General features: G+C 62.4%; 220 protein-coding genes, 1 tRNA gene and 3 pseudogenes (1 of these 224 running past the window's edge). 100 read left to right on the top strand and 124 right to left on the bottom strand.

Annotated features, from left to right (window positions below; all coding sequences use genetic code 11):
• Positions 1-306: 306 nt before the first annotated feature.
• Complete coding sequence (locus tag AC3EMP_RS21320) at positions 307-864, bottom strand: hypothetical protein (RefSeq protein WP_196814907.1); 558 nt, start codon at positions 862-864, stop codon at positions 307-309.
• A gap of 292 nt (positions 865-1,156) precedes the next feature.
• Positions 1,157-2,251: a mandelate racemase/muconate lactonizing enzyme family protein gene (locus tag AC3EMP_RS21315; protein WP_023815749.1), complete on the bottom strand. Its 1,095-nt coding sequence runs from the start codon at positions 2,249-2,251 to the stop codon at positions 1,157-1,159.
• 187 nt (positions 2,252-2,438) lie between these two features.
• Between AC3EMP_RS21315 and AC3EMP_RS21310 the strand changes: the two genes are divergently transcribed.
• From AC3EMP_RS21310 to AC3EMP_RS21285, 6 genes are all read left to right on the top strand, one after another.
• On the top strand, positions 2,439-3,188 hold the full coding sequence (locus tag AC3EMP_RS21310) for an FCD domain-containing protein (RefSeq protein ID WP_023815750.1): 750 nt from the start codon (positions 2,439-2,441) through the stop codon (positions 3,186-3,188).
• Positions 3,185-4,804 (top strand): GMC family oxidoreductase, encoded by a 1,620-nt coding sequence (locus tag AC3EMP_RS21305; protein WP_023815751.1) that lies wholly within the window; start codon positions 3,185-3,187, stop codon positions 4,802-4,804. The genes AC3EMP_RS21310 and AC3EMP_RS21305 overlap by 4 nt, the downstream gene beginning before the upstream one ends.
• 103 nt (positions 4,805-4,907) lie before the next feature.
• Complete coding sequence (locus AC3EMP_RS21300) at positions 4,908-5,888, top strand: ABC transporter substrate-binding protein (RefSeq protein ID WP_352676596.1); 981 nt, start codon at positions 4,908-4,910, stop codon at positions 5,886-5,888.
• 60 nt (positions 5,889-5,948) lie between these two features.
• Positions 5,949-7,493 carry a sugar ABC transporter ATP-binding protein gene (locus AC3EMP_RS21295; protein WP_023707501.1) on the top strand — a complete coding sequence of 515 codons (1,545 nt, stop codon included), beginning with the start codon at positions 5,949-5,951 and terminating at the stop codon, positions 7,491-7,493.
• Positions 7,490-8,494, top strand: a complete 1,005-nt coding sequence (locus AC3EMP_RS21290) for an ABC transporter permease (protein ID WP_023693472.1) — start codon at positions 7,490-7,492, stop codon at positions 8,492-8,494. Before AC3EMP_RS21295 ends, AC3EMP_RS21290 begins: the two co-directional genes overlap by 4 nt.
• A gap of 3 nt (positions 8,495-8,497) precedes the next feature.
• The gene (locus tag AC3EMP_RS21285) at positions 8,498-9,463 is read left to right on the top strand and encodes an ABC transporter permease (RefSeq protein WP_023672667.1); all 966 of its coding nucleotides are present in this window, start codon (positions 8,498-8,500) and stop codon (positions 9,461-9,463) included.
• Positions 9,464-9,664: 201 nt separating this feature from the next.
• Here AC3EMP_RS21285 and AC3EMP_RS21280 read toward each other — a convergent pair whose 3' ends face one another.
• Positions 9,665-11,065, bottom strand: coding sequence for a Do family serine endopeptidase (locus tag AC3EMP_RS21280; RefSeq protein WP_352711907.1), 1,401 nt, complete (start codon positions 11,063-11,065; stop codon positions 9,665-9,667).
• A 445-nt stretch (positions 11,066-11,510) separates the two neighbouring features.
• Between AC3EMP_RS21280 and AC3EMP_RS21275 the strand changes: the two genes are divergently transcribed.
• The 3 genes and pseudogenes from AC3EMP_RS21275 to AC3EMP_RS21265 all read left to right on the top strand — a co-directional run.
• Positions 11,511-12,122 (top strand): ATP-dependent Clp protease proteolytic subunit, encoded by a 612-nt coding sequence (locus tag AC3EMP_RS21275; RefSeq protein ID WP_023682462.1) that lies wholly within the window; start codon positions 11,511-11,513, stop codon positions 12,120-12,122.
• Between the two features lie 69 nt (positions 12,123-12,191).
• Positions 12,192-12,620: a GFA family protein gene (locus tag AC3EMP_RS21270; protein WP_050485925.1), complete on the top strand. Its 429-nt coding sequence runs from the start codon at positions 12,192-12,194 to the stop codon at positions 12,618-12,620.
• A gap of 46 nt (positions 12,621-12,666) precedes the next feature.
• Positions 12,667-13,635 (top strand): annotated as a pseudogene (locus AC3EMP_RS21265) (M20/M25/M40 family metallo-hydrolase); the annotation flags it as partial.
• A 215-nt stretch (positions 13,636-13,850) separates the two neighbouring features.
• Here the strand turns inward: AC3EMP_RS21265 and AC3EMP_RS21260 are convergent.
• Positions 13,851-14,675, bottom strand: a complete 825-nt coding sequence (locus tag AC3EMP_RS21260; RefSeq protein WP_352711911.1) for an SIR2 family NAD-dependent protein deacylase — start codon at positions 14,673-14,675, stop codon at positions 13,851-13,853.
• A 935-nt stretch (positions 14,676-15,610) separates the two neighbouring features.
• Here AC3EMP_RS21260 and AC3EMP_RS21255 point away from each other — a divergent pair.
• Positions 15,611-15,781 (top strand): hypothetical protein, encoded by a 171-nt coding sequence (locus tag AC3EMP_RS21255; RefSeq protein WP_023672674.1) that lies wholly within the window; start codon positions 15,611-15,613, stop codon positions 15,779-15,781.
• Positions 15,782-15,820: 39 nt separating this feature from the next.
• Complete coding sequence (locus AC3EMP_RS21250) at positions 15,821-16,318, top strand: metallophosphoesterase (RefSeq protein WP_352597167.1); 498 nt, start codon at positions 15,821-15,823, stop codon at positions 16,316-16,318.
• A gap of 227 nt (positions 16,319-16,545) precedes the next feature.
• On the opposite strand, the gene AC3EMP_RS21245 is transcribed toward AC3EMP_RS21250, so the two are convergent.
• The 3 genes from AC3EMP_RS21245 to cphA are packed head-to-tail and all read right to left on the bottom strand — an operon-like array spanning position 16,546 to position 21,160.
• A complete protein-coding gene (locus AC3EMP_RS21245; RefSeq protein WP_352711914.1) occupies positions 16,546-17,370 on the bottom strand; it encodes a cyanophycinase in 825 nt (274 codons plus the stop codon).
• Positions 17,367-18,266: an isoaspartyl peptidase/L-asparaginase family protein gene (locus tag AC3EMP_RS21240; protein WP_023738739.1), complete on the bottom strand. Its 900-nt coding sequence runs from the start codon at positions 18,264-18,266 to the stop codon at positions 17,367-17,369. Before AC3EMP_RS21240 ends, AC3EMP_RS21245 begins: the two co-directional genes overlap by 4 nt.
• Positions 18,266-21,160 carry a cyanophycin synthetase gene (gene cphA / locus AC3EMP_RS21235; RefSeq protein WP_488494668.1) on the bottom strand — a complete coding sequence of 965 codons (2,895 nt, stop codon included), beginning with the start codon at positions 21,158-21,160 and terminating at the stop codon, positions 18,266-18,268. The genes AC3EMP_RS21240 and cphA overlap by 1 nt, the downstream gene beginning before the upstream one ends.
• Before the next feature lie 537 nt (positions 21,161-21,697).
• On the opposite strand from cphA, the gene sdhD reads away from it, so the two are divergent.
• On the top strand, positions 21,698-22,087 hold the full coding sequence (gene sdhD / locus AC3EMP_RS21230; RefSeq protein ID WP_031356152.1) for a succinate dehydrogenase, hydrophobic membrane anchor protein: 390 nt from the start codon (positions 21,698-21,700) through the stop codon (positions 22,085-22,087).
• A gap of 105 nt (positions 22,088-22,192) precedes the next feature.
• Here sdhD and ctaD read toward each other — a convergent pair whose 3' ends face one another.
• Positions 22,193-23,851 (bottom strand): cytochrome c oxidase subunit I, encoded by a 1,659-nt coding sequence (gene ctaD, locus AC3EMP_RS21225; RefSeq protein ID WP_352711918.1) that lies wholly within the window; start codon positions 23,849-23,851, stop codon positions 22,193-22,195.
• A 148-nt stretch (positions 23,852-23,999) separates the two neighbouring features.
• On the opposite strand from ctaD, the gene AC3EMP_RS21220 reads away from it, so the two are divergent.
• The 6 genes from AC3EMP_RS21220 (at position 24,000) to AC3EMP_RS21195 (ending at position 29,193) form a co-directional block, all read left to right on the top strand.
• Positions 24,000-24,161, top strand: a complete 162-nt coding sequence (locus AC3EMP_RS21220) for a hypothetical protein (protein WP_023756444.1) — start codon at positions 24,000-24,002, stop codon at positions 24,159-24,161.
• A 1-nt stretch (position 24,162) separates the two neighbouring features.
• Entirely contained in the window at positions 24,163-24,951 is a 789-nt protein-coding gene (locus tag AC3EMP_RS21215; protein WP_352597161.1) for a DUF2243 domain-containing protein, read from the top strand.
• Between the two features lie 67 nt (positions 24,952-25,018).
• Positions 25,019-26,395, top strand: a complete 1,377-nt coding sequence (locus tag AC3EMP_RS21210) for an NAD(P)/FAD-dependent oxidoreductase (protein WP_023743365.1) — start codon at positions 25,019-25,021, stop codon at positions 26,393-26,395.
• A 282-nt stretch (positions 26,396-26,677) separates the two neighbouring features.
• Complete coding sequence (locus AC3EMP_RS21205; RefSeq protein WP_352597157.1) at positions 26,678-28,147, top strand: protein adenylyltransferase SelO; 1,470 nt, start codon at positions 26,678-26,680, stop codon at positions 28,145-28,147.
• Positions 28,148-28,804: 657 nt separating this feature from the next.
• Positions 28,805-28,990, top strand: coding sequence for a hypothetical protein (locus AC3EMP_RS21200; protein WP_023688550.1), 186 nt, complete (start codon positions 28,805-28,807; stop codon positions 28,988-28,990).
• Between the two features lie 2 nt (positions 28,991-28,992).
• Positions 28,993-29,193, top strand: a complete 201-nt coding sequence (locus tag AC3EMP_RS21195; protein WP_081725396.1) for a hypothetical protein — start codon at positions 28,993-28,995, stop codon at positions 29,191-29,193.
• Between the two features lie 600 nt (positions 29,194-29,793).
• On the opposite strand, the gene AC3EMP_RS21190 is transcribed toward AC3EMP_RS21195, so the two are convergent.
• Together AC3EMP_RS21190 and AC3EMP_RS21185 are read right to left on the bottom strand one after the other, a co-directional pair.
• Positions 29,794-29,952 carry a hypothetical protein gene (locus tag AC3EMP_RS21190; RefSeq protein WP_023672685.1) on the bottom strand — a complete coding sequence of 53 codons (159 nt, stop codon included), beginning with the start codon at positions 29,950-29,952 and terminating at the stop codon, positions 29,794-29,796.
• A 185-nt stretch (positions 29,953-30,137) separates the two neighbouring features.
• Positions 30,138-30,440 (bottom strand): DUF982 domain-containing protein, encoded by a 303-nt coding sequence (locus tag AC3EMP_RS21185; protein WP_023688551.1) that lies wholly within the window; start codon positions 30,438-30,440, stop codon positions 30,138-30,140.
• 189 nt (positions 30,441-30,629) lie between these two features.
• Between AC3EMP_RS21185 and AC3EMP_RS21180 the strand changes: the two genes are divergently transcribed.
• The 5 genes from AC3EMP_RS21180 (at position 30,630) to AC3EMP_RS21160 (ending at position 38,264) form a co-directional block, all read left to right on the top strand.
• Positions 30,630-31,691: a glycosyltransferase family 4 protein gene (locus tag AC3EMP_RS21180; RefSeq protein WP_352597155.1), complete on the top strand. Its 1,062-nt coding sequence runs from the start codon at positions 30,630-30,632 to the stop codon at positions 31,689-31,691.
• Between the two features lie 43 nt (positions 31,692-31,734).
• Positions 31,735-33,897 carry an amylo-alpha-1,6-glucosidase gene (locus AC3EMP_RS21175; RefSeq protein ID WP_352597153.1) on the top strand — a complete coding sequence of 721 codons (2,163 nt, stop codon included), beginning with the start codon at positions 31,735-31,737 and terminating at the stop codon, positions 33,895-33,897.
• 143 nt (positions 33,898-34,040) lie between these two features.
• Positions 34,041-35,822, top strand: a complete 1,782-nt coding sequence (locus AC3EMP_RS21170) for an alpha,alpha-trehalose-phosphate synthase (UDP-forming) (RefSeq protein ID WP_352597151.1) — start codon at positions 34,041-34,043, stop codon at positions 35,820-35,822.
• Entirely contained in the window at positions 35,819-36,676 is an 858-nt protein-coding gene (otsB, locus tag AC3EMP_RS21165; RefSeq protein WP_352514056.1) for a trehalose-phosphatase, read from the top strand. Before AC3EMP_RS21170 ends, otsB begins: the two co-directional genes overlap by 4 nt.
• A 130-nt stretch (positions 36,677-36,806) precedes the next feature.
• The gene (locus tag AC3EMP_RS21160) at positions 36,807-38,264 is read left to right on the top strand and encodes an NCS1 family nucleobase:cation symporter-1 (protein WP_023693457.1); all 1,458 of its coding nucleotides are present in this window, start codon (positions 36,807-36,809) and stop codon (positions 38,262-38,264) included.
• A 90-nt stretch (positions 38,265-38,354) separates the two neighbouring features.
• Here AC3EMP_RS21160 and AC3EMP_RS21155 read toward each other — a convergent pair whose 3' ends face one another.
• From AC3EMP_RS21155 to tpiA, 5 genes are all read right to left on the bottom strand, one after another.
• Positions 38,355-38,900: a DUF1697 domain-containing protein gene (locus AC3EMP_RS21155; protein WP_488494667.1), complete on the bottom strand. Its 546-nt coding sequence runs from the start codon at positions 38,898-38,900 to the stop codon at positions 38,355-38,357.
• Positions 38,901-38,924: 24 nt separating this feature from the next.
• Complete coding sequence (gene pyrG, locus AC3EMP_RS21150; RefSeq protein ID WP_081731701.1) at positions 38,925-40,562, bottom strand: CTP synthase; 1,638 nt, start codon at positions 40,560-40,562, stop codon at positions 38,925-38,927.
• 154 nt (positions 40,563-40,716) lie between these two features.
• Positions 40,717-41,835 carry a L,D-transpeptidase gene (locus AC3EMP_RS21145; RefSeq protein WP_027049440.1) on the bottom strand — a complete coding sequence of 373 codons (1,119 nt, stop codon included), beginning with the start codon at positions 41,833-41,835 and terminating at the stop codon, positions 40,717-40,719.
• 201 nt (positions 41,836-42,036) lie between these two features.
• A complete protein-coding gene (gene secG, locus AC3EMP_RS21140) occupies positions 42,037-42,537 on the bottom strand; it encodes a preprotein translocase subunit SecG (RefSeq protein ID WP_023688558.1) in 501 nt (166 codons plus the stop codon).
• Positions 42,538-42,718: 181 nt separating this feature from the next.
• Positions 42,719-43,489 carry a triose-phosphate isomerase gene (gene tpiA, locus AC3EMP_RS21135; RefSeq protein ID WP_027049441.1) on the bottom strand — a complete coding sequence of 257 codons (771 nt, stop codon included), beginning with the start codon at positions 43,487-43,489 and terminating at the stop codon, positions 42,719-42,721.
• 147 nt (positions 43,490-43,636) lie between these two features.
• Here tpiA and AC3EMP_RS21130 point away from each other — a divergent pair, with 147 nt between their 5' ends.
• From AC3EMP_RS21130 to AC3EMP_RS21110, 5 genes are read left to right on the top strand one after another with little or no spacing between them, the layout of a single operon-like run.
• A complete protein-coding gene (locus AC3EMP_RS21130) occupies positions 43,637-45,532 on the top strand; it encodes a peptidylprolyl isomerase (protein WP_352711926.1) in 1,896 nt (631 codons plus the stop codon).
• A 30-nt stretch (positions 45,533-45,562) separates the two neighbouring features.
• Positions 45,563-46,573, top strand: a complete 1,011-nt coding sequence (gene trpD, locus AC3EMP_RS21125; protein WP_027049443.1) for an anthranilate phosphoribosyltransferase — start codon at positions 45,563-45,565, stop codon at positions 46,571-46,573.
• 3 nt (positions 46,574-46,576) lie between these two features.
• The gene (trpC, locus tag AC3EMP_RS21120) at positions 46,577-47,389 is read left to right on the top strand and encodes an indole-3-glycerol phosphate synthase TrpC (RefSeq protein ID WP_027049444.1); all 813 of its coding nucleotides are present in this window, start codon (positions 46,577-46,579) and stop codon (positions 47,387-47,389) included.
• Between the two features lie 2 nt (positions 47,390-47,391).
• The gene (gene moaC, locus AC3EMP_RS21115; RefSeq protein WP_023726639.1) at positions 47,392-47,874 is read left to right on the top strand and encodes a cyclic pyranopterin monophosphate synthase MoaC; all 483 of its coding nucleotides are present in this window, start codon (positions 47,392-47,394) and stop codon (positions 47,872-47,874) included.
• The gene (locus tag AC3EMP_RS21110) at positions 47,874-49,079 is read left to right on the top strand and encodes a molybdopterin molybdotransferase MoeA (protein ID WP_027049445.1); all 1,206 of its coding nucleotides are present in this window, start codon (positions 47,874-47,876) and stop codon (positions 49,077-49,079) included. Before moaC ends, AC3EMP_RS21110 begins: the two co-directional genes overlap by 1 nt.
• A 45-nt stretch (positions 49,080-49,124) precedes the next feature.
• Here the strand turns inward: AC3EMP_RS21110 and AC3EMP_RS21105 are convergent, their stop codons facing one another.
• Positions 49,125-49,838 carry an alpha/beta hydrolase gene (locus tag AC3EMP_RS21105; protein WP_488494737.1) on the bottom strand — a complete coding sequence of 238 codons (714 nt, stop codon included), beginning with the start codon at positions 49,836-49,838 and terminating at the stop codon, positions 49,125-49,127.
• A 283-nt stretch (positions 49,839-50,121) separates the two neighbouring features.
• On the opposite strand from AC3EMP_RS21105, the gene AC3EMP_RS21100 reads away from it, so the two are divergent.
• On the top strand, positions 50,122-51,747 hold the full coding sequence (locus AC3EMP_RS21100) for an AMP-binding protein (RefSeq protein ID WP_027049447.1): 1,626 nt from the start codon (positions 50,122-50,124) through the stop codon (positions 51,745-51,747).
• The gene (kynA, locus tag AC3EMP_RS21095; RefSeq protein WP_027049448.1) at positions 51,744-52,580 is read left to right on the top strand and encodes a tryptophan 2,3-dioxygenase; all 837 of its coding nucleotides are present in this window, start codon (positions 51,744-51,746) and stop codon (positions 52,578-52,580) included. The genes AC3EMP_RS21100 and kynA overlap by 4 nt, the downstream gene beginning before the upstream one ends.
• 105 nt (positions 52,581-52,685) lie before the next feature.
• Here the strand turns inward: kynA and kynU are convergent, their stop codons facing one another.
• Complete coding sequence (kynU, locus tag AC3EMP_RS21090) at positions 52,686-53,933, bottom strand: kynureninase (protein ID WP_352711932.1); 1,248 nt, start codon at positions 53,931-53,933, stop codon at positions 52,686-52,688.
• A gap of 167 nt (positions 53,934-54,100) precedes the next feature.
• Between kynU and AC3EMP_RS21085 the strand changes: the two genes are divergently transcribed.
• Both AC3EMP_RS21085 and lexA read left to right on the top strand, forming a co-directional pair.
• A complete protein-coding gene (locus AC3EMP_RS21085; protein ID WP_352711934.1) occupies positions 54,101-54,865 on the top strand; it encodes a GntR family transcriptional regulator in 765 nt (254 codons plus the stop codon).
• A 205-nt stretch (positions 54,866-55,070) separates the two neighbouring features.
• A complete protein-coding gene (gene lexA / locus AC3EMP_RS21080) occupies positions 55,071-55,853 on the top strand; it encodes a transcriptional repressor LexA (RefSeq protein ID WP_023684703.1) in 783 nt (260 codons plus the stop codon).
• On the opposite strand, the gene AC3EMP_RS21075 is transcribed toward lexA, so the two are convergent.
• Both AC3EMP_RS21075 and arr read right to left on the bottom strand, forming a co-directional pair.
• Positions 55,847-58,303, bottom strand: coding sequence for a ComEC/Rec2 family competence protein (locus AC3EMP_RS21075; RefSeq protein WP_352711935.1), 2,457 nt, complete (start codon positions 58,301-58,303; stop codon positions 55,847-55,849). The two genes, lexA and AC3EMP_RS21075, sit on opposite strands and share 7 nt — an antisense overlap.
• 112 nt (positions 58,304-58,415) lie before the next feature.
• A complete protein-coding gene (gene arr / locus AC3EMP_RS21070; RefSeq protein WP_023696562.1) occupies positions 58,416-58,832 on the bottom strand; it encodes an NAD(+)--rifampin ADP-ribosyltransferase in 417 nt (138 codons plus the stop codon).
• Between the two features lie 464 nt (positions 58,833-59,296).
• Here arr and gltX point away from each other — a divergent pair, with 464 nt between their 5' ends.
• Both gltX and gltA read left to right on the top strand, forming a co-directional pair.
• The gene (gene gltX / locus AC3EMP_RS21065) at positions 59,297-60,721 is read left to right on the top strand and encodes a glutamate--tRNA ligase (RefSeq protein WP_023706238.1); all 1,425 of its coding nucleotides are present in this window, start codon (positions 59,297-59,299) and stop codon (positions 60,719-60,721) included.
• A gap of 180 nt (positions 60,722-60,901) precedes the next feature.
• Entirely contained in the window at positions 60,902-62,233 is a 1,332-nt protein-coding gene (gene gltA / locus AC3EMP_RS21060; RefSeq protein ID WP_023671037.1) for a citrate synthase, read from the top strand.
• A gap of 143 nt (positions 62,234-62,376) precedes the next feature.
• On the opposite strand, the gene lpxB is transcribed toward gltA, so the two are convergent.
• From lpxB to AC3EMP_RS20995, 13 genes are all read right to left on the bottom strand, one after another.
• Positions 62,377-63,555 carry a lipid-A-disaccharide synthase gene (lpxB, locus tag AC3EMP_RS21055; RefSeq protein ID WP_352536072.1) on the bottom strand — a complete coding sequence of 393 codons (1,179 nt, stop codon included), beginning with the start codon at positions 63,553-63,555 and terminating at the stop codon, positions 62,377-62,379.
• Positions 63,545-64,447: an LpxI family protein gene (locus tag AC3EMP_RS21050; protein ID WP_352711937.1), complete on the bottom strand. Its 903-nt coding sequence runs from the start codon at positions 64,445-64,447 to the stop codon at positions 63,545-63,547. The genes lpxB and AC3EMP_RS21050 overlap by 11 nt, the downstream gene beginning before the upstream one ends.
• Entirely contained in the window at positions 64,434-65,267 is an 834-nt protein-coding gene (lpxA, locus tag AC3EMP_RS21045) for an acyl-ACP--UDP-N-acetylglucosamine O-acyltransferase (RefSeq protein ID WP_023706235.1), read from the bottom strand. The genes AC3EMP_RS21050 and lpxA overlap by 14 nt, the downstream gene beginning before the upstream one ends.
• 15 nt (positions 65,268-65,282) lie before the next feature.
• Positions 65,283-65,735 carry a 3-hydroxyacyl-ACP dehydratase FabZ gene (fabZ, locus tag AC3EMP_RS21040; protein ID WP_023684696.1) on the bottom strand — a complete coding sequence of 151 codons (453 nt, stop codon included), beginning with the start codon at positions 65,733-65,735 and terminating at the stop codon, positions 65,283-65,285.
• A 1-nt stretch (position 65,736) separates the two neighbouring features.
• Entirely contained in the window at positions 65,737-66,795 is a 1,059-nt protein-coding gene (lpxD, locus tag AC3EMP_RS21035) for a UDP-3-O-(3-hydroxymyristoyl)glucosamine N-acyltransferase (protein WP_023724381.1), read from the bottom strand.
• Positions 66,796-66,872: 77 nt separating this feature from the next.
• Positions 66,873-69,254: an outer membrane protein assembly factor BamA gene (gene bamA, locus AC3EMP_RS21030; RefSeq protein WP_352711939.1), complete on the bottom strand. Its 2,382-nt coding sequence runs from the start codon at positions 69,252-69,254 to the stop codon at positions 66,873-66,875.
• 217 nt (positions 69,255-69,471) lie between these two features.
• Entirely contained in the window at positions 69,472-70,614 is a 1,143-nt protein-coding gene (gene rseP, locus AC3EMP_RS21025) for an RIP metalloprotease RseP (protein WP_352711941.1), read from the bottom strand.
• Between the two features lie 103 nt (positions 70,615-70,717).
• Complete coding sequence (locus AC3EMP_RS21020; RefSeq protein ID WP_023696555.1) at positions 70,718-71,533, bottom strand: phosphatidate cytidylyltransferase; 816 nt, start codon at positions 71,531-71,533, stop codon at positions 70,718-70,720.
• Positions 71,534-71,544: 11 nt separating this feature from the next.
• Positions 71,545-72,267, bottom strand: a complete 723-nt coding sequence (locus AC3EMP_RS21015; protein ID WP_488494666.1) for an isoprenyl transferase — start codon at positions 72,265-72,267, stop codon at positions 71,545-71,547.
• Between the two features lie 31 nt (positions 72,268-72,298).
• Positions 72,299-72,853: a ribosome recycling factor gene (frr, locus tag AC3EMP_RS21010; protein WP_023671027.1), complete on the bottom strand. Its 555-nt coding sequence runs from the start codon at positions 72,851-72,853 to the stop codon at positions 72,299-72,301.
• Positions 72,854-72,952: 99 nt separating this feature from the next.
• A complete protein-coding gene (gene pyrH, locus AC3EMP_RS21005; RefSeq protein ID WP_023671026.1) occupies positions 72,953-73,675 on the bottom strand; it encodes a UMP kinase in 723 nt (240 codons plus the stop codon).
• Between the two features lie 150 nt (positions 73,676-73,825).
• Positions 73,826-74,935 (bottom strand): aldo/keto reductase, encoded by a 1,110-nt coding sequence (locus AC3EMP_RS21000; protein ID WP_023715820.1) that lies wholly within the window; start codon positions 74,933-74,935, stop codon positions 73,826-73,828.
• A 34-nt stretch (positions 74,936-74,969) separates the two neighbouring features.
• Positions 74,970-75,497, bottom strand: coding sequence for a nuclear transport factor 2 family protein (locus tag AC3EMP_RS20995; protein WP_023671025.1), 528 nt, complete (start codon positions 75,495-75,497; stop codon positions 74,970-74,972).
• Between the two features lie 99 nt (positions 75,498-75,596).
• Here AC3EMP_RS20995 and AC3EMP_RS20990 point away from each other — a divergent pair, with 99 nt between their 5' ends.
• Positions 75,597-76,523, top strand: coding sequence for a LysR substrate-binding domain-containing protein (locus AC3EMP_RS20990; protein ID WP_023712356.1), 927 nt, complete (start codon positions 75,597-75,599; stop codon positions 76,521-76,523).
• 33 nt (positions 76,524-76,556) lie between these two features.
• On the opposite strand, the gene tsf is transcribed toward AC3EMP_RS20990, so the two are convergent.
• The 5 genes from tsf to AC3EMP_RS20965 all read right to left on the bottom strand — a co-directional run bounded on the left by tsf (position 76,557) and on the right by AC3EMP_RS20965 (position 80,313).
• The gene (tsf, locus tag AC3EMP_RS20985; protein WP_023706229.1) at positions 76,557-77,477 is read right to left on the bottom strand and encodes a translation elongation factor Ts; all 921 of its coding nucleotides are present in this window, start codon (positions 77,475-77,477) and stop codon (positions 76,557-76,559) included.
• A gap of 108 nt (positions 77,478-77,585) precedes the next feature.
• Positions 77,586-78,374: a 30S ribosomal protein S2 gene (gene rpsB, locus AC3EMP_RS20980; RefSeq protein WP_023671022.1), complete on the bottom strand. Its 789-nt coding sequence runs from the start codon at positions 78,372-78,374 to the stop codon at positions 77,586-77,588.
• A 177-nt stretch (positions 78,375-78,551) separates the two neighbouring features.
• Positions 78,552-79,163 carry a LysE family translocator gene (locus AC3EMP_RS20975; RefSeq protein WP_023706228.1) on the bottom strand — a complete coding sequence of 204 codons (612 nt, stop codon included), beginning with the start codon at positions 79,161-79,163 and terminating at the stop codon, positions 78,552-78,554.
• A complete protein-coding gene (locus AC3EMP_RS20970) occupies positions 79,160-79,438 on the bottom strand; it encodes a DUF4031 domain-containing protein (RefSeq protein ID WP_023671020.1) in 279 nt (92 codons plus the stop codon). Before AC3EMP_RS20970 ends, AC3EMP_RS20975 begins: the two co-directional genes overlap by 4 nt.
• 44 nt (positions 79,439-79,482) lie before the next feature.
• Positions 79,483-80,313, bottom strand: a complete 831-nt coding sequence (locus AC3EMP_RS20965) for a cell envelope integrity EipB family protein (RefSeq protein WP_023671019.1) — start codon at positions 80,311-80,313, stop codon at positions 79,483-79,485.
• A 138-nt stretch (positions 80,314-80,451) separates the two neighbouring features.
• On the opposite strand from AC3EMP_RS20965, the gene AC3EMP_RS20960 reads away from it, so the two are divergent.
• The 4 genes from AC3EMP_RS20960 to AC3EMP_RS20945 all read left to right on the top strand — a co-directional run bounded on the left by AC3EMP_RS20960 (position 80,452) and on the right by AC3EMP_RS20945 (position 83,452).
• Positions 80,452-80,916, top strand: a complete 465-nt coding sequence (locus AC3EMP_RS20960; RefSeq protein WP_023693441.1) for a RidA family protein — start codon at positions 80,452-80,454, stop codon at positions 80,914-80,916.
• Between the two features lie 14 nt (positions 80,917-80,930).
• Positions 80,931-81,671, top strand: a complete 741-nt coding sequence (locus tag AC3EMP_RS20955) for a glycerophosphodiester phosphodiesterase (protein ID WP_023693440.1) — start codon at positions 80,931-80,933, stop codon at positions 81,669-81,671.
• Between the two features lie 42 nt (positions 81,672-81,713).
• Complete coding sequence (locus AC3EMP_RS20950; RefSeq protein ID WP_023693439.1) at positions 81,714-82,928, top strand: GNAT family N-acetyltransferase; 1,215 nt, start codon at positions 81,714-81,716, stop codon at positions 82,926-82,928.
• Positions 82,929-83,023: 95 nt separating this feature from the next.
• Positions 83,024-83,452, top strand: coding sequence for an HIT family protein (locus AC3EMP_RS20945; protein WP_023693438.1), 429 nt, complete (start codon positions 83,024-83,026; stop codon positions 83,450-83,452).
• Between the two features lie 365 nt (positions 83,453-83,817).
• Here AC3EMP_RS20945 and clpA read toward each other — a convergent pair whose 3' ends face one another.
• From clpA to AC3EMP_RS20930, 3 genes are all read right to left on the bottom strand, one after another.
• Positions 83,818-86,307, bottom strand: coding sequence for an ATP-dependent Clp protease ATP-binding subunit ClpA (clpA, locus tag AC3EMP_RS20940; RefSeq protein ID WP_023693436.1), 2,490 nt, complete (start codon positions 86,305-86,307; stop codon positions 83,818-83,820).
• 6 nt (positions 86,308-86,313) lie between these two features.
• Positions 86,314-86,640 carry an ATP-dependent Clp protease adapter ClpS gene (gene clpS, locus AC3EMP_RS20935; protein WP_023671012.1) on the bottom strand — a complete coding sequence of 109 codons (327 nt, stop codon included), beginning with the start codon at positions 86,638-86,640 and terminating at the stop codon, positions 86,314-86,316.
• 277 nt (positions 86,641-86,917) lie between these two features.
• A complete protein-coding gene (locus AC3EMP_RS20930; RefSeq protein ID WP_023671011.1) occupies positions 86,918-87,247 on the bottom strand; it encodes a phasin family protein in 330 nt (109 codons plus the stop codon).
• Positions 87,248-87,587: 340 nt separating this feature from the next.
• Here AC3EMP_RS20930 and AC3EMP_RS20925 point away from each other — a divergent pair, with 340 nt between their 5' ends.
• Positions 87,588-88,982, top strand: a complete 1,395-nt coding sequence (locus AC3EMP_RS20925) for an SPOR domain-containing protein (protein ID WP_488494665.1) — start codon at positions 87,588-87,590, stop codon at positions 88,980-88,982.
• Positions 88,983-89,028: 46 nt separating this feature from the next.
• On the opposite strand, the gene AC3EMP_RS20920 is transcribed toward AC3EMP_RS20925, so the two are convergent.
• From AC3EMP_RS20920 to AC3EMP_RS20905, 4 genes are all read right to left on the bottom strand, one after another.
• Positions 89,029-89,727, bottom strand: coding sequence for a DnaJ domain-containing protein (locus AC3EMP_RS20920; RefSeq protein ID WP_352711942.1), 699 nt, complete (start codon positions 89,725-89,727; stop codon positions 89,029-89,031).
• Complete coding sequence (locus AC3EMP_RS20915; protein ID WP_023693433.1) at positions 89,727-90,452, bottom strand: hypothetical protein; 726 nt, start codon at positions 90,450-90,452, stop codon at positions 89,727-89,729. The genes AC3EMP_RS20920 and AC3EMP_RS20915 overlap by 1 nt, the downstream gene beginning before the upstream one ends.
• A gap of 103 nt (positions 90,453-90,555) precedes the next feature.
• Positions 90,556-90,993, bottom strand: coding sequence for a DUF1489 family protein (locus AC3EMP_RS20910; RefSeq protein WP_023815779.1), 438 nt, complete (start codon positions 90,991-90,993; stop codon positions 90,556-90,558).
• A 78-nt stretch (positions 90,994-91,071) separates the two neighbouring features.
• Positions 91,072-92,475 (bottom strand): L-serine ammonia-lyase, encoded by a 1,404-nt coding sequence (locus AC3EMP_RS20905; protein ID WP_352711943.1) that lies wholly within the window; start codon positions 92,473-92,475, stop codon positions 91,072-91,074.
• Positions 92,476-92,746: 271 nt separating this feature from the next.
• On the opposite strand from AC3EMP_RS20905, the gene AC3EMP_RS20900 reads away from it, so the two are divergent.
• The gene (locus tag AC3EMP_RS20900) at positions 92,747-93,490 is read left to right on the top strand and encodes a DUF599 domain-containing protein (RefSeq protein ID WP_023671004.1); all 744 of its coding nucleotides are present in this window, start codon (positions 92,747-92,749) and stop codon (positions 93,488-93,490) included.
• Here AC3EMP_RS20900 and AC3EMP_RS20895 read toward each other — a convergent pair.
• The 7 genes from AC3EMP_RS20895 to AC3EMP_RS20865 all read right to left on the bottom strand — a co-directional run bounded on the left by AC3EMP_RS20895 (position 93,439) and on the right by AC3EMP_RS20865 (position 98,370).
• Entirely contained in the window at positions 93,439-94,236 is a 798-nt protein-coding gene (locus AC3EMP_RS20895) for a YdcF family protein (protein WP_023671003.1), read from the bottom strand. The two genes, AC3EMP_RS20900 and AC3EMP_RS20895, sit on opposite strands and share 52 nt — an antisense overlap.
• A 7-nt stretch (positions 94,237-94,243) precedes the next feature.
• The gene (locus tag AC3EMP_RS20890; RefSeq protein ID WP_023671002.1) at positions 94,244-94,774 is read right to left on the bottom strand and encodes a hypothetical protein; all 531 of its coding nucleotides are present in this window, start codon (positions 94,772-94,774) and stop codon (positions 94,244-94,246) included.
• Between the two features lies 1 nt (position 94,775).
• The gene (locus AC3EMP_RS20885) at positions 94,776-96,341 is read right to left on the bottom strand and encodes an amidase (protein ID WP_023693429.1); all 1,566 of its coding nucleotides are present in this window, start codon (positions 96,339-96,341) and stop codon (positions 94,776-94,778) included.
• Complete coding sequence (locus tag AC3EMP_RS20880) at positions 96,341-96,796, bottom strand: GNAT family N-acetyltransferase (protein WP_023726661.1); 456 nt, start codon at positions 96,794-96,796, stop codon at positions 96,341-96,343. The genes AC3EMP_RS20885 and AC3EMP_RS20880 overlap by 1 nt, the downstream gene beginning before the upstream one ends.
• Positions 96,797-96,803: 7 nt before the next feature.
• Positions 96,804-97,091, bottom strand: a complete 288-nt coding sequence (gene gatC / locus AC3EMP_RS20875; RefSeq protein WP_023670999.1) for an Asp-tRNA(Asn)/Glu-tRNA(Gln) amidotransferase subunit GatC — start codon at positions 97,089-97,091, stop codon at positions 96,804-96,806.
• Between the two features lie 110 nt (positions 97,092-97,201).
• Entirely contained in the window at positions 97,202-97,618 is a 417-nt protein-coding gene (locus AC3EMP_RS20870; RefSeq protein WP_023670998.1) for a hypothetical protein, read from the bottom strand.
• Positions 97,619-97,662: 44 nt separating this feature from the next.
• On the bottom strand, positions 97,663-98,370 hold the full coding sequence (locus tag AC3EMP_RS20865) for a metal-dependent hydrolase (protein ID WP_023670997.1): 708 nt from the start codon (positions 98,368-98,370) through the stop codon (positions 97,663-97,665).
• A gap of 165 nt (positions 98,371-98,535) precedes the next feature.
• On the opposite strand from AC3EMP_RS20865, the gene ruvX reads away from it, so the two are divergent.
• Entirely contained in the window at positions 98,536-99,042 is a 507-nt protein-coding gene (gene ruvX / locus AC3EMP_RS20860; RefSeq protein WP_023688595.1) for a Holliday junction resolvase RuvX, read from the top strand.
• On the opposite strand, the gene AC3EMP_RS20855 is transcribed toward ruvX, so the two are convergent.
• The 3 genes from AC3EMP_RS20855 to AC3EMP_RS20845 form a co-directional block, all read right to left on the bottom strand.
• A complete protein-coding gene (locus AC3EMP_RS20855; RefSeq protein WP_023670995.1) occupies positions 98,960-99,301 on the bottom strand; it encodes a DUF6105 family protein in 342 nt (113 codons plus the stop codon). The two genes, ruvX and AC3EMP_RS20855, sit on opposite strands and share 83 nt — an antisense overlap.
• A complete protein-coding gene (locus AC3EMP_RS20850; protein ID WP_023726664.1) occupies positions 99,301-99,888 on the bottom strand; it encodes a hypothetical protein in 588 nt (195 codons plus the stop codon). The genes AC3EMP_RS20855 and AC3EMP_RS20850 overlap by 1 nt, the downstream gene beginning before the upstream one ends.
• Positions 99,889-100,012: 124 nt before the next feature.
• The gene (locus tag AC3EMP_RS20845) at positions 100,013-101,641 is read right to left on the bottom strand and encodes a DNA alkylation response protein (RefSeq protein WP_023670993.1); all 1,629 of its coding nucleotides are present in this window, start codon (positions 101,639-101,641) and stop codon (positions 100,013-100,015) included.
• A 196-nt stretch (positions 101,642-101,837) separates the two neighbouring features.
• Here AC3EMP_RS20845 and AC3EMP_RS20840 point away from each other — a divergent pair, with 196 nt between their 5' ends.
• Genes AC3EMP_RS20840 through dprA form a run of 4 tightly spaced genes read left to right on the top strand, consistent with a single transcriptional unit; the run spans position 101,838 to position 105,869 of the window.
• A complete protein-coding gene (locus tag AC3EMP_RS20840) occupies positions 101,838-102,800 on the top strand; it encodes an aspartate carbamoyltransferase catalytic subunit (RefSeq protein ID WP_023684668.1) in 963 nt (320 codons plus the stop codon).
• Complete coding sequence (locus AC3EMP_RS20835; RefSeq protein ID WP_023684667.1) at positions 102,797-104,083, top strand: dihydroorotase; 1,287 nt, start codon at positions 102,797-102,799, stop codon at positions 104,081-104,083. Before AC3EMP_RS20840 ends, AC3EMP_RS20835 begins: the two co-directional genes overlap by 4 nt.
• A gap of 56 nt (positions 104,084-104,139) precedes the next feature.
• Positions 104,140-104,745, top strand: a complete 606-nt coding sequence (plsY, locus tag AC3EMP_RS20830) for a glycerol-3-phosphate 1-O-acyltransferase PlsY (protein ID WP_023696534.1) — start codon at positions 104,140-104,142, stop codon at positions 104,743-104,745.
• Positions 104,742-105,869 (top strand): DNA-processing protein DprA, encoded by a 1,128-nt coding sequence (dprA, locus tag AC3EMP_RS20825; protein ID WP_031199582.1) that lies wholly within the window; start codon positions 104,742-104,744, stop codon positions 105,867-105,869. Before plsY ends, dprA begins: the two co-directional genes overlap by 4 nt.
• Positions 105,870-105,880: 11 nt before the next feature.
• Here dprA and AC3EMP_RS20820 read toward each other — a convergent pair whose 3' ends face one another.
• Entirely contained in the window at positions 105,881-106,789 is a 909-nt protein-coding gene (locus AC3EMP_RS20820) for a hypothetical protein (RefSeq protein WP_245263851.1), read from the bottom strand.
• A gap of 50 nt (positions 106,790-106,839) precedes the next feature.
• Between AC3EMP_RS20820 and AC3EMP_RS20815 the strand changes: the two genes are divergently transcribed.
• The 3 genes from AC3EMP_RS20815 (at position 106,840) to AC3EMP_RS20805 (ending at position 110,330) form a co-directional block, all read left to right on the top strand.
• Positions 106,840-108,153, top strand: a complete 1,314-nt coding sequence (locus tag AC3EMP_RS20815; RefSeq protein WP_023696532.1) for a glycosyltransferase — start codon at positions 106,840-106,842, stop codon at positions 108,151-108,153.
• The gene (locus AC3EMP_RS20810; RefSeq protein WP_081839806.1) at positions 108,150-108,869 is read left to right on the top strand and encodes a Stf0 family sulfotransferase; all 720 of its coding nucleotides are present in this window, start codon (positions 108,150-108,152) and stop codon (positions 108,867-108,869) included. Before AC3EMP_RS20815 ends, AC3EMP_RS20810 begins: the two co-directional genes overlap by 4 nt.
• 135 nt (positions 108,870-109,004) lie before the next feature.
• Positions 109,005-110,330 carry a hypothetical protein gene (locus AC3EMP_RS20805; protein WP_023688605.1) on the top strand — a complete coding sequence of 442 codons (1,326 nt, stop codon included), beginning with the start codon at positions 109,005-109,007 and terminating at the stop codon, positions 110,328-110,330.
• An 8-nt stretch (positions 110,331-110,338) separates the two neighbouring features.
• Here AC3EMP_RS20805 and AC3EMP_RS20800 read toward each other — a convergent pair whose 3' ends face one another.
• The 4 genes from AC3EMP_RS20800 to AC3EMP_RS20785 form a co-directional block, all read right to left on the bottom strand.
• Positions 110,339-110,995 carry a TVP38/TMEM64 family protein gene (locus tag AC3EMP_RS20800; RefSeq protein ID WP_023688606.1) on the bottom strand — a complete coding sequence of 219 codons (657 nt, stop codon included), beginning with the start codon at positions 110,993-110,995 and terminating at the stop codon, positions 110,339-110,341.
• Between the two features lie 17 nt (positions 110,996-111,012).
• Entirely contained in the window at positions 111,013-111,795 is a 783-nt protein-coding gene (locus AC3EMP_RS20795) for a glycosyltransferase family 2 protein (protein ID WP_196813777.1), read from the bottom strand.
• 249 nt (positions 111,796-112,044) lie between these two features.
• Positions 112,045-112,284 carry a hypothetical protein gene (locus tag AC3EMP_RS20790; RefSeq protein WP_023696527.1) on the bottom strand — a complete coding sequence of 80 codons (240 nt, stop codon included), beginning with the start codon at positions 112,282-112,284 and terminating at the stop codon, positions 112,045-112,047.
• Positions 112,285-112,461: 177 nt separating this feature from the next.
• On the bottom strand, positions 112,462-113,604 hold the full coding sequence (locus AC3EMP_RS20785; RefSeq protein ID WP_352498240.1) for a hypothetical protein: 1,143 nt from the start codon (positions 113,602-113,604) through the stop codon (positions 112,462-112,464).
• Between the two features lie 257 nt (positions 113,605-113,861).
• On the opposite strand from AC3EMP_RS20785, the gene AC3EMP_RS20780 reads away from it, so the two are divergent.
• The 17 genes from AC3EMP_RS20780 to AC3EMP_RS20700 all read left to right on the top strand — a co-directional run bounded on the left by AC3EMP_RS20780 (position 113,862) and on the right by AC3EMP_RS20700 (position 129,334).
• Positions 113,862-114,746: a dihydrodipicolinate synthase family protein gene (locus AC3EMP_RS20780; RefSeq protein ID WP_023745126.1), complete on the top strand. Its 885-nt coding sequence runs from the start codon at positions 113,862-113,864 to the stop codon at positions 114,744-114,746.
• A gap of 23 nt (positions 114,747-114,769) precedes the next feature.
• The gene (locus AC3EMP_RS20775; RefSeq protein ID WP_023706209.1) at positions 114,770-115,429 is read left to right on the top strand and encodes a GntR family transcriptional regulator; all 660 of its coding nucleotides are present in this window, start codon (positions 114,770-114,772) and stop codon (positions 115,427-115,429) included.
• 63 nt (positions 115,430-115,492) lie between these two features.
• The gene (locus AC3EMP_RS20770; RefSeq protein ID WP_352711946.1) at positions 115,493-116,830 is read left to right on the top strand and encodes an ABC transporter substrate-binding protein; all 1,338 of its coding nucleotides are present in this window, start codon (positions 115,493-115,495) and stop codon (positions 116,828-116,830) included.
• Positions 116,830-117,768: a carbohydrate ABC transporter permease gene (locus tag AC3EMP_RS20765; RefSeq protein ID WP_023670984.1), complete on the top strand. Its 939-nt coding sequence runs from the start codon at positions 116,830-116,832 to the stop codon at positions 117,766-117,768. Before AC3EMP_RS20770 ends, AC3EMP_RS20765 begins: the two co-directional genes overlap by 1 nt.
• Entirely contained in the window at positions 117,769-118,590 is an 822-nt protein-coding gene (locus AC3EMP_RS20760; protein WP_023684659.1) for a carbohydrate ABC transporter permease, read from the top strand.
• Positions 118,591-118,629: 39 nt separating this feature from the next.
• On the top strand, positions 118,630-119,691 hold the full coding sequence (locus AC3EMP_RS20755; RefSeq protein WP_023693413.1) for an ABC transporter ATP-binding protein: 1,062 nt from the start codon (positions 118,630-118,632) through the stop codon (positions 119,689-119,691).
• Positions 119,692-119,956: 265 nt separating this feature from the next.
• Positions 119,957-121,234 carry a tyrosine-type recombinase/integrase gene (locus tag AC3EMP_RS20750; RefSeq protein WP_352504698.1) on the top strand — a complete coding sequence of 426 codons (1,278 nt, stop codon included), beginning with the start codon at positions 119,957-119,959 and terminating at the stop codon, positions 121,232-121,234.
• A 2-nt stretch (positions 121,235-121,236) separates the two neighbouring features.
• Positions 121,237-121,413 carry a hypothetical protein gene (locus tag AC3EMP_RS20745; RefSeq protein ID WP_023745132.1) on the top strand — a complete coding sequence of 59 codons (177 nt, stop codon included), beginning with the start codon at positions 121,237-121,239 and terminating at the stop codon, positions 121,411-121,413.
• A complete protein-coding gene (locus AC3EMP_RS20740; RefSeq protein WP_023745133.1) occupies positions 121,413-121,673 on the top strand; it encodes a hypothetical protein in 261 nt (86 codons plus the stop codon). Before AC3EMP_RS20745 ends, AC3EMP_RS20740 begins: the two co-directional genes overlap by 1 nt.
• Positions 121,674-121,683: 10 nt before the next feature.
• A complete protein-coding gene (locus tag AC3EMP_RS20735; RefSeq protein WP_352671882.1) occupies positions 121,684-122,262 on the top strand; it encodes a hypothetical protein in 579 nt (192 codons plus the stop codon).
• An 84-nt stretch (positions 122,263-122,346) separates the two neighbouring features.
• Positions 122,347-122,565, top strand: a complete 219-nt coding sequence (locus AC3EMP_RS20730) for a hypothetical protein (protein ID WP_352504701.1) — start codon at positions 122,347-122,349, stop codon at positions 122,563-122,565.
• Positions 122,566-122,745: 180 nt separating this feature from the next.
• Positions 122,746-125,382: a PriCT-2 domain-containing protein gene (locus AC3EMP_RS20725; RefSeq protein WP_352504703.1), complete on the top strand. Its 2,637-nt coding sequence runs from the start codon at positions 122,746-122,748 to the stop codon at positions 125,380-125,382.
• A 248-nt stretch (positions 125,383-125,630) separates the two neighbouring features.
• Positions 125,631-125,828 carry a hypothetical protein gene (locus AC3EMP_RS20720; RefSeq protein ID WP_352504704.1) on the top strand — a complete coding sequence of 66 codons (198 nt, stop codon included), beginning with the start codon at positions 125,631-125,633 and terminating at the stop codon, positions 125,826-125,828.
• A gap of 17 nt (positions 125,829-125,845) precedes the next feature.
• Entirely contained in the window at positions 125,846-126,493 is a 648-nt protein-coding gene (locus AC3EMP_RS20715; protein ID WP_352671878.1) for a helix-turn-helix domain-containing protein, read from the top strand.
• 159 nt (positions 126,494-126,652) lie between these two features.
• Complete coding sequence (locus AC3EMP_RS20710) at positions 126,653-127,069, top strand: hypothetical protein (RefSeq protein ID WP_352504706.1); 417 nt, start codon at positions 126,653-126,655, stop codon at positions 127,067-127,069.
• 203 nt (positions 127,070-127,272) lie between these two features.
• Complete coding sequence (locus AC3EMP_RS20705) at positions 127,273-128,628, top strand: hypothetical protein (protein ID WP_352504707.1); 1,356 nt, start codon at positions 127,273-127,275, stop codon at positions 128,626-128,628.
• A 406-nt stretch (positions 128,629-129,034) separates the two neighbouring features.
• Entirely contained in the window at positions 129,035-129,334 is a 300-nt protein-coding gene (locus tag AC3EMP_RS20700; protein WP_352504708.1) for a PRC-barrel domain-containing protein, read from the top strand.
• Between the two features lie 102 nt (positions 129,335-129,436).
• Here AC3EMP_RS20700 and AC3EMP_RS20695 read toward each other — a convergent pair whose 3' ends face one another.
• On the bottom strand, positions 129,437-129,907 hold the full coding sequence (locus AC3EMP_RS20695; RefSeq protein WP_352671872.1) for a hypothetical protein: 471 nt from the start codon (positions 129,905-129,907) through the stop codon (positions 129,437-129,439).
• Positions 129,904-130,791 carry a hypothetical protein gene (locus AC3EMP_RS20690; RefSeq protein ID WP_352671870.1) on the bottom strand — a complete coding sequence of 296 codons (888 nt, stop codon included), beginning with the start codon at positions 130,789-130,791 and terminating at the stop codon, positions 129,904-129,906. The genes AC3EMP_RS20695 and AC3EMP_RS20690 overlap by 4 nt, the downstream gene beginning before the upstream one ends.
• Positions 130,792-130,962: 171 nt before the next feature.
• On the opposite strand from AC3EMP_RS20690, the pseudogene AC3EMP_RS20685 reads away from it, so the two are divergent.
• Both AC3EMP_RS20685 and AC3EMP_RS20680 read left to right on the top strand, forming a co-directional pair.
• Positions 130,963-131,649, top strand: a pseudogene (locus AC3EMP_RS20685) (ATP-dependent DNA ligase).
• Positions 131,650-131,665: 16 nt separating this feature from the next.
• Positions 131,666-132,040: a hypothetical protein gene (locus AC3EMP_RS20680; protein WP_352504710.1), complete on the top strand. Its 375-nt coding sequence runs from the start codon at positions 131,666-131,668 to the stop codon at positions 132,038-132,040.
• Here the strand turns inward: AC3EMP_RS20680 and AC3EMP_RS20675 are convergent.
• Together AC3EMP_RS20675 and AC3EMP_RS20670 are read right to left on the bottom strand one after the other, a co-directional pair.
• Positions 132,037-132,189, bottom strand: a complete 153-nt coding sequence (locus AC3EMP_RS20675; protein WP_352504711.1) for a hypothetical protein — start codon at positions 132,187-132,189, stop codon at positions 132,037-132,039. The genes AC3EMP_RS20680 and AC3EMP_RS20675 overlap by 4 nt on opposite strands.
• Before the next feature lie 574 nt (positions 132,190-132,763).
• Positions 132,764-133,153, bottom strand: a complete 390-nt coding sequence (locus AC3EMP_RS20670) for a hypothetical protein (protein ID WP_352671866.1) — start codon at positions 133,151-133,153, stop codon at positions 132,764-132,766.
• Positions 133,154-133,576: 423 nt separating this feature from the next.
• Between AC3EMP_RS20670 and AC3EMP_RS20665 the strand changes: the two genes are divergently transcribed.
• Complete coding sequence (locus tag AC3EMP_RS20665) at positions 133,577-133,735, top strand: hypothetical protein (RefSeq protein WP_352504817.1); 159 nt, start codon at positions 133,577-133,579, stop codon at positions 133,733-133,735.
• Positions 133,736-133,838: 103 nt separating this feature from the next.
• Here the strand turns inward: AC3EMP_RS20665 and AC3EMP_RS20660 are convergent, their stop codons facing one another.
• Complete coding sequence (locus AC3EMP_RS20660) at positions 133,839-134,372, bottom strand: J domain-containing protein (protein ID WP_352447244.1); 534 nt, start codon at positions 134,370-134,372, stop codon at positions 133,839-133,841.
• 721 nt (positions 134,373-135,093) lie between these two features.
• Between AC3EMP_RS20660 and AC3EMP_RS20655 the strand changes: the two genes are divergently transcribed.
• On the top strand, positions 135,094-135,372 hold the full coding sequence (locus AC3EMP_RS20655) for a hypothetical protein (protein WP_352504381.1): 279 nt from the start codon (positions 135,094-135,096) through the stop codon (positions 135,370-135,372).
• A gap of 193 nt (positions 135,373-135,565) precedes the next feature.
• On the opposite strand, the gene AC3EMP_RS20650 is transcribed toward AC3EMP_RS20655, so the two are convergent.
• Positions 135,566-136,222: an outer membrane protein gene (locus AC3EMP_RS20650; RefSeq protein ID WP_352504380.1), complete on the bottom strand. Its 657-nt coding sequence runs from the start codon at positions 136,220-136,222 to the stop codon at positions 135,566-135,568.
• Between the two features lie 317 nt (positions 136,223-136,539).
• Positions 136,540-136,615, bottom strand: a tRNA-Lys gene (locus tag AC3EMP_RS20645).
• Positions 136,616-136,937: 322 nt separating this feature from the next.
• Here AC3EMP_RS20645 and AC3EMP_RS20640 point away from each other — a divergent pair.
• On the top strand, positions 136,938-137,438 hold the full coding sequence (locus AC3EMP_RS20640; RefSeq protein ID WP_352711950.1) for a BA14K family protein: 501 nt from the start codon (positions 136,938-136,940) through the stop codon (positions 137,436-137,438).
• A 91-nt stretch (positions 137,439-137,529) separates the two neighbouring features.
• Here the strand turns inward: AC3EMP_RS20640 and glpK are convergent, their stop codons facing one another.
• The 17 genes from glpK to AC3EMP_RS20555 form a co-directional block, all read right to left on the bottom strand.
• Positions 137,530-139,023 (bottom strand): glycerol kinase GlpK, encoded by a 1,494-nt coding sequence (gene glpK, locus AC3EMP_RS20635; RefSeq protein ID WP_023696520.1) that lies wholly within the window; start codon positions 139,021-139,023, stop codon positions 137,530-137,532.
• An 89-nt stretch (positions 139,024-139,112) separates the two neighbouring features.
• Entirely contained in the window at positions 139,113-140,840 is a 1,728-nt protein-coding gene (locus tag AC3EMP_RS20630; protein ID WP_023670978.1) for an ABC transporter substrate-binding protein, read from the bottom strand.
• Between the two features lie 77 nt (positions 140,841-140,917).
• Positions 140,918-141,205 (bottom strand): DUF2160 domain-containing protein, encoded by a 288-nt coding sequence (locus tag AC3EMP_RS20625; protein ID WP_023670977.1) that lies wholly within the window; start codon positions 141,203-141,205, stop codon positions 140,918-140,920.
• A gap of 67 nt (positions 141,206-141,272) precedes the next feature.
• Complete coding sequence (locus AC3EMP_RS20620; protein WP_023670976.1) at positions 141,273-142,187, bottom strand: carbohydrate ABC transporter permease; 915 nt, start codon at positions 142,185-142,187, stop codon at positions 141,273-141,275.
• Position 142,188: 1 nt separating this feature from the next.
• Positions 142,189-143,055: a carbohydrate ABC transporter permease gene (locus AC3EMP_RS20615; RefSeq protein WP_023670975.1), complete on the bottom strand. Its 867-nt coding sequence runs from the start codon at positions 143,053-143,055 to the stop codon at positions 142,189-142,191.
• On the bottom strand, positions 143,056-144,147 hold the full coding sequence (locus AC3EMP_RS20610) for an ABC transporter ATP-binding protein (protein ID WP_352462316.1): 1,092 nt from the start codon (positions 144,145-144,147) through the stop codon (positions 143,056-143,058).
• A gap of 14 nt (positions 144,148-144,161) precedes the next feature.
• Positions 144,162-145,241 (bottom strand): ABC transporter ATP-binding protein, encoded by a 1,080-nt coding sequence (locus AC3EMP_RS20605; protein WP_023684650.1) that lies wholly within the window; start codon positions 145,239-145,241, stop codon positions 144,162-144,164.
• A gap of 38 nt (positions 145,242-145,279) precedes the next feature.
• On the bottom strand, positions 145,280-146,800 hold the full coding sequence (gene glpD, locus AC3EMP_RS20600) for a glycerol-3-phosphate dehydrogenase (protein WP_352596379.1): 1,521 nt from the start codon (positions 146,798-146,800) through the stop codon (positions 145,280-145,282).
• 117 nt (positions 146,801-146,917) lie between these two features.
• Positions 146,918-147,685, bottom strand: a complete 768-nt coding sequence (locus tag AC3EMP_RS20595) for a DeoR/GlpR family DNA-binding transcription regulator (protein ID WP_023706202.1) — start codon at positions 147,683-147,685, stop codon at positions 146,918-146,920.
• Positions 147,686-147,800: 115 nt separating this feature from the next.
• Positions 147,801-148,247, bottom strand: a complete 447-nt coding sequence (locus tag AC3EMP_RS20590) for a hypothetical protein (protein ID WP_352596376.1) — start codon at positions 148,245-148,247, stop codon at positions 147,801-147,803.
• Positions 148,248-148,261: 14 nt separating this feature from the next.
• Entirely contained in the window at positions 148,262-149,677 is a 1,416-nt protein-coding gene (locus AC3EMP_RS20585) for a pyridoxal phosphate-dependent decarboxylase family protein (protein ID WP_023748729.1), read from the bottom strand.
• Positions 149,678-149,766: 89 nt separating this feature from the next.
• The gene (locus AC3EMP_RS20580; protein WP_023670967.1) at positions 149,767-150,498 is read right to left on the bottom strand and encodes a proteasome-type protease; all 732 of its coding nucleotides are present in this window, start codon (positions 150,496-150,498) and stop codon (positions 149,767-149,769) included.
• Positions 150,499-150,530: 32 nt separating this feature from the next.
• The gene (locus tag AC3EMP_RS20575; protein ID WP_352711954.1) at positions 150,531-151,325 is read right to left on the bottom strand and encodes a transglutaminase family protein; all 795 of its coding nucleotides are present in this window, start codon (positions 151,323-151,325) and stop codon (positions 150,531-150,533) included.
• A gap of 85 nt (positions 151,326-151,410) precedes the next feature.
• Positions 151,411-152,352, bottom strand: coding sequence for an alpha-E domain-containing protein (locus AC3EMP_RS20570; RefSeq protein ID WP_023693403.1), 942 nt, complete (start codon positions 152,350-152,352; stop codon positions 151,411-151,413).
• Between the two features lie 129 nt (positions 152,353-152,481).
• On the bottom strand, positions 152,482-153,894 hold the full coding sequence (locus tag AC3EMP_RS20565; RefSeq protein ID WP_023670964.1) for a circularly permuted type 2 ATP-grasp protein: 1,413 nt from the start codon (positions 153,892-153,894) through the stop codon (positions 152,482-152,484).
• Between the two features lie 273 nt (positions 153,895-154,167).
• Entirely contained in the window at positions 154,168-154,404 is a 237-nt protein-coding gene (locus AC3EMP_RS20560; RefSeq protein WP_023670963.1) for an Lrp/AsnC family transcriptional regulator, read from the bottom strand.
• A gap of 68 nt (positions 154,405-154,472) precedes the next feature.
• On the bottom strand, positions 154,473-155,084 hold the full coding sequence (locus AC3EMP_RS20555; protein WP_023700783.1) for a DsbA family protein: 612 nt from the start codon (positions 155,082-155,084) through the stop codon (positions 154,473-154,475).
• Between the two features lie 193 nt (positions 155,085-155,277).
• Between AC3EMP_RS20555 and AC3EMP_RS20550 the strand changes: the two genes are divergently transcribed.
• The gene (locus AC3EMP_RS20550) at positions 155,278-155,700 is read left to right on the top strand and encodes a DUF4864 domain-containing protein (RefSeq protein ID WP_352711955.1); all 423 of its coding nucleotides are present in this window, start codon (positions 155,278-155,280) and stop codon (positions 155,698-155,700) included.
• A 6-nt stretch (positions 155,701-155,706) separates the two neighbouring features.
• Here AC3EMP_RS20550 and tgt read toward each other — a convergent pair whose 3' ends face one another.
• From tgt to coaD, 7 genes are all read right to left on the bottom strand, one after another.
• Positions 155,707-156,837, bottom strand: a complete 1,131-nt coding sequence (gene tgt, locus AC3EMP_RS20545; protein WP_023706199.1) for a tRNA guanosine(34) transglycosylase Tgt — start codon at positions 156,835-156,837, stop codon at positions 155,707-155,709.
• The gene (locus AC3EMP_RS20540; protein ID WP_023684641.1) at positions 156,830-157,099 is read right to left on the bottom strand and encodes a hypothetical protein; all 270 of its coding nucleotides are present in this window, start codon (positions 157,097-157,099) and stop codon (positions 156,830-156,832) included. The genes tgt and AC3EMP_RS20540 overlap by 8 nt, the downstream gene beginning before the upstream one ends.
• A complete protein-coding gene (gene queA / locus AC3EMP_RS20535; protein ID WP_023712379.1) occupies positions 157,089-158,177 on the bottom strand; it encodes a tRNA preQ1(34) S-adenosylmethionine ribosyltransferase-isomerase QueA in 1,089 nt (362 codons plus the stop codon). Before queA ends, AC3EMP_RS20540 begins: the two co-directional genes overlap by 11 nt.
• Entirely contained in the window at positions 158,177-158,626 is a 450-nt protein-coding gene (locus AC3EMP_RS20530) for a DMT family transporter (protein WP_352711958.1), read from the bottom strand. Before AC3EMP_RS20530 ends, queA begins: the two co-directional genes overlap by 1 nt.
• Positions 158,627-158,638: 12 nt before the next feature.
• Positions 158,639-159,151, bottom strand: a complete 513-nt coding sequence (locus AC3EMP_RS20525) for a peptidylprolyl isomerase (protein ID WP_023670956.1) — start codon at positions 159,149-159,151, stop codon at positions 158,639-158,641.
• A 43-nt stretch (positions 159,152-159,194) separates the two neighbouring features.
• The gene (locus tag AC3EMP_RS20520) at positions 159,195-159,689 is read right to left on the bottom strand and encodes a peptidylprolyl isomerase (RefSeq protein WP_245260490.1); all 495 of its coding nucleotides are present in this window, start codon (positions 159,687-159,689) and stop codon (positions 159,195-159,197) included.
• A gap of 168 nt (positions 159,690-159,857) precedes the next feature.
• On the bottom strand, positions 159,858-160,358 hold the full coding sequence (gene coaD, locus AC3EMP_RS20515) for a pantetheine-phosphate adenylyltransferase (RefSeq protein ID WP_023696507.1): 501 nt from the start codon (positions 160,356-160,358) through the stop codon (positions 159,858-159,860).
• 194 nt (positions 160,359-160,552) lie between these two features.
• Between coaD and AC3EMP_RS20510 the strand changes: the two genes are divergently transcribed.
• Complete coding sequence (locus AC3EMP_RS20510) at positions 160,553-160,699, top strand: hypothetical protein (RefSeq protein WP_352711960.1); 147 nt, start codon at positions 160,553-160,555, stop codon at positions 160,697-160,699.
• Positions 160,700-160,755: 56 nt separating this feature from the next.
• On the opposite strand, the gene gyrA is transcribed toward AC3EMP_RS20510, so the two are convergent.
• A complete protein-coding gene (gene gyrA / locus AC3EMP_RS20505; protein ID WP_023696506.1) occupies positions 160,756-163,545 on the bottom strand; it encodes a DNA gyrase subunit A in 2,790 nt (929 codons plus the stop codon).
• A 223-nt stretch (positions 163,546-163,768) separates the two neighbouring features.
• Positions 163,769-164,620 (bottom strand): helix-turn-helix transcriptional regulator, encoded by an 852-nt coding sequence (locus AC3EMP_RS20500; RefSeq protein WP_352711962.1) that lies wholly within the window; start codon positions 164,618-164,620, stop codon positions 163,769-163,771.
• Between the two features lie 87 nt (positions 164,621-164,707).
• On the opposite strand from AC3EMP_RS20500, the gene AC3EMP_RS20495 reads away from it, so the two are divergent.
• From AC3EMP_RS20495 to AC3EMP_RS20485, 3 genes are all read left to right on the top strand, one after another.
• Positions 164,708-165,244, top strand: coding sequence for a hypothetical protein (locus AC3EMP_RS20495; protein WP_352711963.1), 537 nt, complete (start codon positions 164,708-164,710; stop codon positions 165,242-165,244).
• A 33-nt stretch (positions 165,245-165,277) separates the two neighbouring features.
• Positions 165,278-165,655: a VOC family protein gene (locus AC3EMP_RS20490; RefSeq protein WP_352711965.1), complete on the top strand. Its 378-nt coding sequence runs from the start codon at positions 165,278-165,280 to the stop codon at positions 165,653-165,655.
• 106 nt (positions 165,656-165,761) lie between these two features.
• Positions 165,762-166,391, top strand: a complete 630-nt coding sequence (locus tag AC3EMP_RS20485) for a MarC family protein (protein ID WP_023670949.1) — start codon at positions 165,762-165,764, stop codon at positions 166,389-166,391.
• A 10-nt stretch (positions 166,392-166,401) separates the two neighbouring features.
• Here the strand turns inward: AC3EMP_RS20485 and AC3EMP_RS20480 are convergent, their stop codons facing one another.
• From AC3EMP_RS20480 to AC3EMP_RS20465, 4 genes are all read right to left on the bottom strand, one after another.
• Positions 166,402-166,827: an OsmC family protein gene (locus tag AC3EMP_RS20480; RefSeq protein WP_023706191.1), complete on the bottom strand. Its 426-nt coding sequence runs from the start codon at positions 166,825-166,827 to the stop codon at positions 166,402-166,404.
• A gap of 23 nt (positions 166,828-166,850) precedes the next feature.
• Positions 166,851-167,249, bottom strand: a complete 399-nt coding sequence (locus AC3EMP_RS20475) for a DUF2306 domain-containing protein (RefSeq protein ID WP_023726685.1) — start codon at positions 167,247-167,249, stop codon at positions 166,851-166,853.
• Between the two features lie 37 nt (positions 167,250-167,286).
• Positions 167,287-167,817, bottom strand: a complete 531-nt coding sequence (ssb, locus tag AC3EMP_RS20470; protein ID WP_023715842.1) for a single-stranded DNA-binding protein — start codon at positions 167,815-167,817, stop codon at positions 167,287-167,289.
• Between the two features lie 116 nt (positions 167,818-167,933).
• Positions 167,934-168,428, bottom strand: a complete 495-nt coding sequence (locus AC3EMP_RS20465; RefSeq protein ID WP_023715843.1) for a hypothetical protein — start codon at positions 168,426-168,428, stop codon at positions 167,934-167,936.
• Between the two features lie 133 nt (positions 168,429-168,561).
• On the opposite strand from AC3EMP_RS20465, the gene AC3EMP_RS20460 reads away from it, so the two are divergent.
• The 8 genes from AC3EMP_RS20460 (at position 168,562) to AC3EMP_RS20425 (ending at position 176,850) form a co-directional block, all read left to right on the top strand.
• Positions 168,562-168,876, top strand: a complete 315-nt coding sequence (locus tag AC3EMP_RS20460) for an ArsR/SmtB family transcription factor (protein WP_023670944.1) — start codon at positions 168,562-168,564, stop codon at positions 168,874-168,876.
• Positions 168,873-169,340 carry an SRPBCC family protein gene (locus tag AC3EMP_RS20455; RefSeq protein WP_023696505.1) on the top strand — a complete coding sequence of 156 codons (468 nt, stop codon included), beginning with the start codon at positions 168,873-168,875 and terminating at the stop codon, positions 169,338-169,340. The genes AC3EMP_RS20460 and AC3EMP_RS20455 overlap by 4 nt, the downstream gene beginning before the upstream one ends.
• 29 nt (positions 169,341-169,369) lie before the next feature.
• Positions 169,370-169,978 (top strand): ATP-dependent Clp protease proteolytic subunit, encoded by a 609-nt coding sequence (locus tag AC3EMP_RS20450; protein WP_023684630.1) that lies wholly within the window; start codon positions 169,370-169,372, stop codon positions 169,976-169,978.
• Positions 169,979-170,124: 146 nt separating this feature from the next.
• Positions 170,125-170,346, top strand: a complete 222-nt coding sequence (locus tag AC3EMP_RS20445) for a hypothetical protein (RefSeq protein WP_245261915.1) — start codon at positions 170,125-170,127, stop codon at positions 170,344-170,346.
• A 783-nt stretch (positions 170,347-171,129) separates the two neighbouring features.
• A complete protein-coding gene (uvrA, locus tag AC3EMP_RS20440) occupies positions 171,130-174,051 on the top strand; it encodes an excinuclease ABC subunit UvrA (protein ID WP_488494664.1) in 2,922 nt (973 codons plus the stop codon).
• Between the two features lie 34 nt (positions 174,052-174,085).
• Positions 174,086-174,550, top strand: a complete 465-nt coding sequence (locus AC3EMP_RS20435; protein WP_023688637.1) for a GNAT family N-acetyltransferase — start codon at positions 174,086-174,088, stop codon at positions 174,548-174,550.
• A 28-nt stretch (positions 174,551-174,578) separates the two neighbouring features.
• Entirely contained in the window at positions 174,579-175,382 is an 804-nt protein-coding gene (locus AC3EMP_RS20430; protein WP_023670938.1) for a DUF72 domain-containing protein, read from the top strand.
• A 322-nt stretch (positions 175,383-175,704) separates the two neighbouring features.
• Positions 175,705-176,850, top strand: a complete 1,146-nt coding sequence (locus AC3EMP_RS20425) for a GGDEF domain-containing protein (protein ID WP_023688638.1) — start codon at positions 175,705-175,707, stop codon at positions 176,848-176,850.
• Positions 176,851-176,942: 92 nt separating this feature from the next.
• Here AC3EMP_RS20425 and AC3EMP_RS20420 read toward each other — a convergent pair whose 3' ends face one another.
• The 6 genes from AC3EMP_RS20420 to urtA form a co-directional block, all read right to left on the bottom strand.
• Complete coding sequence (locus AC3EMP_RS20420) at positions 176,943-177,119, bottom strand: hypothetical protein (RefSeq protein WP_023670936.1); 177 nt, start codon at positions 177,117-177,119, stop codon at positions 176,943-176,945.
• A 530-nt stretch (positions 177,120-177,649) separates the two neighbouring features.
• On the bottom strand, positions 177,650-178,345 hold the full coding sequence (gene urtE / locus AC3EMP_RS20415) for an urea ABC transporter ATP-binding subunit UrtE (RefSeq protein ID WP_023700798.1): 696 nt from the start codon (positions 178,343-178,345) through the stop codon (positions 177,650-177,652).
• A gap of 69 nt (positions 178,346-178,414) precedes the next feature.
• Complete coding sequence (gene urtD, locus AC3EMP_RS20410) at positions 178,415-179,161, bottom strand: urea ABC transporter ATP-binding protein UrtD (RefSeq protein WP_023696501.1); 747 nt, start codon at positions 179,159-179,161, stop codon at positions 178,415-178,417.
• A gap of 4 nt (positions 179,162-179,165) precedes the next feature.
• Positions 179,166-180,398, bottom strand: a complete 1,233-nt coding sequence (gene urtC / locus AC3EMP_RS20405) for an urea ABC transporter permease subunit UrtC (protein WP_023688641.1) — start codon at positions 180,396-180,398, stop codon at positions 179,166-179,168.
• Positions 180,395-182,011 (bottom strand): urea ABC transporter permease subunit UrtB, encoded by a 1,617-nt coding sequence (gene urtB / locus AC3EMP_RS20400; RefSeq protein WP_023684622.1) that lies wholly within the window; start codon positions 182,009-182,011, stop codon positions 180,395-180,397. Before urtB ends, urtC begins: the two co-directional genes overlap by 4 nt.
• Before the next feature lie 112 nt (positions 182,012-182,123).
• Positions 182,124-183,434 (bottom strand): urea ABC transporter substrate-binding protein, encoded by a 1,311-nt coding sequence (gene urtA / locus AC3EMP_RS20395; protein WP_023688643.1) that lies wholly within the window; start codon positions 183,432-183,434, stop codon positions 182,124-182,126.
• 312 nt (positions 183,435-183,746) lie between these two features.
• On the opposite strand from urtA, the gene AC3EMP_RS20390 reads away from it, so the two are divergent.
• Positions 183,747-184,142 (top strand): hypothetical protein, encoded by a 396-nt coding sequence (locus AC3EMP_RS20390; protein ID WP_352711968.1) that lies wholly within the window; start codon positions 183,747-183,749, stop codon positions 184,140-184,142.
• A gap of 117 nt (positions 184,143-184,259) precedes the next feature.
• A complete protein-coding gene (locus tag AC3EMP_RS20385; RefSeq protein ID WP_352711970.1) occupies positions 184,260-186,173 on the top strand; it encodes a PhoX family protein in 1,914 nt (637 codons plus the stop codon).
• Between the two features lie 62 nt (positions 186,174-186,235).
• Here AC3EMP_RS20385 and AC3EMP_RS20380 read toward each other — a convergent pair whose 3' ends face one another.
• The 3 genes from AC3EMP_RS20380 to AC3EMP_RS20370 all read right to left on the bottom strand — a co-directional run bounded on the left by AC3EMP_RS20380 (position 186,236) and on the right by AC3EMP_RS20370 (position 188,859).
• On the bottom strand, positions 186,236-187,807 hold the full coding sequence (locus AC3EMP_RS20380) for a GMC family oxidoreductase (RefSeq protein WP_352596362.1): 1,572 nt from the start codon (positions 187,805-187,807) through the stop codon (positions 186,236-186,238).
• Between the two features lie 51 nt (positions 187,808-187,858).
• Positions 187,859-188,383, bottom strand: a complete 525-nt coding sequence (locus AC3EMP_RS20375) for a twin-arginine translocation pathway signal (protein WP_023688647.1) — start codon at positions 188,381-188,383, stop codon at positions 187,859-187,861.
• Between the two features lie 80 nt (positions 188,384-188,463).
• Positions 188,464-188,859 carry a VOC family protein gene (locus tag AC3EMP_RS20370; RefSeq protein ID WP_023684616.1) on the bottom strand — a complete coding sequence of 132 codons (396 nt, stop codon included), beginning with the start codon at positions 188,857-188,859 and terminating at the stop codon, positions 188,464-188,466.
• Between the two features lie 220 nt (positions 188,860-189,079).
• Between AC3EMP_RS20370 and AC3EMP_RS20365 the strand changes: the two genes are divergently transcribed.
• Positions 189,080-189,382, top strand: coding sequence for a ribbon-helix-helix domain-containing protein (locus AC3EMP_RS20365; RefSeq protein ID WP_023670924.1), 303 nt, complete (start codon positions 189,080-189,082; stop codon positions 189,380-189,382).
• A gap of 5 nt (positions 189,383-189,387) precedes the next feature.
• On the opposite strand, the gene AC3EMP_RS20360 is transcribed toward AC3EMP_RS20365, so the two are convergent.
• Positions 189,388-190,098 (bottom strand): purine-nucleoside phosphorylase, encoded by a 711-nt coding sequence (locus tag AC3EMP_RS20360; protein ID WP_023712397.1) that lies wholly within the window; start codon positions 190,096-190,098, stop codon positions 189,388-189,390.
• 84 nt (positions 190,099-190,182) lie between these two features.
• Positions 190,183-192,753, bottom strand: a complete 2,571-nt coding sequence (gene cckA / locus AC3EMP_RS20355; RefSeq protein WP_023707485.1) for a cell cycle histidine kinase CckA — start codon at positions 192,751-192,753, stop codon at positions 190,183-190,185.
• Positions 192,754-192,958: 205 nt separating this feature from the next.
• On the opposite strand from cckA, the gene AC3EMP_RS20350 reads away from it, so the two are divergent.
• The gene (locus AC3EMP_RS20350; protein ID WP_023706175.1) at positions 192,959-193,675 is read left to right on the top strand and encodes a flagellar biosynthetic protein FliO; all 717 of its coding nucleotides are present in this window, start codon (positions 192,959-192,961) and stop codon (positions 193,673-193,675) included.
• Between the two features lie 176 nt (positions 193,676-193,851).
• Here AC3EMP_RS20350 and dksA read toward each other — a convergent pair whose 3' ends face one another.
• Both dksA and AC3EMP_RS20340 read right to left on the bottom strand, forming a co-directional pair.
• Positions 193,852-194,268, bottom strand: coding sequence for an RNA polymerase-binding protein DksA (gene dksA / locus AC3EMP_RS20345; RefSeq protein ID WP_023673491.1), 417 nt, complete (start codon positions 194,266-194,268; stop codon positions 193,852-193,854).
• 5 nt (positions 194,269-194,273) lie between these two features.
• Complete coding sequence (locus tag AC3EMP_RS20340; RefSeq protein ID WP_023706174.1) at positions 194,274-194,453, bottom strand: hypothetical protein; 180 nt, start codon at positions 194,451-194,453, stop codon at positions 194,274-194,276.
• A gap of 69 nt (positions 194,454-194,522) precedes the next feature.
• On the opposite strand from AC3EMP_RS20340, the gene AC3EMP_RS20335 reads away from it, so the two are divergent.
• From AC3EMP_RS20335 to AC3EMP_RS20320, 4 genes and pseudogenes are all read left to right on the top strand, one after another.
• Positions 194,523-195,026, top strand: coding sequence for a SixA phosphatase family protein (locus AC3EMP_RS20335; RefSeq protein WP_023696494.1), 504 nt, complete (start codon positions 194,523-194,525; stop codon positions 195,024-195,026).
• Positions 195,027-195,112: 86 nt separating this feature from the next.
• A pseudogene (locus AC3EMP_RS20330) lies at positions 195,113-196,590 on the top strand (YcjX family GTP-binding protein).
• The gene (locus AC3EMP_RS20325) at positions 196,587-197,651 is read left to right on the top strand and encodes a YcjF family protein (RefSeq protein ID WP_023693368.1); all 1,065 of its coding nucleotides are present in this window, start codon (positions 196,587-196,589) and stop codon (positions 197,649-197,651) included. Before AC3EMP_RS20330 ends, AC3EMP_RS20325 begins: the two are co-directional and overlap by 4 nt.
• A gap of 82 nt (positions 197,652-197,733) precedes the next feature.
• A complete protein-coding gene (locus tag AC3EMP_RS20320; protein WP_023673495.1) occupies positions 197,734-198,282 on the top strand; it encodes a hypothetical protein in 549 nt (182 codons plus the stop codon).
• A 342-nt stretch (positions 198,283-198,624) separates the two neighbouring features.
• On the opposite strand, the gene AC3EMP_RS20315 is transcribed toward AC3EMP_RS20320, so the two are convergent.
• The 3 genes from AC3EMP_RS20315 to AC3EMP_RS20305 all read right to left on the bottom strand — a co-directional run bounded on the left by AC3EMP_RS20315 (position 198,625) and on the right by AC3EMP_RS20305 (position 201,332).
• Positions 198,625-198,891, bottom strand: a complete 267-nt coding sequence (locus AC3EMP_RS20315) for a hypothetical protein (RefSeq protein ID WP_023685989.1) — start codon at positions 198,889-198,891, stop codon at positions 198,625-198,627.
• Between the two features lie 183 nt (positions 198,892-199,074).
• Positions 199,075-200,283, bottom strand: a complete 1,209-nt coding sequence (locus AC3EMP_RS20310) for an MFS transporter (RefSeq protein ID WP_023715852.1) — start codon at positions 200,281-200,283, stop codon at positions 199,075-199,077.
• Between the two features lie 59 nt (positions 200,284-200,342).
• Entirely contained in the window at positions 200,343-201,332 is a 990-nt protein-coding gene (locus AC3EMP_RS20305; protein ID WP_352596358.1) for an AraC family transcriptional regulator, read from the bottom strand.
• A gap of 160 nt (positions 201,333-201,492) precedes the next feature.
• Here AC3EMP_RS20305 and AC3EMP_RS20300 point away from each other — a divergent pair, with 160 nt between their 5' ends.
• Entirely contained in the window at positions 201,493-203,340 is a 1,848-nt protein-coding gene (locus AC3EMP_RS20300) for a monovalent cation:proton antiporter-2 (CPA2) family protein (RefSeq protein WP_023673499.1), read from the top strand.
• Positions 203,340-203,888 carry a DUF924 family protein gene (locus AC3EMP_RS20295; RefSeq protein WP_023673500.1) on the top strand — a complete coding sequence of 183 codons (549 nt, stop codon included), beginning with the start codon at positions 203,340-203,342 and terminating at the stop codon, positions 203,886-203,888. Before AC3EMP_RS20300 ends, AC3EMP_RS20295 begins: the two co-directional genes overlap by 1 nt.
• On the opposite strand, the gene folK is transcribed toward AC3EMP_RS20295, so the two are convergent.
• From folK to folP, 3 genes are read right to left on the bottom strand one after another with little or no spacing between them, the layout of a single operon-like run.
• The gene (gene folK / locus AC3EMP_RS20290) at positions 203,885-204,403 is read right to left on the bottom strand and encodes a 2-amino-4-hydroxy-6-hydroxymethyldihydropteridine diphosphokinase (RefSeq protein WP_023685987.1); all 519 of its coding nucleotides are present in this window, start codon (positions 204,401-204,403) and stop codon (positions 203,885-203,887) included. The two genes, AC3EMP_RS20295 and folK, sit on opposite strands and share 4 nt — an antisense overlap.
• A complete protein-coding gene (gene folB, locus AC3EMP_RS20285) occupies positions 204,387-204,746 on the bottom strand; it encodes a dihydroneopterin aldolase (protein ID WP_023673502.1) in 360 nt (119 codons plus the stop codon). The genes folK and folB overlap by 17 nt, the downstream gene beginning before the upstream one ends.
• 17 nt (positions 204,747-204,763) lie before the next feature.
• Complete coding sequence (gene folP / locus AC3EMP_RS20280) at positions 204,764-205,609, bottom strand: dihydropteroate synthase (protein WP_023673503.1); 846 nt, start codon at positions 205,607-205,609, stop codon at positions 204,764-204,766.
• A gap of 148 nt (positions 205,610-205,757) precedes the next feature.
• On the opposite strand from folP, the gene AC3EMP_RS20275 reads away from it, so the two are divergent.
• The gene (locus AC3EMP_RS20275) at positions 205,758-206,378 is read left to right on the top strand and encodes a DUF922 domain-containing Zn-dependent protease (RefSeq protein WP_352596355.1); all 621 of its coding nucleotides are present in this window, start codon (positions 205,758-205,760) and stop codon (positions 206,376-206,378) included.
• A gap of 231 nt (positions 206,379-206,609) precedes the next feature.
• Complete coding sequence (locus AC3EMP_RS20270; RefSeq protein WP_023685984.1) at positions 206,610-208,094, top strand: MDR family MFS transporter; 1,485 nt, start codon at positions 206,610-206,612, stop codon at positions 208,092-208,094.
• 20 nt (positions 208,095-208,114) lie between these two features.
• On the opposite strand, the gene AC3EMP_RS20265 is transcribed toward AC3EMP_RS20270, so the two are convergent.
• From AC3EMP_RS20265 to AC3EMP_RS20255, 3 genes are all read right to left on the bottom strand, one after another.
• The gene (locus AC3EMP_RS20265) at positions 208,115-209,146 is read right to left on the bottom strand and encodes an NAD(P)/FAD-dependent oxidoreductase (RefSeq protein WP_352711975.1); all 1,032 of its coding nucleotides are present in this window, start codon (positions 209,144-209,146) and stop codon (positions 208,115-208,117) included.
• A gap of 104 nt (positions 209,147-209,250) precedes the next feature.
• Entirely contained in the window at positions 209,251-209,571 is a 321-nt protein-coding gene (locus tag AC3EMP_RS20260) for a 2Fe-2S iron-sulfur cluster-binding protein (protein WP_023673507.1), read from the bottom strand.
• Between the two features lie 157 nt (positions 209,572-209,728).
• The gene (locus AC3EMP_RS20255) at positions 209,729-210,067 is read right to left on the bottom strand and encodes an Hpt domain-containing protein (protein ID WP_023688665.1); all 339 of its coding nucleotides are present in this window, start codon (positions 210,065-210,067) and stop codon (positions 209,729-209,731) included.
• A gap of 313 nt (positions 210,068-210,380) precedes the next feature.
• On the opposite strand from AC3EMP_RS20255, the gene AC3EMP_RS20250 reads away from it, so the two are divergent.
• On the top strand, positions 210,381-216,590 hold the full coding sequence (locus AC3EMP_RS20250; RefSeq protein WP_352596352.1) for a kinesin: 6,210 nt from the start codon (positions 210,381-210,383) through the stop codon (positions 216,588-216,590).
• Positions 216,591-216,596: 6 nt separating this feature from the next.
• Complete coding sequence (locus AC3EMP_RS20245; RefSeq protein WP_245261339.1) at positions 216,597-217,349, top strand: RNA ligase family protein; 753 nt, start codon at positions 216,597-216,599, stop codon at positions 217,347-217,349.
• A 34-nt stretch (positions 217,350-217,383) separates the two neighbouring features.
• On the opposite strand, the gene AC3EMP_RS20240 is transcribed toward AC3EMP_RS20245, so the two are convergent.
• Genes AC3EMP_RS20240 through AC3EMP_RS20225 form a run of 4 tightly spaced genes read right to left on the bottom strand, consistent with a single transcriptional unit; the run spans position 217,384 to position 221,458 of the window.
• The gene (locus AC3EMP_RS20240) at positions 217,384-218,025 is read right to left on the bottom strand and encodes an ABC-type transport auxiliary lipoprotein family protein (RefSeq protein ID WP_488494663.1); all 642 of its coding nucleotides are present in this window, start codon (positions 218,023-218,025) and stop codon (positions 217,384-217,386) included.
• A 37-nt stretch (positions 218,026-218,062) separates the two neighbouring features.
• Positions 218,063-219,436 carry an MlaD family protein gene (locus AC3EMP_RS20235; protein ID WP_023708614.1) on the bottom strand — a complete coding sequence of 458 codons (1,374 nt, stop codon included), beginning with the start codon at positions 219,434-219,436 and terminating at the stop codon, positions 218,063-218,065.
• A 14-nt stretch (positions 219,437-219,450) separates the two neighbouring features.
• A complete protein-coding gene (locus AC3EMP_RS20230; protein WP_488494662.1) occupies positions 219,451-220,269 on the bottom strand; it encodes an ABC transporter ATP-binding protein in 819 nt (272 codons plus the stop codon).
• A gap of 1 nt (position 220,270) precedes the next feature.
• Complete coding sequence (locus AC3EMP_RS20225) at positions 220,271-221,458, bottom strand: MlaE family ABC transporter permease (protein WP_023708615.1); 1,188 nt, start codon at positions 221,456-221,458, stop codon at positions 220,271-220,273.
• Between the two features lie 77 nt (positions 221,459-221,535).
• Here AC3EMP_RS20225 and dgcA point away from each other — a divergent pair, with 77 nt between their 5' ends.
• The gene (dgcA, locus tag AC3EMP_RS20220) at positions 221,536-222,519 is read left to right on the top strand and encodes an N-acetyl-D-Glu racemase DgcA (protein WP_023690143.1); all 984 of its coding nucleotides are present in this window, start codon (positions 221,536-221,538) and stop codon (positions 222,517-222,519) included.
• Here dgcA and AC3EMP_RS20215 read toward each other — a convergent pair.
• Positions 222,490-223,704, bottom strand: a complete 1,215-nt coding sequence (locus tag AC3EMP_RS20215) for an MFS transporter (RefSeq protein WP_352536840.1) — start codon at positions 223,702-223,704, stop codon at positions 222,490-222,492. The genes dgcA and AC3EMP_RS20215 overlap by 30 nt on opposite strands.
• Before the next feature lie 104 nt (positions 223,705-223,808).
• Positions 223,809-224,624 (bottom strand): UDP-2,3-diacylglucosamine diphosphatase, encoded by an 816-nt coding sequence (locus tag AC3EMP_RS20210; RefSeq protein WP_352536841.1) that lies wholly within the window; start codon positions 224,622-224,624, stop codon positions 223,809-223,811.
• A gap of 120 nt (positions 224,625-224,744) precedes the next feature.
• Between AC3EMP_RS20210 and AC3EMP_RS20205 the strand changes: the two genes are divergently transcribed.
• Positions 224,745-224,832: the 5' portion of an SDR family oxidoreductase gene (locus AC3EMP_RS20205; protein WP_023699356.1), read on the top strand. It continues 692 nt past the right edge of the window; 88 of the gene's 780 nt are visible here — the first part of the coding sequence; the start codon lies at positions 224,745-224,747; its stop codon lies beyond the right edge, outside the window.

The raw sequence follows: 224,832 nt of genomic DNA, 5'->3' as shown, positions 1-224,832 counted from the left end.
ATGATTCCGCAACCTCGGCGACGGATGAAGCTCGGTCAAAATTATCTTGCATACTTGCACCTCTGTACGACGCTAGCCCAAGCTCGGCCCGCGCAAATTGTTCCCATTGGCCTAATGCAGCATGGTTGGCATCCGGCTTGGGCTCCTTTGTGAGCGAAGGCCGGGAGCAACGCGACATGGCCGTCGCCGTGCCTTGGACAGTGGGCTGGACGCATTCGTCTCCACTCAACGAAAGGTCACGCCATCGGCCAGTCTCACTACATGCTTCAAATGCGAACACGAGCCCGACGCTAGAGACGAGGAGGATCAGATGTGTCCAAGCCGCTCGCCAAAGTTTCCGATCCTCGGATCACCGCAGTTCCCGCGCAACAAGTCGCCGGGAGACCTGTTTGCTCGCGTTGATTGCGGTCGACTGACTCCTGGCTCATTCGCCGCCTCGCCGGCTGGCTCCGGTCGGCCGGCCTCGTCCGTCTCCGTCATCGCTGGCCGGCGGACGATCCAATCCACCAAACCGGCTTCGGTCTGCTCGCAGGCCACGAATTCGCGCACCAGACTTCGCGCCAGCTCGCGCCATTGACACTCGGGCACGTTCATCTCCGCGATCAGATCTCGGCATGCAGCGCGTATGATGTCGGCATCGAAGGCTGACACGGCGACAGGACCACGGTCTGTATTCTTTGCTCGAGGAGTGTCGTCGCCCTGACGTTCGCGAAAGCGCCTCAGCACCTCGCGCGATGTGGCGATCGCTTGTCGGGTTTGACTCATAGCCTCGTAAAATCCAACTTCGCGGACCGGTGAGCGGTGCCGTGATAGAATGAAGTCCTCCATAACCGCATGCGCAGTGTCCGTACGCGTTGCAATCATCGCCGCCTCCCTGCAGGCGCACCCAATGCTTGCAGCTTCTGCCCGTTTTCGGGCGGCCGCCTGCATTTGTCGTGTCGCTGCTATGATCGCGTGAGTTAAAGCCGGTGAAGCGTCGCTGCAATTACAAATGTAAGTGTGGCATCCGATAAGTGGTATGCCCGCTGGCAGCGGCGGCGGCGAGTTCGTTCTTCAGACGGTCGAAGTCTTCCTCGGCGAAGCGCTCTCCGCGTTGCCGGAACGAGGAAGCAGGATCTGGACAAAATGCAGCGGCCGTGCCGCCGTTCAGGGGGCGCTATTGGCGAAAATCCGCCAATTTCCGCCAGTCGAAGACAACGCCCACTCCAGGCTCGTCGGGTGCTATCGCCAAACCATCCTGAAGCCTCAGCGGCTCAGTGGTATAATGGTCAATATCAAAACTATGCGCCTCCACCCAGCCGGCATTTGTCTGACCTGCAACGAGGCTGACATGAAGTTCCTGCATCCCGTGACTGCAGACCGGAATGCCAGCCTTGCGTGAGAGCGCTGCCACGCGCAGCCAGCCCGTGACCCCGCCGCAGTTGGAGGCGTCGGGTTGGATGTAGGCGAGATCCGACCAAGCGAAGGCATGCTCGAACTCCTCGATGACATGCAGGTTTTCTCCCATTGCCAGGGGCATTCCGGTCGCCTTGGCAATGCTGGCGTAACCCTCATAGTCGTCGGGTATGATGGGCTCCTCGAACCACAGCAGATCGTAGGCGGCGAATGCTCTCGCTGCCTCGATCGCTCGCGGGACGTCCAGCGCGTAGTTGGCGTCAACCATAAAGGTGACATGAGGGCCGATGCGCTCGCGAACTGCCTTCACCCGGGCCACATCCTCGGCAAGGTCGTCCTTGCCGACCTTGATCTTCACCCCGGTGAAGCCGGCATTGAGATAGGAATCGATGCTGGCCAAAAGCTGATCGAGGGTGAAGTTTAGGTCGATGCCGCCGCGATAGGCCTTGGCGCTCTTCCCGGCCCCGCCCGCCATCTGCCAAAGCGGCAGGCCGCTACGCCGGCCCTTGAGGTCCCATAATGCGATGTCGATCGCCGAGATCGCGAAAGAAGCGATGCCGCCGCGCCCGACATAGTGGATGTGCCAGAGCATGCCGTCGTAGATCGTGTCGATTTGCGTTGCGTCGCGTGCCTTGAGGAACGGCGCGAGGTCGTGATCGATCATTGCCTTGATTGCATAGCCGCCCCTGCCGCCGGTGTAGGTGTAGCCTGTGCCCTCGGTGCCGTCGGCAAGCCTCAGCGTGACGGTGACCAGCTCGAAATGCGTGTGCGCGCCGTGCTTGGCATCGGTCATCACCTCACGCAGTGGGACCCGAAACAGCCGGGTCTCGACTTCCTTGATTTCGGTGCGGCTCATGCTGCGCTCCATTCACGTTTTTTCATCGGACCATAATTGCACCGGCAGCGCTGACTGGCAACAATGTGGCTGATCTTTCAGCGGTTCTGAAGCCAATCCGTCATTTTTGGTCCTACAAAAGCATCAATCCGCTTGTGCTTTGGTCCGATTTACCTTCTAATAACAGGACCATCTGGGAGGAAAAGGCTTGCTGGATACGGAAGAGCGTCCTGAGATGCCCGCGGCTATTCTCGCCGCCCGCGCGGCCGACGCGATGGTGGCCGGCATAGAGGCCGACATCACGTCCGGAAGGCTTGGCGACGGCAGCTACCTGCCGGCCGAGCGCGAACTGATGATCGAGTATGGTGTGGGCCGGGGCGTTGTGCGTGAGGCGATTGCGCGCCTGGCCAGCCGCGGCCTGGTGGAAGCGCGTCCGCGGTTCCGGCCCGTGGCGCGCCGGCCTGGCCTGGATGCCGCGCTCGGCGCCCTCGACGGCATCGTAGGACATCTGCTGAGCGACCAGGCGGGCGTGAAGAACCTCTACGACATGCGCGTCTTCCTCGAGGCGTCGCTGGCGCGCAACGCCGCCATCCATGCCCGCAAGGATGACGTCACAGCCTTGAGGGCGGCGCTGGCGATGAACGAGGCGGCCATCCCGGATTCCGAGAAATTCTATGCGACGGACGTGGCGTTCCACGCAGCGCTCTATGACATCACGCGCAACCCGGTGCTGCCCGTCGTGCACAAGGCATTTACCGCCTGGCTGTCGCCGCATTGGATGCGCATGCCACGGTCGCCCGAGCGCAACCGCGTGAATTTCCTCAGCCATCGTGAAATCTGCACGGCCATCCTTGAGCGAGATCCTGACGGCGCCGAGCGGGCGCTACTCAACCACCTCTCGGCGGCCTGGGAGTATGTCCGCGGAACATTCGAAAGCCGTGAGGCGCCGGAAGCATGACGCAGTCCTACGACCATATCGTGGTGGGCGGCGGAGCGGCCGGCTGCGTCGCGGCGGCAAGGCTTGTCAAAGCGGGACGGCGAACCCTGCTGCTGGAGGCCGGCCATTCCCATCATCACCCCTTGCTCGACATGCCGCCCGGCATCTTCAAGATGATCAACGGCTCGAAATTCATGCGCTATCACCGCACCGAGCCGCAGGCCCATCTCGACGGCCGCGTCCATGAAATCTCGCAAGGCAACGTGCTGGGCGGCGGCACCTCGGTCAACGCCCAGGTCTACATGCGAGGCCGCTCGGCCGATTATGAGGAATGGGACGAGCTGCTGCGCGGCAACAATGCCGGCGTACGCTGGAACTGGCAGGCGGTGCTGCCGCATTTCACCGGCATGGAGGGAAACAACCGCCTCGGCGGCGAACTGCATGGCAGCGAAGGTCCGCTGCTGGTCTCGGATCCAGGCCACATCGATGATGTTTCCCGTTGGTTCGTCCAGGCCGTCCAAGGCCTTGGATTGCCGTACAACCATGACTTCAACGGACCGTCGCAGCGCGGGGTCGGCTTCTACCAGTTCATGAACCGGCGGGGAAAGCGCAGCAGCGCCGCCTATGCCTTCATCGAGCCGCTGACGAATGATCCCAAGCTGACGCTGAAACTCAATTGCACAGTCAGCCGGCTGCTGATCGAAAACGGTCGGGTCACCGGCGTCGTCTATTCGGATGCGTCGGGCGCCGAGCATACCGTCCATGCGGATGCCGACGTGATCGTCTCGTCCGGTGCCCTCGTCTCGCCGAAACTGCTCATGCTGTCCGGCATCGGCCCCGCCGAGGCGCTTGCCGGGCACGGCATTTCCTGCGTCGCCGACCTGCCCGGGGTCGGCGAAAACCTGATCGACCATCCGGAGGTGCCGATCATCGCCACCGCAAACGGCCCATACGGCTATTTCAGGCAGGGCCAAGGCTGGAGGATGATCAGGAACGGCCTGCATTTCAAGCTCTTCGGCACCGGCACGATCCTGTCAGCGGGGGTGGAGGCCGGAGCCTTCGTCAATCCGGCCGATCCCGAGGGCGAACCGACGATCCAGGCCTTCTGCGTGCCGCACGTCTATCTGGACCGCGATATCCTGACCTTGGTCGAGAACACCTATGGGCTTACCGTGACGACAGTGGTGGTGAAGCCAAAGTCGCGCGGTTTCGTAAGGCTGCGTTCGGCGGATCCGAAGGACATGCCGATCGTTTCGCCGAACCTCCTTAAACATCCCGACGACATGAGGGAAATGATCTCCGGCCAGCGTTATTTCCTGCAGGCTTTTCAGACCAAGCCGCTCGCCGATCGGGTCAAGGCCATTGCCGTGCCAAGCCAGGATGATCTCAGCGACGAAGCCATGACAAAGCATTGCAAGCGCTTTGTGAAGACCAACTACCATCCGGCCGGGACATGCCGGATGGGCTCGGACAGCGACCGGATGGCGGTGCTGGACGCGGCGCTGCGCGTGCGCGGAATAGACAATCTGCGGGTTGCCGACATGTCGGCCTGCCCCAACATCAATGCCGGCAATACGGCGGCGCCCGCCATGATGCTGGGCGACCGCTGCGCCGACTTTATTTTGGAGGCGGCATAGCGCCTGACCCAGCTTGCCGACGGCGTCATCGCCGAAGCCGTCTGGGCCGATATCGTGAGGAAATTACACAGTCGCTGAAAGCGACAATAAAGGAGGAAAGAGCATGATCATTACCCGTCGAGAACTACTGGTTGGCTCCGCCGCCGGCGCGGTCGCGCTGACACTCGGCTCACGCGCCTTCGCGGCGCTCCCGCCGCTCGCCAAGAAGGACAAGTACAAGGTCGGTTTCGCCCAGACGGAAAGCAACAATCCGTGGCGTCTTGCCGAGACCAAGAGCATGCAGGACGAAGCCGCCAAGCTTGGCCATCAGCTGGTCTACACGGATGCCGCCGGTTCGTCGGCCAAGCAGGCCTCCGACGTGAACTCGATGATCGCGCAGGGCGTCGACGCAATCTTCCTGCCGCCCCGCGAAGACAAGCCCCTAGTGCCGGTCATTCTTGCCGCGCGCGATGCCGGCATACCGGTGTTTCTGGTCGACCGCGACGTTGATCACACCATGGCCAAGCCGGGCGAGGATTATGTCTGCTTCATCGGTTCGGATTTCATCGAGGAGGCGACCCGCGTCGGCGAATGGCTGGTCAAGAACGCCAATGGCAAGTCGAAGATCATCGAGCTGGAAGGCACGACCGGAGCCTCGGCCGCTACCGACCGCAAGAAAGGCTTCGACGATTTCATCGCCAAGCACTCGCAGTTCACCATCCTGGCGTCGCAGTCCGGCGACTTCGCCCGCGACAAGGGCCGGCAGGTCGCCGAGACGCTGCTTCAGGCGCACCCTGATGCGGATATCATCTACGCGCATAATGATGAGATGGCGCTAGGCGCCATCGCCGCTTTGGAAGCAGCCGGCAAGACCCCGGGCAAGGATGTGCTGATCTTGTCGATCGACGGCGAGAAGGAAGGCGTCCAGGCGATCATTGACGGCAAGATCGGCGCTATCTGCGCTTGCAGCCCGCTGTTCGGGCCGAAGGCCTTCGCAACGATGGCCGACTATGCGGCCGGCAAGAAGATCCCGCCGTTCATCAAGAACGAGGATGCCTTCTTCGACGCCACGAACGCGAAGAAAGACTTCCATATTGCGTTCTGATATCCACTTTCTTTCCAGTTGCCCTACCCGCTTCGGCGGGTAGGGTTTGGGAGTTTGACGATGACCGCTCAGCCGGACCAAGCCGCGCTGCTCCTGGACATGCGTGACATCCAGAAGCGTTTTGCCGGCATCCCTGCCCTGGCCGATGCCTCGCTCCAGGTTCTTCCGGGCGAGATCCACGCACTCATCGGCCAGAACGGTGCGGGCAAATCGACACTTATCAAGGTGCTCACCGGCTATTACCGCCGGGATGCGGGGCAGGTGCTGTTCGAACGGAAGCCGTTCGAAGTTGGGTCTCCGCATCAGGCGCAGGTCAGCGGCATCAGCACCATCTACCAGGAGATCAATCTCGTACCGCTGCGCTCGGTGACCGAGAACATCTGCCTTGGACGCGAGAAGCGCCGCCGCGGCCTGCTCGACTGGAGCGCGATGCATGCGGAAGCCGAGCGCCTGCTCAGCCGCTTCTCGATCGGCATCGACGTGCGCCGCCCGCTCAGCGATTTCAACACCGCCACGCAGCAGATGGTGGCGATCGCCCGCGCCATCGGCTTTTCCGCCCGCCTCGTGATCATGGATGAGCCGACCTCCTCGCTGGACGAGCGTGAAGTCTCGGTCTTGTTCAGCGTTATCCGTCAGCTCAAGGCCGACGGCGTCTCCGTTCTGTTCGTCAGCCACAAGCTCGACGAGTTGTACGAGGTCTGCGACCGGGTCACGATCATGCGTGACGGCCGCACGGTACGAAGCGCGGCGATGAGCGACATCGGCAAGCTGGAGCTGGTCGCGGCCATGCTCGGCCGCGACGTCGCAGCCGTCGAAGGCCATGCGACCGCGTTCGGTGAACGCGATCGGTCGAGGATCGGTGATGTGCTGTTTACCGCGCAAGGGCTGGCGGCCGGCCAGTTGGTGCGTGACGTGAGCTTCGACCTGCGCCGCGGCGAGATCGCCGGCTTTGCCGGCTTGCTCGGCGCCGGCCGCACCGAAACAGCCCGCCTCGTATTCGGCGCCGACCGCCGGAGCGCAGGCGAGATGACGATGGAGGGCGCGTCCTACCATCCCGCACGTGCCGCTGATGCCATCGCCGCAGGGATGGGCTTCTGCACTGAGGACCGCAAGGCCGAGGGCATCGTGCCGGAAATGACCGTCGCGGAGAACATAACACTGGCACTGCTGCCGAAAATCAGCCGCAATGGCATCCTGAACGAGGCCCGGCAGAAGGAGATCGTCGAGCGCTTCATTCGTGAACTCGACATCAAATGCTCGGGGCCTAACCAGAAGGTCCGCGAGTTGTCGGGCGGCAACCAGCAAAAGGTGCTGCTTGCCCGCTGGCTGGCAATGAACCCGAAGCTGCTCATTCTCGATGAGCCGACGCGCGGCATCGATGTCGGGGCCAAGGCCGAGATCCAGCGCCTCATCCGCAAGCTTGCCGATGACGGGCTCGGCGTGCTGATGATCTCCTCGGAACTCGAGGAAGTGATGGAAGGAGCCGACCGCATATTCGTGCTGCGCGAAGGAGTGAGGGTGGCCGAACTGGAAGGCCAGGCAGCCGACGAGGAGGACGTGCTCGCGGCGATGGCGCATGGCGGCGCGGCGAAGGAGGCAGCGTGAGCGATCTGGCCACACCATCCGCAGCCAACGACGCTGGAAACCGCCGCTTTGATGTGTTCGGTTTCCTGGCGCGCTACGGCACGGTGATCGCGCTTGTGCTGCTGGTGGTCTTCAACCTTGCCTATACGCGCAATTTCGCGACGCTGCAGACACTCAACGTCAACCTAACCCAGGTCTGCACGATTGTGATCGTCGCGGTGGGGATGACCCTGGTGATCGCCACCGGCGGCATCGACCTGTCGGTTGGTTCGCTGATGGCGATCTCCGGCGCATTGGCGCCGATGATCTTCATGGGCACGATCTTCCCGGTCGGAAACATCTATCTGGCGGTAGCCGTCGCGATGATTGCCTCGATCCTCGTCGCCGGCCTGTTCGGGCTGTTCAATGGCTGGTTGGTCTCGCGTTTCCGCATCCAACCTATTGTTGCAACGCTCGTGCTGTTCATCGCCGGGCGCGGGATCGCGCAGGTCATGACCAACGGCAATCTGCAGACCTTCCGCGTGCCGCAATTCCAGTGGATCGGACTTGCCCGCCCGCTCGGCATTCCCGCGCAGGTCATCATCATGGCCGTGCTGGTTGCGGTGGCCGCTTGGGCCCTTCACCGCACGGTGTTCGGGCGAAGCATCCTGGCGGTCGGCGGCAATGAAAAGGCCTCTGAACTCGCCGGCATCGCCGTATCGAGGATCAAGCTCGCTGTCTATGCGATCAGCGGCCTGTGCGCGGGGCTAGCCGGTCTCGTCGTCATTGCGATCAACTCCTCCAGCGACGCCAATCTCGTGGGGCTGGGCATGGAACTCGACGCCATCGCGGCGGTCGCGGTGGGCGGCACGCTGTTGAGTGGCGGAAAGGCCACAATCATCGGCACCCTGCTGGGCGCACTGACCATCCAGTTGGTGCGCTACACGCTGCTCGCCAATGGCGTACCCGACGCCGCTGCGCTCGTCGTCAAGGCCGGCATCATCGCATTCGCCGTCTGGCTGCAGCAGCAACACCGGGTGTAATCCATGAACAGCGCCAGACTGGTTCGCATCATCGGCACTTACGGTGTCGTCATCGCGCTTGCAGCCCTCGTCCTGTTCGGATTCCTGCGCTACGACCGCTTCCTCGGCCTCTTCAACGTGATGAGCGTTCTGCGCTACAACTCGATGTTCGCGCTCGTCGCGCTCGGCATGTGCTTCGTGATCATGACCGGCGGCATAGACCTGTCCGTCGGCTCCGTCGCAGCCTTGGGCAGCGTCGCGTCAGCCCTGGCGAGCCCGCACGGCATCGTGGCAGGCCTTGCAGCGGGCGTTGGCGCCGGCCTGGCAGCCGGGCTGATCAACGCGCTCCTGGTTACACGCGGCAACCTGATGCCATTCATCGCCACGCTTGCCACCATGCTGGCCGCAAGCGGCTCGGCGCTGCTTCTGGCCGGCAACCAGACGGTTTCGGTGTCTTACGATTCGGGTTTCACCGCCATCGGCCAAGGGAATTTCTGGATTTTCCCGATTCCGGCAGTCATCGCCCTGGTTGCCTATGCCGTCGGCTCAGTGGTCCTGAACTACACCAGCACGGGACGGACGGTGCTGGCCATCGGCGGTGGCGAGGATGCCTCGCGGCTGATGGGGCTGCGCACTGACCGCGTCAAATTTCTCGTCTATGTCGCAAGCGGGTGCCTGGCCGGGCTCGCCGGCGTCGTCCTCGCTTCTCAGTTCGGCGCAGGCCAGCCGATCGAGGGCGTCGGCTGGGAGCTGTTTGCCATCGCAGCCGTGGTCGTGGGCGGGACGCTGCTGACCGGCGGCTCGGGCTCGGTGTTGACCACGCTGGCCGGCGTGCTGTTGCTCGGGATCCTTTTCAACGTCCTGAACTTCGAAAACGGCATGGGTTGGATTTCGCTGTCAGCCTACTGGCAGTCGGTGATCCGCGGGCTGTTTTTGCTCGTCGTCGTCCTTCTCCAGGCACGGCTTACGGCAAGGCGCGAAACTGCCTGAGGATGGCGAGCGCCTTCGAGCACGATGAGCTCAAAAGAGCTCTGGCGCTGCAGAATCAGTGCGCGTTGCGCACCCGGCCCAATGAGCGCATCCCGCAGACTTTCTGCGGCGATGCTTCCCCGGTGCACCTGGGGTCCGACACCCTTGGAGCGGGATCCGCAAGCGGATCGTGGTGCAGTCACATGGTCGTCCTGGAGACGGTCATTTCCCGGCGACCGCCACGAACACGGACTGCCCCTGCCTTTCCAGCCGAAACAGGATGGGCTTGCTCTGCCGGCGAGAGTTCGCCCACTCCTCGACGATGTCCGAAGGCTCCGTCACGCGGCGATTGTTGGCCGATATGATGACATCGCCCGGCTGCAATCCGCTCCGGGCGGCAAGGCCATCGGGAGCCACTTCCACGACGAAGACGCCGGTCGTTCCTGATTTGATGCCGAGCTGCTGACGCGCCTGATCCGGAATCTGGCTGAGCGATAGGCCGAGGCCTTCGGCCGCCGACCTCTTGTCGGGAACAGCGCCGGTCTTCACCTCCGCATCCTTGCGCTCACCGATGACAAGCGCGATCTCCTGGTCCTTGCCGCCGTTACTCCGTGTCAGAGTGGCCTTGCTGCCAGGCTTCTGGCTAGCCGTCGCAAGCGTGAGGTCATGGACACCCTCAATGCCCTTGCCGTTGAACCGGGTGATCACGTCACCCGGCTTCAAGCCGGCTTTCTCCGCCGGGCTGCCGGGCTCGACCGAAGCAACCAGCGCGCCCTTGTCATCCTTCATCCCGAGGGCCTCAGCCAGCGACGGCGTGATGTCCTGCAGGCGGACCCCGATGAAGCCACGCTCGATCCGGCCGGTTCTAATCAACTGGTCGGCGATGCTCTGGGCGGTGCGCGATGGCACCGCAAATCCGATCCCGATGCTGCCGCCCGACGGCGAGACAATGGCGGTGTTGACGCCGATCACCTCGCCACGTGCGTTGAACAGCGGACCGCCCGAGTTGCCTCGATTGATCGACGCGTCCGTCTGGAGAAAATCGTCGTACGGCCCGGCTTGAATGTCTCGCGAGCGGGCCGACAGAACGCCGACAGTGACTGTCCCTCCGAGTCCGAAGGGACTGCCGATCGCGATTGTCCATGCGCCCGGCTGCATTGCATCCGAGTCACCCCATTTGGTCGTGGTCATGTTGGGCCGCGGGTCGACCTTCAGCACCGCTATATCGGTGGCGGGGTCACGGCCGACCAATTGCGCCGGCGCCGTTTCCTTGTCGGAAAATACGACATGGATCTCTGTCGCATCGGCAACGACATGGTTGTTGGTGACGATGTAGCCGTCGGGACTGATCACAAATCCGGAGCCAAGCGCCTCCCTCACCTGTGGCTGAACGGGTCCGAGGCCCTGGCCGTCGAACGGACTTGTAAAGTCGCCCGCCGTCGTCTGTTCCTGGACAACCTCCCGGGTCGTGATCGCGACCACGGCCGGCAATTTCTGCTGAATGATCGCCGTGAAGTCGGTCGGGGTATCCTGGGCCAGGACAGGCGCCACGCCACTGGCCGAGAGCATCAGCGCAACCGCGATCAAGCGCGTTGCAAATCGTCTTTGCATATCGTGAGACATTGCTGGACCTCCTGCCGGACAGCCCCGGCCGCTCGGCCGCGCCGCGCGGAGCCGGTGCTCCGGACGCTAGAACTGCCAACAAAGCTGTTTGTTTCAGCCCCCCGGAAAAATGGCACGGCCAGGAAAAACAGCCCGACCGCGGGGGTCCGGAAGGCAGCAGCCGGGAACCATTGAGGCCGTCGAGTTCAACCGTCCACAGGACTGGTCCCGGACGTAGCAGAAGTCAGCAAAGCGACTGCGTCAGCTCCGGCAAATGCCCGATATGCCCATGGAGCCAACCCAGCGGCTGAGGTGCCTCTACCGGGCCTGGTGCGAAAACGATCTGCAATGCAAGAGGGAGCTCAACAGCCGCAGAGAGACGCGGTCGTGATCACCGCCGCTCGAACTCCCTCAAGGGAACAAAAGGGTACCAACTAAGTTCGGCCCCCATAGTGAGGATGTCTATATGGATCTGTTGCCCCAGTCAGCCGAACACACCGTCTCCCCGCCGCCCGCTCCAGACCTTCACCGGCTTTTGTTCGATCCAAACTTGCGTATACACGGCTTGATTGATGACACTGTCGTCACCAAAGCCTTGGACGATTTGAAAGCCGTGCGTTCCGGGGAAGACGATCTCTACGTTGAAATCGACACGCCCGGAGGCGACGCCGACGGCGCGCGACGTCTAGCTCTAGAGTTCAAGCTTTTTCTGAAACACTCGGGCCGCAACGGCTACATCATTGGCAAGAATACGGTTTACTCTGCCGGGGTAACGGTCCTTGCCGCTTTCCCGAAAGCCTGCAGGTTCCTTTGCCCGCAAGCAGTCCTGCTGATTCATGAAAGAAGGCTTGAGAAAGACTTGGTTCTGAATGGACCAATTCGAAGCTGTCTTCAGATCGTTCGCGAACAACTTGCGCTGTTGGAAACGGCAGAGCGACTCGAGAATGAAGGGTTCGCCGATCTCGTCCAAGGTTCTCGAACATCGCTGGAAGAGCTGCGCGACCATGCCTTGACCAACTGCTACCTGATGGCAGCCAGAGCTTTGGAGTTGGGCCTTGTTGAAGACATTGCCGATTAACTTGACGCCTCGGATGCAAACGGCAGAGCCGAGTCCAACACGCTTCCCTCACTCATGGCTCCGGCGACCATGAACGGCAAGGTTGAAAAGATAGAGCGGACCGGCGGCTGTCTTTGCGGGTCTGTGAGGTATGTTGTCACCGGCGCGCCGTTGCGCGTTGGCTTGTGTCATTGCCAGGATTGCAAGAGAACCAGCGGCAGCACCTACAGTGCCTTTGCCGTGTGGCCGCGGTCGGCTTACCAGTGCAAGGGCGAGCTTGTTGCATTCAACGGCAGAGGTTTTTGTCCGGCATGCGGGTCGCGCGTGGTGAACCTCCGCGACGACGAAGCCGAGATCATGATCGGCACTCTCGATGATGCGCCAAACGACCTTCTCCCGGCATACGAGCTTTGGACCCCCCGGCGCGAAGCCTGGCTCCACAACCTGCCTTGGGCTGACCAATTCGCGGGCGATCGCACCGAAGAAGGCCAAAATTGGCGCGAAGCCCGACGAGTATGACCATGCTCGAATGGCCCTCCACCCATGAACTGTGAAAGTCAGCTTCATGCGCGATAAATCACTCAAGTTCTTGAAGAAAATTGTGGCGACCCCGTCGCCGAGCGGCTTTGAGCAACCTGTAGCGGAGCTTTTCCGCGAGTATGTTCGTCCGTATGCCCACAGGTTGACGACGGACGTCATGGGCAATGTCACAGCGATCATCAATCCTGAGGCGTCTATGCGCTTCATGTATGCCGGGCACATGGATGAGGTCGGCTTCATCGTCCACTACATCGACGATGACGGTTTTCTGTTCTTCAGCACCATAGGTGGAACGGACGTTGCCACTGAAATCGGCCAGCGTGTCTGGGTGCACGGCAAAGAGCCGATCCTGGGGGTCGTGGGTCGCAAAGCAATCCAGACCTTCAAAGCCTCTGACACGTCTCAAACACCCTCGCTGATGGAACTGTGGATCGATATCGGCGCGAGTTCGCGAGAGGAAGCGTTGAAGGTCGTAGAGGTCGGCAGCGCGGTGACTATCCATGGCGAGTTTGCAGCGCTCCAGGGCAACCTTGCTGTCGGACGAGCGTTCGACAACAAGGTCGGCCTCCTCATCGGCGCCGAGGTGCTGCGCTGCCTCTCTGAGGAGGGAGGCGTTCACCCCGGCGTGGGGCTCTATATCCTGGGTACGGTTCAAGAGGAAATCGGTTCCCGAGGCGCGATGACCTCGGCGTTCAATATCGCGCCTCGAACCGGCCTCGCAATCGATATGGGCGTGGCGATGGACTATCCGCGCGCTCGCGCCGAGGATCAGGGCAAACTGGACCTTGGGAAAGGGCCGGCAATCACTCAAGGCGCGAACACCAACCCGGTGGTGTTCAATCTGCTGAAGTCGGTGGCCGAGAAAGAGGGCCTGCCTTATCAGTTTCAGGCGGTGGGCAGCTCAAGCCCTACCGACGCGCGTGTCATGCAGCAGAACCGCGGCGGCGTCGCAAGTGGGGTGCTCTCCGTGCCTTTGCGTTACATGCATACCCCGTCCGAAGTTGTTTGCTTGGATGATGTGCAAACGACGATTGACTTGGTTTGTGCATATTGCCGGCAATTGACGCCGGAGATCGATGATCGCTGCGGGATTGATTGTGGAAGTCGTGGCTCCAACAGTCGCCGATCTGGCGCCTGTCGGCCACCGCCCGGTTCGTCGGTCACCGCGCACCTGCGAAAACCCAACCACGGTCCACTGGGGAGCGCGCCTCAGGTCACCGCGACCGCTTCCACCAAACGCCTGAGGAAATCCGTCAGACCGGCTTCAGGATCATCACCTGCGCCAACGAGCACCGAAATACCCCAGCGCCCAAGCACGGCCTCCTCCACAGGGTTGCGGCTGGGCATGAAGATGAACGAAGGGGGACGATCTTTCTCATATCCAGACCGGTGCCAGGTTTGCCAAAGCCGGTGCAACAGCAGCCGGATGTTTGGATCGGAGAGGCTATAGCCAATGAACAGGATCGTGCTGCCGAGAGCGTCGGAGCGAAAGCGGACATCAAGGGGAGAATTGAAGGACAGGCGGTCAAGATAGTCGGTTTCGGTGAGGACAAGGGAAGAGTCCTCGTCAAAGTCGCCGTGAAATTTCACGATGTGCGTTATGCCTCGACGGGCCTGCGCAACGTGCCGTGCGTTGGCCACTTTCACGTACTCTCGACCGTGGATTTCAAAAGCGAGTTCCAGGTTCCGGTCATAGTTCGTCGTATAGATGACGGGAAAATCGAGCGTCACGATGAGACGGTGCAATTCCGATTTCTCGATCCGTTCCTTGGCGACAGACCAGTTTCTGTCCATCCAACTGCGAAGTGGTCCGATGCTGCCATGCTTGATCCGATAGTATTCGGCCAAGGTCTGAAAACGATCGCGTCGCGTGGAAAATTCATCGTCGACGCCGAGCTCCTTTGCCATTCGCTCGATGAGCTTCTCCCAAGACGGAAGTCCGATGCTGATCGATACCCCCGCCCCCACAAACAAAATTGCGCTGCGATGACGAATTGCATTGGCGAGCGAATTTATAGGATCATCATCGTTCATGGATAGGTCCTCCGAAGCCACTCGCGTGGGCCGGACCTAAAGGTGCGTGCCCCGTGAGCGGATCGTGGACGCGGCCCCGCAATTCGAGCCAGCACGGCGCACTGCGGGAGCATCGTGCTCCGCCCTCATCGACGAAATCGGATCGACCACGCACCAGCCAGCCCAGAGGGGGCGGCCCTTGCAGTCCTGCCGAGCCGCTTGCCACCCGAACCGAGGTAGCGGCCGCGAGGACACTGGCTGTGAACTGGAACCGGCGGTGTTGCGGTTTACTGGCCACGTTGATTCAGTTCTGCGCCAGCCATATTGCGCAAAACTCTATCGAGTTTCGCATTCACCAAGAGGTTGCGCCGCTTCGCGCCGATAAAGATGGCGAGAGAGTAAATCATTGTAAGAACAGAGATCATCGTCATTCCGGCCTAAACATCAGCGGCCGGAGATGTTCCATGCGCCCGGAAATATTCCAGTGCAGGTGTTTTTAAATCGCCGAAGCTACGCGCTCAATGCGCGGTTGGTTTCGTGTCCAGGGCGGACGAATTAGCGCAAGGCGGTATTCATCCTCCCACATCGGCGGCGGACTGAAGCGAAATGCTGGTTGTGTCCCCCAGAATTGCAATGAAACGCCGATGCTTTGCATGCGGCCCGGAACAAATGCTCGCTTGCACAGTTCGAGCCATGCAGCGGTCGACCCCCGCGCTGCAAGATCGGTAGCCCGATCGCCCGCGCCGGCCCCTCCCACGGCGCGGGCTTTCGTTTGAATTCACGCTGTCGGGGTTGGAGTCGCTCCGCCGTTGTCGCGAGCCGGCTGATATACGCGCTGTCCGGGGCTCGCGGGATGCCGGCGACATCGGCATTCGCGCAGTCCGGCAGGTCAGCCCATGCACGGGAACAACGCGGCACTGTGATGGTTTGGTGGCCTCGGAAGGTGGCAGAGAACGATGGGCAAAAAGCCCAAACAGCACGCAAAATCTACGGCGGATCGCGAAAAGGCGATCGAGGCGCTCTACTTCGCGCGCAAGTGCGGCCTTACGAAGGAAGAGGCACTCAAGATGCTCAGGGAAGCCCCGATCGGGATCGATGATGAAGCCGAAGAGCGCTCCGGCAGTTAGAGGCGATCGCCGGTCGCGCGTCGCAGCCGGCTGCGGCGCATGATCTTCTTCACTTCCGATACGCATTTCAACGATCCGCGCATTCTGCGCCTCGACCGGCGTCCCTTCGCCTCGTTGGTCGAGCATGACCAGGCGCTGGTTGCATTTTGGAACGAAACCGTTGGCCCGAACGACGAGGTCTGGCACCTCGGCGATTTCGCCAAGGGCCCAGCCGAGACCGTGTCTTCACTGCTGTCGTCTCTTAACGGGTCCAAGCACCTGATAATTGGCAACAATGACAGCGCTGCCACCATTGGCGACCCGGCCTGGGCGAGCGTGCACCACTACATGGAGCTTCCTGTCGAGGGCAGCTTGCTGGTTCTCTGCCACTATCCTTTTCGCACCTGGAACCACATCGGCAAGAGATCGGTAAACCTGCACGGTCATTCGCACGGCCGTCTGAAGCCGATGACGCGCCAGCATGATGTCGGCGTCGACGCATGGGGATTTCGTCCGGTCACCTTTGCTGCCATTCAGGCCAGTCGCCGGCGGGGTTAGCCCGACAGAACGCCGGGCGAGCGAAGGTCTTCAGCTTTGCGGGATTGGAGCCGACGAGAGGCCGTCTGTAATCCTGCCGGACCCGCAACAATGCGACAATCCAAGTTGGGCTGCTTCAGATAGGAGAACAGCTTCACATATTTAGCGCCTTTCGCGCGTGGATCGGCACCGCTCGAGGGGCCGGTACGCGGACCGCACCACACCATTAACTTGAGTGCGGCGAACTCTTAAGGAATCCCCACCGGCCGTCGCAGCGCGAGATCGAACGCATCGCCTGAGCTCAGCACGTGAACCCTCAGATCATGAATCGAAAGGGCGGCATCAGGCTCACCTTCCGCGATGTTGGAATGGGTCACGCCGGCTGCATCGACCAGATAGACAGCGCCGCTGCCGATGACCTTGAACATCTCGCCCTTCACCACGATCGCCGTGTCTTCATCGATGCCGATGCCGAGGACGCGCGGGTTCTGCGACACCGCCCCGATGAGCCGCCCAATGCGGCCCCGTTCCGCAAAGTGCTGGTCGATGATGACATTCGGCAGCAGGCCCAGTCCCGGCGCCATCCGAATGTGGCCGATCCGAAAGGACGCTGCGTTCGGCCCCTTCACCATCATCGTGTCGCTCATGACCGACGCGCCCGCTGAGGTGCCGGCAATGACGCCTCCGGCTTCATAGATTTCGTGCACCCGCTCGTCGATGGGCGTGTCGCCGATCTGGCTGGTGATCCGGAGCTGGTCGCCGCCGGAGAAGAACACCGCACTCACGTCTGCGAGCGCACTTATTTTCTTTTCATGAGCTGCCTCGAGGCGGTCGTTGACGTAGAGCTCGATGACATCCTTGATGCCCAGTTCACCGAAGGACCTCTGATACTTCTCGAGATAGCCATCCGGCTCATGAGACGCGATGGTGGCAAGCACCATGCGGCCGTTCGGAACCAGGCTCGCCACCTCCTTCAAGATGACACGATCGCCATCATGGTCCTCGTGGCCGCCGATGATGACGAGCGTTCCGACTTTACCGTTCGAGGATCGTTTTTTCTTCTTGTCGGTCATTTGTCCACGTCTTTCTTGCGCAGGAAAACGTGTGGGTGGTTGTCCTCGCTGGTCATGAATGCGACTGCGAACTCCCTGCTGTTATGCGCCCATCCAGACACGCCGGTCGCGGTAAGCACGATGGCTCCGGCTTCGCCGCCGATCGCCTCGACTTCCTTGAGCGCGGGATTCAGCACCTGCTCCAGGCCGCCTTCAGCCTGCCCCGAGGACAATGCCTGCCGCGCCGAGAGTGCCTGCATGACACGGGCCGCGAGAGCCTTTCGCGCAATATGCTCACCGTCTCCCGAGAAGGCGACGGCTCCCAATTGGTTGTCGGCATAGTAGCCGCAACCGGGTTGCGGAGAATCCCCCACACGACCCGGAGCACTGCCGTCCAGTCCGCCGGTCGAAGTGCCCACGGCGATGTCCCCGTACTGATCCAGGGCAACCACACCGATCGTATCCTTCGCCTCCGACTTGCTGGAGGCGTCGCGCTGCTGCGGCGTGATCAAATCCGCCGGATCGCAAAGCTCCAGCTGCTTGTCGGCGGCGAAACGCCGGGCCCCCTCCGACGCCAGCAGGATCGGCTCCTCATGCAGCATGGCCTTCGCGACACTGATTGGATGGCGCACGCCCTTGATCACTGCGACGGCACCTACATTGAAGTCCCTGCCCTCCATCAGGCCAGCGCACATCTCGACCTCGCCGTCCGAATTGAGGGCACTTCCATATCCCGCATTGAATGTCGGGTCGGCCTCGAGGACGCGACCGGCAGCTTCCACGGCATCGACCGCCGTTCCGCCGCCGGCCAGGACGGCCCGACCTGCCTCGAGCGCCTCGATGCATCCGTTGCGATGCGCCTCCTCCTCTTGCGGATCGATCTCCTTGGCGCCGCCGTGCAGGATCAGCGACCACATCAGCCAGCCCTCAGATGGCGAATATGGGTCTGATCGGGCCCTCCCCTCGAAGGCGTCGCGCCTCCGAAGCCGGTTACTTGCCGCCACACGGCTTCAACGTCGTCGACGGTCAGCACGACAAGGTCGTTTTCCCGTGCAAGCCGGAGACACACGTCGACGGCCTCCTTCTCGGGACAGACGGCGTGAATGCGGCCTGGGGCGCAGCCGGCGTTCAAGGCACCTTCCCGCAGCAAGCCGGCGATCGCTCCGGGGGCTCGGCCGCGCAGCTCCTGCTCATCCTCCTTGAAGACGATGACGTCGAATATCCGCGAAGCGATCGCGCCCATCTCGCGGATGTCGCAATCGCGGCGGTCGCCCGGTATGGCGACCAGGCCGATCGTGCGCTGATAGCCGCGCCTCATGTGGGAAACGAGCTTTCCGAGCGCCCTCAGCCCCTCCGGATTGTGCGCATAGTCGACGATCGTGCGGAAACCATGCCCGTCGAAGACGTTGAGGCGACCGGGAGATTGCTCGAACGAGGTGCCAAACTCCGCCAGCGCCGCCCGGATCGTTGCCGCCGGAACGTCGTGGCAATGCGCCATAGCGACGGCTGCCAGGCTGTTGGCAACGTTGAATTCGGCCGAACCCTCGAAGGTCGCGGGAATTTCGTCGACGCTCATCAGGAACATCGATTCCCCATCCTCGTGGATGAAAATGTCCCAGCCGTCGCTGCTGGGCTCCCGCGTCACGGCGCGGCCGCCTTCCGCCAGGTGGCTGCGCAAGAAACCGGGCCACTCGCTCCTGCTCGCCAGCGAGAAGTAGCAGATCCTGCCGCCGGCATCTCGCGACATTGCGGACGTGTGGACGTCGTCGGCATTAAGAATGCTCCATCCGCCGCGGCGGACGGACTCGACCACGACCGATTTCACCTCCGCCAGGTCCTCGATCGTGTCGATGCCCCTCAGCCCGAGATGGTCGCCGTGGACGTTCAGAACCGCGCCAACATCGCATGCATCGAAGGCAAGCCCTTCGCGCAGGATGCCGCCGCGCGCACATTCCAGCACCGCGACATCGACACCCGGCTCGCGCAGCACGATCCTGGCGCTCTGCGGACCGGAGCAGTCCCCTGTCATGATCCGCTCGCCGTTCAAGTAGACGCCGGTGGTGGAGGTGAGCCCGACGGTTGCCCCATTCGCCTGCAGGATGTGCGCCAGCATCCGGGCAGTGGTCGACTTGCCGTTGGTTCCCGTGATCGCGAAGATCGGAATCCGGCCGTCCTTGCCGCCTTTGAAGAGAAGATCGAGCACGGGCCGTGCGACGTTGCGGGCGCGCCCCGACGAGGGTTCGAGATGCATGCGAAAGCCAGGACCGGCATTCACCTCTATGATGCCGCCGCCGGTTTCGCTCACCGGCCGTGAGATGTCGGGACAGACGAAGTCGATCCCGGCAATGTCGAGGCCGACGATCTGTGCCGCCCGCCTGGCGATCAGCGCGTTTTCGGGATGGATTTCTTCCGTTCGGTCGATCGCGGTCCCACCGGTGGAGAGATTGGCGGTGGGCCGCAAGAGCACCATTTGACCCGGCGCTGGAACGCTCGCCAGGGTGAGCTGCGATTTTGACAGGAAATGCTCGACGCATTCGTCGATCTCGATGCGGGTCAATACCGAGGAATGGCCCTCTCCCCTTCGTGGGTCGCGGTTCGTCTCCTCGACGAGCTCGGCGACAGAACTCCGGCCATCGCCGACCACATGGGCCGGAACCCTCTCGGCGAGCGCCACCACCTTTCCGCCGATCACCAGGATCCTGTGGTCCGAGCCGACGAAATGCTGCTCGACTATAACGCTACGGCTGTGTTCTCGCGCCTGTTCGAAGCCCCAGCGGACCTCGTCTTCTGTTGCCAGACCGATGTTGACGCCGCTTCCATGATTGCCATCGAGTGGTTTGGTGACCACGGGGTAGCCCAGCCGTGCTGCCGCCGCGACTGCGTCCTGCGCCGATCGCACCAGCTCCCCGCGTGGCACCGGCAGGCCGGCCTGTTGCAGCAGGAATTTGGTCAGGTCCTTGTCCGAGGCGATCTCGGTCGCAATCTCGGAAGTGAGGTCGCTGCAACTGGCGCGGATGCGCTTCTGATGCTTTCCGTGACCAAACAGCACGAGGCTGCTGTCGTCGATCCGCGCCGCCGGAATGCCTCGCCTCTCGGCCTCGCGCACCAAGGAAGCAGTCGTAGGCCCCAAGGCACGCTCGCCGGCCAGAAGCTTGAGCTGCTGCAGCCTGGCTGCGAACTCGAATGGCCCCTGCGTTTCCGCAATGTCGCCGAGCCCCTCGACACCATGGAGATTGGCCGGCAGCAGGCTGTCCACCAGTTCGAGCGCGACGCGCCCGGCGAGCAGCCCGACAAGCTCGTCCTTGTAGGCGAACATGACGTTATAAGTGCCCGGACTGCCTTTGACCGACCGTGTCTTTCCTCGTGTCACCCGGTGACCGAGCATGCTCTGCAGTTCCAGGGCGACATGCTCGACGACGTGGCCGAGCCAGGTTCCTTCCTGCATGCGGCGGACGAAGCCGCCGGCGGCGCCATAGCTGCAGCCATGGCCCGCAAGGCCGGGCAACAGTCGGACGATTTGTTCGGAAAACCCGGGCAGTTTGTCTGTCGGGAACGCCTCAAGGGCTCCGAGGTCGATCCGAATCTGGACCATTGGCGTCATGCTATAGAGGTGCGGCCCGCGAAACACGCGGGCGTCCACGACGCGGATAGGGCGAAAACGCGAGGCGCCCCGATGAATTTCTTTGTCCGACATAGTCCGTTTCTCCTGACTAACTCCGCAACATCCGGAGGATCGGTTAGTTCCCGGCCTTTCAGCCCAAATATTTTTGCAGGAGAGAGAAACAGTGGCCGTTAACATATGTTGGCCCAAGAACACCCTCTGGTCATCTCGGCCACGTGCGGTCGCTGTTCTGAGGGGTTACTTATCTCTCGGGACGAGGCGGGCCAGGCGTTCGCTCGTTTTCACAAGCATTCGCCGGGCACATCGCGGCCGTTGAGCTAGTGCCCGGCTTTGCTCATGGCGACCCATTGTGCGGGTGCAGCACTGAGGCATTAATCTTCAGCACGCCTTCGGCACCCGGGAACATTTCCAGACGCGTCAGGTTTGGAACCATCCTTGCACCGGAACTACAGCCATGCAGAGTCGAAAATCGGTGAAGGCCGCGCTTGTCAAGGAGATCGACGCGGTCCGCCTTCGTATCTTGCTGCTTGAAAGCGAGCTATGCAGAGATGGCAGACCCAGGCAAATTGGATGGCGTTCAGGATACGAACTGAACGCCCACAAAGCCCGCCTTGCTCGACTGGAGACCGTGCTTGCCCACTATCCGTCGGCACCGACGGCCCGGGCATCGAAACAGCAACAGCTTGAGTTGCGCGCAAGGCAACCAAGTAATTTTGGGGAAACGCCATGGCTGACAGACCCTCAATCAGAACTCCGCTAGCTCGAGTGCGGGGCCTTGGATCGGCGAAACACGGAACCGAAACGTTCATGCTGGAGCGGCTGACATCTGCTGCCCTGTTGATCCTTGTCATTTACATCGTCGCGGTCGTTATAATGCTGGTCGGTGAGCCTCGAGACGCCGTCCTCAGCGTCGTAGGATCGATCTATGTCGCGCCAGCCCTTATTGGCTTCATTCTCGTAAGCTGCGTTCACATGCGGCTTGGAATGCAATCGATCATCGAAGATTACTGCCATGCCACGGTGCTCAAATCGCTTCTTCTGATCGCCAATTGGTTGTTCTGCTGGTCAGTCGCGCTCGCAAGCTTGTTCGCTGTGCTGTTAATCAGCTTCAGATAGCGATCCGGTTCCCTGCTGCAGCCAGCGTCTGCCACCGGCAGGCTGAAGTTTGCCCTCAGCGGGGAACCGGGCTGGGCTTGCGCAAAGGAGTTCGACAACCCGGCCTCATCTGATTTGCGGCAGCCTGTCCCATTGATGGAAAGGGGGTGGAGAGGTCAGCTCCCACTCCAATGTGGTAGCTCCTGGCCCCCATGGGTTCATGCCGGCGGCTCTTTGCCGGTAGAAAGCTTCCAAGATGCCGAAGAGGAAAATCACGACACTCGCGGCCGACAGGTACGATCCATAAGAGGACACCATGTTCCAGCCGGCGAATGCGTCGGGATAGTCGACATAGCGACGCGGCATGCCCGCCAATCCAAGGAAGTGATGGGGGAAGAAGACGAGGTTCACGCCGACGAAGGTCGTCCAGAAATGGACCCCAGCCAGAAGCGGATTGTAGAGACATCCCGTCATTTTCGGAAACCAGTAATACCAGCCCGCGAAGATGCCGAAGATCGCTGCCAGTGAAAGTATGTAGTGGAAATGCGCGACGACGAAGTATGTGTCGTGCAGTTCACGGTCAAGGCCGGCATTTGCGAGTTGAACGCCCGTCACCCCGCCTACGGTGAACAGGAATATGAAGCCGAGGGCCCAGAGCATCGGCGTCCGCAGGCTGACCGAACCGCCCCACATGGTTGCAATCCAGGAGAACACTTTTATCCCGGTCGGCACTGCGATCACCATCGTGGCGAAGGTGAAGTAGCGCTGCGTGTCGAGGCCTATCCCGCTGGTGTACATATGGTGGGCCCAGACGACGAAGCCGATCACCCCGATCGCCACGATTGCGTAGACCATCCCGAGATACCCGAAGATCGGCTTTCGCGAGAAGGTCGAGATCACCTGGCTGACGATGCCGAACGCCGGCAGGATCATGATGTAGACTTCCGGGTGGCCGAAGAACCAGAAGAGATGCTGGTACAGCAGCGGGTCGCCTCCGCCGTCCGGCGCGAAGAACGTGGTTCCGAAATTGCGATCGGTCAGGAGCATGGTGATGGCGCCGGCCAGCACCGGCAGAGCCAGCAGCAGCAGGAAGGCGGTGATGAGGATCGACCACACAAACAGGGGCATCTTGTGCAGGGTCATCCCCGGCGCGCGCATGTTGAAGATGGTGGTGATGAAGTTGATGGCTCCCAGGATCGAGGAGGCGCCCGCAATGTGCAGAGACAGGATGACCAAATCCACGGCGGGACCGGGATGGCCGGAGGTCGACAGCGGCGGGTACAGGAACCAGCCGGTCCCAGGGCCATAACCGCCGGGGACGCTGGGCATGAAGATCGACAATAAAAGCAACATCAATGCCGGCGGCAGCAGCCAGAACGAGATGTTGTTCATGCGCGGGAAGGCCATGTCGGGGGCGCCGATCATGATCGGAACCATCCAGTTGGCGAAGCCGCCGATCAGGGCGGGCATCACAGTGTAGAAGATCATGATCAGCGCGTGGGCCGTGGTGAAGACGTTGTAAAGCTGCTTGCCGGCGTCGATCGCTGCGTCGCCCTGGTAACCGTAGATCATCGACGCCAGTCCGGGGAAAAACTGGATCCCGGGTTGCTGCAGCTCGATTCGCATGCTCACCGACAAGAGCATGCCGATCACCCCCGCGATGAAAGCGAAGACCAGATAGAGTGTGCCGATGTCCTTGTGGTTGGTCGAAAACAGCCATCGGGTGATGCCGGTCGGCTGGTGGCTGTCGAGACCGTCCGGATCTGCCGCCGTATATTCGTTCATGACCTTCTCCGCTTGAGCCGTCCGTCGCCAGCATCGAACCGTGCTGGAACTTGATTGTTCCCTCCACCGAACCGGCGGTAGGAACATTCCACGGAAGCCGCGGTTAGGTTCCGCGCGGCCGACCCTGCGCGGCTGAGGATCGACGTCCATGCTGGCGATAATTGCTGCGACACTGGTTCTGACGACGGTGGTTGGTGGGCTGATATCCGCCTTCTGGCTCGAGGCGCGTCATGGTTTCCATGACCCCATGCCGCCGGACATGTCGGTGCCCAGGCAACTGAACGCCCCGGCCTGGAGCCGGTGGTCCTGACATGGACGCGATCACCGCGACACTCGACCCGAGAACGCGAGCCGGCTGGCTGCTGCTCGGCTTCGCGCTCGGCGGTTTCTTCGACGGCATCGTCCTGCATCAGATCCTGCAATGGCATCATCTTCTCTCGGGCGTCGCCGATCCGGTGGGTTCCGACCTGCGCTTCCAGATCATGGCCGACGGCCTCTTCCATCTTTTCATGTATGTGCTCGCCGTCGCAGGCACGGTGCTGCTGGTGGCCGCGAGGGCGGCCGGCGCGCGGCCCGGGACCACCACGGAGATCCTGCGGCTCGCCTTCGCCGGGTTCGGCGTCTGGCATGTCGTCGATGCCGTCGTGTTTCACTGGCTGCTGGGTCTGCACCGGATCAAGATGAACAGCGACTTGCCGCTCGCCTGGGATATTGCGTGGCTGGTCATCTTCGGCATCGTGCCGCTTGTGTTGGTGCTGGTGCTGCCCAACCGCGGCGGACCGGCACGCGGTGCTTCGGCAGCGCTTACCAGCATCGTCCTGCTCGCGGGATTGGCAGCCGGCGCCGGCCCGTTCTTCAACGGTGCCGCCAATTCCATCATCGTCTTTCGGGCCGGGATGGAACCGGCGGCGATGATGCGGGCCGTTGAAGTCGCCGACGCCCATCTCAAATGGGTCGACGCCAGCGGCACCATCTGGGCGGTCGACCGCGTCTCATGGCGGGTTGGTATCCCTTCACGCGCGCGGCGCCCTTGTGGTCAGCACGACGCCTGTCATTGCCGGATGCCTCGCCTGGACCGATGCCGCCGGAATGAGCAGTAGCTCCAGCCAGCAGCGAGGCACTCCTGCCAGGCTATGACTTCCGGACAGGGATAGGGGAGTATCAAGCATGCAGTTCGCCACCGAGAGCAGCCACGGCCGGAGCCTGACACCGCGCATCGTCGTGGTCGGCGGAGGCTTTGCCGGTCTGGAGGTTGCCAAGGCGCTCGGCAAGGCGGAAATCGGGGTGACGATCATCGACCGCCACAATCACCACTTGTTCCAGCCCTTGCTCTATCAGGTTGCAACCGCCGCCTTGTCGGCGCCTGACATCGCCGAGCCAATCCGCAAGATCCTGGGCCGCTATCCCTCGGTTCAGGTTCTCTTCGGCGATGTCACCGAGATCGTCACCGAAGCCAGGATACTGGTGCTGGCCGATGGGACCACGGTCCCCTACGACATCCTGGTCTTGGCCACCGGTTCGCAGCCATTCTATTTCGGCCAGGAGAGCTGGGCTCGGGTTTGTCCCGGCTTGAAGACCATCGAGGACGCGCGCACGATCCGGTCACGGCTGCTGCTATCGTTCGAGCACGCGGAACGGACCACCGATCCAGTCGAGCAATCCCGGCTGATGACGATCGCCATTATCGGCGGCGGCCCGACCGGTGTCGAACTGGCGGGCTCGATCGCCGAACTCAGCCGGCACACACTGGCGCGCGACTTCCGCAACATCCGGCCCGAGAAGACAAGGATCATACTGGTAGAAGCCGGCGAGCGTCTGCTCGCCGGATTCGCCCCGGAGCTTTCCAGATATGCACGTCTGCGCCTTGAAAGCCTTGGCGTCGAGGTCGCGCTCGGCAACCGGGTCGAGGCGATCGAAGCGCATCAGATCACCGTCGGCGGCCAGGTGATCCCGGTGGCCTTGACGCTCTGGGCCGCCGGGGTGGCGGCTTCTCCGCTGGTCGCCCAGCTTGGTGTCGGGCTCGACCGCGGCGGTCGGGTGAAGGTCGAATCCGACCTGCAGGTCGTCGGCCATCCCGATGTCTTCGCGCTTGGCGACGTCGCACTGGTCCTCGATGGGAACGGCCAGCCATTGCCGGGTCTTGCCCAGGTCGCCAAGCAGCAGGGCGAGCACCTCGGCAAGGCACTGGCACGCCGGATAGATGCTGGCGATACGCTGCCCGCTTTTGTCTTCAGCAATCGAGGCAACACGGCCATTGTCGGCCGCCACGCTGCCGTGTTCGAATCGGGTAGGCTGAAACTGAAAGGCTGGTTCGCCTGGTCTGCCTGGGCGCTCATCCATGTCTACCTGCTCGTCGGTTTTCAGCACCGCGTTCAGGTCTCGATCCAGTGGCTCTGGCGCTACCTGACCTATGAGCGTGGCGCCCGGCTCATCGCCGAGGAGCGAGTCGAACCGGGTTCAACATCGTCGCCGGGAGCGGCCCCGAGAGAGCCGCTGCCACCCAAGGCAGACCCTGCCCCGACATTGCCCGCCCGCACTGACTAGATTGCCGGGTGCTCAGTTCGGAGATAGTGGCGATGCGGGGGTCAGCTCTGGATTCCGCCACGGCCCGGCGTCCCACGGCAGCCCGAACCTCGATAATCGAGGCGGGTGGTTCCCAGCTTGTATCCCGTGCCGGCCTGATGGATCCGGATGGCACCAACGACGTTGCGTCCCTATATGCACAAATGAACACAGGCTCCTCGAGAAGGGAGCTGTTGAACCCCTCTTCAGAGACAGCTTGTCATGACGTCACCTGCGACTGCTGAACAACCCCCGGTCATTCAGATGGGGCTTCCCGCCCTGAGCAACAGCTATGGGCAACTGCCGGAGCGCTTCTTCGCGCAAACAGATCCGAAGCCGGTGTCCGAACCGCGGCTGATCCGGTTCAACCGGCCCCTCGCCGAGGAACTCGGGCTCGATGCCGACCTGCTTACCAGCCCGGATGGAGTGGCGATGCTGGCCGGCAACAAATTTCCGGAAGGCTTGCAGGCAATCGCTCTGGCCTATGCGGGCCACCAGTTCGGAAACTTCGTGCCTCAACTCGGCGACGGGCGCGCTCTGCTTCTTGGCGAAGTGGTGGACGTCAACGGCATTCGCCGTGACATCCAGCTGAAGGGATCGGGACCAACGCGGTTCTCGCGCAACGGTGACGGCCGCGCCGCACTCGGCCCTGTCCTGCGCGAATATGTCGTCAGCGAAGCGATGGCGGCGCTCGGCATTCCGACGACGCGAAGCCTTGCGGCGGTGCTCACCGGCGACCCGGTCTATCGCGAGGTCCGGCTGCCCGGCGCCGTCCTGACACGGGTGGCGGCAAGCCATATCAGGATCGGCACGTTCCAATATTTCGCCGCGCGCCACGACACCGAGGCGCTCAAGATATTGGCCGACTATGCCATTCAGCGTCACTTCCCACAGCTCGCGGGGGAAGCACGGCCGTACCGGGCTTTGCTGGAGGCCGTTGTCGCCGCACAGGCGGACCTGGTGGCGCGCTGGATGCTGGTCGGCTTCATCCATGGCGTCATGAACACCGACAATATGTCGATCTCGGGCGAGACGATCGACTATGGTCCATGCGCCTTTATGGACGCCTATGACCCCAGCGCGGTGTTCAGTTCGATAGACCGCGCCGGCCGCTATGCCTATGCCAACCAGCCTCGTGTCGCCACATGGAACCTTGCGCGCTTTGCCGAGACCCTGCTGCCGCTCATGAGCACGGACGAGAATGAAGCAGTGTCTGAAGCGGAAGAGGTGCTGAGGTCGTTCCAGGCCTCCTATGAGGCTGTGTTGCAGCGCGGCTTCCGCAGAAAACTCGGACTGCTGACCGAAGCGGAAGGCGACTTGCAGCTCGCTGCCGACTTTCTGGATGTGCTGGCTCGCGGCGAAGCGGATTTTACGCTCGGCTTCCGGCGCCTGGGCGATGACCTCGACGCTGCGGACGGCCAAGGCACGGCGCGGCAGTTGTTTAAGGATCCAGGTGCATTCGATGCCTGGTCGGCGCGGTGGCGCCAGCGCATCGCAAGCGAGGGCGACATGGCCACGCGCTGTTCTGCCATGCAATCGGTCAATCCCAAATTCATCCCCCGCAATCATCGCATCGAGGCGATGATCCAGGCGGCGTTGGGCGGCGACTTCAGACCGTTCGAGGAGATTCTGGCGGTCGTCAGCCGTCCCTTGGATGAGCAGCCGGGAATGGAACGCTTTGCTGAGCCGCCACGCCCGGATGAGCGCGTCCTGCAGACATTCTGCGGTACATGAGACATTCGTGATGGTCGCTTAACATGTGCAAATGCGGAAGACCCATTTGCAAGCTATCGTCACGGGCACTCTCGTAGGGGCTGAGCTATGACGATCATAGAATTGGCATTCGAATTGCTGGCACGGAAGCTCGTAGACCGTACCGGAATATCAGACGAAGATGCTCGAGACCTTGTCTCAGCCATGGGAGCTGACTGGTCATCGCTCGTGCGAGCAGCGAGGGCGATCAAAGAGGCTTAGGTCTTTTGACGTCGTTTTAGCTGCCATCAGCTGCAGGCAGATCGGACCAGAGGCTGCTGCCGCGATCCAGGCGCGACACCGCGCTCGTCACCGATCATGTCAGCAACGTGGTCAAGCACTGTATTTCGGTCGCTCCAATTGACCGGGTACAACACGCTGCTCTCCTGAAAGCCACTGCAGCCCGCTACGCAAGTCGCCGGAAGCTCGCAATAAACTGCGATAGCAGCCCAGGCTTAGGATTTATATTGCAGGCCCGCACCACTGGCGGGGCGACGCGGGCAGGCCGCTGCCGTTCGTTGAAATCCGCGTTGGGAATCAGATTCCGTCGGCACCGAAATCACAGGTGCTGACGAAGCAGACGGAACTTCCCCCCACGATCACGGTTTGGAGTCACGAGACCAACCCAAGGAGATGCAGATGTCGAGCAAAATGCCGCCCGTGCCGCCTGAGAACCAGAGCCAGAAGGGTCGAGGAGAAGGGCGACAGGTTAGCCACGATGATGCCCAGCACGGCACTCACGGAGCGCCGGATCCGGAGCGCCAAGGGCAGCAAGCCAACACCAAGGTCAACACCACTCATCAGGGCCGTCAGCAGGATCGGTGATCATGTCCACATCGAAGAAACACCCGAACACGATCCGGCAGGGCGGGCCAGGCGCATCGCACGAGAACGCCAGAAAACCCCTGCAGGTCAACAAACCCCCGGCGGATGAAGACCGTCGATCCAAAAGCCGAGTTTCAGGGGGTGGCGGTGAAAAGGACAGTCATCATTCGCACAATCCAGCCAAGAAGGGTAGCAACAGTTGAACCCACGGCTTTGTGAATGATTGTGCTAAAGCGCGCCGCGTGTGCATGTCATTGTCTCACAACCGAGCCTTTTTTTGAGTGACATGCATAGCCGGACCAGGGTGAGGATCAGCGAGTCGAGACGCCCGGAAAAACCGGAGGCCGTGGGCCCGCACCACTGGCGGAGCGATGCGGGCCCGGCCAAGGGTTACGGCCCTCGACCAGCAGCGAGGGGCTCGCTGCCGCATGCAGAACAAGCCCCGTAATTTCAGGTTCCGCTAATATACAAAAAAGCCGGCCACCTTTCGGCAGCCGGCCAGTTCCAACAGAACAAGGGAACGTGCACTGATGGGGCAGTGCAACGCCCGAAGTGTTTCGAGGCGACGATGTTCCACCGGAAATCCACGGATTCGCCGTTTCGATCTACATTGGCCGGATTGAAAGATCTTTGACGATCTCTCCCAAGTTCTCGCGGAGCCCGGTCCGACGTGTGGCGCCCTGTCTGCGCCTTGGCTCTCTATGCGGCCAGCAAGCTCATCTTTGAAGAATGCCCGCCGCGACTGCCGCGCGCGTCAAACACCGGCGTGCAATTGGTCGAGCGCGCGGCAGACCGGGGACGCGTCAAGTCGAGCGTCGGTCGACGTAGGTGTAGACGCCGGCCCCAATGGCGACCGCGCCGACCGTGATCACGATCGATGGCGCGCCCATCAAACTGGCAAAGACCGCCCAGATGAGGGCGATGACGATAGCGCCGAGTGTTCCCAGGATCAGTCTCGGCATTGTCTACCCCTCCACGTTCGGGCCGCCCGTGGATGGTCGTCACCCACCGGTCATGCGAAACGCCGCATGAAAGCACAGTGTGGCCCATGAGGTGAAGGGCCGCGCCGGAATACTCCGGTGCGGAAAAGATGATGCCCGCGCCGCCAAAGCCCGGGTGTTCAATAGCCAAATGGCTGGACCGGCGCCTAGCGCCTCAGCGCGTGGACTTCCGCCATGCTTTCGCCGCCCATCGGCAGGGCCATGTCATCATCGAGCAGCCGGGTGATGCGGGCAAAGCCCGTAAACGCCTTCCTGGCTGCTTCGGCCGACATTCTGCCCGACAGGGCCGCGGAGCAGCAATTCACGGCGCACTGATACACAGGCCCACGCCGTCCCAATGGCCATTTCTGCAAAAAGACCATCGCTTCGGCAACGCTATCGACTTCCTCGACGGGGTGTCCCTGCCCGCGCGCAATGCGCACGGGCGTAAAGAAATGCAAGCGGTCCATTTTGTTCTCTCCCTGGTCGGCCGCAGCGCGAACCAACCCTACTAAATTCGCGGATGGCGCGTTTGTTCCGCTTATTGCAAAAAAATCTGCGCTGGTGGGCTTGGGTTGCCGACGCCCGCTTTTGTCCGGAACGTTAGGCCGGCTGATGCATTTCGCTCTCGTGATTGCCTTGAGGGACACGTTCAAACCATGCGCATAGCCCATGTCGCCCCTTTGCACGAATCGGTGCCACCCCTTCTCTATGGCGGCACCGAGCGCATCGTTTCCTATCTGACCGAAGGGCTGGTCGAACTCGGCCATGAGGTGACGCTGTTCGCCAGCGGCGACAGCCGGACGTCGGCCAGACTGATACCAGGTCGCGAACGCGCGCTACGCCTCGATCCGCGTCCACTGAAATCGGACACGGCGGCGCATCTTGCGATGCTTGCCGATGTGAGGAACCGAGCCCACGACTTTGATATCATTCATTTTCATCTCAGCCATTTCCTGCATTTCTCGTTCTTCGAGACCATGCCGGACAAGACGGTGACAACGCCTCATGGCCGGCTCGATTATGTCGATCTGGCGCCAGCCTATGAGCGCTTTCCGCGCTTTCCGCTGGTCTCGATCTCACACAGCCAGAAGACCGGGCTTGCGAATGCCAATTGGCTGGCCACCATCCATCACGGGCTGCCGACGGGCCTCTATCAGCCGACCTTCGAGACGGCGGCGGGCGAACCATACCTTGCCTTTCTCGGCCGGCTTTCGCGCGACAAGCGGCCGGACCGGGCCATCGACATCGCCTTGCGGTCGGGCATGAAGCTCAAGCTGGCGGCCAAGATCGGCGACGATGATCGCGCCTATTTCCATGAGACGATCGAGCCCTTGATCGATGGCGACCGCATCGACTATGTCGGCGAGATCGCCGAGGGTGAGAAGACTGAATTCCTCGGCAATGCCGCTGGTCTCCTGTTTCCGATAGACTGGCCCGAGCCGTTCGGCCTTGCCGCGATCGAGGCGATGGCGTGCGGTACGCCAACCATCGGCTGGAACTGCGGTGCGTTGCCGGAAGTCATCGACCATGGCGTAACCGGATTTGTCGTCGATTCTCTCGATGCCGCGGTCGCCGCGGTGCCGCCCTTGCTGCAACTCGACCGGCGCAAGGTGCGCGCCGTCTTCGAAAGTCGGTTCTCCGCCAACAGGATGGCGCGCGACTATCTCACTGCCTATGCGCGTCTCATCGGCGCCCCGGCCGAAGCGAAAGCGTCGTGAACGACGGCGGACGTTCCGAACCTGAAACAGAGATTTGTGACTGATGACCGAACTTGACGAGCGCAAGCTCGACCCTGCCGTGGCCCTTGCCTCCCTGGACGAAACCGCGCCGCGCGAGCCGCACCGGCTGTTTGCCCTGAAGCAAGGCGACTGTTTTGCCGTGGCCGATGCCTACGGCGATATCAGGGGCGCGGGCGACGGTTTCTTCCGTGACGACACGCGGGTGCTGTCGGAGTTCAGGCTCACCGTCGGCGGCCGGCAGACATCGCTGCTCGGCGCCTCGCTCAGCCAGGACAATGTGCTGTTCACCAGCAATATGACCAATTTGCCGATGCAAAGCGTCGGTGGCCGCGACATCCCGCAGGGCGCCATCCATATCGAGCGCGTCAGGCTGTTGTGGCAGGACCGGCTGTTCGAGCGCATCACCCTTTCCAACTACAGCCAGGAGCATTCGGCAATCCGCGTCTCGCTGCATTTTGCCGCCGATTTCCGCGACATGTTCGAGGTCCGCGGTTCGACCCGGCCGAAGCGCGGAATGGCGCATGCAGCGGAGATCGATCCTGCCTCGGTGCTGCTGCGCTATGACGGACTGGACGGGCTGGCGCGGGTGTCGGCGATCTCGTTCTCGCAGCCGCCGGACCAGTTGAGCGCCGAGCGCGCGGATTTCCTCATCGCAGTGACCAAACGCAGCAGCAAGATGCTTTACGTCGAGGTCGGCGCGGAACTGACCGAAACGCCCGATCGCGACCGCTTCCGGGCGGCCGCGGCGCGCGCCCGTTTCGGCATGCGGGCCAAGCGCCGCCATGGCGCGACGGTGCACAGTTCGGGCCGCGTCTTCAACGATTGGGTCGAACGCGCTCGCGCCGATGTCGCCTTGCTGACCACCGAACTGTCGACCGGCCCTTACCCCTATGCCGGCATCCCCTGGTTTTCGACGGCCTTCGGCCGTGACGGCGTCATCTCGGCGCTGCAGATGCTATGGCTCAACCCCGGCCTGGCGCGCGGCGTGCTTGCCTTCCTCGCCCAGCACCAGGCGACCGAAACATCGCCTTTCAGCGACTCGCAGCCCGGCAAGATCATGCACGAGACGCGCAAGGGCGAGATGGTGGCGCTGCAGGAGCTGCCTTTCGGCCGTTACTATGGCGGCGTCGATACCACGCCGCTCTACATCCACCTCGCTTGCGCCTATGCCGAGCGCACCGGCGACATGGACTTCATCGCCAGCCTGTGGCCATCTCTCTGCGCCGCCGCCAAGTGGACGGAAGAGGCGAGCCGCGCAACCGGCTTCGTCACCTATCAGCGCGCCGCCGAATCCGGCCTTGCGAACCAAGGCTGGAAGGACAGCTTCGACTCCGTCTTCCACGCCGACGGGCGCATTCCCAAGGGGCCGATCGCGCTGGTCGAAGTGCAGGGTTATGTCTTCGCAGCCTTCAGGGGCCTTGCCGCTCTCGCCCGCCGCCGGGGCGAGTTCGCGCAGGCCGAGCACTGGGAAAATCGCGCGGAAGAGATGCGGATCGCCGTCGAGCGTGATTTCTGGCTGGACGATCTCGGGTTCTATGCGCTGGCGATCGACGGCGCCGGAGAGCCGTGCAAGGTGCGCACCTCGAATGCCGGACACCTGCTCTACGTCGGCCTGCCCGAACCGGCGCGGGCTAAGATGGTCGCCGACCAGTTGCTTTCGGCTTCCTTCCACTCCGGCTGGGGAGTGCGAACGCTTTCCGACGATGCTGTGCTGTTCAACCCGATGTCGTACCACAACGGTTCCATCTGGCCACACGACACGGCGATGTGCGGCGCCGGCCTGGCGCGGTTCGGCGAGCGTGACAGCGTGGTGCGGCTGATGAGCGGCACGTTCGAATCGGCAGTGCATTTCAACATGCGACTGCCGGAACTGTTCTGCGGCTTTACCCGCTCGCCGGGCGAAGCACCGATCGCCTACCCCGTCGCCTGCCTGCCGCAAGCGTGGTCGGCAGGCTCGGCCTTCATGCTGATGCAGGCGTGCCTCGGTCTGGAAATCGACGGCTGGAACGGCGAAATCCACGTCACTCGACCCCGTTTGCCGATCGGCATCGATACGCTGACGCTCAGGCATCTGGGTGTCGGCGAAAAGAGGGTCGATCTTACCTTTCAGCGCGTCGGCGACCGCGTCGTCGCCTTTCTCGCCGACCGCCATGAGGGGTTGGTTCCGCTGATCGTGCGGACATGATCGGAACGGCTTTCAACGGGAACCGATCCCAGGGTTTGTGCGTTGCAAAAAACACAGGTTCTCACGGGCGATCGTCGGCTGCGAACACTCAAATCGAACCATGAAGAAAAGGCCCTGACGGCCAAAATTGAGTTGGAATTGGAATGACTGATTATGGCATGGCCCTGCTCTGGGTCTTGATCCTTGCAAGCCTTGGCCTTTCGGTTCTAGCCGTTCTGTTATCGATCTCCAGGCAACGTCGTAGCCATAGCTCGACGGTTGCACCGACTGCCGGCGAGGACGTCGCATCGGAAGCGACGCGCAAGGTCTTGCGGGAGTTCGAGAAGAACGGACAATCTCCCGACGCGGCGCTGGTGAACTGGTCGCCCGACACTTTGCGCAAGATACTTGCCGACGACCTGCCGAACGCGCAGGTCATCGTCGTCTCGAACCGAGAACCCTATATCCACAACATCAAGGACGACGGCGTCGAGCTTCTGGTGCCGGCCAGCGGCTTGGTGTCGGCGCTTGAGCCTATCACCCGCGCCTGCAGCGGCACCTGGATCGCCTATGGCGGCGGAACTGCGGATCGTCTGACGGTCGATAGCAACGATCGGGTTCAGGTGCCGCCGGACAATCCGTCCTATACGCTGCGCCGCGTGTGGCTGAGCGACGACGAATATCAGGGCTACTATCTCGGCTTTGCCAATGAAGGGCTTTGGCCGCTCTGCCATATCGCCTTCACCCGGCCGGTCTTCCGTGCCTCGGACTGGGAGGCCTATGAGGCCGTCAACCGCAAATTCGCCGATATGGTGGTTGCCGAGGCGAGCAATGAGCGGCCGATCGTGCTGGTTCAGGATTACCATTTCGCGCTCCTGCCGCGCATGATCCGCGAGCGCCTGCCGGAGGCGATCATCATCACCTTCTGGCACATCCCGTGGCCGAACTCCGAAGTGTTCAGCATCTGCCCATGGCGCGAACGCGTTCTTGATGGACTGCTCGGGAGCTCGATCATAGGCTTTCACACCCAGTTTCATGCCAATAATTTCACTGAAAGCGTAGACCGGTTCCTGGAAAGCCGCATCGAGCGCGCCGACGCCGCGATCTCGTATGGCGGGCGGACGACCCTGGTGCACGCCTATCCCATCTCCATCGAATGGCCGGCCGAACTCCTGGCGAAACTGCCACCGGTCGAGGAAAGCCGCGCCCGCCTGCGTGAGCGGTTCGGCCTGTCGGCGGACGTCAAGCTGTGCGTCGGCGTCGAGCGCCTGGACTACACCAAGGGCATCCTCGACCGCTTCCATGCGCTGGACGAATTGTTTACGCGCCACCCCGAGTGGATCGGCAAGGTAGTGTTCCTGCAGATTGCTGCCCCAAGCCGCGGCACGCTGCCGGCCTACCAGCAATTGCACGATGAATGCCTGCGTTATGCCAACGAGCTCAACCAGCGCTACGGTCATGACGGCTACAAGCCCGTGGTCATGGTGGCTGAGCACCATTCGCAGCAACAGGTCTATGAGATCTATCGCGCCGCCGACATCTGCATGGTCACCAGCCTGCATGACGGCATGAACCTCGTAGCCAAGGAATTCGTCGCCGCGCGTGACGACGAACAGGGCGTGCTGTTGCTCAGCACGTTTGCCGGCGCGTCGCGCGAACTGCTGGAAGCACTGATCGTCAATCCTTACGACGCGGCGATGATGAGCCAGGTGTTGCTGCAGGCGCTGACCATGTCACCGGACGAACAACGCGAGCGCATGCGCCCGATGCGCGAAATAGTGCGCGACAACAATGTCTTTCGCTGGGCCGGCAGCATGCTTCTCGATGCCGCGCGCCTGCGCAAACGCGGCGACCTCGAAAGAGCGACAAGTGTCGCCGAGCGGCCCGCAAACACCGACACCAACATCGTCTCGCTGTTCGACCGCATGCGGAAGGTGGCGTCATGAATAGCCTGTCGAAAGCACCGGGCCTGCCAACCGCACCCGACCTGCCGGAAGGACAATGGGCGCTTTTCCTCGATATCGACGGCACGTTGCTGGAGCACGCGGCGCACCCCGACGCCGTGTCCGTGAGCGACGAACTGCGCAACCTCCTCGGCATCGTCGATGAACGGCTGGACGGCGCTGTCGCCTTTATCACCGGCCGCTCGGTCGAAGGCGCCGACCGCCTGTTTCATCCGTTGAAGCTGCGTGTTGCGGGTCTTTATGGGCTGGAACACCGGCTGACGCCGGACGGCCCGGTCGTTACCGCCGATGCTCCCGCCGATATAGCTGCCCTTGCCGACGCCATCGAAGCCGAACTGGATGACGGCCTTGTTCATATCGAGCGCAAGGGTCCGATCCTCGCCATCCATACGCGTGCGGCGCCGCATCTGCTGGCCAGGGCAACGCATCTTGCCGAACAGGCATTGACCGAGCTTCCCAAGGGCTATCGGGTTATCCCGGGCAACGCCGGCGTCGAACTCATGCCGCTCGAAGCGGCCAAGGGCGCTGCCGTGCGGCGTTTCATGGCAATCCCGCCCTTTGCCGGACGGCGGCCGGTCTTTCTCGGCGACGACACCGCCGACGAAAACGGTTTCGAGGCGATCAACGAGGCCGGCGGCATCTCGATCCGGGTCAAGCCGCGTGGGCCGACCGTGGCCCAATACAGGCTCGATGATGTCACCTGCGCGATAGCTTGGCTTGCCGCCAATTTCGATGCATCACTGCCCTCAATCGCAAAGCGTCCTGATCGCTGCCGCCTGCAGATCGAATCAAGATCGCCGCGATTGCGCCGACCTTCGCCAAAAGCCGCTCGATAAGCGCTGTTCTCATTGAATATCTTTAAGGCCAAAGCCGGCAAATGGATTGCTTGCCGGTTCCCCTGCGTCAGGCATAACCTGCGCAGTCGACGCATGAGGGCGCGTGCGGCATCAAGGGGAGGACATCGCAGTGACCATACAAGGCGCATCACCTGATCTATACAATGAGGATCTGGCTCCGGCCAAAGTCCGAAACTGGGGGCCGTTCTCTATCTTCAACGTCTGGACGTCGGACGTCCACAGCCTCTGGGGCTATTATCTCGCCGCAAGCCTGTTCCTGTTTTGCGGCGGCTTCGTCAATTTCATCATCGCCATCGGCATCGGTTCGCTGATCATCTACGCGCTGATGAACATGGTCGGCTATGCCGGCGTGAAGACCGGCGTGCCCTACCCCGTGCTGGCGCGCGCCTCCTTCGGCATCTGGGGCGCCAACATTCCGGCCCTGGTGCGCGCCATCGTCGCCTGCTTCTGGTACGGCGCGCAGACGGCGGCGGCATCGGGCGCGATCGTGGCGTTGCTGATCCGCTCGCAATGGTTCGCCGATTTCAACGCCAACACGCATTTCCTCGGCCATACGGGTCTGGAAGTGATCTGTTTTGTGGTCATCTGGGCACTGCAATTGCTGATCATCCAGAACGGCATGGAAACGGTGCGCCGCTTCCAGGATTGGGCCGGACCGGCGGTGTGGGTGATGATGTTGATCCTGGCGATCTATCTCTGTGTAAAATCCGGGAGATTTGCCTTTACCAGCGACATCCCGATGGATGTGCTGCTCGACAAGACAAAGGATGCCGGCGTACCCGGAACCCCTGGCTCCTGGACGTCGCTGTTTGCGGTGGCGGCGATCTGGGTCACCTATTTCTCGGCGCTCTATCTCAATTTCTGCGATTTCGCCCGCTATGCCCCAGACAAGGCATCGCTGCGCAAGGGCAACATCTGGGGCCTGCCGATCAATCTCATCCTGTTCTCGCTGGTCGCCGGCGTGACCACCATCGCTGCCTTCGACGTGTATGGCGAAGTGCTTCTGCATCCCGACCAGATCTCGGCGAAATTCGACAGCTGGTTCCTGGCAGCGCTTGCAGCCCTGACCTTTGCCGTGGCGACGCTCGGCATCAATGTGGTGGCAAACTTCGTCTCGCCGGCCTTCGACTTCTCCAACGTCTTTCCGCGGCAGATCGACTTCAAGAAGGGCGGCTATATCGCGGCCGTAATCGCGCTGGTGCTCTATCCCTTCGCGCCGTGGGAAGGCAGTGCCGCATCTTTCGTCAACGTCATCGGCGCGACGATGGGGCCGATCTTCGGGGTGATGATGGTCGACTACTATCTGATCCGGAAGGGCGAGGTCGACGTCGAGGCACTGTACCGCGAAGATGGCGAGTTCCGCTTCCAGGGCGGCTGGCACATCAACGCCTTCATAGCCGCCGGCATCGGCGCCATCTTCTCCTCGGTCCTGCCGAACTTCACCAACTTGCTGCCGGCATGGTGGGGCGTTTATGGCTGGTTCTTCGGCGTCGGCATTGCAGGGGTCATCTACTACGTCCTTCGCACCGCCGCCCTTGGCGCAGGGGCCAGGACGGCGAAGGCGTGAAATGAGAGATAGGGAGCAGTCAGTAGTCAGTAGGGAATAGTATAACCCCTACTCCCTACTCCCTACTCCCTCCTCCCTACTCCCTACTCCCTACTCCCTACTCCCTACCATCTCAGCCAACCTCCGCACCGTGTTCCAGTTGCGTGCGGTGCCGATGCCCATGCGCTTGTGGTTCATGGCAGCGAGCAGCCGCGAGCTTGGCCGCTCGCGCGAAAAGACGACCCAGATGTCGCCATCGACCGAAGCCACCTTCTCGTCCTCGGCGGCATAGGCCTGGAGCGCGGCCACACCATCCGCTGGCGCTGGCTTGCGCATCACCCGCACAGCCACCTGATCGCCTGCCTCGGCAAAGTCGGCCGGGAATGGGTTGCCGGCGGCAAGTTTCAGCCAATCCTCGGCAGTGCGCACGATGATGACGACGTTGCGGCCGAAGGTTTTTTCGAAGGCCGTTTCCAGCCGCTGTTCCAGCTTGGCGATGCCGGTCGCCCGTGTCTCGAAGACCAGATTGCCGGTCGCCACCAGGGTGCGCGGGTTCTTCAGCCCAAGCTGTTCAGCCATCGCCTTGAGGTCGGCCATGACGACCCGGCGGCCTTCGCCGAGGATAATGCTGTAGAGCAGCGCAACATAGGTCTGCATCAGCTGCGAAACCTCACCGTGGCCCTAGACCAGTCGCGACTGGTCCACCGCGGCCGAGATGAAGCTGGCGAACAGGGGATGCGGCTCAAGCGGCCGGCTCTTCAGCTCCGGATGGTACTGGACGCCGATGAACCAGGGATGGTCGGGGTATTCGACCGTTTCCGGCAGCACGCCGTCGGGCGACATGCCGGCAAACACCAGGCCGCAATCTTCCAGCCGCTCCTTGTAGTCGATATTGACCTCGTAGCGGTGGCGATGGCGCTCGGAAATCTGGGTGTCGCCATAGATGTCGGCGATCTTCGAACCCTTGGCGAGTTCAGCCTGATAGGCGCCAAGCCGCATGGTGCCGCCGAGATCGCCCGTTTCGCGGCGCTTCTCCAGCATGTTGCCTTTCAGCCATTCGGTCATCAGGCCGACGACCGGCTCGTCGGTCGGACCGAATTCGGTCGACGAGGCGTGTTCGACGCCGGCCAGCGAGCGCGCTGCCTCGATGCAGGCCATCTGCATGCCGAAGCAGATGCCGAAATACGGCACCTTGCGCTCGCGGGCGAATTTCGCCGCCAGGATTTTGCCTTCCGAGCCGCGCTCGCCGAAGCCGCCGGGCACCAGGATGCCATGCACCTTTTCCAGCCACGGCGTCGGGTCTTCCTTCTCGAAAATCTCGCTCTCGATCCAGTCGAGCTTGACCTTGACGCGGTTGGCCATGCCGCCATGCGACAAAGCCTCGATCAGCGATTTGTAGGCATCCTTGAGGCCGGTGTATTTGCCGACAATGGCAATCGTCACCTCGCCCTCCGGATTGTGGATGCGGTTGGACACGGTCTGCCAGGGCTCCATGCGCGGCTTCGGCGCCGGATCGATACCGAAGGCGGCCAGCACTTCCGAATCGAGCCCTTCCTTGTGGTAAGCCATCGGCACGTCATAGATGTGGGGCACGTCGAGCGCCTGGATGACGGCACTTTCGCGCACATTGCAGAACAGCGACAGTTTTCTGCGCTCTTCCTTGGGGATGGCGCGGTCGGCGCGGACCAACAGGATATCGGGCGCGATGCCGATGCCGCGCAGTTCCTTGACCGAATGCTGGGTCGGCTTGGTCTTCAGCTCGCCGGCCGTGGGGATGTAAGGCATCAAGGTCAGGTGGACATAGACGGCGTTGTTGCGCGGCAGATCGTTGCCGAGCTGGCGGATCGCCTCGAGAAACGGCATCGCCTCGATATCGCCAACCGTGCCGCCGATCTCGCACAGCACGAAATCATAGTCGTCATTGCCGTCGAGCACGAAATTCTTGATCTCGTCGGTGACATGCGGAATGACCTGCACGGTGGCGCCGAGATAGTCACCGCGCCGTTCGCGCTCGATAATGTTCTTGTAGATGCGGCCGGTGGTGATGTTGTCCTGCTGGTTGGCCGAGCGGCCGGTGAAGCGCTCGTAATGGCCAAGATCGAGATCGGTCTCGGCGCCGTCATCGGTGACGAAAACCTCGCCATGCTGGTAAGGCGACATCGTTCCGGGATCGACATTGAGATAGGGATCGAGCTTTTTGATGCGTGCGCGATAGCCTCGCGCCTGCAAGAGAGCCCCAAGGGCCGCTGCAGCGATGCCTTTTCCAAGTGAGGAAACCACGCCGCCTGTGATGAATACATATCGCGCCATGGGAGTCATCGCTTAACGCGGCCGAATTGATTCCGCCAGAGAAAAAACCGCCGCTGAGGCTTTTTCCAGAGAAGGCGCGATAGTCCCGAGGTTCGAGACTGGTGTTTTGGTCAAAACAAAAGGGCCGGCAAAAGCCGGCCCTTTCGGCAGGTTTGTGAAAGCGTCAGATGATGACGACCTTGGTGCCGACCCTGACGCGGCTGTAGAGGTCCATGACGTGCTCGTTGATCATGCGGAAGCAGCCATTGGAAGCGCTGGTTCCGATCGACTGCGGCGCGATGGTGCCGTGGATGCGCAGATGCGTGTCCTTCTTGCCGTCGTAGAGATAGATGGCGCGGGCGCCGAGCGGGTTCTGGCCGCCGCCGGGCATGCCGTCCTTGTACTGGCCGTAATGCTTGGGTTCGCGCTTCTGCATGTCGAGCGTCGGGATCCAGCGCGGCCATTCCTGCTTGTCGCCAACGGCAACCTTGCCCTTGAACTGCAGGCCTTCGCGGCCGACCGCGATCGCATAGCGGCGGGCGGTGAAAGCCGATTCGACGAGGTAGAGGCGGCGCGCGCTAGTATCGATGACGATCGTACCCGGCTCATAGCCGCTGAATTCGACGTCCTGCGGCACGAATTCCGGCTTCACCTTGAACTGCTTCTTGGCTTGCCGCTTGGCGAGAGCCTGGTCGAGCGCGCGCGTTTCGGGGAGATAGGCAATCGACGAGGCAGAGGACGTGCCGCCGAACAGGCCGGCGAACAGTCCGCCGCTCGTCGGCTTCTGGCCTGGGGCCTCGCTGCGCAATTCGCCATTGTTGCCGGTCAGCGCGATATTCATCGCTTCGGCCGGAAGCGGTTCAGCCGATTCGATCGGCTCGATCGGCGCGATCGGGTCAACCGGAGCGATGATCTTGGTGGTCTTCTTGCCTGGCTTGGCGTCGGCAACCACGACCGGCTTGCCCTTGCTTGCCAGGAACGCCTGGCGCTGGGCATCGGCCCTGGCTTTCGCCGCATCGCGCATCGCCAGCTTGCGGGCCTCGAGCGCCTTGACGCGGGCGAGATCCCTGTCGGCGGCGATCTTGTCTTCGAGCTTGCTGATCTGAGCCAGATCATCCGGGCTCGGGTTTTTCTTCTTCTTGAGAAGCTTCAGCTGCGTCGCATCGCTCTTGGCGGCGACGTTGATGACAGCGGTTTTGCCAACCGCCTGCGGTGAGGTCATTGCCGGAGTGCCGGCGAAGGCCGCGGAGCTCATGCCGAATACGGCACAAAACCCCATGAAAATGAAGCTGCGAAGCTGCATGGCGAAGATCCGATCGTTCAATGCTTGTTGCCCACGGCGTCGCCCGGCGCCCCCCAAGGGCGCAGAAAGTGCCGCCGGCAATCTATAATCGAAGTGGCGTACGGGCCTCAAGCACGGGGTGCGGTCGAATCTTCGTGATCGTGTGCCATTTGCCGCGACTGTGTTGAAACAACAACAGATCGCGGCATCTGACCGTACCGACTACTGGTTCGGAACCTGCGGCGTGACCGGCAAGGTAACGCCATTGGTAGCCGGCGGCGCAGCCGAATCGGTTGCAGGTGGCGTCGCCGGAGATGGAGCCGTCGCCGGGGCTGTGGTGGCGGGAGCCGTCGCGGGCGGCGTCGTGGCGGCGCCGTTGGCCGCGGGCGCGGCCGGTGCGGTGTTGCCCGAAGGCGGCGTCGGCGCCGTCGTGCCGGGCAACTGATTGAGCACGCCGTTGCCGCTGTCGGCCGGCACGCGGTCGAGAATGTCGATCGGTTTTTCGCCATAGCGGGCAACGATCGAGAGTGTCAGCGACGTCACGAAGAAGGCCGCGGCCAGGATCGCCGTCGCCCGCGTCAGCGCATTGGCGGCGCCACGCGCGGTCATGAAACCGGAACCGCCGCCAATGCCGAGACCACCGCCTTCGGAGCGTTGCAGCAGCACGACGCCGACAAGGGCGAGCACGACCATGAGGTGGATGACGATCAGTACGGTTTCCATATTTTATCCTGGCAAGCCCTGCCGCTTTCTGGCGATCAGGGCCGGTGATTTGGAGGCGGCTCCATACAATGCTTTAACGGCATTTCCAAGCCCGTGGCCGGAATATGGGAAGCAATGCGCCCTTTGCAACGATTTCCGCCGAACTGCTGCGTTCATAAGTCGATGACCGAAATTCCGGGGCCTACGCGATATTCTGGTATGCCTCGGCGATGGCGAGAAAGTCGGACGCCTTCAGGCTGGCGCCGCCAACCAGCGCGCCATCGACGTTTTTGACGCCCAGCAGTTCGACTGCGTTGGACGCCTTGACCGAGCCGCCATAGAGAATGCGCATCTTGCCGGCCACGACTGCGCCGAGCGCTTCCGCCAGTTTTTGGCGGATATGTGCGTGCGCCTCCGCCACGTCTTCGGCGGTCGGCGTCAGGCCGGTGCCGATAGCCCATACCGGCTCGTAGGCGATAACGGTGTTGGTGGGCGTTGCGCTCGGTGGCACCGAGCCGGCGACCTGCCGCGACAACACGTCGAGTGCTGTGCCCGCTTCGCGCTCCGCCTTGGTCTCGCCGATGCAGATAATGGCGACGAGCCCTGCCCGCCACGCCGCCGAGGCCTTGGCGAGGACGATGGCATCGTCCTCGCTGCGCTGTTCGCGGCACTCGGAATGGCCGACAATGACGTGGCTGGCGCCCGCATCCTTCAGCATCTCGGCTGAGACACAGCCGGTGAAGGCGCCGCTTTCCTTGATGTGGCAGTCCTCGCCACCGGCCCGCACCGGCGTGCGCGACAGGATTTCGACGGCGCGCGACAGCAAGGTCGCCGGCACGCAGACCAATGCTTCGGTCTCTGCGTCGAGCCCGCTCATGAAGCCGTTGCCGATCATCCTGAGCTCGTTCAGCGAAGCGCTGGTGCCGTTCATTTTCCAGTTGCCGGCAACGAGCGGTCGAATTCCTGGCGTCATGGGGATCTGGTTCTCCGGGCGACATTGGGGTCTCGCCCTCCCTATCAAAATCAGGCCACAAAGCAATCGACAGTGAGCCGGAAGGGCGCTATTGCGCTTGTTTCAGACTCGGGCGCACGCAAAACTGCGCAAAAATCGGAAGTAACAATGCTTGGTATATTGAGAAGCGCGGCAGGGACCTGGGTCGCGAAAGCCCTGCTGTCGCTGCTGGTGTTGAGTTTCCTTGCCTGGGGCGTCACCACGCGGATGACGGGCGGCTTCCTGGCTGGCCATCATGCGGTGATCACCGCCGGCAGCACCACCGTGTCGATCACCGAGTACCGCCTCGCCTACGATCGCCAGATCGCCATGCTGCAGCAGCAGATCGGCCAGCGCATCAGCCGCGACCAGGCCAAGGCCTATGGCATCGACAACCAGGTGCTGGCTCAGTTGGTGTCCGGCGCCGTCCTCGACGAACAGGCGCGCAAGCTCGGGCTTGGCTTCTCCAAGGACAGGCTGGCCGAACTGACGCGGCAGGAACCCGCCTTCCAGGGCCCGAATGGCCAGTTCGACCGCCGGCTGTTCGAATCCCGCCTGCGCGAACTGGGAATGCGGCCGGATGATTATCTGAAGAACCGGGCTCAGGTGGCGGTGCGCCAGCAGATCGTCGAAGCGGTTTCGGACGGCCTCAAGGCTCCGGACACCTTCTTCAAGGCAGTTGCGCTCTATCGGGGCGAAGACCGCACCATCGACTATCTGATTTTGCCAAAGGCGTTGGTGGAGCCCATCGAGGCGCCATCCGACAGCGTGCTTCAGGCTTATTTCGACGCCAAAAAGAAAACCTACGCGGCGCCAGAATACCGCAAATTCTCCTATGTCCGGCTCGAGCCCGAAGACATCATGGATGTCGGCGCCGTGACCGACCAGCAGGTCAGCGACGACTACAACAAGAACAAGGGCCGCTACACCACGCCGGAAATGCGCACCATCGAACAGCTGGTGTTTCCTTCCGCGGACGCCGCCAAGGCGGCATCCGATTCGCTGAAGACGGGCGCCACTTTCGACAAGATCGTCACCGCGCAGGGCAAGACCCCGGCCGACACGCTGCTCGGCACGCTCTCCAAGGACAAGATCACCGACAAGGCGGTCGCCGATGCCGCATTCGCGCTTGCCGTCAACGAAGTCAGCCCGGTCGTCCAGGGCGCGTTCGGTCCGGTGCTTTTGCGCGTTACCGAGATCAAACCGGAAACGGTGAAGCCGCTGGCGGAAGTGTCAGACCAGATCCGCAAGGATCTGGCGCTTGGCGAAGCAAGCCGCATCCTGCTCGACGTGCACGACAATTACGAAGACACCCGCGCCGCCGGCAGCACGCTGGCCGAAGCCGCCGCCAAACTGAAGCTCAAGGACGTCACCGTCGAGGCCATAGACCGCACCGGCCTCAAGCCGGACGGCACCATCATCAAGGACCTGCCGGCATCGCCGGACCTGATCAAGGCGGTGTTCGAAGCCGAGCCCAACACCGAGAATCAAGCCCTGACCACGCCTAACAACGGCTTCGTGTTCTATGAACTGACATCGATCACGCCGGCTCGCGACCGCACGCTGGACGAAGTCCGCCAGCGCGTGGTGGCGGACTGGACGACAGAGGAAACGACCAAGCGGCTGACCGCGAAAGCAGACGAACTCGACAAGCGCCTCAAGGCTGGCACCACACTCGACGTCATCGCCGGCGAACTGAAGCTTGAAAAGCAGACCAAGCGCGGCGTCAAGCGCGAGGCCGACGATGTCGATTTCGGCAAGGAGGGTGCTGCTGCGATGTTCGGCGTCGGCGAAGGCGGCACCGGGCTGATCCCCTCGCCCACCGGCGACGGCCAGATCCTGTTCAAGGTCGCCGAAGTGTTCGAGCCGGCCGGAGCCGACGCCAGCTCGGTACCCGACGATGCGCAAAAATCCTTCACGCAAGGCATGTCCGACGATCTGCTCGACCAGTTGGTGGCGCAGTTGCAGACGCAGTACGCCGTCAGCGTCGACCAGGCCGCCGTTGCCCAAGCCCTCGCCCAATGAAGGCCCTAGCCCAATGAACGTCTTGGCCCAATGAGCGCCCTAAAGACCCATATCGCCAAGGTCGCCACGGGAACCGGGCTTACCTTCGAGGAAGCGCGCGAAGCTTTCGACATCATCATGTCTGGCGACGCGACGCCGGGCCAGATCGGCGGCTTCCTGATGGCCTTGCGTGTGCGCGGCGAGACGGTGAGCGAGATTTCCGGCGCCGTCGCCACCATGCGTGCCAAGATGCTGCGCGTCGAAGCTCCTGAGGGCGCCATCGACATCGTCGGCACCGGCGGCGACAATTCGCATTCAGTCAACATCTCGACCGCTTCGGCCTTCGTCATTGCCGGCTGCGGCGTGCCGGTCGCCAAGCACGGCAATCGGGGCCTGTCGTCGCTGACGGGCGCTGCCGATGTGCTGGTCGCGCTCGGCGTCAAGATCGATATCCCGCCAGAGGTAATCGGCCGCTGCATCCAGGATGCCGGCGTCGGCTTCATGTTCGCACCTGCGCACCACCCGGCGATGAAGCATGTCGGCCCGACCCGCGTCGAGCTCGGCACGCGTACCATCTTCAACCTGCTCGGACCGCTGTCCAATCCGGCTGGCGTCAGCAGACAGATGGTCGGCGTGTTCCTGCCGGAATGGATCGTGCCGGTGGCCGAGACATTGAAGGCGTTGGGCACCGAGCATGCCTGGGTGGTCCATGGGGATGGCTATGACGAAATCACCACCACCGGCGAAACGCAGGTGGCGGAACTCGCCGGCGGCGAGATCCGCCATTTCACGCTCACCCCGGAAGCCGTCGGCCTGCAGCGCCACACCAAGGACGAGTTGCGCGGCGGCGACGCCGCCTACAATGCCACGGCGTTGCGCGACATGCTGAGAGGTGCTGCCGGGGCCTATCGCGATACGGTGCTGATGAATGCAGGCGCCGGCATGGTGGTAGCCGGCAAGGCGACGACGCTTGCCGACGGCATGGCCGCGGCCACACAGGCCATCGACAGCGGCCGGGCGCTGGGCGTGCTCGACAGGCTGGTCGAGATTTCGAACGGATGAGCCGTGGCTGACATTCTGCGCAAGATCGAGGCCTACAAACGCGACGAGATCGCGGCGGCGAAGGCGCGGATACCGTTGGCCGAGATCAAGGCGCGAGCCAGGGATGCCGACGCACCGCGTGGCTTTCTGAGGGCGCTTGAGGCGAAGCGCAGATCGGGCAGCTTCGGCCTGATCGCCGAGATCAAAAAGGCAAGCCCTTCCAAAGGCTTGATCCGTGCCGATTTCGACCCGCCCGCACTGGCGCAGGCCTATGAGAAAGGCGGTGCCGCCTGTCTTTCGGTGCTGACCGATGCGCCATCCTTCCAGGGCGCGCCGGAATTTCTCACCAATGCACGGAAGGCAGTGTCCCTGCCCGCGCTGCGCAAGGATTTCCTGTTCGACCCTTACCAGGTCTACGAGGCTCGCGCATGGGGCGCCGATGCCATCCTGATCATCATGGCCAGCGTCGATGATGCCTTGGCGAGCGAATTGGAAGCGACCGCGTTCGAACTCGGCATGGACGCGCTGATCGAGGTGCATGACGAGGCCGAGACGCAGCGCGCGGTAAAACTGTCGTCGCAGCTGATCGGCATCAACAACCGCAATCTCAGAACATTCGAGACCAGCCTCGAGACCTCGGAACGGCTGGCATCGATGGTGCCGGGCGGCCGGTTGCTGGTCAGCGAGAGCGGAATTTTCACCCACGACGATTGCTTCAGGATGCAAAAGACCGGCATCAGCACCTTCCTCGTCGGCGAGAGCCTGATGCGGCAAGAGGATGTCGCTGCGGCAACGCGGCTGCTTTTGACAGGCAAGGCGAAGGCCGAGGCCATCTGAGGATGGCAGCCGCCCTCACCCATCTCGGTGCCAAGGGCGAGGCCAACATGGTCGATGTCGGCGACAAGGCGGAGACGACGCGCACGGCGGTCGCCGAGGGCTTTGTCTCGATGCGGGCCGAAACCCTGAAGATGATCCTCGACGGCGACGCCAAGAAGGGCGATGTGCTCGGTACCGCGCGCATTGCCGGCATCATGGCGGCCAAGAAGACGCATGAGCTGATTCCGCTCTGCCATCCGCTGCTTTTGACCAAGGTGTCGGTCGACATCGAACCGGACACCACGCTGCCCGGCCTTAGGGTCACCGCGCTTGCCCGCGTCACCGGCAAGACCGGGGTCGAGATGGAGGCGCTGACCGCGGCGTCGGTGGCGTGCCTGACCATCTACGACATGGCCAAGGCGGTCGACCGCGCCATGGTGATTTCCGGCATCAGGCTGGTGGAAAAGACCGGCGGCAAGTCGGGCGACTACAGGGCGGGTTCGTAATGGCGCTGGTTCCGGTCGCCGAGGCGCTTCAACGCCTCCTCGACGGCGCTGTGGCATTGCCCGGTGAACGCGTCGCGCTGGCGGATGCGGCCGGCCGGGTGCTGGCGGAGCCGGTCGTGGCGCTGCGTACCCAGCCGCCTTTCAATGCATCTGCCATGGACGGCTATGCCGCACGGGCGCAGGATGTGGCGACCCTCCCGGCGAGGCTTTCGGTGATCGGCACGGCGCCTGCAGGGCGCGGCTTTGACGGCGCTGTCGGCAAGGCGGAAGCCGTGCGCATCTTCACCGGCGCGCCGCTGCCTGAAGGCGCAGACACCATCGTCATCCAGGAAAATGTTCGCGATCTCGGCGGCGGCCGGATCGAGGTCACCGAACCGACGGCGAAGAACCGCAACATCCGCCGCCTTGGACTGGATTTTGCCCAAGGCGACGTGCTGCTGGAGAAAGGCCGCGTGCTCGATCCGGCTGCATTGTCGCTCGCGGCGTCGGCCAATCATCCCCGGTTGAACGTGGTGCAACGGCCGCTGGTCGCCATCATCGCCACCGGCGACGAATTGCTGCCACCGGGCAGCGAACCTGGCCCCGACCAGATCATCTCGTCCAACGCCTATGGCGTCGCTGCTGTGGCGCAGTCGGTCGGCGCTCGCGCGCTCGATCTCGGTATAGCGGCCGATCGCAAGGAAGCGATCGCGGCGCTGGTGAAAAAGGCGGTCGATGCGAAAGCCGACGTCATCGTCACGCTCGGCGGCGCCTCGGTCGGCGACCATGATCTCGTCCATGACGTGCTGACCGGCGAAGGCATGAAGCTCGACGTCTGGAAGCTAGGCATGCGCCCGGGCAAGCCGCTGATGTTCGGGCGGCTGGGCGATATCAGGTGCATCGGCCTGCCCGGCAATCCGGTGGCGAGCCTGGTCTGCTCGCAATTGTTCCTGAAGCCGCTGTTGGCGCAGCTCGGCGGCCGTCCCCACCGGCAGGACATCCGCCAGGCTCAGCTTGGCGCCGCGATGCCGGCCAATGATCTAAGGCAAGACTATGTGCGCGCCGTGGTCCGGGAAGAAGCCGGCGCATTGGTGGCGACGCCGTTCGGCATCCAGGATTCCTCGATGCTGAGAATGCTGGCCGACGCCAACGGCCTGATCGTGCGCGAGCCCTTCGCTCCGGCGGCAGAAGCAGGCGCTGCTTGCAGCGTTCTGATGTTGCGCTGAAGGTCGCGGATCCAAGCCGTTAATTCCAAGAGATAAGACTGGTTGTTACTCCGCCAGCAATGTCCGCGTCAGCGGATGTGTCGGATCGGCAAGCCCGTCGACGATGCTGAAATGATGCCGGTCCGGCTCGACCACTGTGCTGGTCGTGGCGCCGAGGCCGATCCAGATGTTGGCAAGCAGCGCATTCTGGCGCAGGAACTCCGCCCGCTCGCCGCCGCCGGCCCAGCAGGTGATGCGCGCGCCCTGCATGGGGCGCAGCAGAACCGGGCTTTCGGCCAGTGCTTCCGCTTCATCGATGGCCAGTGTCGCGTTCATCCCCGTCCGCATTATCGGCCGCAGATCATGAACCCCGGAGATCGAGACGACATTGCGTATGCGGCCGGCCACATCGGCGGCCAGAGGCGTCGTTGTCGTCACCATCCTGGAGGCGAGATGGCCGCCGGCGGAATGCCCGGTCAGGATCACCGGCCCGCCGACCATCGTCGCCGCCTTGCCGATCGCCGCCGCGATTTCCCTGACGATGCCGGAAATGCGTATGTCGGGACAAAGCGTGTAAGTCGGCGTTGCCACGGCAAAGCCATTGGCAACCGCGCCGTTGGCCAGATGCGACCATGGCTTGTTGTCGAACGCCTTCCAGTAACCGCCATGGATGAAGACGACGAGCCCTTTGGGCATGACATCGGGAAGGAACAGATCGAGCCTGTTGCGCGGGCTGTCGCCATAGTCGATGTCGAGCTTGGCCCGACCGGACGCCGACATTGTGTCGCGAAAAGCCTGTGCCGGTGTGTCCCACGCGGCCGGCCAGCGATTGCTGCCGGCAATGTTGTCGCCGTTGGCGTAGGCATTGTCCCAATCGGCAACACGATGTTGGAGCATCTGCATCCCTCCCGGATGGCTTCAGTTCAGTCGACAGGAATGGCCGCCGAACAGGGCGGCGTCAATCCTGCGATCTAAAAACATTTTAGGCTTGAAACAAATTTCGACTGGTGCGATCCTGCGCCTTGTTCAGCCATGGGCGCGAGGCAGACAGGGGCAGCCGAAAATGCTTGGGCCATCAGCGCATATCGACACATTCACGCGCGACAACCTGCCGCCGCCGGAGCAATGGCCGGAGTTTTTGCTCGACGGCTTCGACTATCCCGACCACATAAATGCCGGCGTCGAATTGACCGACAGGCTGGTCGAAAAAGGGTTCGGCGACCACACCGCGCTGATCGGCAATGGCCGCCGCCGCACCTACAAGGAACTGTCCGACTGGACCAACAGGCTCGCCCATGCCCTGGTCGAGAATTATGGCGTCAAGCCGGGCAACCGGGTGCTGATCCGCTCGGCCAACAACCCGGCCATGGTCGCCTGCTGGCTGGCCGCCACCAAGGTTGGCGCGGTGGTCGTCAACACCATGCCGATGCTGCGCGCCGGCGAACTCGCCAAGATCGTCGACAAGGCGGAAATCACGGTTGCGCTTTGCGATACAAGGCTGATGGACGAGATGACCGCCTGCGCCAAGGGCAGTGCGTATCTCAAGCAGGTCGTTGGCTTCGACGGCACGGCCAACCATGACGCGGAACTCGACCGCGCCGCCCTCGACAAGCCGGTCACCTTCACTGCCGTCAACACCGGCCGCGACGATGTCGCCCTGCTCGGCTTCACCTCCGGCACCACCGGCGTGCCGAAGGCGACGATGCATTTCCATCGCGACCTGCTGATCATCGCCGACGCCTATGCCCGCGAAATCCTGGAGGTGACGCCCGACGACATCTTCGTCGGCTCCCCGCCCCTTGCCTTCACCTTCGGTCTTGGCGGGCTCGCCATCTTCCCGCTGCGCTTCGGCGCCGCGGCGACGCTGCTGGAACAGGCGACGCCACCCAACATGATCCACATCATCGAGACTTACAAAGCGACCATTTCCTTCACCGCGCCGACAGCCTATCGCGCCATGCTCAAGGCGATGGATGAAGGCGCTGACTTGTCCTCGCTGCGCGTCGCGGTTTCGGCGGGCGAGACGCTGCCGGCGCCTGTCTTCGAGGAATGGACACAGAAGACCGGCAAGCCGATCCTCGATGGGATCGGCGCCACCGAGATGCTGCATATCTTTATCTCCAACCGCTTCGACGACATGAAGCCGGCCTCCACCGGCAAACCCGTCGACGGCTATCAGGCACGCATCGTCGATGACGAGATGCGGGAGCTGCCGCGCGGCTCTACCGGCCGGCTGGCGGTGCGCGGCCCGACCGGCTGCCGCTACATGGCCGATGCCAGGCAAAAGGACTATGTCCGCGATGGCTGGAACCTCACCGGCGATACGTTCACGCAGGACGAGGATGGCTTCTTCCACTTCGCCGCGCGTTCCGACGACATGATCGTCAGCGCCGGCTACAACATCGCCGGCCCCGAGGTCGAAGCGGCGCTGCTCTCGCATCCCGACGTCGCCGAATGCGCGGTGACCGGCGCCGAGGACCGCGAGCGCGGCCAGATCGTCGAGGCGCATATCGTGCTTGTGCAAGGTGTTTCGCCGGACGCATTGACCGTCAAACGCCTGCAGGACCACGTCAAGGCAACGATCGCGCCCTACAAATATCCGCGTTCGGTGAAGTTCATCGACGCCTTGCCCAAAACCCAGACCGGCAAGATCCAGCGATTCCGGTTGCGCGCGGAGAAGAGCAATTGATTAAGCCGCACGATCCGGCGTCCGATGGCGCGCAGATGTCGTTCAAGGAGCGGATGTCCTACAGCGACTATCTGCAGCTGGACAAGGTGCTCGATGCGCAGGCGCCGCTGTCTTCGGCCCATGACGAGATGCTGTTCATCATCCAGCATCAGACATCGGAATTGTGGATGAAGCTCGCTTTGCACGAGATCGGCGCCGCGATCCGCTCAATCCGCGCCGACCGCCTCGAACCGAGCTTCAAGATGCTGTCTCGCGTCGCGCGCATCTTCGAGCAGCTCAACAATGCCTGGGACGTGCTGCGCACGATGACGCCAAGCGAATACACCGAGTTTCGCGACGCGCTCGGCCAATCCTCGGGCTTCCAGTCGTGGCAGTACCGCGCTATCGAGTTCATGGCCGGCAACCGCAACCTTGCCATGCTCGGGCCGCACAAGCACCGGCCCGACCTTACGGACAGGCTGGAAGCCATCCTGGCCACGCCGTCGCTCTATGACGAGGCGCTTCTGCTTTTGGCGCGCAATGGCTTCGACATCGGCGCCGACGCCAGTCGCACGGACTGGCGCGAGACGCGCGTCGAGAACGAAGAAGTGCTGGCTGCCTGGCAAACCGTCTACCGCGACCCGCAGCGCTACTGGATGCTCTACGAACTGGCCGAGAAGCTGGTCGACTTCGAGGATTATTTCCGCCGCTGGCGCTTCAACCACGTCACCACGGTCGAGCGCATCATCGGCTTGAAGCGCGGCACGGGCGGCACCTCAGGCGCCTCCTATCTGAAGAAGATGCTGGAGGTCGTGCTGTTTCCGGAGCTCTGGACGGTCCGCACCCGGCTCTAGAGCATTTCACCGTTTAACGTAAACGGCGAAATGCTCTAGCTCTTTGATTGACGCAATTTCGGACGGAAAACCGCTTCACACTTTTCCTGAAATTGCTCTAGTTTCTCACGTAACCGCGGTCTTCACCGCGAAGCGGGCGTCCTGCCAGGCGCCGGTGCGCAAAATATCCTCCAGCGCTTCGACCGCCTGCCAGACATCGCCATAACCGACATAGAGCGGCGTGAAGCCGAAACGGATGGTCGACGGCGCCCGAAAATCGCCGATCACGCCGCGCTCGATCAGCGCCCGCATCACCTGGTAGCCATGCGGGTGGAGGAACGACACCTGGCTGCCGCGCTGGCTGCCGTCGCGCGGGCTTTCGAGTTCAAGGCCGTAGGCGCCGCATCTGGCTTCGACGAGCTGGATAAACAGGTCGGTCAGTGCGATGCTTTTTCTGCGCACCGCCGCCATGTCGACGTCGTTCCAGATATCGAGCGCGCCCTTGAGCGCCCGCATCGACAGCACCGGCTGCGTTCCGCACAGGAAGCGGCGGATGCCGCTGCCGACGGCAAAGCCCTGCTCGAAGGCAAAGGGCCGCGCATGGCCCCACCAGCCGCTGAGCGGCTGCCTGATATCACCATGGTGGCGCTCGGCCGCGTAGATGAAGGCCGGCGAGCCCGGGCCGCCATTGAGGTATTTGTAGGTGCAGCCGACAGCGAAATCGGCATTGGCACGGTCGAGTTCGACCGGCAAGGCGCCGGCGGTGTGGCAGAGGTCCCAGATGATCAGCGCGCCGGCGTCATGTGCCTTGCGCGTCAGCGCCGCCATGTCGCGCAACTGGCCGGATTTGTAGTTTACGTGGTTGACCAGGATGACGGCAACGCTGTCGTCGATCAGCTCCTCGATTGCGGCCGCGTCGACGCCCTCCAGCCGCAGCCGCGTTCCCGGCCGGGTCGAGGCGACGCCTTCGGCCATGTAGAGGTCGGTCGGGAAACTGTCGCCCTCGGCAACGATGGCCGACCGAGCCGGCCGCATGCCGAGCGCGGCGTGCAGCAGCTTGTAGATGTTGATCGAGGTTGTGTCGCAGACCACCGTCTGCCCGTCAGCCGCGCCGATCAGTCGTCCGAGCTGATCTCCCAGTTCCACCGGCATGTTGAACCAGCCAGCGGTGTTCCAGGCGCGAATGAGGTCGTGCGCCCATTCCTGCGTGGCGGCCTGCTGCAATTCGCTGAAGACGGCTGGTGACGCGGCACCCAGCGAATTGCCGTCGAGATAAATTACGCCTTGCGGCAAGACAAAGCGTTCACGCATGGAGCGCAGCGGATCGGCGGCATCCATTGCTTCGATTGCAGCGAGATCGGGTGTCGTGCTCATGATCCGGCGCCCCTCCATGGACAAACGCGCGCGGCGGAGCCTGCCGCCCAAACATGCCGGCGATCTTGAGTGGTCGCCCTTGAACTGTCAAACATTATATATAATTCACCCATTGAAAGGCTTTGATATATAATGATCCGCCGAGCGTTTATGACTGATGGATCACGATGCTGGATGACGAGCAGACCTCGAAGACGGAAGTGGCCTATCGCCTGCTCAGGCGCGATATTCTTGCGACCCGGCTGGCGCCTGCCGCGCCGTTGAAGCTGAGCACGTTGCGCAACACCTACGGCATCGGCTGGACGCCGTTGCGCGAGGCGCTGTCGCGGCTGGAGGCGGAACGGCTTGTGACCGCCATCAGCAACCGCGGGTTTGCGGTCGCTCCCGTCTCTCGGGCGGAGCTCGAGGATCTGGCGCGTGCGCGGCTGGTGGTCGAACTGCCCCTGCTGGTGGAATCGATCGAGAAAGGCGACCGTGAGTGGGAAGACGCGGTCGTTGCCGCCCACTATCGTCTCTCACGGTGCGGGTCTGTTCTCGACGATCCATCGGATGATGCGGTCGACGCGTGGTACGAAAAACACGATGCCTTCCATGCGGCCCTGCTCAGTGCCGCGACATCCAGCTGGCTGCAGCAGTTCAATGCGACGATTTCCGACCAATTGCATCGCCATCACCGCTTTCTGGGTCTGGCCCCGACGCTGCGCGCCGCCGCCGGCCGCACGGATGGACACCGGAAGGCCGTGGCGGCCCTGCGCGACGCCGTGGCGATCGAACACCATACCGCCCTGATGGAAGCGGCCCTCGATCGCGACGTCGAACGTGCGAAAACTCTGATGACCGCTCACATCGGCTACACGCTGCAGGTCTATGCCCAGAGCGAACCCGGCGCGGATGCTGCGCAGCCCCGTCCGAAAAGGAAGCGGCGATCGTAGCCGACGACGCAGGGCACTTTGTCTTCGTTTCACCCCGTTGCTGGCAACTGGGCGCAGGCGGCGCTCGCAGCGCCGAACGTTACGCTGAACAAAACGTCAACACATTCATTAAACTTTAAAAGGTTGCGGAACACAACTGGAACAGATAGTGTTTGTTCTGGGTTTGTTTTTTCTGATTCTGGTTTCAGAACCCTTGGGGGCCGCGATGCTGACGCGCAAACAACATGAGCTTCTGATGTTCATCCATGAACGCCTGAAGGAGAGCGGAATCCCGCCGTCCTTCGACGAGATGAAGGAAGCGCTCGACCTCGCCTCCAAGTCCGGCATCCACCGCCTGATCACGGCGCTTGAGGAGCGCGGTTTCATTCGCCGGCTGCCGAACCGGGCGCGCGCGCTGGAAGTGCTGCGGCTGCCCGACTCGATCGCACCAGGCCTCAATGCGGCGAGGAAGTTTTCGCCGAGCGTCATTCAGGGCAGTCTTGGTCAAACCGGCCAAGGGCAAGGCGGCCAAGGACAAGGCGCGTTGGGCCAAGGCGGTCTCGGCCGCCAGATCAAGCCGGGCTCGCCGTCGCGTTCGATGTCGGCCGGCAATGACGATGCCGTTTCCGCGATTTCAATCCCGGTTATGGGACGCATCGCCGCCGGCGTGCCGATCGACGCCATCCAGCATCAGACCCATTCGATCTCGGTGCCGCCCGATATGATCATGGGCGGCGAACACTACGCGCTCGAGGTCAAGGGCGATTCGATGATCGAGGCCGGCATTTTCGATGGCGACACGGTCATCATCCGCAATGCCGACACAGCCAGCCCCGGCGAGATCGTGGTGGCGTTGGTCGACGATGAGGAAGCGACCCTGAAACGCTTCCGCCGCAAGGGCGCCTCGATCGCCCTGGAAGCCGCCAACCCGGCCTACGAGACCCGCATTTTTGGACCGGACAGGGTGAAGGTGCAGGGCAAGCTTGTCGGATTGATCCGGCGCTACTGAGCCGGCTTGGGTTTGTACTTTTCACGCTGGTTGTAAGGCGGCAGGCCGCGCGCTTCGCGGGAGAAGCGGCGTTGCTCGTGCCAGGGGCGATACGGCTTGTCGACGGCGAAGCGGATGGTTGGCGCTGCAGCTGCCGATTGCGGATCGAAGAAGACGGCGGCGCTGCCGTCGCGGGCCAGCTGTTTCTTCGTCACGACCAGCACCAGCGGGTCGCGGCACGGATTGTAGGCGGTGGCGTCATCGATGACGATCAGGCTCGCGAAGGCACAGGCCGGCCGCGCCGTCTTGCGGTCTTTCGCAAGCGCTACAATGGCTCCGGAAGGGTGCCGGGCGATACAGAGATCGCCGGTGCAATAGAAGGGCGAGCCGGGCGGCAGATCGAGCGGATCGAGATCGAACCGCGTATCTGTTGACTCGAAAATCTCAGGTGGGATAATGGTTTCGGCCCGCAGCGCCCGTTTCCAATTGTCCGTGGTGAATTCGTTGGAGCGTTCGCGGTTGAGGGCGAGTTCGCCGCCACCGATCGGCATGGCCACCAGATGCGCATCCTCGGATATGAGCACGTCGGGCGTAAGCACCTGCGGCACCGTCAACAGGCCGGCCAGCGCGAAAGGCACGGCCGCCAACCTGAGCCAGGTGGTGGCCATGGTGGCGATGACGAGGGCGACCGCCACCAACAGCACCGAGCGGATGGAGATCAGCCCGACGGCGTCGACCGGCGAGCGCTCGGAAATCCAGGCCGATATAGCGATCATCGCCATCAGACCCTTGCCCATCACATAGAGGAACGGCCCGTCGGCGCCGAACGGCATCGCCAGTGCGCTGAGCACGGCAAAAGGCATGACGATCAACGAAACAATCGGCATCACGGCCAGATTGGCGATCAGGCTGAGCGGCGACACACGCTGAAAATGCCAGATGGCGAACAGCAAGGTTGCACTGCCGGCGATGATCGAGGTCATGGCGAGGCCGCCCATGGCCAGCGCGAATTTTCGCGACAGGAAGCCGACGAAGGAGCGCTTTGCCGGCGGCGTTCTCACCTTGTCGGCGCGGTAATCGGCCCAGCCGGCATAGGCGCCGACAAGGGCGGCGGTGGCAGCAAACGACATCTGGAAGCTGGGACCGACCACCTCGTGCGGCGACACCAGGATGACGGCAATGGCGGAGATCGCCAGATTGCGCATGGTGAGTGCGGCGCGATCAAACAGCACGGCGACAAGCATGACCGCCAGCATGATGAAGCTGCGCTCGGCGGCAACCACGACGCCTGAAATGACGAGATAGGCGGCGATGGAGACGAGTGCTGCCACTGCTGCATATTTCTTGACTGGGCGGCGCGAAGAGAAATCGGGAAACAGCGCAAAGGCGCCACGCAGCAACGCCATGATGGTGCCGGCAACCAGCGCCATGTGCAGGCCGGAGATGGAGATGATGTGGTAGATGCCGGTGCGCCGCATCGCTTCGTTGACCTCGTCCGGGATGCCGGCGCGCACCCCGACAATCAACGCCGCGGCAATCTCGCCTTCGGCGCCGCCGATTTTGCCCCTGATATGGTCGGCAATGTTTTCGCGCGCGTTCTCGATTGCCGAGGAGAGCCGCGCGGTCAGCGGCGGCGGTCCCTGCGTAGCAATGGTTTTCGGATTGCCGAGAAAGAAGCCGCTGCCGCCGATACCGGTGAAATAGCTGTCGAAGGAGAAATCGTAGCTCTCCGGCCGCACCGGACCGGTCGGCGGCAACAGCCTGGCATAGCCGGTGATCAGGGAGCCGGCGGTCATATCGGCGGGAACGGTCCGCGCCGAGAGCCTGACCCGCTCCGGGGCGTAGCGCAGCTCGGGGTAAGCGGTCGAAACCACATCGAGCGTCAGCCTGATGCGGCCGCTTTCCATCTGTTCGAGACTGACGACGCGGCCGGTCAGCCGTGTCTGAATCTCGGAGCCGAGCATCTGCGTTCCGGCGCGCCAAGTCTCGACTTTGGCGGCGACGACGCCGAGCGCGCACAGCATCGCGGCCATGCAGAACAGATGCGTCCTCGGCCGCGATCGCGTGGCGACAGCGCAACATGTCGCCAGCACCACAATGGCGATTGGCTGCGCAAAGCCCGGCTCGCCGGCCAGCGAGAAGTAGACGATGACGCCGGCTGCCAGGAAAACCGGGACCAGCAGGAAGGCGACGCCCCGGTCGAGCTCCGTGTTGGCGGCCACGGCAAGGCTGCGGCGGAGCGCGGGCCATGACGGGCGGCGAAGCCGTCTGCGCAGTCGGGCGATAGATCCGGGCGCTGTGACTTGCGCCGGCAAGGCGTGACCGGGCAGCGCGGGCGCTATGCCGGGATGCGGCTCAGGCAGCGCGAGGGGCAGCGGCTCGGCATAGGGACTATCGGCAAACAGCGAGCGTTCGCTGACGCTTGCCTCGCCGCCTTCGCCTTCCTTCGTGCCCCGGCCACGTCCAGCCATCGGGTCTGCCCCTTGCGCCCCAGACCTCCTATGCTACATGAACGCGCAAAGTGCGAAAGTCCGTGCGGTCGCGTCCACCGCGCCGGAATTGACGATCACTCGCCAAGGACGCTCAATCCTCAATCATATCCCGGCCCTCCGCCCTCAGGCGAGCAAGCCCATCGTGCATTGCCTTCAATTGTTCCGGTGTATGACCCTGCCATTCAGCGAGCTCCCCCAGGATGAGCAACGGATCACGGGAGCGGTAGGATTTCGTCGGATTACCGGGAAATTTTTTATCGGTCAGGTTAGGGTCATCCATAAAAAACCCCGTCGGCTTTACGATGTAAATCCTTTGACGACCGTCACCCGTTGCAAGCTCTGCTCCCCAGATGGCGGCTTCCAGTGTCTGGGTGAAATAGATCCATGACAGTGGTTTACCTCTGAAATTGGAAGGGTGGCCGACGCTCAGCAGATCCCCGGGTTTCAAATCCGCCCGGGTACCATGGTAGAACGGATCACCCTCCGTATGGTCGGCGTTTCTGGTCATCGGTAGTCCTTCTTTCAATCATTCCTCCTTCGTGGCGAGGCCGGACCGCACACAGTTGCGGTGTTCACGATAATGATTGCAGAAAGGTCAATATGCGTGACCAAGCCAACGCTGTCACGGCGGCGTTGTGTCGGGCAGTGCCGCATCCGTGAAGAAATGTCCGCTCGTCAGAGGGGGCTACCACCGTCGCAGCGATGTTCCAGGCACTGTGACGGGCGCTGCAGCCGAATGAAACCCAGACATTGACGCTGCTGCCAAATGAGGTTGCGCGGAGGTGCGAACAGATTTTTGTGCTACAAGGCTCCACCGCCAGTTGACGCAACCGATAATTGCCGACGTGCCCCCGGCCTCATCCAGCCATCGGGTCTGCCCCTTGCGCCCCAGACCCCCTATGCTACATGAACGCGCAAAGCGCGAAAGTCCGCGCGATCACGCTCCGCTTTCCAAGGCTTCCCGAGAGTTCCATGTCCGACACGGTCGTCACCCGTTTTGCCCCCTCGCCCACCGGCTATCTGCATATCGGCGGCGCGCGCACGGCGCTGTTCAACTGGCTGTACGCCAAGCACACCGGCGGCACGATGGTGCTGCGCATCGAGGACACCGACCGCGAACGCTTCAACGAGGCGGCGACACAGGCCATTCTGGATGGGCTGACCTGGCTCGGCCTTTCCTGGGACGGTGAGGCCATATCGCAGTTCGAGCGCGCGCCGCGCCACCGTGAGGTGGCCGAGGAGCTGGTGCGCCTGGGCAAGGCCTATTACAGCTACGAGACGCCTGCCGAGCTCGAGGCGATGCGCGAGGCCGCACGCGCCAAGGGCCTGCCGCCGCGCTACAACGGCCAGTGGCGAGATCGTGCCCCCTCGGAGGCGCCTCCCGGCGTCAAGGGCGCCATCCGCATCAAGGCGCCGACCGAGGGCGAAACCGTGGTGCACGACCGTGTGCAGGGCGAGGTGCGCTTCCCCAACAAGGACCTCGACGATTTCATCATCCTGCGCTCGGACGGCAATCCGACCTACATGCATGCCGTCGTCGTCGACGACCATGACATGGGCGTCACCCACATCATCCGCGGCGACGACCATCTGACCAACGCCGCGCGCCAGACGGTGATCTACAACGCCATGGGCTGGGACGTCCCGTCGATGTCGCATATCCCGCTGATCCACGGCGCCGACGGCGCCAAGCTGTCGAAGCGGCACGGCGCACTCGGTGTCGAGGCTTATCGCGCCATGGGCTATCTGCCCGAGGCACTGCTCAATTATCTGGCAAGGCTCGGCTGGAGCCATGGCGACGACGAGATCATGTCGATCAAGGACATGATTTCGTGGTTCGACATCGGCGATGTCAACAAGGGTGCGGCGCGCTTCGACTTCGCCAAGCTCGAGTCAATCAACGGCGCGCATATGCGCAAGATGGCCGATACCGAGCTGTTCGACATTTTCGTCGCCACTCTGCCATACCTCGAAGGCGGATCTGCTATCGCCGCCCGTCTCGACGACGCCAGGAAGGCGCAGCTGCTGGCCGCCTTGCCTGGCCTGAAAGAGCGCGCCAAGACGCTGGTGGAACTGGCCGATGGCGCTGCCTTCCTGTTCGTCGAGCGGCCGCTGCCGATCGACGAGAAGGCGGCAGCACTGCTCAGTGCCGACGCGCGCGCGATCCTGCGCGGCGCACATGCCGCTTTGCAGACTGTTTCGGGCGATTGGTCGGCTGCCGCGGCTGAAGCCGCGGTGCGCAAGTTCGCAGCGGCCGGCGGCCACAAGCTCGGCGCCGTGGCCCAACCGCTCCGGGCGGCCCTTACCGGCCGCAGCACCTCGCCCGGCGTGTTCGACGTGCTTGCCGTGCTTGGCCGCGAGGAAAGCCTGGCGCGGATTGCGGATCAAATCGATTAGGAGCGAGCTGGCCCAAAAAGATTGGCATTGAAAGGCGGGTTTCGCAGTGCAACATTAGGCCTTGGCCCAATCTGGCACGCACTTCCTAAATGCGGTGGCGAGTTCGCGCATTCCGGTGATTTCGACGTGTCGTTTGCAGGAATTGCCTTGCCGGCATGAGGAAGATGAAGGAGTTTGAGAATGAGCGAAGCTGCGACGAGACTGGAAACCGGCAGCAAGACGACGCACCCGTCGACTGCCACGCTCGAACTGGCCGGCAAGACGCATGAATTCAAGGTGCGGAGCGGCTCGGTCGGGCCCGACGTCATCGACATCGGTGCGCTCTACAACACCACCGGCGCCTTCACCTACGATCCCGGCTTCACCTCGACGGCGAGCTGCGAGTCGGCGATAACCTTCATCGACGGCGATGCCGGCATCCTGCTTCACCGCGGCTACCCCATCGACCAGCTGGCCGAGCATGGCGACTTCCTCGAAGTCTGCTACCTCCTGCTCTACGGCGAACTGCCGACCAAGGCGCAGAAGGACGATTTCGACTACCGGGTGACGCGCCACACCATGGTGCACGAGCAGATGTCGCGCTTCTTCACCGGCTTCCGCCGCGACGCGCATCCGATGGCTGTGATGTGCGGCGTGGTCGGCGCGCTGTCGGCCTTCTATCACGACTCCACCGATATTTCGGATCCGTATCAGCGCATGGTCGCCTCGATGCGGCTGATTGCCAAGATGCCGACGATTGCGGCCATGGCCTACAAATACCATATCGGCCAGCCCTTCATTTACCCGAAGAACGAGCTGAACTTCGCCGCCAACTTCCTGCATATGTGCTTTGCGGTGCCGTGCGAGGAATACAAGATCAATCCGGTGCTGGCGCGCGCCATGGAGCGCATCTTCATCCTGCATGCCGACCACGAACAAAACGCCTCGACCTCGACGGTGCGCCTTGCCGGCTCGTCGGGCGCCAATCCGTTCGCCTGCATTGCCGCCGGCATCGCCTGCCTGTGGGGCCCGGCGCATGGCGGCGCCAACGAAGCGGCGCTCAACATGCTGGGCGAGATCGGCCATGTCGACCACATCCCGGAATTCATCGCCCGCGCCAAGGACAAGAACGATCCGTTCCGGCTGATGGGCTTCGGCCATCGCGTCTACAAGAACTACGATCCTCGCGCGAAAATCATGCAGAAGACGGCGCATGAGGTGCTGGGCGAACTCGGCATCAAGGACGATCCGCTGCTCGATATCGCCATGGAGCTGGAAAAGATCGCGCTGACCGATTCCTACTTCATCGAGAAGAAGCTCTATCCGAACGTCGATTTCTATTCCGGCATCACGCTGAAGGCGCTGGGCTTCCCCACCACCATGTTCACCGTACTGTTCGCGGTCGCGCGCACCGTCGGCTGGATCGCGCAGTGGAAGGAAATGATCGAGGATCCCCACCAGAAGATCGGCCGTCCGCGCCAGCTCTATACCGGTGCCCCGGAACGCGACTACGTGCCGATTGCGAAAAGGTGAAAGAGAGTGAATGGTGAATGGTAAGTAGTGAATAGCAGGTAGTAAGTAGCAGGTAGTAAGTAGCAGCTTGATTATAGCGAGAGCGCGTTAATCACTATTCACTATTCACTATTCGCTATTCACTATTCATCGTTCACTCCTTACTAAGCCTTATTCGCTCTCCCGATGTGGCGAAGAACGACATCCGCGGCGATATCGCCGGACGGCTTGTCGGTTGCCATACGCCTGGCAACTTCGGCAAAGCCGTCCTTTTGCCAGGCGCGGTAGGCGGTGTCTGAAAACAGTGCCTCGAGCTGCCGCGCCAGATAGTGCGGCCGCACATACTGGTTGTAGCTTTCCGGCACGACCGTCCGGTCGGCGATAAGGTTGGGCAAAGCGGCGCTCCACACCGTGATCAGGCTCTGCGCCATCAGCATGATCGGATCGAACTTGTAGCAAGAGATCATCGGTACACCCGACAATGCCAGTTCCAGCGAAACCGTTCCAGACGCGATCAGCGCCGCATCGGCCTTGCCGAAGGCCTGCCATTTGCGCTCGGGATCAAGGATGACCTCCGGCTCCTGATCCCAGCGCGCCACCGACGTTTTGACCAGTTCGGCGACATGCGGCACCGTCGGCAGCAACAGCCGCAGCCGGTGGCCACGCGCGCGCAGCGCCGACACCGTCTCGCCGAACGGACCGATAAGCCGGCTGACCTCGCCGCGCCGCGACCCTGGCAGGACGAGCAGCGTCTTGACGTGATCGGCCGAGAGATCGCGTGGCTGGGCTTGCGCCCTGGCCGCGCCCAGCACGCCTGGATCATGCGTGAGGCGATGTCCGACGTAAGTGCCGGGCGGGCCGCCGAGACGGCTGAGCTCCTTTACCTCGAAAGGCAGGATGCACAGTATGTGGTCGACATAGGGCTTCATCGCGGCCGCCCTACCCGGCCGCCACGCCCAGACGCTCGGGCAGACATAATGGACGGTCGGGATTGACGGATCGGCGGCGCGGACCTTTTTGGCGACGCGCAGCGAGAAATCAGGGCTGTCGATGGTGATCAGACAGTCGGGTTTTTCGGCGGCGACAGCACTTGCCGTCTGGCTGATCCGCCGCATCAGGCGCGGCAAGTCACGCAGGATGGCGCTGAGCCCCATCAGCGCGATCTCGGCGCCATCGAACAGCGGCGCCAGTCCGAGCGCCTGCAGATGCCGCCCGCCAATGCCGACGAGTTGCACCTCGCGCCCGGTCATGCGCTTCAGCGCCTGCACGATGTCGGCGCCCAGCAGGTCGCCGGATTCTTCGCCGGCGACGATGGCAATCTTCAGCGGCTTCTCAGCTGCCATGGACAGCCCCCGCAGCCGGCAGGCCGAACACGAACAGGCCGAGCGCATTGGCGTGCGCGACAACGGCGGGGCCTTCGAGGATGAGCGAACGGCCGGCTTCGACGGCAATGCCGGCGAGCCCCGCGGCATGCGCCGCCTCGACGGTCCGGGGGCCAATAGATGGCAGATCGGCACGCAATTCCTGGCCAGGCTTGGCGCATTTGACCAGGACACCGCGCGTCTTGCCGGCCAGCCTGCCATGGCCGCGCAACTGCTGCGTCCGCTCGAGCAGTCCGTCGGTGCCCTCGACGCCTTCCAGGGCAACAGTGCGGCCACCGATGGCAATTGCCGCCTGGCCAATGTCGAGCGCGCCGATGGCCTTTGCCGCCGCGTGTGCCGCCTCGATATCGCGCCAGTCGGACTTTCGCGGCACTGCTTTGGTCAGCGGCCCTTCGGCCGCGACGAGCCGGGGCACGACTTCATGCGCACCGACGACCTTGACGCCCCGTGCCTCCAGGCCGCGGGTCAATATCTTCAACAGCCCGTCATCGCCGCGGGCAAGCGCCATGGCGAGCGAGGGTATAAGTGCCAGTAGCCCAAGGTTCGGACGCATGTCGACCAACCGCGGCCTGCGCCTGATCTCGCCGGCAAGCACAAGATGGGTGATCCGCCGGCGCCTCAGCAACGCAACCAGCGAGCCGATGTCTTCCAGCGCAAGGCTTTCACGCTCATAGATTGTGAGGTCGGACTGACGGTCGGCCTGACCTTCGACCAGGATGATGACAGGCCGATGTCCGGCCTCCGCCAGGCCGGCGGCAACTTCGACCGGCAAGCTACCGCCGCCGGCAATGATGCCGACCCTGGCGTCCGGCGCAAGTTCGAGGCCCGTTGAAGTGGCCTCAGCCTTCGTCATCGGCATCGTCGCCGTCGCCACCCTTAAGCGACGGGACGGCAAAATGCCGCTTGCCGCGACTGGTGATGAAATCGATGATTTTCATGGCCGTCGGCGACGACGCAAACTCGGCCTTGGCGAATTCGATGTTCTCGCCGACAGTGCGGGAGCGGTCGAAGATGGTCTTGTAAGCCTTGCGCAGCAGGTAGATTTCTGCGCGCGGCAACCCGGCGCGCTTCAGGCCAATGATGTTGAGTCCACGCAGGCTGGCGCGATTGCCCACCGCAATGGCGTAGGGAATGACATCGCCGACAAAAGCCGAGCAGCCGCCGAGAAAGGCGTTGTCACCAACACGCACGAACTGATGAACGGCGCTGAGGCCGCCGATATAAACGCTGTCACCGACCTCGCAATGGCCGCCCAGGGTCGCGCCATTGGCGAAGGTGGCGTTTTTACCGACGACGCAATCATGGGCAATGTGGGCATAGGCAAGGAAATTGCCGTTGTCGCCGACGGTCGTCTCGCCGCGGCTGGAATCGGTGCCGAGATGCATGGTCACGCCTTCGCGGATCGTGCAGTTCTGGCCGATGACCAAAGTGGTGCGGCCGCCCTTGTGCTTGGTGTTCTGCGGCGGTCCGCCCAGTGTCGCCATTGGATAGACCTTGGTCGCGGCGCCAATGGTTGTCGCGCCCAGCACCGAGACATGGCTGACCAGTTCGACGCGGTCACCGATCACGGCGTCAGCGCCGACATAGCAGAAAGGTCCTATTGCGGCGCCTTCGCCGATCTGCGCGCCGGCCTCGATGACGGCCGAGGGGTGGATTGAAGTCTGTATTTTCATGAGCATTTCGAACCGTCAGCCGGTAACCATCATTGCCGAGATCTCGGCTTCGGCGGCCTTTGTGCCCTCCACCATGGCCTCGCAGGCGAATTTGAGCAGGTTGCCGCGCATCTTGATTTTCTTGACGTGGATTTTCAACTGGTCGCCCGGGACGACCGGTTTGCGGAATTTCGCATTATCGATGGTCAGGAAATAGACCAGCGACGGCTTTTCCGTGTTGAGGTTACGGATGCAGATCGCGCCGGCGGTCTGCGCCATGGCCTCGACGATGAGCACGCCCGGCATCACCGGCTGATCCGGGAAATGGCCCTGGAAATGCGGCTCATTGATGGTCACGTTCTTGATGCCGATGGCAGAATCATTGCCGTCGATTTCGATGATGCGATCGATCATCAGGAAGGGATAGCGATGCGGTAAAAGCTTCATCAACCCCAATATATCGACCGCTTCGAGCGTCGCCGGCACCATCTCAGCTACTTCCCCCTTCGCCCTGCTTGCGCGTCCTGGCGAGCTTCCTCAGCATGGCGATCTCGCGCATGGCTTCCGCCATCGGCTGCGCCGGATAGCCTCCCCAGATCTCGCCCGCCGGCACGTTGCTCATGAACCCGCTTCTTGCAGCAAGCTTGGCCCCTGATCCGATGGTCAAATGATCGGCAAGGCCAACGCCGCCGCCCATGGTGACACCGTCGCCGACGGTGACGGAGCCGGAAATACCAGAGAGCCCGGCAATAATGCAATTGCGGCCGATGCGAACGTTATGGGCGATCTGCACCAGATTGTCGATCTTGGTGCCCTGACCGATGACCGTATCCGACATGGCGCCGCGATCGACGGTCGTGTTCGAGCCGATTTCGACATCGTCCTGGATGATGACGCGGCCGACCTGCGGCACACGCTCGGGTCCTTTGGCGCCGCCGACAAAGCCGAAGCCGTCCTGGCCGATCCTGGCGCCGCCATGAATGATGACGCGGTTGCCGATCAGCGCGTACTGAACACTGACACCCGGCCCGATGTAGCCGTCACGGCCGATCTGGCAGGAGGGACCGATTACGGCGTGGGGGGCAATGACTGTTCCGCTGCCTATGGAAGCACGCGGCCCGATGACCGCTCCGGCTTCGATGATCGCGCCTGCCTCGATATGCGCCGTGGCATCGACATGAGCTTGCGGCGAGACCCCGGTTTCGCTGGTCATCGGTCCCGGCGTAGCCGCTGTCGGGAACAGCAGCCGGCCGATCATGGCGAAGGCCTGCTGCGGGCGCGGATGCACCAGAACCGCAATGCCGGCCGGCGCCTTGCCCGCGAACTCGGCGGGGCAAAACACGGCCGCCGCCTTCAGCGACTGCATCAGCGCGAAATTGCGCTTGCCGTCGACGAAGACGAGCGCACCCTCGCCGCCTTCATTGGCTGGCGCCAACGCATCGATCGATATGTGGGCGAGGTCGGAATCAACGAGCGACGCGCCGGTCAGATTCGCGACTTCGCCGGCCGTATACCGGCGTGATGGCGCGAAGAACACCGGATCGGTCATTCCAGAAGCAATATCCAGCTAGGTCGGATCAATTCTCTTCCGGACCCCAACGGCCCGGAAGCATCGTTACCGCAAGATCAGAAGCGGCTCGACATGCCGAAGTTGAATTCCTGCACGTCGTCGGTCTTTTCCTTCTTGACGGGCATCGCGTAGTCAATGCGGATCGGGCCGAAGGGCGATGACCACAACAAGCCGACACCAACCGAGGCGCGCAACTTCATATCGACCGAGGCCTGATCGACGCCGGCGGTGTCGATCTTGCTGCCGTACAGTGTGGCGGCATCAGCAAACACAGCGCCGCGCACACCAAAGCTTTCCGGAATGACCGGTATCGGAAATTGAGCTTCCGCCGACGCATTGAAATAGGTGGTGCCGCCGAGGTGATCACCACCAGAACCCGGCGTAATATCGGCAGGGCCGATGCCGCCATACTCGAAGCCGCGGATCATGCGGTCGCTGCTCTGGAACTGATCGAAGATACGCAAGCCGTCACCGCCGAAGCCCTGAATATGGCCAGCGCCGCCTGAGATCAGGCCAACCAGATCCAGCTGTTCGGACAGCGTCTGGTAGACAGTGCCACGACCGGTAACCTTGACGAATTTGGCATCGCCACCAAGGCCGGCCACTTCCACGGTCGTGGTGGCGTAGATGCCTTCATGCGGGCTCTTCATGTCGTCGATGGTGTTGTAGACCAGTCCCAGGCTGACCGACGACTTGATCCACGGGCTATCATTGATGCCCTCGACGATGGCTTTAGAAATGTGGCAGTCAGCGTCCGGAATCTCATCGTGGGGAGTATCATCGCAACCGTCGTCGAGCTTGTACTTCTCCTGGGCGATATTGTACGCCAACTGCGTCGAGATGTTGTCGGTGATCGGCAGGCCGAAGCGCACCGTCGCACCCAGCGTCTCGCTGTCATAGTGGTCGTAGTTGCGGGTCTGCTGGAAGATATCGAAGCCGGCGGCGATACGGCGCCCCAGGAAATAGGGTTCGGTGAAGGACAGGCTGTAGTCCCGCGAATTCTTGCCGCCACCCGCCGAAACCTTGATGTACTGGCCGCGACCGAGGAAGTTGCGCTCCGCGACCGAACCTTCGACGGACGGACCGGCAGTGTCGCCACCTGTCGAATAACCTGCGCCAACCGAGAACTCGCCGGTCGATTTCTCGACTACGTCAACCACGAGCACGACCTGGTCTGGCTCAGAACCCGGGACAGTCGAAACGTCGACTTTCTCAAAGTAATCTAGCTTTTCCAGTCGCTTCTTCGCGCGCTGGATGAGTACCTGGTTGAAGGCGTCGCCCTCGCTGACATCGAACTCACGACGAATGACATAGTCGCGCGTGCGGTCGTTGCCGCGGATTTCGATGCGCTCGATATAGGCCTTGGTGCCATGGTCGATCGTATAGACGACCGAAATGGTGTGGTTCTCGAAGTTGCGATCACCGCGCGGTGTCACCTGAGCGAAGGCATAGCCCGAACCCGCGACCTTTTCGGTCAGCGCGATGATGGTGTCCTCGACATTCTTGGCGTTGTAGACGTCGCCCTTGTGGGTCTGAACCACCGATTCCAGCGCCTTCGAGTCGACTTCGGGAATGGTGCTCTCGACGCTGACGTCGCCGAACGTATAGCGGTCGCCTTCCTGGACGGTGATGGTAACGGTGTACTGGTTGGTCGTGTCGTCGAGCTCGCCGACGGCTGAGACCACCTGGAAGTCGGCATAGCCGTGATTGTAATAGAAGCGGCGCAGCGATTCCTGGTCGGCGCGGAGCTTGTCCTCGTCATAGACGTCGTCACGCAGCACGAAGGACAAGAAGCTCGAGCGCTTGGTTGCGATGACGTCGGACAGGCGGCGGCTCGAATAGGCGCTGTTGCCGACGAAATTGACAGCGGCGATCTTGGTGCGGCCGCCTTCGTTGATGTTGAAGACCACGTTCACGCGGTTGTCGCCGAGATCCATGATCTGCGTCGTGACAGTGGCGTCATCGCGGCCAATCCGCCTGTAGGCAGCCTTCACCGCCTCGACATCGGAGTCCAGCGTTGCCTGCGAAAACGTCCCGCGCGGCTTCAACTGCACGGCGACTGCCAGCGCATTGTCCTTGAGCTTCTTGTTGCCCTGGAACAGAACCTGGTTGACGACCTGATATTCGGCAACCTTGACCACCAGCGTCGAACCGACCTGATTGATCTGCACGTCCGAGAACAGCCCGGTACCGAACAGCGCCTTGACCGCATCGTCGATATCGGCGCTGGAAAACGCCTTGCCCGGCTTGATCGTGATGTAGTTGCGGATGGTGTCGGCGTCGACACGCTGGTTGCCGCTGACCTCGACTCTCGAGACAACGGCTGCCTGCGCCGCAGATGTGGCAACGAACTGCACGGCGAGCGCACCTGGTACAACCAGAGCGGCGGACATAGCCACCGCGGACGCGGCGCTCAAAAATTTGGATGCTGCCTTCATCGGGCTTTTGTACCTTTTCTCGAAGTCCCCACGGCGAGAAAACCGGACGTGCGGTAATTTCTCCTACCGTATTAACCGGATTTTCCCTACACGCAAGGCTTCTGGTTAATTTGTAATTACTTAACCCTGATGCGTGGCTTTCGCGTCACGCATACCCCCGTGCATGGTAAACGGCGTCTCAACATTGCCGGTGCTGAAGCCAAATTTCTTCATGATTTCAGCACCCAAACAGATCGTTCCAGAAGACGAAGCCCATAAATCCCAGCACCAGAAAGAGGCCGGCCCGGTATCCCATTTCCATCATCCGCTCCGATACCGGACGCCGGAAAACGGCTTCGAGTGCGTAGAACAGGAGATGGCCGCCGTCGAGGGGGGGAATCGGCAAAAGGTTCAGAATTCCGATCCCGACCGACAGGCCGGCGACGAGTTGCACCAGCCATAGGAAGCCCAGCTTTGCCGCCTGCCCCGACATCTTGGCGATCTTGATCGGGCCGCCCAGCTGGCATTTGTCTTCGCGGCCGACAACGAATCGCTGCAGGAACTGGCCGGTGCGCTGAATGACGTGCCCCGTCTCCTCGACCGCGGCGCCGACTGCTCCGACAGGGCTGTAGGTGATCAGCCTGGGCTGGCCGACATCCTTGTTGTTGACGACGCCGATGACGGCCACCTTGACCTTGTTGCCCAGTGCGTCCAGCTGCTCCATCGGCTCCGGCGTCGCGACGACCGTGACCTCCTTGCCCTCGCGCAACATGGTGAAGGTGATGGCGTCGCCGCCGCGGCCCGAAACTAGGCGCTGGACGTCGGCGAAGGTCTCAACCTTGCTGCCGTCGACGGCGACGAATCGGTCGCCTGGCAAAATGCCGGCCGTTGCGGCTGGACTGCCGGCGGTGACCGCCGCCACCATCGGCTCAAACACAGGGCGGCCATAGAGGGAAAACAGCACGGCAAAGACGGCAATGGTCAAAAGGAAGTTGAACAGCGGTCCGGCCACCACCGTGGCGGCGCGTTTCCAGATGGGTTGCGTGTGGAAGGCGACCTTGCGTTCAGCGTCAGTCAGCGTTTCCAGATCTTCCGAACTCGGCTGGCTCGACGTGGCGCTCATGTCGCCGACGAATTTGACATAACCGCCGAGCGGTATGGCGCAGAGCTTCCAGCGCGTGCCGTGGCTGTCGTTGAAGCCGAGAAGTTCGGGGCCGAAGCCGATCGAAAAGGCCTTCACGCCAATGCCGCACCAGCGGCCGACCAGGTAATGGCCCATTTCGTGAATGAAGACGACCACGGTCAGCACGAACAGAAACGGCACCAGCGTGCCGAGGACAAAGCCTTCCGTGCTGAAAAACGCGTGAAGAATTTCGTTCAACTCATGCCCTCAAATTCACCCGCGGCAAAAGGTGTCGCCGCGACTGTGACATCAATCCAGGCGAATCCGTGGCGTGCGCCATTTCTTCGCCGTGAAATATCACTCAAGCCGGAAACAGCCCCTGCGCCGGATGATCGGCGCCCGCCGAAATCCAGCCGATCACGTATAGGGCAAAAGCCGCCGCGACAAGCCCGTCCACCCTGTCCATGACACCGCCATGCCCGGGTATCAACGCGCTTGAATCCTTGCGGCCGTGGCGGCGCTTGACCCAGGATTCGAAGAGATCGCCAGCCTGGGCAACAATCGACAGCACCAGCGCAACCAAGGCGAGGACGCCAAGATTGCCGGCCCCGGCGGCGGCAGCCAGAAGCACGCCGGCGGCCACGCCGCCGACAGCGCCGCCAAGCGCGCCGCTCTGCGTCTTGCCGGGGGATATAGATGGCGCGAGCTTGGGCCCACCGACGGAGCGGCCGACGAAATAGGCGAAGATGTCGGTCGCCCAGACCACGGCGAACAGAAACAGGATTGCGACCAGGCCGGGATGGTCGCCGCCGCGCAGCAGCGCCAGCGATAAGCCGGACAAAGCCGCGTAGGCAAGACCGGCTGCATCCCATTGCGCCGCTCCACGCATACGGGCGCCGACAGCAGCGACCACAACCATGGCCAGGACAAGAGACAGAAGCCACGATGCCGGCACGCCTGCAACCAGGGCGACGACGAAAACCAGAAGCAGCGCTTCGGGAATGAAGCCGAGGGTCGCACCGGCCAAGGGGCGCGACATGCGCGCCCATTCATAGAAGATGACCGCCGATATCCCGGCGCAAAGCAGGCGGAACCACAGCCCTCCCAACCAGGTCAGGCCAAGCGCTATTGCGGCCAGCACCAGCGCCGAGACGATGCGAAGCTGAAGATTGTTCATCCCGCCGCCGATCACGAGGCAGCGACATCTTGAGCGGCAAGCCCGCCAAAACGGCGCTCGCGGCCAGCAAAATCGCGCAATGCGTCGGCCAGGTGTTCGCGGCTGAAGTCAGGCCAGTAGCAAGGCAGAAAAACCAGTTCGCTGTAGGCTGCCTGCCACAGAAGGAAGTTCGACAGCCGAAGCTCGCCACTGGTGCGGATGACCAGCTCCGGATCGGGAATGCCTGCGGTGTCGAGGGCGCCGGCAAAAGTGTCTGCCGTGATCGCCTCTGCGTCGATCTCGCCGCGCGCCACTGCGGCTGCGAGCTTGCGTGCCGTGCGCACGATCTCGTCGCGCCCGCCATAGTTGAAGGCGATGACCAAGGTCAGCAATTCATTGCGCGCAGTCAGCGATTCGGCCTCTTCGAGCAGGCCCCTGATGTCCGGCTGCAGCCCCGCCCTGTCACCGATGATCCTGACGCGCACGCCGTTCTGGTGCAGTTCGGCCAGATCGCGGCGGATGAACAGCTTCAAAAGCCCCATCAGGTCGCTGACTTCGGCCTTGGGCCGCGACCAGTTTTCCGACGAAAAGGCGTAGACGGTCAGGAAGGAAATGCCGAGACCGGGCGCGGCGCGCACCGTCTTGCGCAGCGCTTCGACGCCGGCGCGATGGCCGGCAAGCCGCGGCATGCCGCGCGCCTTGGCCCAGCGTCCGTTTCCATCCATGATGATCGCGACATGCGCGGGCGTTGCCATTGTCTCGCTTTCGGGCCGGTGTGGGCCGACCCTAGACCTGCATGATTTCAGCTTCCTTATCGGAAAGCAGGTGATCGATGGTGCTGATCGTTTCGTCGGTCAGCTTCTGGACCTGATCGGAGCGCTTGCGCTGATCGTCCTCGCTGATGTCGCCGTCCTTTTCCGCCTTCTTCAAGAAGTCCATGCCGTCGCGACGGACATGGCGCACCGCGACGCGGGCGTTCTCGGCGTAGCCATGCGAAATCTTGACCAGTTCCTTGCGGCGCTGCTCGTTGAGCTCGGGCAGCGGAATTCTGAGATTGGTGCCGTCGACGATCGGATTGAAGCCGAGATTGGATTCTCTGATGGCACGGTCGACCGCGCCGACCATCGACTTGTCCCATACCGAAACCGAGATCATGCGCGGCTCCGGCACCGACACGTTCGCCACCTGGTTGATGGGCATGGTGGTGCCGTAGGCCTGGACCTGGATGGCGTCGAGCAGATTGCTGGAGGCACGGCCGGTGCGCAGCGAAGCCAGATCGTGCTTGAAGGCGGCGATCGCGCCATCCATGCGCCGCTTGAGGTCGTCGAACTCACCACTCATCTTAGTCTCCTCGACCCGTTTGATCCGGGTTCACTGCTTAGGGCCTATATCCGGACCCTCTTTCGAAAACTGAGCCTTTTTAGGAGAGTATACTCCGGATTATTCGTCGGCGACGATCGTGCAACGGCCGCCGCCCCGCAGAATATCGCCGAAACCACCTTTTTCGTGGATCGAATAGACGATTATCGGGATGTTGTTTTCGCGCGCAAGTGCAATTGCGGCGGTATCCATGATCGAAAGGCCCTTGTTGATGACTTCGGCATGGCTGATGCGCTCGAAGCGGGTCGCATTCGGATCCTTCTTGGGATCGGCCGAATAGACGCCGTCGACCTGGGTGCCCTTGAACAGCGCGTCGGCGCCGATCTCGGCGGCGCGCAAGGCCGCGGCCGAATCGGTGGTGAAGAACGGATTGCCGGTGCCGCCGGCGAAAATGACGACCTTGCCCTGGTTCATATAGGCGGTGGCCTGGCGCTGGGAAAAACTCTCGCAAAGTTCGGGCATGGCTATAGCCGACAGCACGACGGCGTCGACGCCGATCTTGTTCAGCGAGGTGCGCAGCGCCAGCGAGTTGATGACGGTGGCCAGCATGCCCATGTGGTCGCCGGTGACACGGTCGCCGCCCTTGGATGCCACCGCCACGCCGCGAAAGATATTGCCGCCGCCAATGACGACGCCGACCTCGATACCAAGTGCGCGGGCTTCGGCGATGTCGGCGGCGATTCGGTCGACCACCGAGACATCGATGCCGAAATGCTGCTCGCCCATCAACGCTTCGCCCGACGCTTTCAGCAGGACACGTCGATAGAGGGGCTTTGCCGTCATCTGGACCTCGTCATTATTGCGTGTGGCAGCCTGGGCAGGCCGCCCTCGCGCGGGCGCCGCCGCTGGCGCGATGCCGAGTTCCGATACACGAAGGGCGCCGCGATGTCACGCGGCGCCCCTCGCCCAATTCCGCCTTCCCGTCGCGGCCCGTCAGTTGCTGGTGATGCTGACGGCGTCGCCCTCGACCAGCAGCGGCGGCGCATAACCCAACGGCTTGTCGCCGGTCACGGCGCCGCCGGTAACCCGGGCTTGTATGTCGGACCCGAAATAGGCGTACGGGAATGGCGGCGGTGTCTTGCTGACCGTATCCAGCCGCGCGCGAAGCTCGGCGGGTAACGTGAAATCCAACGCCGCCAGATTGTCCTGCAACTGCGCCAGCTTGGTGGCGCCAAGAATCACGGTGGCGATGCCCGGTTGCGTTGCCACCCAGTTGAGCGCGACCTGCGCCATGCTGTGTCCGAGTTCGGCGGCCACTTTTTCGAGTTCCGCCACGATCGCCCAGTTGCGCTCGGTGAACTTCTGGAACCCCGGATGAGTGGTGTTGCGAAAGCCGTCGAGCCGGCCGACATGGCCGTCCTGCGCCGGCCGGTACTTGCCGCTGAGCAGCCCGCTGGCCAGCGGGCTCCACACCATGATTCCTGCGCCATGGCGGGTGCCGAAGGGCACGAACTCATTTTCGATCGAACGCTCCGCCAGCGAATATTCAAGCTGCAGGGCCGACACCGGCTCGTAGCCGCGCCACTCGGCGATCGTCTGCGCGCGGGCAGCATACCAGGCCGGCACATCGGACAGGCCGACATGGCGAATTTTGCCCGCACGCACGAGATCATCCATCGTGCGCATGACCTCCTCGGCCGGCGTCAGCCCGTCCCAGACATGCAGGAGGTAGAGGTCGATATAATCAGTGCCCAACCGCTTCAGGGAAGCGTCCACGGCGCGCAAGATGTTCTTGCGGCCATTGCCGCCGGCGTTCGGATTGCCGGGCTCCGCGTTGAAGGTGAATTTCGTGGCGATCACCGCTTTGTCGCGCAAGCCTCGCTCGGCGATGAATTCGCCGAGCCAGGTTTCGGCTGTGCCGCCGGTGTAGAGGTCGGCGGTGTCGAAGAAATTGCCGCCGGCCTCGACATAGGCGTCGGCCATGGCGCGCGCGGTTTCCCTGTCCGCGCCCCAGCCCCATTCGGTGCCAAAGGTCATGGTGCCCAGTGCCAGCCGGCTGACGCGCAGGCCGCTGTTGCCCAGTGTGTAATAGCTCATGGTCATGGTGTTTTTCCTATCCTGATTTCTTGACGCCGGCTCACTGGCCAGGCGTCATCTTGACCCAGGGATTGCCGCGCTCATGCGTGGCGCGGAAAACGAAGCCGTCGACTTTCCAGCCGGTCCCGGAGCGAACCAGATGGTGCTCGTAGGTGCCCCAGACTTCCCACAGCGGGTCGCCATTGCCTTCCATCCGGTTCCAGGCATAGCCGTTCGAAGAGACGGTCGCCGCGTCCGCCTCAAAGATCACCTGGTGATTGGTGCGCAGATGCAGGCTGGTCTTGCTGCCCCTGAGGTTGCCGGCCCAGGTACCGATCAGATTGTCGGAGGGGATGGTGGCGGCAGGCTGTCCTGACAGGCTGCTGAAGTCGACGGTGACACGGTCGGCGAAATAGGAGCGGGCAAGCTTCCAGTCCTGCGCATCGACGGCACGGTCGATGGCATCGGCGATGCGGATGACGGCGCGTTCGTCGGCGAGCGCGCGCCAACCGGACGGCTCGGCGCCGCCGGCATCGACCGGCGCTAGGGCAAGGCCTGCGGCGAAGGTAGCGTGTTTCAAGGCATCCATCTCTCTTCTCCTTTGTGCATCGGTGATGGCAATATGGGTCAGCCTGTCGGCATCGAGAAGATTGAAGTGTTTGCAAGGACTATGCGATATCATGCATGAATGGACCGGGATCTGCTCAGTCATTTGCCTGTCATCGTCGCCGTTGCCCGACGCGGCGGCTTTGCGCTTGCCGCGGCCGAACTGGGCATGTCCCCATCCGCCGTCAGCCATGCGGTGCGCCTCGTGGAGGGGCGGATCGGCCAGCCGCTGTTTGCGCGCACCACGCGCAGCGTCTCGCTGACGGAAGCCGGCAAGGCGCTGGTGGAGACGGCAGCCCCTGCTCTCCAGGATATCGCCGACCGGATGGACCGCATCCGAGCCATCAAGGGCCGGCCCTCCGGCTTGCTCAGGTTGAACGTTCCCAACATCGCCGTTCCACTTGCCGTCACTCCCGTGGTCGCCGCGATGGCTGAACGCTATCCTGATGTGACCATCGAATTGCTCATCGACCAGGAGCTGGTGGACATTGTCGGCGAGGGTTTTGATGCCGGCATCCGGCTGGGCGAGATGATCGCACAGGACATGGTCACGGTCCGGCTGACGCCGCCATTCAACGCCGTGATCGTCGCCTCCCCCGCCTATGTCGGCCGGCATGGCCGTCCGCGCGGTGTGACGGATCTTTCGGACCACAATTGCGTCGGCTACCGGCTTGTGCGCTCCGGCGCACTCTATCGCTGGGACCTGACCGAGGACGGCAAGGATGTCGTGGCCGAGACGAAGGGTACGGTCATCGTTACCGATTCGCTGGCCGCGATCGACCTTGCGCTTGCCGGCGTCGGGCTGATCTATGTGTTCGAGCCGCTGGTGCGCGCGGAATTGGCCGCCGGCCGCCTCGTTCAGATCCTGCCGCAAACGGCGATCGAGGAGCCCGGCCTCTTCCTCTACTTCCCGCGCAGGGCGTCGATGGCGCCAAAGCTCAGGGCCTTCATCGACACCGCACAAGAAATCGGCCGAGCATCCTTGCGGACACCCGGCCGAGTTGCCTGAGCTGAGAAGCCCTTTTCGGGGCTATTTTTAAAACTACTTCTTCACCGCCGCCGCGACTTCCGCCGCGAAATCGGTCTCTTCCTTTTCGATGCCTTCGCCCAGCGCAAAGCGCAGATAGGCGGAGATCTTGGCCGGAGCGCCGATGTCCTTCTCGGCATCCTTCAGCGCCTGCTCGACAGTGATGTCGGGATTGAGCACGAAGGCCTGCTTGAGGAGCACGACTTCCTCGTAGAACTTGCGCAGGCGGCCTTCGACCATCTTTTCGATGATCGCTTCCGGCTTGCCGGACTGGCGCGCCTGGTCGGCGAAGATCGCCTTCTCGCGCTCGACCGCTGCCGGATCGATCTGCTCGGCGGTCAACGCCAGCGGGTTGGTGGCGGCGACATGCATGGCGACATGGCGGCCAAAGGCGTTGGCGGCATGCTCATTGCCCGTCGTCTCGATCGCGACCAGAACGCCGAGCTTGCCAAGACCATCGGCAACCGCATTGTGGACGTAGGTTGCGACAGCACCGTGCGGGACGGTGAGCTTGGCCGAACGGCGGAAGCTCATGTTCTCGCCAATGGTGCCAACGGCGTCCTTGATGGTGTCAGTGACCGACTTGTCCGAACCCGGATACTTTGCGGCAGAGACAGCCTCCGTCGTGCCATAAGCAAGCGCGACCTTGGCGACATTGCGAACGATCTCCTGGAACTGCTCGTTGCGGGCCACGAAATCGGTCTCGGAGTTAACCTCGACGATGGCGGCCTCGCGGACGCCGGAGTCGACGCCGATCAGGCCTTCGGCGGCAGTACGGCCAGCCTTCTTGTCGGCCTTGGAAATGCCCTTCTTGCGCAGCCAGTCGACGGCCTCTTCGATGTTGCCGTTGGTCTCGGTCAACGCCGCCTTGCAGTCCATCATGCCCGCGCCGGTCAAGTCGCGGAGTTCTTTGACCTGTGCAGCCGAAATGCTCATTGTCGCCTCTTTGTTTTAAATGCACCGACGCACCACCGGTACTCGGTGATGCGTCCGTCTAGCGTGCCAAATATGAGAATGATGAAGGCCGCAACCGGCCTTCGATTGTCAAGCTTCCGGAGCGTCCGCAGCCGGGGCCGGAGCCGGATCAAGCGCCGGTTCGACCGGAGCTTCGACCGAGGCGCCGATGTCGACGCCGAGCGCGCCCTGCTGGCGGGCGATGCCGTCGATGGCAGCCTTGGCGATCAGGTCGCAATAGAGCTGGATGGCGCGCGCCGCGTCGTCATTACCGGGGATCGGGAAGTCGATCTTGTCCGGATCGCAGTTCGAATCGATGATGGCAACGACCGGAATGCCGAGGCGCTTGGCCTCGAGAATGGCGATCGCTTCCTTGTTGGTGTCGATGACGAACATCAGGTCGGGCGTCGAGCCCATGTCCTTGATACCGCCGAGCGCCTTGTCGAGCTTCTCGCGCTCGCGGTCGAGGTTCAGGCGTTCCTTCTTGGTCAGGCCCTGGGCTTCGCCGGCCAGCATCTCGTCGAGCTTGCGCAGGCGCTGGATCGAATTCGAGATCGTCTTCCAGTTGGTCAGCATGCCGCCGAGCCAACGCGAGTTGACATAGTATTGGGCCGAACGCTGTGCGGCGTCGGCGACGATGTCGGACGCTTGGCGCTTGGTGCCGACGAACAGCACGCGGCCGCCCTTGGCAACGGTGTCGGAAACCTGCTTCAGAGCCTGGTGCAGCAAAGGCACCGTCTGCGACAGGTCGATGATGTGGATGTTGTTGCGGGCGCCGTAGATGTAAGGCGCCATCTTCGGGTTCCAGCGGTGGGTCTGGTGGCCGAAGTGAATGCCAGCTTCCAAAAGCTGGCGCATGCTGAAATCAGGCAGTGCCATTCTTAGTTCCTTTTCCGGTTAGCCTCCACGGACACAGGCATTTTTGGACTTTGTCCTCGAACGCCACCGGAGGTTTCAGCCGGATTTCTCCCGGGCAGACACCAAAGTCCGTGTGTGGAATGAGCGCGCATATAGAGGGGAAGCGCTGCAAACGCAAGCGGTGAGGTGCTTCATCGCTCAGCGTGCGGCAATCAGCGCTCCGGTGCCGATCATGGCGCTGCCGGCGAACCGGTTAATCAGCCGCATGCGTTCGGGCGTCCTGAGCCAGCCGGATGCCCTGCCCGCCAGCGCGGCGTAGATGCCAATGGTGAGAATATTGGCGCCGACGACGACTGCCACCACCAGCAGGCCGTCGGCAAACGTCATGGTGTCGAGGTTGAGGATCAGCGGCATGATCGAGGCGTGGAACAGGATCGCCTTCGGGTTGCCGAGCGCCACGGAGGCGCCAAGCAGGAACGACCGCGACAATCCGGTTTGGGGGATTCCTTGCGCGGCCGATTGCGCGGCCGCGGCCCGCCACATCTTGATGCCGAGGAAAATCAGGTAGGCCGCACCGGCGTATTTCAACAGGAGAAACACCCATTCGAAGGTCTGGGCCAGCGCCACCAGCCCGAGCAGTGCCAGGGTGACCAGCACGGCATCGCCGGCGGCAATGCCCATTCCGGCGACGAACGCACGCAGGAAGCCGCGTGCCACGCCGTTGGTGATCACCGTGAACATCGCCGGTCCCGGCGTGGCGGCGGCAAGTGTGATGGCAAGGCAATAAGCCAGGAATGCCGTTAGGGTCACGATCGGCCCTTTCCGTTGGGTACCCGTACGCGCCTGAAGATCGCAACGATCTCCTCGCGGCTGCATTCGATGGCGCCGAGCCGCACCGCCCGGTCGCGCTCGAAGCCGGTTATGTCATAGTGCGGCGCCGATGTCCTGGGCGGCCCCTGGTAGGACGAACGCTTGACGCCAAGCTCGGCGGCGAAACGATGCAGTTCGTCCGTATCGTCGGCCATCAGGTGGCACCAGCGATGGCCGGCCCATTTCCAGATCGCCGCATCGACATAGACCGCCATCGGGAACTGCCATCAAGCCTGCCGTGGCCAGCGCCGCATTGTTGCTATTTCGAGACCGGGCAAGGCTTGGTCTGATCGAACAGCGACAGGTTGACCAGCTTTCCGGTCATCGAGAACTCGCCATAGTCCATTGTGAGGTCGCGGGTGATGCCGTTCTCGTGCAGCTTGAAGCTGATGCGGTATTCCGGCACCTCTTCGCCCGATTTGTCGGTCTCGTCGAAATAGGCGATGTCGACCGGCCAGTATTTGTCGCCTGCAAGCTTGGCCAGCGCCGGCGCTTCGGGGTCGGCCTTGTCGCCCTCGGCCTTCTTGCCGACGATGACGGTGGTGGTCATCACCTTGTTGGCATCCTCCGAACCGTCGAACAGGCTGGTTTCGTAGAAATTCTCGCCCTTCTCGGCCTTGCCGATCAGTTCGACCAGATGCTGGGTCGGGAACTGAGTGGCGGCGAGTTCCAGGCTGTTCTTCTCGGGCTTGTCGATGTCGACCTTGAGGCCCTTGGTCTCTTTCGTGGCGGTGCCCTTGACCTCCTTGTCGAGGTTCTGGTCGACGAAGGATTTGGTCACGAACGAGAAGGTCTTGCCTTCGGCGTCCTCGAACGTGGTCGTCTGCTGGTCGGTCAGCCTGGTGTTGTCGCCGGTGGCGATCTGGGTGACGAAACGGAATTTTACCGTATAGCCCTCGCAGGGCGAGCCGTTGAACTCATAGACCATGCGGCCGGAAATGCCGGTGATGCCCGAGCGGTCCGACGCCTTGTCGAGGGTAAGATCGTAGACGGCGCGATGCGCCTGCAGCGCCGGCACGGCAAAGGCCGGAGCCATCGAGAACAGCACCGGAACGAGAACGGCGTGGAAGGCAAGGCGCGTTGCGCGCATAAGGGGCTCCGATCGTCGCAGCTGATGGCAGGCCGCAGGTAAAGATGGTCCAGCTTAAAAAAAGTCGTGGCGGAAGCGAGGCAAAAATAGCAATTTCGGCCCGGCCAGCGCGGCGTCTCCAAGCAATAGGGAAATACCATGAGTGAAACAATCGAAAAGCGGCTAAGCGATCTCGGCGTGACGATACCTGCCGCCGCAGCGCCCGCCGCGAACTATGTGCCCTATTGCAGGTCCGGCAATCTTTTGTTCACCGCCGGGCAGTTGCCGCTCAAGGACGGCAAGCTGCAGGCAAGCGGCCTGCTCGGCCGCGACGTCGACACGGCAACCGGCAAGGAAGGCGCAAAGTACTGTGCAATCAACATCTTGGCGCAGGCAAAAGCAGCACTTGGCGATCTCGAAAAAATCCAGCGGCTGGTCAAGATCACCGTCTTTGTTGCATCAGTGCCGGATTTCGTCGAGCAGCATCTGGTCGCCAATGGCGCCTCCGATTTCCTGGTCGCGGCCCTTGGCGAGCGCGGCAAGCATGCCCGCTCCGCCGTCGGCACCGCCTGTCTGCCGCTTAATGCCGCAGTGGAAATCGAAGCCGTCTTCGAGGTCGCATGAGCAGGACCAAGACAATGACCGACCTTTCCTGGCTGACCGCCCGGCCGGTGGCGCATCGCGGCTTTCACGACATGAACAAGACGCGCTGGGAAAACACGCTGTCGGCCTTCGCTGCTGCCGCCGAGCGCGGCTATGCGATCGAATGCGACGTGCACCTCTCATCCGACCGCGTTCCCGTCATCATCCATGACGGCGACCTCAAGCGGCTGACCGGCCAGGACGGCTTTGTCTGGCAGCGCACGGCAGCGGAACTGGCGGCGCTCAGGATCGGCGGCACCAAGGACCATGTGCCGACACTGCAAGAAGCGCTCGACCTGGTCGACGGCCGTGTGCCGATGATTGTCGAACTGAAGGGTGTGCCCGGTTACGACGAGGGCTTGGTGGCAAGCGTCGGCAAGATGCTGGAGCGCTACAAGGGCAAGGCGGCGATCATGTCGTTCGACCACTGGCTGGTCCGCGACTTCCCTAGGGATGCGCCTGGCATTCCGGGTGGGCTGACCGCCTACGGCAGGGACAATCAGTTGATCGAGGCGCATTTTGCCATGCTGGCACATGACCTCGCCTTCACCTCCTATGCCGCGGGCGATCTGCCGAACCCGTTCGTCAGCTTCGTGCGCGAAAGGCTTAAAATGCCTGTCATCACCTGGACGGTGCATGACCAGCCGGCGGTGGATCTCACTTTCAAATACGCCGACCAGATGACGTTCGAAGGGTTCGAACCCGATCTGTCAGTGTCGCCTGATGGAAGTGCCTGAAACGTGACTTGTAGCGGCCCCGACAGAGCTTAAATAAGCCCCATGGATCAGGGTGATGAAGGCGACGGGCAAACGGCGAATGCGGAGTTTTCCATCCGCGTCGCCGCCGGCATCAATGCCTTCACCTGCGACGAGTGGAACGGCTTTACCGGCACAACCCGCAGCGACACAGAAAATGGCTATAACCCTCTCGTTTCATATGCTTTTCTGAGCGCGCTTGAAGATTCCGGCTGCGCCGTGCGGCGTACCGGCTGGCAAGGTCATCATCTCAGACTGGAAAATGCCCAAGGCAGATTGCTGGGCGCCGTGCCCTGCTATCTCAAATCGCACAGCCAGGGCGAATATGTCTTCGACCACGGCTGGTCCGATGCGTTCGAACGCGCCGGCGGCAACTACTATCCGAAACTGCAATGCGCCGTGCCGTTCTCTCCGGTCACCGGCCCTCGCCTGCTGGTCAGCAAGGGCGAGGACAGCGCCATTGTGAAGGCCGGTCTCGCAGCGGGCCTGAAGGCGGTGACGGAAAAGCTCGGCGTGTCCTCCGCGCATGTCACCTTCGCCAGTGAAAGCGACGTTGCAACGCTGGAAGCAGCCGGCTTCCTGCACCGCACCGACCAGCAGTTCCACTTCTTCAACGAAGGCTTTTCGACCTATGACGATTTCCTCGCTACGCTGGCATCGCGCAAGCGCAAGGCGATGAAGAAGGAGCGGCGCGAGGCGCTCGCCAACGATATCTCGATCGACCGGCTGACCGGCAAGGACCTGACCGAAAGGGCCTGGGACGATTTCTTCGCCTTCTATATGGACACCGGCAGCCGCAAATGGGGCCGGCCTTATCTCAACCGCAAGTTCTTCTCGCTGATCGGCGAGCGCATGTCCCAGGATATCCTGTTGGTAATGGCCAAGCGCAATGGCCGCTATGTCGCCGGCGCCATCAACTTCATCGGCTCCGATGCGCTCTACGGCCGCAATTGGGGCTGCATCGAGGACCACCCGTTCCTGCATTTCGAAGTTTGCTACCATCAGGCCATCGACTTCGCCATCGAGCGTAAGCTGAAGGTGGTCGAGGCCGGCGCGCAGGGTGAGCACAAGCTGGCGCGCGGCTATCGTCCCGTGACCATGCATTCGGCGCACTACATCGCACATCCCGGCCTGCGCAATGCTGTGGCCGATTATCTCCGGCGTGAGCGGCGCGAGGTCGAGCGGATGGGCGAAATTCTGGAAGAGCATACGCCGTTCCGCAAGGATCTTGAGGAATAGCGATCCGCCCTGCCCTCGCCTGTCGATATCGCCGGACCATCTTGCCGGTCCGGGACAGCTTCGCTACACCGGGAGCATACTCCCGGAGCGCCGCCATGACCGAGGCTTACGACCCCAGCAATATCTTCGCGAAGATCCTGCGCGGCGAAATCCCGTCGCACCGCGTCTACGAGGATGATGCCGTGGTCGCCTTCATGGATGTGATGCCGCAAGGCCCCGGTCACACGCTGGTGGTGCCCAAAGCACCGTCGCGCAATCTGCTCGATGCCGATCCGGCGACGCTCGGCCGGCTGTTCACCACGGTCCAGAAGGTGGCGCTGGCGGTCAAAAAGGCTTTCGGCGCTGACGGGGTCACCATCCTGCAGTTCAACGAACCGGCGTCTGGCCAGACCGTCTACCACCTGCATGTCCATGTCATCCCGCGGTTCGAAGGCATCGCGCTCAAGCCGCATACGGGACAGATGGAGAAGCCCGAAGTGCTGACTGAGAACGCGGCCAGGATCCGGGCAGCGCTGAACGGTTGAGGTGGCGTGCGCCTCAAGGCGATGAGCTCAGCCACAATCCATTACGTCGGTTAGGGAAATATCAAACCACCCGTGATAACGCGCGCCGTACCGGGATGCGTTTGGGTTTTCAAAATCGTGGAACATTCGGTTGCGACATCAGAGCCGTTGGTAGAAGCAGCTGCCGCGCCGTGGATGGCTATGCGAGCGTTCTGATCTCGATCGCCATCTGGAAGGCGTGCGGGTACTTCCTGGGCAAGTTTGCACCCGAGGGCGTCGCCGCCTGACCTAACAACATCTGCCCTGAAAAGCAGGGGCGCTGTGTCGGCAAACCGGCCAGCCAATGAAAAAAGGGCCCGTCACCGGGCCCTTCATAGGCGAACCTTTCAGCTCTTGCGCGGCAGTTGCGGCACCAGGCTGCGCTTGCCGCCATCCTTGCCCTTGGGCTCAGGCTCGTCCTTGCCCTTGGGCTGAGGCTTCTGCGCCACCGCCTTCTTGGCGACGGGCTTCTTGGCCACTGCCTTGCGGGCTTTCGGCGTCTCTTCCGGCTCCTGCTTCGGCTGCACCGGGGCTTCGTCGGCCAGTGATTCGAGCTTCAGGCCGGTTTCGCCGGTTTCCTTCTTCTCGACGGTGACGCGCACCGTGCCGCCCTTCTTGAGCTTGCCGAACAGCACCTCGTCGGCCAACGGCTTCTTGATGTGCTCCTGGATGACCCGGCCGAGCGGCCGCGCACCCATGCGTTCATCGTAGCCCTTGTCGGCCAGCCAGGCGATCGCGTCCGGCGACAGGTCGAAGGTGACGCCCCGCTCGGAGAGCTGGGCCTCGAGCTGCATGACGAACTTCTGCACCACCTGATGGATGACCGGCACCGGCAGCGAGCCGAACGGGATGATCGCATCGAGACGGTTGCGGAACTCCGGCGTGAACAACCGGTTGATGGCCTCGACATCGTCGCCTTCGCGCTTGGTCGATCCGAAACCGATCGCCGCGCGCTGCGCATCGGATGCGCCCGCATTGGTGGTCATGATAAGGATGACATTGCGGAAGTCGATCTGCTTGCCGTTGTGGTCGGTCAGCTTGCCGTGGTCCATGACCTGCAACAGGATGTTGAACAGGTCCGGATGCGCCTTCTCAACTTCATCCAGCAAGAGCACGCAGTGCGGATGCTGGTCGACCCCGTCGGTGAGCAGACCGCCCTGGTCGAAGCCGACATAGCCGGGAGGCGCGCCGATCAACCGCGAGACGGTGTGGCGTTCCATATATTCCGACATGTCGAAGCGGATCAGCTCGACGCCGAGCGAGGCAGCCAACTGCTTGGCGACTTCGGTCTTGCCGACGCCGGTCGGGCCTGAGAACAGGTAGGAGCCGATCGGCTTTTCCGGTTCGCGCAGGCCGGCACGCGCCAGCTTGATCGCCGAGGTCAGCGCGGTGATGGCGGTGTCCTGGCCATAGACGACGCGCTTCAGCTCGATGTCGAGGCCTTGCAGCACCTTCTCGTCGTCTGCCGAAACCGTCTTCGGCGGGATGCGGGCCATCGTGGCGATCGTGGCTTCGATCTCCTTGATGCCGATCGTCTTCTTGCGCTTGGCTTCCGGCACCAGCATCTGCGAGGCGCCGGTCTCGTCGATCACGTCGATCGCCTTGTCCGGCAGCTTGCGGTCGTTGATGTAGCGGGCCGACAGTTCCACCGAAGCCTTGATCGCCTCGTTGGTGAACTTCACCTTGTGGAATTCCTCATAATAGGGCTTGAGGCCCTTCATGATCTCGATGGCGTCCTCGATGGTCGGCTCGTTGACGTCGATCTTCTGGAAGCGCCGCACCAGAGCGCGGTCCTTCTCGAAGAACTGGCGGAACTCCTTGTAAGTGGTCGAGCCGATGCAGCGGATGGCACCCGAAGACAGCGCCGGCTTCAACAGGTTCGACGCATCCATCGCGCCGCCTGACGTGGCGCCGGCCCCGATCACCGTGTGGATCTCGTCGATGAACAGCACGGCGCCGGGATAATCCTCGAGCTCCTTGACGACCTGCTTCAGCCGCTCTTCGAAATCGCCGCGATAGCGCGTGCCGGCCAACAGCGTGCCCATGTCGAGCGCGAAGATGGTGGCGTCCTGCAGCACTTCGGGCACATCGCCTTCAACGATGCGCTTGGCCAGGCCTTCGGCAATCGCCGTCTTGCCAACGCCGGGATCGCCGACATAGAGCGGGTTGTTCTTGGAACGGCGGCACAGCACCTGGATGGTGCGGTTGATTTCGCTCTCGCGGCCGATCAGCGGATCGATCTTGCCGGCCTTGGCCTTGTTGTTGAGGTTGACGCAATAAGCCGTCAGCGCATCCTGCTGCTGCTTCTTCTTGCCGCCTTCCTCCTGCGGCTCGGCGCCATTCGGGCCGCCCTGCTCGTCATCGGCGCCGCGCGGCGAGCGCGTCTCCGATGCGCCGGGGCGCTTGGCGATGCCGTGCGAGATGTAGTTGACCGCGTCGTAGCGGGTCATCTGCTGTTCCTGCAGGAAATAAGCGGCATGGCTCTCGCGCTCGGCAAAGATGGCGACGAGCACGTTGGCGCCGGACACTTCCTCGCGGCCGGATGACTGTACATGGATCACGGCGCGCTGGATGACGCGCTGGAAGCCGGCGGTCGGCTTGGAATCCTCATCGTAACCGGTGACCAGATTGTCGAGTTCGGTGTCGATATAGGTCAGAACGGTGTGCTTCAGCTCGTCCAGATCGACGTTGCAGGCGCGCATAACGGCGGCCGCCTCGGTGTCGTCGATGAGGGCGAGCAGCAGATGTTCTAGGGTTGCATATTCATGGTGCCGCTCATTGGCGAGCGTCAGCGCCTGGTGAAGCGCCTTTTCCAGGCCTTGGGAGAAAGCCGGCATGTTACCTCACTTCTTCTCCATCACGCATTGCAGCGGATGCTGATTCTGTCGGGCGAAATCCATGACCTGAGACACTTTGGTCTCGGCCACCTCGAATGTATAGACCCCGCACTCGCCCACCCCATGATTGTGAACATGAAGCATGATGCGTGTGGCGGCTTCGCGGTCCTTTTGAAAAAAACGCTCCAGGACGTGAACCACGAACTCCATGGGCGTATAGTCGTCGTTGAGGATGAGGACCCTGTAAAGGCTGGGCTTCTTGGTCTTGGTCTTCGTGCGCGTAATGACGGCTGTGCCGCGACCGGCCTCATTGCCGTCGCCGTCACTTTGCATCCGCACCACGCTTGTTGTGGCAGTCAAACCTGAAGTCACGTAATCCTGCCTCTTTCGAATCCCCATGGCGAGTTCGATATGTAGGTGTTCGATGGACGATTTTAAGCCCTTCTTGTTAGCTGACAATATGGCTAGGTGGGCAAACCGAGGCGATTTTCAAAATCGTGAACCGCCAAAGCCCCGGAATTGAAACCGGCATGAAAAAACCCGGCCGCGCATCCGCGACCGGGTCTGTTTTGCAAGCCCGAAAGGCCGTGCCTGGTATTCTCGAGCGAAATTACTTCGCCTTGGCGACAATCGATTCGAAGGGCTTGTAAGCCTCCTTGGCGAGATCGGCATAGAGATCGCCGAACTTGGTCGCCTCGGCAACGAAGCTCTCATAGCTCTGCTTGGCGAAGTCGGACTGGATCTCGACCGCCTTTTCCAGCGACTTGGCGGAGAACAGCTTTTCGACCGCGGCGCTGCCGGCTTCGAAGCTCTTCTTGGTGTATTCGCCAGCTTCAGTGGCGATCGCCTGCGCGCCCTTGGAGAGCGAGGTGAAGCTCTTCAATCCGGTATCGGCAAACTCCTTGCCGTATTTCGAGAAGTCCTCGTAGGTCTGGGTCATTTGACGTTTCCCTTGGCGTTTTGAAGCGCCCTTGCCTGAGCGCGGTTGTGCAATGCACGAGAATATATTGTGCGCTGCACAAAAGTCAAGATTTCAGCGGCATCAGGCCGCGCTGCGCCGGCAACAGCTCAAATTCGAATAAAGAAAGACTCAAGCCCGAGTAAAATGGTGAACGCGCCGGTTACCATAAACGGATTGGTAACGCTGGCTGCGATAGTTTGACGACAAGTGAGGTCGGATCCCTTTGCCGCCTCCAGGGCAATGAGTTTCAAAGGAACTATCAGTGCGTCAGGCGTTGTCGGTCTTCGGTTCAAAATCCGCATCTTCCCTCAAAACGATCATGATCCTCGCTTTGGCGATGTCATTTGTCGTTGCGGATGCCGCGTCCTCGATGGCCGCCAGGTCTTCGGCGATCGTCGTCGACGCCAAGACCGGCAAGGTGCTTTATTCGTCCGATGCCAACGGCCGGCGCTACCCGGCGTCGCTGACCAAGATGATGACGCTCTATCTGACCTTCGAGGCCATGGCGAAGGGCCGGATCAGCAGGAACACGCCCGTGCCGTTCTCGGCCAAAGCGGCGGCCGAACCGCCGACCAAGCTCGGCGTCAAGGCGGGCGGAGCGGTTTCGGTCGAGACCGCCATCCTGTCGATGGTGACCAAGTCGGCCAATGATTCGGCGACCGCGCTCGGCGAACTGCTTGGCGGCAGCGAAAGCAATTTCGCCCGCATGATGACCGCCAAGGCGCGCGCGCTCGGCATGGACGGCACCGTGTTTCGCAATGCCAACGGCCTGCCCGATCCCGGCCAGTTCACAACCGCCCACGACATGGCGATGCTCGGCATAGCGCTCAGGGAACATTTTCCGCAGTATTACGGCTATTTCTCGCAGCGCTCCTTCCTTTACGGCCGCCAGCGCATCAATGGCCACAACCGTCTGCTCGGCCGCATCAAGGGCGTCGACGGCATCAAGACCGGCTATACCCGCGCCTCCGGCTTCAACCTCGTCTCGTCGGTTTCGGATGGCAACCGCCGCCTCGTCGCCGTCGTCATGGGCGGCACTTCGGGGCGCAGCCGCGACAACCAGATGGCCGGCCTGATCAACGCCTACATGCCGCGCGCATCGACCCGCGGCGGCGGCGCCCTGGTCGCCAAGGCCGGCGGTGACAATCCGGTCAAGGCGCTGGCCAAGGTCTTCCTGCCCAAGCATGACGCGCCGACGCCGGATGGCAAGCCGATCGTTGAAGACGATCCCGTAGCGTCCAATGACGATCCGACATCCGCTGACGAGCAGTCTGCTGAAGGCCAGTCTGCCGACGAACAGACGGTGGCCGCGGTCGAAGAGCCCGCCCCCGTCGTCAAGACCAGGAAGGTCAAGACCGTCATCGTGACGGCGCCGAAGGTCGAAACTGCGCAGATTGTGGCTGCCTATGCCGAACCCACGCCTGTATCCCCACAGGCGGTCGACCCGGTCAACACGGCCTCGGTGCCGGCTGGTTGGGCGGTGCAGGTGGCGTCGTCGCCCAAGCAGTCCGAAGCCCAGGCTTTCCTCGACAAGACCGCCAAGCTGGCGCCCAAAGTTCTTGGGGCTGCTTCCGGTTTCACCGTCGCCTTCGAAAAGGATGGCGAGACCTATTACCGCGCCCGGTTCGGCGGCTTCCGCTCGAAGGACGCGGCCTGGAATGCCTGCAATGCCCTGAAGAAAAAGAAAATCGCCTGCTACGCCGTCCAACAGTAGGGCGGCGTCGGAACCATCTCCCGGAAATTTACTGCGTCGAAGGAGACTAGTTGTGATTGGAGAGCAAGACGTCCTTGGCTTCGTTGATCCGCGCCGCCAGGAAAGACGTGCCGCCGATGTCGGGGTGCAGGCGCTGCATCAGGCGGCGGTGCGCCTTGCGGACATCCGCCGCGGCGGCCCCCGCTTCAAGACCAAGGATCTTGTAGGCCTCCTCCTTAGTCATGGCGCCCGCACATGGCGCAACACCCAGCCCTTCGCCACCGTTCGCCTCAGCGTCTTTGCGCCAGACGGGAAAACGGCCGTCAAGATACGTCTCTAGGAGCTGGCGGCTCTCCGGGTCGCCGGGGAGTTCGCGGTAAAGCTGCTGCAGCTCGGCCAGGCCCATCGCGCCCAGCATCTTGCCTTCATGGCGGCCGGCCAGAACCAGGCCTTCAAGCCCGCCCGTATCGTGATCAAGCTCCATTTCCAGTGCGGCGGTCCGCACCGTCGAGCGCTTGCCGGGCGCCGGCCCGACCGACGGCCGCTTCATTCGCATCGAACCGTACCAGGCAAGGGCCGCGGCCAGAATGAGGCCGGCAATGCCTTCGCGCCCGACCACCAGCACGGCGAGCCCGACCAGCGCCAGAAGCACCGGCCCGAGCGTGCGCATGCCGCTTGCCAGTTTTTGCGCATCGGCGCGGACAAAGATCGTCGCCGCGCCGAGCAGCACCAGAAACAGTGCAACAAGTGCAATGATAGCGCCCATCAATTCCCGCCGCCCCTGAGATGCTCGATCAGCAGCCGGTCTCCCGGCCTGTCCCTTGCCTCGAGCGCCTTCAATCCACCCGTCGCATAGACGGCAACCGCCGAAAGCAGCCCGGCCAAGGTCGCGGCAGCCCGCCGATCAAATCGGAACCAAGCCCCTTTGGACAGCCGCGCAATCTCCTTGAACGCCTTTTCTGCGCCGGGATCATGGCCTTCCTGGAAGACGAAGACGGGAACGCCGTGCAGACCGAGGCTGCCGGCCTTCTGCGCCAGGTCGTCGATATCCTCTTCCATGGCGTCGCCGATATAGACCAGAGCATTGACCTTGGCCGCCGCCGTTTCCTTCAGCGCATGCGCCAGCACCTTGCCGATCTGGGTGTGGCCGGCACGGCAGTCGATCCGCGTCATCAGCTGCTTCAGGGCATTGGTGTCGGCGACAAAAGCCGACGAGCGGCACTCGCCCAACCCGCGAAAATAGGCCAGTTGGACGCTGAGGGTGCCGGCCTTGCCGACGGCGTCGAACATTTCGCCCTGCAGCTTGATGGCGAGATCCCAGGTCGGCTGGCGGCTCATCGTTGCGTCGAGGGCAAGGATCAGCCGGCCCGTGCCGGTCGCGACAAGCGTCCGGGCCTGACGGATGAAGGCGTCGATCTCGCCGGCATTGGATTGAGGCTTGACCGGCGCAGGATCGGCCCTTGCGGGCACGCGCTGCTTCTTGTCGCTCATAAGAAGCAAGATGTGGCGTTGTCGGCTCCCTTGCAAGTCCAGCCTTGGACAAGATGAAGGGCCAGCGCTCGACGCTCTGGGAGAAGCGGCCGCGCCCTTGGCTCTACAGCAAGCCCAGATCGGCGAGCTCGCGCTTCAGTTTCGGCGGCATCTCGACCATTCCGGCCTTGCCCTTGCCGATATCTGCGGGCGCATCCGAAGGTTTGAGATAACGCCAGCCCTGGAAGGCGCGGCGCGGCTGCCAGTCGGTGCGCACGACGTCGAGGTCGAGCATCAGGCGGCAACGGCCGATGCCTTCGTCGTCGGTGAAGGGCCTGATATCAGTGATCAGCTGGCGGCATTGCACGCTGCCCTTGATCACCCAATAAAGCGAACCGCCATCGGTCACCTCGGCGCCGCGCGCCGGCACCATGCGGGTGGTGTGCCAGTGCTCGGCGGGTTCGCCGGCGCGGCGGCGCTCATCGACGCGAAAGGCGATCCATTCTTCGAGGTCCTCGACGCTGTCGCAACCGACGCACAGTTTTAGGAGATTGAGTGCCATCGCTTAAGGTTTAGTCCGGCGCGCGATTGCGTCAACGGCCCTGCCCGACTTCTCCACAGTGCCAGTGGCGTTGCGCGGTCAGCATTCCACGACATTGACGGCGAGCCCGCCAAGGCTGGTTTCCTTGTACTTCTCGTTCATGTCGAGGCCCGTCTGGCGCATTGTTTCGATCGCGGCGTCGAGCGGCACGAAATGGACGCCGTCGCCTTTGATCGCCAGAGAGGCGGCGGTGACCGCCTTGACGGCGCCGAGCGCGTTGCGCTCGATGCAAGGCACTTGGACCAGACCGCCGACTGGATCGCAAGTCATGCCGAGATGATGTTCGAGCGCGATTTCGGCGGCGTTCTCGACCTGCTCGGGCGTGCCGCCCATGACGGCGCAGAGACCCGCGGCAGCCATCGCCGAGGCCGAGCCGACCTCGCCCTGGCAGCCGACTTCGGCGCCGGAGATCGAGGCATTGGTCTTGATGATGCCGCCGACGGCGGCGGCCGTGAGCAGGAAGTCGCGGATGCTCGGCTGGTCAGCCTCGGGGTGGAAATGCAGCCAGTAACGCAGCACCGCCGGCAATGTGCCGGCCGCGCCATTGGTGGGCGCGGTGACGACGCGTCCACCGGCCGCGTTCTCTTCGTTCACCGCCATGGCGTAGATCGACAGCCAGTCATTGGCCAGCAAAGGGTTGGGCTTGTTCTGCTGCCATTGCTCCTGCAGCTTGTCGTGCAGCATGCGGGCACGACGGCGCACTCTCAGCCCGCCCGGCATGATGCCGTCCTGCGACAGGCCGCGGTCGATGCAGCCCTTCATGGCGCCCCAGATCGCATCAAGGCCGCTGTCGAGCTCCTCGCGCGACATATGCGTCTCTTCATTGACGCGCTTCATGTCGGCGATAGACAGGCCGCTTTTGCCTGCCATCTTCAGCATCTCGACGGCGTTCTTGAAGGGATAGGGCACCTTCTTGCCTTCTGTGGTCACCGAGCCCTTGACCTTCATCCGCTGCAGCTCTTCCTCGGACACCACGAAGCCGCCGCCGATGGAATAATAGATGCGCTTGAGCAGCAGCCGGTCGCCGGCATCGTAAGCGTAGAAAGCCATGCCGTTGGCGTGGCCGGTGAGCGGCGTCTTGCGGTCGAGCACCAGATCCGTCGCCGGGTCGAAGCGATAGGAGGGATGGCCGTGTGGCGATATCCGCTTCTCGGCGGCGATGCGCGTGGCGATGCCTTCGGCCTGATCGGGATCGACCGTCTGCGGTGTCAGGCCAGCAAGGCCGAGGACAACGGCGCGATCCGAGCCATGGCCGATACCGGTATAGGCGAGCGAACCGTGCAGGCTGGCGCCCAGACGATCAACTTTCGCGCCGGCCGGGCGCGGCCAGTCGTCTCCGGCGATCTCGTCGAGAAACCGCCGCGCCGCTGTCATCGGTCCCATCGTGTGCGAACTCGACGGTCCGACGCCGATCTTGAACAGGTCGAAAACCGAAAGAAACACGCTGCGCCGTCTCCGGGAATGGGATCAAGACCTACATATAGGACTTTCCATGATGTTTGTGCTGTTTTGCGGATTGCGGCGCTGCACCTGCCGACCTTGTTTGCTCCGGCAGCGACATCACCGGCTGAAAGCGTGTCGCGCTGAAACGGATTCATGCGACGCGCTTTAAGTTCTTGTTTCAATGCATGTCGTTGTCCCAGAACCGCAGCTCACCTCTGGGCGCATGCATTGGAGCATCGAACTGACCGCTTTGCCTGTGGTAAAAGGCGGCATGGGCGATTCCTTCCATCTGTCGACGGCTGATCTGGCGGCGCTGGCTTTCTTCCTGCTCGCATGGTTGCTGCATACGCTGGCGTCCGACGGCAGACTGGTCAGCCGGGTGTCGTTGACGATGGCCATGAACGTGCAGCGCGAGGCCTGGATGCGCACCATGGCCGAGCGCGAAATCCGCATCGTCGACACCGCCATCATGAGCGGCCTGCAGCAAGGCACCGCCTTTTTCGCCTCCAGTTCGCTGATTGCGCTCGGTGGCTGTTTCGCGCTGCTTGGCGCCTCGGATCAGGTCCTTGCCGTGCTGAACGACCTGCCGTTGAACGCGACCTCATCGCGCTCCGCCTTTCAGATCAAGGTCTTTGGCCTGGTGCTGATCCTGGCCTTCGCCTTCTTCAAGTTCGGCTGGGCCTACCGTCTCTTCAACTACTGCACGATCCTGATCGGCGCGGTGCCGATCCCCTATGGCGAGGCGTCACGCAACCCGGTCAGCGAAACGGCGGTGTGGCGCGCGGCGCGCATGAACATGCTGGCCGGCAAGCATTTCAATTCAGGCCTGCGCGCGGTGTTCTTCTCGATCGGCTATCTCGGCTGGTTCGTCGACCCGATCGTGTTCGTGCTGTCGACGCTGCTGCTACTGGCAGTGCTGGTGCGGCGTCAGTTCTTTTCCGCCGCAAGGCAAGCCGTGATCGGTCAGCCGCCCGGGCCGGGGAAAAGCTGGTCGATCCGGCCCGACAGCCAATAGGCGGCGAGCCCGATCCACTCGCGGATCGCCACGGTCGTGGTCTGCAGCGAATCGGGTGCGTTGTCGCGAAACAGGCCAAAGCCTTCCTTGCCCGAGGTGCGATAGTCGACCGGCCACGGGACCGTGTGAAAGCCGGCCTTGTCGAACAGCGCCTTGGCGCGCGGCATGTGGAAGGCGGAGGTCACCAGCAGCCAGGTTTCGCCCGATTTCGGCGTTACCAGTTCCTTGGTGAAGACGGCATTCTCATAGGTGTTGCGGGATTTGCTCTCGAGCATCAGGCGATCGGCGTCGACGCCAAGCGCACCGAGCAGCCGCGGCGCGGTGGCCGCATCCCCCTCGCCATCGATGAACAGTTCACCGGTGCCGCCCGAGATAACCACTTTCGCCTCGGGAAAGCGCCGGGCAAGGATCGCCGCCTCGACCATGCGGTCGCCGCCGGAATTCAGCTCATAGCCGCCGCGCGCCAAGTTGATGGCGCCCTCGAAGCCGCCGCCGAGCACGACAATGCCGTCGACCTTCCGCGGCAGCGGCGGCTTTGGGAAGCGCTCTTCGAGCGGATTGAGCATCATGGCGCCAAGCGACGTCCAGGCCGACAGCGCCAGAATCAGGAAGGCGAACACACTGCCCGTCGCCGCCAATCGCCGGCGGCCGATCAGCGCCGCGAGCAAGCCGGCAAGCAGCAGGAAGATCGCCAGGTTGAGTGGTTGGACGAAGAACCAGAATACCTTGGAGAGATAGAAGAACATTGCCTGCCTATCTCCAGCTCAAATTGTGACGGCCGGTGAAGTGCTCGACCGCACTCGCTACCGCTTCCGCTTCGAGGCGGCTTAACTCCCTGCCGAAAACAAGGACGCCGTTCGCGTTGGTCAAGCTGATGACTTCCGACAGTCCCACTTCGTCCGTGGGATAGGTATGGTCGAGGATTTCGACCCTAAGATGCCCTTTCAAAGGCAGTGACCACCGATTTCGCAAGGAACCCCTCACCGAGCGCACGGCTGCAGTGTCGGTCAGCCGCAGGGTTTCCCTGCCGAACACCCGCCAGATGAAATCCTTGCCCAGGAAATAGGTGAAGAGGGCAATGACCGCCACGAAGGACAGCAGGCCGAGCGTGCCGCTGGTGAGCGTTGCGGACGACATATCCGTCAATCCCATGTAGCCGGTGTAGGCGACGATCGCGGCCCCGATCAGGACAAAGACTGTCCTGAAATCCGAGGTGCGTGGCGGGTTCGTGATCAGCAGTTCGTTTCCCGTCTCGACGATGGAAATGCGAGACGGAGGCGGCATGCTACCACCACTTCTCCGGCTGGAAGGTTCCCGCCGCCTGCTCGATGACGGCGGCTGTCTGGAACAGGGTTTCCTCGTCGAAGGGACGGCCAATCAGCTGCAGGCCGAGCGGCAGGCCCTTGGCATCGAGGCCGGCAGGCACGGCGATGCCCGGCAGTCCGGCCATGTTCACGGTCACCGTGAAAATGTCGTTGAGGTACATTTTCACCGGATCGGCGGCCATGTCCTCGTCAGCGATGCCGAAGGCGGCCGACGGCGTCGCCGGCGTCAGGATGACGTCGACGCCGTCGGCAAAAACCGTCTCGAAGTCGCGCTTGATCAAATTGCGCACCTTCTGCGCCTGCAGATAGTAGGCATCGTAATAGCCCGCCGACAGCACATAGGTGCCGATCATGATGCGACGCTTGACCTCCCGACCGAACCCGGCGGCTCGGGTCTTTTCGTACATGTCGACAATGTCCTGGCCCGGCACGCGCAGGCCGTAGCGGACGCCGTCATAGCGCGCCAGATTGGATGACGCTTCGGCGGGCGCAACGATATAATAAGCCGGCAAAGCGTATTTGGTGTGCGGCAGCGAGATGTCGACGATCTCGGCGCCGGCATCCCTGAGCCAGGCAATGCCCTTCTGCCACAGCGCCTCGATCTCTTCCGGCATGCCGTCGACGCGGTATTCCCGGGGAATGCCGACCTTCATGCCCCTGATCGGTTTGCCGATCGCCGCCTCGTAATCCGGCACCGGCCGGTCGACGGAAGTGGTGTCCTTGGGGTCGACCGAGGCCATGGACTTCAGCATGATCGCGGCATCGCGCACGTCCCGGGCGATCGGGCCGGCCTGATCGAGCGACGAAGCGAAGGCGACGATGCCCCAGCGCGAGCAGCGGCCATAGGTCGGCTTGATGCCGACGGTGCCGGTGAAGGCGGCTGGCTGGCGGATCGAGCCGCCGGTGTCGGTGGCGGTGGCGCCGGCGCACAGGAAAGCCGAGACGGCGGAAGCCGAGCCCCCCGAGGAGCCGCCGGGCACCAGTTGGGCATTGTCCAGCGTGCGCGCGGTCTTGGTGCCGCCGGCCGAAACGAAACCGCCATCGCCCTGATGCGTGGTCGGCATCACCACCGTGTCGAGGCGCGAACGCCGCCACGGATTGACGACAGGGCCGTAATAGGAGGTCTCGTTGGACGAGCCCATGGCGAACTCGTCCATGTTAAGCTTGCCCAGCATGACGGCGCCGTCTGCCCACAGATTGGCGGTGACGGTCGATTCGTAGCGCGGCTTGAAGCCGTCCAGCACATGGCTGCAGGCCTGGGTGTGGATACCTTCGGTGCCGAACAGGTCCTTGATGCCGAGCGGGATGCCTTCCAGCGCACCGCCCTGGCCCTTGGCGAGCCTGGCGTCGGAAGCTTTGGCCATATCGCGCGCCTTGTCGCCGGTGACGACGATGTAGGCATTGAGCACCGGATTGGCGCGCTCGATGGCACCGAGATAGGCCTCGGTGATTTCGACGGCAGAAATCTCCTTGGCGCGCAGCTTGGCGCGCGCCTGCGAAATTGTCAGATGGGTCAGTTCGCTCATCAAAGGCTCTTTTCGTAAAACACCGACCACTCGGAATCGGGATAATCCAGCACCGGCCCGCAGCGCGAGAAGCCGGCGCGTTCATAGACGGTCCAGGCGGCGGGATGGCGGTCGCCGGTTTCCAGCACCAGACGCTTCAGCCCTTCGCTGCGCGCCAGCGTTTCGACATGTTCGACGATCTTGGCGCCGATCTTCCTGCCCCGATGCGAAGGCCGCGTGTACATACGCTTGACCTCACCGACGCGGGCATCATGGCGCTTCAGCGCGCCGCAACCGATGGCTTGCCCGTCGTCGCGGGCGATGAACACGGTGGTGTCGTCGCCAGCCATCTGCTCGACCGTCAGATGGTAGCAATGCTCCGGCGGCGTCAGTTCGAGCAGCGTCGCGTTGAGCTCCTCGACCAAAGCGCGGACATCGTCCTGCAGCGGCGTTTCGACGGCGATCTCGATTGCCATCGGCCAGCTACTCCACGACCTTCGGCACGAGGAAGAAATTCTCGTCAGTGGCCGGCGCGTTGGCGACGATATCGGCAGCCTTGTTGCCGTCGGTGACGATGTCTTGGCGCTTCTTCATCTCCATCGGGGTCACCGATGTCATCGGTTCGACGCCGGAGACATCGACCTCGTTCAGCTGCTCGACAAAGCCCAGAATGGCGTTCAGCTCGCCGGTCATGCGCTCGGCATCCTCCTCGCTCACCGCAATGCGGGCGAGACGCGCGACGCGCTTCACAGTTTGCAGATCAACGGACATGTCTTTAGCCTTTGGGAAAACCAGATGGCGCTATAGCGGCGTGGCGCGTGCCGCGCAACATCGATCGTGCTTGGGGATAGAGCCCGTTCATGCCAGGGCGGCATTTCAGCCTAGGGCAGCGATACACCCTCGCACAGATAATAGCTGCCGCCATTGCCGGCCTGCTCGCCTTCGTCGGCGGTCGGGCGCACCGAGACGATGTCGATTTGGGTCGCGTTCATCTGCGTGATCGACAGTATATCGGGAAAGAGAAAGCCCGGCTCCTGGCAGATGGCAGTGACCGCCCAGCTCGGCGAGCGCGTCGCCTTGGTGACCTGGACGAACTCGCAATTATACTCGACGCTTTGCAGGCCGTCCGCCGACAAGATGACATTGCCGGTGTCAATCAGCGTCTGCAGCGTGTCCTTTTTGGCTTGCGCGCAAAGCTCCTGGGTCTGGAGGTAAACGCCCTTGATGAAGTCCTCGGCGGCGGATGCGGGCGACGCAGCGACCAGCATCGAAACGCAAAGAGTCTCTCTCAAACCCATGGTTTAATTCCCCTTTGCGACAAGGGATCGTTTCAACGATCGCTCTATAGTGTGATCGTTTGGCCGATGGCTGGCAAGGCTACGTCGACACCTGATCCTTCGAGGCCGGCCACGAACTTCTCCGCCGTCGCGTCGATGATCGGGAAGGTGCCGAAGTGGCATGGCACGACGGTGTCGAAGTGGAAGAAGCGCCGGCAGGCCAGGGCCGCCACCGCGCCGCCCATGGTGAAGCGGTCGCCGACCGGCACGAGGCCGATCTTCGGCTCATGCAATTCCTCGATCAGCGCCATATCGGAGAAGATGTCGGTGTCGCCCATATGGTAGAGCGTCTTGTCCTCCGGGAAATGCAGGACCAGCCCGTTGGGATTGCCGAGGTAGACGTTCTGGCCGCCATCGAGCCCAAACGACGAGGAATGCAGTGCCTGCACGAATGTGGTGGTGAAGGCACCGCAATCGACGGTGCCGCCATGATTGCCGGGATTGATCTTCTTGCCGTCGACGCCCTTGCCGACCAGGTACATGCAGATCTCGTAATTGGCGACCAGCTGGGCGCCGCTCTTCTTCAGCACCTCCACCGCGCCGCTGACATGATCACTGTGGCCGTGGGTCAGAAGCACATGGGTGACGCCTTCCGCCGGCCCCTCCCAGCCGCTCGTCCATGATGGGTTGCCGACGAGATAGGGGTCGATCAGGATGTTCGCGCCTGATGTCTCGACGCGGAAGGCGGAATGTCCGTACCAGGTCAATTTCATCGATCGTGTTCCTCGATTTTGGTTGCGCCGGAAGATAGAACGCCGGCAGCAAAATTAAAGTGACATAGTGTGCTCGCGGTTCAAAAGAACGTGTCGCGCTCTTTGTGACGGCAAGTCTGGGTCACGGTTAGACTGGGTCACGGTAAAACTGGTTGGGGAAAGCCGTTGGGCATCATAGCAATCGAGGATCTGCCGGCACGGCTGGAGGGCGGCAGGACGCTGGCCGGGCTCGACCTCGGCGACAAGACGATCGGTGTCGCCGTTTCCGACCGCGGCCTGTCCTTCGCCCATCCGCGCGCGGTCATCCTGCGCAAAAAGTTTTCGCTGGATGCGGCAGCGCTGCTCGCCCAGCTGCAGAAGGACAATGTCGGCGCGTTTGTACTCGGTCTCCCCATCAACATGGACGGTTCGGAAGGTCCCCGCGCCCAGAAGTCGCGCGCCTTCGTGCGCAACATGGCAGGTATAACCGACCTGCCCTTTGTGCTGTGGGACGAGCGGCTGTCGACGGTGGCGGCGGAGCGGACGCTGATCGAGATGGATTTCTCGCGCCGAAAGCGCGCCGGCAAGATCGATTCGGCGGCTGCGGCCTTTATTCTGCAGGGAGTTCTGGACCGGCTCCAGTCGCTTGACCCACGCGATCGGACGGAACCGGATTCCCCGCCTGCCGCCTGACCCAGGCCATGATGTTGCGGCGGCGGCGAAACGCCCACAATGCCATCAGCAGGAAGCCGTCGAAGATGCAGGCCCTTGCCACCATGCCCGGAATGATCGCCGGATCGATGCCCAGCATCTGCCCGTAGAGCTGAAACACGAAATCATGCAGCTGCCGGCTGAGCATGACGTAGCCGAAATTGATGTCGTTGAGCGACAGGAAGAACCAGCCCCAGAACAGAGCGAGTGGCGCGGCCCACAATGCGAACAGCGTGCGCATCAGTGACCGTCCCTGCGGCTGGAGCCGCCTCTGCGACCGCTGGGACCAATGTCCGGACGGCCGGAAATGCGCGATAGCAAGGAGCCGTGCGCGGCACCCTTGGCCATGGCATGGGCGGTGGCGCGGCTCTCTGCCTCCCGAGAAACCATGACAGCGAAGACCGACCTCCGCTCGGCCAGCATGGCGACATAGGAGGCCAGAAGTGCCGCCAATTGCACGGCGACAACCAAAAACAGGCCGTTGATGCCTCGCGCTGCGCCGCCGATCAGGATGAGCGACAACACCGCGGATGCCGAAATGAAGGCGGTCCGCGCCACACTGTCGGCTTCGTCCGGGCTCGCTGCGGCGTTAACCAGGCTCTCGACGAAGACCCAGCAAAACAGCACCGCCACGACCAGCAAGGCGATGGCCAGCGGCGCCACGACGGCAGCATTGTCGAGATCGGCCAGACGAGTGTTTTCCACGACGACGCCGAGCACGCCCAGAGCGCCCGCAACGCCGCGGTTTCCATCGACACAGATGAACGCCAGCAGGGCGAAAACCAGCGCCCAGTGCAAGGCCAGAAAGGACGTCAAAATGTGCCGCATGGCATTCCTGCTTTGGTGACAAAGACAGTGGGGTCTGCGGCCTGCGGCTGCAACGGAAACCATTCGTTAAGGTTAACGGCTGTCCACAGGCAGGCAAATTCGTTCACGGCCTGGCGGAAGGCCCTCAATTCACCGGCGGATAGAGCGTGTCGATGATCATGCGCGCATCGTGGCGCGAATCGAGCATGCCATAGGTGTTGCGCCACTGGCCGGCGAGCCGCGTCTCGACGAAGGCGTCCGCAATCCGCCCTGCCCCCAGCCGGCGCAATTCCGCAGCTGCCGCCGACAGCGCCAGCTGTTCGGTCAGCAGGCGGGCCGACCCCTCATCGGTGCCGGCGACCTGCATGGCCGCCTTGAGCACGCCAATGGTTCCGCGTCCGCCGGCGCCGAGATCGCGGTCGATGCCGGCCAGCACCTCCTCGAACAGGCCGGGCGCGCGGCCGAGCACGCGCAGCACGTCGAGCGCCATGACATTGCCTGAGCCCTCCCAGATCGCATTGACCGGGGCTTCGCGGTAGTAGCGGGCGAGCGGCGCTTCCTCGACATAGCCATTGCCGCCGAGGCACTCCATCGCCTCATAGAGCAGTGGCGGCGCGATCTTGCAGACCCAGTATTTGACCACCGGGGTCATGGCGCGGGCAAAAGCAGCCTCGCCGCGGTCGCCGGCAGCCTCGTCGAAGGAGCGCGCCAGTCGGAACGAGAGTGCCGTGGCGGCGGCGACATCGAGCGCCATGTCCGCCAGCACGCGCTGCATAAGCGGCTGTTCGATCAGCGTCGAGCCGGCCACCTGGCGGTGACGGGCGTGATGCACGGCCTCAGCCAGCCCCGCTCGCATGATTGCCGACGAGGCGACGGCGCAGTCGAGCCGGGTCAGCGTGACCATGTCCATGATCGTCTTTATACCGGCGCCGGGCTCGCCGACCATCTCGCCGATGGCGTTGACGAACTCTACCTCCGATGAGGCGTTGGAGCGGTTGCCGAGCTTGTCCTTCAGCCGCTGAAAGCGGAAGCCGTTGCCGGAACCGTCGCCGAGGATGCGCGGGACGAGAAAACAGGAAAGCCCTTCCGGCGCCTGTCCAAGCACGAGAAAAGCGTCCGACATCGGCGCCGACATGAACCATTTGTGGCCGGTGAGGCGATAAAAGCCGCTGCCGGCGCGTTCGGCCCGTGTGGTGTTGGCGCGCACGTCGGTGCCGCCCTGCTTTTCGGTCATGCCCATGCCGAGCGTCAGCCCGGCCTTGTCGACCGGCGGCTTCTGGCTCTGGTCGTATTTGCGCGTCGTCACGCGCGGCGCCCATTCGCGAAACAGCTTTGGGCTGGCCATCAGGGCGGCCAGCGAAGCGCTGGTCATGGTGATGGGGCAGAGATGCCCGGTCTCGAGTTCGGCGGTCAGGTAGAAACGCGCGGCGCGCACCTGATGGCGACGGCCGATCTCGCTATCGCCGTTTTCCCAGATCGAGGAATGCAGGCCGCCGGCAACCGAGCGGCGCATCAGCGCATGATAGGCCGGATGGAATTCGACGAGGTCGATGCGCCGGCCCTGACGGTCATGCGTGCGGAGCTTCGGCGTCTCGACATTGGCGAGGCGCGCCAGCTCCTGCGCCTCCTGCGTCAGGACGAACCGGCCAAGCCCGTCGAGGTCCTTGCGCACCGGATCGGAAAAACGCTCGGCAAGCTGGATCAGCAACGGATCGCCCCGCCAGGCGTTGCCGCCCGTCAGCGGCGGCGGCTGGTTGGTCACGTCGTCGGTCACGCCCAATCCTTCTGAAAGTAGAAGGGCCTTCTAACGGTAGAAAGGCCTTATCATCACAAGGCTTCGAATCCGAAGCAATCGGCTAGATATAGCCCAAGCCAGGCGGCGCGCGCGACGAAAATACCGGGGAGAAAGGCCGCAATCCCAAGCTGGCGCTTGCGGCAAGGAATTCTCCCCCCTATAGCAGCGCCTTGAGATGACCGACGCTTCGTCCCTGCCGCTTTATCCTCACCGCCATCTTCTGGGCATCCGCGATCTTTCCCCCGGTGATATCGAGCTCCTGCTCGACCGGGCCGATCGCGCCGTCGCCATTTCGCGGCAGTCCGAAAAGAAGACCTCGACGCTGCGCGGCCGCACCCAGATCAACCTCTTCTACGAAGCCTCGACGCGCACGCAGTCGTCGTTCGAACTGGCCGGGAAACGGCTCGGCGCCGACGTCATGAACATGTCGGTGGCGAGCTCTTCGGTGAAGAAGGGCGAGACGCTGATCGACACGGCGATGACGCTGAACGCCATGCGGCCCGACATCCTGATCATCCGCCACCAGTCTGCGGGCGCCGCCGCCCTTTTGGCGCAGAAGGTCGGCTGCTCGGTGGTCAATGCCGGCGACGGCGCGCATGAACACCCGACGCAGGCGCTGCTCGACGCGCTGACCATCCGCCGCGCCAAGGGGCCGCTGTCGAAACTGATCGTAGCGATCTGCGGCGACATCCTGCATTCGCGCGTCGCGCGTTCCAACATCATGCTGTTGAACGCGCTTGGCGCGCAGGTGCGGGTCGTGGCGCCGTCGACGCTGCTGCCCACCGGCATCGAGAAAATGGGCGTCATCGTCTCGCGCTCGATGGCCGAGGGCCTCAAGGGCGCCGACGTGGTGATGATGCTGCGCCTGCAGCGTGAGCGGATGGAAGGCGCCTTCGTGCCTTCGGTACGCGAATATTTCCGCTATTTCGGCCTCGATGCCGAAAAGCTGAAGGCCGCCAAGGACGGCGCGCTGGTGATGCATCCCGGTCCGATGAACCGCGGCGTCGAGATTGCGTCCGAAATCGCCGACGGTCCCCAAAGCGTCATCCAGGAACAGGTCGAGATGGGTGTCGCCGTGCGCATGGCGGTGATGGAAGCGCTGCTCGACCCGCGCCGCAACGAGGGCCGGGTGGCATGAGCACGACGGTCTTTGAGCGCGCCCGCATCGTCGACCCGTCACGCGGCATCGACGAGGTCGGCACCGTGATCGTCGAGGGGAAAAAGATCGTTGCCGCCGGCAAGGCTGCCCTGAACCAGGGCCTGCCGGCGGGAGCCACCGTGGTCGACTGCGCCGGCAAGGCAATCATTCCCGGCCTGATCGACGCGCGCGTCTTCATCGGCGAACCGGGCGGCGAACATCGCGAGACCATCGCTTCGGCCAGCGTTGCGGCGGCGGCCGGCGGCGTTACCTCCGTCGTTATGATGCCCGACACGGACCCGGTGATCGACAATGTCGCGCTGGTCGAATTCGTGCTGCGCACCGCCCGGGACACGGCAAGCGTCAACATCTTTCCGGCGGCGGCGATCACCAAAGGCCTCGCCGGTCGCGAGATGACCGAATTCGGCCTGTTGCGCGAGGCCGGTGCGGTCGCCTTCACCGATGGGCGGCACACAATATCCAGCGCACTGGTGATGCGCCGGGCTCTCACCTATGCCCGCGATTTCGGTGGCGTCATCGCACATGAGACACAGGATGGCGACCTCGCTTCGGCAGGCGTGATGAATGAAGGCCTGTATGCCAGCTGGCTCGGCCTTGCCGGCATTCCGCGCGAGGCCGAGTCCATCCCGCTGGAGCGCGACCTGGCGCTGGCGCGGCTGACGCGCGGCGCCTACCACGCGGCCAAGATCTCGACGGCGACGGCAGCGCAAGCGGTGACGCGGGCGAAAGCCGACCAGGCCAATGTCACGGCGGGCGTGGCGATCCACAATCTGTCGCTGAACGAAAACGATGTCGGGGAATACCGCACCTTCTTCCGGCTGACGCCGCCTTTGCGCGCCGAGGAAGACCGGCTGGCCATGATCGAGGCGGTCAAGGACGGCACCATCGACATCATCGTCTCCTCGCACGACCCTCAGGATGTCGACACCAAGCGCCTTCCCTTCGCCGATGCAGCTGCCGGCGCGATCGGGTTGGAGACGCTGCTTGGAGCAGCGCTTCGGCTCTACCACAATGGCGACGTGCCGCTACTTCGGCTGGTCGAAACACTGTCCACCGCACCAGCAAGGCTGTTCGGCCTGCCGGGCGGCACGCTGAAGCCGGGAGCGCCGGCCGATCTTGCGCTGATCGACCTTGAAGAACCCTGGATCGTGAGTGAAAGCGGCATCCGCTCGCGCTCGAAAAACACCTGCTTCGAAGGTGCGCGGCTGCAAGGCATGGTCTTGCAAACGCTGGTGGCGGGCCGCACAGTGTTTTCGAGCTAGAGCGATCGCGCCACGTCGCAGACCGATATGTTGCTGGGGAAATGCGGGGGCAAACAATGAGTTATAACGTTATCCTGGCATTGCTGTTCGGCTATCTCCTCGGCTCGATTCCCTTCGGCCTCTTGATCACCCGCGCGGCCGGCCTCGGCGATGTGCGCAAAATCGGCTCCGGCAATATCGGCGCCACCAACGTTCTGCGCACCGGCAACAAGGGCCTCGCCGCCGCGACGCTGGTGCTCGACGCGTTGAAGGGTACGGCGGCGGTGATGATCGCGCGCCATTTTGGACACGACTACGGACTGTGGGCCGGCCTTGGACTCTGGGCGGGCCTTGGCGCCTTCCTTGGCCATCTGTTTCCGGTCTGGCTCGGTTTCAAGGGCGGCAAGGGCGTGGCGACCTATCTCGGCGTGCTGATCGCGCTCGGCTGGCATGTGGCGCTGATTTTTATCGTCGTCTGGCTGGCGATGGCTTTTCTGTTTCGCTATTCCTCGCTGGCAGCGCTGACGGCGGCGGTCATCGTGCCGATCGCGCTTTATTTCTGGAGCACACCTGAGACCGCCGGGCTGTTCCTGGTGATGAGCCTGATCGTCATCTTCAAACATCGCGCCAACATTTCGCGCCTTCTTGCCGGCACCGAAGGCAAGATCGGAGCCAAGGGTTGAGCAAGCCCGCCGCCGGGCCGCGCCTCAGCGACCGGCAGCGGCTGAGCTGGCTGCGGCTGATCCGCACACAAAATGTCGGCCCGGCCTCGTTTCGCGAATTGATCAACCGCTTTGGTTCGGCGGAGGCGGCGTTGGAGATGCTGCCCGAGCTGATGATTTCGGGCGGAGCCAAAAGGATCATGCGCATTCCTTCCGTGGAGGAAGCCGAAGCGGAACTCGACGCAGCCAGTGAAAACGGCGCCCGCTTCGTCGGCATCGGCGAGGCCGACTACCCGCCGATGCTGAAAAACATGGACAATCCGCCGCCACTGATTGCCGTGAAGGGCGAGGCAGCCGTCTTTCGCCTGCCGGCGGTGGCCATCGTCGGCGCCCGCAACGCGTCGCTCGCCGGCATCAAGATGGCGCGCATGCTGGCGGCGGATCTTGGCCGCGACGGCTACGTCATCGTTTCCGGCCTGGCGCGCGGCATCGACACGGCAGCACACCAGGGCAGTCTCTCGACTGGTACAGTGGGTGTGCTGGCCGGTGGGCTCGATGTCCCCTACCCGCCCGAAAATATCGGCTTGTGCGAAGACATTGCCGAGCGTGGCGGCGCCGTTATTTCGGAAATGCCGTTCGGCTGGCAGCCGCGGGCGCAGGATTTTCCGCGCCGCAACCGGCTTGTCGCGGGCGCCGCCCTCGGACTGGTGGTCATCGAAGCTGCGCAACGCTCCGGCTCGCTGATCAGCGCGCGCCTGGCCGGCGAGATGGGCCGGCTGGTCTTTGCCGTACCGGGTTCGCCGCTCGATCCGCGCTGCGCCGGCTCCAACGGCCTGCTCAAGGACGGCGCCACCCTGGTCACCGAGGCGGCCGATGTTTCCGGTGCGATCGCACCCTTGGCGGGCACGCGAACGCGAAGCATTGCGCCGCCAGAAAAGGCACCCGATTTTTCGGCAACTCCCCCGCCCGGTGAGGACGAACGCAGCGGCGTGCTCGAAGTGCTAGGCCCAACGCCGGTGGGCGTGGACGAGATCATCCGCCACACCGGCCTCAACGCCGCGCAAGTCTCCATGGTGCTGCTGGAACTCGACCTTGCCGGCCGCATCGAGCGCCATGCCGGCGGCAATGTCTCACTGGTTTCGTGAAAGCCTGAGACTTAGTTTGCGGCCGCAAATACCGCAGCACTTTCAGACATGAGGCGCCGCGCGGCGGGTTGGACATTATCCCTGTATGTAATGCATTGGCGGTAGCGGCCATCGGCAACGCGCTGTTTACCAATGCGCTCCCACTCCGGTGTCCAGGAGGAATTCCAGTCAAAATCCTGGGACATCAGATTTTCCCTGTCGAAGCATTGCGGATCCCTCTCGAGTATCCGACGCGCTTCATCGGCGAGGGGACTATAATTTTCAACAGCCGCTATCTTCCGCGCCCGCGCGGCCGGGGAAAGCTGAATTGCCGATTCGACACGTCCCGCCACATTTGGAACCGCAGCGGAACAAAGCTGTTTGCCGACCTGTGCCGTCTTTCGCAGTCCTCGGCAGAGGGCCTGGCCAAACGCAAAGGCAAGATCATGTATGGGATTATAGCCGTCGACCGCATCCGATACGATCTGGACATTCTTTGCGGTCGTTAGATCGGCGCGCACTCTCGAAAACACGTCGATCAGGAAATCATGGTTCCCGGCCAGCAGCGCTTCGTACCAGGCGCCATCCGGAATTTCCCCAAACACCGCGCCGCGTGTCGCGCCCGCAGCTTCGACCAGATCGCGCGAATAGCGGGTTCGCGATGTTTCCTTGCCGCCTGATCCGTCGGTCAGAAGATAGACCCTTGGTTTGGCGATCTCGAGCCAATGGTGGATCCTGAGTTCGTGCCCGGGGTGAGCGAGAATCAGCACGTTTTCCAGTTTTTCTCCTGACTTTTCAGGCAACAATGGCTCCAATCCAGTTTCTGGTCCGATCGAGCCGAATGGCCTGGGGACAAATTCAGGAGCAAACCTTGGCCGCGACAATGCTGACGAAGCTTGTTTGGTCAGCGGCTTCAACTTAAGACGCTGCCAGAAACTCATGCGCCTTTCTCTCTCATATCAGATGTAGTGCGCAAGCAAGGAATCGCCCGTTGCGAATTCTTATCACCAATCTCTCCCTGTCGCGAAACAGCGGATCGGAAGCGGTCGTCGAACTGTTGGCCGACGGGCTTCGCGACGCCGGCCATCAGACCATGCTGCTGGCTCCCACTCTGGGCGACATGGCCGATAGAATGCGTCGGCGCGGGCATCATGTCGTCGATCGGATTGCCGAGATCGTCGAAAGGCCCGATGTCATTCACGCCCAGCATCTGACGCCCTGCCTGACTGCGCTCGCCAGGTTTCCCGACGTGCCAGCGGTATTTTCCTGTCACAGCGCCTTCTTTGAAGTCGAAGCGCCGATGCTGCATCCCCAGATACGCCATTGGATTGCGGTCGACGAGGCGTGCCGAGCCAAATGCCTGTCGAGGGGCATACCGGCCGACCAGATGAGCCTTGTCTACAACGCGGTCGATCTCAATCGCTTCAAACAGCGCCCACCGCTCCCCGCCAGACCCGCGCGAGGCCTGCTGCTGACCAAGAATTTCGAGCACCAGGCGGCGGTTCGTGAGGCCTGTGCGAGAAGTGGCATCCAGCTGGATGAGCTAGGTCCAGCCACCGGGCGGTTTTCGCAGCAGCTGGAACAGGATCTGCTTGGTTACGACATCGTGTTCGCAACCGCCCGGATGGCCATCGAGGCAGCTGCGGTCGGCTGTTCCGTCGTGGTTTGCGACGCGCGCGGTTTCGCGGGATTGCTAAGCAGCGCAAACATGGAGGCATGGCGTCGCTTCAATCTGGGCGTTGGGCTTTTGACCAAGCCGACCACGGTCGAAAATCTTCTGGGCGCGATATCCGGTTTCGGTGCGAACGATGCCGCGGCGGTGTCCACCTATTTTCGGAAGGCGGCCGGCGATGCGTATTTTATCGAGGAACATCTGCGCATCTATGATCAGGTGCTGCGATCCGACAGGGGGCTGGATCCCGATGAGCGCGCGCTTGCGACCGCCGTGTGGATCGAAGAGATCGGGGTCTCGCATCCACGCCGAAGATGGTTTCATATCGTGAAAGAATTGCACGGCTGGCCGGATGCGCCCGAATTGGCGACGCTTCTGGCTCAGTCCCACGCGAACTCGCGAGTTTTGGAGAAGCTTGGCGAACAGAACGCCAGAACCCAGCAGCTTGTTCTGGACGAGGCTGTCTCGCGAGCCGCCGCGCTGGGCGACAACCCGGCTGTGCTGAGCCGGGTGGAGGAACAGCTTTCGAACCTTTCAAATTTTGTGGACGAGATAAAGCGGCTGTACAACGGTATGATCCCCTTGTTCATCAGAAAGCTTCTCCTTCGGGCGCGTAAAGGGGCCGGACATTGACAGGGCTCGACGGCTTGGACCGCGATAAATTGAGTGGCTACAGCATCTGCACCTCGCCACGATCCGGCAGCAATTTCTTGTGCCAGCATCTGAGCGGCACGGGCCTGCTCGGACATCCGCTGGAATATTTCAATTGGGGCGGGCGGCGCTATTTCGATGACCCGGACTACCCCAAGGATATCGCCGGCCAGGTCTGGAAGATCCTTACCATGGGCGCCACTCCCAACGGCATCTACGGCTTGAAGTTATTTGCCCACCAGCACGACTGGATTTCGGGCGAGGTGAACTGGGTCGATGCCCTTCCCAATCTTCGCTTCGTTCTGCTCACCAGACGCGACTTGCTTGGCCAAGCGATTTCCTGGGCACGCGCGCTGCAGACAGGACAATACCGATCGAGCCAACCGATGGCCCAGAAGCCGGTCTTCGACGCTGGACTGATCCAGAGCCAGCTCAACGCCCTTGCTCGTGAACGAGCCCGCTGGGAGATGTTCTTTGCGCGCACCGGTATCGAGCCCTTGCGGTTCGAATACGAGACAATGATCGAGGACCCTCGCCACGCCGTCAGTCAGGTCGCCGAGCTGATGGGCCTGAAGCCGCCCTCCAGGCTGGACCCCGGCAACGTGACCGTTGAGCTGCAAAGGGATGCATCAAACCTCGAATGGGCAGACCGCTTCCGGGCAGAGCGCGGCGACCCGAACATCCTGGACTTGATCTAGCTCCGCAGAATTCGTCTTCGGGCTGTCTGGAGCGCCGCTGAGCGGGTAGCAAAAGTAGCCATTTACTCTTCGCCATCCCGTCTGTATCACCGCCCCAGACCGCGTGGGGCGCCACGCCATCCAGCCGGGGGGCAGATGTCGACACCGTTCAATGCATTTACTTTGGTTGAGTTTCTCGCCTTTGCAGGGTTGAGCTTCCTTTATGTCCGGGCAGACGATTCGTTATCCCCCAGGGGCAAGACCGAGTGTACCATCGTCGCAGGGATACTGTTTGCGATCCTGGTCGCGGCAAGAGCCCCGGCGTTGCTTACCTTCTACAGGGTTTGGGCTGAAATTGGCCCTCTGTACTTCGGCTATGCCTATGCGAACGGTCCGTTAGCCGCTCTGTTCAACCCGGCAAGCAATTACTACGATCTAGCGGCAAACCTATCTTCAGCCGTTGCGGTGTCGGCCGGACTTCAGTGGTGGCCGGTCGTTGACACCGGCTCCGGTCTTCTGGTGGCTTTGCTGTTTCCATTTGTTGTCGCCGGCACAACGCAATCGATATCGTGGCGAACCGGAATCCTGTTGGCGGTTGCGACCGCGCTCTATTGCGTCACCGCATCGGAAACATTCGGAACGGCACTGCACATCAAAGGCTGGGGACCTGTTTATGCCGCGCTTGTTTTTGGGTCGTTGGCGTTCAAACAGCCGCTCAATCGCGTTCATATCGGTCTTCTTCTAGTGCTGCCGTTCACAGGAACCCCCGCAGCTTTCGCGCTTATCATATGGGCGGCTGCCGGCTTTGTGCTACGGCAGCCTTATCTTGTCCGACCTCTGGTTTGGTCTATTCCTGGATTGGCGACGCAGATCGGCTGCGCACTGTTGCCGGCAACGAATACCGGCTTGGCCGTACGGCCGTTCACGTTCCTCGGTTTTGCAAGCTTGCCAGACCTGTTCCTGCTCAAGGTGGGTGGTGCGATCCTTTGGCCGGCCTTGTTTTTCAGCAACTTGACACCGGGTACGCTTGAACTGATAGCAGCTGCCATCGTGTTCCTTGGCGTGCTTGGAGCTGCAGTTTTCCTCGCCCGCCGCCAGCCCATCCTGCTGCTCGTCCCGATCGTTGCGCTGCAATTTTCGGCTACTGCGATTCTCGCCGTCGGAGGTGCCGAGTCACTGCTCCAATCAGGATCTGGCTTCAGGTATTACTTCGCGCCAGTTGCAACACTTCTGATCGTTCTGGCGATTTGGGCGTCTTCGTGGAGGTTGGTTACAAGGGTCGCGGCGGTTGCTATTTGCCTATGCGCGGTCCTCGCAAATCGAGACTACAACGCCATGGTCGACGGCTTGTTCTTCACACCGTCCCACACCAGTTGGTCCTCGCAGGCAACGACCCATCTCACGTCACCGTCGCAAACGCTTGTAAATTACCCCGGAGCAGGCGGAGTACAGCTACCGGACTGTGGAGAATACCACTGCTAACAAGCACATCAGGTTGTTTCGGAATTGTGATGGTACATGACGAACCTGCCGACCAACGTCGCGCCTGCAATAACACCTCCAGCCAGCATCAGCAAAAAAACCTGGTGAAACTCAGGCGATTCGAGAGACGCCGCATTGCCGAGCAATGAACCGACATAGACATAACCAAAAAGGGCGGGAAGCGACGCTGCGGTTCCTATCACGTAGTCGGCGAGGCGAATTCCACTCGCGCCCAGCGCAATGCTTGTGGCGGCAAAGGGAACGACCGGTGACAGGCGGATCAGAAAAACCGATCGCCAGCCGTCAGCGGCAAGGAACTGTTTGACCTTGTCGAGGCCGCCAACAATTTTCGTGTTGGTAAAAGGAACGTTTTGCAGACCCTTTCGGCCTACGTAGTAGCCGACGATGCCGCCGGCCAAAGTCCCGACGAGCGCCATTGCCGATCCACCGGCGAATCCGTAAACCGCTCCGCCTGCGATCCCGAGCAGGGACGCCGGCAATATGCCGGTGGCGGCCACTAGAAACTGCATCACGACCAGCGCAACGAAACCGAACAGCCCTGTCTGCTGAACGCTCGCTTTGGCGATCCGCAAGATATCGTCGAGATAGCCCGACAGCGCCGCGGGGACGAGAACCATCGCAAGGCCCGCCACACCGAGGGCCATTCGTGTCCGACGCCTCATCAGATATTGCTCCCGACGAATAACGGATCTTGTCGAATGCCCAGTTTGCTGAGGCGAAACTTCGCCGCGGTTTTCAAGACACCCAAGCCATAGACGACGCTACGCCGAAAGTTGATCGACGACGCCTCCGGGAAGTATCTCGTCGGACAGGACATCTCGCCACCACGCAGGCCGAGATAGACGGCCTGGCAGACCATCTCATTGTCGAACACAAAGTCGTCCGAGCACCGGTGATAAGGAATCTCGGTCAACGCTTTCCGGCTCCAGCACCGAAAGCCAGTGTGAAACTCCGACATTTTCTGACCGATCAGAATGTTTTGAACCAGGGTCAGAAAGCGATTGGCGATATATTTATAGACCGGCATGCCGCCGCGCAGGGCACCCTTGCCCAAGATGCGCGAACCAAAGACGTAATCATACTCGCCAGAGGCGACCATCGAGGCAATCGCCGGCACCAACCTGGGCGAATATTGATAATCGGGATGAAGCATCACGACGATATCGGCATCGCGCTGCAGCGCCGCATCGTAACAAGTCTTCTGATTGCCACCGTAGCCTTTGTTGATCGAATGCTCGATTGTGTGAATGCCGAGCTGTCGCGAAATGCCGACAGTATCGTCCTTCGAGAGATCGTCCGTGAGAATAACGTCGTCGATCAATTGCATCGGCAAGGCGAAGTAGGTCTTCTCCAGTGTAGCCGACGCATTATAGGCGGGCATGATCACCGCCACACGCAATCCATCAATCATTTCTACGCTAACGCCCCGATGTTGCGTTTCCATTGCCGGAAAACGTCCTATAGCGCAAGCCGGCCTAGCATTTCCCGGACCACGTGCAGCAAAAACGCCACGCAATGTTTTCGCCCGCACCAAAGACGCCGGAACGAGAGACCGTGGTGGTCGAGGTCCCTGTTGAGGTCCCGGTTTATGTCGAGCCGCCAATCCAGTCGACAACAGAACTCGCGCGCCTGCTGGCAAAGCGGGTCCGGCGCAAGGCGCTTTCCCTGGTCGGGTTGTCCTAAAGTTAGCAGATCAAGCAAACTGGGGCCGTCGGTTGCCGGGCAACGACGGCGCGCAGTCAGATCCATTCCAGATTGATGTTTCGGATGTTTCCTGGGCGATGCGCTGGCGAATGCGCTCCACCCGATGCGCTATGTCTGGCGACACCCGGTCGTGCGTTTCAACCAGAATGGCGCCGACAGCATCTTGCAGCCCAGCTTCGAGGATGGCTTCCAGGCATTCGGCTTCGCTGCCCTCAATGTCCATCTTCATGATCGATGGCACGCCGGCGGCGCCAACGCCGGTACAGATGCCACCGCAGGGTATTTTTCCAGGCGGCTCTCGGAAAAGCACTCCGCCATTCCAGGGCTCTCCGTTGCACTGACGATCACGCTGGCAACGGCATATTCGACAGCTGATGAAACCCGGGCTCGACAGTCTGCGCATCAGTCAGCGGAACAGATACCGCGATACCTCCGGATTGCCACGGCGCCACATCACATTGTCCAGAAAATAATGGTGCACATTGATGAAGATCAGCACGATGAAGAAGAACAGCGATGACCCCAGCACTTGCCTGTCATACGGGATCAAGGCCGTCAGCGCGGATGGGATCAGCCAGAAGCCGAGATAGCCAAGGGCCGTGCCGCCGACGATGAAGCCGAGGAGCCGAAACCTGTATAGGGGTCCAAGAAAGGACAGGATTTTCGGCTGCGGATCGCCTTCAGCGTCCAAGCTGTCGCGCTCGACGTTCGTCTGGTAGCGCCAGACCACGGCGAGGTACTGCAGCGAGTGGAGCGCTGGCACGATCAGCAGCCAGAGCGGGTTTATCCTTGCAATCAGGATCCAGAGATAGAGCGACGCGACATAGGCCACCAGACCGTTATAAGGCAGGCCGCCGCCGTTCTTCCGCCAGCGATTGACCAGCATCAAAAGCGTAGCCGCCGTCGACGCAACGGCCGCCAGCATGGCGATGTTGGTGACCCAGGAAGGGGCCGCGAAGGTGTAATAGTCCAGGCCGTAATATTTGCCTTGGGTGACTGCGGTATTCGTCTGCAGCCATGCCAGGATCCACACCGCATAGGAGTTGACCAGCAGCACCTTCTTGTCGCGGTCGTCGAAGAATTTGCGCTTCAGCACCGCATCCACCATCAGCATGCCATAGCCCTGCTTGACGTAGTGCCAGCCGACGAAAAAGAACATCGCGTTGGTGGCATAGCCGAGCAGGCGCGTGTTCGCCGCCGCCGCGCCATAGGCGAAGAACCCGGCCATGGCGAGGGGCACGACAATGCCCGCGAAGATGTAGCGAAGCTGCAGGCTCCTGTCGTAGCCGTCGCCCGTCACCTTGCGCCCGAAATTGCGGTAGAAAAGCTGGTAGGAGTGGGCGAAGTGGGGATAGTTCACGAGATAGGCAACGATCACCATCGTTGCGGCCACCGGACCCTCATATTCGAGCGGAACGAGAAACAGCACCGGCAGGATGAGAAACGCGCTGCCGCCCAGCATGAGGAAATCGGCGACCGGGCCGAAGAGGTACTTTTGAGGCGCCGCCGCCTTAGGAGCGACAGCATCCGCCGAAAGCTGAAGTGTCATGTCAGAACCTCCCCTGGGAAAGGCTGAGTTTAGCCATCGACTGGGATGGGGACAAGGTTGGAGCTGCCGCTCCGCGCCCGAACACTGGGCCATCCTGCTGTTTCGCCAATGGTCTCGATCCGCCATGGCTTGAACCCGTGAACCTCTCGATAAAAAAGGTGGGGGGCCTCCGCTGTTAAAAAAGCGCACCACCCCAATTTACGACTAACATGTTAGTGTGCTAGCACAGCATACATACCTGCTTCGGAGACCTTCCGGTGACATCACGCTTTGGCCTTTCGGCCGCTCTCGCCACGCCTTTCGATGCCCGCGGGCAGATCGCCACCGCCCCCATGATCGCTCAGGCCGAAAGTTGCCTGGCGCAGGGTTGCGGCAGCGTGACGCTTTTCGGCACCACAGGGGAAGGCGCATCGGTGGGCACGACGGAGCGGCGGTCGGTGACCGAGGCCATGCTGGCTGCTGGAATCCTGCCGCATCAACTCGTTGCCGGCGTGCTGGTCGACGCCGCCGAAGACGCCGCCGAACAGGCACAGCATGCCTTGCAGCGAGGCGCCCGAAACATTCTGCTGGCCCCGCCGAGCTACTTCAAGAATGTCGGCGAGGACGGCCTTTTCGGCTGGTTCTCCGCCGTCTTTGCCGCGCTCGGCCCCCTCGCCCGTGACGTGCTGCTCTACAACATCCCTTCGGTTACCATGGTGCAGCTTTCGCTTGGCCTGATCGGCCGGTTGCGCACTGCTTTTCCCGACGTGGTCGCCGGGGTCAAGGATTCCGGTGGAAATTGGAGCTACAGCGAGGCGCTGCTTGCCGCCCATGGCGATCTGGTGATCCTGATCGGCGATGAAAGGCATCTGGCGCGTGCGGTGCGACTGGGTGCTCAAGGCGCAATCTCGGGCATGGCCAATTTCGTCCCGGGCGAAATCCGCGCCATGGCCGAGGACGGGCGCGACGATCCTCGCGTCGAGAGTTTTGTGCTCGAATTGCTCAAATATCCGGTCACCCCGGCGGTAAAGGTGATGGTGGCGCGTAAGACCGGCGACGAGCGCTGGCTGGCGGTCCGTCCGCCGCTGGAGCCGATCGCGTTGCAAGGGCAGCAGCAGCTTGCCTCAGCCTATGACAGCTTGTTTGCCAGGGAACCGGCCTGACCGGCAAAGGGAAGCGCGCCGAAATGGAAGACGGCAACGAACCGACCACCCTCAGGGAGAAGGCCTATGCCAGCTTCACGCGGCATTTGCTGGCGCGCGACTTCAAGCCAGGCCAGTTCGTGTCGCAACGTGAGCTGGTTGCCTTCACCGGACTGCCGCTCGGCGCCATTCGCGAGATCGTGCCGCGTCTCGAGGCGGAAGGACTGCTGACGACCATTCCGCAGCGCGGCATGCAGATCGCCCATATAGATATCAGCCTGATCCGCGAGGCCTTTCAGTTCCGCCTGTTCATGGAGCGTGAAGCGGTGGCGCTGTTTACGGTCAGCGCCTCCGATGCCGAGCTTGCCCGCTTGCGGCGCGAGCATGAGGACATGCATGCCCAGGCGCTTGCGCAGACCCCGACGCCGGAGATGGAGGCCAAGGCGCAGACCATCGACTGGGCCATGCACGACACGTTCATCGATGCGCTGGGCAACGAGATCATCGCCAAGGCCTATCTGGTCAATTCGGTGAAGATCCGCCTGATCCACCAGGAGCGGTTCCGTATCGACGGGCGCGTCGTGCCGGTCATGCGCGAGCACCTGGCGGTGATCGAAGCCATGGAGAGCCGCGATCCAGGGAAGGCGGTCGAGGCGATCAGTCTGCATATCGACAAGGCGCGCCGGCTGGCGCTGCAGATCTGAGGAAACCTGAGCCGCACCGCGGTCCGCGATGCAATCGATAACGACAACAACCGGGAGGAAGAAATGTCGTGCAATCTGTTCAACCCAACCAGGAGGCAACTGCTTCAGGGAACCGCGGCGCTTGCCGCCGCCGGCTTTGCGGGCGTTCGCCCAAGCTTTGCCGCCGGCGTCGACTGGAAGCGCTTTGCGGGAACGACGCTTGACGTCAATCTGGTGAAAAGCCCGCGCAGCGACACGCTGATAAAATACATCGCCGAGTTCGAGGAACTGACCGGGATCAAGGTCAATGCCGAAGCGACGCCGGAACAGCAGCAGCGCCAGAAGACGGTGATCGAACTGAGCTCCGGCAAACCGAGCTTCGACGTCGTGCATCTGAGCTACCACGTGCAGAAGCGCCAGTTCGAAAAGGGCGACTGGCTGGCCGACATATCAGGCTATCTCGCTGACCCGACCCTGACCGATCCTGCGCTGGTGGAAACCGATTTCGCCGATGCCGGCATGCTGTTTGCCAAGGACGGCCAGGGCGTGCTGCGCTCGCTGCCGTTCTCAGTCGACTACTGGATCGTCTACTGGAACAAGGAATTGTTCGAGGCCAAGGGCCTCAAATACCCTGAAACCTTCGAGCAATTGGTGGCGGCGGCCGAAGCGCTGACCGACCCGTCGACCAACACCTATGGATTTGTCGGCCGCGGCCTCAAGAACGCCAACACGCCGGTGTGGACGTCGCTTATGCTCGGCTACGACATGACGCCGCTCGACGACAAGGGCAAGCTGCGCACGACCTCGCCCGAGGCGGTCGAGGCAGCCAGCCTCTACCAGCGGCTGATGACCAAGTCGGCGCCTCCAGGCGTCACCGGATTCAACTGGGCCGAAGCCCAGTCCGCCTTCCTGCAAGGCAAGATCGGGATGTGGTTCGATGGCGTCGGCTTTGCCCCGCCAATGGAAAATCCGGAAAAGTCACGAGTGGTCGGCAAGGTTGGCTACGGCGTCATGCCGAAGGGGCCCAAGGCGCATGCCGCCGGCACCTTTGGCGACGGCCTCGGCGTGACGGCCACCAGCGAGAAGAAGGAGGCCGCCTACCTCTTCTGCCAGTGGGCGATTTCGCCCGCCATGGGCGCGCGCCTGCTGCAGGCGGGTGCCGGCGTGCCGTTCCGCAAGTCGGTGCTGGAAAATCCCAAGGTGCGCGAAGGCGTCACCATGCCGGCGAGTTGGCTCGATGCCGTGGTCGGCTCGGGCAATGTCAGCCGGCTGTCGCTGCCGGTCATCATTCCGGTCACCGAGTTCCGCGACATCTATGGCGTGGCGCTGACCAATCTGATCGCCGGCGCCGATCCGGCGGAGGAACTGAAGAAGGCCACCGAGCAGTTCCAGCCGGTGCTCGACCGGAGCGAGCAAGGCTGATGTCCGCCATCACCCCAGAACGCACCGGGGTGACGACGCAAGCCATCGAAGGGGGCCAGACCATCCGGCTGGCTCCCAACTACTGGCCTTTCGTCGTCCCGGCGCTCGTCGTCGTCGGCGCCGTGATCGTCTTTCCCTGGGCCTTCACACTGTGGATGAGCGTCAACCGCTGGACCCTCGGCCAGGCGCGAAGCTTTGCCGGGATGGAAAATTACCTGCGGCTGGCCGTCGACCAACGCTTCTGGGAATCGCTTTTCCATACGCTGACCTACACGGCGCTTTCGGTTGCGGCGCCGATGTTCCTCGGCACTGTCGCGGCGCTGATCTTCGACGCCAAATTTCCGCTGCGCGGCCTGTTGCGCGGCGTCTTCGTCATGCCGATGATGGCAACGCCAGTCGCCGTGGCGCTGGTCTGGACGATGATGTTCCATCCCCAGCTCGGCGTGCTCAACTATCTGTTGTCGCTGGTCGGCATCCCGGCGCAGGAATGGATCTTTAATGCCAGGACGGTCATCCCGTCCCTGGTTGCGGTCGAGACATGGCAGTGGACGCCGCTGGTGATGCTGATCGTGCTGGGCGGCTTGGCCTCCGTGCCGCGCGAGCCCTTCGAGAGCGCCGAGATCGATGGCGCCAACGCCTGGCAGCAATTCCGCTATCTCACCTTGCCGATGATCGCGCCGTTCCTGATGATCGCGATGATCATCCGCACCATCGATGCGCTGAAAAGTTTTGACATCATCTATGCCATGACCCAGGGCGGACCGGGCACGGCCTCGGAAACCATCAACATCTATCTCTACAACACCGCCTTCTCCTACTACGACATCGGCTATGGCTCGGCCATGGCCGTGGTGTTCTTCATCGTCATCGTCGCGCTGTCCTTCATCCTGCTGATGCTGCGCCAGCGCTCCCAATGGATCGGGGTGGAGGGCAAATAGATGAGTTCACGGCTGCTCAACCGGATCGGGCTGTTTTTCGCGGCTCTGGTCTTCGTCTCGCCGGCGATCCTGTTCTTCCTCTGGATGGTCTCGCTGTCGCTGAAGTTCGAGATCGACAACGGTGCATACCCGCCGATTCTGATCCCGGAACATCTCGCCTGGTCGAACTATGTGAAGGTATTCGAGGAGAACAATTTCCTGCTCTATTTCTGGAATTCGGTTCTGGTGACGGGCACGGCAACGTTGCTGGCGCTGCTGATCGGCGTGCCGGCGGGCTATGGCATCGCGCGGCTCAAGGCCGAACGCTCGGCGGTGGTCATCATGATCGCCCGCATGACGCCGGGGCTTTCCTATCTCATTCCGCTGTTCCTGCTGTTCCAGTGGGTCGGCATTCTCGGCACACTGTGGCCGCAGATCATCATCCATCTGGTGGTGACGGTGCCGATCGTGGTCTGGGTGATGATCGGCTATTTCGAGACCACGCCGATGGAGCTGGAAGAAGCGGCCAACATTGATGGCGCCAGTTCCTGGCAGGTGTTCCGGCTGGTCGCCTTGCCCATCGCCAAGCCGGGCATTGTCGTCGCCTTCATCCTGTCGATCATCTTCTCATGGAACAATTTCGTCTTCGGCATTGTGCTCGCCAGCCGCGAGACTCGCACGCTGCCGGTCGCCGTCTACAACATGCTTTCCTACGAGCAGGTGAGCTGGGGTCCGCTCGCCGCCGCAGCACTTGTGGTGACGCTGCCGGTGCTGGTGCTGACCCTGTTCGCGCAAAGGCAGATCGTCGCCGGGCTGACCGCAGGCGCCGTCAAGGGCGGCTGAGGCACGGCCCCGACATCACTCATTTCCGGGAGAAATCCAATGGCATCGGTAACAATCAACAACGTTCAGAAGGCTTTCGGAGCCGCCAAGATCATCCACGATGTCAGCGTCGACATCGCCGATGGCGAATTCGTCATCCTGGTCGGGCCGTCGGGCTGCGGAAAGTCGACGCTGCTGCGCATGATTGCCGGACTGGAAACGATCTCGGGCGGCAGGATCGCCATTGGCGATCGCCTCGTCAACAATCTCAGGGCGCGCGACCGAAACATCGCCATGGTGTTCCAGAACTACGCGCTCTATCCGCATATGACGGTGGCCGACAATATGGGCTTTGCCCTGAAGATCAAGAAAGCCGATCCGGCCGACACCGCCGGCCGCGTCGGCAGGGCCGCCAGCATTCTCGGCCTGGACAAGCTGCTCGACCGCTATCCGCGTCAGCTTTCCGGCGGCCAGCGCCAGCGCGTCGCCATGGGCCGCGCCATCGTGCGCGACCCGCAGGTGTTCCTGTTCGACGAGCCGCTGTCCAATCTCGACGCCAAATTGCGCGTGCAGATGCGCGGCGAGATCAAGGCGCTGCACCAGCGGCTGGGAACCACCACCATCTACGTTACCCACGACCAGATCGAGGCCATGACCATGGCCGACAAGATCGTCGTGCTGCATGACGGCCTTGTCGAGCAGATCGGCGCGCCGCTCGATCTCTACGATCGCCCGGCCAACCTCTTCGTTGCCGGGTTCATCGGCTCGCCGGCGATGAATTTCATTCGCGGCCATGTCGAGGAAGGTGTTTTCCGCAGCGCCGGTGGACTGATCTTGCCGCTGCCGGAAGGCATCGACCTGGCAAACATACCCGGCGGCGACCTCATCTACGGCATCCGCCCCGAACACATCCGAGCGACGACCGCCAAAGGAATCCCCGGCACGATCGTGCTTCTGGAAGCAACGGGTTCGGAAATCTTTGCCAGGGTCAACTGCGCCGGAGAAGAAATCTCCTGCCTTTTCCGCGAGCGGCTGGCACTGAAACAGGGCGAGCAGATGCGCATCGAGATCGACCGCGCCTGCGCTCATCTGTTCTACGTCAAGACCGGGCGGCGATTGTAGGGGGCGATGGGGGCTGCTGACAGGGCAACTTCCGCACGAAATATTTCTGGTGAGCGCGTCGGGGTTCGAACCCGAGACCTACTGATTAAAAGTTCTTTTTTGGCCTTTTGGGCAAGCTGTTGCTTTCATTTGATTTTATCCGCGTCTGCACATAAGCCATTGATTTCTATAGGACACCTTTTGACAAATCAGGACACTGTGAGACAATAACCGCACACTGCTAGCCGTCGGGCCGACGGACACAGTGCGGACACAGGAGCCTGACGTGAAGCTTTCAGATGTCGTGATCAAGAACCTACCGGCACCCGCCAGCGGAAACAAGATTACCTATGACGACGACGTGAAGGGCTTTGGCGTTCGCGTTACCAAGGCTGGCGCGCGGGCCTTCATCTTGAATTACCGCACTCGCTCCGGCCTGGAGCGCCGATATACGATCGGCTCCTTCCCAGACTGGAAAAGCGGTCCCGCACGCGAGGAAGCGAAACGCCTCAAGCAGCAGGTTGATGTGGGCGCTGATCCAATGGGTGACGTTGCCGCGGCGCGCGACGCAAAGACCGTGGCCGACCTGTGCGACCGTTTCGAAGAAGAACATCTGACCAAGAAGCGAGCTTCAACCTCTCGCGACTACAAGGCTTTGATCAAGAACCACATCCTGCCCGCCCTGAAAAACAAGAAGGTTGCTGAGGTCGAGTTTTCCGACATCGATGAGCTGCACCGAAAGATTTCGAAAGGCGCGCCCTATCTAGCAAACAGGACGGTGGCCGTTCTGTCGAAGATGTTTGGGCTCGCCATCAAGTGGAGGTGGCGCGCAGACAACCCCGCCAAGGGCGTCGAGCGCAATGATGAGCAGAAGCGCCATCGGTATTTGTCTATCGCCGAGTTGGCGACCCTGACCAAGGCGCTTGCCGAGCATGAGGACCAACAAGCCGCGAACATTGTGCGGCTGCTGCTGCTGACCGGCGCGCGCCGTGGCGAGGTCCAGGCCGCAAAGTGGGATCAGTTCGACATCAAGGATGGCGTGTGGACGAAACCAGGCTCGACCACGAAGCAGAAGACACTGCACCGCGTCCCCCTCTCCGCCCCTGCCCGGCAACTCCTCGTCGCCATCCATGCCGCCGCAGAGAAGGCAGCCGCGAAGCGTGGCGAAGACCTGTCGCCCTTCGTGTTCCCCGGCCGCGGCAGCCCGCACCGGATCGAGATCAAAAGAGCATGGCGTGAGCTTTGTGTCGCTGCCGGGATCGTGCAGGCGACATCTGCAAAGGACAGCAAAGGCAAGGAGCGGGTCACCCTGACGCCAACGGCACGCCTCCACGACCTGCGGCACACCTACGCCTCCGTCCTGGCGTCGGCTGGCCTGTCGCTACCGATCATCGGTGCCTTGCTCGGGCACTCGCAGCCGGCCACCACGGCCCGCTATGCGCACCTGATGGACGACCCGCTCCGGCAGGCAACTGAGCGAGCCGGCGCGATTGTGATGCCAACGGGCGAGAGCGCGAGTGGCGCGACGTCAGCGGAGATTTTTCCCATCAGGCAAGGAGCTTGACGATGAAGACGCTACAGCAGGCGGCGGACGACCTTATGGAAGCGATGCAGGACGAGGCAGACCTCGCCCGGCTTAAAGATCAGGCCTTGCTCGATGCGCTAACAAAGCGCGCCCCGCAACAGCCGCAGGAAGGTGCGGCCAAGTCGCCGGACGTCGCCACTCGCAAGGGATCGCAGTGATGGCCGTACAACTTCTTGGCGCGGCACCGATCCGAGCTGGCTGGGAAAAGGCCTACGATGCTGCGGTCCTTTTCGAGGCGAGGTATCCGCGAGCCGCTCCACCAACGCAGAAGGCGGTCGCCAAGCACCTCCTCGACGAGGGCGTGCTTCCGACCGGAAGCACCTCCCAGGAGACAGCCGAGGCCATGGTGCAAGAATGGCGGTGGGTTTGGCACTACGTGGCCGGCGTCGATCTGTACCGGGGTTGGATGACGGAATAAGAGGTGCACTATGGACCATCTTAGGGCTGGGATTGCCAATATTATCAGCGGAGCTGAGCAACAGCGCCGCGACGGGCTGATGGACGCTCTGAGGGCGGCCGCGGGCGCTTATGCCATTGACCGCGAGAAGAGCGCCAACATGGCATTGGCCGCCGTATCGGACTTTCTCCACGACGAACAGCTGGAAGCGCCGTTCCGGTTCTTGGTCGACATCCTGGACGAACGTCGGAAAAAAGGACGGCGGGCAAAGCCACTCCAGCGGGCGGTGGACGAGGCCTTGACGGTAGCAGCGGTCGACGCCCTGGTGGCGGAGAAACATATCTCGCTTGAGCAGGCTTGCAGGGACGTGGCGAAGGCAACTGGCGGCCGTATGAAACTTGGCGACGGAGAGTTGCAGCCTTGGGAGCAGCTAAAGAACCTGCGAGACAACATTCGCCACCGCAAAGCTAGCCCCGAGGCTACCGAAGTTTACGATTACCACTGCCGTGGTGGGTGGCAGGCTCAACCTTACGGACCGCCTGCGCCATTGACGCTCGATTGCGTAACGGAAATCTGGGCAAAACACCTCGAAGACAAATCCTGTAAATAGACCCTACTTTTACTACAGGCTGGCTTCAACGATCTTGTCATCCATTGTCAACGCACGGTGTTGTGCAGACCCTTGGAGAGCAAGATGAACACCACTGACGTCCTTCTTAACGGCTACCTTGACCGGGCATCGCTCGCAGATGCGCTGAAGTGCTCTGAGCGCACGGTTGCCAGATACGAAAATCAGCCGGACGGCATACCGAGCCTCATGGTGGGCGGGCGTAAATTGTATCGCCTTGTCGCAGTGCGCGAATGGCTCGACCGACGCGAGCGCAGGCCAAATCCACGGCGCGCGGCATATTAAGCGAAACCGCCGTCGCGAATGACTGGAAGGGTGGAGCACTGCCGGCAGCGCGCACAAAACCCCAAGGAAGGCAACACAGAAACACCCCGAAGTGGCGCCGCCGAGCCCGCCGACGGGCTCGCTGCGATTGCCGAGCCGCCAGAGCGAACCGTGAACGGCATTGAAATGGAACTAAGAACAATGAACATTCTCGACACCGCGACGGCCGAAAACGCTACAAAACTGATCGACCTGACGGCGTGGCGGCTTGCGGCACTGGCGAACGGCTACCTCGTCATGCTCACCCGCGACAAGGCGACCCCGCTGCATGACGCATGGCAGACCCTCGAACCGACACCGGAGATGATTATCAAGTGGGGCCGGTCGCGTAAGGGCGGCTCCAGCGGAGTGATTATCACCCCGCCGCTGATCGCGTTCGACGGCGACATCTACCAAAAGGAAATGTCCGACCTAGCATTCGAAGAGATCATGAACGGCGCGCCGGACCTGAACGACGAGCGCAACCCGCTGCTCATTCGCAACAGTGTCGGCCACAAGTTCACAATACTGGCCCGCATCGAAGGCGACTTTGACAGTATGTCTTCGCGTGCCTGGCTGCCGCCGGAGACGGACCTTGAGAAGGTCGCAGCGATGCCCCCTACAGAGCGAAAGGCGTTCATGAAGCAGAACAAGTGCCAGCTCGAAATTTTCGGCGGCACGCGCAAGCGGTACATAGGCGTGATCGGCACCCATTCGTTTGAAGCCGACGGCAATACGGTGGCCGCTAAATACTCATGGGTCGACGCGTCACCTGCCAACACGCCAATCGACAAACTGCCGTTGGTGACGAAACAGCAACTTTACGCGATCTGCGATGCCGTCGACCGGCTGTTCGAAAAGCGTGGTTGGGTGAAGCTGACCCACGCATCGCAGCGTGGGGATACCGGCAACCACAAGCCCGGCAACGACCCACATGCCGGCATCGAACTGTTATCGGCGGCCATGGCCGTCATCCCAAACGACAACGTCTCCTGGGACGAGTGGAACAAGGTGGGAATGGCACTGTGGCGGGCGTCGGAAGGCAGCGGCGAAGGTTTTCAGCTGTTCGATGAATGGTCGAAAAAGGCGGTGGGTAAGTACGACTACGCATGTTGCGCGGAGAGGTGGGAAGGCTTTGCAAACTCACCGCCCAGCGAGATCGGCGCCGGTACGATCTTCTATATGGCGAGCGAGGCAAATCCGAACTGGCGCGAAGGCCTCGACCGCGGCGACGGTGACCGCCCCCTCATCACAGTAAGGGCCGGTATCCTGCACACACTAGCGACGCAGGCGGAAACGGCGCTGATCGACGCCGGCGCACCGCTCTACGTTCACGGTGAAAGGATCAAGCGGCCTGTCGTCGACGAAGTCGACGCGTCCAAGGGGCGAAAAACCAAGGTGGCGAGGTTTGCGGAAGCCACGACCGACACGCTCAAAGACCATATGTCCCGTGTCGCTAATTTTCAAAAATGGGATGCCCGCAAAAAGACTTACGTGCCGACCGATCCATCCCACGACCTCGCTGCAACAATCCTTTCGCGTGATGGCGAATGGCGGCTGCCGCGCGTTGCGGGCGTCATCACCACGCCGACGCTGAGACCCGACGGAACCATCTTGAGTGAACCGGGCTATGATCCAGCAACACGGCTGATCCTCATCGACCCGCCGACGCTGCCGGCGATATCTGAAAGGCCAAGTCGAAGCGACGCGCTGCGAGCGCTCAGCACTCTCGACGGGCTCCTCACGGAGTTTCCATTTGCAGATGATGCAAGCCGCTCGGTGGCGCTGTCCGGGCTGATCACGCCGGTGGTGCGTGGTGCGCTAGTCGTCGCACCACTGCACGTGGTCAATGCCCCGGAAGCCGGTTCGGGCAAGAGCTACATCGTCGACCTCGCGTCCGCTATTGCCACAGGGCAGCGATGCCCGGTTATAGCGGCCGGCAGGACAGAGGAAGAGACGGAGAAGCGGCTCGGCTCAGCGCTCATGAAAGGGCAGGCGTTGATCTCGATCGATAATTTGAACGGCGAACTCTACGGCGACGCGCTGTGCCAGTTCATTGAAAGGCCAGTGAATGAAGTCCGCGTTCTGGGTCAATCGAAGAACGTCCGGATTGAGAGCCGGTCCACCATGTTCGCGACCGGCAACAATATCAAGATCGTGGGCGATATCGTTCGGCGATCGATCACCTGTTCTCTCGACCCCAATATGGAGCGGCCAGAGCTGCGGCAGTTCAAAGCCGACCCGTTCGAAATGGTGCTGGCCGACCGCGGCCACTACGTCGCCGCAGCTCTTACCATCGTTCGCGCATACAGCGTGGCCGGTTGTCCCGCTACGCTGCCGGCGCTGGCTTCGTTCGGTGACTGGTCACGGCTGGTTCGCTCAGCGATCGTATGGCTCGGTCGCACCGACCCTGTCGATACGATGGAAGCCGCGAGGGTCGACGACCCGAAAAAGACCCAGGTTCGGCAAGTCGTCGCTGCATGGCGCGACGCCTTGCAGGGTGAGGCAGCACGGCCTGACCCTACGGCCTTAGGCAAGCCGCTGGCCACAGCCGGGCTGAAAGAGCTCGCGGAAAAGAAGGGGACTATCGGCGGCTTCAAGCTCGACAATCCCGGCCTGCACGCGGCGCTGCTCGAAGTGGCCGGAGTGCCCGGCCGAGGTGAAATCGACACGCGAGAGTTAGGCAAATGGCTGGGGAAACAGAGCGGACGCGTCGTCGACGGCTTAAAAATCACATCCGTAAGAGACACGCACGCTAAGCAGAACCTGTGGTGCCTGGCAGAAGTGGGCGGCGGATAATGCAGCTGCGACGGCAGCAGCGGCGATGCTCGGGCACTTTGCGGGTATCAGCGGGTATCAGCGGGTATGCTTTCGATCCAACGAATAAAACTGTCGGAGTAATTACAATACCACACCTGACATCTATGAATTTATGGCCAAAAACATACCCGCTGATACCCGCTGATACCCGCACAAACCTAAACTCGGCTGAAAAACCTCTGCAGAACGACCACCGCTACCTCGCGCAGCTTAGGAACGAGATTGCCATGACAGACGATGACCACCTGCAACTGCGATCGGCTCTCGCCGAGGTCCAGCGCCTGATCCTTTCGGCGCCACACGCCAAGGCGATTGCAGTCCCTGACGACGGTCGAGCAAGGGAGCAACTTCGAAAATGGATCAAAGACGCGGAGCTGGCGCTGCGCGGCGGGCCGCAGGTTACACAGCACGACGGCGACGCGTGATAGGTTGAGCGAAGCGGATGGCGCGTCCTAGTCTCTTCAAACCTGAGATGGCGCAAACACTGCAGGACCTCGTGGCGCAGGGACATTCGCTCGGCGAGGTGGCGGCTGAGCTAGGCGTCAGTCGGATGACTTTGCACCGATGGATGCAACGTTACGTTACAACTTTGCGACAACCCCTAAAGGACGGGCTGACGCAACGCGCCGCGAACCGGGCGGCCGAAGCGGAACGCCTTTACGGGATTAGACACGCCAGGAACCGGCAATGGCTGCGGCTGCCGCCAAGGCCGAGCCGCGTCGACGCAACAGCTGCCCGCGCCACGCTGGGTTTGCTGCTAACGGAAGCGGCTACCGTGGCACCGGACGCCCTCTTGGAGGCTGGCGAGCCGATTATGAGCGCTATAGGACCCGCTCAAGATCAGGAGGCCGTGGGCCGCCACTCCGAGGCACATCCTCGGCCTGAAGATCGCCTAAGCGACCGCCGGCGAGCTCGCCAGAGGTCTTCCCTCGATCGCTCCGAGTTTGACGACGTATCTAGCTGGCATCGAAACCAACAGAGCCGCGGCGCACGGGGTCAGCCTATCGAACCCCAAGAGCCTCATGATTGGCAGAACGAGACGGACGACGGCGAAGCGCTGCCTATGGAAGATCCGCTAGCGGAGTGGTGACTTTTGTCCTCGCCCCCCATCCGCCTCACGCGCCAGGACAGCGGCTGCCACTGATGTTTTATCAGTAGACAGTTATGGACAAGTATGTTGATTTCGCTTGACTTTATGGGTCGCTGACTGCCTCGTGTCCGCACGATGTCCGCGATCAGAGCGTGAAATATGCCTACAGCTAGCGACGTAGCAGCCCTGCACAAGCCTGTAAGAGCGGCTAAGGTCGAAGCCCAAAGCCGCCTGACCACGGGCGGCCAGCTGTTTCTCGGTCGCGTCGACGGTCGCTCGACTGTGGCTAGGCGCTATCGGGATGTGCTGGCACTGCTCAGTGACGCCATCGGCGGCGCGCCATCCGACGCTCAAGCCCTACTGTTGCGCCGCGCTGCCACCCTATCGGTGATTTGCGAGCAGGCCGAAAGCGACATGGCCGGCGGCAAGCCGATCAACGCTGCCGCCTACAGCACCTCCACCAACACACTTCGTCGGGTACTCGCCGATCTCGGTCTAGCAAAATCTCGTCGCGCGCCCACTGCGGCGGCGTCCAAGCGGCTTGCCGGCACAATTGCCGGTTACCTCGCGGGGTAACAACAGACCATGTTGATCACAAAACGCACCCTGCCCGTGAACAACGCGCTCGCGCAACTCAGCGGAGCCTTCAACCGCACGCCACAGCAAGTTGTCCGAAACGGCATGGGTACACCCCCCTCGCTCGCGTCTGCGGCCCAGTGGTTCTTGGAAGATTTCGCCCGCATCAACGCTTTCCTCGCAACCCGAAAAAGGACACGACCATGACCAGTATCACCGGAGAGTGGGCACCGAACCCCGACGAGCTCGCGATGAGCGATAAGATGAACTCCCGGCGTAGCGACCGGCTGAACGCCCGAACGGTCGACAGCGACGAGCTCGGCGAAGTCGACGAGATCGACGAGGCCCTGAGCGCCGGCATTCCAGCCCACCGCCGGGCCAGCGAAATGAGCGATCTCGACTTCGCGCAGCTTACCGAACGCTCCAGCCCCGAGATCAAGACCTACGGGCCGGGCGAAGTGACACCCCTCGATGAACTCCTGAACGCCCAGCCCGCAGCGCCGGCTGCCGAAGACGCCGCCGCGCTCAAAGCCGAGGTGGCCAGGCTGCAGAGTGTCGTAGACCGCCTTGAAACCGACATCGCGCGATATCTGGCCCGGTATGCCGAGCTCGATGAAAGCCGCGCCGACGTCGTGTTGAACGGCGGCAACATCGAAAAGCTGCACAACGATCTCCGCGACGCCGAGCAGATGGTCAAGTCACTCACGGCCGCCGTCGAGCCGACGAAGGCCATGCTAGCTAAAGCCAAGACAGCCTCGCGCAACGCCACGGTCGGAAGGCAGGCCGTCGCTGCCAAGACCGAGCACTATGCACCGCTCGCCGACGCCTACGAGACCATGTTCGAGCTTCTGGCCGGCGTCTGTCACACCGCTAAGGTGATCGACGAGCACATGCTCGCCATTGAAGGCACCAACATGGCGGCGTTGGCGGCCGGCCGGGCGGACCTTGTAATCGACGCTCGCGCGATTAGACGGGCTGTAGTCGATACGATCGGCACGATGCGGGCCAGTGTCGTTGTCCCTGTCCGCATGGGTGAGACCGACGAGGCGTTCGAAGTTCGGCTTTGGTCCGTGGTCGAAACGAACGCACGGAAGGACCCGCGCAGCAAGAGCAACAAGACCATTGGCAAGGCTATGCTCACGGACTGCCGCGCGATGCACATCGAACGGCACGCGAACGAGGATGGCAAGGCCTACAGGGCACGCCAATGGGCCGCCGCCGCTATCACACTGCATTCGCAGCGATCCAAAGACGAAAGCGACGCGGATCACCGCCTGCGGCTGCGCGACGCGCTGGCAAAACGATTGCAGGTCGACCGCAAGGGTGAGAGCGACGATGCCTATCAGCTTAGGGTCGGGAACGCGCACGCCCTTTCGTTTTCAGGATATGATCAATCCGATCCACTGAAAGACGTGGCGGAAAAGGCCATGAAAGCCACCCGAAAGCATGCGCTAGGGCTCGAACCGACTGCGCTACATAGGCAGCACATGAACGTTCGTGAACTCGCGCCATTGCCGGGCGACACCAACGTCGTGCGGCGGATCGGCCGCCGCGAGTAGGGCAGCGGTTATAGACAGGATTTGCGGGAAAACTTGGCGCGAGGCCTGTCGGTCTCCGCGCCATCAGCGATATTCGAGCCACTTGGCAACTTTGTGGGTAATGGGATCGTACAGAGACTGGTCGCTCAGTTTGTCCCTCATGCCGGGCGACCGGCTGGCTAAGATTACTGGGGTTTTCTTGGTGAGCCCGCGTTTCGCTGTTATTGAGGTCGTCCGGAGGCAACAAGCCTCCCGCAGCCCGACAACTCAGCGGAGGGCGTTTCGTCTGCGGTTCTATTTGTCCAAACCGGGCGGCCAGAGATACTGCACCTTGTTGACGCCGAAATGATGCGGAAATCGCCCTTTCTTCGGAACGGACGGAGATTTCGATTGTTGGAATGGTCTAGACCGAGAGGAGATACCGACAATGGACCACACCAAGCATGTGCGGCTCACAGGCACGGAACTGACTCAGGACAATCTGGAAGATGCCACGATCTATGGCCCCGACGACGAGAAAATCGGGACGGTCTCACACACGCATGGGGCCGGCGATGCTACACAGGTCGTGATTGATGTCGGCGGGTTTCTGGGGATCGGCGCTAAGTCTGTTTCCGTGCCCGCCAGCCAGTTGGACTTCATGCGGGATGAAGATGGCGATGTTCACGCAGTGACCTCATGGACCAAAGATCAACTGAAAGAGATGCCCGAGCATCACGACGCTTGAGGCAATGGGGCTCTGCTCCACCGAAATCCAGAAAGGCCCGCCGGCTCAGGTTGGCGGGCTTTTTTTGCGTTCGATTTAGACTTCGCGGGTAGCCGGTGCCAGCTAAGACTTGGAAGCGTTTTTGAGCAGCGAAGACAGAATTATGGATATCCGTACAAAAAGCAGGATGGAGCCAACGGCGCATGCCACAAATAGGGTAGCAAACCACTCAGGGACGCCCCCCGCTTGCAACGGTGGCGTGGGCGCTTGCAACGTGAAGAACCCTAGAAATGACACAACTAGGAAACACAGGGCACCCCAAAGCGCCTCATGCAGATAGTTGAATAACATCCCGGCATACCCAGTGGCAGCAAGCTTTTTGAACACAGGGGTGCCCGTAAGCCCGAGCACAATGGTCTCAGCGGTGATGATGAATCCGACCAAAACGGATGCGACGGTCCCCGCCGCCGCCAACATTGGCAGTGGGTCAGAAGGGAAAGTGCTGTCCCCTCCGACATAGAGCCAGATAGCTACAACTGCCACCGCCCCAACGTACGGCCAGGACCGCTCGAAATGGATGGGTTTCAGCTTCAAACCGGCAACATCCCGGCTTCCCGCCAACTCTCTAGTGCTCTGCGCAGTGCGTTCCATCTGTCATTTCTATCATATCTCATTCCGTTGCCCAACTGGATCCGCACGTCAGTTGATAGCCTCTCCGAGATCAAATCGACCTCCTCCTGACGAGAATCGTCGTCCACCTTTCCGACGATGATGGCGGATCTCACTGCATTTCCTAAGCGGACGATGTCGTCAGCAATACCCCAAACTCCCTCTGCCGCGAGCTGACCACCCCGTGCGGCGGTTGACTGCAGTTTGATCGACATCGTCTCGACGCCATCGGGCAAAGGCGCGTTCAAAACGCTGCTCAAGCTGCGGCCTTCCTCCAGGTCAACGGCCAAAGCGCCCGGGAGGCTGATCTCAACTTCCACGGATCGGAATATTCCAAACCGCCGCAAACGGGCGTAGGCCTCAGGCCTAAGGACGGACCCAACGCCGAAGCCGAACGCGTCCGCGCTTAAGGGCTGTGCGCCACCAGGCATCCCAGCCGCCTTGTCTGCGGAGAACAGATAATCGCGCACGCTCCCCAGGCGGGGGCCTGCATGATTGTATTGAAGGGCCATGTAGCCCGTTGCCGCATCCACGACGAAAGCAGTATCTTCTGCGAACGAGTGTCCTTCCTCCATCGCAATTGCCGTTACCGGCACCGCCGGAGCCATTTTTCCCGGTCCATGGCCTAGCCGTGGAGCCGCAAAGTCAGCCATAATAAATCCATCTAGCTTTTCTAAGCTTTCAAGCCGCATCGTCGGTGCCTTGCCAGCAAACGAACGGTTGTGGATAGGACGCGCCCAAAGCCAATCCAAAAGAGCTTCTAGGGATCTAGGCCCGCGCTGAGCGACCCTGTAGGCGTGTACTCTCATTTTACTTCTCCCCACGACGCAAAGAAAGAACTGTGAGCCGAACAGAGTCAAGCACGCCGAATGCAAGTGGTAGGTTACTCCACCGAAACTAGTGGCTAGTCCACAATCGTTTTTTATTCCAGGAACCATTTCAGCACATGCTAATTGGTTCGCCGGGTGGCAGGTGTGTTCATGCGTTTGAAGTTCATCGAGCCTTTGATGCCGACCCTTGTGGACAAGCCTCCCGAGGGCGATGGATGGACTCACGAGGTGAAGTTTGACGCTACCGTTCCCAGTTAATTATCGACGAGGACGGGACGCGGATCTACACCCGTCGCGGGCTCGACTGGACAACCAAATACCGCGACATTGTGGCCGCAAGCGCAGAGCTCGGAGCCGAGAGCGCAATCATAGACGGTGAGATCATCGTCCTGAACGAAGCCGGCCTTTCCGACTTCGCCGCGCTGCGCAAGGCAATCACACGCCGGCAGCACGACCTCTATTTCGTCGCCTTCGATCTCCTCCACCTCAACGGCCACGATCTCCGGGACATGGCCCTGCAGGAACGGCGTGAAATCCTCGAGAGCATGATCCCCGCCAACATTCGCATCCAATTCAGCCAGGCGCTGCCCGGCGAGGCGAAAGCTATCCGATCGGAAGACCGGGCAGTATGTCGGCTCAGCGTTCATCAACTCCAGCCGGGCAATCCGGGAACGGCTATGGAAGCGCGTCCAGGAGCACGCTGGGCCGGCGCCGAAGGGAATGAAGCGACCGGCAACGCAATGGGTCAAACCGGGGCTGATTGGCCGCGTGAAGCACTTGCGCGGCGAGGAAGACCTTAGGCATGCCTCGCTGCAGGATTTCCGCGAGGAAGATTGAACGCTATATCGGAGCCATGCCAGCAGATCGCCTTACCGTCCGCTTCGCCTATCAAATCGGCTTTCAGGTCCTCGACGGAAGCGCAATTCTTCAGACGTTCGAGAAGCAGGATGAGGCGTTCAAGTTCGTGCTCGGCCGAGGTGCTCGCGTTTGGCTGGCATGGTCGCGGACCGTCATAGGAGGGCAGACGGCGCCCTTCGATTTCGCCGCAGCGTTCCAGCAGGAAAAGGTCGGCCGCATCATGAAGACGATGCACGGTCCAGCCGCAGGCACTTGGTTCTGGACCTGCCATGACGGCGGCGCGCGCGGAACAGTCCAAACGAAGAATGAGGCTGTTGCTGGAGTCGAGCGGGCATTCACGCGGCGCATCGCCGGGGCAGATCTACGCTAACCAGCCAGCGCCATTCTGAAGCCAACACCTAAGCCAATAGCGAGGAACAGCTTGCTGGCCATGTCGAGGGCAAAGGCGCGGACAGGGCGCCACACGTCCTGGCGGGGCTCCCTGAGGGCGCTGGCGATATCATCGAAGATCGCTTCCATCCCGAGATTCTAGATCCAAATCGCGAATATGTGAATCCCCGGTGGTTTCTTGCCCCGATTTTGGAACCGTCGTTTCCCTGAGATGTTTCGTCACTGAAGGGACGTTTGCGGAAAACGGAGTTCACTATGAAACGGCTTCTCTGCGCTGCAGCCATTGCGGCATTATCAACTGGGTTCGCCTTTGCCCAATCGACCAGCACCACCACAGGCGGGTCCTCGACAACTACAGGCGGATCCTCAACAACTACGACGATGCCGAGCACTGACCAGGGAGCGACGACCGGAACGGATTCGACCACCACGAGCGGAACGAATTCGAACTCGGCCAAGGACTGCGCGCCAGGACAACAGACAGGTAGCGCCAAGCAGGCCGCGCCTGGCCAGCAGGACACAAGCGCCAGTTCCGCAGCCCCTGGGCAGGTAAAAAAGACTACGGAAGGTTGCTGAACGGCCGGCGGAACAATTTCTGGTGTCCTAAGTTGAGACACTGCGGTCGATGCCGAAAGGATGTAGCCGCAAATCGAGCCCGTCGTGCCAGGCCAGCGCGGCGGGTTTCTCGCAACAAAAACGGGCACTACTTCTTCGTGATCCAATCCAGCAAGCCGGCTTCGATCTGCTCACACCCGACATATTCGCGTACCAAGCATTCAGCGACAACGCGCCACTGACACTCGGGCACGTCTGCATCCCTGACTAGGTTTTGAAATGCGGAGCGGAGAACGTCGGCATCGAACCCCGATATGCGCATCGGCGCGAGATCGTCCTCGTCTTCGAGCACCTGGGCCATATCTTCGCGGTAGCGTTGGCGAAGGCGCTTGAGCAGTTCGCGCGACTCTAGGATGGCTTGCCGAGTGTGGTCCATGTGGCTGCGGAAAGCAGATGTTCCGGTCATCGACCGGCTCTGCAACTGAAAGCTGGTTTCCATCACCGCACGTGCGGTTTCTAAATGCTTTATTAGATCCATCGCGGCCTCCCTTCCGGCGAAGGGAGTTATTTACTCTCTTTTTAGCGAAGGAGGTTCGAAGGTACGGTTTCGTACAGGGGAGGCCCGGCCTAATCGGCCGACATTGAGCGTGGTCGGCGCTGTCGGGGGCAACGTTACAGTTGGGTGACGTGACGGTGCCGACCACACTGGAGAGTGGCATTAACCACACCCCGATCCTACCCGCAGAATGACAGCGCAGCAATTAAGCCTGATGGTCTAATCCGCGCTGCAACCATAACCCGATTTAAACTCGGTCCCTTCCCGAGTGCCCGTATGAGCTTGAGCTGTGAAGCACCTGCGCGGCTAGGAGGACCTCCGCCACGCCTCACTGCAGGCTTCCGCGAGGAGAACTAGCCCGGAGGCTTCTCCCGCGGCTGTGCCGGTCCTGTCCCGTCCCATTTGATGAACTGCGCCTTCTGGCCGGCGATGGTCAAAGACCCCGACGACCTTTCGGCTGGTGAAAAACCAATCAGCCTGGAGATCGTCGACGTCGATGGTGGGTTTGCCAACAACAGCCTTGTCGACAAAGCATTCCGCAACGAGGCACAGCTCTACCGCTAAAGTGTTAGGTCCAGAGCCCGGGCAGCGCGGCAATCGGGAACCGGAGGCACATGACGCGCGAGGCTCCCTTGAAGCCTTGCGGAATCTTGGGCAGATACCCTCTCTAGTCTCTACTCAGGAGCCGAATGGTGGTATCGCGACGCAGTTCGGAATCGGCGCGATCGACGCCTTCAACCGTGATCGCGATTGTCCCGTTCTCAATTCTTGCAATCCATCCCTTTGCCTTCATGTACCAGAGATGAAACTCCAGATGCTCTGGTGGACAGCCTAACAACCGTTCGATTTCGACGTCGCCAATGCCCGGATTGCCGACATCCTGGCGGCGCTTCACATAGAGCAGCGAAAGCAGTTTGGCCTGGACCAAAGCATCCTTCTCGACCCCTTTGGGGTCGCTTGCCTCCTCGACCAATTTAAGCCGCTCACCGGCATGCTCTCGATAGGAGATATCGTACTGGGCGCGCTTAACGGGATCCCTCAAGACGTTGTGTGCTTCTACTATTTCGCTGAAGCGGGCTTCGTTACCAGTTTGCTGATTGTCGGGATGATAGCGCATCGCAAAGTAGCGGAATATTCGCTCAAGTGTCTCCGAGTTGGCGTTTGGGCTGATCTCCAAGAGTTCGTAGTAATCGACGAACAATGCGCTGCTCCCTCAAACATCGCTCGACGGCCGCGGGGGCCGACCGCCTACATGGCGATGCAGTGCCCTCACTCGTCGAGTTGATACGGACAATACATTGCGCCCGGGGTCAAGATGAGCGGGAGCTAATGGACGTCAGCCAAGGCGGCTCCCGCGCGGGGTGCAACGAAAATGGCCGGCGCCGCAGTGGGAGATTGCCTGATCAGCGCCGGCCGGACGGTAATCAGGTCCGCCGCAACACAAGCGATATCTGATTCTTGACGTTACGTCATGCGTCTGGCGGGGCTCTGTGTGGACGTTGGAGATACAGTCGAAGATCGCTTCCATGGTCCGATTCTAGATCGAACAGGATTCGATGGAAATCCCCTTGGAACATTGTAGCCTCGAAACACTTCGGGCGTTGCACTGCCCCATCAGTGCACCGTTCCCTTCTGTTGGAACTGGCCGGCTGCCGAAAGGTGGCCGGCTTTTTTGCGTTTTGGGGAACACAGCGGGTCTTTTGCCGTTTGGTGCCATGGAACAGCTTCGCAGCCAGATGCAGGTATTCGCCGATCCGGGCATGTGGGTCGCCTTGGCGGCAGTGCTGATCCCCTATGCGATCGGTGTCGCACTGCTTCTGAGGGTGGCCGGTTGACCCCTTGGTCTCGGAGCGCCTGAACAGACCCGCGCGTCTGGCCGCCAGTCGATCGAGAAGCGGCTCAACGATCTCCTGGACCGGGCGATGTCGCTGGTGACGGCATTGGATTTGATGGAAGCCGACTTCTGCGACGACGAGGAAACCGCAGACGACGAGCCGTCGCTTGGCTGGGCGCATAACGGCGGGCAGTCATTCCTGTCCGGAACCGCTCCCAACCTGCCGGCGGGCGACACATGCGATCTGGAGCTAGACAACGCCGACGACGAGGAAGGCGCGGACGCCGAGCCTTGTCCAGACACCTACGGCGAAACGGTGATGTGGGGCGATGATCTGAAATCGCAGGAAGTGCTGGCCGGTTCTTAAAATTGTCCGGAACAAAAGCCGCCTCTGCGGGTTTATGTCGTGCAGCGGCTTTCTCAGGAATATGGCCGCTCTATACAAGGTGCAGAACCCGCCGCCCTGGGCCCCCCTCACAGCGGCGGGTTTCTTGTGGCCAGAGAGTGCCTCCCGAAAAGCCCGCCGGCTCACGCTTCGCTGGCGGGCGATCTCTCTACTGCTAGAATTTCATCGCGACGCCGACGCGGAAGTCGTGCGTCTGAACCGTGTGTTCGAGTGTGCACCCGCCACCGCAATATTCTAGCGATTTCTTGCCAAAGAAGGAGAAATCATACTCTCCGCGCAAAAACACGTTATGGGTGAGTGCGACGTCTAAACCTGCTCCAACGATGCCGCCTACCAAGGTGGCATCGCGCTCCGCGTCGCCACCTGGATAGAACGTCTTCAACTTCGCCGCGGTTACACCCGCAGTGACGAACGGCATGTACGCGCCCATGTCCATGCCGACTCGACCCTTTACAGAGCCGAACAACCCGGTGGATGCGTCGAGGACGCCTGGTCCTGGAATGTCGTTGAAGGTGTTCTTTTTGAAGCGATACCCAAGCTCGCCTTCGAGGCCGTAGACAATCGTGCCGGACTGGAAGTTATAGCCCGCAAAGCCGCCGATTGTTGCCGAGCCTGGGCTGTGGGTAGCACCGGCACCAATGTTCGGCTCATGTATCTTGTAGTGTTCCAGCGTCCCCGCGCCGAAGATACCAGCGTAAGGTCCTTGCCAGGTCCATTCAGGGGTGTCCACAGGAGCAGTAATGGTGTCGGCGGCGATCGCCGGCCCGGTCACCGAAAGCGCGATAAGTGAAGCGAAAAGAAAGGCTTTCATCGGAATCCCCAGCACAATGTCAGGAACTTAGTGCCATAAACCTGCAACCTTGTATGTAGCTAGTAAGCCACACCTGTCGGCTAAGTTGCCGCCGTTGAGTCCGTCGACGTGAATTGAGGGGATCGCCGGCCAGTCGACTATTCGAACGTCCTCAATCACACCCATGATCGCCTCGTGATGTCGCATCAACCAAGGCGAGTGTCGCACTGTCACAGACGAAACAATGGCCAGTTTTCCGGACATAGTGCGGACATGGATTTCAGCGGACACAAAAGACCGCCCTCACCTACCACAATCGTTTGATTTACTTGGGTTATTGGTGAGCGCGTCGGGGTTCGAACCCGAGACCTACTGATTAAAAGTCAGTTGCTCTACCGGCTGAGCTACGCGCTCCCGCGGGCTCTAAAGGCCGCCCTCGAAATTGCGCGGAACATAGGGAGAGTGCCGCGACCGGTCAACCGGAAAAAGATGGCCGTTCCACCGGGGTTTTAGCCATCGCCCGACGCGCCGCAAATTGCGTCGTCACCAGTCCGGTGAGCCGCTCCCGCAACGTGGTCGCCGCGTCGATCTGTTGGCGCGCGAGACGCGCCTTTTCTCACGCGCCACATTCGAGAAACATTACAAATCAGCAACTTACTGTTTTGGTGGGAACCATCGCACGAGCGGGCCGTTTTCGTCTCACAAGGGACGTCAACCACCCTTCAAGGAGAAGATCATGAACAAGATCGCAACGGGTCTACTGGCGACCACCCTGTCAATTTCGTTTGCTGCGGCCGCCGCTATGCCGGCCAATGCCACCCAGATGTTCGTGCCCCAGTCATCAGCAACTTTGTCCGACATCGTGAATGTGGGCGATTCTCGTCATGACAACTGGCGGTGGATGCGCCATGGCAATCGCAATTCCGGCAATCGCGATTTCCGCGTAGGCCGCCAGTTCTCGCGCAACAATGATGGCGGCAGCTATTGGAATGGCCATCGCGGCTATCGCGAATATCACCGCGGCTATCGCCGTCACGGCGACTACTGGTTCCCGCTGGCTGCCTTCGCCACCGGCGCTTTGATCACCGGTGCGATCGTCAACAGCGAGAACAACCGCGTTTACGGCGGCGATGCGCATGTGCAGTGGTGCTACGACCGCTATCGCTCCTACCGCGCCTCGGACAACACATTCCAGCCCAACTACGGCCCTCGGCGGCAGTGTAATTCGCCCTATTGATGTGTTTAGCGCGAAGTTAGGGTAGGACGGAGCCTGCGCCGGCAACGGGCGCGGGCTTCGTCTTTTCGCGGACTTGGTCTTAAGTGCGAAATCAGGACGCGCTCAGCGTCCGGCGCACCGCATCGCGCCAGCCGGCCAGTTTTGCCGAACGCACCGTGGCATCCATGTCCGGCTTGAAGCGGCGCTCGAGCGCCCAACTCCTGGCAAAATCCTTCGCCTTCGGCAACACACCCGCCTTCGAGCCGGCAAGCCACGCTGCGCCCAGCGCCGTCGTCTCCAGAATGGTCGGGCGATCGACCGGGGCATCGAGGATATCGGCCAGCCGCTGCATGGTCCAGTCGGAGGCCACCATGCCGCCGTCGACGCGAAGCACGGTTTTGGCCGATGCCCCCTTCCAGTCCTTGCGCATGGCGTCGAGGAGATCGCGCGTCTGGTAGGCGACGGATTCAAGCGCCGCGCGGGCAAACTCCGCCGGGCCTGAGTTGCGCGTCAGCCCGAAGATCGCGCCACGCGCTTCGGCGTCCCAATGCGGCGCGCCGAGACCGACGAAAGCCGGCACCAGATAGACGTTCTGCGTGGGGTCGGCGGTTGCAGCCAAAACGCCGCTATGCTCGGCCTTGCCGATCACCTTGATGCCGTCGCGCAGCCATTGCACGGCGGCACCGGCGATGAAGATCGAGCCTTCCAAGGCATAGGTGGTCTTGCCGTTCAGCCGATAGGCGATGGTGGTCAACAGCCGGTTCTTCGAGCGCACCAGATCGGCGCCGGTGTTGAGCAGCGCAAAGCAGCCGGTGCCATAGGTCGATTTCATCATGCCTGGCTCGAAACAGGCCTGGCCGATGGTCGCTGCGTGCTGATCGCCGGCCACGCCAAGGATTTTGATTTCGGCGCCAAACAGGCTTTTTTCCGTCACGCCGTAGTCGTCGGCGCAATCCTTGACCTCAGGCAGCATCGCCACCGGGATGCGCAGGATGGAGAGCAGCTCGTCGTCCCAGACATTTTTCTCGATGTTATAGACCAGCGTGCGCGAGGCGTTGGTGGCATCCGTCGCATGCACCTTGCCGCCGGTCAGCCGCCAGATCAAAAAACTGTCGATAGTGCCGGCGAGCAGTTCGCCCTTTTCGGCGCGCTTTCTCGCACCGTTTACCTTGTCCAGCATCCAGGCGATCTTGGTGCCGGAGAAATAGGGATCGAGCAGCAGGCCGGTCTTTTTGGTGAACTTTTTCTCCAGGCCGTGTTTTTTCAGCTTCTGGCACAGCGGCGCGGTGCGGCGGTCCTGCCAGACGATGGCATTGTGGATCGGCTTGCCGGTCGCCTTGTCCCAGATGACGACGGTTTCGCGCTGGTTGGTGATGCCGATCGCCGCCACATCCGAGGCCTCGCGGCCGGCGGCCTTCAGCGCGCCTTTGACCGTCGCGACGACGCTTGCCCAGATCTCTTCCGGATCATGCTCCACCCAGCCGGAGGCAGGATAATGCTGCGTGAATTCCTGCTGCTTGCTGCCGGCGACCTTCATCGCGCCGTCGAACAGGATCGCCCTGGTCGATGTCGTACCCTGGTCGATTGCAAGGATGTATCCGGTCATTAGTCCTCCCGGTAGCTCGCCTATACAAACAGGGGAGACGGCAAGATGCCGCCTCCCCGTTCACTATGATCCTGGCGCGTACGCCAAGATTACTTCTGCCAGCTCTTCACCAGTTCGTCGTAGTTGATGGTGATCGGCTTTTCCTTCTCGTTCTCGATCTTCAGCTGAGGCGCGAGATTGCCGTTCTTGACCGCGTCGGCGTTCCAGTAGGCGAGGTCATGCTCTTCGGCCATCTTCGGGCCGATATCGCCCTGGACGCCCGACTTCTCGATGCGGGTCATGACTTTTTCCTGCTCGGCGCAGAGCGAGTCCATGGCTTCCTGCGCCGTCTTGGCGCCGGACGAGGCATCGCCGATCGCCTGCCACCAGAGCTGTGCCAGCTTCGGATAATCGGGCACGTTGGTGCCGGTCGGCGACCACTGAACGCGGGCCGGCGAGCGGTAGAACTCGATCAGACCACCGAGCTTCGGCGCACGTTCGGTGAAGCTCTTGTCGTGGATCGTGCTTTCGCGGATGAAGGTCAAGCCGACATGGCTCTTCTTCACGTCGACCGTCTTCGAGGTCACGAACTGCGCGTAGAGCCAGGCGGCCTTGGCCCGGTCAGTCGGCGTCGACTTCATCAGCGTCCAGGAACCCACGTCCTGATAGCCGAGCTTCATGCCGTCCTTCCAGTAGACGCCATGCGGCGACGGGGCCATGCGCCACTTCGGCGTACCGTCGTCGTTCAGCACCGCCTTGGCGCCGGCGTCGACCATCGAAGCGGTGAAGGCGGTGTACCAGAATATCTGCTGCGCGACCGCACCCTGTGCCGGCACCGGGCCGGATTCGGAGAAGGTCATGCCTTGGGCTTCGGCCGGAGCGTAGGCCTTCAGCCAGTCGAGGTATTTCTGGATCGAGTAGACGGCAGCCGGGCCGTTGGTGTCGCCGCCGCGCGCCGTGCAGGAGCCGACCGGCTGTGATTTCTCGTTGACCTTGATGCCCCATTCGTCGACCGGCAGGCCGTTCGGCAGGCCCTTGTCGCCGTTGCCGGCCATCGACAGCCAGGCATCGGTGAACCGCCAGCCGAGCGACGGGTCCTTCTTGCCGTAGTCCATGTGGCCATAGACCTTCTTGCCGTCGATCTCGCGGCCGGTGAAGAACTCGGCGATGTCCTCATAGGCCGACCAGTTGACGGGAACGCCGAGGTCGTAGCCGTATTTCGCCTTGAAGTCGGCCTTGTTCTTCTCGTCGTTGAACCAGTCGTAACGGAACCAGTAGAGGTTGGCGAACTGCTGGTCGGGCAGCTGATAGAGCTTCTTATCCGGCGCGGTGGTGAAGGAGGTGCCGATAAAATCCTTCAGGTCGAGGTTCGGATTGGTAACGTCCTTGCCCTCGCCCGCCATCCAGTCGGTCAGGTTGCGGACCTGCTGGTAGCGCCAGTGGGTGCCGATCAGGTCGGAATCGTTGACCCAGCCGTCATAGAGGTTCTGGCCGGTCTGCATCTGGGTCTGGATCTTCTCGACGACGTCGCCTTCCTGGATGACGTCATGCGTGATCTTGATGCCGGTGATGGCGGTAAAGGCCGGCGCCAGTACCTGCGATTCATACTGGTGGGTGGCGATGGTTTCGGACACGACCTTGATGTCCATGCCGGCGAAAGGCTTCGCGGCATCGATGAACCACTGCATTTCTGCTTCCTGGCCGGCGCGGTCGAGCGTCGACAGCGGGCCGATTTCCTTGTCCAGAAACGCCTTGGCCTCATCCATTCCGGCGTAGGCGTTGCCTACCCCGAGCAACAGGACAAGGGCAGTTGTTGATGTTAAAAATTGCCGTCGCATAGGTTTCCTCCACATTTAGGTTTCAAGTGCAATCTGGAGCGGCCGCCGGCACGCGGTCGATCCAACAGTTTCTCCCTCTATACGTAGCGGAACACGCCGACGGCGTAGACCACGGAGAGAGCGAGAGCCCACCACAGGTTGGATCCGACAAGACCCAGCCAAGCGAGATGGATAAAGGCGCTGCCAAGCAGCGACAGAAAAAGACGGTCGCCGCGCGTCGTCTCGAAGCGCAGGATGCCGACGCGCGGATTGCCGCCCGGCGAGGCAAATTCCCAAAACGCCATGCCGCACAGCAGCAGAAGAATGGTGCCGAAGAACGCCGCCGTCGGCCACGTCCACGCCATCCAGGTGAGGTCGAGATTCATGGTGACACCCTCCCCAGGGCAAAGCCCTTGGCGGTGGTGGTGAGGATGAACCCGTGCTTTTGTTTCATCACACCCTCCCCAGGGCGAAGCCCTTGGCGATGTAGTTGCGGACAAACCAGATGACGAGCGCGCCGGGGATCAGCGTCAGCACGCCGGCGGCGGCAAGCAGGCCCCAATCCATGCCGGCGGCCGAGACGGTGCGGGTCATGGTGGCGGCGATGGGCTTGGCGTCGGTGGTCGTCAGCGTGCGGGCGATCAACAGCTCCACCCATGAGAACATGAAGCAGAAGAAGCAGGCGACACCGATGCCGCTGGCGATCAGCGGCATGAAAATCCTGACGAAGAAGCGCGGGAAGGAGTAGCCGTCGATATAGGCTGTCTCGTCGATCTCCTTCGGCACGCCCGACATGAAGCCTTCTAGGATCCACACCGCCAGCGGCACGTTGAACAGGCAGTGCGCCAGAGCCACCGCGATGTGGGTGTCGATCAGGCCGAAGGCAGAATAGAGCTGGAAGAACGGCAGCGCGAACACTGCCGGCGGCGCCATGCGGTTGGTCAACAGCCAAAAGAACAGATGCTTGTCGCCGAGGAAGCGGTAGCGCGAAAAGGCGTAGGCCGCCGGCAGCGCCGCAGCCACGGAAATCACCATGTTCATGACAACATAGGTGATCGAGTTGATGTAGCCCGAATACCAGGACGCATCGGTAAAGATAGTAACGTAGTTGGCGATCGTAGGCTGATGCGGATAGAGCGTCAGCGAGGAGACGATCTCGGCATTGGTCTTGAAGCTCATGTTGATGAGCCAGTAGATCGGCAGCAGAAGCACGATGATGTAGATCGTCGGCACGATCCACCACCAGCGCGATTCCTCGCCGCGCTTGCGCATCAGCCGGGCGACCTGATCCTGCGAAAGCGTGCTCGCCAATTTTCCCGAAGCGGTGGTTTCGCTCACTCTGTCGGCTCTTTCGTTGGCGCCGCTCATCTCAGCGCTCCGCGTCGTAGTTGGTCATCACGGTGTAGAACACCCACGACAACAACAGGATGATCAGGAAGTAGACCAGCGACATGGCGGCCGCCGGACCGAGGTCGAACTGGCCGAGCGCGGTCTTGACGAGGTCGATCGACAGGAAGGTGGTCGAGTTGCCGGGGCCGCCGCCGGTGACGACGAAGGGCTCGGTGTAGATCATGAAGCTATCCATGAAGCGCAACAGCACGGCGATCAAAAGCACACGCTGCATCTTCGGCAGCTGGATGTAGCGGAACACCGCCCAGCGCGAGGCGCCGTCGATCTTGGCCGCCTGGTAGAAGGCATCCGGGATCGAAACCAGGCCGGCATAGCAGAGCAGCACGACAAGGCTGGTCCAGTGCCAGACGTCCATGATGATGATGGTGACCCAGGCGTCGAACGGATCCTGAACGTAATTGTAGTCGATGCCGAGCGCGTTGACGTAGTAGCCGAGCAGGCCGATGTCGTTGCGGCCGAAGACCTGCCAGATGGTCCCGACGACGTTCCACGGAATGAGCAGCGGCAACGACATAAGCACCAGGCAGACCGGCACGCCCCACCCCTTCTTCGGCATGTTGAGCGCGATGAATATGCCGAGCGGCACTTCGATGGCCAGGATGATGAAGGAGAAGATCAGGTTGCGCACCATCGCTTCCCAGAAGCGGCTGGACGACAGCAGTTCCTCGAACCACTGGGTGCCTGCCCAGAAGAAGACGTTGTTGCCGAAGGTGTCCTGCACCGAATAGTTGACGACCGTCATCAGCGGAATGACGGCCGAGAACGCCACCAGCACCAGCACCGGCAGCACCAGGAACCAGGCCTTGTTGTTCCAGGTCTTTTCCATCTATGCCCCCATCTCGACACGCCCCATCTCAACCAGCCAGGAATCGGCATAGATGTTGATGCCGGCCGGATCGAAGCGAACCTTTGGGTCGGCCGGCACGCTCTCGTCCTCGCCAATGACGGCGGCGATCTCGCGGCCTTCGAGGCTGGCGCGCACCACCTTGTGGCGGCCGAGATCCTCGACCTTGCTGATTTTAACCGCCATGCCCTCGCGGCCGAGCCTGACATATTCGGGGCGGATGCCGAGTTCGATGGCGCCGGAGCTCCCAGCGGCGGTCTTTGGCGCGCCGGGCAACTCGATGCGCTGGCTGCCAATGGTCGCAGTCTTGCCGTCGATCGCCACCGGCATGACGTTCATGCCGGGCGAGCCGATGAAGTAACCGACGAATGTGTGGCGCGGGCGCTCAAACAATTCAGCCGGCGTGCCGATCTGGACGATGCCGCCATCATACATGACGACGACCTGGTCGGCGAAGGTCAGCGCCTCGGTCTGGTCATGGGTGACATAGACCATGGTGTAGCCGAAGCGGCGGTGCAGTTGCTTCAACTGCGATCGCAGCACCCACTTCATGTGCGGATCGATAACCGTCAGCGGTTCGTCGAACAGGATGGCATTGACATCCGAGCGCACCAGGCCGCGGCCGAGCGAGATCTTCTGCTTCTGGTCGGCGGTCAGGCCCCTCGCCTTCTTCTTCGCCCACGACGCCAGGTCGATCATCTCCAGCGTCTCGCGCACCTTGCGGTCGACATCGGCCTCCGGCACGCCGCGGTTGCGCAGCGGGAAGGCCAGATTGTCGTACACCGTCATGGTGTCGTAGATGACCGGGAATTGGAACACCTGCGCAATATTGCGCTCCTGCGTCGACAGATTGGTGACGTCCTTGCCGTTGAACAGCAACTCACCGTGCGAGGGTTGCAGAAGTCCCGAAATGATGTTGAGCAGCGTGGTCTTGCCGCAACCCGAGGGCCCAAGCAGCGCATAGGCGCCGCCATCCTCGAAAGTGTGGTGCACTTCCCGCAGCGCAAAATCGGCATCCTTCTGCGGGTTGGGCAGGTAGGAGTGCCTGACATGGTTGACGTCGATGCGCGCCATCTCTTTCTTCCCCTTCAGGCCGCAAGCTTCGGCGCGGCGACGGCGCTGCCGTTGCTGTCGAAGACCATGATGTGGCGCGGATCGATAAACACCTCGATCTCGGCGTCGGGCTCGAAATCGCGGATGCCGTGGGTCAGCATGACCCAGCGCGCATCGGCGAAATCGAGATGGATGAAGCTTTCCGAGCCGGTGATCTCGGTGATCGTCACCTTGGCGCGCACCGGCACCGCGGCGGCGTTGGGCCGCTCGAGCGACAGATGATGCGGCTGGAAGCCGATCGTGTAGTTGGCGTCGGCAATGCCGGCGAGTTCGGCAGGTACCGGCAGCTTGACGCCGCCCTCGAGCAGGAAATCCGGGCCCTTCTTGGCCAGCACGATGGTGTTAAGCGGCGGATCGGCAAAGGTTTTCGCCGTCACCAGGTCGATCGGCTTGCGGAAGACGTCGATGGTAGGCCCGAATTGGGTGATCCGCCCCTCGGACAGCGTCGCCGTATTGCCGCCGAGCAGCAAGGCTTCATGCGGCTCGGTCGTGGCGTAGACGAAAATAGTGCCGGCGGCGGCAAATATCTTGGGCAGTTCGGCGCGCAGCTCCTCGCGCAATTTGTAGTCGAGATTGGCGAGCGGCTCGTCGAGCAGCACCAGGCTGGCATTCTTGACGATGGCGCGAGCCAGCGCCGTACGCTGCTGCTGGCCGCCGGACAGGCTGAGCGGCGTGCGGTCGAGATAGGGTGTGAGCTTCAAAAGCCCTGCCGCGTTGCGGACTTCCTTGTCGATCTTGGCCTGGTCGGTGCCGGCGACGCGCAATGGCGAGGCGATGTTCTCGTAGACGGTCATCGCGGGGTAGTTGATGAACTGCTGATAGACCATGGCGATCTTGCGCTGCTGCACCGGCATGCCGGTGACATTCTGGCCGTCGAACCAGACTGAACCGGTGGTCGGCACGTCGAGCCCGGCCATCAGCCGCATCAGACTGGTCTTGCCCGACAGTGTCGGCCCGAGCAAAACGTTGAGCGAGCCGTGCTGAAGCGTCAGCGACACGTCGCGGATATGCTCCACCGCGCCGACCATCTTCGTCACGTTTCTCAGTTCCAGCATGATGCCTCCTCCCAGGCTTTGTGCATCAATCGCCTTCCCTATTCCGCTGCCGCGACATGGCGCCGGCTTATGCCGCGCATGAATTCGTCAAGCGCCGAGGCCTGTTCGCGGCTGAGATGCAGACCGCGCTTGGTGCGACGCCACAATACATCTTCGGCGGTCAGCGCCCATTCGTTTTCGCTGAGGTAGCGTACCTCGGCCTCATAGAGATCGGCGCCGAAATTGCGGCCGAGATCGGCGTTCGACTTGGCGAGGCCGAGCAGCACTTGCGCGCGCGTGCCGTAAAGCCTGGTCAACCGACGCGCCAGGCGCTGGTCGAGGAAAGGATAGGCGCTCTTCAGCTTCGCCACCTGGGCGTCGAAACCGGTGGCCGGGAAATCGCCGCCTGGCAAGGGCGCGTTCGCCGTCCACGGCTTGCCGCGCTTGCCGAGAAAACCTTCGATCTTTTCCAGCATCGATTCCGACAGCCGGCGGTAGGTGGTGATCTTGCCGCCGAAAGCGTTGACGATCGGCGCCTTGCCCTCGCCGCCATCGGCTTTCAACACATAGTCGCGGGTCGCTTCCTGCGCCTTCGAAGCGCCGTCGTCGTAGAGCGGGCGCACGGCCGAATAGGTCCAGACGATGTCGGGGCGCGTCACGGCTTCAGCAAAATATTCGCTCGCCGCCGCGCAGAGATAGTCGATCTCGGTGTCGCTGATCTTCACGTCATGCGGATCGCCGGGATAGTCGCGATCGGTGGTGCCGATCAGCGTAAATTCTTCCTCGTAAGGGATGGCGAAGATGATGCGCCCGTCCTTGTTCTGGAAGAAGTAGGCGCGCGGATCATCGAATTTCTTTTTGATGACGATATGACTGCCCTGCACCAGGCGCACATTGTGCACGTCGTTCTGGCCCACGGTGGTCGACAGGACGTGGTCGACCCATGGACCGGCGGCATTGACCAGCAGCCGGGCCTTGACCTCGTCGGCATCTCCCGTCCGCACGTCTTCCACGCGGATCGCCCATAGATCGCCTTCGCGCCGCGCCCCGACGACTTTCGTGCGGGTGCGGATGGTGGCGCCGCGGTCGGCGGCGTCACGCGCGTTCAACACCACCAGCCGGGCATCGTTGACCCAGCCGTCCGAGTACTCGAAGGCCTTGTGAAACAGCGGCTTCAGCGGCTTGCCCGCCGGATCCTTGGACATGTCCAGTGTTCGGGTCGCCGGCAGCAATTTGCGGCCACCAATATGATCGTAGAGGAACAGGCCGAGCCGGATCAGCCAGGCCGGGCGCAGGCCCTTGGCATAGGGCAGCACGAAGCGCATCGGCCAGATGATGTGCGGCGCGTTCTTCCAAAGAACCTCGCGCTCCATCAGCGCCTCGCGCACCAGCCGGAACTCGTAGAATTCGAGGTAGCGCAGACCGCCGTGGATCAGCTTGGTCGAGCCGGAGGAGGTTCCGCTGGCAAGATCGTTCATCTCGGCCAGAAATACCGAAAAGCCCCGCCCAACGGCGTCGCGGGCGATGCCGCAGCCATTGATGCCGCCACCGATGACGAAGATGTCACGGACTGCGTCCACAAAGCCCTCCCGCGATTTCGCATTGCAGCATTTTTAGGTTTTTACGAAACCGTAGCGGGATTATTTCGAAATAAGAACGAATGTCAAACGAAATGTAACGGGACCGTGATCGATAGCTTAGCCGAGCGACGTTTCGATCAATTGAACCTCCGCTTCCTCGCAGATCTTGCGCACCGACGGGATGTCGCAACGGTCGGTGATGAAGGTGTTTACCTGCGAGAGATGGCCGATGCGAACCGGCGCGGTGCGTTCGAACTTGGTCTGGTCGGACACCAGGATGACATGCCTGGCATTGGCGATGATGGCTTGCGCCACTTTCACTTCGCGAAAGTCGAAATCGAGCAACGCGCCGTCATGGTCGATGGCCGAGGCGCCGATCACCGCATAGTCGACCTTGAACTGCCTGATGAAATCGACCGCGGCCTCGCCGACAACGCCGCCGTCGGAGCCGCGCACGACGCCGCCGGCGATTACCACCTCGATCGAAGGATAGATGCGCATCCTGTTGGCAACATTGATATTATTGGTGATGACCATCAGCCCGGCATGGTCGAGCAGCGCCTTGCTGACCGACTCGGTCGTGGTGCCGATGTTGATGAACAGGGAGGCGTTGTCGGGTATCAGCCTGGCCGCCGCGCGGCCGATGGCCTCCTTCTCGTCGGCGGCAATCTTGCGGCGCGCCTCATACTCCATGTTTTCGATGCCGGACGGGAACAGGGCCCCGCCATGGATGCGCGTCAGCAGCCGCTGATCGCAGAGATCGTTGAGGTCCTTGCGGATGGTCTGTGGCGTCACGTTGAAATGCGTGGCGAGGTCATCGACCAGCACACGGCCATGGTCCTTCGCCATCTGGATGATCTCGGCATGGCGCGGCGACAAATACACTGAGAACCTCCCGTTTTCGTTTTTCTTGTTTGTAGCTGAAAACGAAAGCAATGAAAAGGGAGACGCCGGCTAATGAAATATCGATGATTGCAAAGGCGAACCGGGCAGATACGGCTCAGACCCGCTCCGCCACCTTGCGGGTGACAGCCGCGACTTTACCTGGCGAGCGGATCATCAGGAAATTGCCGGACCAGTATCCCGGGATTCGCCAAGTGCCTTTGATCTCGGTTGCATCACCGTTGATGATGCCGCTGTAGTGAATCGGGTGCGCCTTCAATTCGGCCTTGTCGTATGTCTTGGTAAAGGAGACGGCGTTGCCCTCTCGCTGCCCCTGCAGGCTTGCGTATCTTGCCGTGCTGGTCGCCGCCGGTTCGTGGGTCATCCCCGTCAAGCTGGTTGCCGTCTCGATCAGCGTTGCAACGAAGGAAACCGGCGGCAGTTCGCGCGGATAGAAATAGCGCTCGCTCCAGACGCCCGTCAGATTCTGGCTAACCCCTTCGGCCCTTCCGGCCATATGCTTGCTCGCAAGTCCTTGCTGGCTTGCCCCGGCGGCGGCAACCACCCGAGCAATCCCTGTCAGTCCTTCGGGGATCTTGCACACTCGCAGATGACAGTGAAGGCGGTATCGACATCGGCCGCGGTTGTCTCGAACTGGCCTGCCTGGAAGCGGATGGCGACCCGGCCATCGACACGCGTCTGCGTCAGGTAGATACGGCCGTCATTGTTGATGGCGTCGACCAGACGCAAATTGTGCTCGTCGGAGTCAATGCCGGATGCGGCGCGATGCCGGAACGAGAACAGCGACAGCATCGGCTGGCTGGCGAGCTCGAAATCCTCCTCCTCGGCCAGGCGCCCGGCTATGCCTTCGCTCCAGGCGACGTGATTGCGGATCATGGTGCGCAGCGCCTCGAGGCCATGGGCGCGCAGCAGGAACCACAGCTTCAGCGCCCGGAAGCGACGGCCGAGAGGCACCGACCATTCGGAGTAGTTGATGATGCCGTCATGGCCGCGAGTTTTCAGATAGTCCGGCTTGATCGCCAGCGTGCGCACGAGATCCTCCGGCTGGCGGACGAACTGGATCGAGCAGTCGAATTGCGCGCCCAGCCATTTGTGCGGGTTGAAGACGATCGAGTCCGCGCCCTCGACACCGGTCCAGAAATGCCGGTATTCCGGACAGATCATCGCCGATCCGGCCCAGGCGGCGTCGATATGCAGATAGAGCCCCTGGCGTTTGGCCACCGCGGCCACTTCAGCGATGTCGTCGGTGCCGCCGGTGCTGGTGCCGCCGACGCACGCGATGATGCCGGCCGGCAATAGGCCGGCCGCGCGGTCGGCAACAATCGCCGCTTCCAAAGCCGCGGTATCCATGGCGCGGTAGGTGCCGGCGACGGGAATGCGGACGAGGTTTTCCTCGCCAATGCCGGCGACCCAGATGGCGCGGTCGATCGAGGTGTGCACCTGGTCGGAGGAATAGACGCGCAGCCTGCCCTGCCCGGAAAGGCCCTTCTTGTTGCCCTGCCAGTCGAGCGTGCGCTCGCGCATGGTCAACACGGCGGCCAGCGTCGCCGATGATGCGGAGTCCTGGATCACACCGGAAAAGCCTTCGGGCAGGCCGAGCGCCTGGCGCATCCAGTCGACGATGCGCGTCTCAAGCTCTGTCGCCGCCGGCGAAGTCTGCCACAGCATGCACTGCGCGGCCATCGCAGAGACCAGATATTCGGCAACCACCGAGACGGGTGCTGCATTGGCCGGGAAATAAGCAAAGAAACGCGGATGCTGCCAATGCGTCATGCCGGGCACGATCTTGGCTTCGAAATCGGCGAAGATCGTCTCCATCGATTCCGCAGCCTCCGGCGGAGAAGCTTCGATGCTCCTGAAGATCTCGCCCGGCGCTATGGCAGGTCGCACGGGCCGATCGCGAAGGCCGGCGCGGTAATCAGCGCCCCATTCGGCGGCGCGCCTCGACCAGTCGCGGAATTGCTCGTTGTCCATGGATCCTCCCGACGCGCCGATCAGCCAGCCGTTTGAATTTTGATTAACATGTTAAATAGAGACAGGCAACCGCGACGAAGGTTCCCGCGCTACCCCGGAAAATCCGGCAGGCTGGCAAAGGCCGTCTTCAACGCGTTCGACCAGCCCTCGGAAATAGCACGATAATATCGATCGTCCTGGCCGATGCGCTTTTTCAAACCCACCGTGAACGTGTCCTCCTCCAGGAACAGCAGGTCGAGAGGCAGGCCGACGGACAGGTTCGATTTCAGCGTCGAATCGAACGATACCAGCAAGAGCTTGACCGTTTCAGCCAGGCTCATCGTCCTTTCATAGGCACGGATGATGATCGGCTTGCCGTATTTGGTCTCGCCGATCTGGAAGAACGGCGTGTCGTCGGTCGATTCGATGAAATTGCCCTCGGGATAGATCATGAACAGCCGTGGCGGGCTGCCCTTGATCTGGCCGCCGAGGATGAAGGAGGCGTTGAAATAGGAATCCGCCCTTTCGCCGGCAGGCGACGAGCTGGCGATGACTTCCTTGACGGTGTCGCCGACCAGCCGCACCGTCTGGTACATGGATGGGGTCTCGAGCAGCGTCGCGTGGCGTTCCGCCACCGCCTTGGTGCGCTCGTCGAGCAGGCTGACCACGGCCTGCGTCGTGGCCAGATTGCCGGCCGACATCAGTACGATGACGCGCTCGCCTGGCTCTTCCCAGACATGCATCTTCTTGAAAGTGGAGATCGAATCCATCCCTGCATTGGTGCGCGTGTCCGACATGAACACGAGCCCACGATCGATCTTGAGGCCGACGCAATAAGTCATGGAATCTCTTCAGGCAGCAATCTTGCCGGAGACTACTGCTCTACCGTGACGGTGACTGCAAGCTGTTCCTCCGCCTGTCCCAGTCGAATTCCCGACACCGGCGAGGCGTCGCGATAATCACGGCCGGTGGCTACCCTGACATAGCGTTCATCGGGGGAAATGCCGTTGGCGGCGTCGAAGGCGACCCAGCCGAGACCCTGAACATGGGCTTCGGCCCAGGCATGGCTTGCCGCCTGCTCGATGGCCGCATCCATCATCAGATAGCCACTGACATAGCGGGCCGGAAAACCCATGACGCGGGCTGCGGTGACAAAGATGTGGCTGTGATCCTGGCAAACGCCGGTCTTCAGCGCCAATGCCTCTTCCGCCGGGGTCGTCACGCTGGTGGTGCCCGGCGTGTAGGCGACGCGCTGGACGATCAGCGCCATCAGCCAATGCAGCCTTTCGATGTCGGTACCTTTGCCGACCGCCGCGGCAAGCTCGCTTATGCCCTCGCCGGGGATGGTCAAAGCTGTCTCCTGGCTGAACAGCCACAGTGGCGCAAAGCCGTGATGCGGACCCGAGACGCCCGCTGTGTCGCGCGTGACAACCTCGCCGGAGGCCTCGACGGTGATGAAGTCGCGCTCGCCCTCGACGCTCAACAGCCTGTTATCGTTGCCGAAATGGTCGTTAAAGCGGACTTCCTCTCGCGCGCCCTCGATCTTCAGCGCCCAGGACAAGACGGTCTGCGTCGGTCCGCTGACCGGTAACAGGCGTAGCCGCTGCAACAGATAGTGCACCGGCGCGTCGTAGCGGTATTCGGTACGGTGGGTGATCTTGAGCCGCATGCCTATTTTCCGTTTGTAAGCATGATCTTATCCGAAAACCGGGTCCCACTTGTCGCTAGCGCGGCCCTCCGGTTCGCGATCATGCTCAATTGAACCGGTAATCTTGTGCGATCTCTTCGCCAAGCTTGGTGTTGTCTTGAATGAACCTGGCCAGGAATTCGTGCAGGCCGGCGTCGAATATGTCCTTGATCGACCCTGCCTGCAGCATCGCCTGTGTCCTGTCGACGGTGGCGTGGCAGGCATGACGGTCGCCATAGTCGTCGCCGAGGAACTTCAGATGCTCGGCAAGAAAACGATAACAGAAGGTCAGCGAACGCGGCATGCGCACATTGAGGATCAGATAGTCGGCAATGTTGGTGGGTTTGTAGTCGGCCTCATAGACCCAGCGATAGGAACGGTGCGCCGACACCGAGCGCAGGATCGATTCCCATTGGTAGTTGTCGAGGCTCGAGCCGACCCAGGAGATCGACGGCAGCAGCACGTAGTATTTCACGTCGAGGATGCGTGCCGTGTTGTCGGCCCGCTCGACATAGGTGCCGAGTTGTGAGAAGTCGAAGATCTCGTTGCGCAGCATCGTGCCGTAGAACGAGCCGCGGATCAGCGCCGTCTCGCGTTTGATGGCGTCGAGCACACTCGGCAGGTCGCGCTCGTCGATCGGCTTTGCCAGCATGCGCTTCAGGGCCATCCAGGCTTCGTTGATGCTCTCCCAGGTCTCGCGCGTCAGCGCGGTGCGCACCATGCGGGCATTGTTGCGAGCGGTCTCGATCGCCGACATCGTGCTCGACGGGTTCGAGGTGTCGCGCAGCAGGAAGTCGGCGACATTGGCGGCGGTGTAGTCCTTGTATTTCTGCGTGAAGGTGACGTCGGAGCCGGCGCTGAGCAGCACCGAATTCCACTCTTCCGACGCGCTCTGGGTGCGGGTCAGCGCCATGCGAAGGCCGGCATCGACCAGACGCGCCATGTTTTCCGCCCGCTCGATATAACGGTTCATCCAGTAGAGCCCGTTGGCGGTGCGGCCGAGAAGCATGGCAAGACCCTTCGGGCTAGTGAGTAGGGAATAGTGAGTAGGGATTAGTAAGCATTTGAATCTCTGTGGAATATGGCATTTCTTGTCCCTCTACTGCCTACTGCCTACTGCCTACTGCCTACTGCCTACCTAATCGTCCAACACCCACGTATCCTTCGTGCCGCCGCCTTGCGAGGAATTCACGACCAACGACCCCTCCTTCAGCGCCACCCGCGTCAAGCCGCCGGGCACGATCTGGATTCGGTCGGAGACCAGAACATAGGGTCGCAAGTCGACATGGCGCGGCGACAGGCCTTTTTCTGTCAGGATCGGGCAGGTCGACAGCGCCAGCGTCGGCTGGGCGATGTAGTTGGAAGGCTTCGCCTGCAGCTTCTTGGCGAAATCCTGGCATTCCTTCTTGGTCGCAGCCGGCCCCACCAGCATGCCGTAGCCGCCGGAGCCGTGCACTTCCTTGATGACCAGCTCATGGATGTGTTCGAGCACGTATTTCAGGCTGTCGGGCTCCGAGCAGCGCCAGGTCGGGATGTTGCCGAGGATGGCCTTGCGGCCGGTGTAGAACTCGACGATGTCGGGCATGTAGGAATAAATCGCCTTGTCGTCGGCGATGCCGGTTCCCGGCGCGTTGGCGATGGTGATGTTGCCGGCGCGGTAGACGTCCATGATGCCGGGCACGCCAAGGGCCGAGTCCGGCCGGAAGGTCAGCGGATCGAGGAAGGAATCGTCGACGCGCCGGTAAAGCACGTCGATCTGCTTGTAGCCTTCGGTCGTGCGCATAGCGACGTGGCCGTCTACAACGCGCAGATCCTGGCCTTCGACCAGTTGCACGCCCATCTGGTCGGCGAGGAAGGCATGTTCGAAATAGGCGGAGTTGAAGCTGCCCGGCGTCAGCACGGCAATGGTCGGTGCGCCCTTGGTGCTTTGCGGCCGCACTGCCGCCAGCGACTGGCGCAGCAATTGCGGATAATTCTCCACCGGCCGCACCTTGATCTGCTGGAACAGCTCGGGAAAGAGCTGCATCATCGTCTCGCGGTTCTCCAGCATGTAGGAGACCCCCGACGGCGTGCGCGCATTGTCCTCCAGCACGTAGAACTCGTTCTCCGAGATCCGGACGATATCGACGCCGATAATGTGGGTGTAGACGCCGGCCGGTGGCCGCACTCCGATCATTTCCGGCAGGAACGCCTCGTTCCTGGCGATCAGCTCCCTCGGCACGCGGCCGGCGCGCAGGATTTCCTGGCGGTGGTAAATGTCGTCGAGGAAAGCGTTCAGCGCCTGCACGCGCTGCTCGATGCCTTGCGTCAGCCTTCGCCATTCATTGCCGGAGATGATGCGCGGCACGATGTCGAAGGGGATCAGCCGCTCGGAGGCTTCCTGCTCGCCATAGACGGCGAAGGTAATGCCGGTCTTGCGGAAGACGCGCTCGGCGTCCTGCATCTTTTCGGTAAGCCTGGCCGGATCCTGCTCCTTCAGCCAGCGGTCGTAAGCCGTATACGGTTGTCTCAGCCCGGAAACTTCCGGAAGCATTTCATCGAACGCTGCCAATCGCATACTCCCCTGTGACGCCATTTCACTGGCGTCGCGGGAGAAAATCAAGCGCAATCGGTGATTTGGAGGATATCGGCGATCAGTATGTTTCGACTGCCCAAAATTCGGGCAGTCGGAACGGGACCTTAATCAGGCTCTGCCTTGTCGCCGGGCAAGTGCCTGATGCGGCCATAGCAGTTCACCGTTTCATGGCAACGGCGACCTGCCATGGCTTTTTGCTTCGACGCAATTCCGGACGGAAAACCGCTTCACACTTTTCCTGGAATTGCTTTAGAAAGCGCGGAAAGTGACGACCGTGAAGGTGTCCTTGATTCCGGGAATAATCTGTACCTTCTCGTTGACGAAGTGACCGACATCTTCCTCGTCGTCGACGTAGAATTTGGCAAGCAGGTCGTAATTGCCGGCGGTCGAGTAGATTTCCGAGGCGATTTCGGCATCGGCGAGCGCGCTGGCGACCTCGTAGGACTTGCCCAGATCGCACTTTATCTGCATGAAAAACGTCTTCATTGCCGGTCCCGATCAAGCTTCAGCACACAAGCGGCCCTTGTGGCAGACTGCCGCCCGGCTTTCAAGCATCAGGCCGAGCGCGCCTTGGCGACGGCTTGTCTCAGTTCGGACACCGGCATGCCGCGCCGATACAAGTTGCCGCCGATGACCAGGGCTGGCGTGCCGCGCAGCTTGAACGCCGTCGCCTGGACTTCGGTGCGGACAAGGGCAGCGTCGATATCGGGTTCACGGATGGCGAGGTCGGCACGCACCATCGCCACATCGACACCGACGGAAGAAAGGATGTCGTTGGTGCGGCGTTCCGAAAGGCCGCGCTGGTTGGTCATCAGCGCATCGACCGCCGCGCCATAGTGTTCGCCGCTCAGCAGCGTCACCCGCGCCGCGTCGCGCGACACGTCGCCGAAGATCGGCCAGTCCTTCATCACAAGCCGAACGCCGCTGTCCTCTTCCATCAACTTCTTCAGTTCGACGAAGACGAGCTTGCAGATCGGGCACTGATAGTCGACGAATTCGGCGATGGTGACGTCGCCATCGGGGTTGCCGAGCGCTGGAATGGCGGGATCAAAGGCGACTTCCGTGACGGTCGGCCCAGTGCTTGCCCAGGCGGGCAAGGGGGCCAAAACTGCGAGGCTTGCCGCGCCCTTCAGCAAAAGGCGCCGGTCGATCGGCTGCTTGAACATGGTCGTCCCCTGGTTGCGCGAACGGGTCCCCACCCGTCCCTACGATGCGCGCCCCGCGTTAAAGGAGGCTTAAGCATGATCATGTGGCACTTGCGTGGCGAATATTGCGGTTGCTGAAACCGTGAGGCTCCGCAAAGCGTATGGTATGATGCGTCCCGGGACAGGTTTTGTTGGGGGACAATGGAGACAGGCCATGCGCCGCACCGCATTCGCAGTTGTTTCATTGCTGTTCGCGTTGTTCGTGTCGGCAGCCCTTGCCGGCGACGCCGAAGTCAAGGCCGGCCAGGCCGTCATCGATGGTCAGTTGAAGGCGCTCATCGCCAATGATGGCGCCAAGGCGTACAGTTTCGCCGCTCCAAATGTGAAGCGCATCTTTCCGACCGTCGACACCTTCATGAACATGGTGACCAACGGCTATCCGCCGGTGCGCCAGCCGCAGAGCTATTCCTTCGGCAAGGTCGAGCAGATGGGGCCAACTTCGCTAATCCAGCAAGTGCTGATCGTTGGGACCGACGGCAAGGACTATGAGGCGGTCTACACGCTGGAACAGCAGCCCGACGGCAGCTTTCAAATCACCGGCTGCAGCTTGCGCGCAGCGAATTCGCTCAGCACCTAGATGTGCTTATAGCACCGGAATATCGCCCCTCGCCCATCCCTCTGAAATGTCTGATGTGCGCGCCTCGAAGGCCTTTGCCTCGATCGCGGCGCGAACGTCCTGCATCAGCTTCTGATAGTAAGACAGGTTGTTCCAGGTCAGAAGCATCGCGCCCAGCGCCTCCTGCGAGCGCACGAGATGATGCAGATAGGCGCGTGAATAGTCGCGTGCCGCCGGGCAGTCACTCTCCTCGTCCAGCGGCCGCGGATCGTCCGCATGGCGGGCATTCCTGAGATTGACCTTGCCGCGCCTGGTATAGGCCAGGCCATGGCGGCCGGCGCGGGTCGGCATCACGCAGTCGAACATGTCGATGCCGCGCGCCACCGATTTCACGATGTCGTCCGGCGTGCCGACGCCCATGAGATATCGAGGCTTGTTGTCAGGCAATTCCGGACAGGTGATCTCCAGCATATCCAGCATCACCGCTTGCGGTTCGCCGACGGCCAGGCCGCCGACCGCATAGCCCTTCAGCTCCATCGCGCTCAGCGCCTGCGCCGAACGCACCCTGAGAGCTGCGTTGTCGCCACCCTGGACGATGCCGAACATCGCCTTGCCGGGCTGATCGCCGAACGCTGTCTTGCAGCGCTCGGCCCAGCGCAGCGACAGCTCCATCGCGCGCTCGATCTGCTTGAGGTCGGCCGGCAGCGCTGTGCATTCGTCGAGCTGCATCTGGATGTCGGAATCGAGCAGGCCCTGGATCTCGATCGAGCGCTCCGGCGACATCTCGTAGGCAGCGCCGTCAATGTGCGAGCGAAAGGTGACGCCCTTCTCGGTCAATTTTCTGAGCTTCGACAGCGACATGACCTGAAAACCGCCACTGTCGGTCAGGATCGGCTGCGGCCAGCGGGCGAATTCATGCAACCCACCAAGCCGCGCCACGCGCTCGGCGCCGGGGCGCAGCATCAGATGATAGGTATTGCCCAGGATGATGTCGGCGCCGACGCCGCGCACCTGGTCCATATACATGGCCTTGACCGTGCCGCCGGTGCCGACCGGCATGAAGGCCGGCGTGCGGATTTCGCCGCGCGGCATGGTGATGGAACCGCGCCGCGCCTTGCCGTCGGTGGCGAGGATCTTGAAGGTGAATGTCTCAGCCATTGAATTCCTTGTCATGGACAGGCGCGCCTGGCGCCTGCCTGTCGAGCGACTGGCGGTATTGGATGCAGCCGCGCATGAATTTCGGCCATGGCGGCACGGCAATCGATGGATCGGTCTTTTCCGGCAGCAGGTCCCACAGGTTGGGATGATGCCAGCATAAATCATGGCCGGTAGAATCTCGATGCTGGCGTATGCCGGCACGGAGTTTCTTCACTTCGGCGATCAGGCTCTCGCGATCAAAGGCTTGCAGATCATCGTCCATCGCTCATCTCCGCTCGATAAAGCAGGCTTGCATCTCCGTAGGAATAGAACCTGTAATTGTTCCCGATGGCATGAGCATAGGCCGCACGCATCGTATCTAGGCCGCTGAAGGCCGAAACCAGCATGAACAGCGTCGAACGCGGCAGATGGAAATTGGTCATCAGCAGATCGGCGGTGCGGAAGCGATAGCCCGGCGTGATGAAGATGTCGGTCGGGCCGGACCAGGCGGTCAGCGAGCCATCAGGCCGTGCCGCGCTCTCCAGCAGGCGCAGCGAGGTCGTGCCGACAGCGATGATGCGCCCGCCCCGCGCCTTGGCGCCATTCAGAGCGTCGGCTGTTGCTTCGCTGACCGAGCCGGTCTCGGCATGCATCTTGTGGTCAGCGGTGTCGTCCGCCTTGACCGGCAGGAAGGTGCCGGCGCCGACATGCAAGGTGACGAAGCGGCGTTCGATGCCTTTTGCATCCAGCGCGGCAAACAGCTCCGGCGTAAAATGCAGGCCTGCGGTGGGGGCAGCGACTGCGCCCTCCTCCTTGGCATAGATTGTCTGGTAATCCGTCAGGTCGCGTGCGTCGTCGTCGCGCTTGGAGGCGATATAGGGGGGCAGCGGGATGTGGCCGACGGCGCGCAGCGCTTCGTCGAGAAATGGGCCGGAGAGGTCGAAGCCGAGCAACGCCTCGCCGGCGTCGCCCTTCTCGATGACCGTGGCGTCGAGTTGGCCGAGAAAACAGGAATTGCCGTCATGGCCGAAATGGATGCGGTCGCCGGCGGCGATGCGCTTGCCCGGCCGCATGAAGGCCAGCCAGCGGTCCGGCGCCATGCGCATATGCAGCGTGGCGTCGACCTGCGCCTGCGCTTCGCCGCGCCGCCTGATGCCTCTCAACTGGGCAGGAATGACCTTGGTGTCGTTGAAGACCAGCACGTCGCCCGTTCTGAGCAAGGACGGAAGGTCGCGCACCGCGCGGTCCGCAAAGTCTTCGCCTGGCCTGACCACCAGCATTCTGGCGCTGTCGCGCGGCTCGGCCGGGCGCAGCGCGATGCGCTCCTCCGGCAGGTCGAAGTCGAAGAGATCGACGCGCATCAGTAGAGCCGGACGAGCAGCGCTCCGGCCAACAGCAGCACCGCGCCGGCGATGCGGCCGAGCGAAATCTCGCGCACCGCCACGCCGAGAACGCCGACGCGATCGATCAGCATGCCGGCCAGCAACTGGCCGGCAACCAGGAACGCCATCAACGCGGCTGCACCAATGCGCGGCGTAAGAATGGTTGACAGGGTAACATAGAAACCGCCGAGCATGCCGCCGGCGATGAACAGCCAAGGCGCCGGCGCCTTCCAGTCGAGCGAGATGTCCTGCAGCCGCACAACGGCAATGGAGATGATACCAAGCACGATCGCGCCCGACAGGAACGAAAACGCAGCAGCCGCGACCGGGAGCCCCAGGCCGCGCGCCAGCTGCGAGTTGATCGGCGCCTGGACGGCGATGAAGGCGCCTGACAGGATGCCGAGCAGCGACCAGACCAAGCCCATCATCTTCGTTTGTCCTTACCTGACGTCGGCCGCGACCTTCAGCGACACGATCTTGTCGGGATCGACCACCGGCTCGCCGCGCTTGATCTTGTCGACATTGTCCATGCCTTCGATGACCTGGCCCCAGACCGTGTACTGGCGGTTGAGGAAAGCGGCATCGTCGAAGCAGATGAAGAACTGCGAATTGGCCGAGTTCGGGTTCTGCGAACGGGCCATCGAGCAGGTGCCGCGACCATGGTTGGCGTTGGAGAACTCAGCCTTCAGGTCCGGCTTTTCCGAGCCGCCCATGCCCGCGCGGGAGGGGGCAAAAGTGGGCTTGGTCGAATTGCCGAACTTGACGTCACCGGTCTGCGCCATGAAGCCTTCGATGACGCGGTGGAAAACCACGCCGTCATAGGCGCCTTCGCGGGCCAGTTCCTTGATCCGGGCGACGTGGCCCGGGGCCAGGTCGGGGAACAGTTCAATGACGACCTTGCCCTTGGTCGTTTCCAGGATGAGCGCGTTTTCGCGGTCCTTGATCTCAGCCATGTCGGATATCCTTTATCTCAGAAAACAGAATGATTTGATAGGTTTACTTGTCGGCGGCGATGCGTACCTTGATCATGCGGTCGGGCTCACTGACCGTGCCGTTGTCCGCCTCGTTGCCCTTCTTGATGTTGTCCACCAGCTCTATGCCGCTGACGACATTGCCGACGATGGTGTACTGGCCATCGAGGTTCGGCGCCGGCGCGAACATGATGAAGAACTGCGAATTGGCGGAGTTCGGGTCCTGCGAACGGGCCATACCGAGCGTGCCGCGCTTAAAATGTTCGCTCTGCGAGAATTCCGCCGGCAGGTCGGGCAGGTCTGAACCGCCGGTGCCGACGGCCTCGGGGCTGAACCCCTTCTTCATGTTGCCGAACTTGACGTCGCCGGTCTGCGCCATAAAGCCGTTGATGACGCGGTGGAATGCGACATCGTTATAAGCGCCTTCGCGCACCAGCTTCTTGATCTGGGCGACATGCTTGGGTGCCAGGTCGGGGCGTAGCGCGACGGTGACGTCGCCGTTCTTCAAGGTGATGACCATGGTGTTTTCCGGTTCGGCGGCGAAGGCCGAAACGGATGCGGTCACGAGACCGGCAAGCACGACGAGGAACGAGGCGAGCTTTTTCAGCTGCATAAGGGATCTCCGAAGGTCTTTGTTAGGGTGCATGTCGTTGCCCCAAAACCGGCATCCACTTTTGGGCGACATGCACTATTTCGCGAATTTGGCGGTGAGCGCGCCGGCAACGGCGGCCGGTACGAAGGGACGGATGTCTCCGCCCATCGAGGCTATCTGGCGCACAAGTGTGGCGGTAATGGTGCGTACCGATGGACTGGCGGGCAGAAAAACCGTCTGCAGTTCCGGCGCCATGGTCTCGTTCATGCCGGCCATCTGCATCTCGTAATCGAGATCGGTGCCGTCGCGCAGGCCGCGGATCATGATCGAGGCGCCATGCTTGCGGGCCGCGTCGATGACCAGCCCGTCAAAGGCGACGACCTTGATCCGGGCTCCGTCGCGGCCGAATTCGGCGTTCGTCGCGGCCTCGATCAGCTTCACCCGTTCGTCGAAGGAAAACAGCGGCGTCTTGCCGGGATGGGTGCCGATCGCCGCATATACCGTGTCGGCGACAGCCAGCGATGCCTTCAGCACATCGAGATGGCCGTTGGTCAGCGGGTCGAAGGAGCCGGCATAAAGGGCGATGCGATCGGTCATGGGAGGTGCTTCTAGCGGGGCATTGGGCGGAAGGCAAATGCGATTGGGAACATCTGCGTGAACCTTTTCGCAGACATGAACGACAGATGAATGCCTTGATCACGAAGACTTCACGCCGCGTTCGCTAGTTTGCACTTCGGAAGATGAAACCAAAACCCGATCTAACCGTTGGATAGGCGCAGGAGAACACGCACATGCTGATCTACATGCTCGCCACCGCAATGACCGTCGCCATGCTGATCGCCACCGCATTCGGATTGCATAGCGAGGCAGAGCGCGTCCGTGTCCGCACAAAGCGGTTCGAAGGTTTCGGCGCTCGCTGGCCCCACCATCGCCACTGATTTATTGCTAGTTTCTTGTTTGCGCCGGCCCATCGGGCCGGCGTTGTTGCTCAAACCTATTCGGTGCTGTCCGGTACGGCATCTCCGGCGCCGGCCTCAATGACACCCTCTTCGACATCCTCGTCGGCCTGCGGCTCCGAAATCCGTTCGACCGAAACCACCTTCTCGCCTTCGGCGGTGTTGAAGATGGTCACGCCCTTGGTCGCGCGGCTGGCGAAACGGATACCGTTGACCGGCACCCGGATGACCGTGCCGCCATCCGAAACCAGCATGATCTGGTCGTCATTGCCGACCGGGAAAGTCGCCACCAGCTGGCCGATCTCGGCCACCTTCGACACGTCGGTGGCGCGGATGCCTTTGCCGCCGCGTCCGGTCAGGCGGAAATCGTAGGATGACGAGCGCTTGCCGTAGCCATATTCGGTCACCGTCAGCACATACTGCTCATGCGCCTTGAGCTCTTCGTAACGGCTGTCGGAAAGCTCAGTCTCCTCGCCAATCTCCTCATTGGTGAGTGCAATCTCTTCTTCCTCGCCGGTCACCTCGGCGGCAAGCCGCCGCTCCAGTGCTGCCCGCTTGAGGTAGGCGGAGCGTTCCGCCGGTGAAGCATCGACATGCTCGATGACCGACATGGAGATGATGCGGTCGGTCTCGGCCATGCTTATGCCGCGCACGCCGACCGAATTGCGGCTCTGGAAGACGCGCACATCGCCAACGCGGAAGCGGATGCACTGGCCGGAGCTGGCGGTCAAAAGCACATCGTCATTGTCTGTGCAGGTCTCGACGCCGAGAATCTCGTCGCCCTCCTCCTCCAGCTTCATGGCGATCTTGCCATTGCGGTTGACCTGGACGAATTCGGACAGCTTGTTGCGGCGCACGGTGCCGCGCGTGGTGGCGAACATGACGTCGAGTTCGCCCCAGCTGGTCTCGTCCTCGGGCAGCGGCATGATGGTGGTGATGCGCTCGCCCTGCTCCAGCGGCAGCATGTTGATCAGCGCCTTGCCGCGCGACTGCGGATTGCCGATTGGCAGCCGCCAGACCTTTTCCTTGTAGACGATGCCGCGCGAGGAGAAGAACAGCACCGGCGTATGCGTGTTGGCCACAAACAGCCGGGTGACGAAATCCTCTTCCTTGGTCGACATACCGGAGCGGCCCTTGCCGCCGCGGCGTTGCGCCCGGTAGAGCGACAGCGGCACGCGCTTGATGTAGCCGGAATGGCTGACGGTGACGACCATGTCCTCGCGCTGGATCAGGTCCTCGTCTTCCATGTCGGCGCCGCCGTCGGTGAGCTCGGTGCGGCGCGGCGTGCCGAACTCGTCGCGCACGGCGGCAAGCTCGTCCTTGACGATCTGCTGGATGCGGGCGCGGGACGACAGAATGTCGAGGTAATCCTTGATCTCGTCGCCGATCGTGTTCAGCTCGTCGGCGATTTCGTCACGGCCGAGCGCGGTCAGGCGCTGCAGGCGCAGTTCGAGGATTGCGCGCGCCTGTTCCTCGGAGAGGTTGTAGGTGCCATCCTCATTGATGCGATGGCGCGGATCGTCGATAAGCAGAATCAATGACTCCACGTCCCCGGAGGGCCAGCGCCGCTCCATCAACTGCTCGCGCGCCGTCTGCGGATCGGGCGCGGTGCGGATCAGCTTGATCACTTCGTCGATGTTGGCGACGGCGATGGCGAGGCCGACCAGCACGTGGGCGCGGTCGCGCGCCTTGCGCAGCAGGAATTTCGTGCGCCGGCTAATCACCTCTTCGCGGAAGCTGACAAACGCCTTCAGCATGTCGGTCAGGTTCATCACTTCCGGCTTGCCGCCGTTCAGCGCCACCATATTGGCGCCGAAGGAGGTTTGCAGCGGCGTGAAGCGGTAAAGCTGGTTGAGAATGACGTCGGCGACAGCGTCGCGCTTCAGCTCGATGACGACGCGGTAGCCCTGGCGGTCGCTTTCGTCGCGAATGTCGGAAATGCCTTCGATGCGCTTGTCGCGCACCAGCTCGGCCATTTTCTCGATCATCGAGGCCTTGTTCACCTGGTACGGGACTTCCGTGATGATGATCGATTCACGGTCGTTGCCGCGCTGCTCGACATTGACCTTGCCGCGCATGACGATGGAGCCACGACCCGTCGCATAGGCGCTGTAGATGCCGGAACGGCCGAGCACGATGCCGCCGGTCGGGAAATCGGGACCCGGAATGATCTCCATCAGCGCCGGCAAATCGATCGCCGGATTGTCGATGATGGCGATGGCGCCGTTGCAGATCTCGGCCAGATTATGCGGCGGAATATTGGTGGCCATGCCGACGGCAATGCCGCCGGAACCGTTGACCAGAAGGTTGGGGAAGCGAGCCGGCAGCACCTTCGGCTCGGTGTCGGAGGCGTCATAAGTCTCCTGGAAATCGACGGTTTCCTTGTCGATGTCCTCCAGCAGCTCATGTGCGACCTTGGTCAGCCGCGATTCGGTGTAGCGCATCGCCGCCGGCGGATCGCCGTCGATGGAGCCGAAATTACCCTGCCCGTCGATCAGCGGAACGCGCAGCGACCAGTCCTGCGCCATGCGCACTAAGGCGTCGTAGATCGAGGCGTCGCCATGCGGATGGTATTTACCCATCACGTCGGCGACCGGGCGGGCCGACTTCACATATTTGCGGTTCCAGTGATAGCCGCTCTCATGCGCCGCATAGAGAATGCGGCGGTGAACCGGCTTCAGGCCGTCGCGTACATCGGGCAGCGCACGGCTGACGATGACGCTCATGGCATAAGAGAGGTAGGAGCTCTGCATCTCCTCGATGATGGAGATGGGCTCGATGCCGGTGGGGCCGCCGTCGGCGCCGCGCGGGGGTTTTTGGTCGGTCAAATCGGATCACAATCTAATCAGGAATCACTGACCGCTTATATAGGAAGCACGGCCGAAACTCCAATATTCGTGGTGCTTTTCCAATGAGGATTTCAGTGGTAAATTCAAATGGATACCTCTGATTGCGACGATTTGGCCATAACGCATTCGCCGCCGCCAGGGGCAAAAGCCTGCGAAGGACAGTTTTCCAAGCCAACAGCTTATCTGGAGGCAGACAGACGCGTCAGCGGGTAGCCACCCGCCGGGCGCGATAGTCGCCGGGCGTCTCACCCATGACGCGCCGGAAACGGCGGTTGAACGTCGACAAATCGTTGAAACCGGCCTCGAAGGCGATTGCCGAGATGGCATCGCCTGACATGCGCAGCCGCACCGCCGCGCGGTGCAGCCGGGTTCTCAGCAGAAACTGATAGGGCGTCATGCCGGCGACCTGCCGGAAGGTGCGCAGGAAATGATACGGGCTGGTCGCCGTCGCGCAGGCAAGCTCGGAAAGCGAGACCGGCCTGTCGGCATTGAGCTCGATCTGCCGCACCGCCTCAGCAACCCGTTTCTGGTCGCGGCGGCTCGGCGGTCGAACGCCAGGCACCGCATCGCTGGCCACAGGCAGTGCTGCGCCGGCAACTGCCAGTGCTGCGCCCGCAATTCGCAGGCCAAGCTCTTCAAAGGCGTCGATGTCGACCATCTCGCGCGCCGCTTCCGCCTCGGCCAGCAGCGATGCCAGCGCCGGCAAGGGCGGCATATGCGGCACGCCGAAGGCGAGCTTGCTCGCGCCGGGCACGTCGCTGGCGATGCGGTCGAGATAGGCCGGAGCGAAGTGGAAGGACAGGCAACGGTCGCCGGCGCCATGCTCATGCCCGCATTCATAGCAGGCGCCGACATTGCCGAGCAGGATCGCGCCCGGCGCCAGCATGGCGGCGCCTTGCCTGGTGCGGTAGTGGAAGGTGCCGCTGGTGACAGCGGCAACGCAGAAGGTGTCGTGCGCCTCCTCGAACGGGCGGTCGCCGGCGCCGGCCGTGCACAGCACGTCACAGACATACCAACCCTGCCCCGATGCCAGGTTTTGTTGGCTCGTCGTCATGGCTTGAAAGATAGCAATTTTTCCCAAGCGCGACACCCTGCCGGGGCCTATCGCTTGCAGCCTCCTGACACAACGAAGGCAGCAAGTATGATCGGTGCATCCTCCTTTGCCGAAGCGCTCCACAGCGACGGCCCCAATCCCGGCCTGGCTGAAAAGCTGGATCTCTACGGCCGCTTCGTCGGCGCCTGGACATTCGAGGCCACGCGCCATCTCGAGGACGGCACGGTTCTCACCGGACGCGGCGAGGTGCATTTCGGCTGGGTCCTGGAAGGCAGGGCGATCCAGGATGTATGGATCCTGCCCGCGCGGGATGCCGGCCCCTCGCCTTCTCTCGGCAAATGGACTTTCTATGGCACAACGCTGCGGGCCTATGATCCCGGCTCGGATGCCTGGCACATCTTCTGGAGCGACCCGCGCAACCAATACTACAGCCGCCAGCTTGGTCGCGCCGAAGGCGACACGATTGTGCAGGTCGGCGCCGACGGCACTGGTTCCTCGGTCCGCTGGAGCTTTTCGCGCATCACCAAGGACAGCTTCCGCTGGCTCGGCGAGCGTTCGCACGACGATGGCAAGACATGGCGTCTCGAAGTCGAGTTCCTGGCGCGCCGCGTCGCCCAGGACTGATGACGCAACATATTGCAAAAAAGGTGAAAAAACATGCTTGACCATGTCTCGATCGGCGTCCGCGACACCAACGTTTCGAAGCCCTTCTACGATGCCGCGCTAAAGCCGCTCGGTTATTCCTGCCTCGGCCAGTCGCCAGGCTCACTGGGTTATGGTGCGCAAGCCGTCGCGCTGTGGGTGAACGACGCGGAGCGGCCAGTGCCATCGGACGAGAAGTCCGGTCTGCATTTCTGCTTTGCCGCGCCGACGAGGCAGAGTGTCGTCGCCTTCCATGCCGCCGCCTTGCGTGTAGGCGGCAGCGACAATGGCGCGCCGGGCCTGCGCGCCGACTATGGCGAGGACTATTACGCTGCCTTCATCGTCGATCCCGACGGCTATCGCCTGGAGGCCTATTGCAACGCTGCCGCCTAACATAGCCGGCATCTCCGGTATCGGCATCTCAGACGGTTCCCACCGGCCAGGCTTTGCTCTACCACTATCGTGGCGCAGGGGTCCGGCCCGGCGGGAGGGGTCAGCGATGCCGAGTTTCGACAGCCTGTTCAACGCCTTCGTCACCATTCTGGTGACCATCGACCCGCCAGGTCTCGCGCCGCTCTTCCTCGCGGTGACACGCGGCATGAACCGCGAGGAACGTCAGCAGGTCTCGGTGCGCGCCTCGATCATCGGCTTCCTGGTGATGGCGCTGTTTGCGGTGGCCGGGGCCTCCATCCTGTCGGTGTTCGGCATCACGCTGCCGGCTTTCCGCGTCGCCGGCGGGTTTTTGCTGTTCTTCATCGCTTTCGAAATGGTGTTTGAGCGCCGCCAGGACCGCAAGGAGAAGATCGGCGACGTCGCCATCACCAAGGACATGATCCACAACATCGCGGCCTTCCCGCTGGCGATCCCGCTGATCGCCGGCCCCGGTGCGATTTCGGCGACTGTGCTACTGTCGGGCTCGTTTCAGGGTTTTGCAGCACAAGCGGCGCTGGTCGGCATCATCTTCGTCTGCCTTGCCATCACCTATCTGGTGTTCGTGTTGTCGGAGCGCATCGACCGCATCCTCGGCCAGACCGGCCGCTCGATCCTCACCCGCCTGCTCGGCGTCATCCTGGCCGCGCTTGCGGTTCAGTTCGTCGCGGATGGCATCAAGGCGCTGATGGCGGGGTAAGCGGCAGCCCCTACTCCACCGCCGTATCGACGACCTCGAAATCGTGAGTGATGACAGCCGTCTTGGCCAGCATGGCCGAGGCCGAGCAGTATTTCTCGATCGACAGGTTGATGGCGCGCTGGACCTTGTCGCGCGACAGCGCGTGGCCCGTGACGATGAAATGCATATGGATGCGGGTGAAGACTTTGGGGTCGGTTTCGGCCCGGTCGGCGTCGAGTTCTACAACACAGTCCTCGATCGCCTCGCGGCCTTTTTCGAGGATGTGGACGACATCATAGGCCGAGCAGCCGCCGGTGCCGATCAGCACCAGCTCCATCGGGCTCGGACCTGGCGTCTTGCCTTCCGGCCCGGGGGCGGTCCCCAGCACCAGTTTGTGGCCGCTGCCGGACTCGCCGACGAAGGTGCGCTCCTCGACCCATTTAATCCGTGCTTTCACGGCAATCTTCCTTTCAGAAAGCGTCACTGGCCGAAGACGACCGTGTGCATGATCCGCCCCGGCAGCAGCGTGAACACGCCGGCGCCGATCAGGGCGAAAACATACAGCGATATCATCACCCTGCGATGTTTGGCGACCCGATGCATATGCGCGTGCCAGACCGCAAGCGGCACGGCGATCAACACTAAAATCGACAAGAGATGGATCGGGCTGAACGGACCGACGAGGCGTATCTGCTGGATCCAGAAACTGGAGATGGCGACGACCATCATCAGCGCCGCCCAGGCATAGCCGACGACACGATGACGCGTCGTGCCTTTCGGCAGCGCCAGTTGCGTAGCGCCAACGGCCAGCGCGGCAAGGGCCGCGAAGGCGTGCCATGGAATGGGAGGGCGCGCCGATAGAAGCGGTCCGAGCGACATCGCACCCTCTCCTCAGATATCGCTGACTATCGTCAGCTCAGAACGGGATTTCGTCGTCCAGTTCGCGCGACGAGCCGCCGCCACCGCCGCCCTTGGAACCGCCGCCACCGCTATTGCCGCCGCGGTTGAAGCTCTCATTGGGGCCAGACTGGCCGAAATCCGAGCCACGGCTCGCGCCGCCGCCGGCATAGTTGCCGACCTGACCGCCGCCCTCGCCGCGAGAATCGAGCATCTGCAGCTCGCCGCGGAATTTCTGCAGCACGACCTCGGTCGTGTACTTGTCGGCGCCGGTCTGGTCTTGCCATTTGCGTGTCTGCAGCTGGCCTTCGACGTAAACCTTCATGCCCTTCTTCAGGTACTGCTCGGCGACCTTGGCGATCTGGTCATTGAAAATGACCACGTTGTGCCATTCGGTCTTTTCCTTGCGCTCGCCGGAGTTCTTGTCGCGCCAGCTTTCCGACGTGGCGATGCGGATGTTGACGACCGGATCACCGGAATTCAGGCGGCGGATTTCAGGGTCCGCGCCGAGGTTACCGACCAGAATGACCTTGTTGACGCTACCCGCCATGACACTTCTCCGTGCTCATCCGAAACAAATTTCAAGTCGTTCACCTTACAGGCCGCGCACAATCCTGGCTTGCCGCGGCTGGCTTTTCCCACAAGGTTTTTGTTCCCTTTTCGTTCCTATACTGTTAACCACGGATTGTCAAGGAATGGCAGCAATCGCCGACGCGGGCGCGTGGATTTAGCTGACACGCAGGGGCGAGAAGCGGTGTCGTCAGCGCCGTTTTTTAGCTGGTGGCAACGGACCGGAAAAGCCGCTCCACTCCATGCCCATGCATGGGCGCGCTGTGCGATCACGGTTGGCGCCGACATCAGCCCGACTGCAGGTTCAGATTTCAGAGCCGGGTCATTCAGCAATTTCCCGATCGCGCGCCCGTGCCACCACACCTGAGCGACGAGCGCCGCTACCACCGCGATCAGGCCCCAGGTCCCCAATCCTTCGCCGAAGATGTAAATCCCGTATGGCGGGGATAGCGCCGTACCCAGCTTGGCCAACAAGATCACGGCCACGAAACCGATGACGGCGATCGCTCCTATACCGAGTACGAGGCGGCGATAGAGCCTCAGAGCCTCGTTGAGGTTCTCGGCGGACGAAAGATCGACGTTGGAATTCATAAATACTACTCCTGCCTCGCGATGATCGGCCCATCTTGTTCCCCACGGCTTAGAGGCCCGGCAGGATCCAATCAATACGCGGCATTCAAAACACCCCTTGCCAAATCGATAAGTATCGACTTATGCTTTTGCCATGATCGAAGCAGAGATTTTTCGCGCCCTGGCCGACCCGACGCGACGCGCCGTCTACGAGCGGCTGACTTCCGGCGAGATGAGCGTGTCGGAGTTGCGCACCGGCATGAGCGTGTCGCAGCCGGCGGTGTCGCAGCACCTTGCCGTGCTGCGCGGCGCAGGCCTGGTCAGCGAAAGACGCGCCGGCCGCAACGCCTACTATCGCGCCGATCCGCAAGGGCTCGAGCCGCTGCTCGGCTGGATCGAACGCTACCGCGCATTCTGGCCGGAGCGCATCGAAAGACTGAAGGCCGTTTTGAAGGACATGGACCAATGACCGACGAAAAGCAGACGCAGACCGCCAAGGATGCCCTCGCCTTCGAATGCGATCTGCCGGACGCACCGGAAAAAGTGTGGCGGGCACTGACCGTGCCGGACCTCTTGGCGGAATGGATGATGCCGAACGACATCAATCCGGAAACCGGCAGCCGCTTTGCCTTTGCCGGGCCTGAGAAGCCGATCGAGTGCGAAGTGCTCGATGCCGAACCGGGGCGCCTGCTGCGCTATTCCTGGCGCGAGCGTTCCGGCGACGCCAACCGCGAGGAGCTGGAGAGCATCGTCACCTTCACACTCGCCCGCACCGTTTCCGGCGGCACGCATCTGCGCATCGTCCATGACGGGTTTGTCCTGACGCCTGCGGTCGCGATGGCCGGCGCCGGCTGCCGGCTCTGGCTGCGCGCATACAAGCCCAAACCGCCTGTCGCCGCCAACGCGCCACGCCTGTTGCTGCGCGCTGCCTGACCCGGAAAAATCAAAACGGAGACAATGAGATGAGCGGCTTTGCCAATCTGGTGCCGATGGTGATCGAGCAATCGAGCCGCGGCGAACGTGCCTTCGACATTTTCTCGCGGCTGCTGCGCGAGCGCATCATCTTCGTCAATGGCGAGATCAATGACGGCATGTCGGCGCTGGTCTGCGCCCAGCTCCTGTCGCTGGAATCGGACAATCCCGACAAGGAGATCTCGCTCTACATCAACTCGCCGGGCGGCGTGGTGACCAGCGGCTTCGCCATCTACGACACGATGCAATATGTCAGCTGCCCGGTGTCGACCGTGTGCATGGGCTTTGCCGCGTCGATGGCCTCCTTCCTGCTGATGGCGGGAACGCCGGGGCGGCGCATCGCGCTGCCCAATGCCAGCATCGTGCTGCACCAGCCTCTGGGCGGCTTCCAGGGCCAGGCCTCCGACATCCAGCGCCATGCCGAAGGCATTTTGCGCACCAAGCGGCACATGGCCGACCTCTACGCTCACCATTGCGGCCGCACCCACGAAGAGGTCGAACGCACACTCGACCGCGATTTCTTCATGACCGCGAAGGAGGCCAAGGACTGGGGCCTCGTCGACCACGTCTTCGACACCCGCAAGCAGGCAGCGGCCTGATCGGCGGATTGAATGCAGGCCGGTGTTCCCTCAATTTCAACGCCGCTGGTCTGGCCTCGCCTTGAGCGCGGCACTATAGTCTTGCCATGCGCTACCACCTGAACAGACTGACCATAGCCATTGCCATCACGGCGGCGACATCGAGCATGGCCTTTGCCGGGGGCAGCACCAGCACGTCGCGGAAAGGCGCCCTGCCCGGCGTGGCCGGCGACTACCGCATCGCCAAGCCCGCGCCGCAGCCGGAGCCGGACGACGCGCTGCCTGCCGTCGAGAACGGCACGTTCAAGATCGGCGACACCGATGTCAGGATTTCCGGCAGCATCACTGTCGATGTCGGCACGGGTGGGATCAAGCCGCCGCGCCGGTAGCCCCTTCTCCCAGCTACTATACGGGAGAGAAAGCCTGCGCCGACGACTTCCTCGCAAAAGAACAGCCCCGCCGTTGCTTCCGCTAACGGTCGGGGCTTTTTTTGGATTCCAAATCCAAACTGCCGGTAGTGTTATACCGACTTTGATTTCGGATGCTTCGCGGCATTCAGCCGACGATCCGACTAGCCGTCTCTGATTTTTGTGGGATTCGGCAGGTCACGGTTTGTCTGGTGGTTTGTTGGACTGACGCGATGCGTTCGTTTGGACGCATACACTCCAATGCCTTGAAACTACCTGGCACTTATGCCCGCCGCGGCTCCACTAGCAGGTGGAGCCTCAAGGGACTATCCGGTGGCGTCATGCTCCGCTCCTATGTCCGTTGCGACTGGTGTCAATCCGAAGCACAAATCGCAAAAACCTGCGGCGTCTCGCAGGCCGCTATGGGCGGCGAGGCCATCAAAGACGGCCGGCTCCGTTGACTCCGGCAGAGTGCGCCCCTGATTCGACGGCGTCAACCTTGAATAGCCGGTTACGGAAAATGTGATCGCCGGGAGCTTACGTCAGGGTCAGTTTCTGAAACACCCTTGTCAGTTTCTGCACAGCTTTGTCAGGAGCGTGTTCGGTCTTTGTTCTTTCCGCTTGCCCGTTCGCGCGAAAGACGGTTAAACGGCTTTGGTCGAGAAGTGTGGCGTCTCTCGACGTGGCGGCAAAAATACCTACATAGGGAATGGCCGGGAAAACCCGCCGATCCCACTGACACCAGACCTGAGGCGGCGACCGGCGATGGCCGACCATAAATACCTTTCCATTCGCGGGGCACGCGAACACAACCTAAAGAATGTCGATCTCGACCTGCCGCGTGACAGCCTGATCGTCATGACCGGCCTGTCGGGCTCCGGCAAATCGTCGCTTGCTTTCGACACCATCTATGCCGAGGGCCAGCGCCGTTACGTCGAGAGCCTGTCGGCTTATGCGCGCCAGTTCCTCGAAATGATGCAGAAGCCGGATGTCGACCAGATCGACGGCCTGTCGCCGGCCATCTCGATCGAGCAGAAGACCACGTCGAAGAACCCGCGTTCGACGGTCGGCACCGTCACCGAGATCTACGACTACATGCGCTTGCTGTTCGCGCGCGTCGGCATCCCCTATTCGCCGGCGACCGGCCTGCCGATCGAGAGCCAGACGGTTTCACAGATGGTCGACCGGGTGCTGGCGGTCGAGGAAGGCACGCGCCTTTTCCTGCTGGCGCCGATCGTGCGCGGCCGCAAGGGCGAGTATCGCAAGGAACTGCTGGAGCTGCAGAAGAAGGGCTTTCAGCGCGTCAAGGTCGACGGCGTCTTCTATGAGATCGCCGATGTGCCGGCGTTGGACAAGAAGTACAAGCACGACATCGACGTCGTCGTCGACCGCATCGTCGTGCGCGGCGACCTGGCGACACGGCTTGCCGATTTCATCGAAACGGCGCTGAAGCTCGCCGAAGGGCTGGCGGTGGCCGAGTTCGCCGACCGGCCGCTCGACGCCAGCCAGACCGGCGAGGACTCGGTCAACAAATCGAAGAACGAGACGCATGAGCGCATCCTGTTCTCGGAAAAATTCGCCTGCCCGGTTTCCGGCTTCACCATTCCGGAGATCGAGCCCAGGCTGTTCTCGTTCAACAACCCGTTCGGCGCCTGCCCGACCTGCGACGGCCTCGGCAATCAGCGCGCCATCGACGCCAGCCTGATCGTGCCGGACGAAAACGTCTCGCTGCGCGACGGCGCCGTCAGCCCGTGGGCGAAATCGACCTCGCCCTATTATGCGCAGACGCTGGAAGCGCTGGGCAAGGCATACGGCTTCAAGCTCGGCGACAAGTTCAAAGACCTGACCGAAGAGGCCAAGGAAGCCGTCCTGCGCGGCACCGGCGAGCGCGAGGTCACCTTCCAATATGATGACGGCCTGCGCTCCTACAAGACCACCAAGACGTTCGAGGGCGTCATTCCCAATCTCGAACGGCGGTGGAAGGAAACCGAATCCGCCTGGATGCGCGAGGAGATCGAGCGCTTCATGTCGGCGACGCCCTGCCCGGTCTGCAAGGGATACCGGCTGAAGCCGGAAGCGCTGGCGGTGAAGATCGCCGGCAAGCATATCGGCGAAGTCACAGAGCTGTCGATCCGCAAGGCCGACCAGTGGTTCACCGAACTGCCGCCACATCTCAACGACCAGCAGAACGAGATCGCGGTGCGCGTTCTCAAGGAAATCCGTGACCGCCTGCGCTTCCTCAACGATGTCGGCCTCGACTATCTGACGCTGTCGCGCAATTCCGGCACGCTGTCGGGCGGCGAGAGCCAGCGCATAAGGCTGGCGTCGCAGATCGGCTCCGGCCTCACCGGCGTGCTCTATGTGCTGGACGAGCCGTCGATCGGCCTGCACCAGCGCGACAATGCCCGCCTGCTCGACACGCTCAAGCATCTGCGCGACATCGGCAACACGGTGATCGTCGTCGAGCATGACGAGGACGCCATCCTGCATGCCGATTATGTCGTAGACATGGGTCCGGCCGCCGGCATTCATGGCGGCGAGATCATCGCCCAGGGCACGCCGCAGCAGGTGATGGCCAATCCCAACTCGATCACCGGTAAATATCTGTCGGGCGCGCTCGAAGTCGCCACGCCCGGTGTCAGGCGCGAGGCCAAGAAAAACCGCCGGCTGAAGATCGTCGGCGCGCGCGGCAACAATCTCAAGAACGTCACTGCCGAAATCCCGCTCGGCACTTTTACCGCCGTCACCGGCGTGTCTGGCGGCGGCAAATCGACCTTCCTGATCGAGACGCTGTTCAAGGCGGCGTCGCGCCGCATCATGGGCTCGCGCGAGCATCCGGCCGATCACGACCGCATCGAGGGCCTCGAATTCCTCGACAAGGTCATCGACATCGACCAGTCGCCGATCGGCCGCACACCGCGTTCGAACCCGGCCACCTACACCGGCGCCTTCACACCGATCCGCGACTGGTTTGCCGGGTTGCCCGAGGCCAAGGCCCGCGGCTATCAGCCGGGCCGCTTCTCCTTCAACGTGAAGGGCGGCCGCTGCGAGGCCTGCCAAGGCGACGGCGTCATCAAGATCGAGATGCACTTCCTGCCCGACGTCTACGTCACGTGCGACGTCTGCCACGGCAAGCGCTACAACCGCGAGACGCTGGATGTCGTGTTCAAGGGCAAGTCGATCGCGGACGTCCTGGACATGACGGTCGAGGAAGGCGTCGATTTCTTTGCCGCCGTGCCCGGGGTGCGCGACAAGCTGGAGACGCTGAAGCAGGTCGGCCTCGGCTACATCCATATCGGCCAGCAGGCGACGACGCTGTCGGGCGGCGAGGCGCAGCGCATCAAGCTCGCCAAGGAATTGTCGCGCAAGGCGACCGGCAAGACGCTCTACATCCTCGACGAGCCGACCACCGGCCTGCACTTCCACGACGTCGCCAAGTTGCTGGAAGTGCTTCACGAACTGGTCGACCAGGGCAACACGGTGGTGGTCATCGAGCACAATCTCGAAGTCATCAAGACCGCCGACTGGGTGCTCGACCTCGGCCCCGAAGGCGGCGATGGCGGTGGCGAACTGGTGGCACAGGGCACACCGGAAGCCATCGTGCGCGAAAAGCGCAGCTACACCGGCCAGTTCCTGAAGGAGCTTTTGGAGCGGCGGCCCGGAGGCAAGCGCGAAGCGGCGGAGTAACTGACAGACCGGTCGGGCGCCTGGAGAGCTTTGAATGACAGTCCGACAGGCGCTTGCCGGTGATCTCGACGCAGTCGTCTCGCTGACGCAGACCGCCTATGAGCACTACACGCCCCTGTTAGGCGCGCCGCCGCTCCCAGTCACCGAGGACTATGCGCCACGCATCGAGCGTGGCGAGGTCTGGCTCTTGGAGAGCGGCGCGGAACTCGCCGGGCTGATCGTTATTGAGCGCCATCCCGATCATGCGATGATCTTCAGCGTCGCGGTCTCCCCCGCTTTCCAGGGCAGGAAACTCGGCACCGCGCTGCTCGACTTCGCCCAGGAACAGGCGCGGCTATGGGGTGTGCCGGAGGTGCGGCTCTACACCAATTCGCGCATGGAGCGGAACATCGAGATCTATACGGCCTATGGCTTCCACGAAACGGGCCGCCGAGCCAATCCCCACCGTCCCGGATGGACCGTGGTCGACATGATCAAACCGATTGGAAAAATAGCCTGACCGCATTTTTAGAACTGGGAGGAAGACGATGATCAGCCAAGGAACAATCCGCGCCGGGATGGGCGGCTGGACTTTCGAACCCTGGGATACGTCTTTCTACCCGGACAAGCTTTCCAAGGCCAAACAGCTAAGTTACGCCACCCGCCAGGTACCGAGCATCGAGGTCAATGGCACCTACTATTCCAGCTTCAAGGAGCCGACCTTCGTCAAATGGGCGGGCGAGGCGCCGGACGGTTTCGTCTATTCGCTGAAGGGCAATCGCTTCGTCACCAACCGGCGCGTGCTTGGCGAAGCCGGCGAGTCCATGACGCGCTTCCTCGGCTCCGGCATTGCCGCGCTGGGCGACAAGCTGGGCCCGATCCTTTGGCAGTTCGCGCCGACGAAAAAGTTCGACGCCGACGATTTCGAGGCCTTCCTGAAGCTGCTGCCGGAAAAGCAGGATGGCGTGGCGCTGCGCCATGCGCTGGAAGTGCGCAACGACAGTTTCAGCGTGCCGGAATTTGTGGGCCTGGCGCGCAAATACAAGGCGGCGATCGTCTATGCCGACCATGCCAAATATCCTGGTATCGCCGACATCACCGGCGATTTTATCTATGCGCGGCTGCAGACCGGCAGCGACGACAATCCGGATTGCTATACGCCGAAGGGCCTGGACGAATGGGCAGCGCGGGTGAAGACCTGGGCGCAAGGCAAGCAGCCGGCCGATCTGCGGCGCGCCGATCCGACTTTCGACGCGCCGGTGAAACCCCGCGACGTGTTCGTCTACTTCATCACCGAGGGCAAGGTGCGCGCGCCGTTCGGCGCCATGGCGCTGATGAAGCGAGTGAGCTGATCGGTTAAAGCGCGTCGCGCTGAAACGGATTCATACGGCGCGATTTAAGTCTTAAGTCTTTGTCTTGATGCATGCCGTTGTCCCAGAACCGCGGCACACTTCTGGGCGACATGCATTAGGAGCAATTCCAGGAAAAGTGCGGACCGGTTTTCCCGGAAATCCGGGTAGCGCTTTCCCTTGAAAAGGGTTTCAACCCAGAATTGCTACGATCAACAGAAGCGTGATAGCTTATGCGCATCGTAACCTTATCGATACCTCCTTCCTGCATAAATCCGGTGCGGGTCCTTTCTATAGGCCGGCCGCCGCGCGCAAGGACGAGGGCATGTCGCTCGACTACAGTTCCCTTCTGTTGGCTGTCGGGTTTTCCGCCGCTTGCCTCGGCCTGACGCTGTTCGGCATTTGGCTTACCGCGCGCTCGGAAAAATTCCTGCTGACCTGGGCGGTCAGCGTGCTTCTGATCGTCGCCGACGTCTTCGCCTACCAGGCCTATATCGACGCGCCCGGACGCCTGCTCGGCCTCGCCAGCTTCACGTTCCTGCTGCTCGGCTTCGCGACCATGCTGGGCGCTGCCCATCAGTTCACGACAGGGAGGTCACCGCTGCCCCGCATTGCTGTCGGCGCCGGCGTCTCGCTGGCAGTCGCCTTGCCGCCGATGGCGCTTGGCTATGACGGGCTGGGCTTCATGCTGGAGAATGCCTTCGCCGCGCTGCTTTTGTTTGCGACGGCCTATGAATACTGGAAGGGCCGCACCGAATTCCCTGCCCCGATCCTCGGCATTGCCGGGCTCTACACAGCCACCGCAATTTCCTTCGTGCTGTGCTCCGGTGCACTTGTCTGGGATGGCAGGCTGGTGCTTGGCCATGCGCCGAGCAACTGGGCCGAGGATTTCAGCCTCATCGTCGTCATCGCGTGCATGACCGGCATCGGCGCGCTCTCGCTGGCGCTCAACCAGGGACGCCTGGCGCAGTATCATCGCCGCGAAGCGCTGACCGATCCGCTGACCGGACTGCTCAACCGGCGCGCTTTGTTCGATCTGCACGGCAAAACACCTGTCCGGTCCTTCACCGCCGTGATCGTGTTCGATCTCGACGGCTTCAAGGCGATAAATGACGAGTTCGGCCATGCCACCGGCGACGAGGTGCTGAAACTGTTCGCCAAGGATTTGACCGCCAATCTCCAGCCGGGCGATGTCGCCGCGCGCATGGGCGGAGAGGAATTTGCATTGGTGCTCGATCGCACCTTGCCTGAAAAGGTGGAATTCATAGCCGAGCGGATCCGGGCCAGTTTTGCCATGCGCCGGATCGATACCGAGACCCGCCTGCTGTCCTGCACGGTCAGCGCCGGCTACGCCTTCGGCAGCGAGGGCGGCACCAAATTCGACAAGGTGCTCAGCGCCGCCGACAAAGCGCTTTACGGCGCCAAGCGCGGCGGCCGCAACCGTGTGCTCGCCTTCCGGCGCGCCGGGTAGGCTGGGCTGATATTCAGCCGGCCTGAACCTCACCACACGTAAAACAACACCCCAAAGCGCGTCGCATGAGGCCGTTCAGGCGCGACGCGCTTTTAGGCCGCTATGACGATCTCGTTGTAAGTGTCGAGGTCGACGTAGAAAACCTTGGTGATTTCGCCGATCAGCTCATCCTGCTGGTAGCCTTGCGAGCGCAGAATGTTGATGGCGGTGATGATGTCGACACGCTCTGTCAGCCGTCGTTTCTGGTGGTCCTCGACGAACCGTTCCATAGCCCATTCTCCTGGCAAGATTATCTGAACGCATTGACCGACAATCAGAACTGCGAGGGAAGCTAGGGTGGCTTGCTTGCGTGGAACTTGCAGGCTGAGCCAGCATATTCCCTCGATCTGCTACAGAACCAGACTGATACGGAAGCGGCCGACTCACCGAGGCCTAGGAAAGACTAGCATGTAGTATTCGGCGTGCCAGAGTGTGGCGGCCTCGGACGAAAGTCCGACGCAACGGGTGCGGACCTTCGCGACTTCATCATCCTTGGGCGTAGCGACGCGAAGCGGAGCGAAGACCCAGGGATCCATGCCGGGACGAAGAAGCGTCATTAACGGTGCAGAATGTGGAATGGCCAATGTGCCGCAGAAGCGATCTTGTTCTGCATCGCGGCACTCTTTGGCTGATGTCGCGGCATGGATTCTAGGGTCTGCGCGCGTCGCTCCGCTCCTTGCTCCGCCCTAGAATGACGAAGTGATTGTGGGCATTTCAGCCAATCTTCGACGTGTACGATCCGTGCAGCCGTCGACCTGCGTTAAACCGTCAGAAACTTCCTGACGTCCGCCCGGTCGAGATCTTCGGCCGGGCCGGTGTGGACGATCTGGCCGCGGTCCATGATGTTGACCTCGTCGGCGAGCTCGCGGCAGAAATCGAGATATTGCTCGACCAGAAGCACCGCAATGCCGGCCTGATCGCGCAAATAGCGGATGGCGCGGCCGATGTCCTTGATGATCGAGGGCTGGATGCCTTCGGTCGGCTCGTCGAGCACCAGCAGTTTCGGCCGCATGACGAGCGCCCGGCCGATGGCGAGCTGCTGCTGCTGGCCGCCTGAGAGATCGCCGCCGCGCCGCCCCAGCATCTGCTTCAGCACCGGAAACAGTTCGAAGACATGCGCCGGCACGTTGCGGTCGGCGCGCTTCAACGGCGCAAAGCCGGACTCCAGGTTTTCGCGCACCGTCAGCAGCGGAAAGATCTCCCTGCCCTGCGGTATGAATGCGATGCCCGACCGGGCGCGATCATACGCCGCGCTCCGGTCGAGCGCCTTCCCCTCGAAGGCAACGCTTCCGCTCGTCAGCCGGTGGTGGCCGACGATCGATCTCATCAAACTGGTCTTGCCGACGCCGTTGCGGCCGAGCACGCAGGTGATCTTGCCGGCACCCGCCGTCAGCGACACACCGCGCAACGCCTGAGCAGCGCCGTAATGGAGCGTGGCGTTGGAAACTTCGAGCATGTCAGCGCCTTCTCCAGAAGCGGAGGAACGAAAAGTCGAAGCGATGGAATTGCACCCGCCAGACCATGCTCATCTCCCGAGATAAACTTCGACGACCCGCTCGTCGGCCGAGACGAAATCGAGCGAGCCTTCCGACAGCACCGAGCCCTCATGCAGGCAGGTGACCTTGACGCCGAGTTCGCGCACGAAATGCATGTCGTGCTCGACGACGATGACCGAATGGTCGCGCGCTATGTCCTTGAGCAGCCGCGCGGTTTCCTCGGTCTCGGCATCGGTCATCCCTGCGACCGGCTCGTCAACCAAAAGCAGCTTCGGGTCCTGCGCCAGCAGCATGCCGATCTCCAGCCACTGTTTCTGGCCATGGCTGAGATTGGCTGCCAGATCGTGGCGCTTGTCGCCCAGCCGGATGATGCCGAGGATGTCGTCGATCTGTCTGGCTTCGGCGGCCGAGCGGCGATGGAACAGCGCCGGAAAGATCGAGCGCGGGCCCTTCAGCGCCAGCATCAGATTGTCTTCGACGCTGTGGCTTTCGAAGACGGTCGGCTTCTGGAATTTGCGGCCGATGCCCATCATGGCGATCTCCGCCTCGTCGTGCCGGGTCAGATCGACCTGGCCGTCGAAGAACACTTCGCCCTCGTCGGGCCGGGTCTTGCCGGTGACGATGTCCATCATCGTCGTCTTGCCGGCGCCGTTGGGACCGATGATGGCGCGCATCTCGCCCTTGTCGAGCACCAGCGACAGATTGTTGATGGCGCGGAAACCGTCGAAGGAGACCGAGACGCCGTCGAGATAGAGGATGGTGTTGGACTTCGACATCGCTCTATTCCGCCGGCTGCGGTTCAGGCCCGGACGCGGACCAGGCACCGGGCGTTGTTGCTGCGCTGCGCACGATCTTCAATGGCGGCGCGGCATCAGGGTCTGTGCCCGCTTCCTCTGCAATCGCTGCAGCCCGCATCGCCCGAGCGTTACCGCGCCAGGAATCCCACATGCCGACGATGCCCTTGGGCAGGAACAGGGTTACGGCGACGAACAGGCCGCCGAGCGCAAACAGCCAGAACTCCGGCAGCAGGCCGGTGAACCAGGATTTGCCGGCGTTGACCAGCAGCGCGCCGACGATCGGGCCGACAATGGTGCCGCGCCCACCGACGGCTGCCCAGATCACGACTTCGATGGAATTGGACGGCTCGAATTCGCCGGGATTGATGATACCGACCTGCGGCACATAGAGCGCGCCGGCGATGCCGGCCATGACAGCCGAGACGGTGAAGGCAAACAGCTTCACGTTCTCCGCCCGCCAGCCGAGGAAGCGGGTGCGGCTCTCGGCGTCGCGCACCGCCATTAGCAGCTTGCCGTATTTGGAGCCGACGATCGCCCAGGTGATGAAGACGGCGAGCGCGAGTATGATGGCGCTGGCGGCAAACAGGGCCGAGCGGGTGGCGTCGGCCTGCACGTTGAAGCCCAGAATATCCTTGAAATCGGTCAAGCCGTTGTTGCCGCCGAAACCCATGTCGTTGCGGAAGAAGGCGAGCAGCAGCGCGTAGGTCATCGCCTGGGTGATGATGGAGAGATAGACGCCGGTGACGCGGCTGCGAAAGGCGAACCAGCCGAAGACGAAGGCGAGCAGGCCGGGCACCGCCAGCACCATGATGGCGGCGAACCAGAAGTGGTCGAAACCGGTCCAGAACCAGGGCAATTCCTTGTAGTTCAGGAACACCATGAAATCGGGCAGGATCGGATTGCCGTAAACGCCGCGCGAGCCGATCTGGCGCATGAGGTACATGCCCATCGCATAGCCGCCGAGGGCGAAGAAGGCGCCATGGCCGAGCGAGAGGATGCCGCAATAGCCCCAGACGAGATCGAGCGCCAAGGCAAGCAATGCATAGCAGAGGTACTTGCCCGTCAACGCGACGATGTAGGACGGAATATAGAACGCGCTTTGCGGCGACACTGCGAGGTTGAGCAGCGGCACGATAATGGCGGCCGTCAGCAGGATGAAAATAGTGATGGCGATGCGACGGTCGGCACCCGCGGCGAAGAAGCGTCCCGTGATCATGTTTCCACCGCCCTGCCCTTGAGCGCGAACAGGCCGCGCGGGCGCTTCTGGATGAACAGGATGATCAGCACCAGCACGACGATCTTGCCGAGCACCGCGCCAGCATAGGGTTCGAGAACCTTGTTGACGATGCCGAGCGAGAAGGCGCCGACCAGCGTGCCCCAGAGATTGCCGACGCCGCCGAAGACCACGACCATGAAGCTGTCGATGATGTAGCCGCGGCCGAGATTGGGCGAGACATTGTCGATCTGGCTGAGCGCGACGCCGGCAATGCCGGCAATGCCGGAGCCGAGCGCAAAGGTCAGCGCATCGACCCAAGGCGTCCTGATGCCCATCGAGGCGGCCATGCGGCGGTTGGCGGTGACGGCGCGCATCTGAAGGCCCCAGGGCGTGCGCTTCATAACAAAGAGCAGCACGCCGAAGACGGTGAGCGCGAAGACCAGGATCCAGAGGCGGTTCCAGGTGACGGCGAGTTGGCCGACATCGAACGATCCCGACATCCAGGAGGGGTTGCCGACCTCCTGGTTGGTCGGTCCGAAGATCGAGCGCACCGCCTGCTGCAGGACAAGCGAGACGCCCCAGGTTGCGAGCAGCGTTTCCAGCGGCCGGCCGTAGAGGAAACGGATGACGCCGCGCTCGATGATCAGGCCGACGGAAGCGGCAACCAGGAAGGCGAGCGGCAGCGCGATCACCAGCGACCAGTCGAACAGGCCGGGGAATGAGGTTCGGATCACCTGCTGGACGACGAAGGTGGTGTAGGCGCCGAGCATCACCATCTCGCCATGCGCCATGTTGATGACGCCCATGACGCCGAAGGTGATGGCGAGGCCGATGGCGGCCAGCAGCAGCACCGAGCCAAGCGAGATGCCGTACCATATGTTCTGGCCGGCATCCCACAGCGCCAGGCTCGAATTGATGCTGGCGATTGCCGCCGTCGCGGCATCCTTGACCGCGCCTTGCGCATTGGCCTCGACCGCGGTGAGCAGCGAGACCGCGTCGCGGTCGCCGCGCGCGCCGATCAGGGCAATGGCGGCAAGCTTGTCGGCCTCCGGCTTGTCGGAGACCAGCACCGATGCCGCGCGCGCCTGTTCGAACAATGCCTTGACCTTGGCGTCGGTCTCGGCGGCGATGGCTGCATCGAGCGGCTCGATATTGGCGGCATCGGGGGTCTTGAACATGGTGTCGGCGGCGGCGATGCGGACAGAAGGATCTTTCGCGCGCAACGTCAGCGTTCCCAGTGCATCTCGGATGACACGACGCAGCGTGTTGTTGACCTTGATCTTCGTGATGTCGGCCTTGGGGGCGTCGCCGGCTTTCTCGCCACTCAGCGGGTCGAGCAGCGTGACGCTGTCGGCGGCCTCACTGCCGACGAAGACGGCTGAATCGGCTTTACGGATGTAAAGGTTGCCTTCGGCGAGCGCTGCAAGCGGGCGCTCGACCAGCGGATCGCCGGTGGCGGCAAGTTCGCGCACGACGGCCTCAGTGGCGGCAAAGCCCGTGCCCGTGGCGAATTTGGCGACGATGGCGCGCAGATCGGCTTCGGCTGCGTTCGACGGCAATAGGCTTGCCACCAGGAACACCAGCATGAGGCCGAGAGTGCGCAACAGGATCATCCGTTCAGATACTCTTCTGTGGGGAAATTCCGCGTCCGGGCGGGCTGAAGCGCCCGGACGCTTGGCGGTACCGATCGTGGACGCGTCCACGATCGGTCGGTCCCGGGAGGGATCAGTTCGTGCCCTTGCCGCCGCATTTGCCGGTGGCAACGTTGAAGTTGCCGCAGGACAGAGGCGCGCGCCAATCCGAAATCAGGTCCTTGGAATCGGGCAGATAGTCGGACCATTCGTCGCCCATCACGAGGCCGGGCGTCTGCGACACGGTCTCGAACTGGCCGTCGGCCTGGATCTCGCCGATCAGCACCGGCTTGGTGATGTGATGGTTCGGCATCATGGTCGAATAGCCGCCGGTGAGGTTCGGCACGGACACGCCGACCATGGCGTCGATGACCTTGTCGGGATCGGTGGTGCCGGCCTTTTCGACCGCCTTCACCCACATGTTGAAGCCGATATAGTGAGCTTCCATCGGGTCGTTGGTGGTGCGCTTGTCATTCTTGATGAACTTGTGCCAGTCGGCGATGAACTTCTTGTTTTCGGGTGTGTCGACGCTCTCGAAATAGTTCCAGGCAGCGAGATGGCCGACCAGCGGCGCGGTATCGAGACCGGCCAGTTCTTCCTCACCGACCGAAAAGGCCATGACCGGGATGTCCTCGGCCTTGATGCCCTGGTTGCCGAGTTCCTTGTAGAACGGAACGTTGGCGTCGCCATTGACGGTCGAGACGACGGCGGTCTTCTTGCCGGCCGAGCCGAATTTCTTGATTGCGGAGACTTCGGTCTGCCAGTCGGAGAAGCCGAACGGCGTGTAGTTGACCATGATGTCTTCGGCGGCGACGCCCTTGGCCTTCAGATAGGCCTCGAGGATTTTGTTGGTGGTTCGGGGATAGACGTAGTCGGTGCCTTCCAGCACCCAGCGCTTCACCGAGCCACCGTCCTCGCTCATGAGATAATCGACGGCAGGAATCGCCTGCTGGTTCGGGGCGGCGCCGGTGTAGAACACGTTGCGCTCGCTTTCCTCGCCCTCATACTGGACGGGGTAGAACAGGATGTTGTCGAGTTCCGAGAACACCGGCAACACCGATTTGCGCGACACCGAGGTCCAGCAGCCGAACACGGCGGCGACCTTGTCCTTCGAGATCAGCTCGCGCGCCTTTTCGGCAAAGAGCGGCCAGTTGGAGGCCGGATCGACAACGACCGCCTCGAGCTTCTTGCCGAGCAGACCGCCCTTGGCATTCTGCTCTTCGATGAGCATCAGCATGGCGTCTTTCAGCGTCGTCTCCGAAATCGCCATGGTCCCCGACAGCGAATGCAGAATGCCGACCTTGATCGTGTCTTCGGCGGCCTGGGCCGGAGACGACATCGACAGGCCGGCGGCGACCACGCCGGCCGAAAACATTTTTGTTATTGTGGAGAAATTACCCCTCATACCGAAGACTCCCAAGCTGTTTGATTGCACCGCGATAATGCAATGCAACTGCCGTGCCAAACGCAAAGGCGCCGCTCACGAAGATGGAATAGCCGAGCGTTATCAGCCGGTTGGTATATTAGCCTCGAGAAAACAGTGGTAGCCGGCGAAAATTGATTGAGGCAAATTTGCGCAGCGCACATGGCTTTTGCCTAATTTTTGCCCAATTGAGACAAATGCCTAGTTTTTGATCTCCGGCCGTGTGTTCCGGGCTAACAATGTTGCGGTACCGCGCAAAAATAGGGCAAGCTCGCCCTTCAAAAGAGTGACGTCATGACATCTCGCACCTCATGCATTTCCGGCATCCTGCTGCTGATGGCAACGAGCGGCGCCGTGCGCGCCGATTTCAGCGAGGGCAAGCTTCCGGACGGCACCTATCATTGCGAGGTCTATTTGCTCGGCGCCTTCCTCAACCTCGGCGACATCACTATCAAGGGCAATGTCTATAGTGGTCCGGTGACATTCGGCACCGCGACGCAAGGCTACAACTATCAGATGAATGCCAATGGCGAGATCACCTGGCTCGGGCCGCTGGGCGGCTATACCACCGGTGGCAACTCCGTCTCCATGACACAGGCAACACTGGACGGCGAGACCGCCCCGTCATTCGACATCATTCTGAAGCAGCCCGACGGCGCCTTCACCGCCTCGACCTGCACCAAGGGCTGAGCGATGCGTAGTGCCGCGCCCAGTTGCGGCAAAACCTTCCTCTTATGTCATGTGAATGTTGCCTAGGCAGACTAGGGCAACGGTGCGCCGTAACATCCACCCTGAGAGGCAGACACCATGGCCAATGCACCGTCTTCATCCTCCCCCGTCATCCGCGAAATCATTGCCGAGCGCGTCTCGCGCCGGTCTCTTTTGAAAGGCAGCCTCGCCTCCGGCGCGCTGATTGCCGGCGGCAGCTTTGTCGGCTCCTTGTTTGCCGGCGAAACGCATGCCGCCACAGCGCAGTCGACGCTCGGCTTTCCCGAGCTGAAACGGGTCTACGGCAAGACCCATGCCGCCGCCGAAGGCTATGAGACGACCATCGTCGCGCGCTGGGGCGACCCGCTTGCAGCCGGCCTCGCCGAATTCGACGGCAACAAGGTCGCGGCGGAGGAACAGGAAAAGCGCTTCGGCTACAATTGCGACTACATCGCCTTCATGCCGCTGCCCAAGGGCACGGTGAATTCCGATCATGGCCTGCTCTGCGTCAACAACGAATACATCTCGCCCAATGTGATGTTTCCGGGGATGACCGAGGGCGATGCCGGCAAGACGATGACCAGGGAACAGGTCGATCTCGGCATGGCCGCGATGGGCCATTCGATCGTCGAGGTGCAATTGAAGGACGGCAAGTGGGCAAGCGTGGCGGACAGCCCGCTCAACCGCCGCATCACCGCCAACACCGAAATGACCGTTTCCGGACCGGTTGCCGGCCATGCGCTGATGAAAACTTCGGCCGACCCGACTGGCACGAAAGTGCTCGGCACCAGCTATAATTGCAGCGGCGGTTTCACCCCCTGGGGTACGGTGCTGACCTGCGAGGAAGGCGTGTCCGACATTTTCGGCGGCGACCCGAAAAAGGCGCCGACTGCCGACCTGCTCGACCGTTACCGCTTCGACGGCTCCGACATCTATGGCCGCGGCCGCTTCCATGACCGCTTCAACCTCGACAAGGAACCGAACGAGGCCAACCGCTTCGACTGGGTGGTCGAGATCGACCCTTACGATCCTCAGTCCAGGCCGGTGAAGCGCACGGCACTTGGCCGCATGTCGCATGAGGCCTCGACCGTGGTCCTCAACAAGGACGGCCGCGTTGTCGTCTATATGGGTGACGACGACTATTTCGAATATATGTACCGCTTCGTCTCGGCCAAGGCCTATGACAAGGCCAACCCGGCCTCCGGCGCCGATCTGCTCGACGATGGCGTGCTGTCGGTCGCCCGCTTCGATGCCGATGGCTCGATGACGTGGCTGCCGTTGGTGCACGGCCAGGGCAAGCTTACCGTCGAGAACGGTTTTGCCGACCAGGCCGAGGTGCTGTTGAAGACGCGGTTTGCGGCAGATGCGCTCGGCGCCACGCCGATGGACCGGCCCGAGGACATCGAGACCAATCCGGTGACCGGCCGCGTCTATGCGGTGATGACCAAGAACAAGAAGCGCGACCAGTCAAAGGTCAATCCGGCCAACACGCGGCCGGAAAATCTCTGGGGCCATATTGTCGAACTGATCCCGCCCGGCGGCCGCGGCGCGGACGCCGACCACACGGCCGAAAACTATGCCTGGGACCTGTTCGTGCTCTGCGGCAATCCCAGGGATGCCAAGGTCGGCGCCACCTTCCATCCGGATACGTCGGACAATGGCTGGTTCGTCTGCCCCGACAACATCACCTTCGATCCGGCCGGGCGGCTGTGGGTGGCGACGGACGGCGCCAATGATTTCGACCTGCCGGACGGCGTCTATGGCGTCGACACCGAAGGTGCGGCGCGCGGCCTGCCGAAGCTGCTGTTCACCTGCCCGCACGGCGCCGAAGCGACCGGCCCGTGCTTCACGCCGGACGGCTCGACTTTGTTCCTGTCGGTGCAGCACCCTGCGGAAGATGCAGAGACGCTCGACAAGGCGCAGACGCTGTGGCCCGACTTCAGGGATGGCCAATTGCCGCGGCCGTCCGTCGTCGCCATCCGCCGCAAGGACGGACAGCCGGTCGGCGCATAGTGTCCTAGGGAAAAGGGCGGAACGCGCCATGCGCGTTCCGCGTAGCGATCCGGGAGGACGGCTCAGATCGTCTTGGCCGACATTTGCGAAGCGATGTATTCGGCCTGGCGGATAGCCAGCGACACGATCGTCAGCGTCGGATTTTCAGCCGCACCGGTGGTGAACTGGCTGCCGTCCGACACGAACAGGTTTTTGATGTCGTGCGCCTGGCCGTGCTTGTTGACGACGCCGTCTTCCGCCTTTTCACTCATCCGGTTGGTGCCGAGATTGTGGGTTGAGGGATAGGGCGGCGTCGGGAAGGAGCGCGTCGCGCCGACCGCATCATAAAGCGCTGTGGCCTGCTTGTAGGCATGGTTGCGCATCGCCGTGTCGTTGGGATGATCATCGAAATGCACGTCGGCGATCGGCATGCCGTGCGCGTCCTTCTCGTCCTTGTGCAGCGTGACGCGGTTTTCCGCGCGCGGCATGTCCTCGCCGACGATCCACAGGCCAGCCATGTGATCATAGTGGTCGAGCGCGGTGGTGAAGGAACGGCCCCAGCCGCCGGGATTGAGGAAGGCGGCCATGAAGGGCAAGCCGAGCGACAGCGTCTCGAATTCATAGCCGCCGACAAAGCCGCGTGAGGGATCGTGCCGCGCCTCGTCGCGGATAATGCCGGCCATGGTGGTGCCGCGATACATATGCACCGGTTGGTCGAAGATGGCGTAGACCGAACCGGTGGTGTGGCGCATGTAGTTCTTGCCGACCTGCCCCGACGAATTGGCAAGCCCTTGCGGAAACTTCGCTGACTCGGAGTTTAGCAGCAGGCGCGGGCTTTCGATCGAGTTGCCGGCGACGGCGACAATGCGGGCCTTCTGTTCCTGCAGCTTGCCGTCCTTGTCGGCATAGACGACGCCGGTCACCTTGCCTGAGGCGTCGTGGTTGATCTTGATCGCCATGGCATTCGGCCGGACTTCGAGATGGCCGGAGGCCTCGCCCTTGGGGATCTCGGTATAGAGCGTCGACCATTTGGCGCCCCATTTGCAGCCCTGGAAGCAGAAGCCGGTCTGTTGGCAGGAGTTCCGGTCATCACGCTCGACCGAATTGATTGCCATGTTGCCGGTATGACATTCCTTGTAGCCGAGCTTGTCGGCGCCGGCCTTGAGCACCTTGAAATTGTTGTTGCCGGGCAGCCGCGGCCAGCCATTGGTGCCGGTGACGCCCATCTTGGCTTCCGCCTTGGCGTAGTACGGCTCCATCTCGGCCAATGTGACCGGCCAGTCCAGCAGGTTGGCGCCTTCCAGCTTGCGGTAGGTCGAGAGCGTCTTGAACTCATGCTCCTGGAAGCGCAGCGAGGCGCCGGCCCAGTGCGTGGTCGAGCCGCCGACCGATTTGACTATCCAGGCCGGCAAATTGGGGAAATCCTTCGACACCCGCCAGTCGCCGGACGTCGTGCGCTTGTCCGTCCAGGCGAGTTGGCTGAAGGAACCCCACTCATCATTGATGAAATCCTCGTATTCGTGGCGCGCGCCGGCCTCGAGGATGACGACATCGACGCCTTTCTGGGCGAGTTCGTTGCCGAGCGTGCCGCCGCCGGCGCCGGAGCCGATGATCACGACCACGCCATCGTTGTTGAGATCAAATGAAGCTGCCATGGTTTCCTCCCATGAATTCCTGTTTGCCGGGTTTCAGAACGACGGAAGGGCTCAGAGCCACTCTATGTCGTCGAAACCGCGCGCGATGTAGCCGCCCTTGGAGTAGGATTCGCCCTCGTAGCCGAAGATCGGCCACACCTCCTGCTGGTTGTAGAGGCTGACGACGAGGCCGCCGCGGATGGACTGGAAGAACGGCGTCGCGTCGATCTGCTGCAGCACGGCGACGCGCTGCTCCTCCCAGCCGAGGCCGCGATAGCCGCCCTCGCCCGACTTCTTGTCGAGGTCGGCGATGCCGTCTTCGATCATCGTCTTGTAGGCAGCGTCCTTGCCGGCCTGCTCGTCATGGCCTTTTACGGCGATGGCGTAGTATTTGTCGGGCACCTGATCGTGCGGATAGATGTCGCGCGCCATCTGGATCAGCGTCGCCATGGTTTCGGGCTTGAGCGCTGATGTCTCGAGCCCCCAGGCATTTTCAGGGCTGATGACGGCGCTGCCGGAAATGACGAGCAACGCGCCGATGCCGCCGCGTTTGAGAAGTTCACGACGTGAGAGCCTCGCGTCATAGATCGTGACCATTTGTTCCTCCCTGCTTGCTGTTTGCGCCCTTGAACAGCGCCGTTGCTGGCGCCGCGCGGCTGAATGCGGCTGATAATCCCCTACTGGAAGCGCCCTCCACGCTGCAGAACCTCGATCTTGTAGCCGTCGGGGTCCTCGATGAAGAAAAAGCGGGCGATCAGCGATCCGTCGCGGTTGAATTCGACGATCTTCTTGGGGTTGAGGCCGAGCGCGCCGATCCGGTCGTGTTCGCTGTCGAGATCGGACACCGAGACCGCCAGATGGCCGTAACCGTCGCCAAGCCCATAAGGCTCGGTGCGGCCCTTGTTCACGGTGAGTTCGAGCTCGAACCCCGTTTCGGCGTTGGCAAGGTAAATCAGCGTGAATGTCTCGAAATCCAGCCTGTCGGCGACGTCGAGCCCGAAAGCGTTTCTGTAGAAATCGACGGATCTGGCCTCTTGGAGAACCCGGATCATGGAATGGATTGCCTTCGCCAAATCAGTCTCCGCCGCTGCATGTTGGAGGCGATTATGGGCGGCACGCGCGAAAGGTGGTGGCAGCCGGTTACCACGGCTAAATTTGCAATCGCTGCTATGCCAGCGCCTAAAGACGAAAGTCCGATTGCCGATTCGGCCCACAAGGCCGAACATGCAGGGACAACCACAACTTGAAGGCGCGACACGCTGCGCCCAAAACCAACAATATCGGGAGGTAAGGATGTGCAGGGTTTTTGCCGGGCAGGATCCGGAAGGCTATCGACAGATCAACCGGTCGATCCGCATCGACGGTCACTCTACGAGTATCCAGCTTGAAGGAACGTTCTGGGCGCTGCTTGACGAAATTGCCGACAGCCAGGGCCTGACGACGCCGAAGTTCATCTCAAAACTCTATGACGAGGCGATCGAGATCAACGGCGCCATTCCCAACTTCGCGTCGATGCTGCGTACCACCTGCGCGCTCTATCTGCGCGGTCACCGGCCAGACATGGATGAGCTGACGCCGAAGCGCGAAGCGGCCTGAGGAAGCTAGCCTTCCGCCGCAACGTCGAGCCCGAGCCGCGCCATATCGGTGAACAGCGCCTGACGTTCGGAATAGGCAGTCTGTTCGCCGGTCACGATGTTGTCGACGACGGTCAGCAGCGACAGCGCGCGGGCGCCGAAATGCGCCGCGATTCGGTAGAGTGCGCTGGTTTCCATATCGACAGCGAGAGCGCCAAGCGCCTGCGCTTCGGCAAAGCGGTCGCGCCCTACAGGGTGGTAGAAGACGTCGCTGCAGATGGTCAGCCCGGCCTGGTGGTCGATGCCGAGCTGGGCGGCGCAGGCCAAAGCGTGGGCGAACAGGCCGGGATCGGGCCCGGCGGCAGCATCGTAGAGGCCGAAGACCTGGCCGCTTTGGTCGCTTTCGGCGCGCACCGACTGCGAGATCACCAAGGAGCGCAGCGGCACGCGGGGTGTCAGGCCGCCGCAGGTACCTGTGCGGATCAGCGTTTTGACGCCGTGAACATCCAGGAGTTCATGCACATAGACCAGGAAGGACGGGACACCGATGCCGGTGGCCTGGATGCTGATGGGACGGCCGCGATAGAGACCAGTGAAGCCGAGTGCGCCCCGGCGGCGGTTGACGCAGCGCGGTGCCTCAAGAAATGTCTTTGCCATCCACTCGGCGCGTTGCGGATCGCCCGGTAACAGCACCGTTGCGGCATAGTCGCCCCTGGCAGCCTCGTTGTGCGGCGTCACGACATGCTCCCCAATACCCGCCGCCCGTTTCGCCTGCAATCATGGCAGCGTCACGTCATTGCGCAAGCTTTGAATTAGGGCGCCCTAAGACTCCAACACATCCTTGACCACGGTGGCCAGCTGCTTGAGGGAGAACGGCTTCGGCAGGAAGCCGAATTGCGCGTCCGGCGGCAGGTTTCTGGCGAAAGCGTCTTCGGCATAGCCGGACACGAAGACGAACTTGATGTCGGGCTGGCGCTTGCGCAGTTCGCCGAGCAGCGTCGGTCCGTCCATTTCCGGCATCACCACGTCGGACACGACGATATCGACCTTGCCGCCGAGCGCTTCGAAGACTTCCAGCGCCTCGACGCCCGAGGAGGCCTCATGGACGGTATAGCCGCGCGAGGTCAGCGCCCGCGAGCCGCCCATGCGCACGGCGTCTTCGTCCTCGACGAGGAGCACAGTGGCCGAGCCCGACAGGTCCTTGGCGCTGTCGGCGGCTTTCACCGGCGCAGCCGGCGCCTCGCTGACGTCGCCGGGCTTCTTCGCCTCCACGATATGGCGCGGCAAGAAGATGCGGAAGGTCGAGCCCTTGCCGACTTCGGAATCGCAGAAGATGAAACCGCCGGTCTGCTTGATGATGCCATAGACCATCGACAGGCCAAGGCCGGTGCCTTTGCCGACTTCCTTGGTGGTGAAGAACGGCTCAAAAATCTTCTTCAGCACGTCCGGGGCAATGCCCGAGCCGCTATCCTCGACCTCGACCACGACATAGTCGGCAGGCGTGAGCTCGCGGTAGGAGAAGCTCTTGCATTGTTCGGCGGTGACGTTGCGGGTGCGCACGGTGAGGTCGCCGCCGGCCGGCATGGCGTCGCGCGCGTTGACGGCGAGGTTGACCACCACCTGCTCGAACTGGCCGATATCGACCTTGACCGGCCACAAATCGCGGCCGTGGTCGACCTTCAGCTTGATCTCGTTGCCGACCAGGCGGGCAAGCAGCATCCGGAGATCGGCAAGCACGTCGGTCAGGTTCAGCACTTCCGGCCGCAAAGTCTGCTTGCGCGAGAAGGCGAGCAACTGCCGCACCAGCGAGGCCGCCCGGTTGGCATTCTGCTTGATGTTCATGATGTCGGGGAAGGATGGGTCCGACGGACGGTGATTGGTCAGCAAAAGATCCGACGCCATGATGATGGCGGTCAGCACATTGTTGAAGTCGTGGGCGATGCCGCCGGCAAGCTGTCCGACAGCCTGCATCTTTTGGCTCTGCGCCATCTGGCCCTCGAGCGCCTTCTGCTCGGTGGTCTCGACGGCATAGACGATGGCCGATTCGTCGGCGCCCTCGCCGGTGCCGTCGGCGACGGCGTTGACGTAGAAGCGGATGTGACGCTCCTCATTGCCGGGCAGCAGCGTGTCGATCGGCTCGATGTCGGCCTGCCTCAGCCGCGCCTTCTCGAAGGCGGCGGCAAAGGCCGGCCGGTCGCGCTCATGGATCACGGTGTCCAGCCGCACGCGGCGGTCAACCGCGTCGCCGTCGACGACGGAGGAAAACAGCGACAGGAACGGCGCGTTGGTGCGCAGGATGCGGCCGCCATTGTCGACGGCAGCAATGGCCATCGGCGTCGAATTGAAGAAACGGGTGAAGCGCACTTCCGAAGCACGAAGGTCGGCCGATGCGTCCTCGCCCTGGGTGCGGTTGAGCACAATGGTGCGGGTCGGACCGTTGGTCCCCTCTCGGCTGGCCGAGACCCGATGCATGAAGCGCACCGGCACCGCCTCGCCGGTTGTCGTCGTCAGATCGAGATCGATGACGGCGTTGCGGGTGGTGCCGGGATCGGCCTTGACCGAGCGCACCAGCGCCATGCCGTCGCCGGCGACGATTTCCGGGAGTGTCACGGCGCCAGGGGTGAAGCTCGCCAGATCGATGCCCAGCCATTCGGCGAGCGTGGCGTTGATGTAGGTGACACGGCCTTCCTGGTCGGCCGAGAAGAAACCGGCCGGCGCATGGTCGAGATGGTCGATGGCCTTCTGCAAGTCGAGGAAGAAACGCTCCTGCTCGGCCCGTTCCTGCGAGATATCGGCAAGCTGCCAGGCAAGCATCGGCAGGCGCTGACCGGGAACGCTGAAGGTCCGGGCCCGCGCCCGGTACCAGCGCGCGCCGGGTTCGGCGCCCGGCCGGATCGACTGTGCTAGCCGGAACTCACCGTCGCCGGCCTGGCCATCGCGCAAGCCCGAGGCCAGCCGGTATATGGTCACCGAAGCTTCGGGGACATCGGAAAGCAGGCCTTCGACCGTCTTCAGATCGGCGGCCGACGCGGCACCGGTCATCTCGGCGTAGGCCCGGTTGGCGTAGACGACGCGGCCCTTGGTGTCGGTGACGATCAGGCCCTGCGACATCGAATCGACGAAGGCCTTCGACAGTTCGTCCCCGGTCGAACGCGGCGCGATCTGCACGAAGCCGATGGCCGTGGCGAACAGGAAGCCGACGCCGATCATGGCAAGCACGCCCAGCATGCCGAGCAGGAACGGATCGCCAAGACGCTCGCGGAAAATGCCGAAAACGATCGCGGCCCCAGTCAGGACGATGATGAACACGATGAGCCGGGTAACCGCGCCTGGCCGCGTGTTCTGATCGACGATCGGTACCGGATAGAAATCGCCGCGCGTTTCCCTGGCCATATGCCCCCTGCTCGTGAGTTGTCCGACACCGCCCCCGGCCGGTTGAATCACATTCTCCTAATCCGGAAAAGGCCTTGGCGGCAAATGTCGGATAAAAATGACGCGTCGGTGTTTTCAAGCTGTTCACGAAGCGTGAAGGCAACTTGCGGTGGCTGGCCGCAACGGTCTAGTGTCCCTCCACTTCAAAAGCCGATTGGGGGCACCGATGCAGTGGCTGGATAATGTGGCGGGTCCCGGATATGCCGCAGCGCTGCTGTGGACGTTTGCTGCCCTTGTCCTGCTGGTCATCGTGCTCATCATCATCAGGCTGATCCGCAACCTGACCTTCGGCACCTTCGTTGCCGGCGGCAGGAACCGCAAGACACGGCTGGCGGTCATGGACGCCACGGCAGTCGACAGCCACCGCCGGCTGGTGCTCATCCGTCGCGACGACATCGAACACCTGCTTTTGATCGGCGGCCCAACCGACGTTGTCGTCGAGCGCGATATCAGGCTTGCAGCGCCACGCCGTCCGGCATTGACCGGCGATGGCGGTGTTGGCCAGCAGCAACAGGCGCCGCGTCCGCGCGCAGCACAACCCGCTCCGGCCACGCCCGCAAGGCAGGCGCCGCCGCCGCAACCGGTAAGGGCTGCTCCGGCCGCCGTTCCGCCGCGCCAGGCCGCGCCGGCGCCGAAACCGGCTCAAATCTACCAGGCGAGCAATGTGACACCGCTGCCGGCCTATGGCTCCGCCGCCAATACTGCCCGGCAGGCCCCGCCACCGAAGCATGAGTCCATCGACGATACCCTGATGCGGGAGCTCGAGGTCTCGCTCGACGATTCGCACCCCAAACCGGCAAGCAAGCCGGCTGCGAAGGCACCGCAGTCTCTCGACGACGAGATGACCAAGCTGCTCGGCGAACTCGCCAGCCAGAAACGATAAAGCCCGGCGAACCGTCACATCTTGCCGAATTCCCGATCGAACGCCGCTTAAGCGTGTCGTCCGTTTCAGCGCGACGCGCTTTAACTTGGGGGCGGACTAAACCCTTCGGCCAAAAACAGAAATGGCCGGGAAACCCGGCCATTTCTGATGAAACAGTCCTGCCTGACGGCAGCGGCTCAATCGTCGCGATAGACCTTCTCGCGGCGTTCGTGGCGCTCCTGCGCTTCGATCGACAAGGTCGCGATCGGACGCGCATCCAGCCGCTTCAGCGCGATCGGCTCGCCGGTTTCCTCGCAATAGCCGTATGTGCCTTCATCAATGCGCTGCAGCGCCGAATCGATCTTTGAAATGAGCTTGCGCTGGCGGTCGCGGGCGCGAAGCTCGATGGCGCGGTCGGTTTCCGAGGAAGCGCGATCGGCGAGATCGGGGTGGTTGGCGTTTTCCTGCTGCAGGATTTCGAGTGTTTCGCGCGCTTCGCGCAGTATGTCGGTCTTCCAGGTGACGAGCTTCAAGCGAAAGTAGGATTTCTGCCGTTCGTTCATGAACGGCTCGTCTTCGGAGGGTACGTAATTGGCTGTAACGATATCGTTCATTCGACTCACCCAACAACCCCAAATTTGGCGCCTATATATTCGCGCAGAGAAGGCTGCACAAGCGTAATCCGCGCGCGTTTCACGCAATTGTTAATGCCGCGCGGGCGATCCTCAGCAAAGCCTTCCATAGGAAGGGCGCGGGCGAATTCGCACATGATTCGCTGCGCTTGGGCGTCGCCGCCCATTGTGCCTCAGGCCTTTCTCGTGGCTAATCCAGTTGTGTCATTGGTGGGCAGCACACCATTGGGGGTCCGGTGAGCAGACTGTATCTGTTGAGGCATGCGAAGGCTGGCTGGGCCCTTCCCGGCGTGCGCGACTTCGATCGCCCGCTCGACGCATCCGGCATTGCCGATGCCGAAATGATGGGGACTGCGATGCGTGCCCGCAACTACATCCCCGATATCACGCTCTGCTCCAACGCCAAGCGGGCGCGCCAGACGCTGGAAGGCATCGCCGGCCACACCGATACCGGCCGGGTGCTGTTCTTCGACACGCTCTACAGCGAGGATGCCGCCGGCTACCTCGCCATCATCCGCAGCAATGGCGGCCCCGGCTCGCTGCTGGTCATCGGCCACAATCCGATGACGGAAGACCTTGCCATGGCGGTCTCGGGCGATGGCGACGAGGCCGCGCGGGCCATCATGAACCATGGTTTCCCGACCTCCGGCCTTGCGGTCGTGCGCTTCGACGGTACCCTCACCGACGCCGCGCAAGGTTCGGGCTATCTCGAAGCCTTCCTGACGCCCGCCGATCTCTGAGCGGAAACCGGCCAGGTCCAGGCGCCATTTCAAACTGGAGATGCAAAGCCTATATCGGGCGAACGGAAGCCTCGAGAGAACAGATTTTGGCATCATCGCTGACCACTTTCACCGACGAAGCGAGAATTGCCCTGGATACGCTGTCGGGGCGTGCGAGCGGGCTTTTTTCGCCGTCGCTTCGGCTGGGCGTTACCGGCCTTTCGCGCGCCGGCAAGACAGTGTTCATCTCCGCCCTTGTCCACAATCTCATCCATGGTGGGCGCCTGCCGCTGTTCGAGGCGCAGAAGTCGGGACGGATCGCTCGCGCCTTCCTCGAGGAACAGCCGGACGATGCCGTGCCGCGTTTTCAGTACGAGGACCATATCTCCGCCCTGGTCAACGACCGTGTCTGGCCGGACTCGACGCGCGCCATTTCGGAACTCAGGCTCACCATCGAATATGAGTCTGCCTCCGGTTGGAACCGGATGTTTTCCAGCGGCCGATTGTCGGTCGACATCGTCGACTACCCCGGCGAATGGCTGCTCGACCTGCCGCTGCTCGGCAAATCCTTCGCCGATTTTTCGCGCGAGGCGTTCGAGATGGCGATGCTGCCGGTGCGGGCCGACCTGTCGCAGGACTGGCGGGCGCTGTCGGCGAGGATCGAACCCAATGCCGAAGCCGACGAGATGACGGCGCGGCGCCTCGCCGAGAGTTTTGCCGCCTACCTCAAGGCCTGCAAGCTCGACGAGCGGGCGCTTTCGACCTTGCCGCCCGGCCGTTTCCTGATGCCTGGCGACCTCGAGGGATCGCCGGCGCTGACCTTCGCGCCCTTGCTGCTCAAGGGTGAGAAACGGCCGCGCTCCGGCTCGCTGCAAGCGATGATGGAGCGCCGCTACGAGGCCTACAAGACGCATGTGGTGAAACCGTTCTTCCGCGAACACATCACCCGCCTCGACCGCCAGATCGTGGTGATCGACGCCATGCAGGCGTTGAACGCCGGCCCCGGCGCGATGGCCGACCTGGAACGCGCGGTGACCGAAATCCTCTCCTGTTTCCGTCCTGGCCGAGGCAATTTCCTCACCGACCTGTTTTCACGCCGCATCGACCGCATCCTGGTTGCCGCGACCAAGGCCGACCATTTGCATCACGAAAGCCATGACCGGCTGCAGGCAATCGTGCGGCGGCTTGCCGACCGCGCCGTGGCGCGGGCAAATTTCACCGGCGCCGATGTCGATGTGGTCGCCATGGCGGCGGTGCGCGCGACGCGCGAAGGCACGGTCAAGCAAGGCCGCGACACCCTGCCGGTGATCATCGGCACGCCGCTGAAGGCGAGAAGATCAACGGCGAAACCTTTGATGGTAAAGCCGAAACCGCCATATTTCCCGGGGACTTGCCGGAGAAAATTGATGCGGTTTTCGACGTTTCGGAAGCCGACCACCGGCAGAGCAGCGACGATCCGGCGATCCGTTTCGTGCGCTTTCGCCCGCCAAAGCTCGAACGCACCGCTGAAGGCGTCACGCTGTCGCTGCCGCATATCAGGCTCGACCGCGCCTTGCAGTTCCTGATCGGAGACCATCTGGCATGACCGCGCCCCGCAGACCGGCAGCTTTCCGCATCGAGCCGGAGGCCGAACCGAAGCAGGAAACGCGCAGCCCCCATGCCGAGCCGCCGCGCAAGCCGCGCACCGTCGTCGTGCCGGCCGAGATCGATGTCTTCGATGAGCCGGACATTGTCGCCGCCGAACCGCCGCCGGCGACCGCGCCGCGCAGGCGCTCGCTGTTTGCCAGCCTGTTTTTCGGCGCGGTCGGCGTGCTGGTTTCGCTCGCCGTCGGCCTGTGGACCGACCAGCTCATCCGCGACCTGTTCGAGCGCGCAGAGTGGCTGGGGTGGCTGGCAGCGGGAATGGCCGCAATTGCCGTGTTGGCCCTCGCAGTCGTGCTGGTGCGCGAATTCCTGGCTATCGCCCGGCTGGCCGAGGTCGAAAAACTGCAAAAGCGGGCGCTCGATGCCGTGGCCCGCGACGATCCGAAGGCTGCAAGGGCCGTCGTCGAAGAGCTTTCGGCCTTTGTCGCTGCGAAACCCGAAACCGCGGCCGGCAGGCGCTCCCTGGCCGAATTGCGCGGCGAGATCATCGATGGCGGCAATCTGGTGCGACTGGCCGAGACCGAAATTCTCGGGCCGCTCGATGCGAGAGCCAAGGTGATGATCCTCGAAGCAGCCAAACGCGTGTCGCTGGTCACCGCCGTCAGCCCCCGCGCACTCGTAGACGTTGCCTATGTCGTGTTCGAGGCCGGGCGCCTGATCCGCCGCTTGTCCGAACTCTACGGCGGCAGGCCGGGCACGCTGGGCTTTTTCCGGCTGGCGCGCAGCGTTCTTGCCCATCTGGCGGTGACCGGCTCGATCGCCGTCGGCGACAGCTTTGTCCAGCAGATCGTCGGCCATGGCCTTGCCGCACGGCTTTCGGCGAAACTCGGCGAAGGCGTGGTCAACGGCATGATGACGGCGCGTATCGGCATTGCTGCCATGGAGACGGCGCGGCCCCTGCCCTTCATTGCCGGCAGGCGGCCGGGTATGGGCGATTTCCTGTCGGCGCTGACCTCGTTTGCGGCCAGAAAAGAGAATGAAGCACCCGCCTCGACCAAGTGAACGCCCTCTCGCGGTCACCAAGCATTAACCAATCTTGTTCATGGTCGTCCAACAACAGCCTCCTTGTTGCCGGGTGTCGTCTATGAAAAGCGTAATCTTGTCCTGCGTCCTGCCCCTGGTCGCGCTTGCAGCACCTCTGGGCCCGACCGGGAAAGCCTTTGCAGCGGAGCCCGACAAGCAGTTCTTCCGCACCGTTGAAGGCAAATGGGTCGGCCCGGGCGAAATCATCGCCGGCAAATACAAGGGCACGAAGTTCACCTGCAGCTTCGACGGCTCGACGCCGGACAACAAGACCGGCATGACGCTCGATGGCGACTGCCGCGTCGGTGTCTTCACCCAGAAAATGTCGGCGACCGTCGAGCGCAAGGGCCGCGACTACAAGGGCAATTTCATGGGCGGCGCCGCGGGGTCGGGCCTGGACATCATCGGCGGCAACGTGGTCGATGCCCGCAAAGTCGTCTTCACCATCAACCGCAACCAGCTGCGCGGCGTCATGCAGGCCCGCATTCCCGACGACAATTCGATGACGGTGACCATCGCCGTGCGCGTCGACCAGCAGCTGGTGCCGGTCATCGGCATGAGCCTCAAGCGCGTCGACGCCGTCGAAGTCGGCTCCATCGCCAAAAACTGACTCTCAAGCGGTTCCCCGAAAAAAGCGCGGAACGGGGTTGCACTGCGCGTTAGCTGAGCTGTTCCGCTCAGCTCGATGTCGGGAAGGACACGCCACCTTGCGGCCAGGTTGGCGCTCCTCAAGCACGGGCCGCTCGGGCGGCACCTTTCTGCCGCGACCGGACATGTGGCGCGCAACCGACGATGTCAGCGTCTCCGATGGCCCAAGCCACAGCAAGGCCAACGTGTCATGGTCCTGTGCGTGCCGGCGGTCCTCCGTGTCAGCGCGATGCGCTTTAAGAACACCAGCAAAAAAGGCGGCGGCTACTCGAGCCACCGCCTTCCTCAATTTCCGAACGAAGAATCAGCCCTTGATGGCGGCCGTCAGATCGTCATAGGCCTTGCAGGCGTCGGCCGGCGTGGTGGCGCCCTGATATTTGGTCGTCACAGCCTGCACCTTGGCGGTCAGGTCGGCGGCCTTGGTCGGATCCTTGGTGATCGCTTCCTGCAGCGCGGCGGTCATTTCCTGCGCCTTCTTGGCCGCGATTTCCTGCGTGCATTCAGGCGCCTTCGAACAGGCCGATGCGGCAAGCATGGCGACACCCACGCCGACGAGCAAAAACTTCTTCATGTCAGTCATTCTCCTCACGAAGGCAGAACTTGATCGTCGCTGCCTTCCAACGGCCGAAGCCTGGCGTCCCATAGCCGCCGATTGCGGCAAAACGCAACGTGTGCGGCGCATAAACCTGTGCAGCGCTGCTGCAACGGCGCGGACGGCCTGATTGAGGCCGCCCGTGTCAGACGAAGCGAGGTTTCAGCCACGAGGCTGCAGCAGCGCCAGTGCGGCCGTCGCCGCGGCAAGGACGGCGGTTAGGGTCAAAGGTCCCGTAGCGCCATAGGTGTCCACGACATAGCCGCCGACAACCGCACCGACGGTGATGGCAACCTGGAAGGAAGTGACCATCAGGCTGCCTGCTGCTTCCAGCGCATCAGATGCCGCGCGAGACATATTGGTCGGCAGCACCACCGGCGCCATGCCGAAGGCGAAGCCCCACAGCGTAACAAAGCCGAAGGCAACGCCGGTTTGCGCGCCCCAAAGCACCAAAGCGAGTGCCGCAAACGCCATCAACGCGGCGGTAACTGCGAGGGCCATGTGGATGTTGGTGTCGGCCAGGCGGCCACCGGCAATATTGCCGATCACAGCGGCGATGCCGAACCCGAGCAGCGCCAGGGCAATCGGCCCGGTTGTGAGGAGCGTCACCTGTTCGAGGAACGGGCGCACATAGACCGAGCCGGCAAAATGCCCGGTCATCAGCAGAACAATGGCAAGCATGCCGAGTTGGATGCCACGCCGCCGTGTCAGCCGAAAGACGTCTGCAAGGCTGTTGCTTGCCGCCGCAGGCAAGGTCGGCAGGCTGAGAAGCTGCAGCAGCATGGCAAGCGCGGCCAGCCCCGCCGTCATGGCCATCGCGCTGCGCCATCCCAGCCAGTCACTGATCAACGCACCCATCGACGGCGCGGCAATGGTCGCGAGCGAGACGCCGAGGGTCACGATCGCCATGCCGCGACCTGTCGCATTGGCGCCGACCAGCCGCGCCACGACGGCAACGGAAAGTGCCCAGAAAGCGCTAAGAGCGATCCCCAACCCGGCCCGGCCCAGCAACAGCAGCCAGAAATTGGGCGCCAGCGCCGCAAGAATATTGGAACCGACCGCCAGGGCCATGAGGCCAACCAGCACCGCCTTGCGGTTCAATCGGCCGATGAGAACATTGCTCAACATGGCCGTCACGGCGCCAACGGAAGCGGTGGCGGTGACGACCTGTCCGGCAGTTCCCTCGCTGATGCCGAGATCGCGCGCCATCGGCGTCAACAGACCTGCCGGCAAGAACTCGGCTGACACCAGGGCAAAGCTGGTGGCCGCCAATGATAGGACCGCAAACCATGTGGCCGCGCTCCACGCGGCTGGTGCATCGGCATCAAGGCCGATTGCGGCGTCTTCAAGCTGTAATGTTGTGTCCGTCACGGAAAGATCTCCACAGTTGGAGATCTTAGATAGGCGAGTCCGCCCGGATGTTATGTACCTTAAAATCCGAAATTCATATCCATTCGTCCGGGAATTGTGCGACGCACAACGCCTGGCGAGACATTGGTGATGCGCTTGAACGCGCGGGCGAAGGACGCCTCGGAATCATAGCCCAAACGGGTAGCGACTTCGGCAACCGACAAGCCGTTTTGGCCCAGCAATTCGCGGGCAAGCTGCATTCGCAGGCGGGCGAGATAATGTGCGGCACCCTCCCCCAATACCGCGCTGAAGCGCTCGGCGAAAATCGAACGCGATTGGCCTGCCACGCCGGCGAGGCTTCCCAGCGTCCAGTTGTGGCCGGGGTCGCGGTGCATGGCCGCCAGAGCGCGGCCTATATGGGGGTCGCGGATGGCTGCGAGCCAACCGGTGGTCGATGCGCCGTTGCAATTGACCCAGCACCGGATGAGCCTGGCTGTCAGCAAATCCGCCATACGCGACAGGATGGTGGCGCTGCCCATCTGCGGTTGCGCGGCCTCCACCGTCATGGCCGCCAGCAAAGGGCCGACCATCGGGTCATTGCCGGCCACGTCGCAACCCTTGATGAGAGGCGGCATCAACGTGATCAACGGATTGAGCGCATAGGAGCCGAGAGACATGGAGCCGCAGAAAAGGGTGCTTGTCGCGCCCGTTCCCTGCCGTATCACTTCGCAAACGTTGCCGCCCAACTTGATCACCTGGCAGCCCTCGAGCGAATCGCCCACCACGTCCGGCGCACTCGCCAGCCGATGGGCGATGCCTTGCGGCAGCAGCACCAGATCGCCATCGCGCAACTCCTGCCAGCCTTGCGCTTCGGTGTGAATCCAGCATGGACCATGGCCGACAAAGTGAAAACGAAGCAGTTGTTGTTGCGGAAAGTCTATGCTCCATGGGTGCCGGAGTTCGCAGCGGCCATAGTTGACGCCACTCAAGCGAAAGTCTTGCAGAACTTCGCTGAGCGCATCCATCGGGATATGTGGCAGCGGCGACGGCCGGGACGAATAATCAGGCATTTGTCAGATATAGATACCGGCCGTCCGACAGGCAAGCGCAGACTGTTGTTCCACCGGGGAATCGCTGCCACGGCACCCTACCCATCCTGGCAGGCTTCCCGCCCTTGCCTCCCGCTCCCGGTGCATGCAAGGAGTGCTGTCGGACACAGGGACAAGAGGCATGGCAGCGGAAGCATCGGGCAGCGATCTCATTCAGGTGGTGGCGCTGCTTGCCGCAGGCGTCGTCGCCGTTCCGATCTTCAAACGCATGGGGCTGGGCTCGATCCTAGGCTATCTCGCCGCGGGCGTGGTCATCGGCCCGTTCGGTATTGGCATTTTTTCCGAATCGGAAGCCATCCTGCATGTCGCCGAACTCGGCGTGGTCATGTTCCTGTTCATCATCGGGCTGGAGATGCAGCCGTCGCGGCTATGGGGCCTGCGCCGCGAGATTTTCGGCCTCGGCGCGCTGCAGGTCGGCGTCTGCGCCTTGCTGCTCACCGGTGTTGGTCTCGCCGGCGGCTTTCCGATCGCGCAATCCTTCGTTGCCGGCGCCGGCTTTGTCCTGACCTCGACGGCGATCGTCATGCAGCTTCTGGAAGAGCGTGGCGAGATGGCCAGCCCCAAGGGCCAGCGCATCGTGTCCATCCTGCTGCTCGAGGATCTGGCAATCGTGCCGCTTCTGGCGCTGGTCGCCTTCCTGGCGCCGGGCGGCAGCGAGATGACCCTGCAGCAAAGGCTGACCGAAATCGGCATCGGTCTTGGCGCCATCGTCGGGCTGGTGGTGGCCGGCCGCTATCTGCTCAACCCGTTCTTCCGCATCCTGGCCGACGCCAAGGCGCGCGAAGTCATGACGGCGGCAGCCCTTCTGGTCGTGCTGGGGTCGGCGCTGGTCATGCAGCTTTCCGGCCTCTCGATGGCGATGGGCGCCTTCCTCGCCGGCGTGCTGTTGTCGGAATCGACCTTCCGCCACCAGCTGGAGGCCGACGTCGAGCCATTCCGCGGCATCCTGCTTGGCCTTTTCTTCCTCGCCGTCGGCATGTCGCTCGACCTACATGTGGTGGCCGACAACTGGCGGCTGATCGCCGTCTATGTCGTCGCCTACATGGCGATGAATGCGCTCGGCATCTACCTCGTCGCCCGCTTGCTGAAGAGCGGTCATCGTGAAGCGCTGGAACGCGCCGTGATCATGGCGCAAGGCGGCGAATTCGCCTTCGTCCTCTATTCGGCCGCGGCGGCGGTTGGCATCATCGACAGCCGGGCCAACGCAACGCTGACCGCGATCATCATCATCTCCATGGTGCTGACGCCGCTGGCCATCATTGCGCTCAAATATGTGACGCCGCGCGACGAGCAGTCGCTTGAAGGCGTCGACATCGCCGACGGCCTTACCGGCAGTGTGCTGGTCATCGGCTTCGGCCGTTTCGGCCAGATCGCCAGCCAGCCGCTTTTGTTGCGCGGCATCGACGTGTCGATCATCGACAATGATGTCGAAATGATCCAGGCGGCCGCCGATTTCGGCTTCAAGGTCTATTATGGCGACGGCACGCGGCTCGACATTCTGCGCGCCGCAGGTGCAGGCCGCGCCCGCGCCGTGCTGATCTGCGTCGACAAGCCGGACGCCGCCGTGCGCATGGCGGAACTGATCAAGGCGGAGTTCCCGCTGCTGACTGTCCTGGCGCGTGCCTTCGATCGTGGCACCGCGCTGTCGCTCATCCGCGCCGGGGTCGACTTCCAGCTGCGCGAGACCTTCGAATCGGCCCTCGTCTTCGGCGGTTCCGCGCTCGAGGTTTTGGGCGTCGAGCCGGAAGATGTCGCCGATGTCATCGAGGATGTGCGACGGCGCGACAATGCCCGACTGGAGACGCAGCTGGCCGAAGGCGTCCGCGCCGGGCAACGTTTCCTCAGGGGCAATACCGGCACGCCGATCCCGACGCCGCTGACGCAACCGCGCCGGCCCGGCCAGGCGCTGAACGAAGAGACGGCCGGCGTGCTGCACAAGCCCGAGCCCGCCGATCAGGGGGAAAGCTGATGACCGCATCGGATGAGCGCGCGCTCGCCGTCACCAAATTCTGGCGCGAGGCCGGCGAAGACGCGTGGTTCGAGAAGAACGACGTCTTCGACGCGGATTTCCGCAGCAGGTTTCTCGACCTGCACTTTGCCGCCGCGCGGCGCGAGTGCGACGCATGGTCGGAGCATGCCGAGGGTTCGCTGGCGCTGATGATCCTGCTCGACCAGTTTCCGCGCAACTGCTTTCGCGGCTCAGGCCATATGTACGCCACCGATCCGCTGGCACGGCACTTTGCCGCCAAGGCGATTGCGGCCGGCCATGACCTTTCGCTGGAAGAAAACCTGCGCGTCTTCCTGTACCTGCCCTACGAACATTCGGAACTGCCCGCCGACCAGGACAGATCGGTCGAGCTCACCACCGCCAGGGCGCCGGAGTATGTGAAATACGCCATCGAGCACCGCGACATCATCCAGCGCTTCGGCCGCTTTCCGCACAGGAACAAGATGCTTGGCCGCGAGACGACGGCGGACGAACAGGCATTTCTCGATGGCGGCGGCTTCTCCGGTTAACCCAGCCACCAATCGCGGCCGGAAGCCAGCCGCTCTATGCCTGACGTATCGACGGCGCTGAGCCGCTCGGTCACGCTCCTGCCGCCCACCGCCAGATCCGGCGCGATCTCTGCCAAGGGCGCCAGCACGAAGGCGCGCTCCACCATTCGGGGATGCGGCACCTCCAGCCCGGTTTCGTGGATTGTGCGGTCGCCGAACACCAATATGTCGATGTCGATCAGGCGCGGACCCCAGCGCTCCTCGCGCACCCGCTTCAGCTTGCGCTCGGCCTCGAGGCAGAGGTCGAGCAGCGCCCTTGGCGCCAGCGAGGTCGAGATTTCGGCAGCGGCGTTGAGGAAATCCGGCTGGTCGAGCTTGCCCCAGGGCGGCGTGCGGTAAAGTGAGGAGACGGCGACGACGCGCGTGCTCTCGTCGGCGTCGAGCAGGCGCAGCGCCGCCGCCATCGAGGCCGAGGGATCGCCAAGATTGCCGCCAAGGCTGAGATAGACCGTGTTATTGTTACTCTGGCCAGACAACGGTCACCTCGACATAATCGAGCACGCCGGGCACCGGTGCGTTGGGCTTGCGCACGGTGATCTCGGCCTTCCTGATCTGCGGGAACCGTGAAGTCAGCGCCTTCGCCACTTCGAGCGCCAGCGCCTCGATCAGGAAGCGGCGATGTCCAGTGACGATCTTTTCAATCACCGTGAAGGCGATGCCGTAATTGACGGTGTCCTCGATGGAATCATCCTCCAGCGGGCGGCTGGGCTCGACCGTCAACTCGGCATCGACATAAAAACGCTGGCCAAGCGCCTCTTCCTCATCCAGCACGCCGTGCCGGGCAAAGAAGGCGCAGTTCTTCATGCGGATGACGTACATTTCTTAGTGTCCTGGGCTCAGCGTCCTGGCTTTTCGCGCGCCAGCATAGCATCGGCGACCGCCAGTGCGTCCACGTTGATTGCGACATCGTGGACGCGAAACAGATCGGCGCCCTTCAGCCTCAGAATGACACTGGTGGCTACCGTCCCGGCGGCGCGCGCGCCGGCTTCGCGGCCGGTGACGGTGCCGATGAAGCGTTTTCTGGAGGTGCCGGCCATCAAGGGAAAACCGAGCTCCTTAAGCTCGGAAAACCGCGCCATCAGGTCGAGGTTTTCCTCAGCCGTCTCCTTGGCGAAGCCGAAGCCGGCATCGAGTACGATATGATCGTCCGCAACGCCGCTGCGCCTGGCGACTTCCAGCGAAGCCTTGAGGAACAAAAACTGGTCGGCGATGACGTCGGGCAGTTTTTGCCGCCCGCGCCCGGTATGCATGATGACCAGTCCGGCGCCGGTCTCGGCGGCGACGCGGGCGATGCCGGGTTCACGCTGCAAGCCCCAGACATCGTTGACGATATGCGCGCCGGCGGCGACGGCGAGGCGCGCGGTTTCCTCGCGATAGGTGTCGACCGAAATCAGGGCTTCGCCTGAACTGGCGAGCGCGGCGATGACCGGCAGGATGCGGGCCTGCTCTTCTTCAGGCGTCACGGGCGAGGCGCCGGGGCGCGTCGATTCCCCGCCGATATCGACGACGGCGGCGCCTTCTTCCACCATGCGGTGCGCCTGCGCCACCGCCTGGTCAGGCGTGATGAACAGTCCGCCATCCGAAAAACTGTCGGGCGTGACGTTGAGAATGCCGACCACAATGGCTTTCTCGCCAAGGTCGAGATGGCACTTATGCGCCAGTTGCCATCGCCTTGTCGTCATTGTCCTTCAACCATGTGTCTCATTGGCATGTGGCTCATTGGCATGTGGCTCATCGAGCGCTTGCAATCCATCAACGATGCGTGATCGGTGGAAGATCAATTCCGTTGCGCCGGCAACGGCCGTAAAGCAAGGTGAGTGAAGAGGCAACATGATGAAACGACCCCTGCTCTGCGCCCTGATCCTGGCTTTGACCGTCCTGCCGGCGAATGCTGCCAATCTGGTGAAGACCTACAGCTATTTTGCCATCGGCGGCAGCACGCTCGATGACATCGAGACGCAATTGTCGAAGCATGGACCCGAGGTGAAAAGCACCGGGATGCGGCATCCAGGCGCCACCCAGATGGCGTTCACCACCCGCATCAGCTACGCGCAAACCGCAGACACCTGCCGCATCGCCAAGGCCGCCGTTACCGTCAAGGTCAAGGTCATCCTTCCGGAGTGGCGCAGGCCGCGCAAGGCCGATCCCGATGTCAGGCTGTTCTGGGACACCCTGTCGGCCGACATCAAGCGCCATGAGGAGCGTCATGTCGAGATCGCCAAGAACCACGGCCGTCTGCTCGAAGACGCGCTGAACGCGAGCTTTGCGCAAAAGACCTGCGCCGGGGCAAAGGCGAAGGCGGCGCAGATCACCGCGGCCGAACTCGCCAGGCATGACCAGGACCAATTGCGCTTCGACCGCGTGGAAGGCGTGAATTTCGAAAGCCGCATCCTGCGGCTGCTGCGCTACCGCATGCAGCGCGTCGAGAACGGCCAGCTTCCGCCCGGCTGAAACACGGCGATACCAAGCCAATTCTGCCGAAACATGAGGCCAGCCCCAGAAAATTTTCGGGCATAGGTCGAAATCGGCCTATACGGGACGACATATGTCAGGCTCGCAAGATATGTCAGGCTGGCAAGGCGCGAGCTTCGAAACACCAGATCAAGACCAATTGAGGCGGCGCGTAGCGGAGCGGCCATTTGGCGCCGCGCAATCGCTCTCAAACTTTATGGATGAAATGATATGGACCAAGCTGTCGACAAGCCGGCTAGGCTGCCTCCCGCCGCACCGCTGACGGAAAGCGAGAAGAACGTCATCATCGCCGGCATCCTTTTGTCGATGCTGTTGGCGGCGCTCGACCAGACAATCGTCGCGCCGGCCATGCCGACCATCGGGCGTTCGCTCGGCCATGCCGACTACCTGCCGTGGATCGTGACCGGCTATCTCCTGACGGCGACGGCCATGGCGCCGCTCTACGGCAAGATTTCCGACGTCTATGGCCGCCGGCCGACCGTCTATGCGGCGATCCTGATCTTCCTTCTGGGATCGCTGGTCAGCGCCATGGCCCCCAACATGTTCGTGTTGGTTGTCGGCCGGGCGATCCAGGGTGCGGGCGGCGGCGGCCTGTTCGCCCTGGCGCAGATCGTCATCGGCGACCTCGTGCCGCCGCGTGAACGCGCGCGTTATGCCGCCTGGATTTCGGGCACCTGGGCTGTCGCCAGCATCGCCGGGCCTTTGCTCGGCGGCGGATTTGCCGAACATCTGCATTGGTCGCTGATCTTCTGGATCAATATCCCGCTCGGCATCTTGGCCATGGCCATCATCAACAAGCCGCTGCGCAAACTGCCGGTCGCCGCAAAGCGGCATCGCATCGACGCGCCGGGCGCGCTGCTTCTGGTGGTGGCGACGGCATTGCTGCTTTTGGCCCTCAACTGGGGCGGCAGCGCCTATCCATGGGTCTCCCGCGAGATCGTCGGCCTGCTCGCCTGTTCGGCGGTCTTCTGGGGTGCGTTCGCGCTCAGGCTGATGCGTGCGGCCGAGCCGCTGATTTCGCTTGAAGTGCTGAGCAATCCGATCGTGCTTGCCGGCACGGCGTCGATGTTCCTGCTGCAGGCCGCCAATATCGGCCTGTCGGTGTACCTGCCGGTCTATCTGCAGTCGATCATCGGCCTGTCGGTCAGCCAGTCGGGCCTTGCCATGCTCGGCCTGCTGCTCGGAACGGTCGCCGGCGCGACCTTCAGCGGCCGCACGATACCGCGCTTCTTCCACTACAAGCGTATCGCCATGGTCGGCGTTCTCTTCGCCATTATCTGTCTTGGCGTGCTCAGCCTGGTCGCCGGCCGCGCCTCGCTGCTGGTGGTCGAGCTCTTGACCATCTGCATCGGCCTTGGAAGCGGCACCACCTTCCCGGTCGCCACCGTATCGGTGCAGAACGCCGTCGACCGCGCGCATCTCGGCGTTGCCACCGGCGTGCTGACCTTCCTGCGTTCGCTGGGCAGCGCGCTCGGCGTCGCCATGCTCGGCGCGGTCGCGCTCGGCTATGGCCTGCCGCTTGCCGGCGAAGGCGCGCCGGCTGCCGGACAGATCGTCTCGGCGACGCCCTTCATGATGATCTTCCTTGCCGCGGCCGTCACGCTCGTGCTGGCGCTGATGACGCTGGCGCTGATGCCGGAGAAGTCACTGCGCGGCCGCGACGACGCCGAGGCGCCAGTCGTTCTGGTGGAGTGATTCGGAAAGCCCTGTAGGACCTACTCCACGACGCCGAGCTTCTTCTGCAGGCTGGTCGACGACGTCGTGTACTGGAAGACGATGCGCTCACCGGGGCTGATGATGCGCTTGGCGGCCTGCGCCATCAGCGCCACCTCGTGAAAACCCGACAGGATCAGCTTCAGCTTGCCTGGGTACCAGTTGATGTCGCCGACGGCAAAGATGCCTGGCACCGAAGTCTGGAATTTCTCGGTATCGACCGGGATGAGGTTCTCATGAAGGTTGAGCCCCCATTCGGCGATCGGGCCGAGCTTCATGGTCAGGCCGAAGAACGGCAGCATGCGCGTGCACGGCACCTCGATGTCGCCGTCAGGCCCGCCCTTGATGGTAGCAGAGGCCAGCTCGCCGTCGGCGCCGGTCAGGCCGCTCACATGGCCGACCCGGAACTCCAGCTGCTTCATCTCCTGCATGGCATACATCTTGTTGACGCTGTCGGGCGCCGCCCTGAATTCCGCGCGCCGGTGGACCAGTGTCACGCTTTTTGCCACCGGCTGCAGGTTCAGCGTCCAGTCGAGTGCGGAATCGCCGCCGCCGACGATGACGAGGTCGTGGCCGCGGAATTCCTCCATACGGCGCACCGAATAGAAGACGCTCCTGCCCTCATAGGCCTCGATGCCGGGAATGGGCGGCCGTTTGGGCTGGAACGAGCCGCCACCGGCGGCGATCACCACCACCTTGGCTTCGAACACCTCGTTCTCGTCGGTGGTGACCCGAAATGAGCCGTCGTCCAGCTTTTCCAGGCTGGAGACCATGCGGTTGAAGGTAAAATCCGGCTTGAACGGGTGAATCTGCTCCAGCAGTCTGTCGACCAGCCCTTGCGCCGAGATCGAGGGCCAGCCTGGAATGTCGTAGATCGGCTTTTCCGGATAGAGTTCGGCGCATTGGCCGCCGGGCCGGTCGAGGATATCGATCAGATGGCACTTCATGTCGAAGAGGCCGAGTTCGAACACGGCGAACAGGCCGACCGGCCCCGCCCCGACAATGAGTGCGTCCGTCTTGATTACATCGGTCATGCCAGGCGAGCCTCATTGTCAAACTGGGGCGAAACTGGCGCGAGACTGCATGAGCATTGGCCCGCTGCCAAGCGGCGGCGGGAAAAATCAGATGGTACGGGAGATCAACCCTGGCGAGCCGGCACGCGCACGACGAGGCCGTCAAGCGCGTCGCGCACCTTGATCTGGCAGGACAGGCGCGAGTTCGGCTGGACGTCATAGGCAAAGTCCAGCATGTCCTCTTCCATCGCCTCCGGCTCGCCGACCTCGGCCGTCCAGGCTTCGTCGACATAGACATGGCAGGTCGCGCAGGCGCAGGCGCCGCCGCATTCTGCCTCGATGCCCGGCACCGCGCTACGGATCGCATTCTCCATGACGGTCGAGCCGTTTTCGGCCTCGACATCGAAAGGAGTGCCGTCATGGGCAATGAAGGTCAGCTTGGTCATTTGTCACCTGAAGGGAGTCCCAGCCGAGATAATCACTCCACCGGACAAGTCAACTGCGGCGCGAAAGCGCCGCTTTGTGACGTTTTTTCGGAAAGCTGGCCAAAGCACGCCCTGGCCCCGTCGATTCATCCCGGTGGCCGCTGCCGAGCGGCAGCCATTACCGGCTGATGGCGGCGATGAAATCGCGCACTTCCTCGATCAGGGTGCCGAGGCGCTTGAGGATGCGCGCATCTTCCGGCTGCTGTTCGATCGAGGTGGCGCAGTCGGCGATGGCAAAGGCGCCGACCCCGCGCGCCGAACCTTTCAGCCCATGCGCCAGAAGCAGTCGCTCCCTGACATCGGCATCGACTATTCTGTCGCGGACGGAAAGCGCCTGCTGTACGAACAGCGCCAATACCTCCTGTTCGAGGGCGCGATCCCCCATAGTCTGACGGGCCAGGTGGGCCAGATCCACTGGGCGCGAACGGGCCGGTCCCGACGCATCGCCGCCCGGCATTGAGAAGGCAATGCCGCTTTCACCGCGTACCAATTTGAAACTCCTTGTGCCGATCGCCGAAAAAACTAGGCGATTTCCGTCGCCAACGCGTTAATGAATGGGCTGGAAAATTGTTGCCGTTGAGGCGGTTAGATCACGTTGTCGTTAACCTTATATTTAAAGTTTTACGTATCTCGCGGAATGCATGTTTTCTTTACCCCTGTGTGTCATTACGATACGAAGGTCCATTTTCAGCCTCCTGCGTGGGATAAGACGAGCCAGAATCAGGCAAAAATAAGAAGTCCCTCGGCAGCTAGTACAGGGTAGCGAAGGCATGGCGAAGAAACCAACGACGACCAGAACTCTCGACAGCGACGTAGCCAGGGAACTCGAAAAGGCGCTAGACCTCGATCTCAGCGGAGACGGCAGCGGCGATCTCGATATCGCGGCGTCGATGGAAGATCTGGAAGCGCAGATATCGCAGGCCGCGGACGAACTGGCGCGCGAAGGCCGCCCCCAGAAGCCCGCTCCCGCTCAAAACGCGTCCGTCCAACAAAACCAGAGTGCGAAGCCGGCAGCCAAGCCCGCCGAGCTGCGCCCGGTCGAATCGCGCAACAGCGCCCAGCCAGCCGGCTTCAAGCCGGCAAACGATGACCGCCAAAAAGATTACAAGACGCTGCTGCACAGCCTCAACCGGCGCGCGTCGAGCACGATCTATTGGGTCGTGGCGTTCGTGTCGCTGGCCTGGATCGCCGGCGCCGGCGGCCTTGCCAATCTGCTGTTTGGCCCCAGCATCTGGAAAATTCGTACATTCGATCAAATCCTGGCCCGCCCTGAACTGATCGGCCTGGCGATCGCGGCAATCATACCGGTCGTCCTGTTTTGGGCCTTCGCGGCGATGATCCGCCGCGCGCAGGAAATGCGCATTGCCGCGCAGTCGATGACGGAGGTGGCTTTCCGCTTGGCGGAGCCGGAAAACCTCGCCCAGGATCGCGTGATGATGATCGGCCAGGCCGTTCGCCGTGAAGTGGCGGCGATGGGCGAAGGCATCGAGCGCACGCTGGCGCGCGCCGTCGAGCTCGAAACGCTGGTCCACAGCGAGGTCAACCAGATCGAACGCTCCTATTCGGAGAATGAATCGCGCATCCGGTCGCTGGTCGACGGGCTGGGCAGCGAGCGCGAAGCCGTCGTCACTCATGCCGAGCGCGTGCGCGCCTCGATCACCGGCGCGCATGAAACGCTGAAGGACGAGATCGGCGCCGCCTCCGACATTATTCGCGACTCTATCCTCAACGCGTCGACCAAGCTGTCGATGACGATCACCAATTCCGGCGACACGCTGATTGACCGCATCAATGAAAGCTCGATGTCGATCTTCGATTCCGTCGAAACCCGGCTGGATTCAATCACCGACAGGCTGTCGACATCGGGCGAAGCCTTTGCTTCGCTGCTCGACACCCGCATCGCCAAGCTGACGGACACCACAGACGGCCTGACCCGGTCGCTGACCGACCTGCTCGACGACCGCACCACAGGCATGGTGTCGCTGCTCGGCGGCGCCGCCCGCACCCTGAGCTCGGAATTCGAGTCCAGCCTGAACGGCATCGAGCGGACACTGGCCGAGCGCGGCCAGGCGCTGATCAGCGAATTTCAGACCCGCGCCGAAGCACTCGATACCGGCACGCAGAAGCTCAACGCCGCGCTCGAGGCGCGCGCCCGCCAGATCAACGAAACGCTGGTCGAGCGCGCCCGCGAGATCGCCCACACCTTTGCCGAGAGCAAGGATCATTTGTCGGCCATGATCGATCAGGGCAAGACCCAGATCGGCGCCGACATGGCCGACATCGTCTCGTCGACCTCGTCGATGCTCGAAGCCCGCGCCAGCGATTTCGCCGGCCGCATGGAAGCCGCCCGCCATGTCGTGTCGCGCTCATTCGACACCGACATCCAGCGGCTTGCCGATGCCCGTGTCGGCATCGAGGACGCCGTCGAAAACCACAGCCGCAAGCTGTCCGAAAGCCGCGAACGCATGGCGGCTGCCATGCAGGCGGACCTGGCGAAGTTCGCCGAGGGCCGCGCCGGCATCGATGCGGCCGTAACGAACCAGGTGCAGAAGCTGGCCGAAGGCCGCAACCTGATCTCGCGCGCCCTGGAAGAGGATCTGCGCAAGGTCAACGAGTCGCGCGCCGCCATCGACGCGTCGCTGGGCAGCCATCTCGAGCGGCTTGAAGAAGGCCGCAACCGGCTCAACCAGGCTTTGCATGAAGACTCCGGAAAACTTGTGCAAGCCCGTACGATCATTGACGAAATGGTCGCCGGACATGTCGGTAAACTGGCCGAAGGCCGCAACATTCTGTCGCGCGCCCTGGAAGCCGATCTCGGCAAGCTCGCCGACAGCCGCGCCTCCATTGACGGGCTGGTCGCCGGCCAGGTTGAAAAGATCGCCGAAGGCCGCGCCATCCTGACCAAGGCGCTCGAAAATGACATTATCGGCATCAAGGGCGTGATCGAGAACCACTCGGCGAAACTGGCCGAGGACCGCACCGAACTCAGCAAGGCGCTGGAGAACGACCTGTCCGGCATCAGAGGCCTGCTCTCCGACCATTCGAGCCGGCTTGCCGACGATCGTGGCCTGTTGTCACAGACGCTCGAGGCCGACCTCGCCAAGCTCGCCGAGAGCCGGTCGAGCATCGACGGGCTGGTCGCCGGCCAGGTCGAGAAGCTGGCCGAGGGCCGCGATATCCTCAAGCGCGCGCTCGAAGCCGACCTCAACACCATCAAGGGCGCCATCGCGGGTCATTCCGACAAGGTGGCGGAAGAGCGCGGTCAGCTTTCCAAGGCACTGGAGGCCGATCTGCAGAATGTGAACAGCCTGATCGCCGACCACTCGAACCGGCTTGTTCAGGATCGTTCGACGCTATCCCAGGCGCTTAAGGATGACCTTCAGAATGTGAACAGCCTGATCACCGACCACTCGAGCCGGCTTGTCCAGGATCGTTCGACGCTATCCCAGGCGCTTCAGGACGATTTGCACAATGTCAGCGGCATCATGGCCGATCATCAAAACAGGCTCGTCCAGGACCGTTCGGCGCTCTCAAAGGCACTGGAAGACGACATCGCCAAGCTGGCGGAGAGCCGCTCCAACATCGATGGGCTGGTCGCCGGACAGGTCGAGAAGCTCGCCGAGGGCCGAGACATCCTCACACGGGCGCTCGAAGCCGATCTCAATGCGATCAGGAGCGCCATTGCCGACCAGTCGCAGAAGCTGAGCGAAAACCGTGGCGAGTTCGCACGGGTGTTGGAAGCGGATTTGGAAAATGTCAACAGCCTGATCGAGGGTCACAGCGACAAGCTCGTCCGGGATCGCGCGACGCTGTCGAAGGCTCTCGAGGACGACCTCGCCAAGCTGGCCGAGAGCCGGTCGAGCATCGACGGACTGGTCGCAGGCCAGGTCGAGAAGCTGGCCGAGGGCCGAGACATCCTGAAACGTGCGCTGGAAGCCGACCTGCAGAAGCTGTCGGCAAGCCGCGGTGAGGTTGACGACATCATCGCCGGCCATGTCGGCAAGCTGGCCGAAGGCCGCAACATGTTGACCCAGGCGCTGGAAGACGATCTGGCAAAGCTCGCCGACATACGCAAGGACGTCGACCGGTCTCTGTCGGGCCATATCGACCAGATTGCCGGCAGAAGCACCGATATCTCGGCGGCAATCGCTGCCGATGTCGAGAAAATCGAGCAGGCCTTCAGCAAGCAGACCGGCATCATCGAAGAGCGCGCCGGAACCATGGAGCGCGCGTTGTCGGTGGGTGTCGACAATGTCCGCAGCGTGCTTGAAAAGAGCGCCGTCTTCGTTGCCGGCGCGCTCCGTGAGAAGGTGATGGAAGTCACCAGCGCGCTGCACGAACAGGCCGGTGCTGCCTTCAGTGATGCCGACCGCAAGATCGCCGAGCGTGCCGAGCAGACCTCGGCCGCCCTTTTGGCCCGGGCCGAGGACATCGCCCGGACCTTCGAGGACGCGGATCGCCGTCTGCACGCCCGTGCCGAGGACACATCGAGCGCCCTGCTTGCTCGCGCCGAGGATACGACGAATGCCTTGCTTGCTCGCGCCGAAGACACGACGAGCGTGCTGCTTGCCCGGCATGACGAGACGTCGAACTCGCTGCTCGCCCGCGCCGAAGAAACGGCCGGACGGCTGGCTGCCCGCGCCGGCGAGATCGCCGGCACGTTCGACGCCGCCGACCAGAAGCTGGTCGCCCGCGCGGTCGAGACGGCGCAGTCGCTGGCCGACCGCGCCGGCGACATCCTGCGTAACTTCGAGGGTGCCGACCAGCGGCTGAGCATGCGCATCGGCGAATCCGCCGAAGCGCTGGCCGCCCGCGCCTCGGACCTTGGCCGCATCTTCGACGCCGCCGACCAACAGCTGATCTCGCGCATCGCCGAGGGTTCGGACGCGCTGTCAGCCCGCGCCACCGAGATCAGCCGCATCTTCGACGAGGCCGATCACCGCCTGGTGTCGCGCATCGCCGACTCCACTTCGACGATCGGCGAGCATGCCGACAACATCGTCGGCGCCTTCGCCAGCACCGAGCAGCGTGTTGCCGAACGTGCACGCCAGACCGGCCAGGAACTTGCCGTCCACGCCCGCGAGATGGAGCAGGCTCTTGCCGGCGCCGATGAGCGGCTGGCCGCGAGCGTTGCGTCCGCAGCTTCGCGCGTCGAGGAACAGGTCGCCAACGTCGAGAACCGCCTTCTTTATACGACGGAGACGATGGGCCAGAAGCTCAACGAGCAGGTTTCCAGCGCAGAAGCTCAGCTGATCTCGCGCGCCAACACGATTGCGGAGACTTTTACCGCGGTCGGCCAGCACATCGGCCAAAGCACCAACGACGCTGCCAAGACAATCGGCACCAATACCCGCGAGCTCAACACGATGCTGGCGGCGCGTTCGGCCGAGATGGCGAAGATCCTGGACGAAACCGCGCGGCCGCTGGTCGAGCGCTTCGCCCAGGGCGGCTCGGAACTGCAAAAGAGCATGGAAGAGGTCACCGAACGCGCGACCGAGAAGCTGCGCAGCGAAAATGCCGCCCTCGTCAACGCGCTCGCCAGCCGCACCGCCGAAACGCTGTCGGCCGTCGAAGGCGCGCGCTCGTCGCTCGCCGATAGCGTCGCCGACCTCATCGGCCGCATGAGCGTCTCCAGCTCGCAGCTTGGTGAGCTGATCGAACAGGCGGCGATCAACCTCGGCCAGGTTGACGAACGTCTGAGCGGCAGCACGCAAAGCTTCGCGGCAACCACCGAAAAGGCCGCGCAGACCTTCGCCAGCTCGGCACGCCTGGTCGATTCGAACACGACGCGGCTTACCGAACTGTCGTCGTCGACCCTGCGCGAAGTGGCCTCGATCGCCACCAAGTTCGACGAGCACAGCCGCTTGCTGTCCTCGGCTTCGGATCTGTTGAGCTCGGCGCAGAGCAATCTGGAGCACACGCTTGAGCGGCAATCGTCGCTCGAAGATCTCGCCGTCGGCCTGGTCAAGAAGTCGGAAGACCTCGAGAAGGTGATGCGTTCGTTCGAAAACCTTGTCGGCCAGACGATGCAGAATGCCGAAGGCAAGACGCTGGCATCAGCCGACAAGATCCGCATCGCCATAACGGAAGTGGTCGATTCGGCAACCAGCCGGTTCGCCGATGCGACCGAGGAGATGCGGCGCACCGCAAGCTCGATCAAGAGCGAGCTCGACCTCACCCGCGCCGAGCTCAAGAAGGGCGTCATCGAGATGCCGGAAGAGGCCAAGGAATCGACCTCGGCGATCCGCCGTGCCGTTGCCGAGCAGATCAACGCGCTCAAGGAACTTTCGGACATCGTTGCGAAATCGGGACGCGGCGGCGACAATGCCGAACCGCGCGCCCTGCGCCCGGCGCCGCAGGCGCCAGTGCAGCGCCCGGCCGAGCCGGTACGCCGCCCGCCGCCGGCGCCACAGCCGGAGCGCCCTGCTCCGCAGGCGCCGCTCGGCGGCCTGCGTGGCACGCTCGATATCGAACGCCCTGCCGAAGCACCGCGCCAGCGCGACGCCAACGCCCGCACGCCGCAAGGCGGGTGGGTGCGCGATCTCCTGACCGGGGCATCGCGCGAGGAGGAAGTCGCCAGGCCGGCAGCGCCCGCGGAAGCACCGCGCGCAACTCCCGCCCAGCGCTCGCCGCTGCATGTCATGGAGTCGCTCAACTCGCTCTCGGTCGATATCGCCCGGGCGATCGACCACGACGCCTCTATCGAGCTGTGGAACCGCTACCGGCGCGGCGAGCGTGACGTGTTCACGCGCCGCCTCTACACGCTCAAGGGCCAGCAAACCTTCGATGAAATCCGCCGCAAATATCAGGCAGAGGCGGAGTTCCGCGCCGCTGTCGACCGCTACTGCGACGATTTCGAGAAGCTGCTCAAGGACGTCTCGCGCAACGACCGCGACAACATCATGGCGCAGACCTACCTGACGTCGGACACCGGCAAGGTCTACACCATGCTGGCCCATGCGAGCGGCCGTTTGCACTAGCTACGATTGCTGCATCAAAATGAAAAAGGCGGGAAATTTCCCGCCTTTTTCGTTTGTCATGGATCGAACAATGACGAGCGCAAAGAACTCAGGCTGCCCTTGCTGGCGCGATGGGCTGCAAGCTATGCCTCCAGCATGAGGAAATACGGTCGCACCTTTCATCTGCCGATATCGGTCGGAGCCACCAGCGACGACAAGGTCATGGCGTCGCTTGAAGGACTAAGGGTGGCTGATCTTGTGGTCACCGAGAAGATGGATGGAGAGAACACAACCCTTCATCGCGATGGCTCTCACGCGCGCAGTCCCGATAGCCGTTATCATCCATCCCGAGACTGGCTGAAGGCATTTGCAGCAAATGTTTCACCGCAACTTGCTGACGATGAACGGATTGTCGGCGAGAACCTCTATGCCCGACATTCGGCTGCGTATGATGCGCTGCCGTCATTTTTTCTTGGCTTTGCATGGATCATCGGGACCGAGATTCAACCGTGGGATTTGACCCTGGCCCGGTTTGAGGAACTGGGCATCACTCCTGTTCCCACGCTCTATCGTGGGCCTTTCAGCCCCAACCTCTTCGATAATCTGGCTGCGTCCCTGGATAAGGCCAAGCAAGAAGGCTTTGTGGCTAGGGTTGCCGAAGCATTTGCTGAGGCAGACATGCCCATTCGCATGGGCAAATATGTACGGGCAGGACATGTCCAGAGTGAAACCCACTGGATGAAGGCAGAACTGGTCACCAACCGTCTGGCAGGCGGCTAAGGTTCCTGGGTCTCAAGCGCCTCGCCGGGTTCGCTCAGATCACCGAGTCCGTCCAGCTCACGATATCCTTCGCCGCCTCGCCGAAGGCGCTGTCGAGCGCGCTGACATAGGCCGGATTGCCGCTGCCCGAGACGGGAGCGGATGCGGTGAAGCTCTTCGAGGCGCGCACCTCGCCGTTGCGGTCGTTCAGGATGCGCACGAAGAGATTGACCTCGGCATGCTCGCCACCATTGACGCGGACTTCGAAGGAGCGGATCTCGACGATCACCTGGTAGTCGATCGCCAGCCCCTCGCCCGGCTTGCCGACGCCGGCAAAGCTTCCGGAGCGCTGGAAGGTTTCGGCGAGCCTCGCCTGCACGATCAGCGGCAGCCGGTCGGCCCATTGCGCGCCCTTGAGATACTGGATCGAGCGATCTGACGGCTTGATGACGATGTTCTGGCTGTCCAGCGCCTTGAGCGCGGAGGGCTGGGCGATCAGGATCTGGCGGCGGCTGTGGCCATGGGCGTCGATCGACGGGGCGGACAGCTCGAACGTATCGAGTGGCGCCGGCTTGCCTCCCAACGCCGCGCAACCAGCCAGCGTCAGGCCAAGCAAAACGGCCGCCGATTTATACCCACCCAACCCGAACGTCACGCGTGATCCCCACTGTCCCCGGATCGTATGATGAATCCGCATCCGCGGTCCATGTAATTGCTGCGGGCGTGCACGGAAGTCAACGCCGTGCCCTGCCATCGAACTGCCGGACCTCACCGTCGCCGCCCGACAGGATGCGCTGCGGGTTGCGGCTGAGATCGGTCACCGCCTCTTCGATGCGACTGATCGAACGCCGGCTGTCCTGGACCAGCGCCTCGACATTCGACAGGCCCTGGCCCGAGAAGCGCGCGATGTTGTCGGTGATCGTGCCAAGCCGGGCGTTCAGCGTGTCGGCGACCTGCTTGAACGACTTCAGCGTGTCCCTGGCATCGGCCATGACGCCGTCGGCTTGGCCCGAACCGAGCAGCGTATCGACCCTTTTCAGGATGCCGTCGACGCGCACCGAGGCATCGTTGAGGCGCGACGCAAGCTGTTTGGCGTCCTTGATCGTCTCGTCGATGTCGTCGGCCCGGTCGGCGAACTTGTCGGTCACCTTGGCGATGTCGGCGGCGGCCTTGTTGGCATTTTCGCTGGCCTTCTGAATGTTGGCGAGCGCCACGCGCACTTGTGCCGGATCGATGCCGTCGAGCACATTGTCGACCTTGGCCAGCGTGCCTTGCGTGCGCGTGGCGAAATCGTTGACCGAGCCGACCGCGGTATCGACGTTCTTGATCACGCCGTCGAGCTGTCCGCTGGTCTCCTTCAGATTGGCGGTGACGGCGTCCACATTGGCGACGATGCTCTTGATCTTGTCCTTGTCGACGGCATTGAGCAGGCCTTCGGCAGCCTTCAGCGTGCCGTCGAGCTTGCCGGAAACACCCTTCAGCTCATCCGACAGCGCGCTGACGGCGGTCAGGAACTTGTCGATGCCGTCGGCATTCCTGGCCAGCGCATCGGAAAATGTCTGGGCGTTCTTGACGGTCTGGGTCAGCGGCCCGCGCACATCCCTGGTGAAACCTTCGAGTTCGGAAAGCACCTTGTCGGCACGGGTGAAGATATTCTGCGCAGTCTGCAGCAGGTTGGTGACCGCCGATGGATTGGCGACGATCTCGGCGGTCCTGCCTTCCTTTGCCGCCTCTTCCAGGAGATTTGGTTCCTTTGGATCGGCGCCCTTCAATTCGATGTTGACCTGGCCGGCAAGGCTGGCGATGCCGATATCGGCCTGCGTCGATTTGGTGAGCGGCGTTGTCTGGTCGATCTCGGTCGTAGCAATGGCGGCATTGGGGTCATTGCGGTCGAAATAGACGCGCTTGACCACCCCGACCTTGACGCCGTTGAACAGCACCAGACTGCCGGGGCCGAGGCCGGAGGCCGAACCCTGAATGCGCACGCGCAGCTCCGCCGTCTCGCCGCGATCACCGATCTGGGCGGTCCAATAGACGAACCCGAACGCCGCCAGGATTGCAGCCAGGGTGAAAATGCCGACAATTACGTAGTTGGCTCTGGTTTCCATTGCCCCACTTATGTCTATGCGCGCGCGGCAAGATCAAGTTGCCGAGCCCGTTTTCCGCGGAAATAGGATTTGACCCACGGTTCTTCGCTTTTCAGCATGTCGCCGATCGTGCCTTCGACCAGGATTTTCTTGTTGCCGAGCACCGCCACGCGGTCGCAAGCGGTAAACAGCGTGTCGAGATCGTGCGTCACCATATAGACCGTCAAATCCATCGTATCGCGCAGCTTGACCACTAGTTCGTCGAATTCGGACGCGCTGATCGGGTCGAGGCCGGAAGTCGGCTCGTCGAGGAAGACGATATCGGGGTCGAGCGCCAGCGCCCGCGCCAGGGCGGCGCGCTTGATCATGCCGCCCGAAAGCTCCGAGGGAAATTTTTGCGCGGCGTCCGGCGGCAGGCCGACCAGTTCGATCTTGAGCAAGGCCAGCTCGTCCATCAGTTTCTTCGGCAGATCGAGATATTCGCGCATCGGCACCTGCACGTTTTCCTGCACGGTCAACGCCGAAAACAGGGCGCCGTGCTGGAAAAGCACGCCAAGCCGCATATCGATGCGCAACCGTTCGATGTCGCTGGCCTTTTCGAGGTCGAGACCAAACAGCTTGATCGTGCCGGACTGCTTGTGCAGCAGGCCGAGAATCGTGCGCAGCAGCACCGATTTGCCGGCGCCCGAGGCGCCGACGAAACCGAGGATTTCGCCGCGCTTGATGTCGAGCGCCAGTTTGTCGAGGATCAGCTTGTCGTCCAGGGAAACGGTGATATCGCGCACCGACAGCACGATATCGTCTTCTTCCATTCCCTGCACAGCTTTGGTCGCCTTTGAGTTTCTGTGCATCATGTCAGAACTCGATCGATGCGTAGAAGATGGCAAAAAGGCCATCGAGGATGATGACGACGAAGATCGATTTCACAACCGAGGCGGTGACGTGCAGACCCAGCGATTCGGCGCTGCCGCCGACCTTCATGCCTTCTACGGAAGCAATGGTACCGATGATCATGGCCATGAACGGCGCCTTGATCAGCCCGGCGAAGATGGTGCTGATATCGATTGCCCCGCGCAGCCGGTCGATGAAGGCCGTCGGCGCAATACCGGAATAAAGCCAGGCGGCTAGGATGCCGCCGCCAAGAGCGGCAAAATTGGCGACGATGGTGAGACAGGGCAGCGCGATCACCAGCGCCACCAGGCGCGGAAACACCAGCACGCCGATCGGGTTGAGGCCGATGACCTTCAGCGCGTCGACCTCCTCGCGCATCTTCATCGAGCCGATCTCGGCGGTGATGGCGCTGCCGGAGCGGCCGGCGATCATGATGGCGGTCATCAGCACGCCGAGTTCGCGCAGGATCAGCACGCCGACCAGATCGACAACGAAAATGTTGGCGCCGAAATAATTGAGCTGGTAGGCGCCCTGCTGGGCGACGATGGCGCCGACGATCGCCGACATCAGCACCACCACGGGGATGGCGCCGACCCCCATGCGATCGATCTGGTTGAAGATCGCCGCCGGATTGATGGCATGGCCGCGCCCGAGCTTCATCTGGGCGCCGCCGATGGTGGCGCCGAGGATGTTCATCGAGGCGAGGAAATCATCGCGCATCTCATAGATGCGGCGGCCGACCGCCTCCAGCCCGCGGAGGATGATGTTGGGGCGCCGGACGCCGCGCGATTCGGGCTCGCGCCGGACAGCTTCGCCAACGGCGCCGAGCAGGATCGAGGCGACATCGCTTTGCCCCTGCATCTTGATCTCGACACCCTTCTTTTCGAAGACACTGACCAGGCGATCGATCAGCCAGGCGCCGGCGGTGTCCATCTTCTCGATGTGGGAAAGATCCAAAGCGAGCGTCTGGAAGCCTTTGCGCTGCTCGATCTTGCGCATCTCGGCGTCGATCAGCGCCACTGTCGTTGTCGTCCAGATGCCGGAGAACGCGCAGCCGAGGACGCCGCCCTCCTCGCCGACCGCAACGCGGGGCTGGTGGTCGGCCTCCTTGGCGGCGTTGCCGCTTGCGTCGCGTTTGCCGATGGTCAACATGGCGTCCTGTTTAGCCTGACGGGTCGTACCTGTCGATTTGCCGACGACGCGTTGTCGCATAGCCGGAGCAGAAAATTATGGCGCGTGTCATTTCGGTTGAGGCCGAGCGTTTTCCCATTGCCGGCACCTTCACCATCTCGCGCGGGTCGAAGACCGAAGCCGAAGTCATTACCTGCACGATCAGTGATGGGGACAATCGCGGATGGGGCGAATGCGTCCCCTACAAGCGCTATGGCGAGACCATGGAGGGGGTGCGCGACGCCATCGAGGCCATGCGCCGGCAGATAGAAGGCGGCATCAGCCGCAAGGAACTGCTCGATGCGATGCCGGCGGGTGCTGCCCGCAACGCCATCGATTGCGCCTTGTGGGACCTGGAGGCCAAGATCAGCGGCGTTGCGGTCGCGGACGCCATCCACGTTGTGCCCTTGTCGGCGCTGGAGACGGCCTACACGCTGTCGCTGGGCGAGCCGGAGGCAATGGCGGCGCAAGCCCGCGCCAATGCCGGGCGGCCGCTGCTCAAGGTCAAGATTGGCGGCGACAACGACATGGCCCGCATCCGCGCCGTGACCGAAGCGGCGCCCGACAGCCGCATCATCCTCGACGCCAATGAAGGCTGGATCGATGCCAACATCATCGAGAATCTCGCTTTCGCCGCCGAACATGGCATAGCCCTGATCGAACAGCCGCTTCCCGCCGGCCATGATGCCATCCTGCGCCACATCGCGCATCCGGTGCCGATCTGCGCAGACGAAAGCGTCCACGAGGCGAAGGACCTCGAAACGCTTGTCGGCCTCTATGACGCCGTCAACATCAAGCTCGACAAATCCGGCGGCCTGACCGCCGCCCTTACCCTTCGCAACCGCGCCCGGGAGCTGGGATTCGGCGTGATGGTCGGCTGCATGGTCGGCACGTCGCTGGCGATGGCGCCGGCAGTGCTTTTGGCGCAAGGCGCCGACTTCGTCGACCTCGACGGTCCGCTGCTGCTTGCCCGCGACCGCCAGCCCGGCCTCGTGTACCAGGGGTCGCTGGTGTCACCGCCTGACAGGATGCTGTGGGGCTGAACGCGCGGCGAGCCCGATCAGCGCCAGGCCGACGATGGCGATCGGGATCATCGCCAGGAAGCCGTCGACGCCGTAGCGCTCGTAAAGCGGGCCGGACGCCAGCGTCACCGCCGCCATGAAGAAGCCGTTGAAGAAATAGGCAATGCCTTGCGCCGCACCCGTGCGTTCTTCCGAAACCGTTTCGCCGATCATCTTCTGCAGGCCGATCAACACCATCGCCACCGACACCGAATGCAGGGTCTGGACGCCGAAGAAACCGGCGACGCCAAGCCCGAGTGGCCAGATCAGCGGAAAGGCGATCCAGCGCACGATGGAGCCGATGCCGGCGATCAGCATCACCTTGACGACCGAGACCGAGGCAAAAATACGGTTGAAAAACACGAACATGCAGACCTCGGCCACTACGCCCCAGGCCCACAGCAGGCCAACGACGGAATCGCTGATGCCGACCGATTTCCAGTAGATGGAGACAAAGCCGTAGAGGAAGGCATGGCTGGCGGTGATGATGCCGACGCCGAGGGTGAAATACAGGAAATACGGATTGAGAAGGCTCGGCGCCTGATGCTGGATGTCGGCGGCCGAAAGCGGCGAAGCGCGGCGCGGGCGGCCAAGCCGCGGCGCCAGCAATCCGGCGACGAGCGCGGCAGACAATGCCGCAAAGATGATTACCGGCACGGCCTGCGGGCTCGTCCAGGCGAGGATAAAGCCGCCTGCGACATTGGCGCAGAGATAGGATATCGAGCCCCATTTGCGCATCGCGGTGTAGTTCGAGCCGAAGCGGCGCACACCCGACAGCGCGAGCGAATCGGCGATCGGCGAATGCGGCGTCCACACCACCGTCAGCGCCAGCGATACGGCAAGCACCGCCGCATAGGTGGGAGTGAGGAAATAGCCGGCGGAAAGCACCATCGTCGCGGCCACCAGCGCAATATAGACATCGGCCCTGTCCTTCGCCCGGTCGGCCAGCGCGGTCAGCAGCGGCGTCGTCACCACGCGCAGGAACATCGGCGCCGCCAGGATGATGGCGATCTGCTCGGCGTGGAAACCCTGGGCATGCAGCCACAGCGGGAAATAAGGCACATGCGTTCCCAGGGACATGAATAATGTCGCGAAGATCAGGCTCATGCGCAGTTCGAAATGGCGCGGCTTGACGAGTTGTTTGGGCGAGAGCGGCGGCAGCGACATGAATCGATCCAATTACGCTGCACAAAGGGCTGCAACGCAGATCGATCCCTTAACATGCGCGAAAGCGGTCCGAAACTGCCTGGACCAGTCGATTAACAGGAGGGTTATGCCGCTTCGACGACCCTGTCTTCGATGAGCAGCGGGATGAACGGCTCGTCCGGTGCTTCGGGCAGCACCAGCGCCCAGTGGATGATCTCCATCTTGCCGTCGAAATGTTCGACCACCGCCGTGCAGCTCTCCACCCAGTCGCCGGTGTTGATGTACTGCACATTCTCATAAGTCTCGATCGCGGCGTGATGGATGTGGCCGCAGATGACGCCGTCAACGTGCGAGCGGCGGGCCTCCTCGGTCAGCACGGTCTGGAACGAGCCGATGAAGTTGACCGCCTTCTTGACCTTGACCTTGGCCCAGGACGAGAACGACCAGTAGGGAAGCCCAAGCAGGTGGCGCAGCCTCGTCACCGCGCGGTTGACCAGCATCGCCGCGTCATAGGCGTAATCGCCGAGATAGGCCAGCCAGCGTGCATTGTGGACGACGGTGTCGAACTGGTCGCCATGGATGACCAGCAGGCGCCTGCCATCGGCGGTTTCGTGGATGGCGCGGTCGGCAACGACGATGCCGCCGAAATGCACGCCTTGGAACTGGCGCGCGAATTCGTCGTGATTGCCGGCGATATAGGTGATCGAGGTGCCCTTGCGCGCCTTGCGCAGCAGTTTCTGGACGACGTCATTGTGGCTCTGCGGCCAATGCCAGCTGCGCCGCAGACGCCAGCCGTCGACGATGTCTCCGACGAGATAGATGATATCGGCGTCGTGATACCGCAGGAAATCGATCAGGAACTCGGCCTTGGCCGCCTTCGATCCGAGATGCAGGTCGGATATGAACATGCTGCGGAAAGTGCGGGTTTCTGTACCGGACATCAGATCGTCACCGTTGCTTTCGCGCAGGCTATGCCCCGATTCATGCAACAACCGTATGACGGTTGCGATTGGGCCAGCCAAAGGGCTAGCGTGCCGCGCCATTCACAGGAGAAAATCGTCATGGATCTGGGCATCAAGGGCAAGAAGGCGATCGTCTGCGCATCGAGCAAAGGGCTGGGCCGCGGCTGCGCCATGGCGCTGGCCGAGG

The organism is Mesorhizobium sp. P160219, assembly GCF_057786095.1.
The sequence above is the reverse complement of the archived record's forward strand: the minus strand, read 5'-3'. Positions and strand labels throughout refer to the sequence as shown.

Excerpts from the sequence above, each read along its gene's own strand:
- AC3EMP_RS21320 (WP_196814907.1), bottom strand. The coding sequence starts at position 864 with ATGATTGCAACGCGTACGGACACTGCGCATGCGGTTATGGAGGACTTC.
- AC3EMP_RS21315 (WP_023815749.1), bottom strand. The coding sequence starts at position 2,251 with ATGAGCCGCACCGAAATCAAGGAAGTCGAGACCCGGCTGTTTCGGGTC.
- AC3EMP_RS21305 (WP_023815751.1), top strand. The coding sequence starts at position 3,185 with ATGACGCAGTCCTACGACCATATCGTGGTGGGCGGCGGAGCGGCCGGC.
- AC3EMP_RS21300 (WP_352676596.1), top strand. The coding sequence starts at position 4,908 with ATGATCATTACCCGTCGAGAACTACTGGTTGGCTCCGCCGCCGGCGCG.
- AC3EMP_RS21295 (WP_023707501.1), top strand. The coding sequence starts at position 5,949 with ATGACCGCTCAGCCGGACCAAGCCGCGCTGCTCCTGGACATGCGTGAC.
- AC3EMP_RS21285 (WP_023672667.1), top strand. The coding sequence starts at position 8,498 with ATGAACAGCGCCAGACTGGTTCGCATCATCGGCACTTACGGTGTCGTC.
- AC3EMP_RS21280 (WP_352711907.1), bottom strand. The coding sequence starts at position 11,065 with ATGTCTCACGATATGCAAAGACGATTTGCAACGCGCTTGATCGCGGTT.
- AC3EMP_RS21275 (WP_023682462.1), top strand. The coding sequence starts at position 11,511 with ATGGATCTGTTGCCCCAGTCAGCCGAACACACCGTCTCCCCGCCGCCC.
- AC3EMP_RS21270 (WP_050485925.1), top strand. The coding sequence starts at position 12,192 with ATGAACGGCAAGGTTGAAAAGATAGAGCGGACCGGCGGCTGTCTTTGC.
- AC3EMP_RS21260 (WP_352711911.1), bottom strand. The coding sequence starts at position 14,675 with ATGAACGATGATGATCCTATAAATTCGCTCGCCAATGCAATTCGTCAT.
- AC3EMP_RS21255 (WP_023672674.1), top strand. The coding sequence starts at position 15,611 with ATGGGCAAAAAGCCCAAACAGCACGCAAAATCTACGGCGGATCGCGAA.
- AC3EMP_RS21250 (WP_352597167.1), top strand. The coding sequence starts at position 15,821 with ATGATCTTCTTCACTTCCGATACGCATTTCAACGATCCGCGCATTCTG.
- AC3EMP_RS21245 (WP_352711914.1), bottom strand. The coding sequence starts at position 17,370 with ATGACCGACAAGAAGAAAAAACGATCCTCGAACGGTAAAGTCGGAACG.
- AC3EMP_RS21240 (WP_023738739.1), bottom strand. The coding sequence starts at position 18,266 with ATGTGGTCGCTGATCCTGCACGGCGGCGCCAAGGAGATCGATCCGCAA.
- sdhD (WP_031356152.1), top strand. The coding sequence starts at position 21,698 with ATGGCTGACAGACCCTCAATCAGAACTCCGCTAGCTCGAGTGCGGGGC.
- ctaD (WP_352711918.1), bottom strand. The coding sequence starts at position 23,851 with ATGAACGAATATACGGCGGCAGATCCGGACGGTCTCGACAGCCACCAG.
- AC3EMP_RS21220 (WP_023756444.1), top strand. The coding sequence starts at position 24,000 with ATGCTGGCGATAATTGCTGCGACACTGGTTCTGACGACGGTGGTTGGT.
- AC3EMP_RS21215 (WP_352597161.1), top strand. The coding sequence starts at position 24,163 with ATGGACGCGATCACCGCGACACTCGACCCGAGAACGCGAGCCGGCTGG.
- AC3EMP_RS21210 (WP_023743365.1), top strand. The coding sequence starts at position 25,019 with ATGCAGTTCGCCACCGAGAGCAGCCACGGCCGGAGCCTGACACCGCGC.
- AC3EMP_RS21205 (WP_352597157.1), top strand. The coding sequence starts at position 26,678 with ATGGGGCTTCCCGCCCTGAGCAACAGCTATGGGCAACTGCCGGAGCGC.
- AC3EMP_RS21200 (WP_023688550.1), top strand. The coding sequence starts at position 28,805 with ATGTCGAGCAAAATGCCGCCCGTGCCGCCTGAGAACCAGAGCCAGAAG.
- AC3EMP_RS21195 (WP_081725396.1), top strand. The coding sequence starts at position 28,993 with ATGTCCACATCGAAGAAACACCCGAACACGATCCGGCAGGGCGGGCCA.
- AC3EMP_RS21190 (WP_023672685.1), bottom strand. The coding sequence starts at position 29,952 with ATGCCGAGACTGATCCTGGGAACACTCGGCGCTATCGTCATCGCCCTC.
- AC3EMP_RS21185 (WP_023688551.1), bottom strand. The coding sequence starts at position 30,440 with ATGGACCGCTTGCATTTCTTTACGCCCGTGCGCATTGCGCGCGGGCAG.
- AC3EMP_RS21180 (WP_352597155.1), top strand. The coding sequence starts at position 30,630 with ATGCGCATAGCCCATGTCGCCCCTTTGCACGAATCGGTGCCACCCCTT.
- AC3EMP_RS21175 (WP_352597153.1), top strand. The coding sequence starts at position 31,735 with ATGACCGAACTTGACGAGCGCAAGCTCGACCCTGCCGTGGCCCTTGCC.
- AC3EMP_RS21170 (WP_352597151.1), top strand. The coding sequence starts at position 34,041 with ATGACTGATTATGGCATGGCCCTGCTCTGGGTCTTGATCCTTGCAAGC.
- otsB (WP_352514056.1), top strand. The coding sequence starts at position 35,819 with ATGAATAGCCTGTCGAAAGCACCGGGCCTGCCAACCGCACCCGACCTG.
- AC3EMP_RS21155 (WP_488494667.1), bottom strand. The coding sequence starts at position 38,900 with ATGCAGACCTATGTTGCGCTGCTCTACAGCATTATCCTCGGCGAAGGC.
- pyrG (WP_081731701.1), bottom strand. The coding sequence starts at position 40,562 with ATGACTCCCATGGCGCGATATGTATTCATCACAGGCGGCGTGGTTTCC.
- AC3EMP_RS21145 (WP_027049440.1), bottom strand. The coding sequence starts at position 41,835 with ATGCAGCTTCGCAGCTTCATTTTCATGGGGTTTTGTGCCGTATTCGGC.
- secG (WP_023688558.1), bottom strand. The coding sequence starts at position 42,537 with ATGGAAACCGTACTGATCGTCATCCACCTCATGGTCGTGCTCGCCCTT.
- tpiA (WP_027049441.1), bottom strand. The coding sequence starts at position 43,489 with ATGACGCCAGGAATTCGACCGCTCGTTGCCGGCAACTGGAAAATGAAC.
- AC3EMP_RS21130 (WP_352711926.1), top strand. The coding sequence starts at position 43,637 with ATGCTTGGTATATTGAGAAGCGCGGCAGGGACCTGGGTCGCGAAAGCC.
- trpD (WP_027049443.1), top strand. The coding sequence starts at position 45,563 with ATGAGCGCCCTAAAGACCCATATCGCCAAGGTCGCCACGGGAACCGGG.
- moaC (WP_023726639.1), top strand. The coding sequence starts at position 47,392 with ATGGCAGCCGCCCTCACCCATCTCGGTGCCAAGGGCGAGGCCAACATG.
- AC3EMP_RS21110 (WP_027049445.1), top strand. The coding sequence starts at position 47,874 with ATGGCGCTGGTTCCGGTCGCCGAGGCGCTTCAACGCCTCCTCGACGGC.
- AC3EMP_RS21105 (WP_488494737.1), bottom strand. The coding sequence starts at position 49,838 with ATGTCGGCGTCCGGTCGGGCCAAGCTCGACATCGACTATGGCGACAGC.
- AC3EMP_RS21100 (WP_027049447.1), top strand. The coding sequence starts at position 50,122 with ATGCTTGGGCCATCAGCGCATATCGACACATTCACGCGCGACAACCTG.
- kynU (WP_352711932.1), bottom strand. The coding sequence starts at position 53,933 with ATGAGCACGACACCCGATCTCGCTGCAATCGAAGCAATGGATGCCGCC.
- AC3EMP_RS21085 (WP_352711934.1), top strand. The coding sequence starts at position 54,101 with ATGCTGGATGACGAGCAGACCTCGAAGACGGAAGTGGCCTATCGCCTG.
- lexA (WP_023684703.1), top strand. The coding sequence starts at position 55,071 with ATGCTGACGCGCAAACAACATGAGCTTCTGATGTTCATCCATGAACGC.
- AC3EMP_RS21075 (WP_352711935.1), bottom strand. The coding sequence starts at position 58,303 with ATGGCTGGACGTGGCCGGGGCACGAAGGAAGGCGAAGGCGGCGAGGCA.
- arr (WP_023696562.1), bottom strand. The coding sequence starts at position 58,832 with ATGACCAGAAACGCCGACCATACGGAGGGTGATCCGTTCTACCATGGT.
- gltX (WP_023706238.1), top strand. The coding sequence starts at position 59,297 with ATGTCCGACACGGTCGTCACCCGTTTTGCCCCCTCGCCCACCGGCTAT.
- gltA (WP_023671037.1), top strand. The coding sequence starts at position 60,902 with ATGAGCGAAGCTGCGACGAGACTGGAAACCGGCAGCAAGACGACGCAC.
- lpxB (WP_352536072.1), bottom strand. The coding sequence starts at position 63,555 with ATGGCAGCTGAGAAGCCGCTGAAGATTGCCATCGTCGCCGGCGAAGAA.
- AC3EMP_RS21050 (WP_352711937.1), bottom strand. The coding sequence starts at position 64,447 with ATGACGAAGGCTGAGGCCACTTCAACGGGCCTCGAACTTGCGCCGGAC.
- lpxA (WP_023706235.1), bottom strand. The coding sequence starts at position 65,267 with ATGAAAATACAGACTTCAATCCACCCCTCGGCCGTCATCGAGGCCGGC.
- fabZ (WP_023684696.1), bottom strand. The coding sequence starts at position 65,735 with ATGGTGCCGGCGACGCTCGAAGCGGTCGATATATTGGGGTTGATGAAG.
- lpxD (WP_023724381.1), bottom strand. The coding sequence starts at position 66,795 with ATGACCGATCCGGTGTTCTTCGCGCCATCACGCCGGTATACGGCCGGC.
- bamA (WP_352711939.1), bottom strand. The coding sequence starts at position 69,254 with ATGAAGGCAGCATCCAAATTTTTGAGCGCCGCGTCCGCGGTGGCTATG.
- AC3EMP_RS21020 (WP_023696555.1), bottom strand. The coding sequence starts at position 71,533 with ATGAACAATCTTCAGCTTCGCATCGTCTCGGCGCTGGTGCTGGCCGCA.
- AC3EMP_RS21015 (WP_488494666.1), bottom strand. The coding sequence starts at position 72,267 with ATGGCAACGCCCGCGCATGTCGCGATCATCATGGATGGAAACGGACGC.
- frr (WP_023671027.1), bottom strand. The coding sequence starts at position 72,853 with ATGAGTGGTGAGTTCGACGACCTCAAGCGGCGCATGGATGGCGCGATC.
- pyrH (WP_023671026.1), bottom strand. The coding sequence starts at position 73,675 with ATGACGGCAAAGCCCCTCTATCGACGTGTCCTGCTGAAAGCGTCGGGC.
- AC3EMP_RS21000 (WP_023715820.1), bottom strand. The coding sequence starts at position 74,935 with ATGACCATGAGCTATTACACACTGGGCAACAGCGGCCTGCGCGTCAGC.
- AC3EMP_RS20995 (WP_023671025.1), bottom strand. The coding sequence starts at position 75,497 with ATGGATGCCTTGAAACACGCTACCTTCGCCGCAGGCCTTGCCCTAGCG.
- AC3EMP_RS20990 (WP_023712356.1), top strand. The coding sequence starts at position 75,597 with ATGGACCGGGATCTGCTCAGTCATTTGCCTGTCATCGTCGCCGTTGCC.
- tsf (WP_023706229.1), bottom strand. The coding sequence starts at position 77,477 with ATGAGCATTTCGGCTGCACAGGTCAAAGAACTCCGCGACTTGACCGGC.
- rpsB (WP_023671022.1), bottom strand. The coding sequence starts at position 78,374 with ATGGCACTGCCTGATTTCAGCATGCGCCAGCTTTTGGAAGCTGGCATT.
- AC3EMP_RS20970 (WP_023671020.1), bottom strand. The coding sequence starts at position 79,438 with ATGGCGGTCTATGTCGATGCGGCGATCTGGAAATGGGCCGGCCATCGC.
- AC3EMP_RS20965 (WP_023671019.1), bottom strand. The coding sequence starts at position 80,313 with ATGCGCGCAACGCGCCTTGCCTTCCACGCCGTTCTCGTTCCGGTGCTG.
- AC3EMP_RS20960 (WP_023693441.1), top strand. The coding sequence starts at position 80,452 with ATGAGTGAAACAATCGAAAAGCGGCTAAGCGATCTCGGCGTGACGATA.
- AC3EMP_RS20955 (WP_023693440.1), top strand. The coding sequence starts at position 80,931 with ATGACCGACCTTTCCTGGCTGACCGCCCGGCCGGTGGCGCATCGCGGC.
- AC3EMP_RS20950 (WP_023693439.1), top strand. The coding sequence starts at position 81,714 with ATGGATCAGGGTGATGAAGGCGACGGGCAAACGGCGAATGCGGAGTTT.
- AC3EMP_RS20945 (WP_023693438.1), top strand. The coding sequence starts at position 83,024 with ATGACCGAGGCTTACGACCCCAGCAATATCTTCGCGAAGATCCTGCGC.
- clpA (WP_023693436.1), bottom strand. The coding sequence starts at position 86,307 with ATGCCGGCTTTCTCCCAAGGCCTGGAAAAGGCGCTTCACCAGGCGCTG.
- clpS (WP_023671012.1), bottom strand. The coding sequence starts at position 86,640 with ATGCAAAGTGACGGCGACGGCAATGAGGCCGGTCGCGGCACAGCCGTC.
- AC3EMP_RS20930 (WP_023671011.1), bottom strand. The coding sequence starts at position 87,247 with ATGACCCAGACCTACGAGGACTTCTCGAAATACGGCAAGGAGTTTGCC.
- AC3EMP_RS20925 (WP_488494665.1), top strand. The coding sequence starts at position 87,588 with ATGATCCTCGCTTTGGCGATGTCATTTGTCGTTGCGGATGCCGCGTCC.
- AC3EMP_RS20920 (WP_352711942.1), bottom strand. The coding sequence starts at position 89,727 with ATGGGCGCTATCATTGCACTTGTTGCACTGTTTCTGGTGCTGCTCGGC.
- AC3EMP_RS20915 (WP_023693433.1), bottom strand. The coding sequence starts at position 90,452 with ATGAGCGACAAGAAGCAGCGCGTGCCCGCAAGGGCCGATCCTGCGCCG.
- AC3EMP_RS20910 (WP_023815779.1), bottom strand. The coding sequence starts at position 90,993 with ATGGCACTCAATCTCCTAAAACTGTGCGTCGGTTGCGACAGCGTCGAG.
- AC3EMP_RS20900 (WP_023671004.1), top strand. The coding sequence starts at position 92,747 with ATGGGCGATTCCTTCCATCTGTCGACGGCTGATCTGGCGGCGCTGGCT.
- AC3EMP_RS20895 (WP_023671003.1), bottom strand. The coding sequence starts at position 94,236 with ATGTTCTTCTATCTCTCCAAGGTATTCTGGTTCTTCGTCCAACCACTC.
- AC3EMP_RS20890 (WP_023671002.1), bottom strand. The coding sequence starts at position 94,774 with ATGCCGCCTCCGTCTCGCATTTCCATCGTCGAGACGGGAAACGAACTG.
- AC3EMP_RS20885 (WP_023693429.1), bottom strand. The coding sequence starts at position 96,341 with ATGAGCGAACTGACCCATCTGACAATTTCGCAGGCGCGCGCCAAGCTG.
- AC3EMP_RS20880 (WP_023726661.1), bottom strand. The coding sequence starts at position 96,796 with ATGGCAATCGAGATCGCCGTCGAAACGCCGCTGCAGGACGATGTCCGC.
- gatC (WP_023670999.1), bottom strand. The coding sequence starts at position 97,091 with ATGTCCGTTGATCTGCAAACTGTGAAGCGCGTCGCGCGTCTCGCCCGC.
- AC3EMP_RS20870 (WP_023670998.1), bottom strand. The coding sequence starts at position 97,618 with ATGGGTTTGAGAGAGACTCTTTGCGTTTCGATGCTGGTCGCTGCGTCG.
- AC3EMP_RS20865 (WP_023670997.1), bottom strand. The coding sequence starts at position 98,370 with ATGAAATTGACCTGGTACGGACATTCCGCCTTCCGCGTCGAGACATCA.
- AC3EMP_RS20855 (WP_023670995.1), bottom strand. The coding sequence starts at position 99,301 with ATGCGCACGCTGTTCGCATTGTGGGCCGCGCCACTCGCTCTGTTCTGG.
- AC3EMP_RS20850 (WP_023726664.1), bottom strand. The coding sequence starts at position 99,888 with ATGCGGCACATTTTGACGTCCTTTCTGGCCTTGCACTGGGCGCTGGTT.
- AC3EMP_RS20840 (WP_023684668.1), top strand. The coding sequence starts at position 101,838 with ATGACCGACGCTTCGTCCCTGCCGCTTTATCCTCACCGCCATCTTCTG.
- AC3EMP_RS20835 (WP_023684667.1), top strand. The coding sequence starts at position 102,797 with ATGAGCACGACGGTCTTTGAGCGCGCCCGCATCGTCGACCCGTCACGC.
- plsY (WP_023696534.1), top strand. The coding sequence starts at position 104,140 with ATGAGTTATAACGTTATCCTGGCATTGCTGTTCGGCTATCTCCTCGGC.
- AC3EMP_RS20820 (WP_245263851.1), bottom strand. The coding sequence starts at position 106,789 with ATGAGTTTCTGGCAGCGTCTTAAGTTGAAGCCGCTGACCAAACAAGCT.
- AC3EMP_RS20805 (WP_023688605.1), top strand. The coding sequence starts at position 109,005 with ATGTCGACACCGTTCAATGCATTTACTTTGGTTGAGTTTCTCGCCTTT.
- AC3EMP_RS20800 (WP_023688606.1), bottom strand. The coding sequence starts at position 110,995 with ATGGCCCTCGGTGTGGCGGGCCTTGCGATGGTTCTCGTCCCCGCGGCG.
- AC3EMP_RS20795 (WP_196813777.1), bottom strand. The coding sequence starts at position 111,795 with ATGGAAACGCAACATCGGGGCGTTAGCGTAGAAATGATTGATGGATTG.
- AC3EMP_RS20790 (WP_023696527.1), bottom strand. The coding sequence starts at position 112,284 with ATGAAGATGGACATTGAGGGCAGCGAAGCCGAATGCCTGGAAGCCATC.
- AC3EMP_RS20785 (WP_352498240.1), bottom strand. The coding sequence starts at position 113,604 with ATGACACTTCAGCTTTCGGCGGATGCTGTCGCTCCTAAGGCGGCGGCG.
- AC3EMP_RS20775 (WP_023706209.1), top strand. The coding sequence starts at position 114,770 with ATGGAAGACGGCAACGAACCGACCACCCTCAGGGAGAAGGCCTATGCC.
- AC3EMP_RS20770 (WP_352711946.1), top strand. The coding sequence starts at position 115,493 with ATGTCGTGCAATCTGTTCAACCCAACCAGGAGGCAACTGCTTCAGGGA.
- AC3EMP_RS20765 (WP_023670984.1), top strand. The coding sequence starts at position 116,830 with ATGTCCGCCATCACCCCAGAACGCACCGGGGTGACGACGCAAGCCATC.
- AC3EMP_RS20760 (WP_023684659.1), top strand. The coding sequence starts at position 117,769 with ATGAGTTCACGGCTGCTCAACCGGATCGGGCTGTTTTTCGCGGCTCTG.
- AC3EMP_RS20755 (WP_023693413.1), top strand. The coding sequence starts at position 118,630 with ATGGCATCGGTAACAATCAACAACGTTCAGAAGGCTTTCGGAGCCGCC.
- AC3EMP_RS20745 (WP_023745132.1), top strand. The coding sequence starts at position 121,237 with ATGAAGACGCTACAGCAGGCGGCGGACGACCTTATGGAAGCGATGCAG.
- AC3EMP_RS20740 (WP_023745133.1), top strand. The coding sequence starts at position 121,413 with ATGGCCGTACAACTTCTTGGCGCGGCACCGATCCGAGCTGGCTGGGAA.
- AC3EMP_RS20735 (WP_352671882.1), top strand. The coding sequence starts at position 121,684 with ATGGACCATCTTAGGGCTGGGATTGCCAATATTATCAGCGGAGCTGAG.
- AC3EMP_RS20730 (WP_352504701.1), top strand. The coding sequence starts at position 122,347 with ATGAACACCACTGACGTCCTTCTTAACGGCTACCTTGACCGGGCATCG.
- AC3EMP_RS20725 (WP_352504703.1), top strand. The coding sequence starts at position 122,746 with ATGAACATTCTCGACACCGCGACGGCCGAAAACGCTACAAAACTGATC.
- AC3EMP_RS20720 (WP_352504704.1), top strand. The coding sequence starts at position 125,631 with ATGACAGACGATGACCACCTGCAACTGCGATCGGCTCTCGCCGAGGTC.
- AC3EMP_RS20715 (WP_352671878.1), top strand. The coding sequence starts at position 125,846 with ATGGCGCGTCCTAGTCTCTTCAAACCTGAGATGGCGCAAACACTGCAG.
- AC3EMP_RS20710 (WP_352504706.1), top strand. The coding sequence starts at position 126,653 with ATGCCTACAGCTAGCGACGTAGCAGCCCTGCACAAGCCTGTAAGAGCG.
- AC3EMP_RS20705 (WP_352504707.1), top strand. The coding sequence starts at position 127,273 with ATGACCAGTATCACCGGAGAGTGGGCACCGAACCCCGACGAGCTCGCG.
- AC3EMP_RS20700 (WP_352504708.1), top strand. The coding sequence starts at position 129,035 with ATGGACCACACCAAGCATGTGCGGCTCACAGGCACGGAACTGACTCAG.
- AC3EMP_RS20690 (WP_352671870.1), bottom strand. The coding sequence starts at position 130,791 with ATGAGAGTACACGCCTACAGGGTCGCTCAGCGCGGGCCTAGATCCCTA.
- AC3EMP_RS20680 (WP_352504710.1), top strand. The coding sequence starts at position 131,666 with ATGCCAGCAGATCGCCTTACCGTCCGCTTCGCCTATCAAATCGGCTTT.
- AC3EMP_RS20675 (WP_352504711.1), bottom strand. The coding sequence starts at position 132,189 with ATGGAAGCGATCTTCGATGATATCGCCAGCGCCCTCAGGGAGCCCCGC.
- AC3EMP_RS20670 (WP_352671866.1), bottom strand. The coding sequence starts at position 133,153 with ATGGATCTAATAAAGCATTTAGAAACCGCACGTGCGGTGATGGAAACC.
- AC3EMP_RS20665 (WP_352504817.1), top strand. The coding sequence starts at position 133,577 with ATGAACTGCGCCTTCTGGCCGGCGATGGTCAAAGACCCCGACGACCTT.
- AC3EMP_RS20655 (WP_352504381.1), top strand. The coding sequence starts at position 135,094 with ATGTCGCTGGTGACGGCATTGGATTTGATGGAAGCCGACTTCTGCGAC.
- AC3EMP_RS20650 (WP_352504380.1), bottom strand. The coding sequence starts at position 136,222 with ATGAAAGCCTTTCTTTTCGCTTCACTTATCGCGCTTTCGGTGACCGGG.
- AC3EMP_RS20640 (WP_352711950.1), top strand. The coding sequence starts at position 136,938 with ATGAACAAGATCGCAACGGGTCTACTGGCGACCACCCTGTCAATTTCG.
- glpK (WP_023696520.1), bottom strand. The coding sequence starts at position 139,023 with ATGACCGGATACATCCTTGCAATCGACCAGGGTACGACATCGACCAGG.
- AC3EMP_RS20630 (WP_023670978.1), bottom strand. The coding sequence starts at position 140,840 with ATGCGACGGCAATTTTTAACATCAACAACTGCCCTTGTCCTGTTGCTC.
- AC3EMP_RS20625 (WP_023670977.1), bottom strand. The coding sequence starts at position 141,205 with ATGAATCTCGACCTCACCTGGATGGCGTGGACGTGGCCGACGGCGGCG.
- AC3EMP_RS20620 (WP_023670976.1), bottom strand. The coding sequence starts at position 142,187 with ATGAGCGGCGCCAACGAAAGAGCCGACAGAGTGAGCGAAACCACCGCT.
- AC3EMP_RS20615 (WP_023670975.1), bottom strand. The coding sequence starts at position 143,055 with ATGGAAAAGACCTGGAACAACAAGGCCTGGTTCCTGGTGCTGCCGGTG.
- AC3EMP_RS20610 (WP_352462316.1), bottom strand. The coding sequence starts at position 144,147 with ATGGCGCGCATCGACGTCAACCATGTCAGGCACTCCTACCTGCCCAAC.
- AC3EMP_RS20605 (WP_023684650.1), bottom strand. The coding sequence starts at position 145,241 with ATGCTGGAACTGAGAAACGTGACGAAGATGGTCGGCGCGGTGGAGCAT.
- AC3EMP_RS20585 (WP_023748729.1), bottom strand. The coding sequence starts at position 149,677 with ATGGACAACGAGCAATTCCGCGACTGGTCGAGGCGCGCCGCCGAATGG.
- AC3EMP_RS20580 (WP_023670967.1), bottom strand. The coding sequence starts at position 150,498 with ATGACTTATTGCGTCGGCCTCAAGATCGATCGTGGGCTCGTGTTCATG.
- AC3EMP_RS20575 (WP_352711954.1), bottom strand. The coding sequence starts at position 151,325 with ATGCGGCTCAAGATCACCCACCGTACCGAATACCGCTACGACGCGCCG.
- AC3EMP_RS20570 (WP_023693403.1), bottom strand. The coding sequence starts at position 152,352 with ATGCTTCTCGGCCGCACCGCCAACGGGCTCTACTGGATGAACCGTTAT.
- AC3EMP_RS20560 (WP_023670963.1), bottom strand. The coding sequence starts at position 154,404 with ATGAAGACGTTTTTCATGCAGATAAAGTGCGATCTGGGCAAGTCCTAC.
- AC3EMP_RS20555 (WP_023700783.1), bottom strand. The coding sequence starts at position 155,084 with ATGTTCAAGCAGCCGATCGACCGGCGCCTTTTGCTGAAGGGCGCGGCA.
- AC3EMP_RS20550 (WP_352711955.1), top strand. The coding sequence starts at position 155,278 with ATGCGCCGCACCGCATTCGCAGTTGTTTCATTGCTGTTCGCGTTGTTC.
- tgt (WP_023706199.1), bottom strand. The coding sequence starts at position 156,837 with ATGGCTGAGACATTCACCTTCAAGATCCTCGCCACCGACGGCAAGGCG.
- AC3EMP_RS20540 (WP_023684641.1), bottom strand. The coding sequence starts at position 157,099 with ATGGACGATGATCTGCAAGCCTTTGATCGCGAGAGCCTGATCGCCGAA.
- queA (WP_023712379.1), bottom strand. The coding sequence starts at position 158,177 with ATGCGCGTCGATCTCTTCGACTTCGACCTGCCGGAGGAGCGCATCGCG.
- AC3EMP_RS20530 (WP_352711958.1), bottom strand. The coding sequence starts at position 158,626 with ATGATGGGCTTGGTCTGGTCGCTGCTCGGCATCCTGTCAGGCGCCTTC.
- AC3EMP_RS20525 (WP_023670956.1), bottom strand. The coding sequence starts at position 159,151 with ATGGCTGAGATCAAGGACCGCGAAAACGCGCTCATCCTGGAAACGACC.
- AC3EMP_RS20520 (WP_245260490.1), bottom strand. The coding sequence starts at position 159,689 with ATGGTCATCACCTTGAAGAACGGCGACGTCACCGTCGCGCTACGCCCC.
- coaD (WP_023696507.1), bottom strand. The coding sequence starts at position 160,358 with ATGACCGATCGCATCGCCCTTTATGCCGGCTCCTTCGACCCGCTGACC.
- AC3EMP_RS20510 (WP_352711960.1), top strand. The coding sequence starts at position 160,553 with ATGCTGATCTACATGCTCGCCACCGCAATGACCGTCGCCATGCTGATC.
- AC3EMP_RS20500 (WP_352711962.1), bottom strand. The coding sequence starts at position 164,620 with ATGACGACGAGCCAACAAAACCTGGCATCGGGGCAGGGTTGGTATGTC.
- AC3EMP_RS20495 (WP_352711963.1), top strand. The coding sequence starts at position 164,708 with ATGATCGGTGCATCCTCCTTTGCCGAAGCGCTCCACAGCGACGGCCCC.
- AC3EMP_RS20490 (WP_352711965.1), top strand. The coding sequence starts at position 165,278 with ATGCTTGACCATGTCTCGATCGGCGTCCGCGACACCAACGTTTCGAAG.
- AC3EMP_RS20485 (WP_023670949.1), top strand. The coding sequence starts at position 165,762 with ATGCCGAGTTTCGACAGCCTGTTCAACGCCTTCGTCACCATTCTGGTG.
- AC3EMP_RS20475 (WP_023726685.1), bottom strand. The coding sequence starts at position 167,249 with ATGTCGCTCGGACCGCTTCTATCGGCGCGCCCTCCCATTCCATGGCAC.
- ssb (WP_023715842.1), bottom strand. The coding sequence starts at position 167,817 with ATGGCGGGTAGCGTCAACAAGGTCATTCTGGTCGGTAACCTCGGCGCG.
- AC3EMP_RS20465 (WP_023715843.1), bottom strand. The coding sequence starts at position 168,428 with ATGAATTCCAACGTCGATCTTTCGTCCGCCGAGAACCTCAACGAGGCT.
- AC3EMP_RS20460 (WP_023670944.1), top strand. The coding sequence starts at position 168,562 with ATGATCGAAGCAGAGATTTTTCGCGCCCTGGCCGACCCGACGCGACGC.
- AC3EMP_RS20455 (WP_023696505.1), top strand. The coding sequence starts at position 168,873 with ATGACCGACGAAAAGCAGACGCAGACCGCCAAGGATGCCCTCGCCTTC.
- AC3EMP_RS20450 (WP_023684630.1), top strand. The coding sequence starts at position 169,370 with ATGAGCGGCTTTGCCAATCTGGTGCCGATGGTGATCGAGCAATCGAGC.
- AC3EMP_RS20445 (WP_245261915.1), top strand. The coding sequence starts at position 170,125 with ATGGCCTTTGCCGGGGGCAGCACCAGCACGTCGCGGAAAGGCGCCCTG.
- uvrA (WP_488494664.1), top strand. The coding sequence starts at position 171,130 with ATGGCCGACCATAAATACCTTTCCATTCGCGGGGCACGCGAACACAAC.
- AC3EMP_RS20435 (WP_023688637.1), top strand. The coding sequence starts at position 174,086 with ATGACAGTCCGACAGGCGCTTGCCGGTGATCTCGACGCAGTCGTCTCG.
- AC3EMP_RS20430 (WP_023670938.1), top strand. The coding sequence starts at position 174,579 with ATGATCAGCCAAGGAACAATCCGCGCCGGGATGGGCGGCTGGACTTTC.
- AC3EMP_RS20425 (WP_023688638.1), top strand. The coding sequence starts at position 175,705 with ATGTCGCTCGACTACAGTTCCCTTCTGTTGGCTGTCGGGTTTTCCGCC.
- AC3EMP_RS20420 (WP_023670936.1), bottom strand. The coding sequence starts at position 177,119 with ATGGAACGGTTCGTCGAGGACCACCAGAAACGACGGCTGACAGAGCGT.
- urtE (WP_023700798.1), bottom strand. The coding sequence starts at position 178,345 with ATGCTCGAAGTTTCCAACGCCACGCTCCATTACGGCGCTGCTCAGGCG.
- urtD (WP_023696501.1), bottom strand. The coding sequence starts at position 179,161 with ATGTCGAAGTCCAACACCATCCTCTATCTCGACGGCGTCTCGGTCTCC.
- urtC (WP_023688641.1), bottom strand. The coding sequence starts at position 180,398 with ATGATCACGGGACGCTTCTTCGCCGCGGGTGCCGACCGTCGCATCGCC.
- urtB (WP_023684622.1), bottom strand. The coding sequence starts at position 182,011 with ATGATCCTGTTGCGCACTCTCGGCCTCATGCTGGTGTTCCTGGTGGCA.
- urtA (WP_023688643.1), bottom strand. The coding sequence starts at position 183,434 with ATGAGGGGTAATTTCTCCACAATAACAAAAATGTTTTCGGCCGGCGTG.
- AC3EMP_RS20390 (WP_352711968.1), top strand. The coding sequence starts at position 183,747 with ATGACATCTCGCACCTCATGCATTTCCGGCATCCTGCTGCTGATGGCA.
- AC3EMP_RS20385 (WP_352711970.1), top strand. The coding sequence starts at position 184,260 with ATGGCCAATGCACCGTCTTCATCCTCCCCCGTCATCCGCGAAATCATT.
- AC3EMP_RS20380 (WP_352596362.1), bottom strand. The coding sequence starts at position 187,807 with ATGGCAGCTTCATTTGATCTCAACAACGATGGCGTGGTCGTGATCATC.
- AC3EMP_RS20375 (WP_023688647.1), bottom strand. The coding sequence starts at position 188,383 with ATGGTCACGATCTATGACGCGAGGCTCTCACGTCGTGAACTTCTCAAA.
- AC3EMP_RS20365 (WP_023670924.1), top strand. The coding sequence starts at position 189,080 with ATGTGCAGGGTTTTTGCCGGGCAGGATCCGGAAGGCTATCGACAGATC.
- cckA (WP_023707485.1), bottom strand. The coding sequence starts at position 192,753 with ATGGCCAGGGAAACGCGCGGCGATTTCTATCCGGTACCGATCGTCGAT.
- AC3EMP_RS20350 (WP_023706175.1), top strand. The coding sequence starts at position 192,959 with ATGCAGTGGCTGGATAATGTGGCGGGTCCCGGATATGCCGCAGCGCTG.
- dksA (WP_023673491.1), bottom strand. The coding sequence starts at position 194,268 with ATGAACGATATCGTTACAGCCAATTACGTACCCTCCGAAGACGAGCCG.
- AC3EMP_RS20340 (WP_023706174.1), bottom strand. The coding sequence starts at position 194,453 with ATGGGCGGCGACGCCCAAGCGCAGCGAATCATGTGCGAATTCGCCCGC.
- AC3EMP_RS20325 (WP_023693368.1), top strand. The coding sequence starts at position 196,587 with ATGACCGCGCCCCGCAGACCGGCAGCTTTCCGCATCGAGCCGGAGGCC.
- AC3EMP_RS20320 (WP_023673495.1), top strand. The coding sequence starts at position 197,734 with ATGAAAAGCGTAATCTTGTCCTGCGTCCTGCCCCTGGTCGCGCTTGCA.
- AC3EMP_RS20315 (WP_023685989.1), bottom strand. The coding sequence starts at position 198,891 with ATGAAGAAGTTTTTGCTCGTCGGCGTGGGTGTCGCCATGCTTGCCGCA.
- AC3EMP_RS20305 (WP_352596358.1), bottom strand. The coding sequence starts at position 201,332 with ATGCCTGATTATTCGTCCCGGCCGTCGCCGCTGCCACATATCCCGATG.
- AC3EMP_RS20300 (WP_023673499.1), top strand. The coding sequence starts at position 201,493 with ATGGCAGCGGAAGCATCGGGCAGCGATCTCATTCAGGTGGTGGCGCTG.
- AC3EMP_RS20295 (WP_023673500.1), top strand. The coding sequence starts at position 203,340 with ATGACCGCATCGGATGAGCGCGCGCTCGCCGTCACCAAATTCTGGCGC.
- folB (WP_023673502.1), bottom strand. The coding sequence starts at position 204,746 with ATGTACGTCATCCGCATGAAGAACTGCGCCTTCTTTGCCCGGCACGGC.
- folP (WP_023673503.1), bottom strand. The coding sequence starts at position 205,609 with ATGACGACAAGGCGATGGCAACTGGCGCATAAGTGCCATCTCGACCTT.
- AC3EMP_RS20275 (WP_352596355.1), top strand. The coding sequence starts at position 205,758 with ATGATGAAACGACCCCTGCTCTGCGCCCTGATCCTGGCTTTGACCGTC.
- AC3EMP_RS20270 (WP_023685984.1), top strand. The coding sequence starts at position 206,610 with ATGGACCAAGCTGTCGACAAGCCGGCTAGGCTGCCTCCCGCCGCACCG.
- AC3EMP_RS20265 (WP_352711975.1), bottom strand. The coding sequence starts at position 209,146 with ATGACCGATGTAATCAAGACGGACGCACTCATTGTCGGGGCGGGGCCG.
- AC3EMP_RS20260 (WP_023673507.1), bottom strand. The coding sequence starts at position 209,571 with ATGACCAAGCTGACCTTCATTGCCCATGACGGCACTCCTTTCGATGTC.
- AC3EMP_RS20255 (WP_023688665.1), bottom strand. The coding sequence starts at position 210,067 with ATGCCGGGCGGCGATGCGTCGGGACCGGCCCGTTCGCGCCCAGTGGAT.
- AC3EMP_RS20250 (WP_352596352.1), top strand. The coding sequence starts at position 210,381 with ATGGCGAAGAAACCAACGACGACCAGAACTCTCGACAGCGACGTAGCC.
- AC3EMP_RS20240 (WP_488494663.1), bottom strand. The coding sequence starts at position 218,025 with ATGCGGATTCATCATACGATCCGGGGACAGTGGGGATCACGCGTGACG.
- AC3EMP_RS20235 (WP_023708614.1), bottom strand. The coding sequence starts at position 219,436 with ATGGAAACCAGAGCCAACTACGTAATTGTCGGCATTTTCACCCTGGCT.
- AC3EMP_RS20230 (WP_488494662.1), bottom strand. The coding sequence starts at position 220,269 with ATGATGCACAGAAACTCAAAGGCGACCAAAGCTGTGCAGGGAATGGAA.
- AC3EMP_RS20225 (WP_023708615.1), bottom strand. The coding sequence starts at position 221,458 with ATGTTGACCATCGGCAAACGCGACGCAAGCGGCAACGCCGCCAAGGAG.
- dgcA (WP_023690143.1), top strand. The coding sequence starts at position 221,536 with ATGGCGCGTGTCATTTCGGTTGAGGCCGAGCGTTTTCCCATTGCCGGC.
- AC3EMP_RS20215 (WP_352536840.1), bottom strand. The coding sequence starts at position 223,704 with ATGTCGCTGCCGCCGCTCTCGCCCAAACAACTCGTCAAGCCGCGCCAT.
- AC3EMP_RS20210 (WP_352536841.1), bottom strand. The coding sequence starts at position 224,624 with ATGTCCGGTACAGAAACCCGCACTTTCCGCAGCATGTTCATATCCGAC.